The 171,267-nt window shown below is 60.5% G+C and carries 178 protein-coding genes, 1 tRNA gene and 1 pseudogene; 104 read left to right on the plus strand and 76 right to left on the minus strand.

Annotated features, from left to right (window positions below):
- Positions 1-74: 74 nt before the first annotated feature.
- From DBR46_RS21735 to DBR46_RS21750, 4 genes are read right to left on the minus strand one after another with little or no spacing between them, the layout of a single operon-like run.
- Positions 75-1,310, minus strand: coding sequence for an efflux RND transporter periplasmic adaptor subunit (locus DBR46_RS21735; RefSeq protein WP_124527852.1), 1,236 nt, complete (start codon positions 1,308-1,310; stop codon positions 75-77).
- Positions 1,300-2,763, minus strand: a complete 1,464-nt coding sequence (locus DBR46_RS21740; RefSeq protein ID WP_124527853.1) for a TolC family protein — start codon at positions 2,761-2,763, stop codon at positions 1,300-1,302. The genes DBR46_RS21735 and DBR46_RS21740 overlap by 11 nt, the downstream gene beginning before the upstream one ends.
- Positions 2,756-3,955, minus strand: a complete 1,200-nt coding sequence (locus DBR46_RS21745) for an ABC transporter permease (protein WP_124527854.1) — start codon at positions 3,953-3,955, stop codon at positions 2,756-2,758. Before DBR46_RS21745 ends, DBR46_RS21740 begins: the two co-directional genes overlap by 8 nt.
- Positions 3,952-4,659 carry an ABC transporter ATP-binding protein gene (locus DBR46_RS21750; protein WP_124527855.1) on the minus strand — a complete coding sequence of 236 codons (708 nt, stop codon included), beginning with the start codon at positions 4,657-4,659 and terminating at the stop codon, positions 3,952-3,954. The genes DBR46_RS21745 and DBR46_RS21750 overlap by 4 nt, the downstream gene beginning before the upstream one ends.
- A 357-nt stretch (positions 4,660-5,016) precedes the next feature.
- Between DBR46_RS21750 and DBR46_RS21755 the strand changes: the two genes are divergently transcribed.
- On the plus strand, positions 5,017-5,775 hold the full coding sequence (locus DBR46_RS21755) for a TetR/AcrR family transcriptional regulator (protein WP_124527856.1): 759 nt from the start codon (positions 5,017-5,019) through the stop codon (positions 5,773-5,775).
- 288 nt (positions 5,776-6,063) lie between these two features.
- Entirely contained in the window at positions 6,064-9,771 is a 3,708-nt protein-coding gene (locus tag DBR46_RS21760) for a hypothetical protein (RefSeq protein ID WP_124527857.1), read from the plus strand.
- A 185-nt stretch (positions 9,772-9,956) separates the two neighbouring features.
- Here DBR46_RS21760 and DBR46_RS21765 read toward each other — a convergent pair whose 3' ends face one another.
- From DBR46_RS21765 to DBR46_RS21775, 3 genes are all read right to left on the minus strand, one after another.
- The gene (locus DBR46_RS21765; RefSeq protein ID WP_124527858.1) at positions 9,957-10,238 is read right to left on the minus strand and encodes a chitin-binding domain-containing protein; all 282 of its coding nucleotides are present in this window, start codon (positions 10,236-10,238) and stop codon (positions 9,957-9,959) included.
- 134 nt (positions 10,239-10,372) lie between these two features.
- The gene (locus tag DBR46_RS21770) at positions 10,373-11,434 is read right to left on the minus strand and encodes an FUSC family protein (protein WP_124527859.1); all 1,062 of its coding nucleotides are present in this window, start codon (positions 11,432-11,434) and stop codon (positions 10,373-10,375) included.
- A 166-nt stretch (positions 11,435-11,600) separates the two neighbouring features.
- A complete protein-coding gene (locus tag DBR46_RS21775) occupies positions 11,601-13,217 on the minus strand; it encodes an NADP-dependent glyceraldehyde-3-phosphate dehydrogenase (protein ID WP_124527860.1) in 1,617 nt (538 codons plus the stop codon).
- A 127-nt stretch (positions 13,218-13,344) separates the two neighbouring features.
- Between DBR46_RS21775 and DBR46_RS21780 the strand changes: the two genes are divergently transcribed.
- A complete protein-coding gene (locus DBR46_RS21780) occupies positions 13,345-14,208 on the plus strand; it encodes a Dyp-type peroxidase (protein ID WP_124527861.1) in 864 nt (287 codons plus the stop codon).
- A gap of 1 nt (position 14,209) precedes the next feature.
- Here the strand turns inward: DBR46_RS21780 and DBR46_RS21785 are convergent, their stop codons facing one another.
- Positions 14,210-14,944, minus strand: a complete 735-nt coding sequence (locus DBR46_RS21785) for a carbonic anhydrase (RefSeq protein ID WP_124527862.1) — start codon at positions 14,942-14,944, stop codon at positions 14,210-14,212.
- Positions 14,945-15,141: 197 nt separating this feature from the next.
- Between DBR46_RS21785 and DBR46_RS21790 the strand changes: the two genes are divergently transcribed.
- The gene (locus DBR46_RS21790; protein ID WP_124527863.1) at positions 15,142-16,518 is read left to right on the plus strand and encodes an MFS transporter; all 1,377 of its coding nucleotides are present in this window, start codon (positions 15,142-15,144) and stop codon (positions 16,516-16,518) included.
- 57 nt (positions 16,519-16,575) lie between these two features.
- The gene (locus tag DBR46_RS21795; protein ID WP_124527864.1) at positions 16,576-17,703 is read left to right on the plus strand and encodes an MFS transporter; all 1,128 of its coding nucleotides are present in this window, start codon (positions 16,576-16,578) and stop codon (positions 17,701-17,703) included.
- On the opposite strand, the gene DBR46_RS21800 is transcribed toward DBR46_RS21795, so the two are convergent.
- Entirely contained in the window at positions 17,700-18,218 is a 519-nt protein-coding gene (locus DBR46_RS21800; protein WP_124527865.1) for a DUF3087 domain-containing protein, read from the minus strand. The genes DBR46_RS21795 and DBR46_RS21800 overlap by 4 nt on opposite strands.
- A 78-nt stretch (positions 18,219-18,296) precedes the next feature.
- Positions 18,297-18,533: a DUF6555 family protein gene (locus tag DBR46_RS21805; RefSeq protein ID WP_017737140.1), complete on the minus strand. Its 237-nt coding sequence runs from the start codon at positions 18,531-18,533 to the stop codon at positions 18,297-18,299.
- 133 nt (positions 18,534-18,666) lie between these two features.
- Here DBR46_RS21805 and DBR46_RS21810 point away from each other — a divergent pair, with 133 nt between their 5' ends.
- Positions 18,667-19,494, plus strand: coding sequence for an arylamine N-acetyltransferase (locus DBR46_RS21810; protein ID WP_124527866.1), 828 nt, complete (start codon positions 18,667-18,669; stop codon positions 19,492-19,494).
- A gap of 133 nt (positions 19,495-19,627) precedes the next feature.
- Positions 19,628-20,380: an outer membrane beta-barrel protein gene (locus DBR46_RS21815; RefSeq protein WP_124527867.1), complete on the plus strand. Its 753-nt coding sequence runs from the start codon at positions 19,628-19,630 to the stop codon at positions 20,378-20,380.
- A gap of 412 nt (positions 20,381-20,792) precedes the next feature.
- On the opposite strand, the gene nuoN is transcribed toward DBR46_RS21815, so the two are convergent.
- The 23 genes from nuoN to DBR46_RS21930 all read right to left on the minus strand — a co-directional run bounded on the left by nuoN (position 20,793) and on the right by DBR46_RS21930 (position 47,484).
- The gene (gene nuoN / locus DBR46_RS21820; RefSeq protein ID WP_017737144.1) at positions 20,793-22,256 is read right to left on the minus strand and encodes an NADH-quinone oxidoreductase subunit NuoN; all 1,464 of its coding nucleotides are present in this window, start codon (positions 22,254-22,256) and stop codon (positions 20,793-20,795) included.
- Positions 22,257-22,263: 7 nt separating this feature from the next.
- The gene (gene nuoM / locus DBR46_RS21825; RefSeq protein ID WP_017737145.1) at positions 22,264-23,796 is read right to left on the minus strand and encodes an NADH-quinone oxidoreductase subunit M; all 1,533 of its coding nucleotides are present in this window, start codon (positions 23,794-23,796) and stop codon (positions 22,264-22,266) included.
- A gap of 49 nt (positions 23,797-23,845) precedes the next feature.
- Positions 23,846-25,699, minus strand: coding sequence for an NADH-quinone oxidoreductase subunit L (gene nuoL, locus DBR46_RS21830; protein WP_124527868.1), 1,854 nt, complete (start codon positions 25,697-25,699; stop codon positions 23,846-23,848).
- The gene (gene nuoK / locus DBR46_RS21835) at positions 25,696-26,004 is read right to left on the minus strand and encodes an NADH-quinone oxidoreductase subunit NuoK (RefSeq protein WP_003174727.1); all 309 of its coding nucleotides are present in this window, start codon (positions 26,002-26,004) and stop codon (positions 25,696-25,698) included. Before nuoK ends, nuoL begins: the two co-directional genes overlap by 4 nt.
- A gap of 2 nt (positions 26,005-26,006) precedes the next feature.
- Positions 26,007-26,510 (minus strand): NADH-quinone oxidoreductase subunit J, encoded by a 504-nt coding sequence (gene nuoJ / locus DBR46_RS21840; RefSeq protein ID WP_003219561.1) that lies wholly within the window; start codon positions 26,508-26,510, stop codon positions 26,007-26,009.
- Positions 26,511-26,519: 9 nt separating this feature from the next.
- A complete protein-coding gene (gene nuoI, locus DBR46_RS21845; protein WP_003174725.1) occupies positions 26,520-27,068 on the minus strand; it encodes an NADH-quinone oxidoreductase subunit NuoI in 549 nt (182 codons plus the stop codon).
- Positions 27,069-27,079: 11 nt separating this feature from the next.
- Positions 27,080-28,087: an NADH-quinone oxidoreductase subunit NuoH gene (gene nuoH, locus DBR46_RS21850; protein ID WP_017737147.1), complete on the minus strand. Its 1,008-nt coding sequence runs from the start codon at positions 28,085-28,087 to the stop codon at positions 27,080-27,082.
- The gene (nuoG, locus tag DBR46_RS21855) at positions 28,084-30,798 is read right to left on the minus strand and encodes an NADH-quinone oxidoreductase subunit NuoG (protein ID WP_124527869.1); all 2,715 of its coding nucleotides are present in this window, start codon (positions 30,796-30,798) and stop codon (positions 28,084-28,086) included. Before nuoG ends, nuoH begins: the two co-directional genes overlap by 4 nt.
- 135 nt (positions 30,799-30,933) lie before the next feature.
- Positions 30,934-32,289: an NADH-quinone oxidoreductase subunit NuoF gene (gene nuoF / locus DBR46_RS21860; RefSeq protein ID WP_105698604.1), complete on the minus strand. Its 1,356-nt coding sequence runs from the start codon at positions 32,287-32,289 to the stop codon at positions 30,934-30,936.
- The gene (gene nuoE / locus DBR46_RS21865; RefSeq protein ID WP_017737149.1) at positions 32,286-32,783 is read right to left on the minus strand and encodes an NADH-quinone oxidoreductase subunit NuoE; all 498 of its coding nucleotides are present in this window, start codon (positions 32,781-32,783) and stop codon (positions 32,286-32,288) included. The genes nuoF and nuoE overlap by 4 nt, the downstream gene beginning before the upstream one ends.
- Positions 32,784-32,785: 2 nt before the next feature.
- The gene (gene nuoC, locus DBR46_RS21870) at positions 32,786-34,570 is read right to left on the minus strand and encodes an NADH-quinone oxidoreductase subunit C/D (RefSeq protein ID WP_124527870.1); all 1,785 of its coding nucleotides are present in this window, start codon (positions 34,568-34,570) and stop codon (positions 32,786-32,788) included.
- Between the two features lie 73 nt (positions 34,571-34,643).
- On the minus strand, positions 34,644-35,318 hold the full coding sequence (locus tag DBR46_RS21875) for an NADH-quinone oxidoreductase subunit B family protein (protein WP_016975544.1): 675 nt from the start codon (positions 35,316-35,318) through the stop codon (positions 34,644-34,646).
- 10 nt (positions 35,319-35,328) lie between these two features.
- On the minus strand, positions 35,329-35,742 hold the full coding sequence (locus DBR46_RS21880) for an NADH-quinone oxidoreductase subunit A (protein ID WP_003219575.1): 414 nt from the start codon (positions 35,740-35,742) through the stop codon (positions 35,329-35,331).
- Between the two features lie 658 nt (positions 35,743-36,400).
- Positions 36,401-37,726 (minus strand): isocitrate lyase, encoded by a 1,326-nt coding sequence (gene aceA / locus DBR46_RS21885; protein WP_017737152.1) that lies wholly within the window; start codon positions 37,724-37,726, stop codon positions 36,401-36,403.
- Between the two features lie 504 nt (positions 37,727-38,230).
- Positions 38,231-38,968: a secretin N-terminal domain-containing protein gene (locus DBR46_RS21890; RefSeq protein WP_124527871.1), complete on the minus strand. Its 738-nt coding sequence runs from the start codon at positions 38,966-38,968 to the stop codon at positions 38,231-38,233.
- 230 nt (positions 38,969-39,198) lie between these two features.
- The gene (locus tag DBR46_RS21895) at positions 39,199-39,621 is read right to left on the minus strand and encodes a GNAT family N-acetyltransferase (protein WP_124527872.1); all 423 of its coding nucleotides are present in this window, start codon (positions 39,619-39,621) and stop codon (positions 39,199-39,201) included.
- Positions 39,614-40,780, minus strand: coding sequence for a cupin domain-containing protein (locus DBR46_RS21900; RefSeq protein ID WP_017737155.1), 1,167 nt, complete (start codon positions 40,778-40,780; stop codon positions 39,614-39,616). Before DBR46_RS21900 ends, DBR46_RS21895 begins: the two co-directional genes overlap by 8 nt.
- 84 nt (positions 40,781-40,864) lie before the next feature.
- Positions 40,865-42,235 carry an adenylosuccinate lyase gene (gene purB, locus DBR46_RS21905; RefSeq protein WP_017737156.1) on the minus strand — a complete coding sequence of 457 codons (1,371 nt, stop codon included), beginning with the start codon at positions 42,233-42,235 and terminating at the stop codon, positions 40,865-40,867.
- Between the two features lie 124 nt (positions 42,236-42,359).
- On the minus strand, positions 42,360-42,983 hold the full coding sequence (gene hflD, locus DBR46_RS21910) for a high frequency lysogenization protein HflD (protein ID WP_017737157.1): 624 nt from the start codon (positions 42,981-42,983) through the stop codon (positions 42,360-42,362).
- Entirely contained in the window at positions 42,980-44,104 is a 1,125-nt protein-coding gene (gene mnmA, locus DBR46_RS21915) for a tRNA 2-thiouridine(34) synthase MnmA (RefSeq protein WP_124527873.1), read from the minus strand. Before mnmA ends, hflD begins: the two co-directional genes overlap by 4 nt.
- 59 nt (positions 44,105-44,163) lie before the next feature.
- The gene (locus DBR46_RS21920) at positions 44,164-44,610 is read right to left on the minus strand and encodes an NUDIX hydrolase (RefSeq protein WP_124527874.1); all 447 of its coding nucleotides are present in this window, start codon (positions 44,608-44,610) and stop codon (positions 44,164-44,166) included.
- Between the two features lie 67 nt (positions 44,611-44,677).
- On the minus strand, positions 44,678-45,079 hold the full coding sequence (locus DBR46_RS21925; RefSeq protein WP_124527875.1) for a carbohydrate-binding module family 20 domain-containing protein: 402 nt from the start codon (positions 45,077-45,079) through the stop codon (positions 44,678-44,680).
- A gap of 179 nt (positions 45,080-45,258) precedes the next feature.
- Positions 45,259-47,484, minus strand: coding sequence for an NADP-dependent isocitrate dehydrogenase (locus tag DBR46_RS21930; RefSeq protein WP_124527876.1), 2,226 nt, complete (start codon positions 47,482-47,484; stop codon positions 45,259-45,261).
- Positions 47,485-47,978: 494 nt separating this feature from the next.
- Here DBR46_RS21930 and icd point away from each other — a divergent pair, with 494 nt between their 5' ends.
- Positions 47,979-49,235 carry an NADP-dependent isocitrate dehydrogenase gene (gene icd / locus DBR46_RS21935; protein ID WP_122729012.1) on the plus strand — a complete coding sequence of 419 codons (1,257 nt, stop codon included), beginning with the start codon at positions 47,979-47,981 and terminating at the stop codon, positions 49,233-49,235.
- A 76-nt stretch (positions 49,236-49,311) separates the two neighbouring features.
- On the opposite strand, the gene cspD is transcribed toward icd, so the two are convergent.
- The gene (gene cspD / locus DBR46_RS21940; protein ID WP_124527877.1) at positions 49,312-49,584 is read right to left on the minus strand and encodes a cold shock domain-containing protein CspD; all 273 of its coding nucleotides are present in this window, start codon (positions 49,582-49,584) and stop codon (positions 49,312-49,314) included.
- A gap of 218 nt (positions 49,585-49,802) precedes the next feature.
- On the opposite strand from cspD, the gene clpS reads away from it, so the two are divergent.
- Together clpS and clpA are read left to right on the plus strand one after the other, a co-directional pair.
- The gene (clpS, locus tag DBR46_RS21945; protein ID WP_005789091.1) at positions 49,803-50,171 is read left to right on the plus strand and encodes an ATP-dependent Clp protease adapter ClpS; all 369 of its coding nucleotides are present in this window, start codon (positions 49,803-49,805) and stop codon (positions 50,169-50,171) included.
- Positions 50,172-50,200: 29 nt separating this feature from the next.
- Positions 50,201-52,471, plus strand: coding sequence for an ATP-dependent Clp protease ATP-binding subunit ClpA (gene clpA, locus DBR46_RS21950; protein WP_124527878.1), 2,271 nt, complete (start codon positions 50,201-50,203; stop codon positions 52,469-52,471).
- Positions 52,472-52,747: 276 nt separating this feature from the next.
- Here the strand turns inward: clpA and infA are convergent, their stop codons facing one another.
- The 3 genes from infA to aat all read right to left on the minus strand — a co-directional run bounded on the left by infA (position 52,748) and on the right by aat (position 54,511).
- Positions 52,748-52,966, minus strand: a complete 219-nt coding sequence (infA, locus tag DBR46_RS21955) for a translation initiation factor IF-1 (RefSeq protein WP_002553999.1) — start codon at positions 52,964-52,966, stop codon at positions 52,748-52,750.
- Between the two features lie 100 nt (positions 52,967-53,066).
- The gene (locus DBR46_RS21960; RefSeq protein WP_124527879.1) at positions 53,067-53,774 is read right to left on the minus strand and encodes an arginyltransferase; all 708 of its coding nucleotides are present in this window, start codon (positions 53,772-53,774) and stop codon (positions 53,067-53,069) included.
- Between the two features lie 56 nt (positions 53,775-53,830).
- Complete coding sequence (aat, locus tag DBR46_RS21965) at positions 53,831-54,511, minus strand: leucyl/phenylalanyl-tRNA--protein transferase (protein WP_124527880.1); 681 nt, start codon at positions 54,509-54,511, stop codon at positions 53,831-53,833.
- Between the two features lie 489 nt (positions 54,512-55,000).
- On the opposite strand from aat, the gene DBR46_RS21970 reads away from it, so the two are divergent.
- Genes DBR46_RS21970 through cysG form a run of 6 tightly spaced genes read left to right on the plus strand, consistent with a single transcriptional unit; the run spans position 55,001 to position 62,486 of the window.
- Positions 55,001-57,409 carry a DNA translocase FtsK gene (locus DBR46_RS21970; protein WP_026136830.1) on the plus strand — a complete coding sequence of 803 codons (2,409 nt, stop codon included), beginning with the start codon at positions 55,001-55,003 and terminating at the stop codon, positions 57,407-57,409.
- Between the two features lie 54 nt (positions 57,410-57,463).
- A complete protein-coding gene (gene lolA, locus DBR46_RS21975) occupies positions 57,464-58,087 on the plus strand; it encodes an outer membrane lipoprotein chaperone LolA (protein ID WP_124527881.1) in 624 nt (207 codons plus the stop codon).
- Positions 58,088-58,097: 10 nt separating this feature from the next.
- Positions 58,098-59,420 carry a replication-associated recombination protein A gene (locus tag DBR46_RS21980; RefSeq protein WP_124527882.1) on the plus strand — a complete coding sequence of 441 codons (1,323 nt, stop codon included), beginning with the start codon at positions 58,098-58,100 and terminating at the stop codon, positions 59,418-59,420.
- The gene (crcB, locus tag DBR46_RS21985; protein WP_003232122.1) at positions 59,420-59,794 is read left to right on the plus strand and encodes a fluoride efflux transporter CrcB; all 375 of its coding nucleotides are present in this window, start codon (positions 59,420-59,422) and stop codon (positions 59,792-59,794) included. The genes DBR46_RS21980 and crcB overlap by 1 nt, the downstream gene beginning before the upstream one ends.
- Before the next feature lie 16 nt (positions 59,795-59,810).
- On the plus strand, positions 59,811-61,091 hold the full coding sequence (gene serS, locus DBR46_RS21990; protein ID WP_124527883.1) for a serine--tRNA ligase: 1,281 nt from the start codon (positions 59,811-59,813) through the stop codon (positions 61,089-61,091).
- The gene (gene cysG, locus DBR46_RS21995) at positions 61,092-62,486 is read left to right on the plus strand and encodes a siroheme synthase CysG (protein WP_124527884.1); all 1,395 of its coding nucleotides are present in this window, start codon (positions 61,092-61,094) and stop codon (positions 62,484-62,486) included.
- A 48-nt stretch (positions 62,487-62,534) separates the two neighbouring features.
- Here the strand turns inward: cysG and DBR46_RS22000 are convergent, their stop codons facing one another.
- From DBR46_RS22000 to tusD, 6 genes are all read right to left on the minus strand, one after another.
- Entirely contained in the window at positions 62,535-63,530 is a 996-nt protein-coding gene (locus tag DBR46_RS22000; RefSeq protein WP_124527885.1) for a glutathione S-transferase family protein, read from the minus strand.
- Between the two features lie 88 nt (positions 63,531-63,618).
- Positions 63,619-64,620, minus strand: a complete 1,002-nt coding sequence (locus tag DBR46_RS22005; RefSeq protein ID WP_124527886.1) for a glycosyl transferase family protein — start codon at positions 64,618-64,620, stop codon at positions 63,619-63,621.
- A complete protein-coding gene (locus DBR46_RS22010) occupies positions 64,617-64,952 on the minus strand; it encodes a TusE/DsrC/DsvC family sulfur relay protein (RefSeq protein ID WP_124527887.1) in 336 nt (111 codons plus the stop codon). Before DBR46_RS22010 ends, DBR46_RS22005 begins: the two co-directional genes overlap by 4 nt.
- Positions 64,949-65,227 carry a sulfurtransferase complex subunit TusB gene (gene tusB, locus DBR46_RS22015; RefSeq protein WP_017737176.1) on the minus strand — a complete coding sequence of 93 codons (279 nt, stop codon included), beginning with the start codon at positions 65,225-65,227 and terminating at the stop codon, positions 64,949-64,951. The genes DBR46_RS22010 and tusB overlap by 4 nt, the downstream gene beginning before the upstream one ends.
- Complete coding sequence (gene tusC, locus DBR46_RS22020; RefSeq protein WP_124527888.1) at positions 65,227-65,577, minus strand: sulfurtransferase complex subunit TusC; 351 nt, start codon at positions 65,575-65,577, stop codon at positions 65,227-65,229. The genes tusB and tusC overlap by 1 nt, the downstream gene beginning before the upstream one ends.
- A gap of 1 nt (position 65,578) precedes the next feature.
- Positions 65,579-65,971, minus strand: a complete 393-nt coding sequence (gene tusD, locus DBR46_RS22025; RefSeq protein WP_124527889.1) for a sulfurtransferase complex subunit TusD — start codon at positions 65,969-65,971, stop codon at positions 65,579-65,581.
- Positions 65,972-66,128: 157 nt separating this feature from the next.
- Between tusD and DBR46_RS22030 the strand changes: the two genes are divergently transcribed.
- Complete coding sequence (locus tag DBR46_RS22030) at positions 66,129-67,292, plus strand: CaiB/BaiF CoA-transferase family protein (protein ID WP_124527890.1); 1,164 nt, start codon at positions 66,129-66,131, stop codon at positions 67,290-67,292.
- A gap of 102 nt (positions 67,293-67,394) precedes the next feature.
- Here DBR46_RS22030 and DBR46_RS22035 read toward each other — a convergent pair whose 3' ends face one another.
- The gene (locus DBR46_RS22035) at positions 67,395-67,889 is read right to left on the minus strand and encodes a SprT family zinc-dependent metalloprotease (protein WP_017737180.1); all 495 of its coding nucleotides are present in this window, start codon (positions 67,887-67,889) and stop codon (positions 67,395-67,397) included.
- Positions 67,890-68,018: 129 nt separating this feature from the next.
- Positions 68,019-68,621 (minus strand): Yip1 family protein, encoded by a 603-nt coding sequence (locus tag DBR46_RS22040; RefSeq protein WP_124527891.1) that lies wholly within the window; start codon positions 68,619-68,621, stop codon positions 68,019-68,021.
- A 392-nt stretch (positions 68,622-69,013) separates the two neighbouring features.
- Between DBR46_RS22040 and ttcA the strand changes: the two genes are divergently transcribed.
- Together ttcA and DBR46_RS22050 are read left to right on the plus strand one after the other, a co-directional pair.
- Positions 69,014-69,838 carry a tRNA 2-thiocytidine(32) synthetase TtcA gene (ttcA, locus tag DBR46_RS22045; RefSeq protein WP_124527892.1) on the plus strand — a complete coding sequence of 275 codons (825 nt, stop codon included), beginning with the start codon at positions 69,014-69,016 and terminating at the stop codon, positions 69,836-69,838.
- Between the two features lie 67 nt (positions 69,839-69,905).
- The gene (locus tag DBR46_RS22050) at positions 69,906-70,577 is read left to right on the plus strand and encodes a DNA-3-methyladenine glycosylase I (RefSeq protein WP_124527893.1); all 672 of its coding nucleotides are present in this window, start codon (positions 69,906-69,908) and stop codon (positions 70,575-70,577) included.
- Between the two features lie 124 nt (positions 70,578-70,701).
- On the opposite strand, the gene DBR46_RS22055 is transcribed toward DBR46_RS22050, so the two are convergent.
- The 3 genes from DBR46_RS22055 to arsC are packed head-to-tail and all read right to left on the minus strand — an operon-like array spanning position 70,702 to position 72,057.
- Positions 70,702-71,109: a DUF2069 domain-containing protein gene (locus DBR46_RS22055; RefSeq protein ID WP_124527894.1), complete on the minus strand. Its 408-nt coding sequence runs from the start codon at positions 71,107-71,109 to the stop codon at positions 70,702-70,704.
- Positions 71,093-71,707: an NAD(P)H:quinone oxidoreductase gene (wrbA, locus tag DBR46_RS22060; protein WP_017736043.1), complete on the minus strand. Its 615-nt coding sequence runs from the start codon at positions 71,705-71,707 to the stop codon at positions 71,093-71,095. Before wrbA ends, DBR46_RS22055 begins: the two co-directional genes overlap by 17 nt.
- Positions 71,704-72,057 (minus strand): arsenate reductase (glutaredoxin), encoded by a 354-nt coding sequence (gene arsC / locus DBR46_RS22065; RefSeq protein ID WP_124527895.1) that lies wholly within the window; start codon positions 72,055-72,057, stop codon positions 71,704-71,706. Before arsC ends, wrbA begins: the two co-directional genes overlap by 4 nt.
- Positions 72,058-72,172: 115 nt before the next feature.
- Between arsC and DBR46_RS22070 the strand changes: the two genes are divergently transcribed.
- The gene (locus DBR46_RS22070) at positions 72,173-72,634 is read left to right on the plus strand and encodes a TlpA disulfide reductase family protein (protein WP_124527896.1); all 462 of its coding nucleotides are present in this window, start codon (positions 72,173-72,175) and stop codon (positions 72,632-72,634) included.
- 157 nt (positions 72,635-72,791) lie between these two features.
- Here DBR46_RS22070 and DBR46_RS22075 read toward each other — a convergent pair whose 3' ends face one another.
- From DBR46_RS22075 to DBR46_RS22090, 4 genes are all read right to left on the minus strand, one after another.
- The gene (locus tag DBR46_RS22075) at positions 72,792-73,196 is read right to left on the minus strand and encodes an META domain-containing protein (protein ID WP_124527897.1); all 405 of its coding nucleotides are present in this window, start codon (positions 73,194-73,196) and stop codon (positions 72,792-72,794) included.
- Positions 73,193-73,633, minus strand: a complete 441-nt coding sequence (locus DBR46_RS22080) for a hypothetical protein (RefSeq protein WP_124527898.1) — start codon at positions 73,631-73,633, stop codon at positions 73,193-73,195. Before DBR46_RS22080 ends, DBR46_RS22075 begins: the two co-directional genes overlap by 4 nt.
- Positions 73,634-73,704: 71 nt before the next feature.
- Positions 73,705-74,694, minus strand: a complete 990-nt coding sequence (locus DBR46_RS22085; protein WP_124527899.1) for a 2-hydroxyacid dehydrogenase — start codon at positions 74,692-74,694, stop codon at positions 73,705-73,707.
- A gap of 190 nt (positions 74,695-74,884) precedes the next feature.
- Positions 74,885-77,638, minus strand: coding sequence for a response regulator (locus tag DBR46_RS22090; protein ID WP_124527900.1), 2,754 nt, complete (start codon positions 77,636-77,638; stop codon positions 74,885-74,887).
- A gap of 205 nt (positions 77,639-77,843) precedes the next feature.
- On the opposite strand from DBR46_RS22090, the gene DBR46_RS22095 reads away from it, so the two are divergent.
- Both DBR46_RS22095 and DBR46_RS22100 read left to right on the plus strand, forming a co-directional pair.
- Positions 77,844-78,572 (plus strand): response regulator transcription factor, encoded by a 729-nt coding sequence (locus DBR46_RS22095; RefSeq protein ID WP_124527901.1) that lies wholly within the window; start codon positions 77,844-77,846, stop codon positions 78,570-78,572.
- Positions 78,559-79,929, plus strand: coding sequence for a sensor histidine kinase (locus tag DBR46_RS22100; RefSeq protein ID WP_124527902.1), 1,371 nt, complete (start codon positions 78,559-78,561; stop codon positions 79,927-79,929). The genes DBR46_RS22095 and DBR46_RS22100 overlap by 14 nt, the downstream gene beginning before the upstream one ends.
- A gap of 3 nt (positions 79,930-79,932) precedes the next feature.
- Here the strand turns inward: DBR46_RS22100 and DBR46_RS22105 are convergent, their stop codons facing one another.
- Positions 79,933-80,448, minus strand: coding sequence for a DUF2062 domain-containing protein (locus DBR46_RS22105; protein WP_124527903.1), 516 nt, complete (start codon positions 80,446-80,448; stop codon positions 79,933-79,935).
- Between the two features lie 147 nt (positions 80,449-80,595).
- Here DBR46_RS22105 and DBR46_RS22110 point away from each other — a divergent pair, with 147 nt between their 5' ends.
- The 8 genes from DBR46_RS22110 to murB are packed head-to-tail and all read left to right on the plus strand — an operon-like array spanning position 80,596 to position 87,404.
- Positions 80,596-82,836 carry a ComEC/Rec2 family competence protein gene (locus DBR46_RS22110; RefSeq protein ID WP_124527904.1) on the plus strand — a complete coding sequence of 747 codons (2,241 nt, stop codon included), beginning with the start codon at positions 80,596-80,598 and terminating at the stop codon, positions 82,834-82,836.
- Positions 82,837-82,883: 47 nt separating this feature from the next.
- Positions 82,884-83,519, plus strand: coding sequence for a MotA/TolQ/ExbB proton channel family protein (locus DBR46_RS22115; protein WP_017736032.1), 636 nt, complete (start codon positions 82,884-82,886; stop codon positions 83,517-83,519).
- Positions 83,516-83,944 (plus strand): biopolymer transporter ExbD, encoded by a 429-nt coding sequence (locus DBR46_RS22120; protein ID WP_017736031.1) that lies wholly within the window; start codon positions 83,516-83,518, stop codon positions 83,942-83,944. The genes DBR46_RS22115 and DBR46_RS22120 overlap by 4 nt, the downstream gene beginning before the upstream one ends.
- Entirely contained in the window at positions 83,944-84,954 is a 1,011-nt protein-coding gene (gene lpxK, locus DBR46_RS22125; protein ID WP_124527905.1) for a tetraacyldisaccharide 4'-kinase, read from the plus strand. The genes DBR46_RS22120 and lpxK overlap by 1 nt, the downstream gene beginning before the upstream one ends.
- Before the next feature lie 23 nt (positions 84,955-84,977).
- Complete coding sequence (locus DBR46_RS22130) at positions 84,978-85,163, plus strand: Trm112 family protein (protein WP_017736029.1); 186 nt, start codon at positions 84,978-84,980, stop codon at positions 85,161-85,163.
- The gene (gene kdsB / locus DBR46_RS22135; protein WP_124527906.1) at positions 85,160-85,924 is read left to right on the plus strand and encodes a 3-deoxy-manno-octulosonate cytidylyltransferase; all 765 of its coding nucleotides are present in this window, start codon (positions 85,160-85,162) and stop codon (positions 85,922-85,924) included. Before DBR46_RS22130 ends, kdsB begins: the two co-directional genes overlap by 4 nt.
- Positions 85,924-86,388: a low molecular weight protein-tyrosine-phosphatase gene (locus DBR46_RS22140; protein ID WP_124527907.1), complete on the plus strand. Its 465-nt coding sequence runs from the start codon at positions 85,924-85,926 to the stop codon at positions 86,386-86,388. The genes kdsB and DBR46_RS22140 overlap by 1 nt, the downstream gene beginning before the upstream one ends.
- Positions 86,385-87,404 carry a UDP-N-acetylmuramate dehydrogenase gene (gene murB, locus DBR46_RS22145; protein ID WP_124527908.1) on the plus strand — a complete coding sequence of 340 codons (1,020 nt, stop codon included), beginning with the start codon at positions 86,385-86,387 and terminating at the stop codon, positions 87,402-87,404. The genes DBR46_RS22140 and murB overlap by 4 nt, the downstream gene beginning before the upstream one ends.
- 62 nt (positions 87,405-87,466) lie before the next feature.
- Here the strand turns inward: murB and DBR46_RS22150 are convergent, their stop codons facing one another.
- A complete protein-coding gene (locus DBR46_RS22150; protein WP_003174664.1) occupies positions 87,467-88,138 on the minus strand; it encodes a Bax inhibitor-1/YccA family protein in 672 nt (223 codons plus the stop codon).
- Positions 88,139-88,290: 152 nt separating this feature from the next.
- Here DBR46_RS22150 and DBR46_RS22155 point away from each other — a divergent pair.
- Positions 88,291-88,381, plus strand: a tRNA-Ser gene (locus DBR46_RS22155).
- Between the two features lie 115 nt (positions 88,382-88,496).
- Here the strand turns inward: DBR46_RS22155 and DBR46_RS22160 are convergent.
- The 9 genes from DBR46_RS22160 to DBR46_RS30335 all read right to left on the minus strand — a co-directional run bounded on the left by DBR46_RS22160 (position 88,497) and on the right by DBR46_RS30335 (position 92,764).
- Positions 88,497-89,546, minus strand: coding sequence for a tyrosine-type recombinase/integrase (locus tag DBR46_RS22160; RefSeq protein ID WP_124527909.1), 1,050 nt, complete (start codon positions 89,544-89,546; stop codon positions 88,497-88,499).
- 1 nt (position 89,547) lies between these two features.
- Positions 89,548-89,823, minus strand: a complete 276-nt coding sequence (locus tag DBR46_RS22165) for a DUF4224 domain-containing protein (RefSeq protein ID WP_124527992.1) — start codon at positions 89,821-89,823, stop codon at positions 89,548-89,550.
- A 218-nt stretch (positions 89,824-90,041) separates the two neighbouring features.
- The gene (locus DBR46_RS22170; protein WP_124527910.1) at positions 90,042-90,584 is read right to left on the minus strand and encodes a phosphohydrolase; all 543 of its coding nucleotides are present in this window, start codon (positions 90,582-90,584) and stop codon (positions 90,042-90,044) included.
- Positions 90,581-90,802 carry a hypothetical protein gene (locus DBR46_RS22175; protein ID WP_124527911.1) on the minus strand — a complete coding sequence of 74 codons (222 nt, stop codon included), beginning with the start codon at positions 90,800-90,802 and terminating at the stop codon, positions 90,581-90,583. Before DBR46_RS22175 ends, DBR46_RS22170 begins: the two co-directional genes overlap by 4 nt.
- On the minus strand, positions 90,799-91,197 hold the full coding sequence (locus tag DBR46_RS22180) for a hypothetical protein (protein ID WP_124527912.1): 399 nt from the start codon (positions 91,195-91,197) through the stop codon (positions 90,799-90,801). The genes DBR46_RS22175 and DBR46_RS22180 overlap by 4 nt, the downstream gene beginning before the upstream one ends.
- Before the next feature lie 48 nt (positions 91,198-91,245).
- Entirely contained in the window at positions 91,246-91,572 is a 327-nt protein-coding gene (locus DBR46_RS22185) for a pyocin activator PrtN family protein (RefSeq protein ID WP_124527913.1), read from the minus strand.
- 155 nt (positions 91,573-91,727) lie between these two features.
- A complete protein-coding gene (locus tag DBR46_RS22195; RefSeq protein ID WP_124527915.1) occupies positions 91,728-92,012 on the minus strand; it encodes a phage antirepressor KilAC domain-containing protein in 285 nt (94 codons plus the stop codon).
- 9 nt (positions 92,013-92,021) lie between these two features.
- The gene (locus DBR46_RS22200; protein WP_124527916.1) at positions 92,022-92,591 is read right to left on the minus strand and encodes a hypothetical protein; all 570 of its coding nucleotides are present in this window, start codon (positions 92,589-92,591) and stop codon (positions 92,022-92,024) included.
- On the minus strand, positions 92,588-92,764 hold the full coding sequence (locus DBR46_RS30335; protein ID WP_177414109.1) for a hypothetical protein: 177 nt from the start codon (positions 92,762-92,764) through the stop codon (positions 92,588-92,590). The genes DBR46_RS22200 and DBR46_RS30335 overlap by 4 nt, the downstream gene beginning before the upstream one ends.
- A gap of 146 nt (positions 92,765-92,910) precedes the next feature.
- Here DBR46_RS30335 and DBR46_RS22205 point away from each other — a divergent pair, with 146 nt between their 5' ends.
- Both DBR46_RS22205 and DBR46_RS22210 read left to right on the plus strand, forming a co-directional pair.
- Positions 92,911-94,281, plus strand: coding sequence for an AAA family ATPase (locus DBR46_RS22205; protein ID WP_124527917.1), 1,371 nt, complete (start codon positions 92,911-92,913; stop codon positions 94,279-94,281).
- Positions 94,274-94,984: an HNH endonuclease gene (locus DBR46_RS22210; RefSeq protein ID WP_124527918.1), complete on the plus strand. Its 711-nt coding sequence runs from the start codon at positions 94,274-94,276 to the stop codon at positions 94,982-94,984. The genes DBR46_RS22205 and DBR46_RS22210 overlap by 8 nt, the downstream gene beginning before the upstream one ends.
- 8 nt (positions 94,985-94,992) lie before the next feature.
- Here the strand turns inward: DBR46_RS22210 and DBR46_RS22215 are convergent, their stop codons facing one another.
- Positions 94,993-95,724, minus strand: a complete 732-nt coding sequence (locus tag DBR46_RS22215; RefSeq protein WP_124527919.1) for a LexA family transcriptional regulator — start codon at positions 95,722-95,724, stop codon at positions 94,993-94,995.
- Between the two features lie 79 nt (positions 95,725-95,803).
- Here DBR46_RS22215 and DBR46_RS22220 point away from each other — a divergent pair, with 79 nt between their 5' ends.
- From DBR46_RS22220 to DBR46_RS22390, 36 genes and pseudogenes are all read left to right on the plus strand, one after another.
- The gene (locus DBR46_RS22220) at positions 95,804-96,064 is read left to right on the plus strand and encodes a hypothetical protein (protein ID WP_124527920.1); all 261 of its coding nucleotides are present in this window, start codon (positions 95,804-95,806) and stop codon (positions 96,062-96,064) included.
- A gap of 329 nt (positions 96,065-96,393) precedes the next feature.
- Positions 96,394-96,912, plus strand: a complete 519-nt coding sequence (locus DBR46_RS22225) for a phage regulatory CII family protein (protein ID WP_177414110.1) — start codon at positions 96,394-96,396, stop codon at positions 96,910-96,912.
- Positions 96,905-97,132 (plus strand): TraR/DksA C4-type zinc finger protein, encoded by a 228-nt coding sequence (locus DBR46_RS22230; RefSeq protein WP_124527922.1) that lies wholly within the window; start codon positions 96,905-96,907, stop codon positions 97,130-97,132. Before DBR46_RS22225 ends, DBR46_RS22230 begins: the two co-directional genes overlap by 8 nt.
- Positions 97,122-99,338 (plus strand): VapE domain-containing protein, encoded by a 2,217-nt coding sequence (locus DBR46_RS22235; protein WP_124527923.1) that lies wholly within the window; start codon positions 97,122-97,124, stop codon positions 99,336-99,338. The genes DBR46_RS22230 and DBR46_RS22235 overlap by 11 nt, the downstream gene beginning before the upstream one ends.
- Positions 99,331-99,696, plus strand: coding sequence for a hypothetical protein (locus DBR46_RS22240; protein WP_124527924.1), 366 nt, complete (start codon positions 99,331-99,333; stop codon positions 99,694-99,696). The genes DBR46_RS22235 and DBR46_RS22240 overlap by 8 nt, the downstream gene beginning before the upstream one ends.
- Positions 99,697-100,223: 527 nt before the next feature.
- Positions 100,224-100,568 carry a phage holin family protein gene (locus DBR46_RS22245; protein ID WP_122426255.1) on the plus strand — a complete coding sequence of 115 codons (345 nt, stop codon included), beginning with the start codon at positions 100,224-100,226 and terminating at the stop codon, positions 100,566-100,568.
- A 206-nt stretch (positions 100,569-100,774) separates the two neighbouring features.
- Positions 100,775-101,380: a terminase small subunit gene (locus tag DBR46_RS22250; protein WP_124527925.1), complete on the plus strand. Its 606-nt coding sequence runs from the start codon at positions 100,775-100,777 to the stop codon at positions 101,378-101,380.
- Between the two features lie 3 nt (positions 101,381-101,383).
- Positions 101,384-103,369, plus strand: coding sequence for a phage terminase large subunit family protein (locus DBR46_RS22255; protein WP_124527926.1), 1,986 nt, complete (start codon positions 101,384-101,386; stop codon positions 103,367-103,369).
- 1 nt (position 103,370) lies between these two features.
- Positions 103,371-103,577 carry a phage head-tail joining protein gene (locus DBR46_RS22260; protein ID WP_124527927.1) on the plus strand — a complete coding sequence of 69 codons (207 nt, stop codon included), beginning with the start codon at positions 103,371-103,373 and terminating at the stop codon, positions 103,575-103,577.
- Entirely contained in the window at positions 103,577-105,058 is a 1,482-nt protein-coding gene (locus DBR46_RS22265; RefSeq protein ID WP_124527928.1) for a phage portal protein, read from the plus strand. Before DBR46_RS22260 ends, DBR46_RS22265 begins: the two co-directional genes overlap by 1 nt.
- Positions 105,055-106,185, plus strand: coding sequence for a head maturation protease, ClpP-related (locus DBR46_RS22270; protein WP_124527929.1), 1,131 nt, complete (start codon positions 105,055-105,057; stop codon positions 106,183-106,185). Before DBR46_RS22265 ends, DBR46_RS22270 begins: the two co-directional genes overlap by 4 nt.
- On the plus strand, positions 106,182-106,520 hold the full coding sequence (locus tag DBR46_RS22275) for a head decoration protein (protein ID WP_124527930.1): 339 nt from the start codon (positions 106,182-106,184) through the stop codon (positions 106,518-106,520). The genes DBR46_RS22270 and DBR46_RS22275 overlap by 4 nt, the downstream gene beginning before the upstream one ends.
- A gap of 64 nt (positions 106,521-106,584) precedes the next feature.
- Positions 106,585-107,580: a major capsid protein gene (locus DBR46_RS22280; RefSeq protein WP_124527931.1), complete on the plus strand. Its 996-nt coding sequence runs from the start codon at positions 106,585-106,587 to the stop codon at positions 107,578-107,580.
- 2 nt (positions 107,581-107,582) lie between these two features.
- A complete protein-coding gene (locus DBR46_RS22285) occupies positions 107,583-107,903 on the plus strand; it encodes a hypothetical protein (protein WP_124527932.1) in 321 nt (106 codons plus the stop codon).
- Positions 107,900-108,556, plus strand: coding sequence for a phage tail protein (locus DBR46_RS22290; protein WP_124527933.1), 657 nt, complete (start codon positions 107,900-107,902; stop codon positions 108,554-108,556). Before DBR46_RS22285 ends, DBR46_RS22290 begins: the two co-directional genes overlap by 4 nt.
- Positions 108,549-109,067, plus strand: coding sequence for a hypothetical protein (locus DBR46_RS22295; protein WP_124527934.1), 519 nt, complete (start codon positions 108,549-108,551; stop codon positions 109,065-109,067). The genes DBR46_RS22290 and DBR46_RS22295 overlap by 8 nt, the downstream gene beginning before the upstream one ends.
- A complete protein-coding gene (locus DBR46_RS22300) occupies positions 109,064-109,639 on the plus strand; it encodes a phage baseplate assembly protein V (RefSeq protein WP_124527935.1) in 576 nt (191 codons plus the stop codon). The genes DBR46_RS22295 and DBR46_RS22300 overlap by 4 nt, the downstream gene beginning before the upstream one ends.
- 46 nt (positions 109,640-109,685) lie before the next feature.
- The gene (locus DBR46_RS22305) at positions 109,686-109,883 is read left to right on the plus strand and encodes a hypothetical protein (RefSeq protein WP_124527936.1); all 198 of its coding nucleotides are present in this window, start codon (positions 109,686-109,688) and stop codon (positions 109,881-109,883) included.
- A gap of 5 nt (positions 109,884-109,888) precedes the next feature.
- On the plus strand, positions 109,889-110,215 hold the full coding sequence (locus DBR46_RS22310; protein ID WP_124527937.1) for a GPW/gp25 family protein: 327 nt from the start codon (positions 109,889-109,891) through the stop codon (positions 110,213-110,215).
- On the plus strand, positions 110,212-111,093 hold the full coding sequence (locus tag DBR46_RS22315; protein WP_124527938.1) for a baseplate J/gp47 family protein: 882 nt from the start codon (positions 110,212-110,214) through the stop codon (positions 111,091-111,093). The genes DBR46_RS22310 and DBR46_RS22315 overlap by 4 nt, the downstream gene beginning before the upstream one ends.
- Position 111,094: 1 nt before the next feature.
- Positions 111,095-111,700: a phage tail protein I gene (locus DBR46_RS22320; protein ID WP_124527939.1), complete on the plus strand. Its 606-nt coding sequence runs from the start codon at positions 111,095-111,097 to the stop codon at positions 111,698-111,700.
- A complete protein-coding gene (locus tag DBR46_RS30340; protein ID WP_177414111.1) occupies positions 111,697-113,526 on the plus strand; it encodes a phage tail protein in 1,830 nt (609 codons plus the stop codon). Before DBR46_RS22320 ends, DBR46_RS30340 begins: the two co-directional genes overlap by 4 nt.
- The gene (locus DBR46_RS22330) at positions 113,526-113,945 is read left to right on the plus strand and encodes a tail fiber assembly protein (protein ID WP_124527940.1); all 420 of its coding nucleotides are present in this window, start codon (positions 113,526-113,528) and stop codon (positions 113,943-113,945) included. Before DBR46_RS30340 ends, DBR46_RS22330 begins: the two co-directional genes overlap by 1 nt.
- 60 nt (positions 113,946-114,005) lie before the next feature.
- Entirely contained in the window at positions 114,006-115,178 is a 1,173-nt protein-coding gene (locus DBR46_RS22335; protein WP_124527941.1) for a phage tail sheath family protein, read from the plus strand.
- Between the two features lie 13 nt (positions 115,179-115,191).
- Entirely contained in the window at positions 115,192-115,695 is a 504-nt protein-coding gene (locus tag DBR46_RS22340) for a phage major tail tube protein (protein ID WP_124527942.1), read from the plus strand.
- A 14-nt stretch (positions 115,696-115,709) separates the two neighbouring features.
- Positions 115,710-116,000 (plus strand): annotated as a pseudogene (locus DBR46_RS30585) (phage tail assembly protein); the annotation flags it as partial.
- Between the two features lie 6 nt (positions 116,001-116,006).
- Positions 116,007-116,312: a phage tail assembly protein gene (locus DBR46_RS30590; RefSeq protein WP_256659369.1), complete on the plus strand. Its 306-nt coding sequence runs from the start codon at positions 116,007-116,009 to the stop codon at positions 116,310-116,312.
- 140 nt (positions 116,313-116,452) lie between these two features.
- Positions 116,453-118,978 carry a phage tail tape measure protein gene (locus DBR46_RS22350; protein WP_124527944.1) on the plus strand — a complete coding sequence of 842 codons (2,526 nt, stop codon included), beginning with the start codon at positions 116,453-116,455 and terminating at the stop codon, positions 118,976-118,978.
- Positions 118,979-118,987: 9 nt separating this feature from the next.
- A complete protein-coding gene (locus DBR46_RS22355; RefSeq protein WP_124527945.1) occupies positions 118,988-119,833 on the plus strand; it encodes a phage tail protein in 846 nt (281 codons plus the stop codon).
- Entirely contained in the window at positions 119,808-120,014 is a 207-nt protein-coding gene (locus tag DBR46_RS22360) for a tail protein X (protein ID WP_124527946.1), read from the plus strand. The genes DBR46_RS22355 and DBR46_RS22360 overlap by 26 nt, the downstream gene beginning before the upstream one ends.
- 68 nt (positions 120,015-120,082) lie before the next feature.
- Positions 120,083-120,400, plus strand: coding sequence for a hypothetical protein (locus DBR46_RS22365; RefSeq protein WP_124527947.1), 318 nt, complete (start codon positions 120,083-120,085; stop codon positions 120,398-120,400).
- 70 nt (positions 120,401-120,470) lie between these two features.
- Entirely contained in the window at positions 120,471-121,514 is a 1,044-nt protein-coding gene (locus tag DBR46_RS22370; RefSeq protein ID WP_124527948.1) for a phage late control D family protein, read from the plus strand.
- Positions 121,515-121,577: 63 nt separating this feature from the next.
- Complete coding sequence (locus DBR46_RS22375; protein WP_124527949.1) at positions 121,578-122,141, plus strand: glycoside hydrolase family 19 protein; 564 nt, start codon at positions 121,578-121,580, stop codon at positions 122,139-122,141.
- Positions 122,123-122,665 (plus strand): lysis system i-spanin subunit Rz, encoded by a 543-nt coding sequence (locus DBR46_RS22380; protein WP_124527950.1) that lies wholly within the window; start codon positions 122,123-122,125, stop codon positions 122,663-122,665. The genes DBR46_RS22375 and DBR46_RS22380 overlap by 19 nt, the downstream gene beginning before the upstream one ends.
- A 149-nt stretch (positions 122,666-122,814) precedes the next feature.
- A complete protein-coding gene (locus DBR46_RS22385; RefSeq protein ID WP_124527951.1) occupies positions 122,815-123,609 on the plus strand; it encodes a DNA adenine methylase in 795 nt (264 codons plus the stop codon).
- 83 nt (positions 123,610-123,692) lie between these two features.
- Complete coding sequence (locus DBR46_RS22390) at positions 123,693-123,878, plus strand: hypothetical protein (protein WP_124527952.1); 186 nt, start codon at positions 123,693-123,695, stop codon at positions 123,876-123,878.
- Here the strand turns inward: DBR46_RS22390 and DBR46_RS22395 are convergent.
- Positions 123,875-124,576, minus strand: coding sequence for an SOS response-associated peptidase family protein (locus DBR46_RS22395; protein ID WP_124527953.1), 702 nt, complete (start codon positions 124,574-124,576; stop codon positions 123,875-123,877). The two genes, DBR46_RS22390 and DBR46_RS22395, sit on opposite strands and share 4 nt — an antisense overlap.
- Before the next feature lie 101 nt (positions 124,577-124,677).
- Between DBR46_RS22395 and DBR46_RS22400 the strand changes: the two genes are divergently transcribed.
- From DBR46_RS22400 to DBR46_RS22410, 3 genes are all read left to right on the plus strand, one after another.
- On the plus strand, positions 124,678-125,103 hold the full coding sequence (locus DBR46_RS22400) for a LexA family transcriptional regulator (protein WP_124527954.1): 426 nt from the start codon (positions 124,678-124,680) through the stop codon (positions 125,101-125,103).
- The gene (umuC, locus tag DBR46_RS22405; protein ID WP_124527955.1) at positions 125,096-126,373 is read left to right on the plus strand and encodes a translesion error-prone DNA polymerase V subunit UmuC; all 1,278 of its coding nucleotides are present in this window, start codon (positions 125,096-125,098) and stop codon (positions 126,371-126,373) included. Before DBR46_RS22400 ends, umuC begins: the two co-directional genes overlap by 8 nt.
- 279 nt (positions 126,374-126,652) lie before the next feature.
- Positions 126,653-127,624, plus strand: coding sequence for a hypothetical protein (locus tag DBR46_RS22410; protein ID WP_256659357.1), 972 nt, complete (start codon positions 126,653-126,655; stop codon positions 127,622-127,624).
- Between the two features lie 180 nt (positions 127,625-127,804).
- On the opposite strand, the gene DBR46_RS22415 is transcribed toward DBR46_RS22410, so the two are convergent.
- From DBR46_RS22415 to DBR46_RS22425, 3 genes are all read right to left on the minus strand, one after another.
- Positions 127,805-128,410 (minus strand): RNA polymerase sigma factor, encoded by a 606-nt coding sequence (locus DBR46_RS22415; RefSeq protein WP_065881608.1) that lies wholly within the window; start codon positions 128,408-128,410, stop codon positions 127,805-127,807.
- 589 nt (positions 128,411-128,999) lie between these two features.
- The gene (locus tag DBR46_RS22420; protein WP_124527957.1) at positions 129,000-130,115 is read right to left on the minus strand and encodes an HD-GYP domain-containing protein; all 1,116 of its coding nucleotides are present in this window, start codon (positions 130,113-130,115) and stop codon (positions 129,000-129,002) included.
- Positions 130,108-133,953, minus strand: coding sequence for a response regulator (locus tag DBR46_RS22425; RefSeq protein ID WP_256659371.1), 3,846 nt, complete (start codon positions 133,951-133,953; stop codon positions 130,108-130,110). Before DBR46_RS22425 ends, DBR46_RS22420 begins: the two co-directional genes overlap by 8 nt.
- 895 nt (positions 133,954-134,848) lie before the next feature.
- On the opposite strand from DBR46_RS22425, the gene DBR46_RS30595 reads away from it, so the two are divergent.
- The 10 genes from DBR46_RS30595 (at position 134,849) to DBR46_RS30600 (ending at position 142,088) form a co-directional block, all read left to right on the plus strand.
- Positions 134,849-135,412, plus strand: coding sequence for a hypothetical protein (locus DBR46_RS30595; protein ID WP_242551629.1), 564 nt, complete (start codon positions 134,849-134,851; stop codon positions 135,410-135,412).
- Positions 135,413-135,618: 206 nt separating this feature from the next.
- Complete coding sequence (locus DBR46_RS22435; protein WP_124527959.1) at positions 135,619-135,798, plus strand: hypothetical protein; 180 nt, start codon at positions 135,619-135,621, stop codon at positions 135,796-135,798.
- Between the two features lie 175 nt (positions 135,799-135,973).
- Positions 135,974-136,504 (plus strand): adenylate kinase, encoded by a 531-nt coding sequence (locus DBR46_RS22440; protein ID WP_124527960.1) that lies wholly within the window; start codon positions 135,974-135,976, stop codon positions 136,502-136,504.
- A gap of 146 nt (positions 136,505-136,650) precedes the next feature.
- On the plus strand, positions 136,651-137,055 hold the full coding sequence (locus DBR46_RS22445; RefSeq protein WP_124527961.1) for a hypothetical protein: 405 nt from the start codon (positions 136,651-136,653) through the stop codon (positions 137,053-137,055).
- A 99-nt stretch (positions 137,056-137,154) separates the two neighbouring features.
- Entirely contained in the window at positions 137,155-138,339 is a 1,185-nt protein-coding gene (locus DBR46_RS22450; RefSeq protein ID WP_124527962.1) for a GGDEF domain-containing protein, read from the plus strand.
- Between the two features lie 468 nt (positions 138,340-138,807).
- Positions 138,808-139,104 (plus strand): putative quinol monooxygenase, encoded by a 297-nt coding sequence (locus DBR46_RS22455; protein WP_124527963.1) that lies wholly within the window; start codon positions 138,808-138,810, stop codon positions 139,102-139,104.
- A gap of 142 nt (positions 139,105-139,246) precedes the next feature.
- A complete protein-coding gene (locus tag DBR46_RS22460; RefSeq protein WP_177414114.1) occupies positions 139,247-139,948 on the plus strand; it encodes a hypothetical protein in 702 nt (233 codons plus the stop codon).
- A 109-nt stretch (positions 139,949-140,057) separates the two neighbouring features.
- Entirely contained in the window at positions 140,058-140,957 is a 900-nt protein-coding gene (gene yddG, locus DBR46_RS22465) for an aromatic amino acid DMT transporter YddG (protein WP_124527964.1), read from the plus strand.
- Between the two features lie 113 nt (positions 140,958-141,070).
- A complete protein-coding gene (locus DBR46_RS22470; protein WP_124527965.1) occupies positions 141,071-141,340 on the plus strand; it encodes a hypothetical protein in 270 nt (89 codons plus the stop codon).
- Between the two features lie 256 nt (positions 141,341-141,596).
- Positions 141,597-142,088, plus strand: coding sequence for a hypothetical protein (locus tag DBR46_RS30600; RefSeq protein ID WP_256659363.1), 492 nt, complete (start codon positions 141,597-141,599; stop codon positions 142,086-142,088).
- Positions 142,089-142,226: 138 nt separating this feature from the next.
- Here DBR46_RS30600 and DBR46_RS22480 read toward each other — a convergent pair whose 3' ends face one another.
- Both DBR46_RS22480 and DBR46_RS30355 read right to left on the minus strand, forming a co-directional pair.
- Entirely contained in the window at positions 142,227-142,853 is a 627-nt protein-coding gene (locus DBR46_RS22480; protein ID WP_124527966.1) for a helix-turn-helix domain-containing protein, read from the minus strand.
- 5 nt (positions 142,854-142,858) lie between these two features.
- Positions 142,859-143,017: a hypothetical protein gene (locus tag DBR46_RS30355; protein ID WP_177414112.1), complete on the minus strand. Its 159-nt coding sequence runs from the start codon at positions 143,015-143,017 to the stop codon at positions 142,859-142,861.
- A gap of 222 nt (positions 143,018-143,239) precedes the next feature.
- Between DBR46_RS30355 and DBR46_RS22485 the strand changes: the two genes are divergently transcribed.
- From DBR46_RS22485 to DBR46_RS22495, 3 genes are all read left to right on the plus strand, one after another.
- Positions 143,240-145,351 carry a TonB-dependent receptor gene (locus tag DBR46_RS22485; protein WP_124527967.1) on the plus strand — a complete coding sequence of 704 codons (2,112 nt, stop codon included), beginning with the start codon at positions 143,240-143,242 and terminating at the stop codon, positions 145,349-145,351.
- A gap of 229 nt (positions 145,352-145,580) precedes the next feature.
- Entirely contained in the window at positions 145,581-146,123 is a 543-nt protein-coding gene (locus DBR46_RS22490) for a sigma-70 family RNA polymerase sigma factor (RefSeq protein WP_124527968.1), read from the plus strand.
- Positions 146,120-147,052, plus strand: a complete 933-nt coding sequence (locus DBR46_RS22495; protein WP_124527969.1) for a FecR family protein — start codon at positions 146,120-146,122, stop codon at positions 147,050-147,052. Before DBR46_RS22490 ends, DBR46_RS22495 begins: the two co-directional genes overlap by 4 nt.
- Here DBR46_RS22495 and DBR46_RS22500 read toward each other — a convergent pair.
- Positions 147,049-148,866 (minus strand): sigma-54-dependent Fis family transcriptional regulator, encoded by a 1,818-nt coding sequence (locus DBR46_RS22500; protein WP_124527970.1) that lies wholly within the window; start codon positions 148,864-148,866, stop codon positions 147,049-147,051. The two genes, DBR46_RS22495 and DBR46_RS22500, sit on opposite strands and share 4 nt — an antisense overlap.
- A gap of 305 nt (positions 148,867-149,171) precedes the next feature.
- On the opposite strand from DBR46_RS22500, the gene DBR46_RS22505 reads away from it, so the two are divergent.
- Genes DBR46_RS22505 through DBR46_RS22530 form a run of 6 tightly spaced genes read left to right on the plus strand, consistent with a single transcriptional unit; the run spans position 149,172 to position 155,110 of the window.
- Entirely contained in the window at positions 149,172-150,266 is a 1,095-nt protein-coding gene (locus DBR46_RS22505) for an ABC transporter ATP-binding protein (RefSeq protein WP_124527971.1), read from the plus strand.
- A complete protein-coding gene (locus DBR46_RS22510; RefSeq protein WP_124527972.1) occupies positions 150,266-151,363 on the plus strand; it encodes an ABC transporter ATP-binding protein in 1,098 nt (365 codons plus the stop codon). Before DBR46_RS22505 ends, DBR46_RS22510 begins: the two co-directional genes overlap by 1 nt.
- Positions 151,360-152,226, plus strand: coding sequence for a carbohydrate ABC transporter permease (locus DBR46_RS22515; RefSeq protein WP_122511609.1), 867 nt, complete (start codon positions 151,360-151,362; stop codon positions 152,224-152,226). Before DBR46_RS22510 ends, DBR46_RS22515 begins: the two co-directional genes overlap by 4 nt.
- Before the next feature lie 10 nt (positions 152,227-152,236).
- Entirely contained in the window at positions 152,237-153,052 is an 816-nt protein-coding gene (locus DBR46_RS22520) for a carbohydrate ABC transporter permease (protein ID WP_124527973.1), read from the plus strand.
- Between the two features lie 10 nt (positions 153,053-153,062).
- Positions 153,063-153,335: a DUF2160 domain-containing protein gene (locus DBR46_RS22525; RefSeq protein WP_017735080.1), complete on the plus strand. Its 273-nt coding sequence runs from the start codon at positions 153,063-153,065 to the stop codon at positions 153,333-153,335.
- 32 nt (positions 153,336-153,367) lie between these two features.
- Positions 153,368-155,110, plus strand: coding sequence for an ABC transporter substrate-binding protein (locus tag DBR46_RS22530; RefSeq protein WP_124527974.1), 1,743 nt, complete (start codon positions 153,368-153,370; stop codon positions 155,108-155,110).
- A gap of 120 nt (positions 155,111-155,230) precedes the next feature.
- Here the strand turns inward: DBR46_RS22530 and DBR46_RS22535 are convergent, their stop codons facing one another.
- Positions 155,231-156,121 (minus strand): AraC family transcriptional regulator, encoded by an 891-nt coding sequence (locus DBR46_RS22535; RefSeq protein ID WP_177414115.1) that lies wholly within the window; start codon positions 156,119-156,121, stop codon positions 155,231-155,233.
- 138 nt (positions 156,122-156,259) lie between these two features.
- Between DBR46_RS22535 and DBR46_RS22540 the strand changes: the two genes are divergently transcribed.
- The 4 genes from DBR46_RS22540 to DBR46_RS22555 are packed head-to-tail and all read left to right on the plus strand — an operon-like array spanning position 156,260 to position 158,854.
- On the plus strand, positions 156,260-157,003 hold the full coding sequence (locus DBR46_RS22540) for an SDR family NAD(P)-dependent oxidoreductase (protein WP_124527975.1): 744 nt from the start codon (positions 156,260-156,262) through the stop codon (positions 157,001-157,003).
- Between the two features lie 16 nt (positions 157,004-157,019).
- Positions 157,020-157,421: a VOC family protein gene (locus DBR46_RS22545; protein WP_124527976.1), complete on the plus strand. Its 402-nt coding sequence runs from the start codon at positions 157,020-157,022 to the stop codon at positions 157,419-157,421.
- The gene (locus DBR46_RS22550; protein WP_124527977.1) at positions 157,418-158,377 is read left to right on the plus strand and encodes a trans-acting enoyl reductase family protein; all 960 of its coding nucleotides are present in this window, start codon (positions 157,418-157,420) and stop codon (positions 158,375-158,377) included. The genes DBR46_RS22545 and DBR46_RS22550 overlap by 4 nt, the downstream gene beginning before the upstream one ends.
- Before the next feature lie 18 nt (positions 158,378-158,395).
- Positions 158,396-158,854 carry a nuclear transport factor 2 family protein gene (locus DBR46_RS22555; protein ID WP_124527978.1) on the plus strand — a complete coding sequence of 153 codons (459 nt, stop codon included), beginning with the start codon at positions 158,396-158,398 and terminating at the stop codon, positions 158,852-158,854.
- Between the two features lie 115 nt (positions 158,855-158,969).
- Here the strand turns inward: DBR46_RS22555 and DBR46_RS22560 are convergent, their stop codons facing one another.
- Positions 158,970-159,836, minus strand: a complete 867-nt coding sequence (locus DBR46_RS22560) for an AraC family transcriptional regulator (protein WP_124527979.1) — start codon at positions 159,834-159,836, stop codon at positions 158,970-158,972.
- Between the two features lie 147 nt (positions 159,837-159,983).
- Here DBR46_RS22560 and DBR46_RS22565 point away from each other — a divergent pair, with 147 nt between their 5' ends.
- On the plus strand, positions 159,984-160,733 hold the full coding sequence (locus DBR46_RS22565; protein WP_124527980.1) for a glucose 1-dehydrogenase: 750 nt from the start codon (positions 159,984-159,986) through the stop codon (positions 160,731-160,733).
- Positions 160,734-160,741: 8 nt separating this feature from the next.
- Here DBR46_RS22565 and DBR46_RS22570 read toward each other — a convergent pair whose 3' ends face one another.
- The gene (locus DBR46_RS22570; protein WP_124527981.1) at positions 160,742-161,653 is read right to left on the minus strand and encodes a LysR family transcriptional regulator; all 912 of its coding nucleotides are present in this window, start codon (positions 161,651-161,653) and stop codon (positions 160,742-160,744) included.
- Between the two features lie 130 nt (positions 161,654-161,783).
- Between DBR46_RS22570 and DBR46_RS22575 the strand changes: the two genes are divergently transcribed.
- Complete coding sequence (locus DBR46_RS22575; RefSeq protein WP_124527982.1) at positions 161,784-162,533, plus strand: SDR family oxidoreductase; 750 nt, start codon at positions 161,784-161,786, stop codon at positions 162,531-162,533.
- A gap of 266 nt (positions 162,534-162,799) precedes the next feature.
- Here the strand turns inward: DBR46_RS22575 and DBR46_RS22580 are convergent, their stop codons facing one another.
- A complete protein-coding gene (locus DBR46_RS22580) occupies positions 162,800-163,228 on the minus strand; it encodes a hypothetical protein (protein WP_124527983.1) in 429 nt (142 codons plus the stop codon).
- Between the two features lie 86 nt (positions 163,229-163,314).
- The gene (locus DBR46_RS22585) at positions 163,315-164,211 is read right to left on the minus strand and encodes a LysR substrate-binding domain-containing protein (RefSeq protein WP_124527984.1); all 897 of its coding nucleotides are present in this window, start codon (positions 164,209-164,211) and stop codon (positions 163,315-163,317) included.
- 172 nt (positions 164,212-164,383) lie between these two features.
- Between DBR46_RS22585 and DBR46_RS22590 the strand changes: the two genes are divergently transcribed.
- From DBR46_RS22590 to DBR46_RS22620, 7 genes are all read left to right on the plus strand, one after another.
- Positions 164,384-165,331, plus strand: coding sequence for a branched-chain amino acid ABC transporter permease (locus tag DBR46_RS22590; RefSeq protein ID WP_124527985.1), 948 nt, complete (start codon positions 164,384-164,386; stop codon positions 165,329-165,331).
- Positions 165,328-166,413 (plus strand): ABC transporter ATP-binding protein, encoded by a 1,086-nt coding sequence (locus DBR46_RS22595; RefSeq protein ID WP_124527986.1) that lies wholly within the window; start codon positions 165,328-165,330, stop codon positions 166,411-166,413. The genes DBR46_RS22590 and DBR46_RS22595 overlap by 4 nt, the downstream gene beginning before the upstream one ends.
- Positions 166,410-167,183, plus strand: a complete 774-nt coding sequence (locus DBR46_RS22600; RefSeq protein ID WP_124527987.1) for an ABC transporter ATP-binding protein — start codon at positions 166,410-166,412, stop codon at positions 167,181-167,183. Before DBR46_RS22595 ends, DBR46_RS22600 begins: the two co-directional genes overlap by 4 nt.
- Positions 167,176-167,892: an ABC transporter ATP-binding protein gene (locus DBR46_RS22605; protein WP_124527988.1), complete on the plus strand. Its 717-nt coding sequence runs from the start codon at positions 167,176-167,178 to the stop codon at positions 167,890-167,892. The genes DBR46_RS22600 and DBR46_RS22605 overlap by 8 nt, the downstream gene beginning before the upstream one ends.
- A 66-nt stretch (positions 167,893-167,958) precedes the next feature.
- Positions 167,959-169,098, plus strand: a complete 1,140-nt coding sequence (locus tag DBR46_RS22610; protein WP_124527989.1) for a branched-chain amino acid ABC transporter substrate-binding protein — start codon at positions 167,959-167,961, stop codon at positions 169,096-169,098.
- A 57-nt stretch (positions 169,099-169,155) separates the two neighbouring features.
- A complete protein-coding gene (locus tag DBR46_RS22615; protein ID WP_124527990.1) occupies positions 169,156-169,635 on the plus strand; it encodes an L-2-amino-thiazoline-4-carboxylic acid hydrolase in 480 nt (159 codons plus the stop codon).
- A complete protein-coding gene (locus tag DBR46_RS22620) occupies positions 169,628-170,863 on the plus strand; it encodes a Zn-dependent hydrolase (RefSeq protein WP_124527991.1) in 1,236 nt (411 codons plus the stop codon). The genes DBR46_RS22615 and DBR46_RS22620 overlap by 8 nt, the downstream gene beginning before the upstream one ends.
- The last annotated feature ends 404 nt before the right edge of the window (positions 170,864-171,267 follow it).

The following is a 171,267-nucleotide window of genomic DNA, read 5'->3' on the forward strand; positions in this document are numbered from 1 at the left end:
ATCTTTGACTGACACACCGCATTCGCGAGCAAGCCCGCTCCCACACAAGCCCGCTCCCACAGTTGGATTTGCATTTAATTTGAGATCTTCACGAAGCCAGGCTTCAGGCCAAACACCTCAACCCCCTGCGGTGTTGCTTGCCCGGTCGTGACCTTGACCCGCTCCACCGGTTTGTCCATCGTCTCCCGATACTCCACCTCGCCAGCGCTGATCGCTTGCGCCGGCACCACCATCGCCTGCGCATTGTTGTAGGTCACAATGGTCAACCGCGCACTCATCCCCAGCCGCACCCGCTGCAACTGCTGCGGCGTGAGTTGGGGAATCGACAGCGTCACCGGAAACTGTGCACTGCCCTGGCCGTCGCTGGTCATCGCCAAGCCGCTGACCACACTCACCGAACCGCTGAGCCGCTCGCCATCAAAGCCGTCCCCCAGCACTTCCACCGCCTGGCCCTGATGCAGTTGGTTGATGTCCAGCTCCGAGACCTTGGTGACGATTTTCAGCCGCTCGATATTCGCCAGGCCAAACAGCACCTGGCCCTGGCTCACCTTGCTGCCCGCCTGCACCGGGGCGTTGCTGGCGCCTGCTTGCGGGGTGTTGGCGCCGGGGGGCGGTACGACGATGCCGGAGAACGGCGCCTTGACCTCGCGGCCTTCCAGCAGTTGGCGCAGGGCGTCGTACTTGACCGTGGCGTTGGTCAGTTCCATCTCGGCGATCTGCCGGTATTCGCCCTGGCCTTGGGCGATGGCCTGTTGCAGTTCGCTGCGCGCCGAAGCGAGGTCCAGTTGCTGCTGTTGGGTCTGTTGCTTGAGGTCGTCCAATTCGTTGCGAGGGATGATGCCGCGCTGAAACAGGGTTTCGCTTTCGGTGAGCTTGCGCTGGGTGTTGCCAGCGCTCATCTCGGCGGTGCGCAGGCTGCGGCGGGCGCGGCTGACGGCGGGGCCGTTGGCCCAATCCTGCATCTCTTGCACGGTGCGCCGTGCCTTGAGCTGGGCGGAAAGGGCGTCGCGCAGTTGCACTTCAAGGGTGGCCGGGTCCATGCGCAACAGCACCTGGCCGGCCTCGACCCGCTGGCCTTGCTCCACCAGGTTGGCCTGCACATTGCCGTCGAACGGCGCGGTTAGGGTGATGGTGGTGTCGGGCTCGATCTTGCCCACCAGACCGATCTGGTGCACCAGCGCGTCGGGTTGCACCGCCAGCCACTGTTCGCTGGAAGCTGGGCTTTGCGCCGGGCTGCGCAAGGCGAACCCGGCGACGGCCACCAGCAGGATCAACAGCGCGCCAATCAGGCGTTTGCGATTAGTAGTCATTGAGGGCGATTTCCCAGCTTTCCAGCGTCATGCCCAGGGTCAAGTCGAGTTGGGTCTGGGCGTTCAGATAAGCGATCAGCGCGTTGAGCTGGGCGTTTTCGGCGTTGCGCAAATCGCTCTCGAAACTCAGCACCTGGAAGTTGGTGGAGCGCCCGGCGCTGAGTTTTTCCCGTTCGATGTCGATCTTGCGCCGCGACAGCTCCACCGCGCGCTGGGAGATTTCATATTGGCGCCAGCGCGTGCCGAGGTCGCGCACCACATCGTTGACGTTGCGTTCCAGTTCCTGGCGCGCGTCGGTGATGCGGATCTCCTGGTCCTGCACATTCACCCGCGCGCGCACTTCGGCCTGGCGCGTGCTGATGTCGCCGATGGGGATCTGCACCTGCACGCCGGCGTAGCTGTTCCAGGTGCGGTTGTTGCCGCTGTCGTTGTCATTGTTGTAGGTGTCGCGCAGTTGGTTCGCGCCGGCCACCAGGTCCACTTGCCAGCGCCCGGAGTCCTTGGCGATCACCAGGTTGAGGTCGGCCTGCTGGCTGCCGAGCAGGGCGGCGAGGTATTCCGGTTGCTGGTTCTGCGCCAGGTTGAAGGCTTGGCGTTTATCGATCTGCATGGGCTTGGCCTCCAGGGCTTCGGTGGCGCGAATCGGCGTAGCCAGGTCCAGGGCGAGCAGGCGGAGCAGGGCCAGGCGGCTGCTGTCGAGCTGGTTCTGGGCTTCTTCGACGCCCAGTTGTTGGGTGGCGATATCGGCCTCGGTCTGCACGATTTCAAACTCGGCCATGCGCCCGGCGGCGATCAGCGCCTTGTTCACCTCCAGCAAGGTGCCTGAGCGTTTCAGCGCGTCCTGCACGATGCTCAGTTGTTCCTGGGCGCGCAGCAGTTCGCGGTAGGTGGCGATGATCTGGCTGATGGTTTGCGCCACGGTGGCCTTGAGGTTGAGGCGGTTGGCCTGCTCCGCCAGGCGCGACAGGCGCAGCGGCGCGGTGGTGGCGTCCCAGCCGGCGCCGCGCATCAGCGGCTGGATGATTGCCAGGTCGAGGCCGTCGCTGCGGTAGCGACCGGCACGGTCGGCGGTGTTCAGTTGTTGCGTCCAGCCCATGCTCAGGCGCGTGCCGTATTCGCCGAGCAGGCTGGTGGTCGGCGCGAGGTTGGCGTTGCGCGCGTTGTCGGCGCTGCCACGGGTGCCGCGGTAGTAGCTGTTGAGGGTGAGCTTGGGGTTGAAGGTGTCTTCGGCAACGCGCAGGTCGAACTTTTGCGCCACCCGTTGCAGGTACGCGCTGCGAATCGCCGGGTTATTGCGCAGGCCCAGGTACACCGCGTCGCCCAAGGTCACGCTGGTGACCTGGGCATTCAGCGAGACGCTGCGGCTGCTGCTAGGGGCCGAAGGGTTGATCACGATGTCGGCGGCCGCGCACGGCAGGCTCAGCAGCGCCAGGAACAGCAGGCCTTTATTCATCGCGCAAGGCCTCCACCGGCTGCAACCGGGACGCCGAGACCGCTGGGTAGATGCCGAAGAACAGCCCCACCAGCAGCGTGCTGCCGACCCCGAGGGGCAGGGCGGCGGCTGCGAGGGTGAACGCCCAGCCCGACAGCCAGGCATAGAGCCAGGCGGCGGTCATGCCGAGTACCGCGCCGCAGGCGGCACCGACGGCGGTGAGGGTCACGGCTTCGAGCAGGAACAGGTTGCGGATATCCCGCTGACGCGCGCCGAGGGCCATGCGGATACCGATCTCGCGGCGCCGTTCCGAGACGTTCATCAGCATCACGTTCATCACGCCGACGCCGCCGCCCACCAGGGAAATCGCGCCGAGGGCCAGCAGCAGGTAGGCGAAGGTGCGGCTTTGCCGGGTCATGCCGTCGATCATTTGCTGGGGCACCTGGATGTCCACGCTGTGGTCGGTGAGTTGGCGTTGCAGGACGGCGCTGGCGGCGTTGGCCATGGCCTCCATGTCCTGGCCGGGGGCGGCGCGGATCACCACGTTGCCGATCTGCGGGTTGGCGTAGATGCGTTGCATGCCCTCGGCGGGGATAAACAACGATTCATCGCCCTGCACCGGCATCAACAGCGCGCGAGGCTGGCTGTGCAGGATGCCGACGATGAGGAACAGGTAGTCGTTGATGCGCAGCCGTTCCCCCAGTTTCAGCGGGTCGCCGGGTGTACTCAGGGCTTGGGCGAGTTGGCCGCCGATCACGGCGAAGGTTTCGTTGGCGTCGAAGTCCGACAGGAAGCGCCCTTCGCGCAGGCTCAGGCGCATGGCGTCCTGGATGTCCGGCGTGCTGCCGACGATGTTGGCGTTGGCGGTGCGGCCATGGAACACCACCGGCCCGCTGAACAGGCTGAGCGCGCCGATATGGGCGATGCCCGGCACAGCCTGGCGCACGGAGTCGAGGTCCAGGTGCTTGCGCATGGGGCTGCTGCTGCCGACCTTGGCCGGAAATTGCGCGACCAGGGTGTCGGTGCCCATGTCCTTGAAGATCAACGCCGCGTCCACCGCCGCGTTGTGACCGATATTGATGAGCGCCACCACCGAGGAGCTGCCGATGACGATGCCCAGCAGCGCCAGCAGCGAGCGTTTGCCCAGGGTGCGCAGGCTGACGAACGCTTCATGCAGCAGTTGGCTCAGGCTCTGCTCGACCCGCAGGCTCATGGGCACGGGGCCTCTTGCACCGCGCCGTTGCGCACGAGGATCTGGCGGTCCAGGCGCGCAGCGATTTGCGCGTCGTGGGTGACGATAATCAAGGTCACGTGCTGCTCGCGGTTGAGGGCCAGGAGCAGGTCCATGATGTCCTGGGCGGTGCGGCTGTCGAGGTTGCCGGTGGGTTCGTCGGCGAGGATCACCGAGGGGTTGCCCACCAGCGCACGGGCGATGGCCACGCGTTGGCGCTGGCCGCCGGAGAGGTCGGCGGGGCGGTGGTGGGCGCGTTCGGCCAGGCCGACTTGTTCGAGCATGCGCAGGGCTTGCTCCACCGATTCGTGGCGCGAGATGCCGCGATAACTCAGGGGCAGGGCCACATTGTCCAGCGCACTGAGGCGCGGCAGCAGGTTGAAGCTCTGGAACACAAAACCGATCTGCTGGTTGCGGATCGCCGCCAGCTCATCGGGGCTGGCGCTGAAGATATCGTGCCCGGCGAAGCGGTACTGGCCGCAGTTGGGCAAGTCCAGCAGGCCGAGGATATTGAGCAGGGTGCTTTTGCCGGAACCGGAGGCGCCGAGGATGCCGCAGCTGTCACCCCGGGCGATGGTCAGGCTGACGTCATTGAGAATGGACAGCTGTTGCCCGGCCAGCTGATAGCGCTTGCCGATGCCGTGCAGGGAGATCAAGCCTGGGTGCGCGGGGGTATCTGTCATCATGACTACGCCTTCAGTCTCGCCGCTGCCGCCATGCCCCCGGTAAAGCCTTGTAACAAGTTCGGGAGCTGCCTGGTGCGCGTCACGGACTGGTTTTAGTTCTTGTTTTTAAAATATTGTTTGAATAGTAACTGCGTTCAACCTGCTTCGCCAGCCATCGATGTAGAGCGTTTTTACCCTTTGAAACGATTCATCTGAAGGGCATTCCGGGCCTGAAAAACCCCTCTGAGTAGCCGTCACAAGCCTATCCACAAGGGCTTTGGATAATATGGCGGTGTGTCACTACTTGCTTTCGGCCAGCCGCCCCGGTATAAAAAATCAAATTATTTTTTAAAACAATATTTCCGCCGTGGAACTCTTATGGTCGCGAAGAAACTCAGCGCTCCAAACGTTACCAAAACTCGATTGCTGGATGCGACTGAGGCCCTCTTCATCAAGTACGGATACGACGCGGTTTTGTTGCGGCAGATTACCGAGCGCGCCCAGGTCAACCTGGCGGCGGTGAACTACCACTTCGGGGACAAGGATTCCCTGATGAAAACCCTGCTGATGCAGCGCCTGGAACCGCTCAACGAGCAGCGCCTGGAATTGCTGGCACGCTGTGAAGCCGAAGCCGACGGCCCCCTCGACTGCGACACCCTGCTCGGCGTGCTGTTTGCCCCGGCCATGGGCCTGGAGCGCAGCGACCCGGCCAGTGCCAATGGGGAAGGGCGCTCCTTCATCCGTTTCCTCGGCCGCGTCTACAGCGACACCTCACCGTTTATCCAGGAATACCTGAAGGTGCATTACCAGCCGGTATTCCAGCGTTTCTTCGAAGCCTTCGCCCTGGCCCTGCCGGACTTGCCGCGCAACGAGCTGGGCGTGCGCCTGCAATTTGCCCTCAAGGCGATTTCCGGGGTGATGGCCGGTACCGAACTGCGCCTGCTGATGAATTCCATGAGCCTGGGCCGCCCGGCGACGGATGCCGAGGTGATGGCCAAGTTGATCACCCTGGTGTCGGCGGCGATTCGCGTGCCGCAGCAGAGTCCGGAGGCGGAAACTGCGTTGGCGCGGGTGCTGGATACCCAGCGTGCGATTCGTGAACACGCCGCGGCGCCTGCCGCCAAGGCTTCGCGTTAAGGCAAATCCGAGGCAAAAAAAAGCCCGCTGGGGCGGCGGGCTTGATATGCAACATTTGTAACGGATGAGGCTTCACACTACGACTGTGGATGTGAATAAAACGTGAAAAATATGTAGGGAAAGATGTGAGCCCACACGGAAAACACCGATACCGCTTTCTCAAAGTGACCACGCAATGCAGTACCACTCGTCGTGACTGTCAGTTCTGACAGGTAGACGCTAAGGCTCTCCAGGAGTCTGATTTCCTTGTCCCGTGGCCGTGAAGGCACCCGTTCAAGGAGTTCAATCATGTCTAAAAGACCAGTGGTGCATTCGCATCTGCCTGTTTGCTGTCAGCCTTCCACGCGCGTCAATGATCTGGATCTGCCGATTTTTTCCAACCCGGTGTTAGGTGTCGTTGGGGCCGATAGAGGCCTTGGCGCACGTCATATTCAGCCCTATTTGCTCGTCACGCTCTCCCGGTGGACCGATTTAGGCATCGGCGATACTTTTGAGTTTTATGCGGGGAATAGCGTCATCCCACTGGCGTCGGACTTTGTCAGGCCTGGCGAGGAAACCAATAGCTCCTTCCGGCTTGTCATTGAAGAAGAACGGTTTCCGCTAGGCTTTACATTTCCAGTGTTTTCACGTGTTGTGCGAAATGGCCCCGGCACCCCTAGCACTTCGGACAATCTGACTGTTTTCGCCAAGGTGGCAAGGCCAGGTCTCGACGAGCAGCCTGGGCTGGGCTACCACGATAAACTGCAGCTGAGTTTGCCTGCTGACCTAGCAGGCCCTGATGCAGTCTTGACGCCAGAGCGTGCGGCGCTGGGCGTGAAGCTAACCATCGATTACCCCGGCAAACGTGTGCGCGATAAGGTGTATCTGTACTGGGACACAATCTTGCAACTGGTGATATTTGAGCTCGACGACGATCACGCTTCAGGCGTGAAACCGATTGAGGTGGAAGTCGGCCCTGCGATCATTGGTACCGGCAGCGGGCTGATATCTATCCGCTATCAGGTTTTTGATGAGGTTGATAATCGCTCGGGGCATGTTGAACACTTTTCTCAAGCTGTGAACCTGCTAGCCGAGCTAGATCCGAGCCTGCTCGAACGCGCGTACTTCCAAGTCAACTTTATGGACACGACAACAGTCAACTATGACCAAGAGGCGGGAAGCAATTTCCGGGTTGAGGTTGTTGCTCCTCGTCGGCTGCCAGATGGAAGCTTGACGCCTGCGGGCGCTCGTATCGTAGTGACGTTGAGCTGTACCCGCGCCGATAGTTCCACCTTTACAGTGGAATTGCCCGATGCCTTGGTTAATCCGGGCCGGTCCAGTTTTTTCAATGTAGAGGAGGACATTATCAAACAGTTGGTCCGGGGCTCGATGAAGATTACCTGGCGGCTGGATTTCCCATTGGGTACATCATTAGCCACCTCCCAGTCGTTGACGGTCCTGATCTCCGGCACGATTGCGAATATGCCGGCCGTCAATGTGGTGGAGGCTTTGGGGGGAGTGGTAGACCCCAGCGAGCCTTACATCACCATTGAGTATCCCAACCCGGCCTACAGCCCCTACGACCCCAGCAATCTTGTTACCCTATGTATGGAGGCTTTCTTGCCGGGCGGGGGGATTGTCTCCTACGAAGTCTCTCACATCGCTGGCGCTCCACCGCCGCCAACGCGTTTCCGCACGGTCGCTAACGCCTTCTTTTCGCGGTTCATTGGATTGGGCCCTGTGAGGATTTTCTATAAGGTCGACGATGGTGTAATCCGGCTGTTGGGGGCGGGCACACAGACCGTTCGCGAGTCCGAATCGACGTTTGTGGAGTTCGGCCCTCGTATACCTGAAATGCCACGGCCGGAAATCGATAGGGTCGATGAAAACGACAACCTGGACCCGCGCGATCTGTTTGGTCAGCTCGATATCACACTGCCCTACCTCAGGACCTTCCCAGGCGACCGCTTTCAATGGCGCCTGATAGGAACTGCCCCGACCGGCAGTACTAACGGTGAAATCCCTCTCAGCGGAGCGACAGCGGGTCGACCGGTTGTATTTTCACTGGACCGGCGCTACGCCGATGTGAACGTTGATGGCCTCATTCGTCTGAGCTATTCGCTTATACCCGCAAATGGTAGCCGTACGCTGCACTCTTACACACTCGAAGTGACTGTCGGCGAAGCCTTTAATTTGTTGATGCCGGACGTCGTTGAAGCCTCGAAAAATCCTGCCCACTTGACACCGGAAGCGGTCACGGCGGGTGCAACCATTCGTGTCACTTTCCCACAGATGCGTCTGTCCGATCGTATCAGAGCTTGCTGGAAAGGCATTCCCGATATCGGCAGTTACTGTGAAACCAAGGACGGTAACGCCGCGCAAGTGGTGGACTACACCGTCCCTCCGCAAGTGGTGGGTGCCAATATTGCGCCATTTGGCCAACAGATCAGCGTGCAGTACTTCTTGTTGCGAAGCGGGCGGGAAACGCCATCGCCTATTCTGGACCTGTTGTTGCTCAATCTAACAACGCTGCCTATCCCGACTATCGAGGGCATTGGAGATGTGCCGCTGCTGGAAATTGCAAAGTTGAACGGCACCGAACGCACGATTATCAATGTCTGGCCGTTCATCAATCGCTACCAGCGCATTTGGCTGGAATACACCGGCACATATGCCAGTCCAGAAGCGCCCTACTTTGAGGCCACTTACACCAACAATCTGGTGACTGAGAATGGTGAGAGAGAAGGCATTTCTCCGCCAACCCCCGTGGACGAGTTGCGTAAACTCAAAGAGGGCTCAATATTGAGAATCAAGTCCTGGGTCAGTTTTGATCGGGGGAGTAGCAAAGCCAACGCGGTGCTGCTTCGCGAGCGGGATTACACTGTGAAGGCGCTGCCAAGTATCCTGCCGCATCCATTTATTGGCGGCACGATGGATGTCGATAACGATGTAACTATTGCGCCTCTGCCCATTGAGCACAACACGACGGTGACCGTCGAGTACGTCGGAATGAGTGACAAGGACCGCATCACGCTGACGTGGGTGTATGCCGATGGCACGCACTATGAGATACCCCTCGATGGCGTTTCGGGCGGACAGCTGGTGTTTAACTTGACCGCTGCCAAAGTGCTGCACCGCAGTGTGAACAGCACAGTGCAGTTGCAATACTCGGTAAAACGAGAGGGTGTAACGGACCCGATTCCATCGAAAGTTCAGACCGTCAGGGTAAGCGCCATTCCGGCCGCCAGCCTGGCAGGGCCACGGATCAACGGGCTGGCCGATGGCTCGACGCTGGACCTTAGCGCCTTTACCGGAAACGCATTGGCCTCGCTGGCTAAGTGGGCACTGAGTAACACGGGCCAGCGTGCCTGGATTACTTGCAGCAGTGCGGGCGTGGCGCCGTTGGAAGTACTGGGTGCCAGTGGTGCGGTGATTACTTCAACCGAAGCGGCGAATGGTTTGGTGAACAAGCCTGCTTTACGTTCCTGGTTTGAAGCGCTGGCCGACAATGCGCAAATCACTGTGAGGGCTGCAGTAACCTTTGATGGCAGTGCCAACAGAGCGAATGCCGTCGAATTTACCCCGACCAGTTACAGCCTTAAATCGCGAAGACTCATTGAAGGTGTCGACTTTCAAAATGGCCAAAGAGGAGGTTGGGTGAATAGAAGCAGCTCGGGCGACCTTGTGAGCAGTGGTCCGAATTTATATTGGTATGGAATCGGCAGCGGCGAATTTCAATGCGGTTTAAAAAAGACATTTCCTTACGGCGTACTGCCCTGGGGAGCGACGTACGAGCTGACGTTTGACTTCATGAGCTCAACCAATAACGGATGTTTTGTGCTTTTTTCGAATAGCTCTGGCGCGGCAGCTGGCGGAGGCGGATGGACGCCAGTGACCTTGAGGTTTTCTCCTCCTTATAGTTCCGTGGGGGCGGCGTTTGTCATTGACATTCTCAATTCTCCATCTGGAGGTAACGTCGGGTTTTCCTTGGATAATATTAAGATATGGAGGCTGTAAGTTTTTAGGGGGAGGGCGGTGGCTAGGTGGCTATGTGAATAGGCGTCGCCCTTCCGATTGATAACTCGGGGCTTGGTTGTTTAGAGTGATAGTTTTGGTTAGTTGGGGTTGTATCGATGTTGCGAAAGAAATCACCTAACGCCACAAAGTTGGCGTTAGGTGATTGGCATGCAATGTTATTGTGATTACTCACATTTTTGTTTGGCCTGATTGTAGTTTTGTCCTGTTGGGCAAGAGAAGACGTATTTTAACCATCTGTTATTATTGAAAACACATCTGTAATATTTGCCGGGGGTGTTGCTCGTGAAGTAACCTGCTGCAGTGCAGGGGGGATCAGGGTTGATGACAGGAAGTGGGCCGTTGTACTCTGGAAACGTCCACTGTTCTTTTTGGGTAGTGCATGCGCCTAATGCAAGTGCAATGCCGATAAATAATGTTAATCCTGCGAGTTTATTGGGCAGCTTCATCGCGGTATCCTCAAGTTGAAGTGGCTTATCAATAAAATCACTTATTTTGTCTTTGGGGTACTGTCAATATTGACAGCTTGTGCCCGGGTTTGCGCAGTGCTAGGTGAATGTTGATTGTTGAGTTGTGGCGTTACTTAAATTCGCCATTGTTTGGATTTCTTTGCCAGTTGCTCGCGCATGGCCTTGATATTGTCTAGCAACTCAAAGGTCAATAACCGATACCCGTCCGGCGCACTGCACAGCGGTCCTTTCAATGCTGACTCAACTCCCTCGGCATTGCCTGACCGCTCCAACCGCTCCGTCACCCCCGACTTCAACGCCCGCGCCATCCCCACCAACTGCACCCGAATCTGCCGGTGCTCGGCTTTCAACATCAGCTGCATCCGCGCCATCGCCTGTTCATCCCGGGGATCTGGCCGGGTATTGCCAAGAATCTCCAGGGTGCTGATGCACAGGCGCAGATGGCGCTGGATCGCGTCCAACTCGGTCATGGAGATCCGTACTTCCTTGGACACCGACGGCATCAGCGAGCGCAATTGCAGCATCGCCGCGTTCAGGCGATTCAGCAGCTTGAAGTGCTCATCATCGGTGACCGACCGCCCGCTGATAATCCGGCTATAAATCTCGGCACAATCACGCAACGCACTGGCCAGGTTGTAGCGCCACGAATACACCGCATACAGCGGCAAGGCGAACGAAAACGCCAGCGCCAGCACGATCCCAATCAGGATATCCACCGTGCGCCACAAGCCGTCCGACACCGGATTGTCACCGTGGCCTGCAACGATAAACACGGTGATTGCAGACAGCAGCGCGATGTACCCACCCTTGCCAATGGCGTGATAGGAAAAGAACCCGCACACCACCGACATCAGCAAGTAGGTCAGCAGCGGCTGGCCGAGCCAGGCTTGTTGCAATACCAGCAGCAAGCCCACGCTGGCGCCGATCAAGGTGCCGTAGGCGCGCTCCACGGCCTTTTTGCCGATATTGCCGTGGTGTTGCAAGCCGCCGATCACGATGAGCATGGTCACCGACGCCCACTCGCCGTGGGGCAGGTTGATGCCGGTAGTCAGCAGGATCGTCGCCAGCAAGCCGATGGATACGCGCACGGCGTGGATCAGTTTGGCGTGGCGATAGCGGCGGTATGGGTCGAGCAGCGGGCGCAGTAGGCGCCGGGCGAAGAGGGGCAGGTTCATCGGTACTAAAATGGCCTCAATAGTCAGGACGCGTACAGTCAACTGTGGGAGCTGGCTTGCCTGCGATTGCATCACCCTGGTCTGACTGAAAGACCGAGGTGCCTGCATCGCAGGCAAGCCAGCTCCCACAAAAGCCAGCCCCACACAAGACTGGCCAGCGGTGTGTTTAGAAGATGTAGTCGGTCGTCAGGAAGCTTGAGTCACGGTTTTTCAGGATGTCGCTGACCAACGCCTTGTTGCTCTCCTGGAACTTGGTCGCCACCAACGTGCGGATCGAGAACACGCGCAACGCGTCATGCACCGACAGTGTGCCCTCGGCCGAGTTTTTGCGCCCGTTGAAGGGGAACGTGTCCGGCCCGCGCTGGCACTGGGCGTTGATATTGATGCGGCCGACCTGGTTGGCGAAGGTGTCCACCAGCTTGCCGACAGCTTCGGGATTGGTGCCGAAGATGCTCAGTTGCTGGCCGAAATCCGAATCCAGCACGTAGTCGATCACGGTCTCCAGGTCGCGGTAAGGCACGATCGGCACCACCGGGCCGAACTGTTCTTCGTGGTACACGCGCATCTGCGGGTTCACCGGGTACAGCACCGCGGGGTAGAAAAACGAGCCGCGACTTTCGCCGCCATGGGCGTTCACCACCCGGGCGCCATATTGCGCCGCATCTGCCACCAGGCCGTTGAGGTAATCCACCTTGCCGGCTTCCGGCAGCGGCGTCAGCGACACGCCGTCTTCCCACGGCATGCCGGGTTTGAGGGTGGTCAGTTTCTGGTTGAATTTCTCGATAAAGCTGGCGACTACGTCCTCGTGCACAAAGAGGATTTTCAACGCGGTGCAGCGTTGGCCGTTGAACGACAACGAGCCGGTGACGGCTTCGCTCACGGCGTTGTCCAGGTCCACCTCGGGCAACACGATGCCCGGGTTTTTTGCATCCAGGCCCAGGGCGGCGCGCAAACGGTGTGGTTTTGGGTGCAGCTTCTTCAAGTCGCTGGCGGCCTTGTTGGTGCCGATAAACGCAAAGATGTCGATCTTGCCGCTGGCCATCAGCGCGCTGACTGTCTCGCGGCCGCTGCCGTAGATCACGTTGATCACCCCGGCCGGGAAGCTGTCACGGAATGCTTCCAGCAAGGGACGGATCAACAGCACGCCGAGCTTGGCGGGTTTGAACACCACCGTGTTGCCCATGATCAGCGCCGGGATAAGCGTGGTGAAGGTTTCGTTGAGCGGATAGTTGTAGGGGCCCATGCACAGCGCGACGCCCAGGGGGACGCGGCGGATCTGGCCGAGGGTGTCTTGCTCCAGCTCGAAGCGGCTGGAGCGGCGGTCGAGTTCCTTGAGGGCGTTGATGGTGTCGGTGATGTAGTCGCAGGTGCGGTCGAACTCTTTCTGCGAGTCCTTGAGGTTCTTGCCGATTTCCCACATCAGCAGCTTGACCACGGCGTCGCGCTGTTCACGCATGCGGCGCAAAAAGGCTTCGATGTGCTGGATACGCTCTGCCACGCGCATCGTTGGCCACTCGCCTTGCCCGCGGTTGTAGGCGCGCACGGCGGCGTCGAGGGCGGTGAGGGCGGTGTCGGCGTCCAGTAGCGGCGTGCTGCCGATATGCACGCGCTTTTCACCGAGCTGCACCGGGCTTTGCACTTGGGCCAATGGGCCGTTCCAGACCTGCAACTGGCCATCGACCAGGTAATCACGCTGTTCAATGGGCGCCGCCAGGCGGTATTGCTCGGGAATATCGTTGGCGGTGGCGGGAAACAGCTCGTCGAGCAGGTTGCTGGTGGTCATGTCGCTACCCCTGGAATAGTTGCAAAACATGACTAGAGAGTCACCCAACACAGGGCTCTATGGCAAGGCTTGCGCGCTTTCTTGTACGCCTGCGGGTAAACTGCGCGGCTTTCTTGAAGGAGTTCACATGAGTCAGTACCAGCCGGGCATTCTTGCCGCACCGGTGCCGTTGCAGGCACGCCATCTGTTTTTTGCCGTGGATTCCCTGGCCGCCGTGCCCGCTGCGCTTGATGCGCTGGTGCAGTTGGCGGATGCGCAGGTGGTGGTCGGTGTTGGTGAGCCGCTGGTCAACGCGCTGGATGCACAGATCGACGGCTTGCGCAGTTTTCCCACTGTCAGCGGCCCGGGCGCGCACAACCCGTCCACTCAACAGGCGCTGTGGGTGTGGTTGCACGGCGTCGACCGTGGCGAACTGCTGTTGCGCAGTCGCGCCTTTGAAAAAGCCCTGGCCCCGGCGTTCAGCCTGGTGCAGATGACCGAAGGCTTCCGCTACAAGACCGGCTTCGACCTCACCGACTACGAAGACGGCACCGAAAACCCCCACGACGACGCAGCCGTCGAAGCCGCCCTGACCGACAGCGGCGCCAGCTTCGCCGCGATCCAGCAATGGCAGCACGACCTCGACGGCTTTGCCGCCTTACCGGCGCAGGAGCGCGACCACATCATCGGCCGTCGCCATGGCGACAACGAAGAACTCGACGACGCCCCGGAATCCGCCCACGTCAAACGCACCGCCCAGGAAAGCTTCACCCCGGAAGCCTTTGTGGTACGCCGCTCTATGCCATGGGCCGAGAACGGCCAGGCGGGTCTGATGTTCCTCGCGTTTGGCCATTCCTTTGATGCGTTTGAAGCGCAACTGCGAAGGATGAGTGGGCTGGAGGATGGGATTGTTGATGGTTTGTATCGCATCAGCACGCCGTTGACGGGGGGCTACTACTGGTGCCCACCGGTCAAGGACTGGCGCCTGGAGCTGAGTGTGCTGACGCGCTGATCTAAGCGAGCCATTCAACCTCTCCACTGTGTAGGCGGTAAATGCCGCCGACGATGTTCAATTGGCCTTTGGCCAGTGCCTCGGTCAGCAGGCTGGACTCGCGCTTGAGCCGCGCCACAGTGTCCCGGACATTTTGCGCAATCGCGTTGTCGAGGAGATTGCCGGGTGCTTTCAACACCTTGTTCACCGAGGGTTTGAACGCATTCGCCAGGCCCTGGATCTTGCCGGGGAACGTGGCGTTGTCTGTGACCGCCTTGACGCCGGCCGCGACGGCGCCACAGCTGTCATGCCCCAGTACCAGGATCAGCGGGGTGTTCAGCACCGCGGCGGCGTATTCGAGGCTGGCGAGCCCGTCGTTGGTGACGAAGTTGCCCGCGACGCGGACTGAAAAAAGTTCGCCCAGGCCCGTGTCAAACATGTACTCAGGGGCAATCCTTGAATCGGCGCAGGCCAGCACCGCTGCGAACGGACGCTGGCCGTTGACCAGCGCCGCGCGTTCATCCATCAGGCCGCGGCGCTTTGTGACATCCGCGGCGTATCGACGGTTGCCTTCCTGCAGCCGCGCCAGGGCTTGTTGTGGGTTTGTAACAGCCGGTGGAGCAACCACTTCATGTGCCAGCGCAGGCGGCAATGCACCCGCCAAGAGCAGTGCCCCGGCGCCGGCGGTGGCCAGTCGTAGAAAGTTGCGGCGGTCATTCATCAAGGTGGGTGGGACGGGTTGGTGGGCGTTGTCCATCGATTGGCTTCTCGGAGTGGTTGGAACAGAGAAGTGCCAAGGTTGCAAACAATGCTACGCAAGACTGTAGGAGCCCTCTGATTGAGGCGTAAACGTCGGCATTGGACATGAAGATATTGACAGCTGGCCAATCAGCCGCTGAAAAAAATTGCCGCTGCCCGTACTCTAGACGCCTTTGTCACCCGTGCGGATTGTTCATGTCTTCAGTTGCCGATGGGCTGCCCCTCAATAAACGCCTGCCTGCCGTGATCGCGCTCTCCCTGGGGATCGGCATGGCGACCCTGGACACGGCAATCGTCAACACGGCGTTGCCGACCCTGGCCGAGGGCATTGGCACGGACTCGGCCTCGGTGATCTGGGTGGTCAACGCCTATCAACTGGCGATCATTGCCACGGTGCTGCCCTTTGCGTCGCTGAGCGAGGTGTTGGGGCATCGCCGCGTGTACCTCGGCGGGTTGCTGCTGTTTATCGTCTCGTCGCTGTTCTGCGGGCTGGCGGGTTCACTGGAAACCCTCACCGCCGCGCGGGTAGTGCAGGGGCTCGGGGCGGCGGCGATCATGAGCGTGAACGCTGCGTTGCTGCGGCATATCTATCCGTCCCGCATGCTGGGGCGTGGCCTGGGCTATAACTCGCTGGTGGTGGGGTTGGCGTTTACCCTTGGGCCGACGGCGGCGTCGGCGATCCTGGCGGTCACCACTTGGCACTGGCTGTACCTGATCAATGTGCCACTGGGGTTGTTGGCCCTGGCGTTGGGCTTGCGCTCGTTGCCGACCCTGCCAATGACCGGGCACGCGTTTGACCGGCTGGCGGCCTTGCTGTGTGCCGGGTTGTTCGCCCTGCTGGTGTTGGGCCTGGGCACGGCGGTGCAGGGTGCCCAGGGCGCGCTGACCTTGGGGTTGATCGCGGTGGCGTTGGTGTGCGGCGTCTTGCTGCTGCGCCGGCAGGAGGGTCACCCGGCGCCGATGCTGGCGGTGGACCTGTTCAAGCGGCCGGTGTTTGCCTTGTCGTCCCTTACGGCAATTTGCGCATTCAGTGCCCAGGGCCTGGCGTTTGTGTCGTTGCCGTTCCTGTTGCAGGCGGTGCTGGGTCATAGCCAGGTGGAAACCGGTTTTCTGATGACACCGTGGCCGGCCGTCGTGGCGGTGATGGCGCTGGTGGCGGGGCGCCTGGCTGACCGCGTGTCGCTGGGGGCGCTGTGCGGCATCGGCCTGTTGATGCTCAGCCTGGGCATGGCGGCGCTGGCCAGCCTGGGCAACGAGGCGTCGGCCTGGGACATTGGCTGGCGCATGGCCTTGTGTGGCGCCGGTTTTGGTTTCTTCCAGTCACCCAACCTCAAGGCGATCATGACCAGCGCGCCGCTCGCCCGTAGCGGTGGGGCCAGTGGCATCGTGGCAATTTCACGGTTGCTGGGGCAGACGCTAGGGGCGTCATTGGTGGCGCTGTGTTTCCACCTGTTTGTCGACAGCGGCCCGCAAACGGCGTTGTGGCTGGGCTGCGTGTTTGCGTTGGTGGGCGCCGTGGCCAGCGTGTTGCGTTTGCTGCCCTATGGAAAAAAGCCCGCTAGGCCGTTGTAAAACACGCGGGGGGAAGGCTACCGTGGCGACCTGAATATTTCGGGATGTTTCAGATTTATGACCGCCCTGGCCCAACGCACTGCTGACACCCAATCCCGCCGCGCTGCGCTGACCCTGGCTTTATGCCTGCCCAGCGATGTGTTGCTGTACCTGCTGCTGCCGATGGAGTCCCAGGCCTTCGGCATCACGCTGGCCCAGGCCGGGGTATTGCTGGCGGCCAACCGCCTGGTGCGGATTTTCGGCTACCGGCATGTGCTGAATTTCTACGCGCGCAACGGCGACCGCCTGACCTGCATGATCGCCGCCGGCGCCGCGATGCTGTGTGCCTTGGGCAACTCGATGTTGTCGGGCTTTGCCGCGTTGCTGGGGTTGCGGTTGGTCTGGGGCCTGTGTTTTGCCGCGTTGAATCTGTCAACCCAAGTGCTGGCGACGTCGGAACCTGCCGGTGCGGCACGCCGGGCCGGACGCTCACGGGCAGTGATCGCCCTCGGGCCGATGCTCGCGCTGCCGCTGGGCGGTTGGCTGACGTTATGGGCCGGGCCGCGGCCGATCTTCCTGATCCTCGCCGGATGCTGCCTGGTGGGCCTGTGGGTGGCGCGCGGCTTGCCCGTCGCGGGGCATGATCTGCACAGCAGCGGGCGCCGCTTCAAGTGGCCCGACAGTGTGGCGATGTGGTCGTTTATCGAAGGCGTGGCGTTGGATGGGCTGTTTATCTTTGGCCTGTCGATCCAGGCGCAGAAGATCCTGGGCGGCGACGCGGTGCTGATTGCCGGTGGGTTGATGGCGCTGCGCTATGTCTCGGAAATGCTCCTGAGCCCTTTGGGTGGGCGCGCGGCCCAGCGTTTTGGCGCGACCTCGATGTTGCTGCTGTTCTCGTTCATGAGTGCGCTGGCCCTGACGGCGTTTGCCAGCTACTGGGTGATCGTCGGCGCGGCGGCGGTGCTGGTGTTGCGCGCGCTGCAACTGCCGCTGGTGACTACCCTGGTGGCTGAACGCAACCCCGGTGCGATGCGGGTGTCGGCGCTGGCCTCGAATGCGGTGTGGCGTGATATCGGCGCGGGCCTTGGCCCGTTGTTGGCGGGGTTGTTGCTGCCGGTGGCGTCGGCGCCGCTGGTGTTTGGTTTGGCCGGCGCGGCGATTGCTGTGAGTGCGCTGTTCTGCTGGCGCGCCGGTCGGGTCGCCTAACCGCGCAGTTGTTCCAGCCACGCTGGATCAAGGCGTGTTTGTTCGGTCTCGAGGCCCAGCGCCTGCATTTTCGCCTTGTGCGCCTCGACCTCGCTCAGTAGCTGCGCCTGGGCGCTGGAATTGGCGTCCAGCGCATGCATCTGCGTCAGCCCCAGGTGGTAAAAACGCAGCAGCTTGATTGCCGTCGGGTCGTTGGCCTGCACGCCCTCGGTGACCTTGTGCATCACATTGGTCACGCTCATCAGGCTGCGCTTGAGCTGCCAGCCATACACCGCTGGCGCCAGCCACGGTTGGGTCCAGAACGGCCCGCGCACCAGGGCCAGGGTGATCAGCACGCCGGCAAATACGCCGCCGACGTTGAAGCGAAAGTTGTCACCGCCCGGCTCGCCGAACAGCATCACCGCCAGGCTCGACAGCGACATCGCCAGTGCCAGGAACAGCGCCGCCACGATCAACGTGCTGCGGCGGGTTTGGCGGCGGTAAGTGACAGGGTCGCAGGGTTTGAGCTCGAACATCCGGGGCGGTCTCCAGTGGCGTAGGCGCGCATCTTCGCACATCGCACAAAAAGAGCCCCGCTTCGGCGGGGCTTTTAGTTACTTGGGCGCGGTCCACGTCACTTCGGTAACACCGAATTTCTCGGCCCAGGGCCGGGTGGTCTTTTTCACTTGCTCGTGACCGACGCGGCCGATGCGGCTCACGTGGGCAATGTCGGCGTCCACTGCCGCCCAGTGCCAGGCCTCGGCGTTGTTCATCACATCGGCGCGTACCACAAAGGACTTGGGTTGACCGTGTAGTTGGTAATTGATGGTGTAGATTTTTGCGCTACTCATGTTGCCTCCCTGTGTTGTTATAAATGGATAGGGCAGGGTTCAAAAAGGTTCATTCAAAATGACAATCTGCATGTCGGCGCGGCATAGTGTCGCCTCTGCACTGTGCTCAACGATTGCGCCCAAGGATTGCGCCATGCCCGACCTGACCCATCGCCAGCTTTACTTGCAACGTCTGGGCTACGACACGCCGCCTGCACCCACCCTGCAAACCCTGCGCGACCTGCAACTGCGCCATGTGTGCACCTTTGCCTTTGAAAGCCTGTCCACCTTGCTGCGCCTGCCGGTGCCCATCGACCTGGCCAACGTCGAGCGCAAAGTGTTGCTCGATGGGCGAGGGGGGTATTGCTATGAGCTGAACCAGATGTTCCTGGCCCTGTTGCAGGAGCTCGGTTTTGACGCGCGCGGTATTACTGGCCGTGTGGTCATGGGCGGGCCGGCGGATGCACGCACGGCACGTACCCATCGCTTGAGCCTGGTGACCCTGGACGGAGTGCGCTACATCACTGACGTCGGCTTTGGCGGCATGGTGCCCAGCAGCCCGTTGCAGTTGGACAGCGAAGCGGTACAGGCTACGTCTCACGAGCCCTATCGCCTGACGCACAATGCGGACGACAGCTACACGTTATGGGCTGAAGTCGCCGGGGAATGGCGCGGGCTGTATGTGTTTGACCTGCAGGAGCAGGCGGACATCGATTACGAAATCGGCAACTGGTACGTGTCCACGCATCCGGGTTCGCCGTTTCTGGGCCAATTGAAAGTGGCGCGGTTGGCACCGGGCAAACGCTACACGTTGAACAACGCCCACTATGCGGTCCACTACCTGGATCGGCCCAGTGAGAAACACACGATTAAACAGGCCGATGAACTCTTGGCGCTGCTCAGGGAAACCTTTGGGATTCGCTTGCCGGTAGAGGGGGCGTTGGTTGAAAAAATCAATGGCTTAATAATGGCATCTAGCTAGAAATATCGAGATAGAGCCATCGCTGAACCGTTTTATCTCCTTGTCTGCGCAAATGAATGCGAACCTTTTTCCTACATTTAGGCTCGAAGCGGTTCCGGAGTAATTTGCTCACCAGACAAGGAGCTGTAAAACGATGTCCAAGCTATTCGGAAAATTCCTCAAGAACACCTCGGTATTTGCGCTAGTCGCAGCGCCTGCCATGGTGTTCGCCGCACCGCCGACAGGGCCGATTTCCACCTTCGGTATCCTGGGTGCCTACAACGACTTCAAGCTCGAAGGCGGTAGCCAAAGTGACAAGGACAACATGCCCGAAGCGGGCCTGTTCTATAACTTCGGCAACAAACTCACCGCTGAGTCTGGCTTTATCTACCAGGCGGGCGTTACCGCCAAGTACGGCAAAAAGAGCGACAATAAACTCAAGGACGGCCAGGCCGACCTGGACCTCGGCTGGCGTGCCGCGCTGGATGCGCGCAACTCGGTCGATGTGATCGCCGGCGGCGGCTATAGCTGGACCCGCTACGAGCTGGACTCCAACAACGAAGACCTGGAGCTCACCAGCAAATCGCCATTTGCCAAGGCGGCCCTGGGCTACAACCACCAGTTCGATGACATGACCCTGCGTGTCGAAGCCGGCGCCCGCCGCACCCTGGACGGCCGCGCCAAGATCAAGGTGGACGGCCTGGGCAGCGACACCGTGGATCTCAAGGACCGCACCAACCCCTACGCCGAAGTCAGCCTGCTGATGAACCAGAAGGGCGACCTGCCGGTGGTCGCGGGCCTGTACTACACCCGCACCGAGTACAAGCTGGATGAAGACTCGGAGGTGGCGGATAACACCAGGCTCAAGCGGGATGAGTATGGGGTGAAGGTCGGAATCGCGTTCTGACGACAGCACCGCATCACTCATGTGGGAGCGGCGGTGCGACGATTCGACTTGCTCGCGAAAGCGCTGGGTCAGTCGAGGCATCTGTGACTGACACTGCGCATTCGCGGGCAAGCCCGCTCCCACATTTTTGACCGCGTTCGTCAGAAGAATCCGGTCACATGTCAGGGCGCGGTGTGACGATTCGAGCACGTCGTTGTGGCGAGGGAGCTTGCTCCCGTTGGGCTGCGTAGCGGCCCCGAATCCGGATACTGAGATTTATCAGGGATAACGCGGTGACCTTTTTGGGGCCGCTTCGCGCCCCAGCGGGAGCAAGCTCCCTCGCCACAGGAATTCCTTGTGGAATTTACTCATCGCAACAAACGCAAAACGGCGCCCGAAGGCGCCGTTTTGTTTACCGCATTGACTTAAGCGATCAAACGCCCAACACCGCGTGCTGCACCAAAGTGAGCAACGGTTGTGGGTAAACGCCCAGGAAGAACGCGAGCAGGGCGATGGCCAGCAGCATCACGCCGCCTGCCTTCTGTTCCCAATGCAGCTCGGCATCCACACGGCGCAGGTTTGGCTCGATCAGGTACAGGGTCACCATCACGCGCAGGTAGTAGAACACGCCGATGGCGCTGCCCAGTACGAGGGAAGCAACCAACCACCATTCGTGGGCTTCAACACCGGTAGCCACGATGTAGAACTTGCCGATAAAGCCCGCAGTCAGCGGAATGCCGGCCAGGGACAGCATCATCACGGTGAGCACAGCGGTCAGGTACGGACGGCGCCAGAACAGGCCACGGTATTCGTACAGGGCGTCGGCATCACGGCCTTTGAACGGCGAGGACATCAGCGTGATCACGCCGAATGCACCGAGGCTTGTGATCACGTAGGTGACCAGGTACACGCCCATGGCTTCCACGGCCAGGCCTTTGCTCGCCACCAGGGCGATCAGCAGGTAGCCGAAGTGCGCGATGGAGGAGTAACCCAGCAGACGCTTGAGGTTGTTCTGGGTCAGGGCCAGCAGGTTACCGAACAGGATCGACGCAATGGCGATCACGGTCAGCACGTCGCTGAGCACGCCAGTGTTGGCAGCAGGGGAGATCTGGAACAGACGCACCATCACCGCAAACACAGCCACTTTCGACGCGGTTGCCAGGAACGCGGCCACCGGCGCCGGGGCGCCTTCGTACACGTCCGGGGTCCACAAGTGGAACGGCACCAGCGACAGCTTGAACGCCAGGCCGATCAGCATCATCGCCAGACCCAGTTGGGCAATCGGTGCAGGCATGCCGGTGGCGGCCAGGGCGTGGCCGATACCGGTGAAGCTCAGGCTGCCGGCTTCGGCGTAGAGGAGGGCCATACCGAACAACAGGAACGCAGAACCGGCAGCCGACAGCACCATGTACTTGATGCCGGCTTCCAGCGAGCGCTTGTTGAAGAACGCGTAGGCCACCAGGCCGTAGGTCGGGATCGACAGCAGTTCCAGGCCGATGAACAGGCCCGCCAGGTGCTGTGCGCTGACCAGCACGATGCCACCGGCCGCAGCCAGCAGGATCAGCAGGTACAGCTCTTCGCGGTTGCCTGGGTAGCCGGTGCCGCCTTCGCCGAGATAGGCGTGGGCGAGGGTGACGCAAGCCAGTGTGGCCACCAGGATCAGCGCGATGTACAGCAGGGCAAAGTCATCGACCATCATCAAAGGCGTGACCGCCAGTGGCGCGACCTTGAGGGCCGGAATGATCGACAGCAGGGCCAGGTTCAACCCGGCGCAGGACAGCAGGAACGTTTGCGAGTGATTGCGGCGCCAGGCGATGGCCAGCATCACCGCGACAACGGTGAGGCTGGTAATCAGCAGCGGCGCAAGCGCGATAAAGTGTTGGATCGTGAATTCCATAGCGCTCTTACCGGGCCGAAGCGAGTTGAGAGAAGGCGGTGCCGAACCACTGCTGCACGCCATGCATCGTCGCGGCAGAAGTGTCCAGGAACGGTTGCGGGTACACGCCGATGTAGATCAGCAATACCGCAAGGCCGAGCACCATGATCAGTTCGCGAGCATCCATCCCTTGCAGGACGGTGTCGGACTTGGCCGGGCCGAAGTAGGCGCGGTGGATCATGATCAGCGAGTAGACCGAACCGAACACCAGGCCGGACGTCGCAATGGCACTGATCCATGGCGTCTGCACGAAGGCACCCATCAGGATCAGGAACTCGCCGATGAAGTTGCCGGTACCCGGCAAGCCCAGGGACGCGGCGGCGAAGAACAGGCTGATCGCCGGCAGGTACGCGATGCGCGACCACACGCCACCCATTTCACGCATGTCACGGGTGTGCAGGCGCTCGTACAGCTGGCCACTCAGGATAAACAGGGCAGCGGCGGAAACACCGTGGGCCAACATCTGGATCACTGCGCCTTGCAGCGCCAGTTGGCTGCCGGAGTAGATGCCGATCAGTACGAAGCCCATGTGGGAAACGGACGAGAAGGCAATCAGACGCTTGATGTCGGTTTGGGCGAAGGCCAGGAACGCACCGTAGAAGATCCCGATCAGACCCAGGGTCATGGCGATCGGCGCGAACTCGGCCGAGGCATTCGGGAACAGCGGCAGGGCGAAACGCAGCAGGCCGTAGGCGGCGGTTTTCAGCAAGATACCGGCGAGGTCCACGGAACCCGCGGTCGGCGCCTGGGCGTGCGCATCAGGCAACCAGGAGTGGAACGGCACCACCGGCAGCTTCACCGCGAACGCGATGAAGAAGCCCAGCATCAGGATGTACTCGGTGGTCAGGGACATCTTGGTTTTCAACAGGTCGGCGTAGTTGAACGTAATCACGCCGGTGGTGTTGAAGTTGACCAGTACCAGACCCAGGATCGCCACCAACATGATCAGGCCGGAAGCCTGGGTGAAGATGAAGAACTTGGTCGCGGCGTAGATCCGGGTTTTCTTGCCGTCCGAAGAACTGTGACCCCAGAGCGCGATGAGGAAGTACATCGGCACCAGCATCATTTCCCAGAAGAAGAAGAACATGAACAGGTCGAGGGCGAGGAACACGCCGACGACACCGCCCAGGATCCACATCAGGTTCAGGTGGAAGAAGCCCACGTGACGCTGGATCTCTTTCCACGAGCAGAGTACCGAGAGGATACCCAGCAGGCCGGTCAGCAGGATCATCAACAGCGACAGGCCGTCGAGGGCCAGGTGCACGTTGATGCCGAAGCGCTGGATCCAGACGTGCTTGAATTCAAGCGCGAACGTGGGATCGACACCCGGTGCCGGAGCAAATGAATAGTCGCCATGGGCCCACAGCCAGAGGCCGAGTGCGAGTTCCAGGGACATGGTCAGCAACGCAATCCAGCGGGGGAGGGTGGCGCCGAAGCGTTCACCCATCCAGCAGAGCAGGCCGCCGATAAAGGGGATCAGGATTAGCCAGGGCAGAATCATGACAGGCTCGTTTCCTTTCGCAAGTTCGCAAAGTTGGCAAAGTTCATAGTCAGACCGCTACCACGACGATGGCGCCGATCACCAGTACGGCACCGGCAGCCATGGACGCTGCATACCAGCGCAGTTGGCCAGTCTCGCTGCGGCTCAGGGCGGTGTGACCGGCCTTGGCGGCGCGCGGGATCAAACCGATGGTCTGGTCGAGCGGGTCTTTGCGCAGTACATGGCTGATGGCCAGGTATGGCTTGACGAACAGTTTGTCGTAGATCCAGTCGAAGCCCCAGGCAGCGAACCACCAGGCCGACAGGAAGCGGCCAATGCCACTGTTGGCCACGGCGGTCACGAAGCGACGCTTGCCGAGGAACAGCAGGGCGGCCAGCAGGATACCGGCGATGGCGATGGCGCCCGAGGCGATTTCCAGGCTGTGCTTGGCAGCGCCACCGGCATGGCCAGCACTTTCTGGCAATACACCGGCCAGTGGTGGGGTGATCAGTGCGCCGACGAAGGTCGACAGGATGATCAGCACCGACAAGGGCAGCCAGTGGGAAATGCCATGGCCAGCGTGCGCTTCGGTCTTGGCTTCACCGTGGAAGGTGATGAAGATCAGGCGGAAGGTGTACAGCGAGGTCATGAACGCACCCACCAGGCCTGCGTACAGCAGGTTCTGGTTACCGCTGGCAAAGGCTTCCCAGAGGATTTCATCTTTGGAGTAGAAACCGGCGGTCACCAACGGCAGGGCGGCCAGGGCGGCACCACCGACGATGAAGCTGGCGTAGGCCAGTGGCAGTTTCTTCCACAGGCCGCCCATCTTGAAGATGTTCTGCTCGTGGTGGCAGGCAACGATCACCGCACCGGACGCGAGGAACAGCAGGGCCTTGAAGAAGGCGTGGGTCATCAGGTGGAAGATTGCCGCGTCCCAGGCGCCAACGCCCAGGGCCAGGAACATGTAGCCGATCTGGCTCATGGTCGAGTAGGCGAGGATACGCTTGATGTCGGTCTGTACCAGCGCGGCGAAGCCGGCCAGGACCAGGGTCACGCCGCCAACGATGCCGACCAGGTGCAGGATGTCCGGCGCCAGGGTGAACAGGCCGTGGGTACGGGCGATCAGGTAGACACCGGCGGTTACCATGGTTGCGGCGTGGATCAGTGCCGAAACAGGAGTAGGACCGGCCATCGCATCTGCCAGCCAGGTTTGCAGCGGCAGTTGCGCGGATTTACCCACGGCGCCGCCCAGCAGCATCAGGGTCGCCAGGGTGATCCAGAAGTCGCCGACCTGGAATTTCTGCGGTGCCAGCACCAGCAGTTCCTGGATGTTCAGCGTGCCCACCTGTTGGAACAGGATGAACAGGCCGATGGCCATGAACACGTCGCCGATACGGGTGACGATAAAGGCCTTGAGTGCCGCGTTACCGTTGTTGCGGTTGCTGTAGTAGAAACCGATCAACAGGTACGAGCACAGGCCCACGCCTTCCCAGCCGAAGTACAGGAACAACAGGTTATCGCCCAGTACCAGGAACAGCATGCTGGCGATAAACAGGTTGGTGTACGAGAAGAAGCGCGAGTAACCGGCTTCACCGCGCATGTACCAGGACGCGAACAGGTGGATCAGGAAGCCCACACCCACCACCACGCCGAGCATGGTGATCGACAGGCCGTCGACATAGAGGGCGAAGTTGGGCTTGAAGCCCTCCACCGACATCCACTGCCACAGCACCAGGGTGTAGTGGCCGCCTTCCGGCGGCGCCACGTTGAATTGCCAGATGACGTAGGCGGTCACGATGGCCGACAGGCCAATGGAACCCACGCCCACCAGGGCAGACAGGTTTTCCGACCAGCGCCCGCGAGAGAACGACAGCAGCAGGAAACCGATCAGGGGGAATACGAAAGTCAGAAAGATCATGTTCATCCGCGCATCTCACTGGCAGCGTCGATATCAAGCGTGTGGAAGCGACGATACAGTTGCAGCAGGATCGCCAGGCCAATACTGGCCTCGGCGGCTGCCAGGCTGATCACCAGGATGAACATGACTTGTCCATCCGGCTGGCCCCAACGTGCGCCGGCAACGATGAACGCGAGTGCCGCAGCGTTCATCATGATTTCCAGGCTCATCAACACGAACAGAATGTTACGGCGAACCATCAGGCCGACCAGGCCAAGGCAGAACAGGATGCCGGCAACCGCCAGACCATGCTCCAAAGGAATAGCAGGCATCGTCATTGCTCCTTGGCTTCGTTGCGGCCCAAGTGGAAGGCGGTGATGGCTGCAGCGAGCAGCAGCATCGAAGCCAGTTCGACCACCAGCAGGTACGGGCCGAACAGGCTGATGCCCACGGCCTTGGCGTCTACGGTGGTGTGGCCGATAGCCTGGCCGCTCTGGTGAGCGAACAGCACATACAGCAGCTCACCCAGCAGCAGGGCTGCCAGGATCACCGGGCCGAGCCAGATGCCGGGCTTGAGCCAGACGCGCTCCTGGGCGACCGAAGCCGGCCCCAGGTTGAGCATCATCACCACAAACACGAACAGCACCATGATGGCGCCAGCGTAGGCGATCACTTCCAGGACACCGGCGAACGGTGCGCCGAGGCTGAAAAAGGTCATGGCCACGGCGATCAACGAAATGATCAGGTAGAGCAGGGCGTGCACAGGATTGGTGTTGGTGATCACGCGAAGCGTGGACACCACTGCAATACCGGACGCGAAATAGAAAGCGAATTCCATCTTTCTTCCTTAAGGCAGCAAGCTCTTCACGTTGATCGGCTCGGCTTCGTTTTGTGCGGCGCCTTTCGGCTTACCGGCAACGGCCATACCTGCAACACGATAGAAGTTGTAATCAGGGTTTTTACCGGGACCAGAGATCAGCAGATCTTCTTTCTCGTACACCAGGTCCTGACGTTTGAACTCGGCCATCTCGAAATCCGGCGTGAGCTGGATCGCGGTGGTCGGGCAAGCTTCCTCGCAGAGGCCGCAGAAAATGCAGCGCGAGAAGTTGATGCGGAAGAAGTCCGGGTACCAGCGACCGTCTTCGGTTTCAGCTTTCTGCAGGGAGATGCAACCCACCGGGCACGCCACGGCGCACAGGTTGCAGGCTACGCAACGCTCTTCGCCATCGGGGTCGCGGGTGAGCACGATACGGCCGCGATAGCGCGGCGGCAGGTACACCGCTTCTTCCGGGTATTGCAGGGTGTCGCGTTTGCGGAAGCCATGGCCGAAAACCATCACCAGGCTTCGCAACTGGGTACCAGTACCCTTAACGATGTCGCCAATATATTTGAACATGGGTCAAATCCTCACTGAACCGCGCCGGCGGGCGTGTTCAACAACACAACGGCAGCCGTCACCAGCAAATTGATCAGGGTCAGCGGCAGGCAGAAGCGCCAGCTGAAATCCATCACCTGGTCGTATCGTGGACGCGGAATGGAAGCGCGCAGCAGGATGAACAACATGATGAAGAACGCGGTCTTGAGGAAGAACCAGAAGAACGCCAACTGCGGCAGGATGCCGAACGGACCGTGCCAGCCGCCGAAGAACAGCGTGACCAGCAGGGCCGAGATCAAGATGATGCCGATGTATTCACCAACGAAGAACATGCCCCATTTCATGCCGGCGTATTCGATGTGGTAACCGTCGGCCAGTTCCTGTTCCGCTTCCGGTTGGTCGAACGGGTGACGGTGAGTCACGGCGACGCCAGCGATGAAGAAGGTACAGAAGCCGAAGAACTGCGGAATGATGAACCACAGGTTCTGCGCCTGGTACTCGACGATGTCGCGCATGTTGAACGAGCCAACCTGCACCACGATGCCCATCAGCGCCAGGCCCATGAACACTTCGTAGGACACGGTCTGGGCCGAAGCCCGCAAGCTGCCCAGCAGGGCGAACTTGTTGTTACTGGCCCAACCGGCGAACAGCACCGCGTAGACCGACAAACCGGCCATGGCGAAGAAGAACAGCAAGCCGATGTTCAGGTCCGCCACGCCCCAGGTCGGGGTGATCGGGATGATCGCGAAGGCGATCAGCAAGGCGCTCATGGCCACGACCGGTGCCAGGGTGAAGATCACCTTGTCGGCAAACGGCGGGGTCCAGTCTTCCTTGAAGAACATTTTCAGCATGTCGGCGGCGATCTGGAACATGCCGAACGGGCCAACGCGGTTCGGACCGTAACGGTCCTGCCACCAGCCCAGCAGGCGACGTTCGACGAAGCTGAGCAGGGCGCCCGCGACGACCACGGCCAACAGGATCACGATGGCCTTGACCACCGAGATGATCACGTCGATCACTTCAGGAGTGAACCAAGTCATTGCGCTGCCTCCTGCAGACCGTCAACGGTTTTGCCGAAGATCGCCGCGGGGATGCCGGCGATGCCTTTAGGCAGTGCAACCAGGCCGGCGCCCAGCTCTTCATTGATGCGCAGCGGCAGACGCAGGGTCTGGCCGGCCACGTTCAGGCTGAGCAGCGCACCGTCGTTGACACCGAGGCGGTCGGCTTCGGATTTGGCCACGGACACGTAGGCCTCCGGGATGCGCCCTTGTACCGGTGCGGCTTTGGAAGAGTTCTCTTCGCTGCCGAACAGGTGGAAGAACGGCACAACCTGCCAGGTACCCTGGGCCGGGTTGAACGGACGCGGTACGGCAGCGAACCAGTTCAGGGAGTCACCGGTGCTTTCGATCAGGCGCGTGCCTGGGTCGCCAGCGCGGATATGACCACCGACTTCGTCCTGGAACTTGTTCCAGGCCTGCGGCGAGTTCCAGCCCGGCGACCAGGCGAACGGCACCTGCTGACGGGGCTCGGCGGAACCCGAGTAACCTTCCATGGAGAAGGCGAACGCGGTGTCCGGGTCTTGTGGGGTACGCGGTTCGTGCACGCTGATATTGGCGCGCATGGCGGTACGACCGGAGTAACGCAGCGGTTCACGGGCCAGTTTCATGCCCTTGATGCGGAACGCGGCGGATGGCGCGGCATCGATGATGCGGGCCAGTTGCGGCGTGCTGGCAGCGGTGGCAGCGGTCACGTGGTCGAGCTGGGTCCAGTCGATCGGCTGGTTCAGCAGGGTGGCGCGCAGGGCGTGCAGCCAGCGCCAGCCTTCGTGAACCAGGATGCTGGCGTCCATGTACTTCGGATCGAACACCTGGAAGAAGCGCTGGGCGCGGCCTTCCTGGCTGACCAGGGTACCGTCGCCTTCGGCGAAGGTGGCGGCTGGCAGCACCAGGTCGGCACGTTCGCTGGTGGCGGTCTTCTGGTGGTCGGCGACGATCAGGACCTTGGCAGCGTCCAGTGCAGCGTCAACCTTGGCGGCATCGGTGCGGGTGTACAGGTCGTTTTCCAGCACCACGATGGCGTCGGCACGGCCTTCGGTCACCGCTTGCAGGGCCGCGTCCAGGGACTCGCCACCGAGCATGGCCAGGCCAAGGCTGTTGGCTTCCGGTACGACCAGGCTGATGGAGCCGTTCTTGTCGCGCAGCTTCAAGGCTTTGGCGATGTTGGCAGCGGCTTCGATCAGCGCCTTGGAACCCAACGAGGTACCGGCAATGATCAATGGGCGCTTGGCGGCCAGCAGGGCGTCGGCGATGCGTTGGGCCAGGGCCACGGCTTCGCTGTCCAGGCCTTCGACGGCAGGGGCGCTGGCGTCGAGGGCGTGGGCAACGGCGAAACCGATGCGGGCCAGGTCGTCCGGTGCTGCGTGTACGCATTCTTCGGCGATGTCGTCGAGCTTGGTCTCAGCCAGGCTGGCGATAAACAGCGGGTTCAGCGCGTGCTGGCCGATGTTTTTCACCGCGGCGTCGAGCCATGGCTGTACGCGCATGGCGTCGGCCATTTCTTCGGCCTTGCCTTTCACCGATTGGCGCAGGGACAGGGCGACGCGGGCAGCGGTCTGGGTCAGGTCTTCACCGAGGACGAAAATGGCGTCGTGGTCTTCGATGTCGCGCATGTTCGGCACGGGCAGCGGGCTGTCGTTCAGCACTTGCAGGACCAGGCGGATGCGCTCCAGCTCAGCGGCTTCGATACCGCTGTAGAAGTGCTCGGCACCAACCAGTTCACGCAAGGCGAAGTTGCTTTCGAGGCTGGCGCGCGGCGAACCGATACCGACGATGTTGCGGCCGCGCAGCAGGTCGGCGGCTTTATCCAGCGCGTCGTCCAGGCTCAGCTTGGCGCCGCCGGCCAGCAGGGGTTGGCGCGGGCGGTCTTCGCGGTTGACGTAGCCATAACCGAAACGGCCACGGTCGCACAGGAAGTACTGGTTGACCGAACCGTTGAAGCGGTTTTCGATGCGACGCAGTTCGCCGTAGCGCTCGCCCGGGGAGATGTTGCAACCGCTGGAGCAGCCATGGCAGATGCTCGGGGCGAACTGCATGTCCCACTTGCGGTTATAGCGCTCGGAGTGGGTCTTGTCGGTGAACACACCGGTCGGGCAGACCTCGGTGAGGTTGCCGGAGAACTCGCTTTCGAGCACGCCGTCTTCAACGCGACCGAAGTACACGTTGTCGTGGGCGCCGAACACACCGAGGTCAGTGCCGCCGGCGTAGTCTTTATAGAAGCGCACGCAGCGATAGCAGGCGATGCAGCGGTTCATCTCGTGGGAAATGAACGGGCCGAGGTCCTGGTTCTGGTGGGTACGCTTGGTGAAGCGATAACGGCGCTCGTTGTGGCCGGTCATCACCGTCATGTCTTGCAGGTGGCAGTGACCGCCTTCCTCACAGACCGGGCAGTCGTGGGGGTGGTTGGTCATCAGCCACTCAACGACACTGGCGCGGAACGCCTTGGATTCTTCATCTTCGATGGAGATCCAGGTGTTGTCGGTGGCTGGGGTCATGCAGGACATGACGATACGACCGCGGGTGTCGTTCTCGTCGGTGTATTGCTTGACCGCACACTGGCGACAGGCACCGACGCTACCAAGTGCGGGGTGCCAGCAGAAATACGGGATGTCGAGGCCGAGTGACAGACATGCCTGTAACAGGTTGTCCGCCCCATCGACTTCGAGCGCTTTGCCGTCTACGTGGATAGTGGCCATGGTTCAAAGTTCTTCGTTGGCCCGTTGTCAGCGGGCGTGGCTAATGGAATCTTGTTATTCATGTGCATCTACACAGCCGTCAAGGCGTCAGCACATGAGAAAGCGAAGGGCACGGACCCTTCGCTTCTTTAAGCGTTACGCGCCGACTACGATCGGCCTCGCCAGAGGCGGGACGGCGGCGCTGGTAGGCGCGATGCCGGCTTCGAACTCCGAGCGGAAGTATTTGATGGCACTGCCCAATGGCTCCACGGCGCCCGGTGCGTGAGCACAGAACGTCTTGCCTGGGCCGAGGAAACCGACCAGACCCAGCAGGGTCTCGATGTCACCCTCGCGGCCTTCGCCTTTTTCCAGGGCCATCAGCAGCTTCACGCTCCACGGCAAGCCGTCGCGGCATGGGGTGCAGAAGCCGCAGGATTCGCGGGCAAAGAACTGTTCCATGTTGCGCAGCAGCGAGACCATGTTCACGGTGTTGTCCACCGCCATCGCCAGGCCAGTACCCATCCGGGTGCCCACCTTGCCGATGCCGCCGGCATACATTTGTGCGTCGAGGTGCTCAGGGAGCAGGAAACCGGTACCGGCGCCGCCTGGCTGCCAGGCTTTCAAGGTGTAGCCGTCGCGCATGCCGCCGGCGTAGTCCTCGAACAGCTCGCGTGCGGTCACGCCGAACGGCAGTTCCCACAGGCCAGGGTTCTTGACCTTGCCGGAGAAGCCCATGAGCTTGGTGCCCATGTCTTCGCTGCCTTCACGGGCCAACGATTTGTACCAGTCCACGCCGTCGGCGATGATCGCTGGCACGTTGCACAGGGTTTCGACGTTGTTCACGCACGTCGGCTTGCCCCACACGCCCACGGCGGCAGGGAAGGGCGGCTTGGAGCGCGGGTTGGCGCGGCGGCCTTCGAGGGAGTTGATCAGTGCGGTTTCTTCACCGCAGATGTAACGCCCGGCGCCGGTGTGCACGAACAGTTCGAAGTCGAAACCCGAACCGAGGATGTTCTTGCCCAGCAGGCCCGCTGCCTTGGCTTCTTCCACCGCACGGTTGAGGTGCTTGGCGGCGGTGGTGTACTCGCCACGCAGGAAGATATAGCCACGGTAGGTTTTCAGCGCGCGTGCGCTGATCAGCATGCCTTCGATCAGCAGATGGGGCAGTTGCTCCATCAGCATGCGGTCTTTCCAGGTGTTTGGCTCCATTTCATCCGCGTTGCACAGCAGGTAGCGGATGTTGATGGATTCGTCTTTTGGCATCAGGCCCCACTTAACGCCAGTGGGGAAGCCTGCACCGCCGCGACCTTTCAAGCCTGCGTCTTTCACGGTCTGGACGATATCGTCCTGGGCCATGTCGGCAAAGGCTTTGCGCGCCGCCGCGTAACCGTTCTTGGCCTGGTACTCGTCGAGCCATACCGGCTCGGCATCGTCACGCAGGCGCCAGGTCAGTGGGTGGGTTTCAGGCGAACGCTTGATCAGGTTGGCCGGGCCGAAAGATGTAAGGGTCATGGGTAGCCCTCGAGCAATTGGGTCACGCCAGCTGCCTGCACGTCACCGAATGTGTCGTCGTCGATCATCAACGCCGGCGCCTTGTCGCAGTTGCCCAGGCAGCACACTGGCAGCAGGGTGAAACGCCCGTCTGCAGTGGTCTGGCCGAGGCCGATGCCCAGTTTGGTCTGGATCGCGTCGACCACTTTCTCGTGGCCACCGATGTAGCAGACCATGCTGTCGCACACGCGAATGATGTGGCGGCCTACAGGCTGACGGAAGATCTGGCTGTAGAACGTGGCCACGCCTTCAACGTCGCTGGCAGGGATGCCGAGGATCTCGCCGATGGCGTAGAGGGCGCCATCCGGCACCCAGCCACGTTCCTTCTGGACGATCTTCAAGGCTTCGATCGACGCCGCGCGCGGGTCTTCGTAGTGATGCAGCTCGTGCTCGATGGCCGAGCGCTCGGTTTCACTGAGGGTGAAACGGTCTGTCTGGATAAGCGTGCTGTTCATGCTTAGCGGTCCACGTCGGCCATAACGAAATCGATACTACCCAGGTACGCAATCAAGTCCGCGACCATCTCGCCTTTGATCACCGAAGGGATCTGCTGCAAGTGCGGGAAGCTTGGAGTACGAATCCGGGTGCGGTAGCTCATGGTGCCGCCATCGCTCGTCAGGTAATAACTGTTGATACCCTTGGTCGCTTCAATCATCTGGAAGGATTCGTTGGCCGGCATGACCGGGCCCCACGAAACCTGCAGGAAGTGCGTGATCAGGGTTTCGATGTGCTGCAGGGTGCGCTCTTTCGGCGGCGGCGTGGTCAGCGGGTGATCCGCCTTGTACGGGCCGGCCGGCATGTTGCGCATGCACTGCTCGATGATCTTCAGGCTCTGGCGCATTTCTTCGACGCGCACGATGCAACGGTCGTAGGCATCGCCGTTGGCCGCCAGCGGTACTTCGAACTCGAAGTTCTCGTAGCCGGAGTACGGGCGCGCCTTACGCAGGTCGAAATCGCAGCCGGTGGAACGCAGGCCGGCACCGGTGATGCCCCATTCCAGGGCCTCTTTGGTGTTGTAGGCGGCGACGCCGATGGTACGACCCTTGAGGATGCTGTTGTCCAGCGCGGCCTTTTGGTACTCGTCCAGGCGCTTGGGCATCCAGTCGATGAATTCCTTGACCAGGCGCTCCCAGCCATTCGGCAGGTCGTGGGCCACGCCGCCGATGCGATACCAGGCCGGGTGCAGGCGGAAACCGGTGATGGCTTCGATGACCTTGTAGGCGCGCTGACGGTCGGTGAAGGTGAAGAACACCGGGGTCATGGCGCCGACGTCCTGGATATAGGTGCCCAGGAACAGCAGGTGGCTGGTGATGCGGAAGAATTCGGCCATCATGATGCGGATGGTGTCGACGCGGTCCGGCACCTTGATGCCGGCCAGCTTCTCGACCGAGAGCACGTACGGCAGGTTGTTCATCACGCCGCCGAGGTAGTCGATACGGTCGGTGTACGGGATGAAGCTGTGCCACGACTGGCGCTCGGCCATCTTCTCGGCACCACGGTGGTGGTAGCCGATGTCCGGCACGCAGTCGACGATTTCTTCGCCGTCCAGTTGCAGGATGATACGGAAGGCACCGTGAGCCGAAGGGTGGTTCGGGCCCAGGTTGAGGAACATGTAGTCCTCGTTGGTACCGGAGCGTTTCATGCCCCAGTCTTCCGGACGGAAGCGTGCGGCCTCTTCTTCAAGCTGTTGCTTGGCGAGGTTGAGGCTGAACGGGTCGAATTCGGTGGCGCGGGCAGGGAAGTCCTTGCGCAGCGGGTGACCTTCCCAGGTTGGCGGCATCATGATGCGCGTCAGGTGCGGGTGGCCCGGGAAGTCGATACCGAACATGTCCCAGACTTCACGCTCGTACCAGCTGGCGTTCGGCCAGATACCGGTGACGGTCGGGACGCTCAGGTCGCCTTCGGACAACGCGACCTTGATCATCACGTCGCTGTTACGTTCGATCGACATCAGGTGGTAGAACACGGTGAAGTCGGCGCCGCTCGGCAGCCCTTGACGCTTGGTGCGCAGACGCTCGTCCACGCCATGCAGGTCATAGAGCATGACGTACGGCTTGGGCAGGTTACGCAGGAAGGTCAGGACTTCGACGAGCTTGGCGCGCGCCACCCACAGCACCGGCATACCGGTGCGCGTGGCCTGGGCGGTGAAGGCGTCAGGGCCAAAACGGTTATTGAGTTCGACGACCACATCCTGGTCGTCTGCCTTATAAGGCGGGATGTACAGAGCGCTGCCTGTAGTCATGGTTTTTTTATCGCTTTCGGTCAACGTAAAGAATGAAGCCAGGTTTTCGTTCTATAAAAGAAGCGGGGCTGGATCAGACTTCGTCGGGGCTGCGCAGGTTGGTCACTGCGATTCGCTGTTCGCGGCGCTCTTCCTTTTGCGAAGGCATCTCGGCGCGGTAAACGCCTTGATCGCCGACGACCCAGGAAAGCGGGCGACGCTCCTTGCCAATCGATTCCTGCAACAGCATCAAGCCTTGCAAGAACGCTTCAGGGCGGGGCGGGCAGCCAGGCACGTAGACGTCCACGGGCAGGAACTTGTCCACCCCTTGGACAACGGAGTAGATGTCGTACATGCCACCGGAGTTGGCGCACGAACCCATGGAGATAACCCACTTCGGCTCGAGCATTTGCTCGTAGAGACGCTGGATGATCGGTGCCATCTTGATGAAGCAGGTGCCGGCGATAACCATGAAATCCGCCTGGCGCGGTGATGCCCGGATAACTTCGGCGCCGAAGCGTGCGATGTCGTGGGGCGCCGTGAAGGCAGTGGTCATTTCCACGTAGCAGCAGGACAGGCCGAAGTTGTACGGCCACAGGGAGTTTTTACGCCCCCAGTTGACCGCGCCACTCAGCACGTCTTCCAGCTTGCCCATGTAGATGTTTTTGTGGACTTGATCTTCTAACGGATCGGAGACGGTTTCCCGTTCGCCGATAGGGTACTGATCGTTAGGAGCATCCGGGTCGATCCTGGTGAGATTGTATTGCATCGCCAAAGCCTCATTGTTTCAGCTTCGCTTGCCGCTTACGACGAGCTTCCGGTGCCCAGTCAAGGGCGCCCACTCGGAATAGGTAGACAAGGCCTGCCAACAGAATTGCTATGAAAACGAGAGCTTCGACGAATCCGGTCCAGCCGCTTTCGCGGACGGACACAGACCAGGCAAAGAGAAAGAGGGCTTCGATATCGAAGATCACGAACAGCATCGCGACCAGATAGAATTTGGCTGAGAGCCGCAAGCGGGCGCCACCTGTAGGTAGCATGCCGGACTCGAACGGTTCGTTTTTGCTGCGGCCCCAGGCTTTTGACCCGAGGAGGCTGGAGACGCCAAGCATGAAGGCGCAAAGGCCGACAACACCGAGAAGGAAAATGGCAAAGCCCCAGTTGTGGGCCATGAGTCCTGTCGCTTCGGTCATGCTGGAAGTCCTTAACAGAGAGCAAGGGTCTCTGAGCTTAAAAAAGTAACGATGCAGTGACGATATGTCGCACTGCAATCAATCGCGGTGATTTTATGGCTAAACACCGGGCAAGTAAAATTCCTATAGCGAAATTATTCGATGGAATAAGGACATAGTGCACCTCGATGGGGCTGCAACCCTTGTGTGGTGGGCATTAGCGGGCATTTAATCAAATGTGTTTTGTTTAAGCTGTAACGAAGTTTTCATGCGCCAAATGATAATGAATATTGTTTGCGTGGGGTTTAAGCGAATGTTTCGCGTGTGGCGGGGGAAGTTGTCGTTACTTGCTTGATTGCGGCTTAGTTGTTGACGGGGATCTTTTAACCGATCTGCTCGGAGGGAATACCGCTCTGGATCAATGTTTTGCGCAAAATCTTTCATGCTGAACGCATTTCCCCTGTGGGAGCGGGCTTGCTCGCGAATGCGGTGTGTCAGTCACCGATGTGCTGATTGGCCCTCCGCATTCGCGAGCAAGCCCGCTCCCACAGTTTTGATCTTCATTGTGTCTGGGGGCTTTCCAGCGCCCAAAAAAACGCCCCGAACAGGTCGGGGCGTGATTTTTTGCGGCACTGCGGTTAGGTCTTCCTTGGGGCCGCAGTGGCCGTGTACGCGGTGCTTAGTGGAACTGCTCTTCTTCGGTCGAACCGGTCAGCGCGGTCACGGACGAGGAGCCGCCCTGGATCACGGTGGTCATGTCGTCGAAGTAGCCGGTGCCCACTTCCTGCTGGTGCGCCACGAAGGTGTAGCCTTTGGCGGCGTCAGCGAATTCCTGCTCTTGCAGCTTCACGTAGGCGGTCATGTCGTTGCGGGCGTAGTCGTGCGCCAGGTTGAACATGCTGTGCCACATGTTGTGAATGCCGGCCAGGGTGATGAACTGATGCTTGTAGCCCATGGCGGACAGTTCGCGCTGGAACTTGGCGATGGTCGCGTCGTCCAGGTTCTTCTTCCAGTTGAAAGAAGGCGAGCAGTTGTAGGACAGCAGTTGGTCCGGGTATTCCTTCTTGATCGCCTCGGCGAAGCGACGGGCTTCGTCAAGGTCTGGCTTGGCGGTTTCGCACCAGATCAGGTCAGCGTACGGCGCGTAGGCCAGGCCGCGGGCGATGGCCTGGTCGAGACCAGCGCGCACCTTGTAGAAGCCTTCCTGGGTACGTTCGCCAGTGACGAACGGCTGGTCGTACGGATCGCAATCCGATGTCAGCAGGTCAGCTGCGTTGGCATCGGTACGGGCCAGGATGATTGTCGGTGTACCGGCAACGTCAGCCGCCAAGCGTGCAGCGGTGAGCTTCTGTACGGCTTCCTGGGTTGGCACCAGTACTTTGCCGCCCATGTGGCCGCATTTCTTCACCGAAGCCAGTTGGTCTTCGAAGTGCACGCCGGCAGCGCCTGCCTCGATCATGCTCTTCATCAGCTCGTAGGCGTTGAGTACGCCGCCGAAACCAGCCTCGGCGTCAGCCACGATTGGCGCGAAGTAGTCGATGTAACCAGCGTCGCCTGGGTTTTTGCCGGCTTTCCACTGGATCTGGTCGGCACGACGGAACGAGTTGTTGATGCGCTTGACCACGGTTGGAACCGAATCCACCGGGTACAGCGATTGGTCGGGGTACATGGATTCAGCGGAGTTGTTGTCCGCTGCCACTTGCCAGCCGGACAGGTAGATCGCCTGGATACCGGCTTTTACCTGTTGCACTGCCTGGCCGCCAGTGAGGGCGCCCATGCAGTTGACGAAATCTTTGTCGGGACGGAAGGACGGCTTGGCACCTTGGGTCACCAGGTTCCACAGCTTCTCGGCGCCGAGTTTTGCAAAGGTGTGCTCCGGTTGAACCGAGCCACGCAGGCGGACGACGTCAGCAGCGGAATAAGCGCGGGTCACGCCTTTCCAGCGTGGGTTTTCAGCCCAGTCTTTCTCGAGGGCTGCAATTTGCTGTTCGCGTGTCAGTGCCATGGGAGTAAACCTCGTCGCGTCTTCTTGTGAAAAAACAGTTTGGGAAGATCCGTTTTCCAGCCGTGCATTCAATGCATAGGCAGGGCTGCTCGCTGACCAGAAGCTTAGGCGGTCATGTCGGGTTTGGCGGGGAATGCGACGGGATGAACGAATGGCGAGAGGAGGAGTTGAGCAGGTAGGGGCAAACTGCGGGCAGTCTTCGGGCGTCGTGGGCCTTTGTACGATCCATCAGTGTGTAGCCGGGTTACCTGGTTAGCTTCCGTCCCTCGGGACAACTTCGTTCCAGTCGCAACCTCGTCAAACACACCTTGTGGGCGGTACAGACACGAATCGGCTCGGTTGGGTAGCTTGGAGCGCGATCCGAAGGCCCTTGCCAGGGCCCCTGATTAGCGGGAGCGAGGCCATCATGCCCATGCTTTTTTGGCTCGTCAAATGTTTTGTAGTGCTTATTTTCATGCACTACATCTTTAGTCTAAGACGACTCATCAGTCAGTTTTTGGTGCTTCAGTTCAGGGTGTCGACCTTGACCCGCAAAGTCAGGTCATCACGGCCCTGAGTAGAGTAGGTGCGGGTTCCAGAGGATTTATCGGCCTGGGTCTCGCGGTTGATGCCGGCCAAGGGGATCCATTCGCCCAGGCGGCCGCTGACGGTTGTGTCGGTGCTTTGCACGTTCACTACATCGGGACGTTCCTGGCTCATGCGGTCACGGTTGGTACTGATGGCCAGGTGAACGGTCTCGCCGGTGACGCTGGCGGTCACGTAAAAGCCCTGGGTCACGTTGCGGTATTGGGTCTGGTTCTGCGGGCGGCCGTAGGCGTCCGGTTGGGTGGTGGTCAGCGGTACGCTCTGGCCGACCTGGATCAGCGCAGGCACGCCTTCGCTGGCCTGGATCTGCTGCACGCCGCCGTCGCGGCTGGCGGTGCCGTAGCTGATGATGCGGGTCTGGTTGTCGCCGCTGTTCTGCTGGTTGTTCTCGTTGGTGTCGACGGTGATCAGCAGGCGCTTGGCCGGGGTGTCGAGTTGCGCGAGCAGGGCGCGCAGGTCCTGGATCTTGCCGGGGTCAGCGTTGACAATAAGCTGGTTACCGTAGGCGCTGACGGTACCGTCCTTGCCGATGAAATTCTGCGCGACGGGCAGCAGGTCGGCGCTGGTGCGGTTGCTCAGGTTGACCACTTCGGTGTCGGCCATGGCCGTGACGCTGGTGGCCAGCAGGAGGGCGGTGAGCAGGGTGCGTAGGGACATGTCCGTTATCTCTGCGAGTCATTTAGGCTTGATAGTGCCAGTTTGTCGGCCTGGCGGGGTGCAAGTTGAATCGTAGACGGCAAAATGCCCTGGCAGGGCAGGGCATTTGTGGTGCTGCTGAAATAGCCTTCGCGAGCAAGCCCGCTCCCACATTTGACCGAGTGCACTCTTTGGATTGCGGTCGAATGTGGGAGCGGGCTTGCTCGCGAAAGGTGCGACTCGGTCTTGGATCAGCCCCCGCGCACCATATCGACATGGGGGATCCCGACTTCCAGGAATTCCTCACTGACGATCTTGAACCCCAGTCGCTCATAAAACGGCGCTGCATACACCTGCGCACTCAGGAACTGCTTGGCCTGGCCACGCTGCTCGGCCACGCCAATCACCGCTTCCATCAGCTTGTCGCCGACTTTAAGCCCGCGCCAATCCTTGAGCACCGACACGCGCCCGATCTCGCCGCTAGGCAACAAGCGAGCGGTGCCAATCGGAAAGTCGCCTTCGAACGCGAGGAAATGCACTGCGTCAGCGTCGTCTGCATCCCATTCCAGCTCTGGGGGTACCGATTGCTCAGCGATAAACACCGCTTCACGAATGCGCCGTATCTCGGCGATATCCTTTTGCCAGTCCGCGACACTTACGTGAATCTTATTCATCAGCAAACCCCAGGCTTCCTTGCTTGACCAGTTCGCACAGCAGGTCGCGGCCGTCTTCGTCCGCCAGCCACGGGCCGAGGTTTTCGGCGTGCAGGGCGTCGGCGGCGCAGATCAGCTTCAACAGTTCGCGCAGCTTGCCCGGCAGGTAACGGCTCTGGCCGCTGGCGAACAGCAGGACGTCGTCGTCCACTTCCGACCAGGCCATGCGCGCGCTTGGGTTGCGCACCAGGATCGCGCCGTCTTGCAGGGCGCCGAGGAAGTCGTCCTCGCCCAGTTCTTCGCCCGCCACCAGTTCAGGGTAGCGCGGTTCGGTCATGAACTGGCCGAACCAGGTCAGCAGCATGCGCTCGTCGCTCATGTGCTCGGCCAGCAGGCTCTTCAGGCGGTCGAGGGCGTCGCTCTGGATCTGGTGCGGGTCGCTGACCGGCTGGGCGTCGGCGTCGGTGTAGCGCTCTTCGTCGGTCAGGTACTGGGCGAGGAAGTCGGTGAAGTGGGTCAGCACCTCGGCCGCGCTCGGTGCGCGGAAGCCCACGGAGTAGGTCATGCAGTCGTCTTCGGCGATACCGAAGTGGGCCAGGCGCGGCGGCAGGTAGAGCATGTCGCCCGGCTCCAGCACCCATTCGGCGCTTTCTTCGAATTCGGCGAGGATGCGCAGGTCCGCGTGTTGCAGCAGCGGGCTTTCGGAGTTGCACATCTGGCCGATTTTCCAGTTGCGCTTGCCCTGGGCTTGCAGCAGGAACACATCGTAGTTGTCGAAGTGCGGGCCAACGCTGCCGCCCGGTGCGGCAAAGCTGATCATCACGTCGTCGATACGCCAGCTTGGCAGGAAGCGGAACTGTTCCAGCAGCTCGGCGACTTCCGGCACGAATTGGTCGACGGCTTGTACCAGCAGGGTCCACTCACGCTCAGGCAGGGCGCCGAACGCATCTTCGGCGAACGGGCCGCGACGCAGCTCCCACGGACGTTCGCCGTGTTCGATCACCAGGCGCGACTCGACTTCTTCTTCCAGGGCCAGGCCGGCCAGTTCGTCGGCGTCGATCGGGCTTTCGAAATCGGGGATGGCCTGGCGGATCAGCAGCGGTTTTTTCTGCCAGTAGTCGCGCAGGAATTCCCGTGCCGTGATGCCGCCCAGAAGTTGAAGAGGGATGTCAGGATTCATGTGTAACCTATTGAAAGAAAGCACTTTTCAGACTGGAATAAAAACGCCCGGCGCGGCCGGGCGTCTCAAAGGGTCTTGCGATGATCAGATGCGCTTGGCTTGCTCTACAGCGTTGCCGATGTAGTTGGCCGGGGTGAGCAGTTTCAGCTCGGCCTTGGCCGCGGCTGGCATGTCCAGGCCGTCGATGAAAGTTTGCAGCGCCTCAGGGCTGATGCCCTTGCCGCGCGTCAATTCTTTCAGCTTCTCGTACGGGTTTTCGATGTTGTAGCGGCGCATCACGGTCTGGATCGGCTCGGCCAAGACTTCCCAGCATGCGTCGAGGTCAGCGGCGATCTTCTGCGCGTTGAGCTCCAGCTTGCTGATGCCTTTGAGGCTGGCTTCGTACGCGATCACGCTGTGAGCAAAGCCCACGCCGAGGTTGCGCAGTACGGTGGAGTCGGTCAGGTCGCGCTGCCAGCGGGAGATCGGCAACTTGCTGGCCAGGTGCTGGAACAGGGCGTTGGCGATGCCGAGGTTGCCTTCGGAGTTTTCGAAGTCGATCGGGTTGACCTTGTGCGGCATGGTCGACGAACCGATTTCACCGGCAATGGTGCGCTGCTTGAAGTAGCCCAGGGAGATGTAGCCCCAGATATCGCGATCGAAGTCGATCAGGATGGTGTTGAAACGCGCAATGGCGTCGAACAGCTCGGCGATGTAGTCGTGGGGCTCGATCTGCGTGGTGTACGGGTTGAAACCCAGGCCCAGCTCGTCTTCGATGAAGGCGCGGGCGTTTTCTTCCCAGTCGATCTCAGGGTAGGCCGAGAGGTGGGCGTTGTAGTTGCCCACGGCGCCGTTGATCTTGCCCAGCAGTGGAACGGCGGCGACCTGAGCGATCTGGCGCTCCAGGCGGTACACCACGTTGGCCAGTTCTTTACCCAGGGTAGTCGGCGAGGCCGGCTGACCGTGGGTGCGCGACAGCATCGGCACGTCGGCGAAGCGGATCGCCAGTTCGCGGATGGCGTTGGCGGTCTGGCGCATCAGCGGCAGCATCACGTCATCACGGCCTTCGCGCAGCATCAGGGCGTGGGACAGGTTGTTGATGTCCTCGCTGGTGCAGGCAAAGTGGATGAACTCGCTGACCTGGGCCAGTTCCGGCAGCTTGGCTGCTTGCTCTTTGAGCAGGTACTCGATGGCTTTTACGTCGTGGTTGGTGGTGCGCTCGATCTCTTTCACACGCTCGGCGTGCTCCAGGGAGAAGTTTTCCGCCAGGGTGTTGAGCACAGCGTTGGCTTCGGCGGAAAACGCCGGCACTTCGCTGATGGCGGGGTGAGCGGCCAGGCGCTGGAGCCAGCGCACTTCAACCAGAACACGAGCACGGATCAAGCCGTATTCGCTGAAAATAGGGCGCAGGGCCTGGGTTTTGCCGGCGTAGCGGCCGTCAACAGGGGAAACCGCAGTGAGCGAAGAGAGCTGCATGGGGTGTTCTCGGACAGTCGGGCAACGAAATGGGGCGCGTATCATACATGAAAAAATCCGCCGGTCCGTCGCCAACTGACCGGCGTATTACGCGTACTGCTTGAAAAAAAGCGGTTGCTGCGACTTATTCGTTGCGCATCAACGGGTAAAGCTCTTTGAGCAATTTGCGTCGGCTGATGACCAACTGCCAACGATGACCGCCCAACTGCCGCCACAACCGCGCCGAACGAATACCGGCCAGGAGCAGGGCGCGGATTTTCGAGGCGTTGTTTGGTTGTTGCAGGTTGCGCATGTCGCCGTGGACCTGGATCCGCTGGCGCAAGGTGCTCAAGGTGTCTTGGTAAAGTGCACCGCAGGCGGCGATCACATTTTCGTGGGCCGGGCCGAAGTGTTCCACCTGGGATTGAATCTGTGGCAAGCGCTTGCCGATGACTTCCAGCATGTCCTCGCGCTTGGCCAGTTGTCGTTCCAGGCCAAGCATCGACAGGGCGTAGCGCAATGGCTCGCGCTGCAAGGTGCTGGGGTCGCGCTCCAGGGCGCCGATCAGCGCGCGGTAGCCTTCACGCAGGGCGATGTCGTCGCCGCCGTAGACTTCCAGGGTGTCCTTGGGGTCGCGGATCAACAGGCTGCCGAGCATGCAGGTCAGGCCCGCCTCGGTGACCTGCCCGGTCTTGGCGATCTTGTCCACCAGGACGGCGGCGAGGAAAACCCCACCCAGCGCCGTCAATTGCTCCTGGGTCGGGCTCATGCCGTCTGGCTCCAGGCTTCGGCGATTTCAATCACGCCGCCGCCCAGGCAGATTTCGCCGTCGTAAAACACCACGGACTGGCCAGGGGTGACCGCGCGCTGCGGGTCATCAAAGGTGGCGCGATAGCCGGTAGCGGTCTTTTCCAGCGTGCAGGGCTGGTCGCTCTGGCGGTAGCGCACCTTGGCCGTCAGGCGGCGTGGGGTGCTCAGGTCGATCGGGTTGACCCAATAGATTTCCGAAGCCAGCAGGGCGCCGGAGAACAACAGCGGATGCTCGTTGCCCTGGCCGACGATCAGCTCGTTGTTCTCAAGGTCTTTGACCAGCACGTACCACGGCTCTTCACCGGCGTCTTTCAAACCGCCGATGCCCAGGCCCTGGCGCTGGCCGATGGTGTGGTACATCAGGCCGTGGTGGCGGCCGATCACTTCACCGTCGGTGGTTTTGATTTCACCCGGTTGTGCCGGCAGGTATTGCTTGAGGAAGTCGCTGAAGCGGCGCTCGCCGATAAAGCAGATCCCGGTGGAGTCTTTCTTCTTGGCCGTGGCCAGGCCGTGCTTTTCGGCGATCTTGCGCACTTCGGGCTTTTCCAGTTCGCCCACCGGGAACAGGGTCTTGGCGATCTGTTCGCCGCCGACGGCGTGCAGGAAGTAGCTCTGGTCCTTGTTCGGGTCCAGGCCTTTAAGCAGTTCGGTGCGGCCATCGATGTCGCGGCGGCGCACGTAGTGGCCGGTGGCGATCAGGTCGGCGCCTAGCATCATGGCGTAGTCAAGGAACGCCTTGAACTTGATCTCACGGTTGCACAGGATGTCCGGGTTCGGCGTGCGGCCAGCCTTGTACTCGGCCAGGAAGTGCTCGAACACGTTGTCCCAGTACTCGGCGGCGAAGTTGGCGGTGTGCAGCTTGATGCCGATCTTGTCGCACACGGCCTGGGCGTCCGCCAGGTCGTCCATGGCGGTGCAATATTCCGTTCCATCGTCTTCTTCCCAGTTCTTCATGAACAGGCCTTCCACCTCATAACCCTGCTCCATGAGCAGAACGGCGGAAACGGAAGAATCCACGCCGCCGGACATGCCGACGATGACGCGCTTCTTTTGTGTGTCAGAAGGGGCTGGATCACGCATAGGGTTTCAACGGGTGTCTTGAAAAAGGACGCGATTCTATCAGGCTCGGGCCTTCAAGGCTAAAGAGAAGGGCGGATCAATTCGAGGCTGTGGTGCTGGCCGGCCAAATAATCATCGATACAGCGGATGATCAGCTCGCTGCGCCAGTCTTCGCGCACGGCCAGCAGTTCGTCGCGGGTCAGCCAGCGGGCGCGGAGGATGCCTTCGTCGAGTTGATAGTCCGGGTGGTGTTTCAGCGCCTTGGCGATGAAGCAGACTCTTTGATAAGTCACGCCGTTGCTGGGGGCGGTGTAGAGGTAAATGCCGACGATGCCGGTGGCTTCGACGTCCCAGCCGGTTTCTTCGAGGGTTTCGCGCACGGCGGCTTCGGTGAGGGTTTCATGCGGGTCAAGGTGCCCGGCGGGCTGGTTGAGCACGGCGCGGCCGTTTTTCAGTTCTTCGACCATAAGGAAGCGGCCGTTGTCTTCGACGATGGTGGCGACGGTGATGTGGGGTAGCCAGGTCATAAGCGAGTCTCAGGTGCGGATGGGTGTGCAGCGTGTCCGCATGATACGCCTGACAATATCTAACGGCTTAGAATGTGCCAGTGGTTTGCACTGTTGGGGAGAATATCAATATTGCCTCGTTGTTCGGGTCGGGTTGCCACTTTTGAACATCTGAGGCGTTCTTCTCATTGCGGATAATGCACTTCCATTCCACTTTTTCATTGAGCTTAACATTTGCAAATCCCGCCGAGCCGGTCCAGGTCGGGTAATTCGAAGGGGAGAGTAAGACGGCTTTAGCGGGGTCCCATTTTCCGATCTCGGGGAGCGATCCAACCACATAGACGCTGTACCCGGGTGTTGTGATGCCATTTTTGCAGGTGAAATCTGCGTGGAGGTAATAGGTCATCTGGATATTTTGACCGGCATTCGCCAGTGGCAGCGCTGCAAACAAGAAAACATATGAGAGTGCTGAGATATAGGTGCGCAACATTTGAGAGTCTCCTGTTCTGCGGGCATTAGCCGCATTAGCAGAATGGTCTCTGGGGGATGTCGGGTAACCTGTTAAAGCTAACAGTTCATTAGAGTCTTTCGAGATAACGCTGCCCTTGTGGTGGTCTGAAAACACAAACCCCGGCACCAGGCCGGGGTTTGTGATGTCACCTTACAACCTTACTTCAACTTGGCAATCGCCGCATTGAGGGTGTTGCTTGGGCGCATGGCCTTGCTGGTCAGCTCTGGGCTCGGCGCGTAGTAGCCGCCGATGTCCACTGGCTTGCCCTGTACGGCGTTGAGCTCGGCAACGATGGTCGCTTCGTTCGCGGTCAGGGTTTCGGCCAGTTCGCCGAACTGCGCTTGCAGTGCAGTGTCTTCAGTCTGGGCAGCCAGGGCTTGTGCCCAGTACAGCGCCAGGTAGAAGTGGCTGCCGCGGTTGTCGATGTTGCCGACTTTGCGCGATGGCGACTTGTTGTTGTCGAGGAACTGGCCAGTGGCCTGGTCCAGGGTCTTGGACAGGACCAGGGCTTTCGGGTTGTTGTATGTCACACCCAAATGCTCGAGGGAGGCCGCCAGGGCCAGGAACTCGCCCAGGGAATCCCAGCGCAGGAAGTTTTCTTCCACCAGCTGCTGCACGTGTTTCGGCGCCGAACCGCCGGCGCCGGTTTCGAACAGGCCACCGCCGTTCATCAGCGGCACGATGGACAGCATCTTGGCGCTGGTGCCCAGTTCCATGATCGGGAACAGGTCGGTCAGGTAATCGCGCAGTACGTTGCCGGTCACCGAGATGGTGTCCAGGCCCTTGCGGGTGCGCTCCAGGGTGAACTTCATGGCATCGACCGGGGCCATGATGCGGATGTCCAGGCCTTCGGTGTTGTGGTCTTTCAGGTAGGCCTGAACTTTCTCGACCACGACGCCGTCGTGCGCACGCTTAGGGTCCAGCCAGAAGATGGCTGGGGTGTTGCTGGCGCGGGCGCGGTTGACGGCCAGTTTGACCCAGTCCTGGATCGGCGCGTCTTTGGTCTGGCACATGCGGAAGATGTCGCCGGCTTCGACTGCTTGTTCCATCAGCAGGTTGCCCTGGCTGTCGGTGACGCGGACTACGCCGTCAGCCTTGATCTGGAAGGTCTTGTCGTGGGAACCGTACTCTTCGGCTTTCTTCGCCATCAAGCCAACGTTTGGCACGCTGCCCATGGTGGTTGGGTCGAACGCCCCATTGGCCTTGCAGTCTTCGATGACGGCTTGGTAGATGGTGGCGTAGCAGCGATCCGGGATCACGGCCTTGGTGTCGTGCAGCTGGCCGTCGGTGCCCCACATCTTGCCGGAGTCACGGATCATGGCTGGCATCGAGGCGTCGACGATGACGTCGCTCGGCACGTGCAGGTTGGTGATGCCTTTGTCGGAGTTGACCATCGCCAGGGAAGGGCGAGCGGCGTAGACCGCCTGGATGTCAGCTTCGATCTGCGCTTGCTGGTCGGCCGGCAGGGCCTTGATGCGAGCGTACAGGTCGCCGATGCCGTTGTTCAGGTTGAAGCCGATCTGCTCCAGCACGACAGCGTGCTTGGCCAGGGCGTCTTTATAGAACTCGGCAACGATCTGGCCGAACATGATCGGGTCGGAGACCTTCATCATGGTGGCTTTCAGGTGGACCGACAGCAGCACGCCTTGTTTCTTGGCGTCTTCGATTTCGGCGGCGATGAAGCTGCGCAGGGCTTTCTTGCTCAGTACGGCGCTGTCGATGATCTCGCCGGCCTGTACCGAAGTCTTTTCCTTCAGGACAGTGGCGGTGCCGTCCTGGGCGATCAGTTCGATCTTCACGGCGTCAGCGGCTTCGATCTGTACGGCTTTTTCGCTGCCGTAGAAGTCGCCGTTGTTCATGTGTGCGATGTGCGACTTGGAGTCGGTAGCCCAGGCGCCCATCTTGTGCGGGTGCTTGCGTGCGTAGTTCTTGACCGACAGCGGTGCGCGGCGGTCGGAGTTGCCTTCGCGCAGTACCGGGTTCACGGCGCTGCCCTTGACCTTGTCGTAACGTGCACGGGTTTCTTTTTCCGCGTCGGTGGTTACGGTTTCCGGGTAGTCCGGCAGGGCGTAGCCCTGGGCCTGCAGTTCCTTGATCGCGGCTTGCAGCTGCGGCGTCGAGGCGCTGATGTTAGGCAGCTTGATGATGTTGGCTTCAGGCGTAACGGCCAGGTCGCCCAGTTCGGCGAGGTGGTCCGGGATGGCCTTGGCGCCCAGTTGCTCGGGGAAGCTTGCGAGGATGCGCGCGGCGAGGGAGATGTCGCGGGTTTCCACGGCAATATCAGCGGAAGCGGTGAAGGCCTCTACGATAGGCAGCAGTGAATAGGTGGCGAGGGCCGGGGCTTCGTCGGTGAAGGTGTAGATGATCTTCGAGCGGGTGGGCATATTCGGATTAACTCTCTTCTTTGCTGAAAGCGTGCGCAGAAACTCGAGATGCGCCGGGTGGAGCGCGTTCGTTCAAAGTCATCCATGAGCGAAATGTCGAGGTTTCTTCGCGGTGATGTTGGGTTGCATCAGTCGAGCGTCAAGCGGGTGGACTATTGTAATAGTCCGGCTTTGTAGCTGAAGGCACCTGTTCCAGAGCGGTCAGCTGTCGTGACTCTTGGGTCAGCGGCGGCATTATACATAGGTCGCTATGCTTACGCCGAGCCTTCATACAAAAGGTGTGTCGTCCATTGGTCTAAAGGTCGCAGGTACCGGGTTACGCCCAAAGTCGCACGATGTGCTCAGGATTGGCGATTTTGCCTTTGATTTCAGGCTTGTAGGCGACTAAATATGCTGTTTTCGATGCAAATGAGCATGGCGCGAGGTTTCAGTCGTCATTTATCTGGAGTAGGCTCGAACGCAGCCAGATGTTCAATCCATAGATGGAGTTCAGCATGGGATACAAGAAGATTCAGGTTCCAGCCGTCGGCGACAAAATCACCGTCAATGCAGACCATTCTCTCAATGTTCCTGACCAACCGATCATCCCTTACATTGAAGGTGACGGTATCGGCGTCGACATCAGCCCGGTGATGATCAAGGTGGTCGACGCTGCTGTTGAAAAGGCCTACGGCGGCAAGCGCAAGATCTCGTGGATGGAGGTGTATGCCGGCGAAAAGGCCACTCAAGTCTACGACCAGGACACCTGGCTGCCCCAGGAGACCCTGGATGCGGTCAAGGACTACGTGGTTTCCATCAAGGGTCCGCTGACCACGCCGGTGGGTGGCGGCATCCGTTCGCTGAACGTGGCCCTGCGCCAACAGCTCGACCTGTATGTCTGCCTGCGCCCGGTGCGCTGGTTCGAAGGTGTGCCGAGCCCGGTGAAAAAACCGGGGGATGTGGACATGACCATCTTCCGCGAGAACTCCGAAGATATTTACGCCGGCATCGAATGGAAGGCTGGTTCGCCGGAAGCCATCAAGGTGATCAAGTTCCTCAAGGAGGAAATGGGCGTTACCAAAATTCGGTTTGACCAGGATTGCGGGATTGGCGTGAAGCCGGTTTCTAAAGAAGGGACCAAGCGTCTCGCGCGTAAAGCCCTGCAATATGTAGTGGATAACGACCGCGATTCGCTGACCATCGTGCACAAAGGCAACATCATGAAGTTCACCGAGGGTGCCTTCAAGGAGTGGGCCTACGAAGTGGCGGCTGAAGAGTTCGGCGCGACCCTGCTCGATGGCGGCCCGTGGATGCAATTCAAGAACCCGAAGACTGGCAAGAATGTCGTGGTCAAAGATGCTATCGCTGACGCCATGCTCCAGCAGATCCTGCTGCGCCCGGCTGAGTACGATGTGATCGCCACCCTCAACCTCAACGGTGACTACCTGTCCGACGCCTTGGCGGCAGAGGTGGGCGGTATTGGTATTGCGCCGGGGGCCAACCTGTCGGATACCGTGGCAATGTTCGAGGCAACCCACGGGACTGCGCCGAAATATGCAGGCAAGGACCAGGTCAACCCTGGCTCGCTGATTTTGTCGGCGGAGATGATGCTGCGCCACATGGGTTGGACCGAAGCTGCCGACCTGATCATCAAAGGCACCAATGGTGCCATCTCGGCCAAAACCGTGACCTATGACTTCGAGCGCTTGATGGATGGCGCGAAATTGGTGTCATCGTCCGGCTTTGGTGACGCGCTGATCTCGCATATGTAAAGGCAGTACAAAAAAAGGCCACCCCTGGTTAGTTGGAGTGGCCTTTTTTATCGCAACGTTCTCGCTTATCGGCGGATCAAGCCGTTTGTTTCTTTTCTTTGTGAGCGTGCGAAGGTGCGTGATCGTCAGGTTGCAGTTGTGTGGCGTTCGTGATTGCCACCGCGTGCAGCCCTTTGGGTCCTTGAATAATATCGAAATTCACGGGTTGCCCCGCTTTCAGCGTCTTGTATCCTTCCATTTGGATCGCTGAGTAATGCGCAAACAAGTCTTCGGTTTTACCATCTTCATTGATGAAGCCGTAGCCTTTGGCATTGTTGAACCACTTGACCTTACCACTAGCCATCTCCATATCCCTCTGCACCAGACTCCATCACTGGAGTATCATCCAGTTTATCCGTCCTAACCCGAATAAATAAGGTTGACTGCGCGGACCTTTTTTCCCCAATGTGGGTTCTATTGGTTGTAACACTGATTTGCCGATAGTCAAGGCGACCAGTCAGTCAGAGTTGAAATTCTGACAGGTCGCCCCCACCACTGTATTTGAACCACTGACGAACCTTTCTTTCCATGCATGCAAACAGCCAGATTCGACTAACATTCAATCAGGATCGCCCGGATCAGGAACACGATGACGACGGTTCTGCAGGCATTGCTGTTCAAGAGGCCAAACCTGCTCTACAGGCGCCGCCGATGTACAAGGTGGTTTTGTTCAATGATGACTACACACCGATGGATTTCGTCGTCGAAGTGCTCGAGGTGTTTTTTAACCTGAACCGCGAGTTGGCGACCAAGGTAATGCTGGCCGTTCATACAGAAGGACGGGCAGTATGTGGAGTGTTTACCCGCGACATCGCCGAGACAAAGGCCATGCAGGTCAACCAGTACGCCAGGGAAAGCCAGCATCCGCTACTCTGTGAAATCGAGAAGGACGGTTAACGCCGACCACTTGGGTATGAGGTGAAGCTATGTTAAACCGCGAGCTCGAAGTCACCCTCAATCTTGCCTTCAAGGAGGCCCGTTCGAAGCGTCATGAATTCATGACCGTCGAACACCTGCTGCTGGCACTTTTGGATAACGAAGCTGCCGCCACCGTCTTGCGTGCGTGCGGCGCCAACCTCGACAAACTCAAGCATGACCTGCAGGAGTTTATCGACTCCACAACGCCACTTATTCCAGTCCACGATGAAGACCGTGAAACCCAGCCAACCCTGGGCTTCCAGCGGGTGCTTCAGCGTGCCGTGTTCCATGTGCAGAGCTCCGGCAAGCGTGAAGTCACAGGCGCCAATGTGCTTGTGGCGATCTTCAGCGAACAGGAAAGCCAGGCAGTGTTCCTGCTCAAGCAGCAGAGCGTTGCCCGTATAGATGTCGTCAACTACATCGCCCACGGTATCTCCAAGGTGCCTGGGCACGGCGATCATTCCGAGGGTGAGCAGGATATGCAGGACGACGAGGGCGGTGAGTCTTCTTCTTCGGGCAATCCATTGGATGCCTATGCCAGCAACCTCAATGAACTGGCGCGCCAGGGGCGGATCGATCCGCTGGTGGGGCGCGAGCTTGAAGTTGAGCGCGTAGCGCAGATCCTTGCACGTCGTCGCAAGAACAACCCGTTGCTGGTGGGTGAGGCGGGCGTGGGCAAAACCGCAATTGCCGAAGGCCTGGCCAAGCGCATCGTGGATAACCAGGTGCCGGATCTGCTGGCCAACAGTGTCGTCTACTCCCTGGACCTGGGCGCGTTGCTCGCCGGGACCAAGTACCGTGGCGATTTCGAGAAGCGCTTCAAGGCGTTGCTCGGCGAGCTGAAAAAACGCCCGCAGGCGATCCTGTTCATCGACGAAATCCACACCATCATTGGTGCCGGTGCGGCGTCTGGTGGGGTGATGGATGCCTCCAACCTGCTCAAGCCGTTGCTGTCATCGGGTGATATCCGTTGCATCGGCTCGACCACGTTCCAGGAATTTCGCGGCATCTTCGAAAAAGACCGCGCCCTGGCGCGTCGCTTCCAGAAAGTCGACGTGTCCGAGCCTTCGGTTGAAGACACCATCGGCATCCTGCGCGGGCTCAAGGGGCGTTTCGAAGCGCACCATGGCATCGAGTACACCGATGAGGCCCTGCGTGCGGCGGCCGAGCTGGCGTCACGCTACATCAATGATCGGCACATGCCGGACAAGGCCATCGACGTGATCGACGAGGCCGGCGCCTATCAGCGCCTGCAGCCGGTCGAGAAACGTGTGAAGCGCATCGATGTGCCTCAGGTCGAGGACATCGTCGCGAAGATCGCGCGGATTCCGCCTAAACACGTCAACAGTTCCGATAAGGAGCTGCTGCGTAACCTGGAGCGCGACCTCAAGCTCACCGTGTTTGGCCAGGATGCGGCCATCGACGCGCTGTCCACGGCGATCAAGCTGTCCCGTGCGGGCCTCAAGTCGCCGGACAAGCCAGTCGGTTCGTTCCTGTTCGCCGGCCCGACCGGCGTCGGCAAGACCGAAGCGGCGCGGCAGTTGGCCAAGGCCATGGGGATCGAGCTGGTGCGTTTCGACATGTCCGAATACATGGAGCGTCACACCGTGTCGCGCCTGATCGGCGCGCCTCCGGGCTATGTCGGGTTCGACCAGGGCGGTCTGCTGACCGAAGCGATCACCAAGCAACCGCATTGCGTATTGCTGCTCGATGAAATCGAGAAGGCTCACCCGGAAGTCTTCAACCTGCTGTTGCAGGTGATGGATCACGGGACCCTGACCGACAACAACGGGCGCAAGGCGGATTTCCGCAACGTGATCGTGATCATGACCACCAACGCCGGTGCCGAAACCGCCGCGCGGGCCTCGATCGGCTTCAGCCATCAGGATCACTCTTCCGATGCGATGGAAGTGATCAAGAAGAGCTTTACGCCGGAGTTCCGCAACCGCCTGGACACCATTATCCAGTTTGGTCGCCTCAGCCATGAGGTCATCAAAAGCGTGGTGGACAAGTTCCTTACCGAGCTTCAAGCGCAGTTGGAAGACAAGCGCGTGCAGCTGGATGTCACGGAAGCGGCGCGCAGTTGGATCGCCGAAGGCGGCTACGACGCGGCAATGGGCGCACGCCCGATGGCGCGTCTGATCCAGGACAAGATCAAACGGCCATTGGCCGAAGAGATCCTGTTCGGCGAGCTTTCCGACCATGGTGGCGTGGTGCATATCGATCTGAAGGATGGCGAGCTGACCTTCGAGTTCGAGACCACGGCTGAAATGGCCTGATCGCTGATCGCAACACAGCAAAAGGCGCCGAAAGGCGCCTTTTTGCTGCGTGCCATACCAGGCTGGACACTAACGTTCATGTGTAGAGGATCAAATGTGGGAGCGGGCTTGCTCGCGAATGCGGAGTGTCAGCCAGCAAATTTATCGGCTGATCCGCCGCCTTCGCGAGCAAGCCCGCTCCCACAAAAGCCAGCTCCCACAGGAAATCTGTGGTGTTCGGTAAATAACGCACACACAAAAACGCCCGGCATAACCGGGCGTTTTGTATTGACTTGCTTAGCGAGCGCGGTAAGTGATGCGCCCTTTGCTCAAGTCATAGGGCGTCAGCTCGACGCGCACTTTGTCACCGGTAAGAATACGAATGTAGTTCTTGCGCATCTTGCCGGAGATATGCGCGGTTACGACGTGCCCATTTTCCAACTCCACACGAAACATGGTGTTGGGCAGGGTGTCGACGACAGTGCCTTCCATTTCGAAGCTGTCTTCTTTCGACATGCAGTAAAGCCCTCGGTATCCAGTGAATGGCCCGGTGCAACTGCGCCAGGCAAAAGCGGCGTGCATTGTGCCCGAAAAAGGGTGTTTAAGCCAAGGGGTTCTAGTTAAGCGTGACCCATCTTTGATTAATCAGCAGTTCTATGGGGCGATATTGGGTCTTGTAGTTCATCTTTTTGCAGTTTTTGATCCAGTAACCCAGGTACACCGCCTCCAGCTCCAGGCGCAGGGCTTCACCGATTTGCCACAGGATCGCAAAGCGCCCCAGGCTGCGGCGTTCTTCGGCGGGCTCGTAGAAGGTGTACACCGCCGACAGCCCGTTGGGCAGCAAATCGGTCACGGCGACGGCCACCAGCCGTCCGTCGAGGCGGAACTCGTAGAAGCGCGAGAAGGGCAGGTCGCGCACCAGGAAGGTCGAAAACTGGTCGCGGCTGGGCGGAAACATATCGCCGTCAGCATGGCGCTGTTCGATGTAGCGTTGGTAAAGGTCGAAATACTCTTCACTGTAGTGTGGCTTGGTGGCGGTCACCGTCAGGTCGGCATTGCGCTTGAGAATGCGCTTCTGGTTACGGTCCGGCAGAAATTGCGCGACAGGAATGCGCGCCGGTACGCAGGCATTGCAGTTCTGGCAATGGGGGCGGTACAGATGGTCGCCGCTGCGCCGAAAGCCCATTTCCGACAGGTCGGCGTACACGTGCACGTCCATCGGCTGGCTGGGGTCGAGGAACAGCGTGGTGGCCTGCTCGTCGGGCAGGTAGCTGCAAGAGTGGGCTTGAGTGGCATAAAACTTCAAGCGTGCCAGCTCGGTCATGATCAACCCTCGGGATAAGCTTTGAAACAAGTGTAAGCCACGTGCGCGAAAGTCGCCTAGGAAACCCAGGGCCCGCCATTGGGTTGGTCCAAGTGGTCGTGCAGGTACTGAGCAAAGTCGCTGCGCGGGATGGCGCGGGCGCCCAGGCTGTGCAGGTGGTCGTTGGGCATCTGGCAGTCGATCAGCACAAAGCCCCAGGCCTGCAACTGCCGGGTCAGGGTAGCGAAGCCGAATTTCGAGGCGTTGTCGGCACGGCTGAACATGGATTCGCCAAAGAACAATTGGCCCATTGCCAGGCCGTATAGCCCGCCCACCAGTCTGCCCTCGTCCCACACTTCGACGGAATGCGCGTAACCGCGCTGATGCAGCGCCAGGTACGCGTCCTGGATGCCTTCAGTGATCCAGGTGCTATCGGCATAGGCGCGGGGCGCGGCGCAGGCCTGGATGACGGCGGCGAAGTCCTGGTCAAAGGTCACGGTATAGCGTTGTTGACGCAACAGTTTGCCGAGGCTGCGGGAGACATGCAGTTCTTCGGGGAAGATCACCGTACGAGGATCTGGCGACCACCAGAGGATCGGCTGGCCGTCCGAGAACCACGGGAAGCAGCCGTGACGGTACGCCTGCACCAGGCGTTCGGCTGACAGGTCGCCACCGGCAGCCAGCAGGCCATTGGGTTCGCGCATGGCCTTGGCCAGCGGCGGGAAGGTCAGGGAGTCACGTTGCAACCAGGTCAGCATGGCATCCAGGCTTACGGAAGGGGAGGGGAGCGGCACCTGCCGCGAGAGAGGGTGATTATTGTCGACAGAGCGCCTCAGGGCCAGCCCGAATCGGGCGCAAGTCAGGATTAGCGTGAGCGGGTGTTTCTGCAACTCTCTGCCGGGGATGTGGTCGTAACCGGGGTTACACCATGAAGGCCATTTGCCAAGCTTGCCTTGTTTGGTAAAAACAGCCCATAAGCCTTTGTCAGCAAAGACAATGCATGCTCAAATTGAACATGTTGCAACACTTGAATTGTCTATGCTGCCGAGGGAAGGGCAAGGGCGTGGCAACGGAGGCACAAACCCGTACAATGCGGGCACTGTGGCGTTATCGCCGTTTCACCGCTTCATCTCCCAGTGTTAAACGTAGAATCAACGACGTTCGTTTATTTTTCAGCTGCTCGGATTGGGCAGTGGTTGCAGTCATTCAATAGATGGACGCGCTAAAAGCGCAGGAAAAGACCCGTTTTGAAGAAATCCGCCGCAACACCTAAAGCAGCAGTCGTGCCGGCCTGGCGCCAGCACCTGCACTACCGCCTCAAGGAAGGTGCGCTGATCGCGATCGGCGCCCTGTGCCTGTTCCTGATGATGGCCTTGCTCACCTATGGCAAGGACGATCCGGGCTGGAGCCACAACAGCAAGATCGACGACGTACAGAACTTTGGCGGCCCCGCCGGTTCCTACAGCGCCGACATCCTGTTCATGGTGTTGGGTTACTTCGCGTACATCTTCCCCTTGCTGCTGGCGATCAAGACCTGGCAGATCTTCCGCCAGCGCCACGAGCCGTGGCAGTGGAGCGGCTGGCTGTTTTCCTGGCGGCTGATCGGCCTGGTGTTCCTGGTGCTGTCTGGCGCGGCCCTGGCCCATATCCATTTCCATGCACCCACCGGCCTGCCGGCGGGCGCCGGTGGTGCGCTGGGCGAAAGCCTGGGCGACCTGGCGCGCAAGACCCTGAACATCCAGGGCAGCACGTTGATGTTTATCGCCCTGTTCCTCTTTGGCCTGACCGTGTTCACCGACCTGTCGTGGTTCAAGGTGATGGACGTGACCGGCAAGATCACCCTCGACCTGCTGGAGCTGTTCCAGGGCGCTGCCAACCGCTGGTGGGCGGCGCGGGTCGACCGCAAGCGCATGGTCGCGCAACTGCGTGAAGTGGACACCCGCGTCAACGAAGTGGTGGCCCCGAGCACGCCGGACCGCCGTGAGCAGGCCAAGGTCAAGGAGCGCCTGATCGAACGCGAGCAGGCCCTGAGCAAGCACATGTCGGACCGCGAGAAGCAGGTGCCGCCAGTGATCGCGCCCGCACCGCCCAAGGCCCCCGAGCCAAGTGCCCGTGTGCAGAAAGAGAAACAGGCGCCGCTGTTTGTCGACAGCGCCGTCGAAGGCACCTTGCCGCCGATCTCGATTCTCGACCCGGCCGAAAAGAAACAACTCAACTATTCCCCAGAGTCGCTGGCTGCCGTTGGCCACCTGCTGGAAATCAAACTGAAGGAATTCGGCGTCGAAGTGACCGTGGACTCGATCCACCCCGGCCCCGTCATCACCCGTTACGAAATCCAGCCGGCCGCGGGCGTCAAGGTCAGCCGCATCTCCAATCTGGCAAAAGACCTGGCCCGCTCCCTGGCCGTGACCAGTGTGCGCGTGGTGGAAGTGATCCCCGGCAAGACCACTGTGGGCATCGAGATTCCCAACGAAGACCGCCAGATCGTGCGTTTCTCCGAAGTGCTGTCGACGCCCGAGTACGACAACTTCAAGTCGCCGGTCACCCTGGCCCTGGGCCACGACATCGGCGGCAAGCCGGTGATCACCGATCTGGCGAAAATGCCGCACTTGCTGGTGGCCGGTACCACCGGTTCCGGTAAGTCGGTGGGCGTGAACGCGATGATCCTGTCGATCCTGTTCAAGTCCGGCCCGGACGACGCCAAACTGATCATGATCGACCCGAAAATGTTGGAACTGTCGATCTACGAAGGCATCCCGCACCTGTTGTGCCCGGTCGTCACCGACATGAAGGACGCCGCCAACGCCCTGCGCTGGAGCGTGGCCGAGATGGAGCGCCGCTACAAATTGATGGCGAAGATGGGCGTGCGCAACCTGGCGGGCTTCAACGCCAAGATCAAGGAAGCCCACGATCGTGGCGAGACCATTGATGACCCGTTGTACAAGCGCGAAAGCATTCACGACGAAGCACCGAAGCTGACCAAGCTGCCGACCATCGTGGTGGTGGTGGACGAATTCGCCGACATGATGATGATCGTCGGCAAGAAAGTTGAAGAACTCATCGCCCGTATCGCCCAGAAGGCCCGTGCGGCCGGTATCCACTTGATCCTCGCCACCCAGCGGCCGTCGGTGGATGTGATCACCGGTCTGATCAAGGCCAACATTCCGACGCGCATGGCGTTCCAGGTGTCGAGCAAGATCGACTCGCGGACCATCATCGACCAGGGCGGCGCCGAGCAGCTGCTGGGCCACGGTGACATGCTCTACATGCCACCAGGTACCAGCCTGCCGATCCGTGTACATGGCGCCTTTGTCTCCGATGATGAAGTACACCGTGTGGTGGAAGCCTGGAAACTGCGCGGTGCCCCCGAGTACAACGACGACATCCTCAACGGCGTCGAAGAAGCCGGCAGCGGCTTCGAAAATGGCGGCGGTGGCGGTGACGACGATGCGGAAACCGATGCCCTGTACGACGAAGCCGTGGCCTTTGTGCTCGAAAGCCGCCGTGCGTCGATTTCTGCGGTGCAGCGTAAGCTGAAAATCGGCTACAACCGCGCCGCCCGCATGATCGAAGCCATGGAAATGGCCGGCGTCGTGACGGCCATGAACACCAACGGCTCGCGTGAAGTCATCGCCCCCGGGCAGATGCGCGACTGACCCCGTGCCGCGTGGCAGCACGCGGCACGCCCTTACGACTCAATGAGGACTCCCATGCGCCTTATCCGCATGCTGTTGTTGCCGGCACTGGCCCTGACTGCTGTTTCGGCTCACGCTGACCCGGCCTCCGTCGCCAGCCTGACCAACCTGTTGGACAAATCCAAGACCCTGACCGCGCGCTTCTCCCAGCTGACCCTGGACGGCGGCGGCACCCAGTTGCAGGAAACCGCCGGTGAAATGGCCGTGCAGCGCCCTGGCCTGTTCTTCTGGAAGACCGACGCGCCGAACGAGCAGACCATCGTCTCCGACGGCCAGAAGGTCACTCTGTGGGACCCGGACCTGGAGCAGGTGACCATCAAGAAGCTCGACCCGCGCCTGAACCAGACCCCGGCGCTGTTGCTGTCGGGCGATGTGTCGAAGATCAGCGACAGCTTCGAGATCACCTCCAAGCAAACCAGCAACGTGATCGAGTTCACCCTCAAGCCGAAATCCAAGGACACGCTGTTTGACACCCTGTCCCTGTCGTTCGGCAATGGCGTGATCAACAACATGCGCCTGATCGACAGCGTCGGCCAGCGCACCGATATCCTGTTCTCCGGGGTCAAGGCCAACCAGCCGGTGGCCGCCTCCACGTTCAAGTTCGACATCCCCAAGGGTGCCGACGTGATCCAGGAGTAAAACGCTGCCCATGGACCTGTTTCGCAGTGACCCGATTGCCCAGCCCCTGGCTGCGCGCTTGCGCTCGACCAACCTGGATGAGTACGTCGGCCAGGAGCACCTGCTCGCTCGCGGCAAGCCTTTGCGCGAAGCCCTGGAGCAAGGTGCGCTGCACTCGATGATTTTCTGGGGCCCGCCCGGGGTGGGTAAAACCACCCTGGCGCGCCTGTTGGCGAAAGTCTCGGATGCACACTTCGAAACGGTCTCGGCGGTACTTGCCGGGGTCAAGGAGATCCGCCAGGCGGTCGAGGTGGCCAAGCAGCAGGCCGGGCAATACGGCAAGCGCACCATCTTGTTCGTCGATGAAGTGCATCGCTTCAACAAGTCGCAGCAGGATGCGTTCCTGCCCTATGTGGAAGACGGCACGCTGATCTTTATCGGCGCCACCACCGAAAACCCTTCGTTCGAATTGAACAACGCCTTGCTCTCGCGGGCGCGGGTCTATGTGCTCAAGAGCCTGGACGAAGCGGCGATGCAAAAGCTGTTGCACCGCGCCTTGAGCGAAGACAAGGGCTTGGGCAAGCGCCAGCTGAGCGTCAGCGACGAAGGCTTCAAGATTCTGCTGACCGCCGCCGATGGCGATGGGCGGCGCTTCCTCAACCTGCTGGAAAACGCCTCCGACCTGGCGGAAGACGGCAGCGAGATCGGTGTCGACCTGCTGCAAAGCCTGCTGGGCGACACCCGCCGCCGTTTCGACAAGGGCGGCGAAGCCTTCTATGACCAGATCTCGGCGCTGCACAAATCCGTGCGTGGTTCCAACCCCGACGGCGCGCTGTACTGGTTTGCGCGCATGATCGACGGCGGTTGCGACCCGCTGTACCTGGCCCGTCGCGTGGTGCGCATGGCCAGCGAAGACATCGGCAACGCCGACCCGCGTGCACTGAGCCTGTGCCTGGCGGCGTGGGACGTGCAGGAGCGCCTCGGCAGCCCGGAAGGCGAGTTGGCGGTGGCCCAGGCCATCACCTACCTGGCCTGTGCACCCAAAAGTAACGCGGTGTACATGGGCTTCAAATCGGCGCTGCGTGCGGCCGCCGAATACGGCTCCCTTGAGGTGCCGATGCACCTGCGCAATGCGCCGACCAAGCTGATGAAGCAACTGGGTTATGGCGATGAATACCGCTACGCCCATGACGAGCCGGACGCTTATGCCGCCGGCGAAGACTACTTCCCCGATGAGCTTGAACCGCTGCCGCTGTATCAGCCAGTGCCCCGTGGCCTGGAGCTGAAAATCGGCGAAAAGCTCAATCACCTCGCACAACTCGATCGACTCAGCCCAAAACAGCGGAGAAAGTAGTGCTCAAGACGATTCTTGCCGTGTCCGCAGCCGGCATCGCTGGTACATTATTGCGTTTCGCCACCGGTACGTGGGTCAGCGCCAATTGGCCAAAGCATTTTTATGCGGCGACCCTGGCGGTCAACCTGGTGGGCTGCTTGATTATCGGGCTGTTGTACGGCTGGTTCCTGTTGCGCCCGGAAGTGCCGATTGAGATTCGCGCCGGCTTGATTGTCGGCTTTGTAGGCGGTCTGACGACCTTTTCATCCTTTTCACTGGATACGCTGCGCCTGCTGGAAAGCGGGCAAGCCCTGGTTGCCTTCGGGTACCTGGGCATCAGCGTGTTCGGCGGGCTGCTCGCCACCTGGGCTGGCCTGTCCCTGACCAAACTTTGATAAACGAGAGACCGACATGCTCGATTCCAAACTGTTACGTAGCAACCTTCAGGACGTAGCGGACCGCCTGGCATCCCGTGGCTTTGCCCTGGATGTTGCGCGCATCGAAGCGCTGGAAGAACAGCGCAAGACCGTCCAGACCCGCACCGAAGCACTGCAGGCTGAGCGTAATGCACGTTCCAAATCCATCGGTCAGGCCAAGCAGCGCGGCGAAGACATCGCGCCGTTGATGGCCGACGTCGAGCGCATGGGCACCGAGCTGTCCGACGGCAAGGTCGAGCTGGAAGGCATCCAGTCCGAACTGGATTCGATCCTGTTGGGCATCCCCAACATTCCGCACGAATCCGTGCCGGTCGGTGCCGACGAAGACGGCAACGTCGAAGTGCGCCGCTGGGGCACGCCAAAAGCCTTTGATTTCGCGGTCAAGGACCACGTTGCCCTGGGCGAATTGACCGGTGGCCTGGATTTTGAGACCGCCGCCAAAATGTCCGGCGCACGTTTCTCCCTGCTGCGTGGTCCGGTGGCCCGCCTGCATCGCGCCCTGGCGCAGTTCATGATCAACCTGCACACCGCCGAGCACGGCTACGAAGAAGCCTACACGCCGTACCTGGTGCAGGCGCCGGCGCTGATGGGCACCAGCCAGCTGCCGAAATTCGAAGAAGACCTGTTCAAGATCAGCCGTGAAGGCGAAGCCGATCTGTACCTGATCCCGACGGCCGAAGTGTCGCTGACCAACATTGTCTCCGGCGAGATCCTCGACGCCAAAGAGCTGCCGTTGAAGTTCGTCGCCCACAGCCCGTGCTTCCGCAGCGAAGCCGGCGCCTCGGGCCGCGACACGCGCGGCATGATTCGCCAGCACCAGTTCGACAAGGTCGAGATGGTGCAGATCGTCGAGCCGTCGACCTCCATGGACGCCCTGGAAGGCCTGACCGCCAACGCCGAGCGCGTCCTGCAACTGCTGGAGCTGCCGTACCGCGTCCTCGCGCTGTGCACTGGCGACATGGGTTTCAGCGCCGTGAAGACCTACGACCTCGAAGTGTGGGTGCCGAGCCAGGACAAGTACCGCGAGATCTCGTCGTGCTCCAACTGCGGTGATTTCCAGGCCCGTCGCATGCAGGCGCGTTTCCGCAACCCGGAAACCGGCAAGCCGGAACTGGTGCACACCCTCAACGGTTCGGGCCTGGCCGTAGGCCGTACCCTGGTGGCCGTGCTGGAAAACTACCAGCAGGCTGACGGTTCCATCCGCGTACCGGACGTGCTCAAGCCGTACATGGCGGGCGTTGAGGTCATCGGCTAAATGGAATTTCTGCCGCTGTTTCATAACCTGCGCGGCAGTCGTGTGTTGGTCGTCGGTGGCGGGGAGATTGCCTTGCGCAAATCCCGGCTGCTGGCCGACGCCGGTGCGTTGCTGCGGGTGGTTGCTCCCCAGATCGAAGACCAGCTCAATGAGTTGGTGCTGGGCAGTGGCGGGGAACTGATTTTGCGCGGTTATCAGGAGGCCGACCTCGACGGCTGCACCCTGATCATCGCCGCCACCGACGATGAAACGCTGAACGCGCAGGTGTCCAGCGATGCCAAGCGTCGGTGCGTGCCGGTCAATGTGGTCGACGCGCCCGCCTTGTGCAGCGTGATCTTCCCGGCGATTGTCGACCGTTCACCGTTGGTGATTGCGGTGTCCAGCGGCGGCGATGCACCGGTGCTGGCGCGGCTGATCCGCGCCAAGCTGGAAACCTGGATTCCGTCCACCTATGGCCAGTTGGCCGGGTTGGCGGCGCGCTTTCGCGCCCAGGTCAAAGGCTTGTATCCGGATGTGCAGCAACGTCGCGCGTTCTGGGAAGAGGTGTTCCAGGGCCCGATTGCCGATCGGCAACTGGCCGGGCAGGGCGCCGAAGCCGAGCGTTTGCTGGTGGAAAAAGTCAACGGCAAGGCGCCCCATGCGCCGGGTGAGGTTTACCTGGTGGGCGCCGGCCCCGGCGATCCGGACCTGCTGACCTTCCGCGCACTGCGCCTGATGCAGCAAGCCGACGTAGTGCTCTACGACCGCCTCGTTGCGCCAGCGATTCTGGAGTTGTGCCGCCGCGATGCCGAGCGTGTGTACGTCGGCAAGCGTCGCGCCGACCATGCCGTGCCGCAAGATCAGATCAACCAGCAACTGGTGGACCTGGCCAAGCAAGGCAAGCGCGTGCTGCGCCTCAAGGGTGGCGATCCGTTCATCTTTGGTCGCGGTGGCGAGGAGATCGAAGAACTGGCGGCCCATGGCATCCCGTTCCAGGTCGTGCCGGGTATCACGGCGGCCAGTGGTTGTGCGGCGTACGCCGGGATCCCGCTGACCCACCGCGACTATGCGCAATCGGTGCGTTTCATCACAGGGCATTTGAAGGACGGGACTTCGGACCTGCCCTGGCATGACCTGGTGGGGCCGTCGCAGACCCTGGTGTTCTACATGGGCTTGATTGGCTTGCCGATCATCTGCGAACAGCTGATCCAGCATGGACGCGCAGCCGATACCCCGGCGGCGTTGATCCAGCAAGGCACCACCTCCAACCAGCGTGTGTTCACCGGCACCCTGGCCGACTTGCCGCGTATGGTGGCGGAGCATGAAGTGCATGCGCCGACACTGGTGATCGTGGGTGAGGTGGTGGTGTTGCGTGAAAAGCTAAAGTGGTTCGAAGGCGCGCAGTCACAGATCTGAACCTTACTCTTGTGGCGAGGGAGCAAGCTCCCTCGCCACAAGGTGTTTTCAGCTCAAGACGCCGTTGCCTGTCAGGCGCTCACGATCATGCTTGCCATCAAAGTCCTGCAACGGGCCTTTAGGCACAATCCCCGTCGGATTGATCGTGCGGTGACTGGCATAGTAATGCCCCTTGATATGCGCAAAATCCACCGTCTCGGCCACCCCCGGCCACTGGTATATCTCCCTTAGCCAATTCGACAAATTCGGATAATCCGCAATCCGCCGCAAATTGCATTTGAAGTGCCCGTAATACACCGCATCAAAGCGAATCAGCGTGGTGAACAGGCGCACATCCGCCTCGGTCAGGTATTCACCCGCCAGGTAGCGATGGTCGCTAAGGTGCTGTTCCAGGTAATCCAATTCGGCAAACACATCATCAAACGCGCCTTCGTACGCCTGCTGCGAAGTGGCGAAGCCTGCGCGGTACACGCCGTTGTTCACGGCCGGGTAAATACGCTCATTCAGTGTGTCGATGGTCGGGCGCAGCGCTTTGGGGTAGAAGTCCAGGGTGTTGCCGGTCAGCCCGTTAAACGCGCTGTTGAACATACGGATGATCTCCGCCGACTCATTGCTGACGATGCGCTTGAGCTTCTTGTCCCACAGCACGGGCACTGTCACGCGGCCGGTGTAGTCGGCGGTGTCAGCGGTATAACGCTGGTGCATGAAGGCAAAGTCGTCGAGGGCGTCGCCGCTGGAGCCGTAGGCCTTGTCGAAGGTCCAGCCGTTTTCCAGCATCAGCCAACTGACCACGGACACATCGATCAGGCTTTCCAGTCCCTTGAGCTTGCGCAGGATCAAGGTGCGGTGAGCCCAAGGGCAGGCGAGGGACACATACAGATGGTAGCGGCCGGCTTCGGCCTGGAAGCCACCTTCGCCGCTCGGGCCAGACGCGCCGTCGGCGGTGACCCAGTGGCGGCGTTGCGCTTGTTCGCGCTGGAATGCGCCGTCCGCGCTACTTTCGTACCACTGGTCTTTCCAGTGTCCTTCGATCAGCAAACCCATGACTGGCTCCTTGGCTAATAAGCGTTGGAGCCCAGTCTAAAGGGATGGGTTCGATTTAAAAGCGCAAAGACTGCGGGTGAATGATCGATTAAATCGATTTATCCCGCGCGTCCCAGTATTGCTGGGCCAGGGCAAACGCCTGTTCCCGTGGGTGGCCGAGGCCGCGCAAGGCCAGGGCCATGGTGGCAATCAGCGCCAGTTGCGGGTAGCTGTCCTCGACATCACCGCGCCACAACGCCTTCAAGTGCTCGGGCTCAAGGCTGGCCGGCTTGACGTGGCGCTGGGCGGAGAGGGCAGGCCACTCTTCGTCCCAGCTTTCGCCGCCGGTGGTGCCATAGAGGTGGCTGGCGGAGTCGGGGTTGATCTCGATCTCGCCGCCGTCACCCTTGACCACAATCACGTTGTCGCCGAGAAGGCCGCTGGCATCGCGGTGCACGCCCTGGTAACCGGGATGGAAAATGCTTTGCAGGCCCAGGCGTGCATGCAGCGGGTTGAGCAGGCGTGCCAGGGAGTGGATCGGCGAACGCAGGCCCAGGGTGTTGCGCAGGTCGATCATGCGTTGCAACTGCGGTGCCCAATCGCCCAGCGGAATAAACGCCAGGTTGCCTTGCCCATAGGCGGCTTCGACCTGCTGCCAGTTGCGGCACAGCGGGATCTGCAAGGTTTCCAGCAGTTGCTCGGTGTACAACCGGCCCGCCGTGTGCGCGCCGCCGCCGTGCATCAGGATGCGCACACCGTTTTGCGCCAGGCACTTGGCCGCCAACAGGTACCACGGCAGGTGGCGTTTCTTGCCCGCGTAGGTCGGCCAGTCCACGTCCACGTTCAACGCTGGAGCATTGAGGCGGTCGCGCACGGCTTCGGTGAAGCCGGCGAGTTCTTCCGGGCTTTCTTCCTTGTGGCGCAGCAGCATCAGGAAAGCGCCGAGCTGGGTGTCTTCGACCTTTTCGTCGAGCAGCATGCCCATGGCTTCACGGGCTTCCTCGCGGGTGAGGTTGCGCGCGCCGCGCTTGCCTTTGCCGAGGATGCGCACGAATTGCGCAAACGGGTGTTCGGCGGGGGTTTCCAGGATCAGGGGAGCAAAGTCGGTCATAAGCAATTCGTCGGCCTGGGCAGGCCCGCCAGCTTGGCGGCGAGTTTGGCGGGAGTGCCGTTGAACAGTTTGTTGAGGTGCAGGCTGTTGCCCTTTTCCGGGCCGAGCTTCAACGCGGTGTACTTGATCAGCGGACGCGTGGCCGGGGACAGCTGGAATTCGGCGTAGAAGCCGCGCAGCAGGTCGAGGATCTGCCAGTGGTCCGGCGTCAGTTTCAGGTCTTCGGCGGCGGCCAGGGCGCTGGCAACCTCGGCGGACCAGTCATTCAAGTCGACGAGGTAGCCGTCCTTGTCCAGCTCCAGGGTGCGCGCGCCTACGGTCAGGGTATTCATAACCAGCTGTTGACCTTGTCGTAATCGAGCGACAGTTGCACGAAGCCGGGATAGTCCACGCTGTCGGCCCAGTCCGGTAAGGGCAGGTTGCGTGCCTGCATGTCTTCGGCCAGCACAAACACCTTTACGCCCTTGGTGTGCAGGGCCGGGGCGTGCAGCCCGTAGGCGCCGTCGCCGCACAGCAGGATAGCGTCATCGGCGCCGCAGATGCGCAGGCAACTGTCGAGGCGGCTGTCGGAAAACGGCGAGTGAGACACCACATGTAAAGTCGACATCAGAGGGTAATCACCTGGTCGTAACGGTCAATCAATTGGGAAATCGCGTCGTTGCTCAACGGTTGCGCCTCGGTGGGCGGCGTCAAGCCACGCACGGCCATGCTGTGGCGGCAGACAAAGACATCGTCGATGCCGAACAGCCCCAATGCCTGCAGGTTGGCACTCAAGTCCTTTTGTTGCACGGTCTTGGCGTTCTGGTGCGGTGCGAGCTGAAACACGCCGTCATCCATGAACAACAAGCCAATCGGCAAATCAAAGGCACCACCGGCCAGCACGATATCCAGGGCTTCCCGCGCGCTGGGGCCGGACCACGGCGCCTGGCGGCTAATGACCAATAGGGATTTGGACATGTCACGGCCCTCCAAAACAGATCAGGCGGTCGGCGGCCTGGACGGCATCGTGCAACTGCCCCAGCCCCGACAACGCCCAAGGGGCTTCAATATTCACGGCGCTGCGCTGATAACGCGTGGCTTCTTCCTGGTTGAGCACGCCACGACGCAAGGCGGCGGCGATGCACACCACGCCGTCGAGCTGGTGCAGGCTGACGAACTCACGCCATTGGCGCGCGATGTCTTGCTCATCCTGGGGCGCGACGATGTTGTTGGACGCGCTGTACACGCCATCCTGATAGAAAAACAGCCGCACAATCTCGTGCCCGCCGGCCAGCGCCGCCTGGGCGAACAGCAGGGCGCGGCGCGAGGAGGGCGCGTGGGCGGCGGAAAACACTGCAATCGCAAACTTCATGGAACACTCTGCAAGCAAACGTCGGCCAATGATAAAGCCGCCGCCAGGAAAAAGCCCGCCGTGATCAAAACGGTCACTGTCGCTGATCGTTCTGACGATTGCCCGTAGGACCAAGGCTGCCTAGTCTGTGGGCAATCGAAACGGAATTGGAGTGCCCATGTCAGGTCCCTTGGCGTCCCTCAAAGTGCTGGATTTCTCCACCTTGTTGCCTGGCCCGTTTGCGTCCTTGATGCTCGCGGACATGGGCGCCGAGGTCTTGCGCATCGAATCGCCCACACGCATGGACCTGTTGCGGGTGCTGCCGCCCCATGACCGGGGCACGTCGGCGAGCCATGCCTACCTCAATCGCAACAAGCGCAGCCTGGCCCTGGACCTCAAGCAGGCCGAAGCGTTGGAGATCGTGCGCGCGTTGGTCAAGGGGTACGACATTGTGCTTGAGCAGTTTCGCCCTGGGGTGATGGAGCGGCTGGGTTTGGGCTATGAGGCGTTGAAGGCGATCAACCCGCGGCTGATTTATGTGTCGATCACCGGCTACGGACAGACCGGCCCTTACAAGGACCGTGCCGGGCACGATATCAACTACCTGGCGCTGGCCGGTGTGGCCAGCCACACCGGGCGCCAGGACAGCGGGCCGTTGCCCCTGGGCGTGCAATTGGCGGATGTGGGCGGTGGCTCGTTGCACGCCGTCGTCGGGTTGCTGGCGGCGGTGATTGCCCGGCAGCACAGTGGTGTTGGCCAATACCTCGACGTGAGCATGACTGACTGCTCGTTCAGCCTGAACGCCATGGCCGCTGCGGGTTATCTGGCGTGCGGGGTGGAGCCTGGGTGGGAAAACCATGTACTGAACGGCGGCAGTTTTTATGACTATTACCGCACCCGGGATGGGCGGTGGATGTCGGTGGGCAGTCTTGAACCCGCGTTTATGCAACAGCTCTGCGCGGCATTGGGGCGTCCGGAGTTGGCGGCGCTGGGGCTGTCGCCCCAGCTCAAGCCTGCGCTGCAAGTCGAGTTTGAGAAGCGTAGTTTCGATGAGTTGTGTGCATTGTTTGCCGAGGTGGATGCCTGCGTCGAACCGGTGCTGAGTTTCAGTGAGGCGGTTGAGCATCCCCAGTTGAAGGCGCGGGCATTGGTCAGCCAAGTGCCTAGGGGTGATGGTTCGAGCCAGGCGCAACTGGCGTGTCCGTTGAAGTTCTCGCAGGGTTTGCCGGCGCCTCGGCATATTGGGGTGGCGGTGGGGGCGCACAGTGATGAGGTGTTGGCGGAGTTGGGGTTCAGTGCTCAGCGGATCGAGGATTTGCGGCAGGCCAAGGTTATTGGTTGACTGGTCCGGCGCCTTCGCGAGCAAGCCCGCTCCCACATTGGATCGGTGATCGACATGACAACGCGGTCAAATGTGGGAGCTGGCTTGCCTGCGATGAGGCCCTCACTCCACCCGCGTCTCCCCGGTAAATACCAGGGTCTGCCGGCACCGCCGACACAAATACCGCCGCCCCTGGGCCACCAACCCATGGCGCTGCGCTGAAAACGGAAAGTCACTGTCCGCACACGGGCAGCGGTAGATGTACCGCATCACCTGGCGCCGTTTCACCGCATAGGTATGGCAACGGTCCGGCGGCAGTTCGTACACCCCGCGCATGATCAACTGCCATTCCTCGCCATGGGGCTGGATGCGCTCGCCAAACAGTTGGTGGGCAATCAAATGCGCCACTTCATGGGCCACGGTCTGTTTCAGGAAGTGCTGGCTGTTTTCGCGGTACAACTGGGGGTTGAAGCGCAGCAGGTTCTCGTGCAAATGCGCGACACCGGCCTTCTGGCCCCGCAGCTTGAGGCTGACCTGAGGGCGTTTGAAGCTTCGTTTGAAAAAGGATTCGGCTTGTTGGAAACAATCTTCGACGCGGGTGTTGAGCTGCTCGGGCATGCTGTACCTATCTCCAGAGACGCCCAGTATGCCGCAAAGGCGGGTGTTTCCGAATCTGTCAGGCGCCGAATGGTCGCACATAACGCACAAAGCCACCTTGCGGTGGCTTTGCCCAAGGTTTGAACGCGCTCAACTGGTGTAGATCGGCCCTACACCCAGGCCCCAGACAATCACGGTAAACGCCATGATTGCCACCAGCACGACCAGCCCTACGGCCAGCACCGAACTGGAAAACAGGAAACCCTCGTCGGGGTCGATGTTCATGAAGGTCGGCAGCCCCACATACAGTAGGTACACCGTGTAGCAAATCGCCGCCGTGCCCACGACCATGCCCAGCCACATATGTGGATACAGCGCGGCCAACCCGCCGATAAACAACGGTGTCGCCGTATAGGTCGCGAACGCCACGCACCGCGGCATGCTGGGGTTGGCATCGTAGGTACGGGCCATCCAATGAATGAACGCGCCCATCACCGCCACGCCGCCGAGCATGGCGGCGTAAGACATCAGGGTCATCCACAAGGCGCTTTCCTGGGTCAGCATGACCGGAGCGCGGTTGCCGATGACCCAGCCGACCTGGGTGGTGCCGATAAAGGCTGATACGGCGGGGATCGCCGCAAGAATCAGCGTATGGGTGAGGTACATGTGGCCGATGCTTTCTTCTTTATCGCCACGGATTTCCCGCCATTCCCGGTCGGGATGGGTAAATAGCCCCACGACGTGATGGATCATGCCAGTCACTCCTGTCGTTATTACCATCGCCCCCCAGCGGAGCGCCCACGGGCCAATTGGCCTGAAAGGTCCTGGATATGTGTGCGACCTCAAGTCGCAGTATAGGAAGGGATGACCGGAATAACTGTAGGGCCTTTAGAGCAAATTGCGCTGTAAACATTGGCTCTAATCGCGCTGAGGTCTGTCAGGAGTGCCGTAATTACAATGTGGGAGCGGGCTTGCTCGCGAAAGCGGTGTGTCAGTCACTGAATGTATTTCTGATCCACCGCTTTCGCGAGCAAGCCCGCTCCCACATTAAGCCAGCTCTCACATTGGATCGGCGTCGCCCATTGAAGTATTTTTGCGTAAAATACTGCGCTTTTCGTCACACACCTTTTGCGGATCCAAGCGCCATGGGCACTCTTACGGTCAACCAGAACAAACTGCAAAAACGCCTGCGTCGCCTGGCCGGTGAAGCGGTCGCCGATTTCAACATGATCGAGGACGGCGACAAGGTCATGGTCTGCCTCTCCGGCGGCAAAGACAGCTACACCCTGCTCGACGTGCTGCTGCACCTGCAGAAGGTCGCGCCGATCACGTTCCAGATCGTCGCCGTCAACATGGACCAGAAACAACCGGGCTTCCCCGAGCACGTGCTGCCGGCCTACCTCAAGGAGCTGGGCGTCGAGTACCACATCGTCGAGAAAGACACCTATTCGGTGGTCAAGGAACTGATCCCGGAAGGCAAGACCACCTGCTCGCTGTGCTCGCGCCTGCGCCGTGGCACGCTCTACACCTTTGCCGATGAAATCGGCGCAACCAAGATGGCCCTGGGTCATCACCGCGACGACATCGTCGAGACCTTCTTCCTCAATATGTTCTTCAACGGCTCGCTCAAGGCCATGCCGCCCAAGCTGCGCGCCGATGACGGACGCAACGTGGTGATCCGCCCGCTGGCGTATTGCAACGAGAAGGACATCCAGGCCTACTCCGACTTCAAGCAATTCCCGATCATCCCGTGCAACCTGTGTGGCTCCCAGGAAAACCTGCAGCGCCAGGTGGTCAAGGAGATGCTGCTGGACTGGGAGCGCAAGACCCCAGGCCGCACCGAGAGTATCTTCCGCAGCCTGCAGAACGTGCAGCCGTCGCAGTTGGCCGACCGCAATCTGTTTGACTTCACCAGCCTCAAGATCGATGAGAGCGCCGCGTCGCGCTTCGTCAATGTAGTGAACCTCTAAGGTTCTTCAACGCTCTGAAAGACGGCGCTCATGGGCGCCGTTTTCATTTGAATCCCCAGGAGAGGGCATGCGCGATTACAAGTGGCTGCACGAATACTGTCTGAACCGTTTCGGTTCGGTCGCCGAGTTGGAAGCCCATCTGCCGGTGCCAAACACCCCGGCGCAATTGCGCAAGATCAGCGATGACCGTTACCTGTCGACCCTGGCCCTGCGGGTGTTTCGTGCAGGGCTCAAGCACAGTGTGGTGGACGCCAAGTGGCCGGCGTTCGAGAAAGTCTTCTTCGGCTTCGACCCGGAAAAAGTCGTGTTGATGGGTGCCGAGCACCTGGAGCGGCTGATGCAGGACACCAGCATCATCCGCCACCTGGGCAAGCTCAAGAGCGTGCCGCGCAATGCGCAGATGATCCTGGATATCGCCCAGGAACACGGCAGCTTTGGCGCGTTTATCGCCGACTGGCCGGTGACCGACATCGTCGGCCTGTGGAAATACCTGAGCAAGCACGGCCACCAGCTGGGCGGTTTGTCGGCGCCGCGCTTCTTGCGCATGGTCGGCAAGGATACGTTTGTACCCAGTTATGACGTGGTGGCGGCGTTGAATGCGCAGAAGATCGTCGACAAGGCGCCGACCAGCCTGCGGGACCTAGCGACGGTGCAAGGGGCGTTCAACCAGTGGCATGCCGAGAGTGGGCGGCCGATGTGCCAGTTGTCGATGATGCTGGCCTATACGGTGAATCATTGAGACCGAGGTGATGCTTTCGCGAGCAAGCCCGCTCCCACATTTGACCGAGTTCCAGCTTTGGAATGCAGTCAAATGTGGGAGCGGGCTTGCTCGCGAAGGCGGCCGGTCAGGCACTACAGCGCTATCAGGCCTCAGCGAGTCGCCGATTCAACTGATGCCGCCACCGCACATACAACAACGCCGTACAAAACACCGCTAGGCTCGCCACCATCTCCAACACCCCGAACCACTGCCGGTTCGGGTCATACGCCGCCAGCGCGCCCTTGATGAAATACAGGTTCACCGCAAAGCACATCCACGAATGCCCGCGCGCGCTGCCCAGCAGCATCCCCGGTGCGAGCAACAGCAGCGGCACCAGTTCGATCAGCAGGATCACCCACGGCCGTGCGCCGTGCAGGTCGGCGACGAACAGGTAATACCCGCACAGCAAACCCACCAGGCCAAAGAACGCCAGCAGGCTCAATGCCCGTGCGACCTTGACCCGTGGCTCCAGCCACGCCTGGGGCGGCAGGACTTTAGGCTTTTTGGCCACGACCGGCCTCCAGCAGCGTCGCGGTGTTCGCCAGGCGCAGGCCGAGGGCGCGGCACAGGGCGATTTCATGTTGATCGAGCAGGCGCTTGCCGTCCGGGCCGGCGTGGTGGCTGGCGCCGTAGGGTGTGCCGCCACCTTGGGTGTCGAGCAGCGCCTGTTCGCTGTAGGGCAAACCGGTGATCAGCATGCCGTGGTGCAGCAACGGCAGCAACATCGACATCAGCGTGGTTTCCTGACCGCCGTGCAGGCTGGCGGTGGAGGTGAAGACCCCGGCCGGCTTGCCGACAAGGGCGCCGGTCAGCCACAGGTTGCTGGTGCCGTCGATAAAGTACTTGAGCGGCGCGGCCATGTTGCCGAAGCGCGTCGGGCTGCCCAAGGCCAGGCCCGAGCAGTGCTTCAGATCATCGAGGCTGGCATACAGCGCGCCTTCGTCGGGGATGCTCGGCGCCACGGCCTCACACTCGGTGGAGATCGCCGGCACGGTGCGCAGGCGCGCTTCCATGCCGCCTTGCTCGATGCCCCGGGCAATCTGCCGGGCCATTTCGCTGACCGAGCCATGGCGGCTGTAATACAACACCAGCACATACGGCGTAGTCACGGCAGGATCTCCAGCACGTTCTCTGGCGGACGGCCAATGATGGCCTTGTCGGCGGTTTCGAGGATCGGGCGTTCCATCAACTTGGGGTGCTCGGCGATCGCGGCGATCAGTTGCGCTTCGCTGAGGCTGGCGTCGGCGAGGTTGAGGGCCTTGTATTCCTCTTCACCGGTGCGCAGCAGTTGGCGCGCGGTGAGGCCCAGCTTGGCGAGCAAGGCCTTTAACTGTGTGGCGTCCAGCGGCGTTTCCAGGTAGCGCACCACGGTTGGGGTGAGGCCGCGGGCTTCGAGCAGTTCCAGCGCACCGCGGGATTTCGAGCAGCGCGGGTTGTGATAAAGCGTCAGATCGGTCATGTGCGGGTCGCATCTTGCGTAAGGTGGCGGGTATTCTACCCGCGCTGCGTCCCGTCCTTAAACCGTAAGAGGCGATAGGTCGCAGCCAACGTTCATTTTTGCGAAGGATTACCCCATGACAAATCGACTGATCGGTGCATTGGCGATCATCACAACCCTGCTGCTCAGTGGCTGCGGCAACGATTACGGCGTTGACCAATACGGCCAGAAAGTCGCGGCCGAGCGCTTGGACAAACAATGGGTGGTGGTCAATTACTGGGCCGAATGGTGTGGCCCGTGCCGCACGGAAATCCCCGAGCTGAACGCTTTGGCGGACCAGTTGAAAGGGCAGAACGTCGGGGTGTTCGGGGTTAACTTCGACAATGTGCAGGGCGAAGAATTGAAGACCGCCAGCGAGAAGCTGGGGATCAAGTTCACCGTACTGGCGCAGAACCCGGAGGGGATTTTTGATATTCCGCGCAGTGAAGCGTTGCCGGTGACCTACATCATTGATGACAAGGGCAAGGTGCGTGAGCAGTTGATGGGGGAGCAGACGGCGGAGGGTGTGATTGCCAAGCTCAAGGCGTTGCGCGGCTGAAGCTACAACACAAATCCCATGTGGGAGCGGGCTTGTGTGGGAGCGGGCTTGCTCGCGAATGCGGTGCATCAGTCACAGTTGTGGTGTCTGCCCCGGCGCTTTCGCGAGCAAGCCCGCTCCCACATTTTGACCTCGCTCAATCCTGAGATTGGTGCTGTCAGCCCTCTTCAAGCCACAAGCGAATCGGCTTGCCTTCGGCCGGCCAGAAACGTGTCTGCTCGATCGGCGAAATATCCCAGCGCTGCACGCCTTGCAGGGCCTGGAAGAAGCGGTGTTCCTGCTCCATCAAGGCCTCGGCGCAGAGTTTGCGGGTGCTGCCGATCTGGCCGAAGCTGAGTTTTTCGCCGTCGACGGTGTACGGCGCAAACCAGTGGTTGCAGCCGCCGTTGCCGTAGGCGCGACCGTCCGCACCCAAGGTGACGGTCAGGTGCGCGTAATCCATCAGCGGCCGTTCACCGATCCATTCCACCACGTAGCTGTGATCCTGCTTGAGCTTGACCGCATCCCCGGCACAACCCGTCAGGGCCGCACCAGCGGCGGCGAGCAGAAGCAGGCCTTTCATTGCGCGGCCTGCTGGCATTTCGGGCAGCGGTGCTTGGCGCCTTCGCTGGCCCAGCCCAACTCCTTGATGCGCGCGTTGGCGGCCGGTTGCAGCGGCTCTTTGCTCAGCTTGGTTTCGACGGCGAATTCAAACTCCAGCACGCTGTCGCAGCTGTCGCAGTTGACCTTCCAGGTGTGAATCTCCAACTCGCCGAATTTCGGCCCTTGGGCCATGGCGACCCATTGGCCCGCCGGGCGGATGGAATAGCGCGCGTCGCCTTCGACGGTGAGGCGCATCGACAGGGTTTTGCTGCCGCGCAGGGTGACGATCAACACGTCGCCGTGCTTGATCGCGCCACCGTTGCCGGTGACCTGGTAACGGCCCGGCACCAGGGCGCGGCATTCGATCAGGGTGTGTTGCGGGCTCAGCAAGCTGAAGCGGAAATCGTGTTCGGCCATGGATCCTCCAAATAGGCGCGGCATCCTATCACGGGTGCCGGCCCATCATGGGCCTGGTATGTGACCGCTGATCATCCCTCGACCAGGTTTTGTGTGCGGCCTTCGGCCCAGGCGGCAATGTTGGCCAGGGTGGTGCCGGCGATGGCGCCCAGGGCTTCGCGGGTCAAAAACGCCTGGTGCGCGGTGATGATCACGTTGGGGAAGGTCAACAGGCGCGCCAGCACGTCGTCTTGCAGGGGCAGGTCGGAGCGGTCTTCGAAGAACAATTGGGCTTCTTCTTCGTACACATCCAGCCCCAGGTAGCCGAGCTGGCCGTCCTTGAGCGCTTCGATCAACGCCGGCGTATCCACCAGGCCGCCACGCCCGGTATTGATCAGCATTGCGCCGGGTTGCATATGGGCCAGGGAGCCGGCGTTGATCAGGTGTTTGCTGTCGGCGGTGAGCGGGCAGTGCAGGCTGATGATCTGTGCCTGCGCCAGCAGCTCGGGCAGGCTCACGTAGCGCGCGCCGAGGGCCAGCACCTGAGGGTTGGGGAATGGGTCGTAGGCGAGCAACTGGCAGCCGAAACCGGCCATGATCTTGGCGAACGTGGCGCCGATCTGCCCGGTGCCGACCACGCCGACGGTCTTGCCCACCAGGTCGAAGCCGGTGAGGCCGTGCAGGCTGAAATCGCCATCGCGGGTGCGGTTGTAGGCGCGGTGCAGGCGGCGGTTGAGTGCGAGAATCAGCGCCACCGCATGCTCGGCCACGGCGTGCGGCGAGTAAGCGGGGACGCGCACGATGGTCAGGCCCAAGCGTTTGGCGGCGGCCAGGTCCACGTGGTTGTAGCCGGCCGAGCGCAGGGCGATCAGGCGCGTGCCGCCTTTGGCCAGGTGTTCCAGCACCGGGGCGCTGAGGTCGTCGTTGATAAACGGGCAGACCACTTCGTGGTGTTCGGCCAGGGCCACGGTGTCGAGGTTGAGGCGCGCGGGTTGGAATTGCAGCTCCACGCCGGGCGGTAGAGGCTCGCCGAGGAAGCTGTCGCGGTCGTAGGTTTGGCTGCTGAAAAGTATGACGCGCATTAAGAATGCTCCCTGCAATTTACGATCTGAAAATACATAACCCCTGTGGGAGCGGGTTTGTGTGGGAGCGGGCTTGCTCGCGAAAGCGGTGGATCAGTCGAAACATAGGTGACTGACACTCCGCATTCGCGAGCAAGCCCGCTCCCACACAAAGCCATTCCCACATATGGCTGTTTCCTGCGGCTTTGCATCAGGCGCTAACCCGCGCCTCACTGGCCAACCGAGCAATGGCCATGTCCAGTTCGTCCAGCGCACTCATGGCTTTGGCATCGTCCTGCTTGAGCAGGGTTTCCGCGCGCTGGCAGGCGGCGCGCAGTTGCGGCACACCACAATAGCGGGTGGCACCGTGCAGGCGGTGGACGCGTTCGATCAGGGCGTGGTGGTCATTGGCTTCGCGGGCCAGGGTAATGGCCAGGCGGTCGGCTTCCAGCGAGGCCAGCAGCATGGCCAGCATGTCGGCGGCCAGGTCGGTCTTGCCGGCGGCCAGGCGCAGGCCTTCTTCGTGGTCCAGCACCTGCAGGCGCACGGCCGGGGCCAGGCCGTCGGTGGCGCGCTCCGGCGCCTGGTTGCGCAGGGCCAGGCCGGTCCATTTGAGTACCACCTGGGCCAGTTGCCGTTCGCTGATGGGCTTGGTCAGGTAGTCATCCATGCCGCTTTGCAACAGCGCGCGTTTTTCGTTGGCCATGGCGTGGGCGGTGAGGGCGACCACCGGCAGAGGTGTGCCGTGGCGTTCGCTTTCCCACTGGCGGATCGCTTCTGTGCTCTGACGACCGTCCATACCGGGCATTTGCACGTCCATCAACACCAGGTCGAAGGTTTCCTGCTTGACCGCATCAATGGCGGCAAAACCACTTTCGACCGCCTGCACCTTGGCCCCCATGTCTTCCAGCAGGGTTTGCACCAGCAGCAGGTTGGCCGGGTTGTCGTCCACGCACAGCACCCGCGGCGCACGGCTGGACAACGGCTCGCCGGGCTCGCTGCGCGAGGGGCGCGGGCTGATCAGGTCGGCCAGGGCGCGGCGCAGCTTGCGCGTGCAGGCCGGCTTGGCCTGCAACTGGCTGTTGGGGTTGGGCACCGATTGGGTGAACAGCATCTGTTCGGTGGTCGGGCACAGCACCATCACTTTGCAGCCCAGGTGTTCGAGGTCCCACAGGTGCTGGTTGAGGCGTTCCGGCGGTATGTCGTTGGCGGTGATGCCGAGCACCGCAAGGTCGATGGCCTGTTCGGTCTGGTGCGCGCTGGTAATGCCATTGGTCAGGCTTTCCAGGCTGTTGAACGGGGTGACTTCCAGACCGCAGTCTTCCAACTGATGTTGCAGGGCCTGGCGCGCCAGCTCGTGGTTCTCCAGCACCGCAACGCGCCGCCCCAGCAGCGGCGCAGAGGGCAGGTCGTCCAGGTCGTCGCGGGTCTTGGGCAGGTTCAGGCTGATCCAGAACTCCGAGCCTTCGCCCGGCGTGCTGTCGACGCCGATCTCACCGCCCATCTGTTCGATCAAGCGCTTGGAAATCACCAGGCCCAGGCCGGTGCCGCCGGGCTGGCGCGACAGCGAGTTGTCGGCTTGGCTGAACGCCTGGAACAGCGCGCGCACATCCTGGCTGGACAGGCCGATGCCCGTGTCCTGCACGCTGATGCGCAACTGCACGCTGTCTTCCTGCTCGTCCTCGATCATCGCGCGGGCGACGATGGTGCCTTCCCGGGTGAACTTGATGGCGTTGCTGATCAGGTTGGTCAGGATCTGCTTGAGGCGCAGCGGGTCACCCACCAGTGCCAGCGGCGTGTCGCGGTAGACCAGGCTGACCAGTTCCAACTGCTTGGCGTGGGCGGCCGGGGCGAGGATGGTCAGGGTGTCTTGCAGCAGGTCGCGCAGGTTGAAGGGCACGCTGTCGAGGACCAGCTTGCCGGCCTCGATCTTCGAGAAGTCGAGGATTTCGTTGATGATGCCCAGCAGGTTGTCGGCGGACTTTTCGATGGTGCTCAGGTAATCCAGCTGGCGCGGCGACAGCTCGCTTTTTTGCAGCAGGTGGGTGAAACCGAGGATGCCGTTGAGCGGGGTGCGGATTTCATGGCTCATATTGGCCAGGAACTCCGACTTGATGCGGCTGGCCTCCAGGGCTTCCTTGCGTGCCAGGTCCAGCTCGATGTTCTGGATCTCGATGGTTTCGAGGTTCTGGCGCACGTCTTCGGTGGCCTGGTCGATGCTGTGTTGCAACTCTTCCTGGGCGTTTTGCAGGGTTTCGGCCATGCGGTTGATGCCCGAGGCGAGTTGGTCCAATTCCTGGCTGCCCAGCGGCGGCAGGCGGGTTTCCAGGTTGCCGTCCTTGAGCTGGGCCACGGCTTGCTTGATCAGGCCAATCGGCGAATTGATCGTGCGGCTGATACGCAGTGCCAGGGTGGCCGTGCCGATCAGGCCGATGGCGATCAGCAGCAGGCTGGCAAACAGGCTGCGATAGCCGCGCAGCAACATGCCGTTGTGGGACAGTTCGACTTCGACCCAACCCAGCAGGCGGTCGGCTTCGTCGGGGATCAAGTCGCCCGCGAGGTTGCGATGGCGGCCAAACACCGGCAGCAGGTAACGAGTGGCATCGTTGCCGGTGCGTTGCAGCAGATGGGAGCTGTTGCCGGCGGGAGGCTGGTTGAGCATGGTCGGGCCGGCGTGGGCCAGGGGCGTGCGGTCGGGGCCGAGGAACGACACGGCGCGCACGTCCGGCTGCTCCAGAGACTGGGTGGCGATGCGCTCCAGCAGGTCGACGTTCTTCGCGCTCAGGGCCGGTGCCACCAGCGGTGCCAGTTGTTCGGCGATCATTTCGCCGCGTTGCAGCAATTGGCTCTGTAATTCCGACAGTTGCATCCAGGTGAAGTAGCCCCCCAACACCAGGGCCATCAGGCTGGTCGGCAATAAGGTCAGCAACAGTACGCGGCCTTTTATCCCCATTCTTCTAAGCACGCCACTCTCCTGCTACCACACTGATATCAATGAACCACGCAAGCATCCGGGCCGCGCCACCTGCGCAGTGTAGCCATTTGCGCGCGGTGGAATCTTGCAAATTAATGACATGTGGCAATCTTCGAGCCATTGGCGGCCGGATGGCGATTGCCTGTGGCGGGTTAATCTTGAATAATCAGTCATTGAGAATGACTTGCAGACGCTAATGAATCCCGCAGTAGTTGGCCTACCCAGTATCCTGACCATCGAAGATGACCCTGTGCTCGGCGCCTATGTCCACGAGCATCTTGGGCGTTGCGGCTTCCAGGTGACCTGGTGCCAGAACGGCCAGCAAGGCCTGCAGATGGCGCGCGACCAGGCATTTGATGTGGTGTTGATGGATATCTTGCTGCCGGGGATGGATGGCTTGTCGATCCTTACGCATTTGCGTCAGAGCCATTCGATCCCGGTCATCCTGATGTCGGCCCTGGGGGCCGAAGCCGACCGTATCAGCGGTTTTCGCCTGGGGGCCGACGACTACCTGCCCAAGCCGTTCAGCATGATCGAACTGCGCGTGCGCATTGAAGCTATCCTGCGCCGCGTCGCCCTCGACCGGCGGCCGTTGCCGAGCCTTGCACCGTTGCGCGACGACCTGCGCCCCCTGCGTTTTGACGATGAACTGTGTGATGTGTTCTACCAGGAACAATGGGCCGGGCTGACCCGCAGCGAATACCGCTTGCTGGAAACCCTGCATCGCAACGGTGAAGAAGTCCTCAGCAAAGCCTTCCTTTATCAGCATGTGTTGCAGCGCGGTTATGCGCCCCACGACCGCAGCCTGGACATGCATATCAGCCAGATCCGCCGCAAGCTCAAGGCCGTCGGCTACAACGAACGTGAAGTGCGCACGGTGTGGGGCAAGGGCTACGTGTTGAGCGGTGCTGATGAGGTTCTTTGAACGCCCGTTGACGCGGCTGCCGGGCAAGCACTCGTTATTCTGGAAGCTGGCGTGCCTGTTGATTGCCTTCTGCCTGCTGATGATCTGGCTCAGTTGGTCCTGGGGCCGCTACATGGAGCAGAAGAACCGGTACCTGTCCGACGAGGCGCGGATCACCTTGAGTGGTTACGCCGTGAGTGCCGAACAGGCCTGGAATCGCGGCGGTCACGCCGGCGTCGACGCCTGGCTGCAAGCGATGGGCAAGCTCGAACGCACCTGGATCGGCGTGATTGGCAATGACCTGCAATCGTTGAGCAGCTACCCACTGACCGACAAGGAAAGCCAGCGCCTCACCTCCCTGCGCGGGCTCGACTGGCCCGTCAGTCGCCACGTGCAGGGTTTGCCGTGGTTGAAAATCCCCTTTCCGGTGGACCCGTCGGTAGGCTCCCTGGTGATCGAGTTGCCACAACGCTTCGTGCCGGGGCGCTATCAGTTGTTCTGGCGGATAGTGACCAATGGCGTGATTCCGGGCCTGTTTACCTTGTTGCTGTGCATTGGCCTGTATCGTTTGTTGATCATGCCCCTCAATCAACTGCGCGAGCAGGCCAACGCCTGGCGCGCCGATCAATTGAATACGCGGCTGTCCCACGCGGCGATCAGCCGCCAGGATGAGTTGGGTGAGCTGGGGCGGGCTTTTGACCACATGTCCGAGCGCCTGCAAGGCACGGTGGTGTTGCAGCAGCAGTTGCTGCGGGACATGTCCCACGAGTTGCGCACGCCGTTAAGCCGCTTGCGGGTGGCCTGTGACAGTGAGCAGGATCTGACGCAACTGCGTGAACGCCTGGGCCGGGAGATCGACGCCATGCAACGCCTGGTGGAGGACAGCCTGCAGCTCGCCTGGCTGGATACCGAACGCGCGCCGCTGCCCCAGGAAGACATCCAGTTGCAGGCGTTGTGGGACATGTTGCGGGAGAACGCGTGCTTCGAAAGCGATTGGCCGGCTTCGCGCCTGCCGTGCTTGTTGGAGGCTGATTGCTGGGTGCGCGGCAACCTGAACGCGTTGGCCCAGGCCCTGGAAAACATCGTGCGCAACGCTATCCGCCATTCTCCCGCCGAAGGGGTGGTCAGCCTGGACGGGCGGCGTGAGGGCGATTACTGGCACCTGTGGCTGGAGGATCAGGGCGGCGGCATCGCCGAGCAGGACCTGGAACGGATCTTCGCGCCGTTCACCCGCCTGGACGGCTCGCGCCCCGGCGACGGCGGCTTTGGCCTCGGCTTGAGCATCGCGCGCAATGCCGTGCAACGCCAGGATGGCAGCCTGTGGGCGCAAAACACCGGGCTTGGCCTGCGGGTGCACCTGCGTTTGCGGGCGCGCTAGGCCTCAAGCGCGCCGTTGTTTGCGCTTCTTCCATTGATGAGCGACCCACCAGCGCCAATACAGCATGGTCAGGCAATAGGCCAGGGCGCCCAACACCAGGCCCAGCACCACTGAACCCAGCAGGAACGGCTGCCACAAGGTACTCAGCTGGCCGCTGATCCATTCCCAGGTGAGGTCATCCGGCAGGCTGCGCGGCGGTACATTCATCAGCCAGGCGCCGGTCAGGTACGTGCAGAAAAACACCACCGGCATGGTGATCGGGTTGGTCAGCCACACCAGGCTGACGGCAATGGGCATATTGCCGCGCACCACGATGGCCAGCACGGCCGCCAACAGCATCTGCAAGGGGATCGGGATAAACGCCGCGAACAAACCCACGGCCATGGCCCGCGCCACCGAGTGTCGGTTCAGGTGCCAGAGGTTGGGATCATGCAGCAGGGTGCCGAGGAATCGTAAGGACTTGTGTTCCCTGATACTGGTCGGGTCGGGCATGTAGCGTTTGAATAAGCGCCGGGGCATAAGGGGTCCAGGTCAGTTCGAGGGGCAAGTATGCCCGCATTCTATAAACAGAAAATTCAGACTTTGTGACAAAACATCATAGGCCGTGCTCGGCGTCCGGCTAAGACTGAGTGGATCACTTGAAAGGGATGATCCATGAGAGCAGGGATGTTCGCGTTTGCATTGGGGTTGCTGGCGTTGCGCTATTTGCCGGCATTGCCATCTGTCGGCTGGCTGTTCGCCATGTTGGTGGTGGCATTGATGTTGTTGCCGTTTCGTACGTATTGGCTGGCGTTCTTCCTACTGGGCTTGAGTTGGGCCTGCCTGAGTGCGCAGTGGGCGCTGGATGATCGGCTGCGGCCGACACTGGACGGGCAGACGCGCTGGCTGGAGGGGCGTGTTGTCGGGTTGCCGCAGCAGACGGGCAGCGGTGTGCGTTTCGAACTGGCTGACAGTCGGTCGCGCCATGCCCGCTTGCCCAAGCGTATCCAGGTGTCCTGGCACGGCGGGCCGCCCGTGCGCAGCGGTGAGCGCTGGCGCCTGGCGGTCACGCTCAAGCGGCCCTCCGGGTTACTCAATTTTCATGGCTTTGACCGCGAAGCCTGGCTGCTGGCCCAGCGCATTGGCGCCACGGGCTCGGTAAAGGATGGCGTGCGCCTGACGCCGGCGCGCAATGCCTGGCGCGACAACGTGCGCCAGCGCCTGCTGGCCGTGGATGCCCAGGGCCGTGAAGCGGCGGTGGCGGCCCTGGTGCTGGGCGACGGCTCCGGGCTGGCGCCCCAGGATTGGCGGGTGCTGCAGGCCACCGGCACGGTGCATCTGCTGGTGATTTCCGGCCAGCACATTGGCTTGCTCTCGGGCCTGATCTACGGGCTGATCGCCGGGATGGCGCGTTACGGTTGCTGGCCGCGAACATTGCCTTGGCTGCCGTGGGCCTGTGGCCTGGCCTTTGCCGCAGCGTTGGGTTACGGCTTGCTGGCGGGGTTCGGTGTGCCGGTGCAGCGCGCTTGCGTGATGGTCGGGCTGGTATTGTTGTGGCGTTTGCGGTTTCGGCACTTGGGGGTGTGGTGGCCGTTGTTGCTCGCGCTCAATGGGGTGTTGGTGCTTGAGCCGTTGGCCAGTCTGCAAGCGGGGTTCTGGTTGTCGTTTGCGGCGGTTGCGGTACTGGTGCTGGCATTTAGCGGGCGTTTGGGGGCGTGGAGTTTCTGGCACGTGTGGACCCGTCCGCAGTGGCTGATTGCTATCGGTTTGTTGCCGATCTTGCTGGTGCTGGGCTTGCCCATCAGCCTCAGCGCGCCGTTGGCCAATCTGTTCGCGGTGCCGTGGATCAGCCTGGTGGTGTTGCCATTGGCATTGCTGGGGACTGCGCTGTTGCCGGTGCCATGGCTGGGCGAGGGGCTGTTGTGGTTGGCGGGCGGTGCACTTGATGGGCTGTTCAAGGGCCTTGAACTGTTGGCCGGGCAAGTGCCGGCGTGGGTCCCCGGCGAGGTCCCCTTGGGGTACTGGCTGATCAGCCTGTTGGGCGCGGTGTTGCTGCTGCTGCCCAAAGGCGTACCGTTTCGACTGCTGGGCTGGCCGATGCTGCTGTTGGCGGTGTTCCCACCCAGGGAGCCGGTGCCCCATGGCCAGGTGGACGTGGTGCAACTGGATGTGGGGCAGGGCCAGGCGTTGATCCTGCGTACCCGCAACCATACCTTGCTGTACGACGCAGGCCCGCGCTTGGGGATGGCCGACATGGGTGCGCAGGTGGTGCTGCCCGCCTTGAAAAAACTCGGGGTAGGGCAGTTGGACCTGATGCTGCTCAGCCATGCGGATGCCGATCACGCGGGTGGCGCGGCGGCTGTGGCTCGTGGGCTGGCCATCCGTCGCGTGGTAGGTGGCGAGACCGAAGGCTTGCCGGCGTTTCTCGGCACCCAGCCGTGTGTGAGCGGGGAACGTTGGGAATGGGATGGCGTGGTGTTTGAACTATGGCAATGGCCTGATGCTATTGAAGGCAATGCGAAGTCCTGCGTGTTGCAGGTCCAGGCCAGTGGCGAGCGGCTGTTGCTGACCGGCGATATCGACCGCGCCGCCGAGCGGGCCTTGCTCGCATCGCCCCTGGCGGTACCGACTGATTGGCTGCAAGCGCCCCATCATGGCAGCCGCAGCTCCTCGTCCTGGCCCTTTGTACAGCGGCTCTCGCCCACGTCAGTGCTGATTTCCCGAGGTAGAGGCAATGGGTTCGGTCATCCTCACCGGCAAGTGATAGAGCGGTATCAGGCGCTCGGCAGCCGGATCTACGACAGCGCCGAACAGGGTGCCGTGCGCTTGCGGTTGGGGGCCTTCGCACCACCGGTTGTTGCGCGCAGTCAACGTCGCTTCTGGCGCGAAGCGTTACCCTCAGGGCCTGTGGTCGGCGAACCCCGCTGACGAACCGATATGGTAAAGTGGCGCACTTTTTCAAGGGGACATTCACTGTGTGGGAATTGGTCAAATCCGGCGGCTGGATGATGTTGCCGATCATCATGAGTTCTATCGCCGCACTCGGCATCGTTGCCGAACGCCTGTGGACCCTGCGCGCCAGTCGCGTCACCCCCGAACACCTGCTGGGGCAGGTCTGGGGCTGGATCAAAAGCAAACAGCTCGACAAGGAAAAACTCAAGGAACTGCGGGCCAATTCGCCCTTGGGTGAGATCCTCGCCGCTGGCCTGGCCAACTCCAAGCATGGTCGCGAGATCATGAAAGAGTGCATCGAAGAGGCCGCCGCCCGGGTTATTCATGAACTGGAGCGCTATATCAATGCCCTCGGCACCATCGCCGCCATGGCGCCATTGCTCGGTTTGCTGGGCACTGTACTGGGCATGATCGACATCTTCAGTTCGTTCATGGGCTCGGGCATGACCACCAACGCCGCGGTGCTGGCCGGTGGTATTTCCAAGGCGTTGATCACCACCGCTGCCGGCCTGATGGTCGGTATTCCTTCAGTGTTCTTCCACCGTTTCCTGCAACGGCGCATCGATGAGTTGGTGGTGGGCATGGAGCAGGAAGCCATCAAGTTGGTGGAAGTGGTGCAGGGCGACCGTGATGTGGACCTGGTCGAGGGCAGAGCGTGAAATTTCGCCGCAAGCAACGGGAAAACGTTGATATCAACCTTGCGTCGCTGATCGACGTGGTGTTTATCCTGCTGCTGTTTTTTGTCGTCACCACCACCTTCACCCGCCAAACCGAGTTGCGCGTCGATTTGCCGGAAGCGGTCAGCGGCTCGCCGGCAGAAGACCAGCAGGTCAAGCAACTGGACATCGCCATCAGCGCCGACGGCGTGTTTTCGGTGAATAACCAGTTGCTGGCGAAGAACGACCTTGCCAGCCTGATGGACGCCTTGCAGAAGGAGTCCGGCGGCGACACCAAGATGCCGCTGTCGATCAGTGCCGATGGCAAGACCCAGCATCAGGCGGTGATCACGGCGATGGATGCGGCCGGCAAGCTCGGTTTCAGCCATCTGCGCATGACCACTGTCGAGGCGGCGAGCCAACCCTGATGGCCATGTCTGATCGTTTACTCAAGGCCTGGTATGAAGGGCATCCGGCTCTCGCGTTGCTGCGCCCGCTGGAGGCGCTGTATCGCCGGGTAGTGCAGGGCAAGCGCGCGCGCTTCCTGGCGGGTGAAGGCCAGATCTACCAATCGCCCGTGCCGGTGGTGGTGGTCGGTAATATCACGGTGGGTGGCACCGGCAAGACGCCGTTGATCCTGTGGCTGATCGAGCACTGTCGCCGCAGCGGGTTGCGGGTGGGCGTGGTCAGTCGTGGCTATGGCGCCAAACCGCCGCAGTTGCCGTGGCGGGTCGAAGCCAGCCACAGCGCCGAAGTCGCCGGCGATGAGCCGTTGCTGATCGTGCAGCGGTGCGGTGTACCGCTGATGATCGACCCGGACCGTAGCCGTGCCGTCCAGGCCTTGCTGGCCAGTGAAACCCTGGACCTGATCCTGTCCGATGACGGCCTGCAACACTATCGCCTGGCCCGCGACCTTGAGCTGGTGCTGATCGACGCTGCCCGCGGTCTCGGCAACCGCCGTTGCCTGCCGGCCGGGCCGTTGCGCGAGCCGGTGGAGCGCCTGCAGAGCGTCGATGCGCTGCTCTATAACGGCGCGGCAGCCGATCGCGAAGATGGCTTTGCCTTTCGCCTGCAACCCACGGCGTTGGTCAACCTGCAAACCGGTGAGCGCCAAGCGGTCGAGCATTTTCCAGCGGGGCAGCGGATACACGCGGTCGCCGGTATCGGCAACCCGCAACGTTTCTTCAACACCCTTGAAACGCTACACTGGCAGGCGATACCCCATGCGTTTGCCGACCATGCGCCCTACAGCGCAGAGGTCTTGAATTTTATGCCGTCATTGCCGCTGGTCATGACCGAGAAGGACGCGGTGAAGTGCCGCGCCTTTGCCCAGCCCGACTGGTGGTACCTTGCGGTGGATGCGGTGCCGTCGCCGGCGTTCGTCGCCTGGTTCGACACGCAGCTGATGCGTCTGTTGCCCGCCCGTCTCTTGCCTTAACTGCTTCTTTCCAGGAAACACTCATGGACACCAAATTGCTCGACATCCTCGCTTGCCCGATCTGCAAAGGCCCGCTCAAGCTCAGCGCCGACAAAACCGAGCTGATCAGCAAAGGCGCCGGCCTGGCCTATCCGATCCGTGATGGCATCCCGGTTATGCTGGAAAGCGAAGCCCGCACTCTGACTTCCGATGAGCGCCTGGATAAATGACCACCGCCTTTACCGTTGTCATTCCTTCGCGCTTTGCCTCGACGCGCCTGCCGGGCAAGCCGCTGCAATTGATCGGCAAAAAGCCGATGATCCAGCTGGTGTGGGAACAGGCCTGCAAAAGCAGCGCTGAACGGGTTGTAGTCGCCACTGATGACCCACGCATCATCGCCGCCTGCCAGGGCTTTGGCGCCGAAGCGGTGCTGACCCGCGAAGACCACAACTCCGGTACCGATCGCCTGGCCGAAGTGGCCACGCAACTGGGCCTGGCTGACGACGCCATTGTGGTGAACGTGCAAGGCGATGAGCCGCTGATCCCGCCAAGCGTCATCGACCAAGTGGCCGCCAACCTCGCGGCCCACGGCGAAGCGCGCATGGCGACGCTGGCCGAGCCGATCGAAGACATCGACACCCTGTTCAACCCGAACGTGGTGAAAGTGGTCAGCGACATCAATGGCCTGGCGCTGACGTTCAGCCGCTCGACCCTGCCTTGGGCGCGCGACGCCTTCGCCAAGCACCCTGACGTATTGCCAGAGGGCGTGCCGTACCGTCGTCACATCGGCATCTATGCCTACCGTGCCGGCTTCCTGCATGACTTCGTCAGCTGGGGCCCGTGCTGGCTGGAAAACACCGAATCCCTGGAACAACTGCGTGCCTTGTGGCATGGCGTACGTATCCACGTGGGTGACGCCCTGGAAGCGCCGCCTGCGGGTGTGGACACGCCGGAAGACCTTGAGCGCGTCCGTCGCCTGCTGGGGGCGTGATGGAAGTCCTGTTTGTCTGCCTGGGCAACATCTGCCGCTCGCCAACGGCCGAAGGTGTGTTGCGCCACAAATTGCGCGACGCGGGGCTGGCTGGGCAGGTCGAGGTCGCGTCCGCCGGTACGGGTGACTGGCATGTCGGCAACCCACCGGACCAGCGCAGCCAGCGCGCGGCGTTGGCGCGCGGTTACGACTTGTCGGCGCAGCGTGCGCAACAGGTCAGCCGTGCCGACTTCGCGCGCTACGACCTGATCCTGGCCATGGACCACAGCAACCTGCGCAACCTGAAGGCGCTGCAGCCGGGGCAGGGCAAGGCACAGTTGGACTTGTTCCTGCGCCGCTATGACGCTGAGGTTGACGAGGTGCCAGACCCTTACTACGAAGGCGAACAGGGCTTCGAACGGGTCCTGGACCTGATCGAACACGCCTGTGATTTATTGGTGATCGAAATCAAGGGGCGGCTATGACCTTGCAAGTGCTCTCGCAGGTATCCCTCAAGCCCTTCAACAGCTTTGGCATCGACGTGCGTGCCCAACTGTTTGCCGAAGCCCACAGCGACGCGGACGTCCGTGAGGCCTTGGCCTACGCGGTTACGCAAGCGCTGCCGCTGCTGGTGATCGGTGGTGGCAGCAATTTGTTGCTGACTCAGGATGTTCCGGCGCTGGTGCTGCGTATGGCCACCCAGGGTATCCGGGTGCTGCACGATGACGGCAAGTCTGTGGTGGTCGAAGCGGAAGCAGGCGAAGCCTGGCACCCGTTTGTGCTGTGGACCCTGGAGCAAGGTTTTTGTGGGTTGGAAAACCTCAGCCTCATCCCAGGTACCGTTGGCGCGGCACCGATGCAAAACATCGGCGCCTATGGCGTCGAGATCAAGGACGTATTCGCCGGCCTGACCGCCCTGGATCGCCATACCGGCGAACTGCGGGATTTCAGCCTGGAAGAATGCAACTTCGCCTATCGCGACAGCCTGTTCAAGCACGAAACCGGGCGCTGGTTGATCCTGCGTGTGCGTTTTGCCTTGAGCCGCACCAGCCATCTCAAGCTTGATTACGGCCCGGTGCAGCAGCGTCTGGCCGGGCAGGGCATCTCTGAGGCGACGCCGAGCGATGTGAGCCGCGCCATTTGCAGCATCCGCCGCGAAAAACTGCCAGATCCGGCAGAGCTGGGGAATGCTGGCAGCTTCTTCAAGAACCCGTTGGTCTCCCAGGTGCTCGCGACCGAATTGCAGGCGCGATACCCCGACCTGGTGGCTTACCCGCAGGCCGATGGCCAGATGAAACTCGCTGCCGGTTGGCTGATCGACAAGGCCGGCTGGAAGGGCTTCAGGGACGGTGATGCCGGCGTACACGCGCTGCAAGCGCTGGTACTGGTCAACTACGGTGCTGCCACGGGGCACGATATTGCGAACCTGGCGCTGCGTATCCAGCGAGACATTGCTGAGCGTTTCAAGGTCGAACTGGAAATGGAACCCAACCAGTACTGACCCCTTGAAAACAAAAAAGCCCCGTATCTTTCGATACGGGGCTTTTTTTTGCGTTACTTGGATCAGTCGTCGCGGCTCATGATGCCGAAGATCTGCAACAGGCTGATAAACAGGTTGTAGATCGACACATACAGGCTGACGGTCGCCATGATGTAGTTACGCTCACCGCCGTGGATGATGGCGCTGGTCTGGAACAGGATGCACACCGAGGAGAACAGCACAAAACCCGCGCTGATCGCCAGTTGCAGGCCGCTGATCTGGAAGAACATGCCTGCAACCACGGCCGCCAGCAACACGAAGAAACCCGCGGTGATGAAGCCGCCGAGGAAGCTCATGTCCTTACGGGTAATCAGCACGTAGGCCGACAGGCCGCCAAACACCAGCGCCGTCATGGCAAATGCCGAGCTGACCACTTCCGCGCCGCCGGCCATGCCGAGGTAACGGTTAAGGATCGGGCCGAGGATAAAGCCCATGAAACCGGTCAAGGCAAACGCCGACACCAGGCCCCAGGCCGAGTCACGCAGCTTGTTGGTCAGGAAGAACAGACCGTAGAAGCCGATCAACACGACAAAGATATTCGGATAGCCAACGCGCATCTGCTGCGCCACGAACGCCATCACGCCGCTGAATGCGAGGGTAAGGGCGAGCAAGCCGTATGTGTTGCGCAACACGCGGCTGACTTCAAGCTGCTCAGCCTGCGCGTTGCCATTCACTGCGTAATTCTGTTCGCGCATGGCGACACTCCTTCAGTTTTGAAACGTTCAGTCGCAAAGATCATAACAGACGCTCTGTAACAAGCGATGCCGAGAGTTTGACAGTGTGTTTCATTCGGGTATTATGGCGCCCGCTGAGACAGGATGGTCTACTCTAATCCTGTGATGCAAAAGGGAAATTGGCAGAGTGGTTGAATGCACCGGTCTTGAAAACCGGCGAACGTTAATAGCGTTCCCAGGGTTCGAATCCCTGGTTTCCCGCCAAGATTCAAACAAAAGCCCCGCAATGTGGGGCTTTTGTGTTTTTGGGGTTTGGGTGGAACGCGGCGGTTTTTCAGAGGCGTTCCGAAACTTTCGGGTAGGCGTTCCGAAACTTTGCCTATTTTGATGGTTTAGCAGTGGCGCCGATCCTCCTGTAAACCCGCTTCGTGATCTCCTGCTTGCTGTGTCCAAGTAGCAGGCTTGCGTCGCCAATATCGATGATTTCCGATGCTGCTTTAGGTCGGATGTCGCGAAACTGAAAACCGCCAATCTTCGCGGCGAGGAGGGGATCGCCCTCTTCGACTGCTTTGGCGCAAGCTTTTTCCCGCGCCTTGTCCCAGCGCAAGCGCAGCATTCCCTTCGTCATCCGCTTTCCGTGCCTGTTTATCAGCAAGTACTTCGAGAGGTGACCGGCATTCCTCTCCGTAATTTCCCGAATCAGCCTACCCAAGCTGTTTTCTCCCTCCTCTGTGCACATCAGGATCCTTAGCTTCAGCCCCGTTTTGCCTTGCGTGACCAAGAAGTAGTCGCCCTCAACGTCGTCCCTGCGCATGGCGATCACGTCTGCTGGCCGCTGGCCTGTCAGGTAGCCCAGGTCCATGGCTTCCTTGAGTTCCGGCTCAGCCATCCCGTAGACCGCATCCCAAACCGCGGCGTTGGCGTAGTAATCACGTGGTGTTTCCTTGTTCTTGCGGATGCCCTGGCACGGATTCTCCCGCTCGGTCAGGCCCCATTCCCGCGCCATGTTGAACACGTGGGAGAGTAGGGCGATCTCCCGATTCGCCCGTACTTTGGCGGTACGGGCGTCGCGGTATCCGGCGATACTGGCTGGTGTGATTGAGTCGATGGGCGCCCCGTCGAACATGGGCCGCAATTGTTTGAGCTCGGCTAGGTTGTCCTTCTGGGTACGCTCGCCTTTTTTCGGAATGACGTCGCGGGCGTATCGATCAAAGATCCCCTTCATCATCGTCAGATCGGCTGGCTTTTCTTTGGACTCAAGCTCTGCCCACTTCAATCGGGCTTTGCTCAAATCTCCCCCAAGCGGGATCTCCTTTCCCGTTGAGTCTCTGTAGTAATAACCCACCCAAACTTTACCGTTCTTACGAGGGCGTTTTCTCCGCACCATTCCCGGCGGTAAGTCCCTGTTCTCAGTGTTTCGAGGTCGCATCTCAGTTCACCCTGGAGAAGTCAGGTGTCCAAGCTGGTCTCGCCGGCGGTGTGCTCTGTTCTGCGAACGTTGGACTGGTCATGCCAAGCTTCATACGAGCGTACATTCGCCCGACCAATGGGCGGCCACCACGGCTCTCAACGAATACCCAATTGCGGTCGTTGAGCCATCTCCGTTGATGGGCACGCTGCTTGTATCCAGTCAGGTCGGCCAGTTCTTCGTCCGAGAAAATTTCAGTTTCTAAAGTTCTGGTGAGTGAATGGTGCGTATACCCCAAGGCAGGCTGCGCGAGCGGGCGTTCCTGAGCGTTTAGCGTTGCATCAGCGAGCGCTGCCCCGCGCAGCTTTTCGTGGGGTACACGTGCCTCGGCAGTGGCGCTGGAAGGAGCAGTAATGCCTGCTGCTGCGCAGCAGAGACTGTTTGTTTCTAGCGTGTCGCCACCATTGGCTATGCGGAGCAAAGCGGGCAGGGCGTTGGTGTTGTCCTGGTGGTTCTTCATGCCGCTTTCCTCCGGTGTTCGATAGCGAGCTGGTCCATCAGGCGCTGGTGGTAGGTGAGTCGGGCTTCTGCGGCAGGCCATGAACGGATGGTTTCGGCCATGGGTTCGATGCCGACCAAGCAATCCCAGATAGCCGGATCTGTTGGCATGAGGTCGCGGCGTTCGGTCGCCAGTGCAATCAGGTCGGCCTTGTAGATGCAGGCGGGGAGTTCTGGAGCGATGTCGAAACGCTCGCAAATACGCCACCAGATGCAGTCCTCGAAGTGCTGGTAGGCGCTAAGCCACTGCTTGAGTGGCCGTGTCATGTCGCCCACGTACGCCTCGGCGGCATCGTGGAGCAAGGCCGCGAGCTTGTACTCTTCCGGCACCAGCTCGGCGACGATGCAGCTGTGCTGGGCCACGCTGTAGAACTCGCGGGTGTGGCCGTTGAAGCGGCACAGGTGGGCCAGCGAGTGCGAGATGTCCCGTGGGTCGATCATGTCGGCGTCGGGCTCGAACAGGTCGAAGCGCTTGCCGGTGGAGGTGAGGATCCAGTTCATGCGGCTTCCCTCACCAGATCGGCCAGTAGCAGGGCGTTGGCGGTGGCCTTGTAGAGCTGACGCAGGGCGTCGTGGCCGATCAGCGCTTTCAACTGGTGGTCGAGTTCCTTGTTGTAGCGGGTCAGTTCGCGCAGCTCCTGGGTTGCCTTGGTGTGCTGCTGTTGCAGTGTGCCGGCGGCCTGAGGTGTCAGGCGAAGCATTTGGATGGCCTGGCTCATGCAGCGTCCTCCTGAAAGAAGGAGTCCAGCCCTGTTGCCATGTTCAAGGCTTTGTCACGCAAGGCAAGGGCCTGTGATGCCTGGCTTTCTGCTTTAACCGCTCGGAAGGTATCAGCGGCTAGCTTGAGCTTTTCTGCTATGGCGAGAAGGTCGAGGCGGTCTTGTGGTTCTCGGTGCAATATTTGTTCAAGACGCTGGCAACGCGTCGACACCTTTTCGATAGAGCGTGCGTACGCGGCTGAGGCATCGTCCTGCCCCATGGTGAAACCATCAGAATGGCCGTCTTCGTAACCGTCATTTTTACCGTCAGTGAGGCCGCCTCGGTAGCCGGTCCAATAGAGGATTGCGGCGGCGGTAATGAGGCTAATTAGTGCGCAAATTTGAATTGCAGTCATGTGGTGTGCTCCTAGTAGTTTCGTGGCTGGTGGTGGCAGCCGTTGGGGTTACTGGTCCTGCTCGGTTGAATCGTTTTGTGGCCGCGGCATGTCTTCGTCTGCTCGGTAAGCGCGGATGTCGATCAGTGCTGCGACGTGTTTGATGTGGGCATACCGGATCGCCTTGACGCTGTGGTCCAAGGTGGTCACCGGCAGTTGAATACGGCCGCTGTTGATCGCCTCGGTGAAGGTCTTTTCGTTGAGGTTCTTGAAGTAATGCACGCGCAGCTTTTCCAGGGGGATAAGCACGTCGCCGAAAAGTTGATGCAGCATCTCGACGGTGGCGCTATCCGGCGCGGGTTGCAGTCGTAGCGGTGTCTGGCTGGTGTTGCTCATGGGCTGCGGCCTCCCTGCGTTTGAGTCTTGAGGGGTGGTTCCAGGCGTTCAGGCAATGGCGTTTGGTCAGCTCCCGCAGATGTTCCGGCACTTCGAGGAGCGCAGCGTTGCGCTCCTCGCGTGTGCTCATGGCGACGATCTGGCGGGCGTATTCCCTAGGCCACGTCACGGTTGTCTGCCGGGATGGCTGGAAGTTCGAGTCCCAGTTGGTCGGCGAGCCAGCGGATGCCGGCTTGTCGGACCTTGGTCGACTGGCTGTACTGCATGCCGGCGGTCTCGTGGAACCAGTTGCTGTCCTTAACGCGCAGGTACTCGCGATCCCGCACAGGGAAGGTCGGTAGGTTGCGGTCGTTCAGCAGACCTTTTTCGCGCATTAGTGCAATCAGCTTTGGGCGTGTCAGGCCGAAGTACTTGGCGGCTTTTTCAAGGCTGCGTTCCATCGCGATCTCCTAGGCTGCATGCGCGGCAGGAGTCGCCACGGCAGCCAGGTGGGTGATGGATTCGGCGACCATGGAGTAGATCTCCACGTCGCTGCCGTACACCGTGAAGCACTTGGAGCGCGGCTTTCTGACGCCGATGCTCATGATGGTGGTGATGCCGGTGCGGGATTTGTTGCGGTGGATCGCCAGGTTGATTGGTTGCTCAAAACCCATGTCGAGGCTGAGCGCGCCGCCGGTTCGCACCAGGTCGAACACCTGTTGCCTGTGCTCCGTTTCAAACACACCGTAACGGCGATCAGCGTGCGGCGTGGCAGGGTTGGAAGGCCCGTTGACGATCTCTTCAATGAAGTCCGCAAGCTTGAGGTGCATCTTCTTGCTGTTGGTCAGGGTCAGCGTGTGGCGTTCGCTGCCTAGTTCAACGGTGAAGTGCGTGTCGGCAATGCGGCGTTCGACTTTCAGGCGAAAGGACAGGGCTTGGCGCTGTGTTTCGGTGCGGAGGAGGTGGTTAAAGGTTTCGGTCAGGCTGACCTGGGCCTTGAGCAAGGCCAGGGTGCGGTTGTCGAGTTTGTACTTGCTCATGCCGCTTGCCCTCCGCCGTTCGGATCGAACGGAGCAGGTGCGGAGCGCTGTTTCAGCTTGGGTTTGGACGCGATGAAGGCGCAGCCGCAGTCTTGTGCCAGGCGGCGGATTTCGAAGATGCGGGAGGGGTTAGCAGCGGCCGGGTGGACGTGCAGGGTGGCTGTGGTGTGCATGGTGTTGCCTCGCTCTGTGGTGGAAGAGTGAGGCGAATATCAACTGATAGTTGATTTTTGTCAATGATGTCCATCGTTTGATGGCAAATTGCTTCCTCCGTCTGTACGCTTTAATCAACCTCAATGGAATGTAAAGGGTGTAAAAATTGATCCATTCATGTGAGTTTCAAGGGAAAACGATAAAGTTTTATAATGATAATGTGGTAGACGGTAGAAATATTTTTACTACGATTGTCGGGAAAAATGGTTCTGGTAAAAGTCGTCTTTTAAGGCATTTGATTACAACTTGTATTAATCTTTATAAGCAAGCTGGAGTGCCTGTAACTTTGTTGGAGAGTATTAATGCATCTCAAGAAATCCCTAGTAATATAATTGCTCTTTCGACAAGTCCGTTCGATAGGTTTCCTATTGGAAATATGATTGGAGGTGCGCGAGAGGATGCGAGCCTATTAAATGATGTTCAAGGCTATTATTACTATCATGGGCTCAGAGGGCTTTATAGTTCTAATTTAAGCATATCTTTTATGACGCGAATCATCGGTGGAGTGATCAAGGCGCTAACATCAGATAATGGCAGACTTGGTACGGTTCTCGATGTTCTGGATTATTTAGGATACCACAAAAACATTAGGGCTCGTTTTATATGTGGTATTACAAGTTCTATGTTGACGCAACTTGCTTTTTCAGAAGATTTTATGGGGGATCGTGAGAAGCTATATAATCGAGGGGGCGCAGATTTAAAGCGGGTCATCGGTCGATTAGAGGAAATGCCCAATAGCTATAGAGTTGCTGTATTCGATGCGATTAAAAATTATGTTGGAGATCTGCATAAAGGAGGTATAGAAGTCTCTATCTCGGTGGATGGAACTTTAAATGCAATGACTAATTGCCCGATTGAGGGCAATTTTGCGTTGCTCATGGAGTCTGGAGTATTAAGGCTTCGAGATCTAGTGTTGCACAAAAAAAATCTTGAAAAAGGTTTTAGGATTAGCGATGCCAGCTCTGGTGAACAGTGTGTTTTGCTTGCTATGTTGGGTATAGCTTCCAGGATTACAGATGGATCTTTGATTTGCATTGATGAGCCAGAGATCTGTCTGCACCCTGAGTGGCAAGAAAGATACATTAAGCTTTTGATTTCGACTTTTAGAGAGTTTAAGTCTTGTCACTTTATTATTGCGACTCACTCTCCGCAAATCATATCGCGATTAGAGGATGTTAACTGTTTTATACTGGACTTACAGCATAATTTAGTAATGAATGCTGGTGATTATAGTCGGCGCTCGGCCGATTTTCAGTTGGCTCATGTTTTCGGCGCTCCCGGCTACAAAAATGAATATTTGATGCGGGAGCTATTGGCTGTTATTGGCAAGCTCTCTGCAGGCTTGGAGATGGCGGAAGATAAGAAAGAAATGTTCAGGCGGCTCGTAGCACTTAAGCCTGTTTTAGAACCATCGGATCCAGTTTATCAGCTGACGCAGCTTCTTGAGGAAGCACTCGGAGATACTGGTGATGAGTAATAGTACGCCTTATTTGAGTCCGATTGTTTTTGTTGGAAATGAAAAGGCGTATGTAGATGCGTATAATAAAAAGCCGAAGTCGGAAAAAAATGGCGCGACATGGGATGGTGATGATGCTGGTCTGGTAAAAGTTAAAAAAGTAATTAAAGATTATTACCTAAAAATTCAGGATTATACTTGTGCCTATTGCAGACAGAGGATTGAAGTCGGGCATAATGGCGCTTGGGATACTGAACATATAATTCCTAAGGATAGCTATCCTCAGTTTCTATTCGAGCCAGAGAACTTGTGCGTGAGTTGTAAAGATTGCAATGGAGCTAAAACTAATAAGGAAGTATTGAGGCGTAAGGGGCGGGTGAAATTTCCACGAGAAGCTAAAGACTATCTGTTTTGTCATCCTTATTTTCATGTCTACACAGATCACGTCAGAGTAGTAAGGAAGGCTGCTCTTTACCTACCCAAGACTGAAGAGGGTAAGCGGCTAATTGAAATTTGTGGCTTGCTTAGGTTTGTACTGAAGTTTGCTGATTACGACTGTGTAGATGAAGAAATTAGTATGAAATTGATTATGCTTGCTACAGAATTGCAGAATACATCCAGTCCTATGGAGCAGATGGCAATAATGATGCTTGCCAATAAAATGCTTGAAGAGAAAATGCAAGGCATGACCGTGGCTGCGATGAAGAGATATGCCCAAGATTAGAAGCTTAATTATTCGGGTATGAATGAGCCGACTACCTTGCCGCAGATATGCGTCTCCTCCGTAATGTCAATGATTGGATATTGCGGATTGATCGGTCTAAGAAACTGTCGGCCAGCGTCTTCTACCAGTATTTTAAAAGTTGCTTCATTCGTCCGCGGTACTCTCGCAATAACGCGATCTCCTGTTTTTGTCTCAGCTTCAGGATCAACGAAAATTATACAGCCTGTTGGATAGCTTCGGCCTGGTCCTGGATTGGTCATTGAGTCGCCTAAGACTTTTAATGCATAACCGTGAATACTGATGGGGACTGGGCATGACAACCAAGATTCACTATCATAATTCTCAAAGTTTGAAATCGCTTCGCACCAGGCACCAGCTTGAACCCACGAAATCAATGGAACCTTGCCAAAGCGTTGATTGATTTCACTGACGTTGCTTCCGTCACCGTCGTCGAAATTGCGAACGTTGCTTTCGCCTGTCTGCTTTTTCGGTAGCACTCCATACTCTAGCCACTCCCGCCTAACCTTGAGCCAACAGCACAGCGCAGACATGCTGTCTGCCTCGGCCATCGCTTCCCCATTCAGCCACTTGCTGATGGCCTGGGTAGTCTTGTCCACGCCTACGCTTTTCAGCTGACGATGAATATCCACGCCCCGACCCCGACTACGTACGCCGGCATCGTCGAGGGCTTCGTGTAGGCGCTCGCTAAAAGCTGCGCGAAGAGAGTTTTTATCAACCATTGGTTGAGCGTCTCACAAACGTTGCACAATAGTCAGTTGATCTATAACATCAACCGTAAGTTGATAAGTGGAGTTCGTCATGCTTGACCCCGAAGATTTTCCGAGCGCTATTGCGTTCGCGTTTGAGGCCGTAGGCGGCATTGGAGCCGCTGCGAAGGTATGTAATAGAAGCTATCAAGCGCTGAATAAATGGCGTCAGTCTACATGCCTGCCGCGCACGGATTACACAGGTGAAACCCAATATGCTGAGCTGTTGGCCACTGCGGCGAAGCAGAGAGGCAATAAATTCCAAGCTGCTTGGCTGTTGAACGCTTCGGCTCCACAAAAAGCTGCTGCGTAGTAAGAAAAAAGGCGACCCAAAGGCCGCCCAGTTCCTCCCGGCACACACCACCACAGTGCTGTCGGGTCGCGACGGAGGTAGGAGGGCACACCACATGCAAACCACCTCCCTTTATCGCGCTACCAAGACACGGATGTCTTGGGTTGCTGCCTTTTCCACCACAGATTAGGCAGCTGTTGCGCCAGAGGTGAGCAACGGATTGCTCGCCTCGGCACGGTGCCGGTTTCGATCCCTAAGATCTGGCCGGCGTTTGGGCCCTTTCAAGCCACGCGGCAAATGTAACACCACTGCATGTCGCGGGGCACTGGCAACTTAGTAGGATTAATGCCATGAGCCGAGTAGCTTTAAGCTGTGTTGATAGAGCGCAAAGGGAAGTCCTGACGCTCGAATTAGCCCTGTACCACGCCGCACGAGACTATCCCGGCGGTGCCGCTGCAATCGCCGCCACCACCGGCCGCAATGCCACCACCTTGCAGCACAAGTTGTCTCCCACCCATCCCTCCCACACGGTCAACATTCAAGAGTTCGGCGAGATCCTCGAACTGACCAAGGACCGGCGCATCCTCGATGCGGTGCATGCCTTGGTCGGCGATACGACCTGGCAGGAGCTGGCTGAAACCTATACCAGCGACATGCCCGAGACGTTGACCACTGGTATTGCAGGGTACTTCCGGCAGGTGGCCGATCTGGCCGACACCTGGGCCAAGAGCATCGGCGACGGTGTTGTGAGTGATCAGGAACTGGCCGAGATTCGCCTGCAGGTGTTTCGTGGCATTCAGGGGTTGTTGGGGATGTTGAATCGCGCCACCTACGTCAACCAGACAACTCGGGGGACGGACCGTGGCTGATGACATCGACTTTGCAAATGACCTGGTACAGAAGCAGATTGATCAGGCCGTCGAGGCGCGTCTCGCGCTGCTGTCCGACATTGTTCTGCCTTCCTTGATGTTCTGTGATGAATGTGAAGAGCCGATTCCCGAGGGGCGTCGCTTGGCACAGCCCGGTTGCACGCTCTGCATTGAGTGCCAGTCCACTGATGATCTGAGGGCATCCCGTTATGCTCGATGAAGTGCTCAATCAATTCGCCGACTATGGCCTCGAACCCGCCCAGCCCCTGATCTTCGGCAAACTCACCCGCTGCAAAACCACCCAAGACAAGGGCAAGGAAAAAAACGGCTGGTACGTCATCCACGAACACCGCACCGAAAAAAACGAGATTCTGATCTTCGGCAGCTTCGGTGACTGGCGCTCCGGCGACACCCAAAAGATCAAGGTCAAGGCCGGGCGCATGAGCCCCGAAGAGCGCGAAGTCATGCGCGCTCGCCAGGAAGACGCCAAGCGCAAGGCCGCCGAGATCGCTGCCAACGCATCACGCCGAGCGGCCAACCGCGCTGCCGGCCTGTTCAAGCGCATGCCGGAAAAGGGCAAGAGCGCCTATCTGGATCGAAAGCAGATCGTCGGCTTCAAAGTCCGCTATGCGCCACGTACCGGCGCATTTTTGGTGCCCATGTGCAACGTACGCGACCAGATCGTCGGCCTGCAGGTGATCTTCCCCGCGAAGCAAGAGGACACCGGGCGCGACAAAGCGTATTGGCCCTACGGCATGTCGAAAGAGGGCGCCTTTCACCTGATCGGCCCGCACCCTGAACCCGGTGAGCCGGTGCTGGTGTGTGAGGGCTACGCCACCGGCGCCAGCCTGCACATGGCGACCTCGCTCACCGTCGCCATCGCCTTCGATGCGGGCAACCTGCTGCCGGTCTCCAAGGCCATGCGCGAGCGTTTCCCCGGTTGCCCCCTGATCATCTGCCGGGACGACGACTGGAAGACCAAACGCCCCAACGGTGACGCCTGGAACCCAGGCGAAGAGAAGGCCGCCAACGCCGCGCTGGTCGTCGGCGGTCAAGTGGTCGCCCCGGTGTTCTCCGGCGAGCGCGAGGTCAAGTGGACCGACTTCAACGACCTGCACGTTGCCGAAGGTTTGGAGGCCGTCCGCCGCCAGGTGCTGGCGGTGGTCAAGCCTCCCGCAGCGGGCGGTTGGAAAGATCAACTAGCCCGCACCGAAAACGGCTCCCTGATCGCGCACATGCAAAACGTCGAGCTGATCCTGGGCAACGACGAGCGCTGGGCCGGTGTCATCGGTTACAGCGTGTTTAGCTCCAAGATCGTCAAGCTGCGGTCTGCGCCCTTCGGTGGCGGTGCTGGCGATTGGGCCGACATCGACGACATGCGCGTGATGAAGTGGCTCGCGCAGCAGTACAACCTGCGAGTCAAAGCCTCCCACGTGATCGAGGCGGTCAGCGTCGTCGCCCACGACCACGCCTTCCACCCCGTGCGCGAGTACCTGGAGAAGCTGGAATGGGACCGCGTGCCCCGTATCGAAACCTGGCTGACTGACGTGCTGGGCGTGAATGCCAGCGAGTACTCGGCCAAGGTCGGCAAGCGCTGGCTGATCTCCGCAGTCGCACGGGTGATGCGCCCAGGCTGCAAGGCCGACTCGGTGATGATCCTCGAAGGCGGGCAGGGCGCCGGTAAGTCCACGGCCATGGGCGTCCTCGGCGGCGAGTGGTTCATGGACACGCCGTTTGCCCTCGGTGACAAGGACAGCTTCCAGGCGATTCGCGGCAAGTGGATTGTCGAGCTGGGCGAGCTGGACAGCTTTAACAAGGCTGAAAGCACCAAGGCCAAGCAGTTCTTCTCCGCGTCAACCGACACTTACCGCGAGAGCTACGGCCGCAGAACGAATGACGTGCCACGCCAGTGTGTTTTCGTGGGCACCACCAACCAAGAGGAATACCTCAAGGACGCCACGGGCAACCGTCGCTACTGGCCGGTGTTCTGCAACAAGGTCGACCTGGAGCAACTGCGCGAGATACGCGACCAGCTGTGGGCCGAGGCGTTGTTCTGCTTCGAGGCGGGCGACATCTGGTGGGTGAACAAGGACGAATCCAAGATGTTCGCCGAGGCCCAGGACGAGCGCTTCGTCGTCGATGAATGGGAAGGGCCGATCCTGGCCTGGATGGAAGAGTCGCAGATCGGCGAGACGGCCACCGGCAACGAGATCCTGACCCAGGCGCTGAAGCTGGACTTCGGGCACTGGGGTAAGCCCGAGCAGATGCGTGTCGGCGCGATCATGCACCGGTTGGGTTGGCGCAAACGGCGTATGCCGGCGTTGCCGAAAAGCGGGGTGCGGCCGTGGGCCTATGAAAAGCCAGCGGGCTGGGGGCGAGCGCCTGCGTTGCAGCAGTCGGTGATTGAGGAGCCTTGCTTTGATTAAGCGAATCGACGAGATGCTCAAACTATGGGCGCAGGATCTGCATTCGCCCGTACCGGAAAACGTGGGCGGGCCGAGTGGCGGCAACATGATCGCCATGCTGATGGATTGCAAAGGGGAGTTGATACGTCGCACGCGGGGTAGTCGGGTGCTGCTGGATGAATCGGCGGACATCGAGCTGATCGTCAAAAAGCACCTTCCGCCCCGGCTCGCCCTGGTCGTGTGGGAGCACTACTGCAACCACGAAAGCTTCCTTTCGCAGAAGCTTCTGCACTGCGCATGCAGCTCGCGGACGTACTACATGCGGCTGCATGACGCCCATGTATTCATCCAGGGGATGCTGATGGGGAAAGCTGCATGACCCTCGGCATCACTCTGCGTGCCTCTGTCCTACTGTCTCGCCTTGTCCGACTCGCCTTTTGCGCAGTTGGACAGGTGCAGGCCGCGCCGTTGTTGACCTGTCCTACTGTCCAACCTTCACCCGCCCCACGCACACATGAGCATAGCGGGCACGTATTCGCGCCCGTAGCGCGCACGCGTGCTTTTAGCTTTCTCTCTATACACAAGAAAAAGGAATAAAAGGTAGGACAGTAGGGCAGAGCCCCGTATTCAGGCGCCTGTAGCTGTCCCACTTCGATCCAGAATAGTGGGACAGGTCAGACAGGGCACCAGAAGCGATAACCGATTGAATGCGTTGTCCCTCCGTTGTACCTGCGTCATACCCCTGTCGCACCCATATTGCGCCATGGCATTAAAACTCCCTTGCTGCCAGTAAAATCCACCTGTAAAAAGTACCCATCTTCGATAGGTGCGACCGCAAGCAGCGGGACACACCACCACACTGAACCCGGCCATTGCGCCGGGTTTTTGCGTTTATGGGGTAGGGCGATGACGAACGAGCAGCAAGCGCTTATTGAGATGCCGATCTGGATGGTGATCGTACTGTCCCTGGTCGGCGGGATTTCAGGCGAGGCATGGCGGGCCGACAAGGCGGGGGTGAGCGGTTGGTCTTTGGTTCGACGCTTGCTGCTGCGGTCCGGGGCCTGCGTGGTCTGCGGGGTTTCCACCGTGATGTTGTTGCATGCCTCGGGCATGTCGGTCCTGGCGGCGGGGAGCATCGGCTGCCTCACCGCGATGGCCGGCGCCGATGTCGCCATCGGCCTGTACGAACGCTGGGCCGCCAAGCGGTTGGGCGTGTGCGATGTGCCGCCCTCGGGGGGCGGTCAAGGGTGATGTGCTGGAGGCCACGTAATACGTGGTCTACATGCCGTTGCACCAAAATGTGGCACCGAAAAGTCGCCGGGGACCCTGGCGATATTCGAGGGACACGGGGCATGAAACCCGCGGGAAAGCGTTAGCGGGTGGGCTGCCAGCTTACTGAAATTCAATCCATTGAAATTGAAAGGTTTCCATTGAAAAGCCGTTGAAAAGGAGGGCTTATGACGGATCCACTGTTCCTGTCTAAAAGCGCTTTCGCGGTTCGCATCGGCAGGACGCCGAGTTACATCACCTGGCTCAAAGGCAACAATCGCCTGGTGCTGTCGCCGGACGGCAAGAAGGTGGACGTGCTGGCAACCGAAGCACTGATCCTCGAAACTGCCGACCCCAGCAAGGCCGCCGTCGCGGCTCGCCACCAGCAAGACCGGCTCCAGCGTGACGTTTACAGCCAGCTGTCCCCCCTGGTCGAGCCGACTAACACGGCTGCGCCGCCGCAGCCTGCTGGCGCGAAGAGCGGGCAACCGGACTTCCAGAAGGCCCGCGCACACCGCGAGTACTACTTAGCCCAGTTGGCCGAGGCCGAGTTCCACAAGGTGCAGGGCTCGCTGGTGGACATGAAGGCAGTCACCACCGGGGCCTACAACGCGGGGCGCATGCTGCGCGATCAACTGCTCAGCATGCCCCCGCAACTTGCCCCCGAACTGGCGGCGATGACCGACCCTTGGGAGATCGAACAGCACCTGACGAAGGCGTTGCGGTTGTCCCTGGAAGAGGCCGAGCGCATGTCCTCGGCCGACCTTGAACGCGATCTGACCCCGACGAGTTAACCCATGCAGACGGAAAAACCTGACGGCGCCGAGGTGTACCGTGAGGCGTATTTCCGTGGGCTGCGTCCAGATCCCAGCCTGTGGGTGGACGAGTGGGCCGACGAGTACATGCGTATCCCGCGTGATACCGGTGCCGCCGAGCCAGGGAAATATCGCACCGTGCGAACGCCGTACGCCCGCGAGCCGATGCGGTGCCTGTCGCCGGCGCACCCGTGCAAGCGTGTGGTCACCATGGTCGCCTCGCAGCTGATGAAAACCCAGATCGCCTTGAACTGGATCGGCGCGCTGATCCACATGGTGCCGTCGAACATCCTCACGCTGCTGCCAAGCCTGGGCCTGGCAAAGCGGGTGTCGTCGCGGATCGGCAAGACCATCAAGGCCACCCCGGTGCTGCGTGAACGTGTGGCGGCCAGCCGCTCGCGGGACTCGCGCAACACCATGGACACGAAGGAGTTCGAGGGCGGCTCGCTGTACGTCACCACCGCCGGCTCTGCGGCCAACCTGGCCGAGCTGTCGGCGCGCTATGTGTACGGCGATGAGATCGACCGCTGGGAGGTAGACGTCGGCGAGGAGGGCGACCCCATCGAGCTGGCGGAAACGCGGGGCAGTACCTTCGGCCGCAACGCCAAGTTCTACTTCTCCAGCTCGCCGACGATCAAGGGCGCCTCGCGCATCGACGATCTATTCGAGGGCAGCGACCAGCGTTACTACTACGTGCCGTGTCCGACCTGCGGGCACATGCAGACCCTGGAGTGGGAACGGCTGCATTACTCCCAGGACTTCAATGTGGTGCACTACGAGTGCGCCGGGCCTGACTGCGATGTGCTGATCGAGGAACACCACAAGGGCGACATGCTCGCCCGTGGTGAGTGGCGCGCCCATGCCAAGGGCGACGGCGAGACGGTCGGCTTCCACCTCAACGCGCTGTATTCACCGTTGGGGTGGACGGGCTGGAAGTCGCTGGCGAAGCAATTCGAGAAGGCGAAAAAGGCCCAGGCCAAGGGCGATCTTGAGCCCATGCAGGTGTTCTACAACACCCGCCTGGCGAAGGTCTGGGACAGTGCGCAAGAGCAGACCAAGGCCACGGTGCTGATCGAGCGGGCACGCCGGGAAGGCTTCTCCCTCGGCGCGATGCCTGCCGCCGTGATGATGATCACCGGCTCCGTGGACGTACAGGCCGACCGCCTGGAGTTCATGGCAATGGGTTGGGGCGTCGGCATGGAACGCTGGGTCATCGATCACCGGGTGATCGCGGGCGACCCTTCGGACGAACGCACCTGGGCGGTTCTGGATGAGTTGCTCAAGGAACGCTACCGGCACCCGTGTGGCGTTGGCCTGGGCATTCTCGCGGTTGCTGTTGACTCCGGCGGTCACCACACGGACGAGGTCTACCAGTTCTGCCGCGTGCGTCGCTGGCGCAACATCTTCGCCATCAAGGGTGCGAGCAAGCCGGGTAAGCCGGTGATTGCTCAGCGGCCGTCCATGGTCGACGTGACCTGGAAGGGCCAGACCGAACGCGGCGGCGCCGAGCTGTGGTTTGTCGGCACCGACACGGCAAAGGACTGGATCTACAACCGCTACCCGTTCGAATCCGGCCCAGGCGCGCTGCACTTTGCCAACGACCTGCCGGACGAGTTCTTCGCCCAGTGCGTGGCCGAGCGCAAGGTCGCCAAGTACGTGCGGGGCCACAAGCGGATCGAGTGGATCAAGGGCAAGGCCGAGCGCAACGAAGCGCTCGACCTGATGGTTTACAACCTGGCGATGGCGCATTACCTCGGTATCAACCGCTACCAGGAACACGATTGGGAGCGGGTGCGACAGTCGCTGGCGCAGTCGGGTTTGTTCGATGAAAAGGTGGTCGCCGCCGAACGTGTCACGGTTGCTGAACAGGCTCCCGCAACACCTCCGCCGCAACCTGTCGCCCAACCGCGACCCGCCGTACCCCCACAACGCCGCAGCTCCACCAGCGGTTACCTGAAGAGACGCTGATATGTCGTTTACCCCAAAGCACCTCGACGCCATCGAGCGCGCCATCGCACGCGGTGAAAAGACCGTGCGCTACAGCGACCGCACGGTGGAGTACCGCTCCATCGACGAACTGCTCAAGGCTCGCGACGAGATCCGCACGTCGCTGAGCCAAGCTGCCGGGCCGCGCTCTCGCGTGGTTCGGCTTACCCACGGAGGCAAGGGACTCTAATGGCCCGACATTATCCGACGCTGACCCGTAATGGATTCTTGCTGCCGTCGAACATCAAGGCCAGTTACGAAGGCGCCGGGGAGGGCCGGCGTTCGGCCAGTTGGGAAGCCACCGACAACGGCATCAACAGCATCAACACCCCGGCCCTACGTAACCTGCGGGCACGTTCGCGGGCGGCGGTGCGCAACGACCCGTATGCGTTCAACGTCATCGACAAGCGCGTCAGCAACCTGATCGGCACCGGCATCACGCCCAGGCCGACCACGGACGACGCGGCGCTGCGCAAGCTCAAGCAGCAGCTGTGGGATGACTGGGTGGACGAAGCAGACGCAGACGAGCTGACCGACTTCTACGGCATGCAGGCCCTGGTGGCGCGCACTGTTGAAACGGCCGGTGAGTGCTTCGTGCGGTTGCGGCCGCGCAGCCCGAGCGAAGGTTTGGCGGTGCCGCTGCAACTGCAGGCGCTGGCCCCTGAGTTTGTCCCGCACGACAAGTTCGAGGCGGCCAAAAACGGCAACGTGATCCGCGCCGGGATTGAGTTCAACCCGGCCGGCAAGCGTGTGGCGTACTGGATGTACCTCTCGCATCCCCGCGACTCGTCGTCGTCGAACGCCGGTTACAACCAGTTGGTACGCGTACCGGCCGCACAGGTGCTGCATATCTTCGAACCGATGGAGCCGGGGCAGTTGCGCGGTGTGCCGCGTCTGGCCCCGGTGTTGAAGCGCTTGCGCAGCCTGGACAACTACGACGACGCGGTGCTGTTCCGCCAGGAAGTGGCGAACTTGTTCGCGGGCTTCATCAAGCGCCCGGCGCCGGACAGCGGGCAAACGCCACGCGATCCTGTCACCGGGCAGCTACTGACCACTGACCGCGACGGCTTCACGCCGATGGTCGCCCTGGAACCCGGCACCATGCAGGAGCTGGGGCCAGGTGAAGAGGTGGAGTTCTCCAAGCCACCGGACGCCGGCAACAACTACCCGGACTTCATGCGTCAGCAACTGATGGCTGCGGCGGCGGGATCGGGCACGCCTTACGAGATCCTCACCGGCGACATGCGGGAGGTCAACGACCGGGCGCTGCGCGTGGTGCTCAACGAGTTCCGGCGCCGTCTGGAGCAACTGCAATTCGGCGTGTACGTGCATCAGCTGTGTCGCCCGGTGCGGGCTGCATGGATGGACATGGCGGTGCTCTCCGGCGCCCTGGTGCTGCCGGACTACGCACAACGTCGGCGCGAATACCTGCGCACGCGGTGGGTGCCGCAAGGCTGGGCCTACATCCAGCCAGTGCAGGACGTACAGGCGCGGCGGATGGAAGTGCAGGCGGGCTTTGCCTCGCGCAGCGAGATGGTGTTGCGCACAGGCTACGACGCAGAAACGGTCGACACGGAAAACGCCGCCGATCTCGTCAGGGCGACTGGCCTCGGCCTCAACTACACGACTCTTGATGCCATCGAGACGATTGATGAAAAGGAACAACCATGAGCAAAAAGACGAAGCCCCGCGTTTATGACAAGGCGGGCAAGCAGGTCAAGGTGGCCGACAAGAGCTGGTACACCTTCCAGGCCAGCGGGGAAGCCGAGCAGCGCAACATCGAGATCTTCGTGTATGGCGAGATCGGCACCTGGGGCATCACCGCCAATCAGTTTGTGCAGGATCTGCGGGCCATGGATGACGGTGTGTCGCCGGTGATTGTTGCGTTCAACAGCATCGGCGGTGATCTGTTCGATGGTCTGGCAATCCACAACGCGCTGTCGCGTTTGGGTGAGCGCTGCACCGGCCGCATTGATGCCCTAGCAGCCAGTGCGGCCAGTGTTGCGGTCTGCGGCGCTCACCGAGTGGTCATCGCGGCCAACGCCATGCTGATGATTCATAACCCCTACACCTTCACCAGTGGCGATGCCGACGACTTTCGCCGTGTCGCGGATGTGCTTGACCAGACCCTGGAAGCGATTATCGCGGCCTACAAAGCCAAGGCCCCGGACATTGACGAAGCCGAGCTTCGACGCTTGGTCAACGCGGAAACCTGGCTCACGGCCAGCGAAGCGGTGGCGCTGGGCCTGGCCGACGAGGTGGGCGATGGTCTCAAGGTCAAAGCGTGCTTGGGGCAGGGCAGCGTGTTGCAACGTTTCCAGCATGCCCCGCCTGAGTTACTCGCCCAGTTGGATGAAGAGCCTGAAGTCGAGCCGCCGGAGCTCGATCCGGCGCCGGTGCTGGACGCGGCAAGACTGGCGCTGATGGTCACGCAAGGTTGTGCGGCGGGGGGCATCAGCAATCTGGTGGAGCCGCTGCTGGCCGCGACCAGGCTCGAAAGCGAAGCGGTGATCCAGGCCGCACTGACCAATGCCAAAGCGCTGCACGGTCTCTGTGTCGCGGCCCGACTGCCAGAGCTGACCGGTGAATTCATTACGGCCGGCCTCGACGAAGCCGCCGTCCGCGCTCGTCTCTTCGACAAGCTGGTCGGCAGCGGCGGCGGCTTTGAAATCAACAACAGCCTGCCGCTGGACGATGACCCTGTACCCAAGGTCAATGCCAAGCAGGTTGATACCCACTCGATCTGGGCTACCCGTCAGGCGGCGCAGAACGGAACCTCGAAAGGAGCAAGAGCATGAAAACCGAATCGATGCACGCAGGTGAGTTCCTGCTGTCTGAGGGCGCCGGCAATATTTCCCGCGAGGCGATCAACGTCGCAGCGGGTGCGGCCCTTGAACCGGGCCAGATCCTCGGCCTGATCACCGCCACCAGCGAGTTTGCCCCGTACCAGCCGACCGCCGAGGACGGCACCGAAAACGCCGTCGCGATCCTGTACGGGCCGCTTGGCGAGTCGGATGTTGTCCGTCGCGGTCGCGCTGTGGTGCGCTTGGCGGAGGTCAGCGAAGCACACCTTACCGGCCTCGACCTCGCTGCCGAAAAAGCCCTGGCCGCGCATTTCCTGATCGTCCGCTAAGACGCTCATCCCCGTTTATCCATCCCGCCGAGTGCGGGATTTTTCGTTTCTGGAGAGTACCCCCATGGCCGAGATCGCCATTTTTGAAGACGATGCGTTCAGCGTCTCCTCGTTGACCGCTGCAATCAATGACCAGGAATACCTGCCGGGCCGCATTAGCAGCCTGGGCCTGTTCCGCGAAGAGGGCATCAGCACCCTGACTGTGCAGATCGAGAAGGACGGCGACACCCTGGCCCTCGTGCCGGCGGGTGAGCGTGGTACGTCGGGCCTGGTGGTCGGCGCGACCAAGCGGACGCTGATCCCTTTCAACACCGTGCACCTGCCGGAACGCTTCACCATCAAGGCCGATGAGATCCAGGGCATCCGCGCCTTCGGCACGCGCACCGAGTTGCAGGCGGTGCAGGATGTGGTCAACAAGCGTCTGGCGAAAGCTCGCCGTCAGTTGGATGCGACCCACGAGTTCCAGCGCATGGGCGCCCTGAACGGGCAAGTTCTGGACGCCGATGGCAAGACAGTCCTGTTGGATATTTATAAATCCTTCGGCGTGAATCGCCAGAAACTGCAGATGGGCTTGAACAGTCCAGACACCGAACTGCGGGTCAAATGTGGCGAAGCGCTGGATATGCAAGAGGAGGCACTCGGTAGCGTCACCAGCAGCGGCTCCCGTGGTCTGTGCGGCAAAAACTTCTGGAACAAGCTGATCGTCCACAAATCGGTCAAAGACACCTACCTCAACACCATGCAGGCCGCAGCGCTCCGTGGCGATGCGCGTGAAATCTTCGAGTTCGGCGGGATCGTCTGGGAGCGCTATCGCGGCAAGGTGGCGGGTGTTTCGTTCGTCCATGACGACAAGGCGCTGCTGGTTCCCGAGGGCGTGCCGGATCTGTATATCTCGTGCTTCGCACCGGCTGACTACATGGAAACGGTCAATACCCAGGGCATTCCGTACTACAGCAAGATCGAGCCAATGCAGTTCGGCAAGGGTGTGGCCGGTGAGGCGCAGTCCAACCCGCTGCACCTGTGCACGCGGCCTCGGGCGCAGATCCTGCTGGAGATGTGACCGTGGCCTTCCGCGACCTGATCGACGACATCGACGACGTGGTGTTTGAAACCCTCGGCGACAGCGCCTTGATCGAAGGCCGCGCCGAGCCGGTGCTGGGCATGTTCTCGGCACCGTGGAAGCAACCGGCGTTCGGCAAGGTCCAGACCGCCATCCGCGAGCCACGCTTCGAGATTCGCGTGAAGGATTCGGAAGGTCTGAGCAGAGGTCTGCGGGTCACGGTCGATGTGCCAGCCCTGGATGGCGGCGGTGACTACGACCTGCTGCAACTGGAACCCAACGGCAACGGCCTAGTGGCCCTGATCCTGAGGAAGCGCCCATGAGCGTCGGCAGCTACGTCCATCAGACGCGTGACAGCGGGATGCTCAACATCCAGCCGTCAGCCGTGCATTCCCAGGCGCTGCGCGAGTTCGGGCAGTTGGTGCCCAAGGCAGCGGCAGCGGCGCAACGGCGTGCGATCAACAAGACGTTGGGTTGGCTGCGCACCCACATCGCCCGCGCCGTGGGCAAGCAGGAGCGCATTGCCATCGGCGCCGTCCGGCAACGCCTGCGGGCTTACCCGGTCAGCGGCGGGGCGATGCGCGGCAAGTTGTGGTTCGGGGTCAACGCCATCGAAGCCAGCCGGATCGGCAAGGCTCGGCAAACCCGCGCCGGGGTTTCGGTAGCGGGGCGGCGTTACCAGGGTGCGTTCTTCAAGCAGGTGTATGGCGGCAGTCCGGACATCTGGATCCGCACGTCGAGCAAGCACTTCGACGCCGCCGACTATCCCGGCAGCACGCAGGGCCGACGCAGCTCAGGCTTCATCGCGGAAAGCGACAACCGCTTCCCGCTGGCGAAGGCCAAGGTCTCGCTGGACCAGGTGCGGCCGCACTTCGACAACTGGGTGAAACAGGCCGATGAGCGCTTGCTGGAGATCCTCAAGCAAGAACTCAACTTTGAACTGCAGAAGTACCTCAAGGGGACTGCCCGTGTCTGATCAGCCTTTTACTCTCGACGTCTTGTACGAGGCCATTGAGCGGCGGTTGCAGCAGCAGTTGCCGGGTATTCAGGGCGTGTCGTTTTGGCCTGATTTGTCGGCAGACACCACCATCCCCACGCCTGTGGTGTTGCTGGAAATGGCCGAGATGGAGCCGGCGCAGGATCTCGGCACGGGTGAAACCGCGCTGACCTGCAAGATCGAGGCGCGGATCATCGTCGATTCCATCAGCACGGATCCACAGCGTCAGGCGGTGCAGTTGGCCTCCCAACTGGCCGTGCTTTTACGCGGACAGAGCTGGGGCCTTGAGGTGGATTGTGCGCAGTTCATGCGCTCCACCCAGGACTGGACCAAGCCCGAGCTGGATGGCTATTTCGTTTGGCTGGTGGAGTGGGACCAGACGGTCTACCTGGGCGTTGAAGAATGGCCGTGGCCGGATGAACCGCCGGGCACCTTGGTCATCGACCTCGGGCCGGGCGTTGGGCAGATCAAGCCGGAGGATCTGGAATGAGCTACGCCACGGCGCAACATGATCGGATGATCGCTTCCACGGTGATGCCTTGCGTTGTCGTCGCGGTGGACTTGCCGGCCGCCATGGTGCGTGTGCAGTCGGGCGATTGGACCAGCGCCTGGGTGCGCTGGCACAGCCAGGCTGCCGGCAAGGCGCGCCACTGGCGGGCGCCGAGCCTGGGCGAGCAGGGCGCACTGATCAGCCCCAGCGGGGAGCCGGCGATAGGCACATTCATCGCCGGTCTGTACGGCAATGCCGGCGCGCAACCCGACAACCGCGACCATGTGGAAGTCTGGCGTTTCGATGACGGTGGTTCGCTGGTTTACGACTGGGCGGCACACAGCTACACCATCGATCTGCCGGCGGGCAACGTCACGGTCAAGGTCGGCGGCTCGGTTATGGAGATAACGCCGGACAGCATGCGGCTGGCGTCGGGCCAGATCCACTTGGTCGGTGTAGTCACCATCGACGGTGCGACCCAGATCAACAGCACGTTGAACACGACCGGCGACATCAACAGTGCCGGTAAGGTCATCGATGTCGGTGGCAATACGCCGAACCACAAACACTGACCCATACCCGCCTTGTGCGGGTTTTTCGTTTTAGGAGCCTCCGTTGATGAGCAAGACCAAACCCGAAAGCCTGGAGCCCATCGGGCCTGCTCGCGTGTTCCGCGACAAGCTCTACACCTCGCGCACTCTAGTCTTCCCCGATGGCAGCACGGCGCCGGTGATCAAGGGGCGTGTCACGGCCTGTGGCGATGAGCAGTTCGCACTCCTCAAGGCCCACCCGGATCTGGAACAGGTGCAGGAGTAACCCCGATGATCGGAATGGATCGCCGCACCGGCAAACCGCTGTCCGGGCTCGACCATCTCCGGCAGTCCATCGAGGACATTCTCGCCACGCCCGTGGGCAGTCGGCGGATGCGACCCGAGTACGGCAGCCAGATCCGACGCTTCGTTGACCTGCCGGTTAACGGCGGCTGGAAAAGCGCTGTCCAGGCCGAGGTGGCTCGCTCTTTGGGTCGCTGGGAGCCGCGGCTAAAGCTGGAACAGGTGCAGGTCGTCGCCATCGTCGGTGGCCGCATCGACTTCAAGCTGACCGGCGAATATAAAGGCGAAAGCCTGTTGTTGGAGGTGTCGGCATGAGCACGGTGGATTTATCGGCGTTGCCGGCGCCGCAGGTGCTGGAGACGCTGGACTACGAAGCCCTGTACGACGAAGGGCTCGCGGCGTTTCGCGGGTTCATGGGAGACAACTGGTCGGCGGCGCTGGAGAGCGATCCGGTGGTCAAGCTGGTGGAACTGGGCGCCTACGGCAAGATGCAGAACCGGGCACGGGTCAACGATGCGGCCAAGGCCTTGCTGCTGGCCTACGCGGAAAAGGAAGACCTCGATCAGCTCGCGGGCAACGTCAAGCTGCAGCGATTGGTCATTCAGCCGGCCAACCTGCTGGCGGTGCCGCCGGTCGAAGAGGTCCGGGAATCGGACGACGCGCTGCGCGAGCGGATCCAGCTGGTGTACGAAGGGTTGACCACAGCCGGCCCGCGTAACAGCTACATCTTCCACGCACGCAACGCGTCGGCGCTGGTGGCCGATGCCACGGCGGAAAGCCCATCGCCGGCCGTGGTGATGGTCACCGTTCTCAGCCTGATCGGCAGCGGTCAGGCTGATCAGGCCTTGCTTGACCAGGTGTACTCCACGCTTAGCGACGACGACATCCGCCCAGTTGGCGACCGTCTCACCGTGCAGAGCGCGCAGATCCTGGAGTACCGGATCGACGCCGTGCTGCACATGATCGGCGCCGGCCCGGAAAACGACGCGATTTTATCCGAAGCCATCAAACGCCTTGCTGCCTGGATCAACCCGCGCAAACGCCTGGCACTGGAAGTCGCTCGCTCCGGCATCGACGCTCAACTGCACATCAGCGGTGTGGGACGGGTCGAGTTGAAAAACTGGGTCGACCTGAAACCGACCAAATACCAGGCGGCGTACTGCACAGGCTTCAGTGTGGTGCTCGGAGGATGACATGAACAGTTTGTTGCCCCTCCACAGCACGCAACTGGAGCGCGCCGTTGAAGTCGCGTTCGCCGAAAAGACCGAGATCCCGTTGCGCTCGCTGTACAACCCGGACACCTGCCCGGTGCAGTTGTTGCCGTGGTTGGCCTGGACCTGGTCGGTCGACCGCTGGGACAACAAGTGGTCGGAGGCCGTCAAGCGCTCGGCCATCCGCTCCGCGTTCTACGTGCATGCGCACAAGGGCACCATCGGCGCCCTGCGGCGGGTAGTCGAGCCGCTGGGCTACCTGATCGACGTCATCGAGTGGTGGCAGACCACACCGAAAGGCGTGCCCGGCACCTTTGCCCTGAAGGTTGGCGTGCTGGACACCGGCATTACCGAAGAGATGTACCTGGAGCTGGAGCGCCTGATCGACGACGCCAAGCCCGTCAGTCGGCCCATGACCGGGCTGGCGATCAGCCTGGAAAGCACCGGCACCGTGTTTATCGGGGCCTGCGTGTACGAAGGCGACGAACTCAGCGTTTACCCACCGATACAGCGCGATATCGACGTCAGCGGCGTGTACCGCGTCGGTGGTCGCGAACACCACATCGACACGATGGACATCTATTCATGACCGACCAAGACAGCCAGTACTTCGCGATCCTTACCGCCATCGGTGAGGCCAAACTAGCCAACGCCATCGCCCTCGGTACGACCTTGACCTTCGCGCAAATGGCCGTGGGCGATGCCAATGAAACCAAGCCCATCCCCAACCGCCTGCAAACCAAGCTGATCAACGAGTGTCGACGTGCGCCACTGAATCAGGTGAAGCCCGACCCGAAAAACCCCGGAGTGATCATCGCCGAGCAGGTCATCCCGGAAAGCGTCGGTGGCTGGTGGGTGCGTGAACTAGCTTTATACGATGCAGCCGGCGACATGGTCGCCATTGCCAACTGCGCGCCGACTTACAAGCCGTTGCTCTCGCAGGGTTCCGGCCGGACGCAGGTGATTCGAATCAACCTGGTGGTCAGCAGCACGGCCAACATTGAACTGAAGATTGATCCGTCCGTAGTGCTCGCCACCCGTGAATTCGTTATCGAGGGATTCGCGCGGATCGATTCACAGGTGTTTACCGGCACGCCCAAGGCACCGACACCCGATCAATTCGATAGCAGCTCCAGGCTGGCGACGACAGAAGCGCTCTGGCGCGCTGCTGGCAGCTATCGGGGCCAATACGCTGTGGACCGTTCGTTTACGCTGTCTGTCCTGCACCTTGGACAGATTGGGCGTGTGACCGGCGCCGGCGGCTACAGCGTGACCCTGCCGCCAATGGCGGGTATTCCGCCGGGTCCGGTTATTCGAATTCTCAACGCTTCCCTGGCTGCGATCACCATCATATCGTCCGGGCCGCCCATCAGCGGCGCGGCGCTGACGCCTGAAGGCGCGGTGATTCTGCCGAGAACCGGCAGTATTGAGTTTTATTGGAACGGCGCGGCTTTGGTCGTCTGGGGCGGCACGGAAGCAATGCGTTTCGCCGGTTTTGCCGCGCTGGCCTCGCCAGACTTTACCGGTATTCCAACTGGGCCTACCGCATTGGCTGGCAGCAACAGCTATCAGTTGGCGAACGCCGCATTTGTCTGGGCAGCTGTGAACGCCTATGCCACGACGGTGACTGCCGCACTTGCGTTGAAAGCACCTCTCGCAAGCCCTGCCTTTAGCGGGGTGCCCACGGCCCCCACAGCGGCGGCAGGTACCAACACGCTGCAACTGGCAAACACGGCGTTTGTTTGGTTGGCAATCAACACCTATGCCACCACGGTCAGTGCCTCGCTGAATTTGAAAGCGAACGTGGACAGCCCTGGTTTTACCGGAGTGCCTACAGCACCAACACCAGCCGCCGGGGCCAGTACCAAGCAGATCGCTACGGCCGAGTTCGTGCAAGCGGCGTTAGCGGCGATTGACCCATGGGCAATGGTGCCGGTTGGTTCGTATGTCCCCCTGCATGATGTCGGGTCCGTACCCGCGCCATCAAGAACCAGCCCCTTTTACAAGTACATCAGGTTGACGGCGAGCGATGGTTACAACAACCCCATCCTTGTATCGGAATCAGTCTCCGGCACAGCGCCCGAGCTTATCGCTACAGGTGTGGTCAGCTTGGCCGGTAGTCCTTTGAATGGGGTGAGGATCAGCCTGATCAACACCGAACGCCGAACGCTGAAAGCGGGCCTACCGGGAGTTGTAGAGCAGGATGCCTTGCAAAACATTACGGGTACGTTTGGTGGCGCTGAGGCGAGTCCGTCAACTACCGGCGCGTTCTCTAACGGCGGATGGTTTGGCAGCGTTGCAGCAGGTGGAAACACCCGAAACGTTTTAAATTTTGATGCCTCGTTGGTTGTCAGGACGGCCGCAGAAACCCGAGTTAAGTCTCTTGGTGTTACCTATTACTTGAGGGTCAAATAATGCCTTATGCCGCAAACAATCAAATCGCCTTCGACCAATTCCACGGTTCGATCAAGATTACGAAAGAGCAGTACTCGCAGGCGCTGGAGGGTATGCAGAACGGTCTGGTGGTTAACATTGACGACGGCTTTAAGGTGATCCCGCCGCCGCTGACGTTGCCGCCGGAAACGCCCGTTCCTACACCGGAGCAGCTCACGCAACTGGCGTTGGCCGAACGAGATCGGCTGCTGGCATACGCGACGATTCGGATTGCTCCACTTCAGTACGCGGTGGATCTGGAGGACGCCTCACACGAAGACAAGGAGAAGCTCGACGCCTGGAAGCAATACTGCGTGGCGTTGAACAGGATCGAAGTGCAGGCAGGTTTTCCGCAATCCATCAATTGGCCGGTACTGCCTGATAAACCCGTCGCCCCTTAAGCCTTTTAACCCCTACAAGCCCCGCCCGTGCGGGGCTTTGTCGTATCTGGAGAGCGCACAATGAGTGCAAGTGGATTCTTTCACGGTGTCACCGTCACCAACGTCGACACCGGCTCGCGGCCTATCGCCGTGCCGTCGTCCTCGATCATCGGCCTTTGCGACACCTTCATCCCTGGCCCCGCTGCCAGTGCCTTGCCCAACCAACTGGTGCTGATCACCCGCGAGAGCGAAGCCGTCGCTGCCTGGGGTGCAGACGCGGCCATCACCCAGGCGATCAAGGCCATCTACGTTCGCGCCAAAGCGGTGATCGTTGCCTGCGGCGTGGTGAAGGTGGAGGACGCCGCCGCGCAGACCTCGGCCATCATCGGCGGCGTGCTGGCGAACGGCACCCGTACCGGCATGCAGGCGTTGCTCGACGGGAAGAGCCGCTTCAACGCGCAGCCGCGTTTGCTGGCTGCGCCCAAACACACGGCGACCTTGCCCGTCGCCACGGCCTTGGTGGCGTTGAGCGACAAGCTACGGGCCATGGCGATTATCGACGGCCCCAACACCACCGACGAAGCCGCGATGGAATACCGCGAAAACTTCGGCAGCAAGCGTGTATTCCTCGTCGATCCGGGCGTGCAGTACTGGGACACAGCGGCAAGTGCGACCGTCAATGCACCGAGTTCCGCGTGGGTCGCCGGGCTTTTCGCCTGGACTGACTCGGAGTACGGCTTCTGGGCCTCGCCGTCGAACAAAGAGTTCGTCGGCCTCACCGGCACCGGTCGCCCCATTGAGTTCCTGGACGGCGACGAAACCTGCCGGGCCAACCTGCTCAACAACGCGCAGATCACCACGATCATCCGCGATGACGGCTACCGCCTGTGGGGCAACCGCACCTGTTCCAGCGATCCAAAGTGGGCGTTTGTCACCCGCGTGCGGACCATGGACATCGTCATGGACGCGATCCTTTACGGCCACAAATGGGCGGTCGACCGCTCGATCACCAAGACCTATGTCAGCGACGTGACCGAAGGCCTCGCAGCGTTCATGCGTGACCTGAAAAACCAGGGCGCGGTGATCAACTTCGAGGTGTTCGCCGACCCCACGCTGAACACGGCCAGCCAACTGGCGCAGGGCAAGGTGTACTGGAACATCCGCTTTACCGACGTACCGCCGGCAGAAAACCCCAACTTCCGGGTCGAGGTCACCGACCAGTGGCTGACAGAAGTCCTCGACACCAACGCATAAAGGAGAACCGCCGATGGTTCCGCAAACGCTCTACAACATGAACGCCCATATCGACGGCGTTGCCTTTAACGGGGAGATGACCAGTGTGACGCTCCCCAAGCTCACCTTGAAAACCGAGGAGCATCGCGCCGGTGGCATGGATGCCCCGGTGGAGATGGACCAGGGCATGGAGAAACTGGAAGCCGGTTTCGCCGGCAAAGGTGCGCGCCCTGAAGCCATGAAGTTTTTTGGGCTGGCCGATCAGACGGCGTTCAACGGCGTGTTCCGAGGTTCCTTCAAAGGTCAGAAAGGCGCGACGACGGCAGTGGTCGCCACCCTGCGCGGCATGCTCAAAGAGATCGATCCGGGCGACTGGAAAGCCGGCGAGGCGGGGGAGTTCAAGTACTCCGTTGCAGTCAGCTATTACAAGCTCGAAGTAGGCGGCCGCCTGATGTACGAGATTGATCCAATCAACTGCGTCCGGGTTATCAACGGCGTTGATCAACTTGCCAGCGTCCGTCGCGACCTGGGCATGTAAGGGAAATAGCTTTCATGAAGACACTGAAAAAGCTGCCGTCCTGGCTCACCGTCGAGGCGGATAGCGCGACGATCACGTTGACGCGTCCCAGCGATGTTAACGGCGTAAAGGTCGACCAACTGACCCTGCGCGCTCCGACCTTGCGCGAGGTCCGTGCCTCCGACGCAATCGGTGGCGACGACGAGGTAATGCGCGAAGTGACGTTGTTCGCATCCCTGGCGGATGCCGGCATTGTTGACCTCGACGGACTCAAGCTGACGGACTATTCACGCTTGCAGTCCGCCTACTCGCGGTTGTTGCAAGACGCCGGCATGCCCGAAAACAAGGGCGACACGCCGACCTGGTTGGTCGTTGGCTCCGATGGCGCAGTGGTCACGCTGTCCAAGGCGTATGACATCAACGACATCAAACTCGACCGCCTGACATTCCGGGCGCCCACGGTACGCGACGTGCGCACCGCAACTTCAGCCTCCAATGGCGACGACGAACAGCGCGAAACCATCCTGCTTGCCAGCCTCTCTGAATCCAACACCAAGGATCTGGAGGGGCTCAAGCTGACGGACTACCAGCGGCTGCAAGCCGCCTACTTTCGCCTGGTGCAGGATGACGGGGTTTAGCGCCTCCCTGCAGCGACAGGTCGCGAAGCGTTTGGCGACGCAGTATTCCTTCGCCGCCAACGAAATCGAGACCATGCCCTTTTCCACGATGATCTGGTGGCTCACGGACTGAGCCCCACATCCCTGCCTGGAGTGTTCTCATGGCAAACAACCTGGCGCTCGGCCTGGTCATCGGCGGCGTCGTCAGCTCCACGGTCGGCGCCGCCTTCAAGGACGTTGAAGGCCGCATCAAGAAACTCGGCGAAACCGGCACCAAGGCCCGCGTGCTGCAAAGCACCATCGGCGACACCATCCGCCTGCGTGATGAATGGAAAAAAGCCCACGACACCGGTTCAGCCTCGGCCGGTGACCTGCTGCGAAAGCTGGAGGGCAACCTCAAAACCCTGAAAGAGCAGGGCATTGAAGTCGGCAAACTGCGCAAGGAATACCTGGCCCTCGGCCAGGTAGCGCGGGGCGCCGAACTCAAGGCGCTGGGCCACACGCAGATCCAGCAGGGCAAGGAGGGGATGAAGAATTCCCTCGGCAAAGCGGCGGCGCTCACGGCGTCGTTGGCGATCCCGACCAAGGTCTCCGGCGATTACCAGGCGCAGATCCGCCAGATGTCGTTGTGGGCACACACCGCCGGCACAGGCGATGAAGCCGAGCTGGCAGCAAGCATCAGCAAGGTCGCGGCGGAAAAGGGCATCAGCCAGCAACTGTTGGCGAAGTCGGTCGGCGCCTTGATCGAAAAGGGCGTTGAGTGGGACGTGGCCGCCGGTTACGCCGGGCAGATCGCCGACTTGATCGACGGCCAGGGCATGGAGCCCGAAACCATCGCCACGCTGATCAACGCCTTCAAGGAGGCCGGCGTAAAGCAGGCTGACATGGCTGCATCGCTGGGGCAGGTGGCCGCCGCTGGTGACATCGGCGCGTTCGGCCCCAAGGAGATGGCCAAGTACTTGCCGGCCATGCTCGGCAATATCAAACGCCTGGGCATGGAAGGCCCAGAGGCGGTGCGCTTCCTCGGTGCAAGTTTGCAATCGCAGTTCTCGCAAACCCAGGACGCGGCGGCTGCGGCCACCAACATGAACAACCTGCTCAACGCGGTGATCAGCAGCACCAGCCAGGAGCGCTTCGCCAAGGAAGGTTATGACCTGGCCGGCTCGATCCTCGCCGCGACCAAAAGCGGCAAGGCGGCGAACCCGGTCGATGCGTTCATCATGCTCAGCGAGCAGTTGATCAAGAAACAGGACCCGGCCAAGGCCAAGAAGATCGAGGCGCTGAAGGCCAAGATCAAAGGCTCGGTGGATGGCAGTGCGGAGGAAGCGCAGGCCATGGTCGCGCTGACCGAGGCGGCGGGGTTGGCGACGATTGTCAGCGATCAGAGTGCCAGTGCGGGTTTGCTCGCGCAGATCAAATATGGCGACAAGATCAAGGCTGATATGTCGGTGATCAAGGGCACGGATGGCAAGGCCAAGATCGAGGCGGATGCGGCGAAGGCGCGGGAGACGTCCAACAGGAAGTGGGCGACGGCGACTGCCGGCATTGAATCGTCGATGACGCGCATTGGTGATGCGGTGAGGCCTTTGACTGACCTGGCTGCGGATGGGTTGGCGAAGGTTGCGTATGGGCTTGGGGAGTTGGCCGGCAAGTTTCCAACGGTAATCAGCGGGGCGACGGTGCTGGCTGCTGGTGTGATCGGCCTGGGTGCGGCGATCAACGCGATCAAGATCGGCAAGGGCTTGGTGAATGTGGCCCGCGGTTCGCTGATGGGCAACCCGAATGTGATCCAGCGGGTGTTCGTCACCAACCCTTCCGGCGGTGCTGGTGGGGTCGATGTCGGGGACGGTAAGCGGCGGCGGGGCAAGGGCAAGCGTGGTCGCGGTGGCCGTGGGGCTGTTGGTAGCGCTGCTGCGGCGGCTGCGCCGATTGGTGCGACGGCCAGCCGATTTGCACCCAAGGCGATGATGGGCAAGGGGCTTGGGTTCGCCAAGGTCGGTGCGCCCATGGCGCTGATCGAGGCCGGGTTGATTGCCGCTGACACTTATCAGAACGCCGAGACCCGCGACGAAAAGGCCGAGGGTTATGGCAATGCCGCTGGCACGCTGGCCGGGACATTGGCCGGTGCAGCAGCTGGGGCAGCGATTGGTTCTGTTGTCCCGGTGATCGGCACCGTGGTCGGTGGATTGATCGGCGGCTTCCTTGGCAGCTGGGGCGGCGGTGAGCTGGGCGGTGCAGTCGGCAAGGCTGCATTCGGCGGGCCAGACGCACCTGCCGAGCGATTGGTGCTGCCGGTTCAGCCTTCGCCGTTGCTGCTGCCACCACCTGGTGCATTGCCCATGCCGCGCTTGGCGCAGATGGCGCCGCCGTTAGCGGCAGGTCCACTGATGCTCAGGGCTCCCGCAGCACCTGGGCCAGCTTTGGGCGACGTGTCGCGTTCGTTGGGTGTTGCCCCGGCAGCGGCGGTTGCTCCTGCCTTGCTCAGTGCCGGGGTTACCGCGAAGTCGGAACCCCCTCGGATTGATCAGCAGTGGCAATTCTCCCCGACCGTGGGTGTCACGGTGCAGGGAGACGTCAAGGATCCACGGCAACTGGCGCAGGAGATGATGCCGCACATGCGTCAGCTGTTTGAGGAATTCAGCCGGGAGCAGGCGCGACGCAGCCTGTTCGACGCGCCACATGTTTAAGGGGGAGCGATGACTTATATGGAGCAGTTGCAGGCCGGCTTTAAATCCCTGGTCAAGGCCGGGGAGGCTGGCCGGCACAGCATTGACGACATGATCGGCCCGGTGAACGGCGCGATCAGCGAGATCACCGGGGCGGCTGAGGAGATCGCCAGTCTTCCCGGTGTACCGCCCGAGGTTGGTGCAAAGCTGCAGCGCGTCATGCGCGGGATCGGCGCGGCTCAATCAAAAGTCGGGACGGTGCTGGCAACCTACAACAAAGCCACCCGAACGATGACGGGCATTGATGAGCGTATGGGAACGCTCAAGGAGCAAGCCTACCGGGCCGGAACGGCAATCAACCAGGTTGCCGGGAAGGTCGATCCCCGGTTGGCGAATATCCTGCCCACCAGCGCTCTGGCGCCCAATGCCACACCGATGGCGGAAGCGGTCAAACCGTTCCCGCATCTGCTGATTTTGCAGCCGCTGAAAACCAACGCGCAGCCGTTCTACTTCAACCTGGACACGGCAGCGTTCGACGAACTTCGCCGGCAAACAGAATTCCGCTGGGCCTCGCAAGAGCGACTCAGTCGGCGGCCGGCGCAGCAGGCTGTGGGGATGGGCGAAGAAAAGCTCAGCCTCAAGGGCGCGATCTTTCCTGCGTTCAAGGGTGGGCTCAAACAGTTGGATACCTTGCGTTCCATTGGCGCTCAGTTGCTGCCGCTGAACTTGACCACTGGCTACGGCTTTGTCCTGGGCACCTGGTGCTTGCGCAGCCTGGAGGAAGAGCAGGGCGCGTTGCTGGCAGGCGGGATACCGCGCAAGCAAACCTTTAGTTTGGAGTTCACGCGCTATGGCGATGATATGCAGAACGTCTGACGGCGACCTGCTCGACACGCTGTGTTACCAGCATTACGGGCACCTCAATGGCACGGTTGAAGCGGTGCTTTCGGCCAACCGACTGTTGGCGGATGAGCCGCAGCCTATGCGAACTGGGTTGCTGATCACCTTTCCGGATATTGAGCAGTCGACGGTTGAGCAGGTGCAGTTGTGGGATTGATGGTTCTTTGCCCATGAAAGTTTCGCGCTGATAGACTCCTTCGCTTATTTGCATACATGGAGTCCTCTATGGAAAGAGTCAGCGAAATTCGGCTGGTCAAACGGAGTTTTTGGGGCGAGCTTAGCTATCGGTCAAACTGGTTTATCTTCGGTCTGATCGCTTGCATTCTTTTGGCACTCATTCCAATTGTCGGTTGGTTCATGGCTGCCGGCGTATTCGTGGCGATGGTGTGGAAAACCTTTGGCCTCAGGGAAAAGCAAAAGGTCGGGGATTGTCCTGTGTGTACCCAGACGCTGTTGATTGAGCCCAAGGTTGAAGGGATCGATTGCCCTGTGTGCCAAAGCTACGTCGAGATTAGTGACGACAAGCTGATCGTCGAGAGCTGACATCGCGTTTCGCTATACCAAGTTAAGCCCTGCCATCGTGCGGGGCTTTGTTATTTTTGGAGGTTTACTTTTGAAGCCAATCTTTCGGATCGTCGCTGACGGCACTGACATAACAGCGCTGATCAACGACCGCCTGCTGTTGCTGCGCACCCTCGACAAGCCCGGCATGGAGTCGGACGAATTCGAGCTGCGTATCGATGATCGTGACGGCGCCGTCTTGCTTCCCAGAAAGGGCGCCGGGATCGAGGTCTACCTCGGCTACGACAGCAAGGTACTGGCACGCGTCGGCCGTTACACCGTCGACGACATCGAGGTCTCCGGCCCGCCCGACACCCTGGTCATTCGCGGCAAGGCCAGCGACATGCGCGGCAGCGGCAAGACCACCCGCAGCGGCAGCTGGGAAAACGTACCGCTGTCCAAGATCGTCAGCGACATCGCTGCACGCAACGGTTGGAAGCCTGAATGCTCGGTCGGCACAGTCGTGCCTCGGGCTGACCAGTTGAACGAGTCGGACTACAACTTCATCACCCGGCTCGCCAAAGGCTACGACTGCACAGCCAAAGTCGCCGACGGTAAGCTGCTGGTGCTGCCTCGCCAAAGCGGCCAGACCGCCAGCGGCAAGAGTCTGCCGGCGATCACCCTCCGGCGCAGTGACGTCAGTCGCTGGCAATTCCGCTTCCCCGACCGTACCACCCAAAAGGCCGTCAAGGCCAAGTACCAGGACAAGAAAACCGGCGATCTGGTCAACCTGACCCTGGACAACGACGACGCGCCTGCCGGTTTGCCGCCGGTTCACACCGACCGCCACATCCACCCGAACAAATCTGCCGCTGAGCAAGCCGTGAAAGCCCGGCTCGCCGCGTTCAACCGCTCGACCTCTGAGGTGCGGCTGGAGATGGTGGGGCGCACGGATTTGTTTGCTGAACGCCAGATCAATACTCAGGGCTTCAAGGAGGGAGTGGATGGGGAGTTTCTGGTTGACTCCGTGGAGCAAGTTTTTACCCGGTCCGGCTGGAGTACCACGGTTGAGTGCAACGCAGGGAAGAAGGGCAAGGCCAAGGCGGCCGGCAAGAAAAAGAAGAAGTCCAAGGAGGTCAAAGTCCTGGAGCTGTAGCTCTCCGTACCTGCTTCACCACCCGCCGCCATCGAGCGGTATTTTTTTGTCTGGGAAAAAGCGATGTCCATTACCGAGCAACAACTCCAACGCATCATGCCCAACGCCCGCCGCCAAGCGGGCGTTTTTGTATCCGCGCTCAACGCGGCCATGACCAACCGCAAGATCGATTCGCCAAAGCGGCAGGCCGCGTTCCTCGCCCAGATCGGCCACGAGTCAGGCCAGCTGCAATACGTGCGTGAGCTGGGCAGCGATCAGTACCTCAGCAAGTACGACACCGGCCCGCTGGCCGCCAAGCTGGGGAACACGCCGGCAGCCGACGGTGACGGCCAACGCTATCGCGGTCGCGGGCTGATCCAGATCACCGGCCACGATAACTACCTGCGCTGCAGTCTGGCGCTGTTCGGCGATGAGCGATTACTGCGCACTCCGGAACTGCTCGAACTGCCGCAATGGGCTGCTGAGTCGGCCGCGTGGTTCTGGTCGATAAACGGATTGAACGCGCTGGCAGATCAAGAGCAATTCAACACCATCACCCGGCGAATCAACGGCGGCCTCAACGGCCTGGAGGATCGACTGCAACTGTGGGCCAGGGCGAGGGCGGTGTTATGCGTCTCTTCGACCTGATCCCCACGCAATACCGGATTGCGGCGGTCGGTCTGCTGCTGGTGATGTTGGCCGCCGGATCTGGAGCCCTGGCCTGGACCGCTCAAGACTGGCGCTACGGCAAGCAGCTGGAGCACCAGGCCCGGCTCCATGCCGACACCCTCGGCGAGTTATCCCAGGCCGCTGCGGCCCTGCAGCGCAAAGAGCAGGACAAGCGCTTCGCCCTGGAGCAGCGCCTGCACAACAACGATGAAACCCACCACAAGGAATTGACCGATGAGCAAACGAAGCAGGCTCGTCTGCGTGATCGCTTGGCTACTGCTGATCTGCGGCTGTCAGTCGTTCTCTCCGCCACCGAAGCCACCAGCAGCTGTGCAGTGCCAACCACCACCGCCACCGGCCGCGTGGTTCATGGCCCCACGAGAGCCCAACTTGACCCAGCGCATGCTCAACGAATTATCGGCATCACCGATGTCGGCGACCAAGGATTGATCGCCCTGCGGGCCTGTCAGGCCTACGCAATAGAAGTCTCTACACCGAAGTAAAAGGAGCGGCCGGGCCGGATGCGTCAACATCCAGCCCGGCCACCTTCCCCGCAGAATGCCCCTGCAAGTCCAGCCAAGGCTCCTGCTTCGTGCACAAAGCGGAGCGAGCCTAGCACTGTTTATCCATACAGCAAAGGTCTTGCTTTTATATGTCCACACCCATCATCCCTTGGATGGGCGGCAAACGCCGCCTGGCCGACCGCCTTATCCCACTTTTCCCACCCCACGAATGCTACGTCGAAGTGTTTGCCGGCGGAGCTGCGCTGTACTTCATGCGTCCCCAGGCCGCGCCGGTTGAAGTCCTCAACGACATCAACGGCGACCTGGTGACGCTGTACCGCGTCGTGCAGAACCACCTGGAAGAATTCGTGCGCCAGTTCAAATGGGCGCTCAGTTCTCGGCAGGTGTTCGAGTGGCAGAAGATGACACGTCCTGAAACCCTGACCGACATCCAGCGCGCCGCCCGGTTCTTTTATCTGCAGCACCATGCCTTTGCTGGCAAGGTTACAGGGCAGACTTTCGGCACCGCAACAACTGGACCGGCAATCAATCTGCTGCGGATCGAGGAAAACCTGTCTGCAGCGTGGCAGCGGTTGTCCGGCACCTACGTTGAAAACCTACCCTGGCTTGCTTGTGCTGAGCGCTACGACCGTGCCCACACCTTCCACTACATGGATCCACCTTACTGGCAGACCGCCGGGTATGGCGTGGATTTTCACTTTGAGAATTACGAGCGCATGGCGGACTTTATGCGTCGCTGCAAAGGCAAGGTCATGGTCAGCATCAATGATCACCCGGACATTCGGCAGGTCTTTGACGGCTTCCATTTTGAAACCGTCGATATTCGCTACAGCACTACAAACCAGCGCCAGGGAAGGGCCGATGTCAGTGGAGAGTTGGTAATCATGAACTGGGAGCCAGCCGCATTAGGGGGGCTGTTTTGATGGTCGCCATGTTCGATCTGATTGGCTTGCTATGTGTTTATGGTAGAGCGTTACTGTGGTCACGCAAACGAAGGATGAACCCCATGGAAACTGCCTCCCACCACTTGAATGTCCTGCCCTCTCAGCTTCTTGCGGCGGCCTCGCGAGGAGAGATTGACCTTAACGAATTGGCTGCTGTTGTGTTGGCTGGCCGTGGGCTTGATCACAACGCAGCCTGGGTAGGCTTCCCGGCGGCCGCTCAATGGCTCGAGCAGCACTTACAGGGCTAATCATCCGCTGATGACAACGGGAGCAGTAGCTCGGCTCCCTGATGTTTCACGTTCCCTACCTCTTTGCCAACGGCATACCACTCAAAATCCTCGGTTGGTTGACAGCACTCAGTGGCTATTTCTTGAGCGCGCTCTGGCGCAAGGCCTGGATCCAGCCACTCCCTAGCATGCTCAGGCGTCAGCACCAAAGGCTTGCGATCATGGATGTCCACCATGCCTTGGTCGCTGGCGGCGGTGATGATCACGAAACCGTCTCCTTCGTTGGGCTCCAGGCCAAGGCTCACTTGGGCGAGAGCCCCGAAAAACATGGGTTTCTGACTTTTCAGGCGAATGAAGTAAGGCTGTTTCTTCTTCGGGTCGTCGGGGTCTTTGACCCACTCATACCAACCTTCACTCGGCACCACGGCTCGGCCATTCGGCCACAGTTGCTTGAAAAACTTGCCCGTAGTGACCGTCTCCACGCGGGCGTTGATTGGGTCGGGGCGTTTGCCCTTGGCCCAGAACGGCGCCCATCCCCATTTGACTGCATCGATATGCAGGCCATTCTCTGCGGTGTGCAGCACTTGCACCCGTGTCGTTGGAGCGACGTTGTAGCGATTGATCGGCACGGCGTCGTACCCACTGAACAGCTCCATCTGTGGGTTTAACTCTTCGATAAAAATCGCCATCCCTTCGTGCTGCACGAATCGCCCACACATACGCACCTCTCCGCTTGTCGAAATCCCCTACAGAAAAATTGACCGCAAGCGTCCTACAAAGTTAACTGTACATTCGTACAGTATATGTAAAAGGTCGCGCCATGAGCTTTACCATTTTAGGTCCCATCGCTGAAGTCGGCGCGAAGCTGCCTTTGTGCTCGTTCCAGGTTCCGGCCGGCTTCCCGTCGCCGGCAGCGGACCACATTGAGCAGCACATCTCACTGGATGAGGTTTTGAACATCCGTGCGCCTCATGTGTACCTGGTAGCGATCACCGGTGAAAGCATGCAAGGCGTCGGGATTTTCGATGGTGACCTCGCCGTGGTGGATCGTGCCATTGAGCCTGTCCACGGGCATGTGGTGGTGGCGCTGCTGAATAATGAGCCCGTGTGCAAGCGTCTATGTAAGCGCGGCCAGGAAGTGGTACTGCTTTCCGAGAACCCCAAATTCCCAGCGCGCTACGTTCTCGAAGGCGACGAGCTGTCGATCTGGGGCGTGATCACCAGCACAGTGCGCAGCCATGTCTAAGCCAGAGCCGACCTTTGCGCTGATCGACTGCAACAGTTTCTACGCCAGTTGCGAGCGCGTATTTCGGCCCGACCTGGCGAAGGTGCCCATCGTGGTGCTGAGCAACAACGATGGCTGTGTCATCGCCCGTAGCTACGATGCCAAGCCGTTCATCAAGATGGGCGAGCCGTATTTCCAGATCAAGCACAAGCTCAAGCAGCACGGCATTGTCCCGTTCTCCTCCAACTATGCGCTGTACGGCGACATGAGCGAGCGCGTGATGAGCCTGATTGAGGCGATGGTGCCGGCAGTTGAGGTGTACAGCATCGACGAGGCGTTTGCCGACTTGACGGGTATCGGTGGATTGGATGCATTGGGTCGACAGATTCGTGCCCAGGTGCTTCGCTGCACAGGCATCCCGGTCGGTGTTGGTATCGCTCACACAAAGACCTTGGCGAAGCTGGCAAACCACACCGCGAAGCGCCTGCAGTCTCAAACCGGCGGGGTGGTCAACATCACCGATCCGGTTAAGCGTGACTGGGTGCTACGCAATACGGACGTGGCGGAAGTTTGGGGCGTTGGCCGCAAGATGAAACTCCATCTTGATGCCATGGGTATCAAGTCGGCTATGGACCTGGCTAAGGCCGATCCGTGGACGCTCCGTAAGAAGTTCAGCGTTGTGATCGAGAAGACAGCTAGAGAGTTGGGCGGCACGCCTTGCTTGAAGCTGGATGAGCCGGATCCGCCAAAGCAGGAGATCTGCTGCAGCCGCATGTTCGGTATGAGGCTGACAGAGCTGCGGCCCATCAAGGAGGCGGTGGCCACCTACATGATGCGTGCCTCTGAGAAGCTCCGCGCCCAGGGCTCGCTGTGCAAGAAGGTGAGGGTGTGCATCCGCACTGGCATGTTCAACCCAGAGGAGGCGAAGTATGCCAATGGGGTGGTGGTGGATATGCCGTATTCCACTGATGACGTGCGGCTGCTTACTCAAGCTGCGCTGGGTGCGCTTGATTTGATATTTCGACCAGGGTTTAAGTACAGCAAGGCTGAGGTGATGTTGCTGAATCTCTGCCAGCCAGGTGAGTACACCGATGATTTGTTTGCTACGTCACAGCCCGCAGAGGCGACTAGGGTGATGACGGTTCTGGACCAGATCAATGAGCGTTGGGGTAGAGGGACGCTTCGCTTGGCCGGTGTGCCCGCACATCCTGATTGGGGCATGCGCCGCGATATGATGAGCCAGAGTTATACGACGAAGCTGAATCAGCTCTGGTCTGTAGCCTGTAAGTAGCGGCATCTTTCGGCCAAAAACTGCCTGTCATGAGCAGCTTTAATCGGCCGGGGTACAAAAACTATCCGGACTAAGACAACAAGACGAAGGCAGCTTATAAACATGGCTAAAAGTAAGAGCAAGTACAACTTATGGCTTTTTAGGAACGCTTCTGCCTAAGATCAAGTATCCACCTAAACGGAGGTACCTGTCATGAAATCACTGAGGCGACACCGTGACCGCCTACCCGTATTGGGTTGCTGGCCACAGCGATGGGTCAGAGATGACGCCGTCTGGCATATGTTTGAGTTACAACTGAAGCCGGACGGGAACGTCGATTGGTATCTTCGTCGCGACGAGGTTGCTCATGGCGGCTATGGTTCGATTACCTATCATGATTACGACACCGCTGTCACTGAGGCCAGATCCACAAATCTCCTGCTTAAAGATGCTGTAAACAATCTTGCCTTACCGCTTCAACAGGCCGAGTCGATACGTTTGAAAGTGCGGAAAGCACTGACAGCGGAAGAACGTCTGATGGACGAGGAAAGGGTCATGCTGATGGAAGCTATCAAGCGTCATAGAGCGGAGCCTCGACCCCGACTGGAGGATCTGACTGTCTTGAATGGTAATGACGCCCTAAGAGCAGAGCTTCATAGATGCCTACTGCAATACCCCTATGTTCAGCTGGTTTTTTCGGCGCGATACGGCATGCTTCTTGAGTACAAAGGAAATTTCACTTGGAGAGGCATTGGAGCTAATAGTCAGAAGGCTGCCCTATACGCTTACCGCGAGAAAATCGCGCGAGGGTTTGGGATGAGTGGTACCGAACACTGGGGCAGAACTAAAGCAGCAATTCGGGATGCGATTCTTCCTCGCGCAAATAAGCTACTACATCTTGCAAGCATGAAACTACTGCTCGCAGATGCGTTGCATCGAGGGCAGCGGGTTTTGATCGCAGGGAGCTTTGTGTTTTGGTACGAGAATGGCAATGTCCCTCGGTGGGTAGTGAAGCAAACGGGTGCTTCAGGTAAGTCGGAGACTGGGGACGCGATGTGGCTCGAAGGTACGATTCTATCCAAGAACCATGGCCGAATCGTTGTACTGCCCTACATCAAAGAGAACGGTGAGCGAGTGCAGGGATATACCAAAAATGCACCTCACGATGGTAAAGCTCTGCTGCGTCACCGGAATGACTACGTCGAACTTCCATTTGAGGTTCTGAAAGGAGACCTAATGTACAGTCTATTCGGTGAATTGCATTACGAATAACAAACCTGCAGAGACGATGATGTGACTAAAGTGTCCATCAATAAATTACGAATAGATCTCTATTGGCCGAAGCGGTCTGCATGGTACGGCAGATTTCGGCCAAAAGCGGTCATCAGGTGTCTACAGAAACAGGGGCTATTCAATCAGCCATCCAGACCGTTGGAAAAATCCTCCTAATGCTCACATATCAAGAGCGGACTGGTACTTCGCTATTGCAGAAAAAACCTTTAAACGAGCTCGGTGCAATAGCACTCTTACGTTAGTCAGCGATATCCCAAGAAGCGTAGAAATTTCGTTTAGATCCAACCCAGAGCGCTCCCTCAATATCAATACGCTTCTCTGCAATTCCGGTAGAGTCTCGAGAGCAATGTTGATGCGAGCATATAGCTCGGATTCGCTCAGAAGTGCTTCAGGGCTATCTTCATGCGATATCACGGAAGGAGTGTAGGAATAATCACCTACGACTAAAACGCCTCCTCCCTCAATCCACGAGGTACATGGAATACAATTCGACTCACTTCGCCGAGCTTTATATCGGCACTTCGCCGTATTGGACGTGACGGCCATCATCCAGGTTCTTAAGCTAGATCGTCTCTGAAATTTGCCTATGCCTTTCACAATCGCAAGCCATGCCTCTTGCACTACGTCATCTGCATGGTGCCGCCCCACGATTCCATAAGCTATGGCCTTCATGGCTCCCTGATGCGTGCACACCAAATCACGATATGCGTCTTGTTCTCCGCGCAATAGGCGGTCCAAAAAATGAGCGTCATCCTTGGCGTTCATGGCAGTACCTAACTGTGGTCGTATCATGATCGTAGCTGTCCTTGGCAGAGATGACGGTTCGGATCATGAAATGCCTAACCACTCATCGCACTGCATCGCTTGATAATCTCGGATACTCATCGCACTCGAGCCCTCAAGAGCACATACGGATCAACCCATTCACTAGATGCACAGCGAAGATAATTAAATGTGGAAGGAGTGAAGCGCCGCTACTTTTCAAGACGCATGCGGCTGGCCGATCTCTGCCTAAGTCCACCGTCAGCTTTGGGTCGATTGCTGCCGGTCAAGCGCAAGGTCAACGGCTTTATCGGTGATGGATTGGAACTACTAAACCAAAGAGCCTTTAAAACAAAGGCCTACAGCTAACCCAGCTTTAGCTCGTACCACTTATGTACCATCGGACTCCTTTCGATCCATACCTCCGCCCTGACTAGCCGCCTTAGGCATCAGGCAGATAACGACCCATAACGGACGTTCAAGCAGATGATGCCAAATAATCGATGGAGTTCGCATTGCCTCTAAGGGGCATTTCAAAACCTCAAAAAAATGACCAAAAGCCCTTGGCATTGATTTCACGGCGACGCGTTGATTAGCCATCCTGACCGCGATCAGCAAAACGCACCGCGATAGCCCGGAATTGCTCATGGTTGGCCAGGAAAACCTCGCAGATATCTGGATCGAAATGCGTAGCACATCCCTCTCGGATTATATCCAGCGCCTGATCGTGTGACATGCCTTTCTTGTATACGCGTCGGCTAATCAGCGCGTCATAAACATCCGCCACCGCCATGAGCCTAGCGCTGATGGGGATGTCATCGGCACTCAGCCCGTCTGGATAACCGGTACCATCCCACTTCTCGTGGTGGCTGTAGGCGATCTCCTTGGCAAGGCGCAAAAATCCCACCGAGATGCCCAACTGCTCTTCGGCATGCCGGATGGCATCGCGTCCCAGTATCGTATGGGTCTTCATCGTCTCGAACTCTTCCGGCGTGAGGCGCCCCGGCTTGAGCAGTATGTCATCGGGTATGCCGATCTTGCCGATGTCATGCAACGGAGCTGACTTAAACAGCAGGCGGATACTTTCGTCATTGAGAAACTGCTGGAACCTCGGATGTTCGCGAAGCATCTCGGCCAGTAGTCTGACGTAGTGCTGAGTTCGTCGAATGTGGTTACCCGTCTCATTGTCGCGGGTTTCGGCCAGCGAGGTCATGGCCTGAATGGTCACATCCTGGATGGCGATGACCTCGGCGGTGCGGCGCTGGACTTCCTGCTCAAGGTAAGCCTTCTGATCACGCAAAAAGTCGGCGGCCGCCTTGATCTTCAATTGGGTTTCCACCCGTGCCAGCACGATGGGTGGGTTGATCGGCTTGGTGATGTAATCCACGGCGCCCATCTGCAAACCCAGGATCTCGTCTTCCATTGTCGCCATGGCGGTGATGAAGATGATCGGGATATGAGCGGTGCGCGGATCGCGCTTGAGCCGCTCTGCTACCTCATACCCCGACAGATCAGGCATCATGATGTCGAGCAGAATCAGATCCGGGCGAGGCTCTTGCACCGCTGCCTTCAGCGCGCGCTCACCGCTGATGGCCACCCGCATGCGGTAGATGTCCTTCAGCAGGCCATTGATCAGCGTAATATTCTCCGGCGTATCATCGACAATGAGGATGATCGGGCGAAGTGAGTAGTTTAGCGTTTCACTCATGATGCTCCCTCCAGCACGTGGTATCGCGGGTCGTCGATGCACGTTTGAGTGTTAGCCGTGCGGCCTCGAAGTCAAAGTTGTTCACCTCATTCATCAACTGCTCGAAACTGTCCTGGCCGAGTGCTCCGCGCAACGAATCCGCATACTGTTCCATATAATCCGGCGCTGCTCCGTCATTGGCCTCCAGCAGGTGGATGAGCGCTATGGCATGCTGTGTCCAGTCGACGCTCGATACCACCGCCGGTGCTGCCTGGCCGCTACCCAGCGCTTGGCGGATTGCATGCACGGCCAGCGAGAGCGCCTCGATCAATTCATTCACCAATGCGTCCGACTCAGCGTGCGCCCTGATCGCGGTTTCCAACTTACCGGCCATGGCTTGCAGGCCGCTGAAGCCGAGGTTGCCTGCAACGCCTTTCACGGTGTGGGCCATTCGCTCGGCCGTCGCCCGGTCACCCGCGCGTAGCGCGTTCCCCAGCGCTTGCCCTTCCAAAGCCCTGCGGTCGGCAAATTGACCTAGCAGCTTGATGTATAGCTGGCGATTGCCCGCCACTCGCCTCAGTCCGTCGGCGCTATCTAGCCCTGGAATGTCCGGTAGGCGCTCCTCGCCCGATGCGGCGCTGGACGGCTCCACTGCCGCCGACCGAGGTACGACCCAGCGCAGAACCGTGGCGATGAGTGCTTGCGGATCCACGGGCTTGGTCACATGGTCGACCATGCCCGCCTCGATGCAGCGCTCCCGGTCCTCGACCCTGGCATGTGCGGTCATAGCAATCACCGGGATCTGTGCGCAGTGAGGCCCGACGCGAATACGCCGGGTCGTCTCGAGACCATCCATCTGCGGCATCTGTACGTCCATCAGCACCGCGTCGTATTGCGCTGCAGCCAACATCGACAGCACCTCGCAGCCGTTGCAGGCAACTTCCACCAGGGCACCGGCAGCCTCGAGAAGCTCCCTGGCAATCTGTTGGTTGATTTCGTTGTCCTCCGCGACGAGCAGGCGCACTCCGGCGAGCACCTTCGCCTGCGCAATGGGTACGGTTAGCGCCACCACGCCCGTTTGCGGCGCGAATAAGTTGACCAGTACCTCTACCAGCGAGGACTGGTTGACCGGCTTGACCAGGAACGCGCGAATGCCGGCCGCTTGCGCAGCGGCGTGCATTTCGTCGTGCCCAAATGCACTGACCATGACGGCGTACAGTGCAGGCTGCAGGCCAAGCGCCCGGCGCGTCGTCTCGATGCCATCCATCTCTGGCATTTGCCAATCCACCAATAGCGCCAGGAACGGGTCGTCGGCCGAAGCACCGCGAAGGCTCTCCAGAGCAGCCTCGCCTGACGCCACCGCGACCGGCGAAAGCCCCGCTACGCGAAGCATGTCGGAAAGGATCTGGCGCGCGTCGGCATTGTCATCGACGACCAGGACGCGCCCTCCGGCGAGCTCCGCAGGGACAATCTGGCGCTGCGTACGCATGTGCTGGTCAAGACCAAGCCAGACGCTGAAAGAGAACGTGCTGCCGTTGCCCGGTTCTGAGTCAACCGCGATCGTTCCGCCCATCAGCTCGACGATGCGCTTCGAGATGGCAAGGCCCAGGCCGGTACCGCCGAATTGTCGCGTTGTGGAGCTATCAGCTTGGGCAAAGGCCTCAAAGAGTCGCCCGATTTGCTCGGGAGTCATGCCGATACCGGTATCGCGGACACGAACCTGCAGTTGAACTTTGTCGCCGGTGCGGCCCAGGTTGCGAACCACGACCGTCACCTGCCCCTGTTCGGTGAATTTCACTGCGTTGCCTACCAGGTTCAGGATGACCTGGCCCAGACGCAGCGGATCTCCAAGCAGCGTCTCGGGAACGTCCGACGCCCGGTCGAACAGCAGCTCAATGCCCCTGTCGTAGGCCTTTTGCGCAATCAGCGAGGACACGTTGTCGAGCACTGCGTCTATCTCAAATGGCACTGCCTCGACGCTAAGCTTGCCGGCCTCGATCTTGGAGAAGTCGAGGATGTCGTTGATGATGCCAAGCAGCGAAGTGCCCGCGTTGTGGATCTTCGAGACATAATCGCGCTGCCGCTGGTCCAGAGAAGTCTTCAGCGCAAGGTAAGACATGCCGATGATCGCATTCATGGGCGTGCGGATTTCGTGACTCATGTTTGCAAGGAAGTCGCTTTTTGCCCGCGTCGCCTCTTCAGCAATCTCCTTCGCCCGCTGCTGCGCGTGCTCTGCTGCCTTGCGCTCGGTGATGTCCTGCAGCCAGCCGAGCAGCCCTTGCTCCCCCTGGATCTGGATTGGCAGGTAGGTGACAAGCATGGTGCGTTCGCGCCCCTGCCGGTCACGCATCGGTACTTCCTGGTCCTTTGCGATGCCGTCGTCCGTGAGGCGTTCGACGATGGCTTCGCGATCATGCCCATTCGCGTAAATCTGCGAAGCAGCGTCACCGACGCCTACGCCGAACGTTTCACAGAAGCGGGGGTTGGCGAAGCGGATCACGCCCTGGGTAGAAAAGGCTATGTTGATTGGACTCGTATCGAGGATTGCCTGCAGCCGCGCGCGTTCTTCGCTAAGCGCCACTGCTGCCGCATGATGATCCGTGACATCGCGCACCCAACTGGCGACCAGGGTCTCACCGTGGATTGTCACGAATGATGCACCGACCAGAACCCAGAGAATTGATCCATTTTTGTGCAGCAGGCGGGTCTCGAAGTTTTCGACCTTGCCGTTTCGTGTCAGCAGTTCGAGGAAGCGTTCGCGCTCCTCAGGGTCGACATACAGGCTCGTGGCGTTGCGCCCGAGCAGGTCCTCGCTGACATAACCGGTCGCCTGTGAAAAGCGTTGGCTTACTTCCCTGACAGCTCCGTTCCGATCTGCCAGCACCAGGCTGGCGGGGCTGGTATCCATGAGCGCGCGGGTGAAAGCCTCGCGCTCGGCTAGCTCTGCGGCAACGCGCTTGCGCTCGTCTACTTCCCGGTTGAGGCGTCGGTTCCAGGCCAGCATGGCGCCGAGCAACAGCAGGACCGCGACCAAGCTCGGTATCGCCCAGCTCATTACGGTTTTAATATCGAGGCCGTCCTCGTTGAGGGACTCCTCGAACAGCCGGTACTCCATGAGCGATACGCGATAGTACCGCCGCCAGCTCGCATCGAGCGGCGAATCAATGCGATTGCTGGACTGGAAGAACTGCTCCAGCGCTCGTGCGAGATCCGGCGCGTTGCGCGCAACACCCCACCCAACGCTGGTCGCTTCGCTGACCGGAAACGCAATGGAGAGACGTTCGGGATCTTCACGAGCCCAGCGCAGCGCGCTTTCACTACCCAACACCGTGAAGTCCACCTTCGCATCGGCTACCAGTTTCACCGCCTGTTCGGTTGTCGCATAGACCATTCTGACCGGCTTACTGGAGAGAGGACCGCGGTTGGCTTCATCGATCCACTGCTCGTAGCCCGTGCCCTTCTGCACTGCCGCCGTCAGACCGAGCAGATCAGACACCTCATTGCCTAGGGACTGGTTGGAGCGATGGGCGATGACCAGGTTGCGTACCCGGTAATAGGGCACGAGCAGCATCTTCGTTTCGCGCCAAGGGACGATCTGCAAGTCATTTGGATAAAGATCGCAGTGGCCGTCAGCGAGTAGCTTTGGGTCGTAGCTTGCCTCGCGCACGGTCTCGCCCCGATCGTCGTGAAACTGCGCATCGAAGCTCGGCAGTTCCGTTACCTGTGGGCGTAAACTGAGTGATCGCGCGAACGCCTCCGCATTGGTCCGGTAGAAGGAAGCGCTTGAGCCAGCCACGCATATGCGCAGGACGCCGCTTTCCCGAATCTGGGACAGCGTACGTGCTTCCACGCATGGCATGCCCAACACCAACAAGCCTCCCAGTGCAAGTAACGCTCGCAAGCGCGGCTCTGTTTTCAAAATCCACCTGCTGGTAGGTAATTGCTCACGATCCAACTCGACGTATCCTTGTGAAAGCCCTTGCACGAGCTTGTCCGCCGTTCTGCACTGGGATGATAGGCTTTTGGAGTGTAGGCATACGCTGCAGCAAGCGCCAGGAACAAAAACTGGGCGAGCTAGCGACTTCCCACTGCTACTCACCGCTCGGAAAATGAGTTTCCGGACGCTTACTTAGCACTCGTACACCTAAGTTTCTCCACTATCCGCTATGAGTCGAAAGCAGCCTTTAGCGACCGGCTGCTATTGGCCGAAAGCAGCCATGACCCATTTCGTAAAAGCTTTGGCAGTTTTGTGGTTTGTGTTCGGTCGGCAGGATACCGGCTGAGGGCAAAAAAAGTTCCCAAACTAAAGACGCACCCCTTGTAGAATGCGGTCTGTAGCTCGTACACTTTCCTTGAGTAATGGAACTCCGCAGGCTTTCAAAGCTCCGGCCCGCGTGAATTTGCATAGCGGTCTTGAAAACCGGCGAACGTTAATAGCGTTCCCAGGGTTCGAATCCCTGGTTTCCCGCCAAGATTCAAACAAAAGCCTCGCGGAAGCGGGGCTTTTGTGTTTCTGGGGTTTGGGCAACATGCGACAGTTTTCCATAGGCACTCCGAAACCTCGCCTATTTGAAGGGCTTGGCGCGATGCCTGCGCAGCTTGCCCCACAGTAAATATCCCCTCAAATTTGTCGCTTTTCTGACGAGCTTTTACTCGTCATCTCCTTGTTTTTTTACTACTATCCTTCGTCTGTGTACTCAAGGAAGAGAGGCTGAGCGCCTTGAGTCTGGTAGAAAATTACACTCGATCATTCAATGAGTTATTGCTTTTACCCAGAACCTAACGACTCAGCCAGCCGTAATTACTTTTTGGTGAAACCGATGGATAAAATGTGTGGCATCGTTGTAGTGGTCGGACTTGCCCTCGCGGGATGCGCTACGAAAACTCCAGAAAAGCCTGAAGTTGCTCCAGCTCCTGCCGTCGTCCAGCCAGCACCACCTGAAGTCGCACCTTCGACACCACCAAATTACACCGTGCGGTACGAGGCAGCTCCTGCGGCCGCCACTTATGACTCCCGGACCGCTGCCTCAGCGGACGCGGATCAGTCAGAAGCAGACACAAACCTGAACCAGAATCGCGCTGAGCAGTGCCGTAAAGAGCTGGATGTTTTGAAGCTCTACAACAAAGCGTCTTACGTGAAATACGAGGCGGAATACCAAGCCATTGCTGCCAAGACTGCCAAGTACATGGAAATCAAGGACTCGCTAGGTTCTGATTTGAACTACATGGTCATGCCTGCTTATCAATTCCAAATTCGTGAATTCTGCTTCCGAGTCAAGACTCGTCTGTCGCAGCTTGTGCTTCGCCAGGCCAAGTAAGGAAGCGCTGAAAAAGGCTTCGCACGGCCAGGGTTCGAATCCCTGGTTTTGCGCCAAGATTCAGACGAAAGCCCCGCGAAAGCGGGGCTTTTGTGTTTCTGGCCTCCATCCCCCAGATCAAGCATTTCATTGGCCGCTGTTGCACGGATGTGAACCAGATGCACTGAGGTAGACTCAGCCAATTATTTAAAGGGAGCGTTAACGCAATGGAATTGAAGTCGCCGAGTAAAAATATCCGAATCGTAGGCATTGCCGGGGTGGTTGCGGGCGTAGCTACCCTCGCGATGAACGCTGAAGGTTTCATGCACACGTTTGGGGTAGGTATTCTGGCGGGAGGTCTGGTGCTGTTTGTACTTCCTTCGTTCGTGGCGCGGTGCCAAAAGTGAGCGCGGGCATGTAGCTTTTTGGAGGGGATGCTCCAACACCGGGCGATATCTGGCAGCTCTAAAGCCAGATCATCCAGGCGCCAGAGCTCTGGCTGGTTGGGGGGGGTAAGAATGAGGCTGCCAAGTGCGGTCTTCGTAAAGACCTTAAGCTCCACTGATGTTCACGGAGGAATAAATGCGGATCTACATCACCGGAGCCTCATGCGCAGGCGTGACTACCCTGGGCCAAAACCTCGCCAACCAGCTCGCCATGCCCCACGTCGATGTCGATGATTTTTACTGGATGCCTACCAACCCGCCGTTCACAACCAAGCGACCTGTCAGTGAGCGCGTGCCATTGATCCAGCAAGCATTCGGTGGCGATGAGTGGGTGCTGACCGGCTCCTGCATGGGGTGGGGCGATGCGCTGATTGCCGCTGTCGATCTGATTGTATTCGTTGTGACACCCACACCCGTTCGCCTGGAGCGGCTGGCTGCCCGCGAGAAGCAGCGGTTTGGCGAACGGATCGCACCGGGTGGCGATATGCATGAGATACACATCGCCTTTCGCGAATGGGCCTCGCAGTATGACGACCCGAGCTTTTCAGGACGCAACCGCGCGTGGCATGAGACGTGGCTGTCAGGGCAAACGGCTCCGGTCTTACGGGTTGACGGGATGAATCGTGCTGAAAAGATGGTTGCGGATGTCATTCACAGGGTGTCGTAGTTATTGCTCACAGCTCCACCTTCCGTACTAATCCCACCCACCCAAGCCCCTTCTCTTTGGTCCTGCAAGCCCCGTTTCCATTGGACTTGAGCATTTTCGGCTGCAATCCTGCCGGCCAATACCGCCGAAGAACAAGGACGCTGCCAATGCTCGGTTATTACGCCCAATACAGCCACCTCTACCTCACCACCCTGATGGTGGTCACCACACTGTTTTTCGCCCTGCCGATTTTTATCGCGCCGATCGCCTGGGCGCGCGCCATGCGCTGGACGATTCCCGAGCACCAGCATTTGGCGATCTATTTTGGCCGCTGCCTGGGGGCGTTCATCCTGGTGGTGGAAGCCACCATGTTGCGCTCGGTCACCACCGGCACCAGTTTCAGCTACGCCTTCGATGTGCTGTTTGTGGTGTTTGCGTTGATGTTTGTCGTGCATGTCTATGGCGCGCTGAAGCGCATTCAGCCCATTACCGAAACCCTGGAAATTGGCTTCTGGATGATTCTGTTCGTGCTCAACACGCTGTTCTACCCCGCGACGTCCATCACGCTGTAGCACCACGAAACACAGTGCCGACAAACCCATATCGACACCGGGCCTGCTCAACTAGACTAGCCAGCACAACAGCTGCTGACAGCGCCCGGTGAGCCCTCCATGATTGCCCATACCCCCACGCTTTTTGCCTGTGTTGCCCTGGTGGCGACGATCATGGCGTTTTGTCTGATCCTGGTCGGCCAGTTCAATCGGGGTGACAGCCTGCTCACCATTGGCTTCGGTTTGCTCGCCCACGCGTTGGCCTACGTTGGCTACACCTTCTACGGGCATGCGCCGCTGTGGTTTACCTACGGCGTGGCCAATACGCTGCTGGCCGTGGCGCTGGCTTTTTATGGGGCCAGCGTGTTTCGCATCGTTGAGCTGCCTGTCGCCTGGTGGCGGGCGTTTGCGCCTGCGGTGCTGATGGCGGTGTTGATGGCCAGCCTGATCGACACCCTGGAACCGCGCATGCTCGCCGCCACCTTTGTGTTGATGTTGCAGTGCGCGCTTATCATCTATTGGACATTGCGCTACATCCCGGCCCAGGGGCGCGCGCGCCTGCTGCTAATCATTGGCTCGAGCATCAGCCTGATTGGCCTGGGCATGCGTGTGGTGGCGGTGTTCGGCGGCGGTGCGGCAGAGATGCGCTATGACGTCAGCAACCTCAAGCAAACCATCTCGGTGAGTATCGGCACGTTCACGGCGATGATGATTTCGCTGGGCCTAGTGTTGCTGTCCAAGGAGCGCAGTGAATCGCGGTTTCAGTACCTGGCGTTGCGCGATGTGTTGACTGGCATTCTCAACCGTCGGGCGATCCTCGAGCAGTTCGCCACGGAGCTGGAGCGCGCCCGCCGCGACGGCTCCAGCCTGGCGGTGGCGATGGTCGTTATCGACCACTTCAAGCAGATCAATGATGTGCATGGCCATCTGGCGGGGGATGAAGTGATTGTTCACTGTGCAGCGCACCTGTCCCAGCGCCTGCGCCAATCCGACAGCATCGGCCGTTATGGCGGCGAGGAGTTTCTGTTGCTGCTGCCGGGCACCAGCCCTGAAGGTGCGGTGGCGGTACTCGATGAGCTGCGCGCTTCGCTGGCCGACACGCCGGCGGGGTATGGGGCGTCAAGCATTGCGGCGCGGATCAGTATCGGTGTGTGTTGCGGGGTGCCAGGGGCGTGCGACACCACCGCCAGCCTGCTGGCCCGGGCGGATGCGGCGTTGTATGAGGCCAAGGGCATGGGGCGCAATACCTTGCGGTTGGCGCCGCCACTGTCGGGTGAGGGCGACGCTTCGTTCAGTCCGGTCTGATCGGTTACCCACTAACGGCCAGGAACCGCTGCCTGCGTCTAGCACGTGCGTGTTCGGGGTATCCTAGCGGCCTAACTCAAGGAGGCGTGACGTGAAGGGAATCAAAACCGAAACACTGCGACAGCTTGTATGCGTTGTTGTTATCGGAATCGGAAGCGGCTTGTATGGCGCAAGGCTCGTCGAATTCTGGGGAATGTTCGCGGTGATGCTGGCGCCGCACGCGGTGTTTTACGCGTGGGATAACCGGGGCTGTTTTCGGACCTCCACTAAATCCCAGACAAAGAAAAGCCCGTGATGGGGAGCACGGGCTAAAAGGGATGTTCATTAGGAGCTGGTTTGACCATAAGCGCTTGACTGTGAAAACGGTGTGAAAGGACAGCACCTGATGCAACCTTTTTGTAGGGCTGTGCGACACCTACCGTCTGGCGTAGTGTGTGGGTTCTTTTCCCACAGTGCAGGGTGTAATCCATGTCAGATGAAGTACGGCTTGTCGTCATTATCACTACTCAGCCGGGTCGAGGTTCCGACCAGTTGGCGGCGTTTGAAAAGCTGGCGCCGCTGGTCAGGGCCGAGGAGGGGTGCATTCAATATGATCTGCATCCCGTGGCCGGCAACCCCGACAGCTTCGTGCTGATCGAGAAGTGGGCGTCAAAAGCCACGTTGGAAGCCCACCACCGCACGGCACATATGCAAGAAGCCAGTCGACACAATCCTACGTTCCGCGCCGGGCCTTCCACGGTTTTGCTGCTTGAGGCGGCGGTTTAAGCCATCGCCTATCGCACTTTTTTGCATTTCCTCGCTCTATCTGTGACCCCACCACATTCATTCCCCGTGGACACAAGAGCGAGACCTGGTGCCGATAGATCGCCTGAAAGCCAGATGTAAGCGTCGCCGGACGCGGCAACCACTGCTACTGGTTGCCGCGTTCCTGCTGTGTGTCGCCGGTTGCAGCCAGCAACAGGCGCGGGACGTGGCCAAGCAGTTCAGCAATGGCAAGCCCGATGAGTTCTTCCAGACCAGCGTCGATCGCATGGCCACCCTGGGCATGCGCGACAACCTGCAAAGCCTGTATCTGCTGATGAACAAGCTCTACCTGCGCAACCCCAGCCAATGGCGGCAATCGGGTTACCCGGACGCGGTGAGCGCGGCCCGGGAAATCCGCCTGGCGATCGAAAACCGCCGAGCACTGCCAGCCCTTGGCGAGCGTCGCGACCTGGCCGCATTGAGTTACTCCCTGAGCCCGGAGTTTCGCGGCGACCGGGTCGGCGCCTTCATCTATGCGATCGGCAGCATGATCGTCACCGCCCATGGCGGGCGCACCGAGTTCTACATCACTGACGCGATCAACCCGCAATTCGTCAGCAACGCCGCGCGCAACATCGAAAAAGCCACCTGGCTGCTCAGCCAGCGCCAGGATGCCAATGGTGTGTTGCTGCTGTTCTCCAACGAAATCTCGGAGGAGGGCAGCAACCTCAGCTTTGCCGTGGAATTCGGCAAGATTGTTGCGCGGCTCGACCTGTTGACCCAGCTGCTGGATGAGCGCTACCGGCGTATCGGCGTCAACTATGCGCAGAGCTTGTTGCTGATGAATTTCCTGCCGGTGCAGTAAGCACCCCAAATAAGTGGCTTTACATTAGTGTGGCTAAAAATGTCCAATTGCAGCGTGATAGACGGTTTGCGCCGTCTTTCATCCCTCCCGCTTTGCCCACGAGGTCACCATGCAGATCAACAGCGAGCGTGCAGCCACTGCATGCGGTTTGGTAGCGATTCTCCTGTGGAGTACCGCCGCCGGGCTTATCCGCAGCGTCAGTGAACTGTTTGGCCCGTTGGGCGGCGCGGCGTTGATCTACACCTTGGGGGCGGTGCTGTTGGTGCTGTTCCTAGGACGGCCGCGGGTGCGTGCGACGTCCTGGTTCTACCTGATTGTGGGCAGTGCCCTGTTTGTGGCGTACGAATTGTGCCTGTCGCTGGCATTGGGTTACGCCAGCACTCGCAACCAGGCGATTGAGCTTGGGGTGGTGAACTACTTGTGGCCCTGCCTGACCGTGTTGCTCGCCATTGTCATGAATGGGCAGAAGGCCCGCTGGCTGATCCTGCCTGGTACCGCGCTGGCGTTGTTTGGCATCGTGTGGGTGGTGAGCGGTGAGGGCCTGGCATTGGCCACCCTCGTCGCCAACGTGAGCAGCAACCCCCTGAGCTACAGCCTCGCCCTGGGCTGCGCGGTGACGTTTGCTTTGTACTGCAACGTCACTCGGCGCTATGCCGGTGGGCAAAACCTGGTGATGCTGTTTTTTACCCTGGCCGCCGCTGTGCTGTGGTTGAAATACGCGCTGAGCACTGAAGTGCTGCCCGCGTTCACCCTCAACAGCAGCCTGCAACTGGGCGCGGCCGGCATTGCCATGGCCGGCGGTTACGCGCTGTGGAACCTGGGCATCCTGCGTGGCAACCTGACGCTACTGGCCACAGCCTCGTATTCTGCGCCGGTGTTGTCGTCGGCATTTGCCGCGGTGTGGTTGGGTGCCCACCTGACCGCACAGTTCTGGCAGGGCGCCGTGTTGGTGACCGTGGGCTCGCTGATGTGCTGGCAAGCGACGCGCACGCGACTGCGCGATGTTTAGGAGTGCGCTGTTTCTTCTTCCGATGTAGGAATGGGCCTAACTTCACGGGCGCTGCTTGAAACGCCTACCACTCGGCAATAGCCTCGGACTTTTCTTGGAAATGAGTGCCTGCCTTGGGTAAGTCAAAAACGCGTTGGCCGACGGATCGCGAAATCCGCCTGCGATTTATCCTGTTTGCCGTGATTGACGTCGCGAGTGTTCAAGGCGTTTGCGCTGAGTTGTTGTTGCCAGCGCATAAACTGCTGCGCGATTCGCCCACGGAAATGCAGTTGTGCGAAACCCTTGCTGAGATTCTGGCCACCGAAGAAATGGTTGGCTTTCGGTTTACCCAGGGTTCAGAGGCGGATGAGTTGATGCAGACGCTGAATTTTCAGCGTGGTTAGATCGATTATTTCCTTATGGTTGGTCGCAATTCCTACAACGAATATCCATAACGCTACTTTAAACGCGCCCATGGATGGAATGGGCGTAGTAACAACAAATCCAACGTCATCACATCCATATCAGCTGTTTTCATCGACCAAGCCCGCCACCGAACATCCATTCCTGCTGCTCTGCCGACGTCTTGCGCGGTGGCCTGGCGTCTCTAGAATCGGCGCCAGAACTTAGCCATTTCCTGTCGATTACGGAGTTTCGAACATGATGAATGCAATGCAGATGCCGATGAACAACGCCATGCCAATGATGCCGATGATGGGCATGCCGATGATGATGGCCACGATGAAGTGCGAAATGGCCGCTGACGCCATGATGTGCACCATGAAACCTGCCGCTGGCATGGACATGGCTCAGTTCAAGAACAACGCCGAGATGATGGCGATGATGATGAACTGCGGCATGCCGATGATGATGCAGTGCGCCAATATGTCGATGATGTGCCTGTCGGCCGACGCCATGGCCATGATGAACAACATGAACATGATGCCGATGATGGGCATGCCGATGATGAAGTGCGTGATGGAATGCACCCTGATGGCCGACAGCATGATGTGCAAAATGATGCCAATGCCCGGCATGAGCATGGCCATGATGGAAAACTGCTGCATGCTCATGAACAAGATGATGAACGACTGCGCCATGCCGATGATGATGAGCTGCAATGGCATGCCGATGATGTGCTGCACCTGCTGATAGGTCTAGCTCAAAGCAACCCTGTGGCGAGGGAGCTTGCTCCCGCTGGGGCGCGAAGCGGCCCCGCTCTTTGTCAAAACAGACGGGGACTGCTACGCAGTCCAGCGGGAGCAAGCTCCCTCGCCACAGGTCATCGCATTAATCGAGTCTCTCGGGATACGTGATCACCAAAAACGCCACCGCCTCACTGTCCGCCGGGTTTCGGTAGCGGTGGGGCTGGTCGGCGTAGAACAGGATCGAATCACCGGTAGACAGCAGGTAGCGCTCGTCATTGACGCTCACCTCCAGCACACCTTGGGCCACTACCAGATTTTCCTGGATACCGGGACCATGGCCTTCGGAAACTTCCTCGCCCAGTGCGCGAAGGCGGATCTCGTAGAACTCGGATTGGCGCGCCGTATCGTAGGGAAACAACGCACGGCTAATAAACGCGCCATCGGCACTCACCAGGCGCTTGCTTTGTTGCGCCGGCAACACCTCGACCCCTTCAAATGCGCGATCTTCCAGAAACGCCGCGACCGACACCTTCAAGCCCTTGGCAATCTTGCACAGCACCTTGATCGACGGCACGCTGCGCCCGGACTCGATCTGCGCCAGCATCGCGCGGCTCACACCACAGGCGCGCGCCAGGCCGTCCAGGGACAAATGCCGCTTGCCGCGCAGGCGTTGCAGATTGTGCGCGACGCACAGGCTGATGACGTCGTCATCGGAATTCGGTTTGGGCGGGGGCGCGGGAGGATCGGGCAACACATGCAGGAAATTCATCGGCATTACGCCCGGCGAGTATCGCTGGACGACGTCGCCTGTGCAGTAAACACCGCCAGCCCTGCGCGCGCCGCATACATCGCCCACATCAGCTCGGCCGCTGCGCGCGCCTGGCGGCGTTTACGGTGGAGTGTGAAGTCGATGACAGTGGCGGATGTTTGCATGGGGGCGGTCTCGTGGGGCGTGGGTGACTCAGTGGCTCCACAGTAATCTGCGCCGGTTATTTCTTTAAATACTGAGTTTGCATGTGTTAATTCGATTTTGGACTTAAGAAACGCTGTTGCACTTCGGCGCTGGTTCGTTAATCAGGAGTGACTTGCCGGGCGTCCCTGTCTTCCCATCTGGGCCCCGCCTTTTACGTCCCCCGAATTCCAAGGACCCACCCCATGTTGTTGCGCCAGCCTCCGCTCCTGTTTGCCGCCCTGACCTTAAGCTCACTGGTGCACGCCGAAGACCTGCAACTGGCCCCGGTCGAAGTCACCAGCAGCGAAGCCAGCGCCGGCGAAATCGCCGAGGCCCAGCTCAAGAGTGTGCCCGGTGGCACCAACTACATCGACATGAACAGCGTGCAGCAGGGGCGGGTCAGCACCAACGAAGACGTGTTCAAGTACCAGGCCGGTGTGTACGCCAAGGCGGCGAACAACGAAGGGGTGAAACTGTCGATCCGGGGTTCGGGCCTGAACCGCAGCCCCGGTTCCCATGGCTCGGGCTTGTATGAAATGTTCGACGGCCTGCCGCTGACCGGCCCAGGCGGCACGCCCTATGAGTTGAAAGACCCGCTGTGGCAAAGCCGTGTCGAAGTGCTGCGCGGCGCCAACGGTTTTGATCAGGGCGCGTTGGCGTTGGGTGGCGCGGTCAACTACGTGACCCGTACCGGCTATGACGCGCCCAAGCTGCAACTGCGTTATGAGGCGGGCAGCAAAGGTTACGCCCAGCGCGAGATCAGCTCCGGCCAGGTGCTGGGAGATGCCGATTACTACATCAGCCTCACCGACTCCGAAGCCGACGGCTACCAGCGCCAGAGCGCCGCCACGGGCAAGGGCATGGCGGCCAACTTCGGCTACCGCTTCAGCCCGGAACTGGAAACCCGTTTCTATTTGCGCTACCGCGAAACCACCAACGACACCCCGGGCAAACTCACCCGCGCGCAGATCAGCCACGACCCCCGGGCCGCCAACAGCCTCAACGCCGCCCGCGACTCCAAGCGCCTGCAACCGGGTTCGACCTGGATCGCCAACAAGACCACCTTGCAACTGGACGACAATTCCCGCGTCGAGTTCGGTCTGGCCTACCACGACTATCCGATGGACCTGCGCGAAGGCACGATTCGCCTGAAAGTCGCCTACACCGACATCAGCAGCACCCTCAATTACATCCGCCAGGACACGTTGTTCGGCCACGACAGCAAAACCACGATCGGCCTGCGCACCACTCAGGCGATGCCCAACAACGGTGGCGCGGAATACGTGCGCATACCGGCCGGCAACACCGCGACCTATGCCCCCGGTACCAAGACCCGCGACTACAGCTACCTGGGCTCCGACACCGTGCTGCATATCGGTAACGACCTGGAACTGGTGCCAGACCTGTGGCTGACCACCGGCCTCGCGGCAATCTACACTCGCCGTGAAACCGAAGTGACCTACCCGGACGCCCACGCGCCGCTAAGCCAGCACGATTGGGACTACGCGCCGCGCATCGGCCTGCGTTACGACTTCAACCCGCAATTGCAGGTGTACGGCAACCTGAGCCGCTCGGTCGAGCCGCCGCATGCGTGGTCGATGATCTGGGGTTCCAACAAGTACTTCACCAGCGGCCCGGCCAAGGGCATGGCGCGCGAAGGCGTGAGCCTGAAAAACCAGACCGCTACCACCCTGGAAATCGGTGGGCGCGGCGAACACTGGTTCGGCCAATGGGACCTGGCGCTGTACCGCTCCGAAGTGCGCCACGAATTGCTCACCGTGGAAACCCAGGCCCAGACAGGCACGACAAACGCCATCGTTGCCGAAAACAACGCCAGCCCCACCGTCCACCAAGGTCTCGAATTGAGCCTGCTCAGCCTACTGTGGGACGGCGGCCGCAACGGCAAGCTCGCCCTGCGCCAGGCCTACACCTTCAGCGACTTCCACTACCGTGACGACGACCGCTTCGGCGGCAACACCTTGCCGGGCATCCCCAAGCACTACTACCAGGGGCAACTGCGTTATAGCCATCCGACGGGGTTCTACAGCAGTTTCAACACCGAGCATTCGTCAAAGGTGGCAGTGGATTACGCCAATTCCTACAACGCCGCGTCTTACACGATTATTGGCGCGACCTTCGGCTACGACGCGCCGAAACAGGACTGGCAAGCCTGGATCGACCTGCGCAACCTCACCAACCGGCGTTACGCCAACACCATCACGCCTGGGTATGACGACAAAGGCGTGGACATGGCGCGTTCCACGCCAGCGGATGGTCGCGGTATTTACACCGGTGTGTCCTGGAGCTGGCGCTGAGCCTGATCCTGCGAGCCATCCCCAATCCCCTGTGGGAGCGGGCTTGTCGGGCCGCCGCATCGCCGCGAAGGCGGCCTGTCAGCCAACACAGATGCAACTGACCCACCGCCATCGCAGGCAAGCCAACTCCCTCCGTGATGTGTGTTGCCCAGCGGTTCTTGCTCCTACTCCGTTTTACTGGCATTCTTCGCGCAATTGGTAATATTTCCCATTTGAGAAATTTTTGCGCATGCATGACATTCCTGCCGTGCTGAACGATTCAACCCGTCAGCAGACCCTTGCGGCAATGTACAGCGAGCACCACGGCTGGCTGCACAGCTGGCTGCGCAAAAAACTGGGCTGTTCGCAAAACGCCGCCGACCTGGCCCACGACGCGTTCATCCGCGTGCTGATGCTCGCCGAGCCGCACAACATCAAGGAGCCCCGTGCCTTTCTCGCCACCACCGCCGGGCGCCTGCTGATCGATGGCGCGCGCCGCCGGCGTATCGAAAAAGCCTATATGGAAGCCCTGGTGATCCAGTGCGAAGACGCCGGCATGCCCGACCCGGCCGCGATCCATGTGGCGCTGCAAGCCCTGGAGCGTATTGCCGAGATGCTCGCCGGCTTGCCCGCCAAGGTCCGCGAGGCGTTCCTGTTGAGCCGTCTCGACGGGCTGACCTACAGTGAGATCGCCACGCGCCTGGAGGTGTCCTCCAGCACGGTCAAAAACTACATTTCCAGTGCCCTGGTGCACTGCTACCACAGCCTGCACGCAGCCGATCCGCTGTCATGAGTTCCGAACAAATCATTCAGCAGGCAGCGAATTGGCTGACACGCCTGCACGACGAAGACGTCACCGATGCGGACCGCCAAGCCTTCCTCCTATGGTGCGACGCCGACCCACGGCATGCCGTCGCCATTGAGCGGATGCGCGGCCTGTGGGGCAGCCTGGATACGTTGCCCGCCCAGCCTGCGCGCCGAGCCCTCAACCGCGCGTTCGCGCCGCAACGCGCGCGTGCCGCCCAGGCGGTCGGTGTGCTCGGCCTGGTGCTCTGCGGTTGGATCGGCCTGCAACACCTGCCGTTGTGGATGGCCGACCAACGCACTGGCGTCGGCGAACGCCGCCAGATCGCCCTCGAAGACGGCAGCCAGCTACAGCTCAACAGCAACTCGGCGGTAGACGTGAAGTTCGACGGCCATCAGCGGGTGATCGAACTGCTGCAAGGCGAGTTGTGGGTGGAGGTGGCCAAGGATGCGCAGCGGCCGTTTGTGGTGCGCACCGACCAAGGCACGGCGACCGCGCTGGGCACCCGCTATCTGGTCAAGCGCGCGGCAGACGGTACGACCGTGGTGACGGTGATCGAATCCACCGTGGCCGTCAAAGGTGATACCCGCGATGAGGTCAAGGTCACGGCCGGCCAGCGTGCGATCCTCGATCACGGCCGCGCCCAACCCGCGCAAGCCACCGGCAGCGCCGACCCGGACGCCTGGACCCGTGGCCTGCTCAAGGTCAACGACCAGCCCCTCAGCGACGTCCTGCAAACCCTGGCCAGCTACCGCCACGGCATGGTGCGCTTTGATCCCCAGGCGTTGCGCAACCTGCGGGTGTCTGGGGTGTTCAAGCTCGATGACACGGCGGCGGCACTCGCGGCACTGGCGGACAATCTGCCGATCCAGGTGGAGTACTTCACCGACCTGCTGGTGGTGGTCAAGCCGCGCTAGGGTTCGTTCTGGCGCAGGCGCTTGTACAGGGTGTTGCGGCTGACGCCCAGTTCCCGCGCCAGGTGGGAAATATTCCCGCCGAGTGCCTTCAAGCGTTGGTTCAAGTCGATGCTCTCATCCAGAGACTCATCGGCTGGCCGTGGCGCGGGTACGTGCAGATCTACAAAAAAATCATCCGGCAAGTGCTCCGCACGGATCGGCTGCTCCTCGGCCATCGCCAGCGCCACCTGCAATACGCTGCTCACCTGGCGCAAATTCCCCGGCCACGGGTGCTGCTCAAACAACGCCAGCACCTCAGCGCTCAGCCCGGCCCATTGGGTCGGTTCGCGGTGCTGCTGCCACAGTTGCTGGAACAACGCCTGCTTGTCGGTGCGTTCGCGCAAGGGCGGCAGCTCCAGGGTCAGGCCGCCGATGCGGTAGTACAAATCCTCACGAAACCGCCCGGCCTGCACCCACTCCCGCAGGGCGCGGTTGGTGGCAGAGATGATGCGCAAATCTACCGGGAACAACTCACTGCTGCCGACAGGCTGCACGCACCGTTCCTGCAAGACCCGCAGTAACCGTGCCTGGGTGGGCAGCGGCATGTCGCCGATTTCATCGAGGAACAGCGTGCCCTTGTCGGCCTTGCGGATCAGGCCAATGCTGCCTTTCTGATTGGCGCCGGTGAATGCGCCTTTTTCGTAGCCGAACAGTTCCGATTCCACCAGCTCCGCAGGAATCGCCGCACAGTTCACCGCGATAAATGCCTGCTGGCTGCGGGAACTCACCTGGTGCAGGGCTTTGACGAACACCTCTTTGCCCACCCCGGTCTCGCCGTGGATCAGCAGCGGGATGTCCTTCTCCAACAGGCGCTCGGCCTGGCGTACGGCTTTTTCCACGCGGGCGTCGCCGAAGTGCAAGGTCTTCAGCCCAATCGACGTCGGCTTTGGCGGCGTAGGTTGTGTGAATATTCGCGCCTGCACCGGTATTTGTTTGGGCCGTTTCAACAGGCACTGGAACCGATTGCGTCCCTCCGCCTGCAAGGAGAACGGCAGTCCTTCCGGCTGGTTCAGTAACTCCAGCAGCGACACCTTGAACAAACTGTCGATCATCACCCGCGACAAACTGATACCCAGCAGGTTGTCCGCGCGGCGGTTGGCCGACAGCACCTGGCCGCTGTCGTCGAAGATCAGCAGGCCGGCCCATTGACTGTCCAGGTTGTTCAGGCCGGTGTTGAAGGTCAGTTGGAAATGCTCGCCGCGAAACAGGTTGAGGATCAGCCGGTTTTCCACGGTCTGGCTCATCATCTTGACCATGCCCAGGGTGTGGGAGGGCGGCAGGTAGCTGTCGCTGGACACGTCTAGCACGGCAATGATCTCGCGCTGCGCATCGAAAATCGGCGCCGCCGAACCGGTCATGAAGCGGTTGGCCTTGAGGAAGTGTTCGTCATGCTCGATATGCACGGCCTGGGCGCAAGCCAGCGCGGTGCCGATGGCATTGGTGCCGCTGGAGCGCTCGCGCCAACTGGCGCCGGGGTTGAAACCGCGGGCCAGCTTCGGCTCGATGAAACGCTGGGTGCCCCACGACGTCAGCACCTGGCCCTGGTTGTCGGCCAGCATGATCAGGCAGTTGGAATTGCTCAGGATGTTTTCGTAGTAGGGCAGTACTTCCTGGTGGGTGGTCTGCACCAGGGAGTGCTGGCTTTCCAGCAGTTGGCTGATGCCTTCGGCGGGCAGTTGGTCGAAGCTGGGGGCGCTTTGATGGTCCAGGCCAAACGCGCGGCAACGGCGCCAGGATTCCTGGATAAGGGTGTCGTGAGCCAAGGGTTCGGCCATGGGGTGACCTTCATTTTTATTGTTATGGGGTCTTGCACAAACCAACGGTTGAAACCAGATCAACCTGTGGCAGCAGGCAAGCCAGCTCCCACATTTAATCGGCTGTGTTGGTTAAATCGAGTTCGAAGAGTGTTGTTCAGAACTGTTCATTGTCAACCCCCGGACTGTTCAGTTGTTCACCCGGATTGTTCACTCCTGAACATGCCGTTCAAGCCAATTCCTCACACATCAAGCACTTGCAGTTTTGGCACGAAACTCGCTCTGACGAATGGCCAGATTCATTCCAATAATAAAAAGGTCGTGTCATGTCATTGACCCTGGAACACGTCTCCCGCGTCGTTGAAGGCCAAACCTGGATCGACGACGCCACCCTGCGTTTCGAACCCGGCTCCTTTAACGTCCTACTCGGCCGCACCCTGTCCGGCAAGACCAGCCTGATGCGCCTGATGGCCGGCCTGGACAAGCCCGACAGCGGTCGCATCCTGATGAATGGTGTGGATGTCACCCACAAACCGGTGCGCTTGCGCAACGTGTCGATGGTGTACCAGCAGTTCATCAACTACCCGACCATGACTGTCTTCGAAAACATCGCGTCGCCCTTGCGCCAGGCCGGTGTGGCCAACGAGTTGATCCAGAGCAAAGTGTTCGAGACTGCGAAAATGTTGCGCATCGAGAAGTTCCTACAGCGTCATCCGCTGGAGTTGTCCGGCGGCCAGCAACAACGCACGGCCATGGCCCGTGCGCTGGTCAAGGATGCCGAGCTGATCCTGTTCGATGAGCCGCTGGTGAACCTGGACTACAAACTGCGTGAAGAACTGCGTCAGGAAATGCGCGAACTGTTCAAGGCGCGCCATACCATCGCCATCTACGCCACCACCGAACCCAACGAAGCCCTGGCACTGGGGGGTACCACCACCATCCTTCATGAAGGCCGGGTGATCCAGAGCGGCAAGGCGGCTGAGGTCTATCACCAGCCGCAGAGTGTGCTCGCTGCCGAGTTGTTTTCCGAGCCACCGATCAACCTGATGCCGGGGCGCATCAGCGGCAATGAAGTGAGTTTCGCCAATTTCGTGCACTTTCCGCTCAACGTCGATTTGCGCCCCATCGGCGAAGGTGAATTCCGCTTCGGTGTGCGCCCCAGTCATATCAGCCTGGTGCCGAGCAACGATGACGACCTGGAGCTGGCGGTGACCGTGGAAGTCGCCGAGATCAGCGGTTCGGAAACCTTCCTGCATGTGCGCAGCGAACATTTCCTGTTGGTGCTGCACCTGCCGGGGGTACACGAGTACGACGTCGACGCGCCGATCCGCGTGTATATCCCTACCCATAAACTGTTTGTGTTCGATAGCCAGGGCCGTCTGGTCCAGGCCCCCGGGCGCCGTGTTGCGAGGGTTGCCTGATGGCCGAGATCCATTTGCAGAACCTGGCGCACAGCTACAGCCCTACGCCGAGTGGCCCTGAGGACTACGCGATTCGGGAAATGAACCACGTGTGGGAGCAGGGCGGCGCCTACGCTTTGCTCGGGCCCTCCGGCTGTGGCAAATCGACCCTGCTCAACATCATCTCCGGGCTGCTCAGCCCGTCCGAAGGCCAGGTGCTGTTCGACAGCAAAGTGGTCAACGACCTCACCCCGGAAAAACGCAACATCGCCCAGGTGTTCCAGTTCCCGGTGGTGTACGACACCATGACGGTGTTCGACAACCTGGCTTTCCCGCTGCGCAACCAAGGCATGGCGGAGGCGAACATTCACAGCAAGGTGCAGGAAATCGCCGAAGTCCTCGACCTGCAAAACCTGCTGTCCAAGAAAGCCCGCAACCTCACCGCCGACGAAAAACAGAAGGTCTCCATGGGCCGTGGCCTGGTGCGTGACGATGTGTCGGCGATCCTGTTCGATGAACCGCTGACGGTGATCGACCCACACCTCAAGTGGAAGCTGCGGCGCAAGCTCAAGCAGATCCATGAGCAGTTCAACATCACCATGGTCTACGTCACCCATGATCAGTTGGAGGCCTCCACCTTCGCCGACAAGATCGCGGTGATGTACGGCGGGCAGATCGTGCAGTTCGGTACGCCCCGCGAGTTGTTCGAGCGGCCCAGCCATACGTTTGTCGGCTATTTCATCGGCAGCCCTGGGATGAATCTGATCGAGGTGCAGGCCGAGGCGGGCGGGGTGCGGTTTGCCGGTACTCATCTGCCGTTGTCCGAGGCGATTGCGCAACGCATCAGCGATACGTCCTACAAGAAATTGCAGGTCGGCATCCGCCCGGAATTTATCCATGTGTGGGACGAGTACAACCCTGACGCCCTGCAAGCCGATATCACTCATCTGGAGGACCTCGGCACCTACAAGATCATGACCCTCAACCTTGACGGCACGCTGTTGAAAGTGCGCCTGGCCGAAGACAAACCGGTGCCAGAGGGCAAGGCTTCCATCAGCTTTCCCGCGCAGTGGCTGATGGTCTACGCCGACGACTACCTGCTGGAGGTGCAGCCATGAACAAGGTGCAGAACAACAAGGCGTGGTGGCTGGTGCTGCCGGTATTTCTGCTGGTGGCATTCAGCGCCGTGATCCCGATGATGACGGTGGTCAACTACTCGGTGCAGGACATTTTCGACCAGTCCAGCCGCTACTTCGTCGGTGCCGACTGGTACAAGCAGGTCCTGCTTGACCCGCGCCTGCATGACTCTTTGCTGCGCCAGTTCATTTACTCGGCCTGTGTACTGCTGATTGAAATCCCCCTGGGCATCGCCATCGCCCTGACCATGCCGACCAAGGGGCGCTGGTCGTCGCTGGTGCTGATCATCCTGGCCATTCCGTTGCTGATCCCTTGGAACGTGGTGGGCACGATCTGGCAGATCTTCGGCCGTGCGGATATCGGTTTGTTGGGTTACAGCCTCAACGCCATGGGCATCAGCTACAACTATGCGGCCAACACGGCGGATGCCTGGGTCACCGTGCTGGTCATGGACGTGTGGCATTGGACATCCCTGGTTGCGCTGCTGTGTTACTCGGGACTACGGGCCATCCCGGATGTGTACTACCAGGCAGCTCGGATCGATCGTGCATCGGCCTGGGCGGTGTTCCGACATATCCAGCTGCCGAAGATGAAAAGCGTGCTGTTGATCGCGGTGATGCTGCGCTTTATGGACAGCTTCATGATCTACACCGAGCCCTTCGTACTGACTGGCGGCGGGCCGGGTAACGCCACCACCTTTCTCAGTCAGACGCTCACTCAAATGGCTGTAGGTCAATTCGACCTGGGCCCGGCCGCCGCGTTTTCCCTGGTGTACTTCCTGATCATCCTGTTGGTGTCCTGGCTGTTCTACACCGCCATGACCCATTCCGACGCCAACCGCTGAGGCCGCCAACATGAGCAAGCGTCTTACGTTTATGAAGAAAGTTATCCCGCTGCTGATCTACATCCTGTTCCTGCTGGTGCCGATCTACTGGCTACTGAACATGTCCTTCAAGAGCAACACCGAAATCCTCGGCGGGCTGACGCTGTTTCCGCAGGACTTCACCCTGGCGAACTACAAGGTGATCTTCACCGACCCGAGCTGGTACACCGGTTACCTCAACTCGCTGTACTACGTGAGCCTGAACACGGTGATCTCCCTGAGCGTGGCGTTGCCGGCGGCCTATGCGTTTTCGCGCTATCGTTTCCTCGGCGACAAGCACTTGTTCTTCTGGCTGCTGACCAACCGCATGGCGCCGCCGGCGGTGTTTTTGCTGCCGTTTTTCCAGCTGTATTCGTCCATCGGGTTGTTCGATACCCACATCGCCGTGGCCCTGGCCCATTGCCTGTTCAACGTGCCGTTGGCGGTGTGGATCCTGGAAGGCTTCATGTCCGGCGTGCCCAAGGAAATTGACGAAACCGCCTACATTGACGGCTACTCGTTTCCAAAGTTTTTCGTGAAGATTTTTATCCCGCTGATCGGCTCCGGCATCGGTGTCACCGCGTTTTTCTGCTTTATGTTTTCCTGGGTCGAGTTGCTGCTGGCGCGCACCCTGACCTCGGTCAACGCCAAGCCCATCGCGGCGGTGATGACCCGCACCGTCTCGGCGTCGGGGATCGATTGGGGCGTGCTGGCAGCGGCGGGGGTGTTGACCATCCTGCCCGGCATGCTGGTGATCTGGTTTGTTCGCAACCACGTGGCCAAGGGCTTTGCCCTCGGCCGGGTCTGAGGAGTCGATGATGGAATGGATGGCCTGGACCACCCCAACCGCACTGTTCTTCGGTGGCATCGCGCTGATTCTGGCGGGCATGACCACCTGGGAACTGCGTTCGCCGAGTATTCCCCGGCGCGGTTTTTTGCCGATCAGCACCACCCGTGGTGATCGTTTGTTTATTGGTCTTCTCGGCAGCGCCTACCTGCATTTGCTGGTAATCGGCGTCACCGGCTGGAGCATCTGGGCGGCGACTGCGCTGTCCCTGGTGTGGCTGTTGAGCGTGATGCGTTGGGGCTAGTGCCCTTATGAATAAACAACCAGGAGGTCTCTATGTTCGATAAAAACAATAAGCTGCGACATAGCATTTCATTGGCCGCCGTTCTGGCCCTCAGCGGTTTGAGTGCCTCGGCCTGGGCCGATGCGTACGAAGATGCCGCGAAAAAATGGATCGGCAGCGAGTTCAAGCCATCAACGCTCACGGCCGAGCAGCAGCTCGAAGAGTTGAAATGGTTTATCAAGGCGTCAGAACCGTTCCGTGGGATGAAGATCAACGTGGTGTCGGAAACCCTCACCACCCACGAGTACGAATCCAAGGTGCTGGCAAAGGCCTTCAGCGAAATCACCGGGATCAAGCTGACCCACGACCTGCTGCAGGAAGGCGACGTGGTGGAAAAACTGCAAACCCAGATGCAGTCCGACAAAAACATCTATGACGGCTGGGTCAACGATTCCGACTTGATCGGTACGCACTTTCGCTACGGCAAGACCGAATCCATTACCGACTTGATGGCCAATGAGGGCAAGGACTTCACCTCACCAACCCTGGACCTGAAGGACTTTATCGGCCTGTCCTTCACCACCGCACCGGACGGCAAGATCTACCAGCTGCCCGACCAGCAATTCGCCAACCTCTACTGGTTCCGCGCCGATTGGTTCGAACGCGCGGACCTGAAAGCCAAGTTCAAGGAAAAGTACGGCTATGACCTCGGCGTGCCAGTGAACTGGTCGGCCTACGAAGACATTGCCAAATTCTTCAGCGAAGACGTCAAGGAAATCGACGGCAAGCGCGTGTATGGGCACATGGACTACGGCAAGAAAGACCCGTCCCTCGGCTGGCGCTTCACCGATGCCTGGTTCTCCATGGCCGGTGGCGGCGACAAAGGCCTGCCCAACGGCCTACCCGTGGACGAGTGGGGCATTCGCGTCGAGGACTGCCACCCGGTGGGTTCCAGCGTCACCCGTGGCGGCGACACCAACGGCCCGGCGGCGGTGTTCGCCACGCAAAAATACGTGGATTGGATGAAGGCTTACGCGCCACCGGAAGCCGCGGGCATGACCTTCTCCGAATCTGGCCCGGTGCCGTCCCAGGGCAATATCGCCCAGCAGATCTTCTGGTACACCGCGTTTACCGCTGACATGGTCAAGCCAGGCCTGCCGGTAGTGAATGCCGACGGCACCCCGAAATGGCGCATGGCGCCGTCGCCTGTCGGCCCTTACTGGGAAGAGGGCATGAAGAAGGGTTATCAGGACGTAGGCTCCTGGACCTTCATGAAATCCACTCCAGAGAAGCAAAAGCTTGCGGCCTGGCTCTATGCACAGTTCGTGACCTCGAAAACCGTCTCGCTGAAGAAAACCATCGTTGGCCTGACGCCGATTCGTGAGTCCGACATCAACTCCCAGGCCATGACCGACATGGCGCCGAAACTGGGCGGTTTGGTAGAGTTCTACCGCAGTCCGGCTCGACTACAGTGGTCGCCGACCGGCACCAACGTGCCGGACTACCCGCGCCTGGCGCAGCTGTGGTGGAGCAACATCGCCGCCGCCGCCAGCGGCGAGAAAACCCCGCAGCAAGCGCTGGACAACCTGGCCAAGGAGCAAGACGCGATCATGACGCGCCTGGAACGCTCCAAGGTGCAACCGGTGTGCGGCCCGAAAATGAACCCCGAGCGTGACGCGCAATACTGGTTCGACCAGCCGGGTGCGCCGAAGCCGAAACTGGCGAACGAAAAACCGAAAGGCGAGACCGTGGCTTACGGTGACCTGCTCAAGCAGTGGGAGGCGGCGCGCAAGTAAACGAGTTGGATAAAACAAAACGGCACTCAGGTGCCGTTTTGTTTGGATTGAAATACATACCTCAGTACAAAGCGATCAAATGTGGGAACTGGCAAGCCAGCTCCCACAATAGTCCTGCGCTTACTGACGACCTTTGTTCGCCGCCAAAATCCGCGCCGTATCCCGCGCCGGCGGCAGGCCAAACACCCGCGCATAGTCCCGGCTGAACTGGGTCGCGCTTTCATACCCCACCTCAAACGCTGCGCTGGTCACGCTGCTCGCACTGGCCACCATCAAGGTGCGCGCCTGTAACAAGCGCACGCGCTTCTGATACTGCAACGGGCTCAGGTTGGTCACCGCCTTGAAGTGGCGGTGAAACGCCGAAACGCTCATGGTTGCCATTGATGCCAGCGCGTCAACGCGAATTGGTTCGGCAAAGTCACGGCGAATCCACTGGATGGCTCGGCTGACCCGCGCCATGGCCGTATCCGGCGCGGCAATCTCGCGCAACATCCAGCCGTGGGGGCCTTGCAGCACGTGGTAGAGGATTTCCCGTTCGTACGCAGGCGCCAAGGCGGCAATCGCGACGGGATCGCCCATCAGGCGCAGCATGCGTACCCACGCATCCATCAGCGCAGGCGTGACGGCCGCCACCGAAAACCCCGCTTCCTGCTCGCAGCGCCCGCTGGGCGATGGCAGGTCGTTGAGTAGGGTGGTCAGCACGGTCGGGTCCAGGGTCAAGCTCACCGCCAAGTAAGGCTCGCCGGTACTCGCCGGGTTCACCACCCCCACGGCGGGCAACTCGATAGACATCACAAAATACGTCGCTGGGTCGTAATGCAAGGTGCGGTCGCCGACGGTCATGCACTTACTGCCCTGTAGGATCAGGTTGATCATCGGGTCATACACGGCCGCGAGCATATGCTCGGGAATCGCCCCCTGGACCATCGCCACGCGCGGGATGCCGGTCTCGGTGCGGCGGTTTTCGGCGTTTGCGGCCAAGGCGCGCAGTTCGATCAATTGAGTATTCATGATGGCCATGCTGTTCCTCCCTTCGGACCCTACGCAAGCAAAAAGCAGAAACAGGCAGGATTGAAGTAGGAACGGCTGAGTTGCCGGGTAGGGCGAGGGCTACTGTGCTCACTCAACTTTTCAGCAGTGGAGCAGGCCATGAGCGTCATCGTGATTACCGGAGGCAGCCGCGGGATCGGTGCCAGTACCGCCGAGTTGTGTGCTCGCCAAGGCCATGGCGTGATTCTCACCTATAACCGCAACCCGGCTGCGGCGCAGGCGGTGGTGCAGCGGATCGAAGCCGCCGGTGGCAAGGCCGTAGCGCTGGCATTGGATGTTTCCGCTGTCAGTACATTCGCCACTTTCCGCGAAACGCTGGTGCAAGCCTTGGACACCACCTGGGGCGTCAGCACCTTGAGCGGCCTGGTGAACAACGCCGGCTATGGCCTGTTCAACCCCCTGGAGTCGGTGACCGAGGCGCAGTTCGACGGCCTGTTCAGCGTGCACCTGAAAGGGCCGTTTTTCCTGACCCAGGCTTTACTGCCGTTGCTGGAAGAGCACGCCAGCATCGTCAACCTCACCAGTGCCACCACCCGTGTTGCGACCGCAGGCGTGGCGCCTTACGCCGCATTCAAAGGTGGCCTGGATGTACTCACCCGCTACATGGCCAAGGAATTCGGCGAGCGGCGGATTCGCGCCAATGCTGTTTCGCCCGGCGCCATCCGCACCGAACTGGGCGGTGGCTTGAACGATGAGTTCGAGGCCCTGTTGGCCGGGCAAACCGCACTCGGTCGTGTCGGAGAGCCTGAAGACGTGGCGCGGGTAATCGCGCTGTTGTTGTCGGAAGAAACCCGTTGGATCAATGCCCAGACGATTGAAGTCGCGGGCGGCTACATCATCTGAATCGCGAGGCCACATCATGCTGGATCATCTGTTTATCTCGGTCAGCGACATCGAGCGCTCTGTACGCTTTTACGAAGCCACCCTCAAACCCTTGGGCATCACTGCGCGGCTTGACTACGACGGCAAGGACGGGCCACCCGGCCACCCGGACCTGAAGGGCTTTGGCGCCCATGGGCGGATGTTCTTCTGGCTGCGTGAAGGCGTGGTCGAAGGGCGAGCAGTGCATGTGGGCTTTGTCGCCAACAACCGAGCCGAGGTGGAAAAGGCCTACGCTGCGGCCCTGGACAACGGCGCCATCGATAACGGTGCACCGGGTGCGCGCTTGCATTACGACCCCAACTACTACGCGGCCAACGTCCTCGATCCGGACGGCTACAGCCTTGAATTCGTCTACAAAAACTGGCAGCACACCCTATGAAAACCCTGATGATCTACGGCGCCACCGGCTATACCGGGCGCATGGCGGCCGAGCATGCCAAGCAGCTCGGCCTGAACCTGGTGATCGCTGGCCGCAACGTCGAGCGCCTGGCATCCCTGGCCGCAGAGCTGGACGTGCCGTATCGCGTGTTTGCGGCAGATGCCAGCCAGTTACAGGGCATCGACGTGCTGCTCAACTTCGCCGGCCCGTTCGCCCACACCGCCGAACCCTTGATGCGCGCCTGCATGGCCAGCGGCACCGACTACCTGGACATCACCGCCGAAATCAATGTGTACCGCCTGGCCGAACAGCTCGGCGCCGGGGCGGATGTGATGCTGCTGCCCGGCGTGGGCTGGGACGTGGTGCCCACCGACTGCCTGGCGATGCACGTCGCTAGCCGCGTGCCGCAGCCGCAGTCGCTGAAAATTGCCTTGCAGGTGCCGGGCGCGATGTCCCGGGGCTCGGCGCTGAGTGTCGGCGAGATCATCGGCGCTGGGGTGATGGCGCGCATTGACGGGGAGTTGCTTGCCACTCCGGACGCGCAATCGCAGCTCCTGGACTTTGGCGACGGCCCTGCGTTGTGCGCACCGTTGTCGTTTGGCGACCTGATTACGGCCTGGCATTCCAGCGCCATCCCGAACATCGCGATGTTCGTGCATATCACCGGGGAAGCCTTCCCCGAAGGCGACCTGTCGCTACTGCCCGACGGCCCCACCCAGGCCCAGCGCGACGCCCATCATGCCCGTGCCGTGGCCGAAGTCACGGGCATCGATGGCATGGTTGCTCGGTCGGTGATCGAAACCGTCAACGGCTACAGCTACACCCCATTGGCTGCCGTGGAAGCGGCGCGTCGAGTACTTGGCGGCGAACGCCGATCCGGCTTTGAAACCCCGGCAAAGCTATTTGGCGTGGGCTTTGCCAAGACCATCGACGGCACTCAAATCACTGATTATTGAACTCACAGGAATTGCGCCATGACTGATCTGCAAACAGCCGCTGAAAACAGTGCGGTGATCGACACCCTGCATCGCTTTGCGGCAGGTATTGACCTGAAGGACTCGGCCCTGCTTGCCTCGGCATTCACCGCCGCTGCCGTCTCGGACTTCCGCCCGGCCGCCGCCAAGGCCGGCTTTGAATACCCGGTGCTGGAAGGGCGCGACAGCATCGTCGGCGCGCTGTACGCCGCGCTCGGCCAGCTCGATACCACGCACTCGGTGAGCAACGCACGGGTCACCCTCGACGGTGATAACGCGCGGCTGGATGCGTTGGTGGAAGCGCAGCACGTGCCGCAAAGCGATCCTTCGCGGCATTACTTGATGAAGAATCGCTATGACGTTGAGTTGGTGCGGGAGGAGGGCGTATGGCTGATCCAGCGCGTGACCGTGGATAACGTCTGGCGCTCGGGCGATCCGGCAGTCCTGGCCGGAACCTGATGACCTTGTGGCGAGGGAGCTTGCTCCCGCTGGGTCGCGAAGCGGCCCCAAAAAGCGGGAGCGCTACGCACTCCAGCGGGAGCAAGCTCCCTCGCCACAGCGGTTCGCAGGCGGTTCAAGGGTGGCTTTTGAAACGTGCTGCATCCTTCACCGGCGGCAAGCCGAACAGCCGCGCATATTCGCGGCTGAACTGCGAAGCGCTTTCATAACCCACGGTGAAGGCGATGGACGCCGCATCCAGGGTATCGAACAGCAGCAACCAACGCGCCCTCAATAGGCGCAGGCGTTTTTGATACTGAATGGGCGTCATCGCGGTGATGGCTTTGAAATGCCGGTAGAAGGCCGCCACGCTCATGCCAGTCATGGCCGCCAGCGGTTCCACGCGAAAAGGTTCGGTGTAGTGCTGGCGAATCCACTCGGTGGCTCGGCGGATCTGGGCTAGACGTCCATCGGGGCGCGCCATGGCCACCAGGGTTTCACGCAGGGGGCCTTGCAGCGCCCGAAACACAATCTCCCGCTCAATCATCGGTGCCAGCACGGCCGCTTCGTTGGGGCGATCCATCAGCCGCAGCATGCGCAGCCATGCATCGATCATTTCTGCTGGCGCCTGCACCGCTGCGAACCGTTGCGCGCGCGGCCGTTCAGCCGGCGCGATGTCATCTGCCAATACGCTGGCGATTACAGTCGGGTCAAGGGTCAGGCGGAGTGCCAGGTAGGGCGACTCGGGAGCATAAGGGTGAACCTGCCCGGTCGCGGGCACCTCCACCGGCACCACGAAATAGCTGGACGGCCCGTAGGTGGACACCTGATCGCCGATAGACAGCGTTTTCACGCCTTGCAGCACCAGATGCAGCATCGGCTGATACACCTGATCGGCGCAGGCTTCGGCACACACCATCGCCACACGGGGCAGGCCGGTGTCGGTCCACTTGTTTTCTGCGCGCAGCACGCGGCGGCGCAGTTCATCGAGGTCGTTGTTCATGGGCTCGACCATGAGCTACGCCGAGCGGTAGCGCAAGGCAACTGAGAAGAATAGGCAAGCATGGGCGAGGAACCGGCAACCGTCATGCGGGCGGCGGGCCGAATACTGGCGGCACGCAGTATCACTCAACCGCAGGAAATCAAACGTATGAAGCTCGACGGAAAAATTGCAGTCGTCACTGGCGCATCAAAAGGTATCGGCGCAGGCATTGCAAAAGGCTTGGCGGCGGCAGGCGCGACGGTGGTGGTCAACTACGCCTCCAGCAAAGCCGATGCTGATGCAGTCGTCGCCCATATCCAGGCGCAGGGCGGCAACGCCATCAGCGTGCAGGCAGACATGAGTGCGGGTGCCGATGTGACGCGCTTGTTCGACACGGTTCGGCAGACCTTCGGCACGCTGGATATCCTGGTCAACAACGCCGGTGTCGCGGTGTTCCAGATGATCGAGGACCTGACCGAAGAGGCCTTTCATAAGCAGTTCAACCTTAACGTGTTGGGCTATTTGCTGGCGGCGCGGGAGGCGGTGAAGTTGTTGGGGCAGGGCGGCAGTATTATCAATATCAGCTCGATCCTCAGCACCGACCCCTACCTGGCCTCCAGCGTGTACTCGGCCACCAAGGGGGCGGTGGACACGCTGACGTTCGCCCTGGCGCGTGAACTGGGGTCAAAGGGCATCCGTGTCAATTCAATCTTGCCGGGCCATACCAATACCCCGGCCACCGATGGCAACTTTGCCGGTGAATTTGGCCAGTCACTGATTGCCGGGACGCCGTTGGGGCGTTTGGGTGAGCCTGAAGATATTGCACCGCTGGCGGTGTTCCTCGCGTCCGAAGATGCCCATTGGGTCACTGGGGAATCCATCCGCGCATCTGGTGGCGTGCGCGGTGTCGGCTACTGACGGTTTGATCACTGCCGAACATGGGGATGTGCGGCAAACACCTCCACCAACCATTCGACAAACACCCGCACCCGCGCGCTCAGGTGGCGATTGGGCATGTACACCACCGACAGCGGGTTGGGCGCCGCCGACCATTGCGTGAGCACCGGCACCAAGGTGCCTATGTCGATATGCGGCTGCACCATGAAGCGCAAGGTGTGGATTACCCCCAGCCCAGCAAGGCCTGCCGCCAGGTAGGCGTTGCTGTCATTCACGGCCACAAAATGGCGGCCCTCAACGGCGACCTGTTCGTCAGCGCGTATCAGCGCCAGACGGTTTTGTTTGCCGGTGCCGGGAAAAAAGTAGCGCACCAGCGTATGGCCTTCTTCCAGTTCAACGGGGTGGTTGGGGGTGCCGTGGGCTGCCAGATAGGCGGGTGTTGCACAGGTGACAAACTCCAGGCTGCCCAGGCCTCGCGCAATCATTGCCGAATCCGGCAGGTGCCCGCCACGGATCACACAGTCGATGCTTTCACTGGCCAGGTCGGCGGTGCGGTCGCTGGCACCGATATCGATCTGGATATCCGGGTAGCGCTCATGAAAATCGCGCAGCGCCGGGATCACCAGCAATGTGGCGATGGTGGTGCCCATGTCAACCCGCACTCGGCCGCTGGGGCGGCTGCGGGACACCGCCATGTCCGATTCTGCTTCCAGCCACTGGTCCAGCACCCGGCTCATGCGCGTGTGGTAGGCGCTGCCTTCCGGGGTCAGCGTCACCGTGCGTGTGGTGCGGTTCAGCAGCTTTACGCGCAGGTGGGACTCAAGCGCCTGAATCAGCTTGGTCACGGCGTTGGGGTGCACGTCCAATTGCGCGGCAGCTTTTACAAAACTGCCGGTTTCGACGATGCGTAAAAACGCCTGTACAGCCTGGAAGTAGTCCATGGTCTCTCGCCAATTGTCACGAATTGGATGATGCGGCATACAGATATAGGCCGTTTATCACAAAAGTCGAAGAGATTACCTTGGTTTACGCCTCGCAACCCGCGAATCGACAGCCTTTCAAGGAATTATCATGACTCACTCTCTCAAAGGTAAAGTTGCACTGGTCACCGGCGCTTCACGCGGTATTGGCGCCGCCATTGCCAAGCGCCTGGCGGCCGAAGGTGCCGCTGTTGCGTTCAGCTATTCCCAATCCACCGAGCATGCGCAGTCAGTGTTGCGCAGCATCAAGGCGCATGGGGTCAGCGGCCTGGCCGTGGCGGCGGATCAAGCCGATAGCGCGGCCGTGGCGGCGCTGGTCAGGCGCGTGCATGAACACTTCGGGCGCCTGGATATCCTGGTCAACAGCGCCGGCGTCTTTACGATGGGCATGGTGGGTGACCCCGACGCCGATATAGCCGCACTGGACCGCCAGCAAGCGATTAACCTCAATGGCGTGGTGGCGGCGGTGCGGGCTGCCGTACCGCTGATGGCCGATGGTGGGCGCATCGTTTCGATCGGCACCATGTTCGCCAGCCGCGCACCGTTCCCCGGGATTGGTGACTATGCGGCGAGCAAGGCGGCCGTGGCGGCTTACGGCCGCGCCTGGGCACGGGACCTGGGGCCACGGGGAATCACGGTAAACACTGTACAGCCGGGGCCGATCAACACCGACATGAACCCGGACACCAGCGACATGGCGCCGCTGGTCAAACAGATGACTGCGCTGGGGCGTTATGGGCAGCCGGAAGAAATCGCCGGGGTGGTGGCGTTTCTCGTCGGAGCGGATGCGGCTTTTATCACCGGTGCCACGTTGAACGTGGATGGTGGGCAGAACAGCTGAGGTCCAGCCATATTCACCCAGCCTGAAAAACATCTGACTATGAGAGCGGGCTTGTCAGTCAACACAGATGCAGCTGGCCCACCGCCATCGCAGGCAAGCCAGCTCCCACATTTTTGACCAGTGCAAACCTGATCTGGCCTGCAAACCCAACCCCCTGTGGGAGCTGGCTTACCCGCGAAGGCGGCTTGTCAGCCAGCACAGATGCAGCTGGCCCAGCGCCATCGCAGGCAAACCCGCGCAGATTTGGTTTGGCGGTGTGCTCTGGATTACGCCGCTTGAGGCTGGACCTGTAACTCGCCTTCCACTTCCTTGACCAACCCACTGGCCAAAAACAACGGCAGCACTCGTTTGTGCAATTGCGGCTCGACAAATTCCTTCACCGTATCCAACCCCAGCACACCACTCAACGCCAGCTCGGCCTTGGTGTACGACAACCACGCCTTCTTCAACACCTGCAACACATCACTGCCCGCCGTGGTGGCGAAGCGGCGGTGGGTGGGTTTGCCGTCGAAGGTGAAGGTGTGCTGGAACGCGTAGCCTGTTTCATCGCCGCCGCTGGCGGTGCAGCGGATGCAAGTGCATGGGCCGTCGCCGAAGGCCGTGCGCAGGTAGCTGTTGAAGTCCACCACGGGTTTGAGTGACAGGCGCTTATCCACCTCGAACAGGTCCCCGGTCATTTTTTCGTCAGTGTTCAACGTGCATTTCCTCGCAGGTTCGGCGGTTTTTCAAAGCGCGGCACAATAGCAGCCGGGCGCCGGTTTGTGGGGGATTAATCAACGGTTCAGGCTGCAATCAAGCTGCGCTTGATCCAGTCATACAAATCATTGCCCTCGCTGGACAACTCACTGTTGGCCCGTCGGCACAGGTAATACTGGCGGCCATCATTCACCTCCAGCTCAAACAACTTCACCAACTCGCCACTGGCTACCAGCGGTGCCACCAAGGGTTCGCGTAGCAATGCGCAGCCGAGGCCGGTGAGGGTTGCCGTGAGTGCAAGCTGGCCATCTTCCAGCAACAACCCATTCAACGCGGTGGCATCCACTTCGGCGGCTTCGAACCATTGGCCCCAGGTGCCGCGTTCTTCATCGTGCAGCAGTGGCAACTGGCTCAAGGCCTCGGGCGTGTCGATGGGGCCGTGCTGTGCCAGGAAGGCGCGGCTGCAATAGGGCGTCACCGCGCCGGAGATCAGCGGTTCGCTGTGGTAGCCCGGCCAATGCCCGGTGCCGAAGCGAATCGACAGGTCGGCCGCATCGCTGGGGTAGCTGCGGTGGTTGGCGTAGGTCACGTTGATGTCCAGCGCCGGGTGATCCTTCAGGAAATTCGCCAGGCGTGGAATAAACAGATTGATGCCAAACAGTGGGATCAGGCTGATGGTCACCTGGCGCGTGGCGCTCTTTTCGCGCACGTGTTCGGTGGCGCTGCGCAGCACCGCAAACGCCGAGCGAATCGCGCGGTAGTACTCGCGACCTTCATCGGTGAGCACCAGGTTGCGGCCCTGGCGCAAGGTCAGCGGTTGCTGCAGGAAGTCTTCCAGCAAATGCAGTTGATGGCTGATGGCTGACGCGGAAACCTCCAGCTCACGCGCGGCGGCATTCACCCCGCCATGGCGCGCAAAGGCTTCGAAGGTGCGCACGGCACGCAGGGGAGGGTCATTGGCTAACTGTTCTGATTTATTCATGTGTTGAATTAAATACTAACTCTTGCGCCGAATAAAGAGCCATAAGTGCCGTATTTACGGCATAAACAGCCTGTTTCAGGGTTGATATAACCATATGACTTTCTGTTATTTGATAAAAATAGAATAGATGCTTAGTGTGCCGCCCTTGTACGCACTGAGGTCGATGGTTTTCATGGATGGGTTTATCCAACAACTGCTCAACGGTTTGATGACGGGCAGTCTCTACGCGCTGGTGGCCCTGGGTTACACCATGGTCTACGGCATCTTGCGCATCATCAACTTTGCCCATGGCGATGTGTTGATGATCGGCGCGCTGGTGGGCTTGTCGGTGATCCGTCTGTTGCAGGCCACCTTTCCAGCCCTTGCGCCGATGCTGGTGTTGCTCTGTGCGACCCTCGTCGCTATGGCCTTTTGTGCGGTGCTGGCGGTGGTGATCGAGCGCGTGGCCTATCGCCGCCTGCGCCACGCCCCGCGCCTGGCGCCGTTGATCAGCGGTATCGGCGTGTCGCTGCTGCTGCAAACCATTGCCATGCTGGTGTGGACGCGCAACCCGCAGATGTTCCCGCAGTTGCTGCCGCTGGAGCCGATCGAAGTGCTGGCCGGCGCCTCCGCACACCCGGCCATCACCAACGCCACCGCGTTGACGACGATTGCCATCGCCTTGTCGGTGATGCTCGCGTTGCTGGTGCTGGTGGAGCGCACGCGTTTCGGCCGGGCCATGCGTGCCGTGGCGGAGAACCCGCAAGTCGCCAGCCTGATGGGCATCAGCCCGAACCGCATCATCGTCATCACCTTCGCCATCGGCGGCGCCCTGGCGGCACTCGCCGGGATCATGATGGCCAGCAACTACGGCAGCGCGCATTTCTACATGGGTTTCTTGCCCGGCATCAAAGCCTTCACCGCGGCGGTGCTGGGCGGCATCGGCAACCTCAAGGGCGCCATGCTCGGCGGCCTGCTGCTGGGGCTGATCGAAGCCCTTGGCACCGGTTACCTCGGTGCGGCTACCAACGGCGTATTCGGCAGCAATTACCAGGATGTGTTCGCCTTTATCGTGTTGATCGCGGTGCTGGTGTTCCGGCCTTCCGGGTTGTTGGGCGAACGTTTGGCGAGCCGCGCATGATCAAGTCCCTGCCCCCCAACAAACGCGCAAGCCTGGGCCTGTTGCTGCTCGCCGTGGCCCTGGTGCTGGCGCCGTGGATCGTCGGCCACGCCGGCGGCAACACCTGGGTGCGCACCCTCGACTTTGCCTTGCTGTACATCATGCTCGCCCTCGGGCTGAACATCGTGGTCGGCTACGCCGGGTTGCTGGACATGGGCTTTATCGCGTTCTACGCGGTGGGTGCCTATCTCGCCGCGTTGCTCTCATCACCCCATCTGCTGCAACAGTTCCCTGCGCTGGCGGCGTTGTTGCCAGCGGGCATGCACACTTCGATCTGGCTGATCCTGCCGCTGGGCGCGCTGCTTGCGGCGGGTTTTGGCGTGGTGCTGGGCGCGCCGACCCTGCGCCTGCGCGGCGACTACCTGGCCATCGTCACCCTGGGCTTTGGCGAAATTATCCGCATCCTGCTGCGCAACCTCGACCGTCCGGTGAATATCACCAACGGCCCCAAAGGCATCTCCCAGGTCGATCCGGTCAGCCTGCTCGGCGTCAACCTGGGGCGCACCCAAGAGCTGTTCGGCCTGCGCCTGCCGTCGGTGTACCTCTATTACTACCTGTTTGCCGCGCTGGTGGTGTTGATCCTGTTTGCCTGCATCCGCCTGGAGCGTTCGCGCATCGGCCGTGCCTGGGTGGCGATCCGCGAGGACGAAGACGCGGCCCAGGCCATGGGCATCAATACCGTGCGCCTCAAGCTGCTGGCGTTTGCCATTGGCGCGGCGTTCGGCGGCGTGAGCGGCGCGTTGTTCGCCTCGTTCCAGGGCTTTGTCTCGCCGGAATCCTTCACCTTGAACGAGTCCATCGCCGTACTGGCGATGGTGGTGCTGGGCGGCATGGGCCATATCCCCGGGGTCATCCTCGGTTGCGTATTGCTGGCAGCCCTGCCCGAAGCCTTGCGCGCCAGCATGGGCCCGTTGCAGCAGGCGCTGTTCGGCCAGGTGCTGGTGGACCCGGAGATCATCCGCCAGCTGTTTTACGGCCTGGCGTTGATCCTGGCGATGCTCTACCGACCCGCCGGATTGTGGCCCAAAGGAGTGGCACGATGAACGCACCGCTGTTGCAGATCGACAAGGTCAATAAATACTTCGGCGGCGTCGCGGCGCTGACCGACGTGAGCCTGAGCATTCAGCCCGGCGAGATCTACGGCTTGATCGGCCCGAATGGCGCGGGCAAGACCACCTTCTTTAACGTGATGACCGGCTTGTACACGCCGGACTCCGGGCGCTTCCAACTGGATGGCCGCGACTACCAACCCACCAGCGTGCACCAGGTCGCAGAGGCGGGGATCGCGCGCACCTTCCAGAACATCCGCCTGTTCAACGCGATGAGCGCCCTGGAAAACGTCATGGTCGGGCGCCATGTGCGCACCCGCAACGGCCTGTGGGCAGCCTTGAGCCAGCATCGCCGCGCCCGCGATGAAGAAGCGCAAACCCGCGCTCACGCCCATCGTTTGCTGGTCTACGTGGGCCTTGCCGGTTTCGCCAATTACCGCGCCGACAGCCTGAGCTACGGCCACCAACGCCGCCTGGAAATCGCCCGTGCCCTGGCCACCGAACCGCGCCTGCTGGCCCTGGATGAACCGGCGGCGGGCATGAACGCCAGCGAGAAAGTGCAACTGCGCGGCCTGCTGGAAAAGATCCGCGACGACGGCCACACCCTGTTGTTGATCGAACACGACGTCAAGCTGGTGATGGGCGTGTGCGACCGCATCAGCGTATTGGATTACGGCCAGGTCATCGCCGTCGGCCCGCCCGCCGACGTGCGCCAGCATCCGGCGGTGATCCAGGCCTATCTGGGAGCCAGCGCGCATGTCTGAAGCACTGTTGAAAGTCGAAGGTTTGCAGGTGCGCTACGGCGCCATCGAAGCCGTCAAAGCCCTCGACCTGCATATCGATGAAGGCGAGCGCGTGACCCTGATTGGCGCCAATGGCGCGGGCAAGACCTCCAGCCTCAAGGCGCTCACCGGTTTGCTGCCGGCAGCCGGGGGCGAGATCCGTTTTGCCGGGCACTCCATCCTCGGCCAGGCGCCGGACACACTGCTGCGCCAAGGCATCGCCATGGTCCCCGAAGGCCGTGGGATTTTCGCGCGTATGAGCGTGCTGGAAAACTTGCAGGCCGGCGCATTTTTGCGCCGCGACAACGCGCAGGTGCAGCGCGAAATGAGCCAACTGTTCGAGCACTTCCCGCGACTGGAAGAACGCCTGCAGCAATCTGCCGGCCTGCTGTCGGGTGGCGAGCAACAGATGCTCGCCCTGGCGCGTGCGCTGTTATCGCGCCCACGTCTGCTGATCCTCGATGAGCCGTCCATGGGCCTGGCGCCGATCATGGTGGAGAAGATTTTCCGGGTGATCGACGACGTCTGCCGCCAGGGCATGACCCTGTTGCTGGTGGAGCAGAATGCGCGGCTGGCGCTGCAAGTCACCGACCGCGCCTATGTGATGGACACCGGGCGCATCAGCCTCAGCGGCCGATCCGAAGATTTGCTTGAACACCCCGAGGTGCGCAGCGCGTATCTCGGCGAATAACCCAACCATGACGCTACCGGACGCCCGGCGTGTTCCGACCCGCCCGAAAAGAAGCAGGAACCACTGATGAGTATTTTGAAGAACACCGCATTGATCGGCCTGGCCCTGAGCAGTCTCGCCAGCGCCATGGCCCAAGCCGACCAGACCGTACTGATCGGCCTGGCTGGCCCGCTGACTGGCCCGTCCGCGCGCATCGGCAAGGACCTGGAAAACGGCGCCAAACTGGCCATCGACCAAGCCAACGCCAAGCACCCGAAGATCAACGGCGAGGCCGTGACCTTCAAGCTGGTCTCCGAAGACGACCAGTCCGACCCGCGCACCGCCGTCACCGTGGCCCAGCGCCTGGTGGATGAAGGAGTGGTCGGCGTGGTCGGCCACTGGAACACCGGCACCAGCATTCCGGCCGCGCGGGTCTACCACGACGCCGGGATTGCGCAGGTGGCACCGGTTGCCACCGGTCATGCGTACACCCAGCAGGGTTTCGACACCAGTTTCCGCATCATGGGCCATGACGACGACGGCGGTCAGGTCGCCGGCGATTACGCGTTGAACACGCTGAAAGCCAAGCGCATCGCCGTGATCGACGACCGCACTGCATTCGGCCAGGGCCTGGCGGATCAGTTTGTCAAAGCCATCGAAGCCGGTGGCGCGAAAGTCGTCGGTCGTGAATACGTGGACGACAAGACCATCGACTTCAGCGCCGTGCTCACCAATATCCGCAGCCAGAACCCGGACCTGATCTTCTTTGGCGGCGTCGACTCCCAGGCCGCACCGCTGGCGCGGCGCCTCAAGCAACTGGGGATCAAGGCGCCGCTGATGGGCGCCGGTGGTTTTGTCAGCCAGACCTTCCTGGAGTTGGCGCAGAACGAAGGCGAGGGCGTGATCGCCCTGGAACCGGGCCTGGCGATTGCGCAGATGCCGGGTGGCAAGGCCTTCGAGCAGGCTTACAAAGAACGCTACAAGGCCAATATCGAACTGCACGCGCCGTTCGCCTATGACGGTGTTGGCGTGCTGGTGGCGGCGATTGAACAGGCCGACTCGGTTGATCCGCAGAAGTACCTGCCGGTGCTGCGTGCCATCAGCTACGCGGGTGTGACCGGGACCATCGCGTTCGATGCGCAAGGCAACTTGAAGAAGCCGTCGTTCACCGTGTACCAGGTCAAGGCCAACCAATGGCAGCCGGTCAGCGTCGCAGGCGGCAAGTAATGATCTTTTGGGTGCCCTTTGGGGCACCCGATTCTGTGGAGCTGATGGAGGCACACAATGAGCAAACTGGAAGGTGAACTGGGCATTCTTGCCCGGCGGCGGATCGAGGCCGAAATCATCAAGCCGATCTACGAGATTCTCAAGCGCGAGCAGGGCAAGGACTTTGCCGCTGCCGTGATCGGCGAAGCGGTGGGCAACGCGGCGATCCAGGCGGGCAAGCATTTTGCTTCGCTGGAAGAGCAGGCCGACCTCAAGAGCTTTGTCGAGCTGCAAGTGCTTTGGGAAAAAGACGACGCGCTGAAGGTCGAGATCATCGCCAGCGACGCCGAGCACTACGACTACGACGTCAAGCGCTGCCGCTACGCCGAGATGTACACCGAGATGGGCCTGGGCGAGATCGGCCACTTGTTGTCGTGCAACCGTGACGAGCTGTTTATCGTCGGCTACAACCCCGATATCGAGCTGACCCGCACCCAGACCATCATGGGCGGCGACCATCGCTGTGATTTTCGCTACCGGGCCAAACCCCATGAATAATCTGGCACGGGTCAACGGCGCGCGTTTGTGGGATTCGCTGATGGACATGGCGCAGATTGGCGCCACCGAAAAGGGCGGCGTTTCGCGCCTGGCGCTGACCGACGAAGACCGTCGCGGGCGCGACTTGTTCGTGCAGTGGTGCACGGCGGCCGGGTGCAGCATTCGCGTGGACGCCATGGGCAATATCTTCGCCCGTCGCGCCGGGCGTTGTGATGACCTGGCGCCGGTGCTGACCGGTTCCCATGCCGACTCCCAGCCCTTCGGCGGCAAGTACGACGGCATCTACGGCGTGCTCGCCGGGCTGGAAGTACTGCGCACCTTGAACGACCTCGGCATCGAGACCGACCGGCCGATCGAGGTGGTCAACTGGACCAACGAAGAAGGCTCGCGCTTTGCCCCGGCGATGATTTCGTCGGGGGTCTACGCCGGGGTGTTTGACCTGGCATACGGCCTGTCCCGCGAAGATAAAAACGGCGTGAGCATTGGCCAGGCGTTGCAGCAGATCGGCTATGCCGGCCCGCACCCGGTGGGTGGCCAGGCGGTGCATGCGGCGTTTGAACTGCATATCGAGCAGGGCCCGATCCTTGAAGCGCAAGGCATCACCATCGGCGTGGTCACCGGTGCACAGGGCCAGCGCTGGTATGAAGTCGAATTGAAGGGGCGCAGCGCCCACGCCGGCACCACGCCGATGGACCATCGCCTCGACGCCTTGCTCGGCTTCGCCCGCGTGGTCGAAGCGGTGAACGGCCTGGGCCTGGAACAAGGCGCCGAGGGGCGTGCCACGGTGGGCATGGCGAATATCTTCCCCAACTCGCGCAACGTCGTGCCGGGGCGGGTGTTTTTCAGCGTGGAGTTCCGTCACCCGGACGAAACCGTGCTGGCGCGCCAGGACCAGCAACTGCGCGAAGCGGTGGCGCAGATCGCCGACGGGATTGGTTTGCAGCACAGCGTGACGCAGATCTTCCAGTACGCGCCGATTGCGTTTGATGCGGATTGCGTGGAGGTGGTGCGGGCATCTGCCGAGGCGTTGGGTTACAGCCATCGGCCAATGATTTCCGGCGCGGGGCATGATGCCTGCTACCTGAACCAAGTGGCGCCGACGGCGATGATCTTTGTGCCGTGTGTGGATGGGTTGAGCCATAACGAGGCGGAGGAGATTTCGCCTGAATGGTCGACGGCGGGCGCGGATGTATTGCTCCAGGCGATCCTGGCCAAGTCCTGCATCTAGCGAATGTACACAAATCAAACTGTGGGAGCTGGCTTGGGTGGTGTGAACCTGCTCCAAAGTGGCAACCCAATCCCCTGTGGGAGCGGGCTTGCCCGCGATGGCGGCCTGTCAGCCAACACAGATGCAGCTGATCCACCGCCATCGCAGGCAAGCCAGCTCCCACAGTTTGGCTGGTGTGCACCTGATCCAGAGTGGTATCCCAATCCCCTGTGGGAGCGGGCTTGCCCGCGATGGCGGCCTGTCAGCCAACACCGATGCAGCTGACCCACCGCCATCGCAGGCAAGCCAGCTCCCACAGTTTGGCTGGTGTGCACCTGATCCAGAGTGGTAACCCAATCCCCTGTGGGAGCGGGCTTGCTCGCGAAGGCGGCCTGTCAGACAACATAGATGCAGCTGCCCCACCG

It is taken from the genome of Pseudomonas sp. KBW05 (genome assembly GCF_003852405.1).
In the GTDB taxonomy this organism is placed as follows: Bacteria; Pseudomonadota; Gammaproteobacteria; order Pseudomonadales; family Pseudomonadaceae; genus Aquipseudomonas.

Bases quoted from the DNA above. Each gene is read 5' to 3' on its own strand.
- DBR46_RS21735 (WP_124527852.1), bottom strand. From the start codon at position 1,310: ATGACTACTAATCGCAAACGCCTGATTGGCGCGCTGTTGATCCTGCTG.
- DBR46_RS21740 (WP_124527853.1), bottom strand. From the start codon at position 2,763: ATGAATAAAGGCCTGCTGTTCCTGGCGCTGCTGAGCCTGCCGTGCGCG.
- DBR46_RS21745 (WP_124527854.1), bottom strand. From the start codon at position 3,955: ATGAGCCTGCGGGTCGAGCAGAGCCTGAGCCAACTGCTGCATGAAGCG.
- DBR46_RS21750 (WP_124527855.1), bottom strand. From the start codon at position 4,659: ATGATGACAGATACCCCCGCGCACCCAGGCTTGATCTCCCTGCACGGC.
- DBR46_RS21755 (WP_124527856.1), top strand. From the start codon at position 5,017: ATGGTCGCGAAGAAACTCAGCGCTCCAAACGTTACCAAAACTCGATTG.
- DBR46_RS21760 (WP_124527857.1), top strand. From the start codon at position 6,064: ATGTCTAAAAGACCAGTGGTGCATTCGCATCTGCCTGTTTGCTGTCAG.
- DBR46_RS21765 (WP_124527858.1), bottom strand. From the start codon at position 10,238: ATGAAGCTGCCCAATAAACTCGCAGGATTAACATTATTTATCGGCATT.
- DBR46_RS21770 (WP_124527859.1), bottom strand. From the start codon at position 11,434: ATGAACCTGCCCCTCTTCGCCCGGCGCCTACTGCGCCCGCTGCTCGAC.
- DBR46_RS21775 (WP_124527860.1), bottom strand. From the start codon at position 13,217: ATGACCACCAGCAACCTGCTCGACGAGCTGTTTCCCGCCACCGCCAAC.
- DBR46_RS21780 (WP_124527861.1), top strand. From the start codon at position 13,345: ATGAGTCAGTACCAGCCGGGCATTCTTGCCGCACCGGTGCCGTTGCAG.
- DBR46_RS21785 (WP_124527862.1), bottom strand. From the start codon at position 14,944: ATGGACAACGCCCACCAACCCGTCCCACCCACCTTGATGAATGACCGC.
- DBR46_RS21790 (WP_124527863.1), top strand. From the start codon at position 15,142: ATGTCTTCAGTTGCCGATGGGCTGCCCCTCAATAAACGCCTGCCTGCC.
- DBR46_RS21795 (WP_124527864.1), top strand. From the start codon at position 16,576: ATGACCGCCCTGGCCCAACGCACTGCTGACACCCAATCCCGCCGCGCT.
- DBR46_RS21800 (WP_124527865.1), bottom strand. From the start codon at position 18,218: ATGTTCGAGCTCAAACCCTGCGACCCTGTCACTTACCGCCGCCAAACC.
- DBR46_RS21805 (WP_017737140.1), bottom strand. From the start codon at position 18,533: ATGAGTAGCGCAAAAATCTACACCATCAATTACCAACTACACGGTCAA.
- DBR46_RS21810 (WP_124527866.1), top strand. From the start codon at position 18,667: ATGCCCGACCTGACCCATCGCCAGCTTTACTTGCAACGTCTGGGCTAC.
- DBR46_RS21815 (WP_124527867.1), top strand. From the start codon at position 19,628: ATGTCCAAGCTATTCGGAAAATTCCTCAAGAACACCTCGGTATTTGCG.
- nuoN (WP_017737144.1), bottom strand. From the start codon at position 22,256: ATGGAATTCACGATCCAACACTTTATCGCGCTTGCGCCGCTGCTGATT.
- nuoM (WP_017737145.1), bottom strand. From the start codon at position 23,796: ATGATTCTGCCCTGGCTAATCCTGATCCCCTTTATCGGCGGCCTGCTC.
- nuoL (WP_124527868.1), bottom strand. From the start codon at position 25,699: ATGAACATGATCTTTCTGACTTTCGTATTCCCCCTGATCGGTTTCCTG.
- nuoK (WP_003174727.1), bottom strand. From the start codon at position 26,004: ATGCCTGCTATTCCTTTGGAGCATGGTCTGGCGGTTGCCGGCATCCTG.
- nuoJ (WP_003219561.1), bottom strand. From the start codon at position 26,510: ATGGAATTCGCTTTCTATTTCGCGTCCGGTATTGCAGTGGTGTCCACG.
- nuoI (WP_003174725.1), bottom strand. From the start codon at position 27,068: ATGTTCAAATATATTGGCGACATCGTTAAGGGTACTGGTACCCAGTTG.
- nuoH (WP_017737147.1), bottom strand. From the start codon at position 28,087: ATGACTTGGTTCACTCCTGAAGTGATCGACGTGATCATCTCGGTGGTC.
- nuoG (WP_124527869.1), bottom strand. From the start codon at position 30,798: ATGGCCACTATCCACGTAGACGGCAAAGCGCTCGAAGTCGATGGGGCG.
- nuoF (WP_105698604.1), bottom strand. From the start codon at position 32,289: ATGACCCTTACATCTTTCGGCCCGGCCAACCTGATCAAGCGTTCGCCT.
- nuoE (WP_017737149.1), bottom strand. From the start codon at position 32,783: ATGAACAGCACGCTTATCCAGACAGACCGTTTCACCCTCAGTGAAACC.
- nuoC (WP_124527870.1), bottom strand. From the start codon at position 34,570: ATGACTACAGGCAGCGCTCTGTACATCCCGCCTTATAAGGCAGACGAC.
- DBR46_RS21875 (WP_016975544.1), bottom strand. From the start codon at position 35,318: ATGCAATACAATCTCACCAGGATCGACCCGGATGCTCCTAACGATCAG.
- DBR46_RS21880 (WP_003219575.1), bottom strand. From the start codon at position 35,742: ATGACCGAAGCGACAGGACTCATGGCCCACAACTGGGGCTTTGCCATT.
- aceA (WP_017737152.1), bottom strand. From the start codon at position 37,726: ATGGCACTGACACGCGAACAGCAAATTGCAGCCCTCGAGAAAGACTGG.
- DBR46_RS21890 (WP_124527871.1), bottom strand. From the start codon at position 38,968: ATGTCCCTACGCACCCTGCTCACCGCCCTCCTGCTGGCCACCAGCGTC.
- DBR46_RS21895 (WP_124527872.1), bottom strand. From the start codon at position 39,621: ATGAATAAGATTCACGTAAGTGTCGCGGACTGGCAAAAGGATATCGCC.
- DBR46_RS21900 (WP_017737155.1), bottom strand. From the start codon at position 40,780: ATGAATCCTGACATCCCTCTTCAACTTCTGGGCGGCATCACGGCACGG.
- purB (WP_017737156.1), bottom strand. From the start codon at position 42,235: ATGCAGCTCTCTTCGCTCACTGCGGTTTCCCCTGTTGACGGCCGCTAC.
- hflD (WP_017737157.1), bottom strand. From the start codon at position 42,983: ATGAGCCCGACCCAGGAGCAATTGACGGCGCTGGGTGGGGTTTTCCTC.
- mnmA (WP_124527873.1), bottom strand. From the start codon at position 44,104: ATGCGTGATCCAGCCCCTTCTGACACACAAAAGAAGCGCGTCATCGTC.
- DBR46_RS21920 (WP_124527874.1), bottom strand. From the start codon at position 44,610: ATGACCTGGCTACCCCACATCACCGTCGCCACCATCGTCGAAGACAAC.
- DBR46_RS21925 (WP_124527875.1), bottom strand. From the start codon at position 45,079: ATGTTGCGCACCTATATCTCAGCACTCTCATATGTTTTCTTGTTTGCA.
- DBR46_RS21930 (WP_124527876.1), bottom strand. From the start codon at position 47,484: ATGCCCACCCGCTCGAAGATCATCTACACCTTCACCGACGAAGCCCCG.
- icd (WP_122729012.1), top strand. From the start codon at position 47,979: ATGGGATACAAGAAGATTCAGGTTCCAGCCGTCGGCGACAAAATCACC.
- cspD (WP_124527877.1), bottom strand. From the start codon at position 49,584: ATGGAGATGGCTAGTGGTAAGGTCAAGTGGTTCAACAATGCCAAAGGC.
- clpS (WP_005789091.1), top strand. From the start codon at position 49,803: ATGCATGCAAACAGCCAGATTCGACTAACATTCAATCAGGATCGCCCG.
- clpA (WP_124527878.1), top strand. From the start codon at position 50,201: ATGTTAAACCGCGAGCTCGAAGTCACCCTCAATCTTGCCTTCAAGGAG.
- infA (WP_002553999.1), bottom strand. From the start codon at position 52,966: ATGTCGAAAGAAGACAGCTTCGAAATGGAAGGCACTGTCGTCGACACC.
- DBR46_RS21960 (WP_124527879.1), bottom strand. From the start codon at position 53,774: ATGACCGAGCTGGCACGCTTGAAGTTTTATGCCACTCAAGCCCACTCT.
- aat (WP_124527880.1), bottom strand. From the start codon at position 54,511: ATGCTGACCTGGTTGCAACGTGACTCCCTGACCTTCCCGCCGCTGGCC.
- lolA (WP_124527881.1), top strand. From the start codon at position 57,464: ATGCGCCTTATCCGCATGCTGTTGTTGCCGGCACTGGCCCTGACTGCT.
- DBR46_RS21980 (WP_124527882.1), top strand. From the start codon at position 58,098: ATGGACCTGTTTCGCAGTGACCCGATTGCCCAGCCCCTGGCTGCGCGC.
- serS (WP_124527883.1), top strand. From the start codon at position 59,811: ATGCTCGATTCCAAACTGTTACGTAGCAACCTTCAGGACGTAGCGGAC.
- cysG (WP_124527884.1), top strand. From the start codon at position 61,092: ATGGAATTTCTGCCGCTGTTTCATAACCTGCGCGGCAGTCGTGTGTTG.
- DBR46_RS22000 (WP_124527885.1), bottom strand. From the start codon at position 63,530: ATGGGTTTGCTGATCGAAGGACACTGGAAAGACCAGTGGTACGAAAGT.
- DBR46_RS22005 (WP_124527886.1), bottom strand. From the start codon at position 64,620: ATGACCGACTTTGCTCCCCTGATCCTGGAAACCCCCGCCGAACACCCG.
- DBR46_RS22010 (WP_124527887.1), bottom strand. From the start codon at position 64,952: ATGAATACCCTGACCGTAGGCGCGCGCACCCTGGAGCTGGACAAGGAC.
- tusB (WP_017737176.1), bottom strand. From the start codon at position 65,227: ATGTCGACTTTACATGTGGTGTCTCACTCGCCGTTTTCCGACAGCCGC.
- tusC (WP_124527888.1), bottom strand. From the start codon at position 65,577: ATGTCCAAATCCCTATTGGTCATTAGCCGCCAGGCGCCGTGGTCCGGC.
- tusD (WP_124527889.1), bottom strand. From the start codon at position 65,971: ATGAAGTTTGCGATTGCAGTGTTTTCCGCCGCCCACGCGCCCTCCTCG.
- DBR46_RS22030 (WP_124527890.1), top strand. From the start codon at position 66,129: ATGTCAGGTCCCTTGGCGTCCCTCAAAGTGCTGGATTTCTCCACCTTG.
- DBR46_RS22035 (WP_017737180.1), bottom strand. From the start codon at position 67,889: ATGCCCGAGCAGCTCAACACCCGCGTCGAAGATTGTTTCCAACAAGCC.
- DBR46_RS22040 (WP_124527891.1), bottom strand. From the start codon at position 68,621: ATGATCCATCACGTCGTGGGGCTATTTACCCATCCCGACCGGGAATGG.
- ttcA (WP_124527892.1), top strand. From the start codon at position 69,014: ATGGGCACTCTTACGGTCAACCAGAACAAACTGCAAAAACGCCTGCGT.
- DBR46_RS22050 (WP_124527893.1), top strand. From the start codon at position 69,906: ATGCGCGATTACAAGTGGCTGCACGAATACTGTCTGAACCGTTTCGGT.
- arsC (WP_124527895.1), bottom strand. From the start codon at position 72,057: ATGACCGATCTGACGCTTTATCACAACCCGCGCTGCTCGAAATCCCGC.
- DBR46_RS22070 (WP_124527896.1), top strand. From the start codon at position 72,173: ATGACAAATCGACTGATCGGTGCATTGGCGATCATCACAACCCTGCTG.
- DBR46_RS22075 (WP_124527897.1), bottom strand. From the start codon at position 73,196: ATGAAAGGCCTGCTTCTGCTCGCCGCCGCTGGTGCGGCCCTGACGGGT.
- DBR46_RS22080 (WP_124527898.1), bottom strand. From the start codon at position 73,633: ATGGCCGAACACGATTTCCGCTTCAGCTTGCTGAGCCCGCAACACACC.
- DBR46_RS22085 (WP_124527899.1), bottom strand. From the start codon at position 74,694: ATGCGCGTCATACTTTTCAGCAGCCAAACCTACGACCGCGACAGCTTC.
- DBR46_RS22095 (WP_124527901.1), top strand. From the start codon at position 77,844: ATGAATCCCGCAGTAGTTGGCCTACCCAGTATCCTGACCATCGAAGAT.
- DBR46_RS22100 (WP_124527902.1), top strand. From the start codon at position 78,559: ATGAGGTTCTTTGAACGCCCGTTGACGCGGCTGCCGGGCAAGCACTCG.
- DBR46_RS22105 (WP_124527903.1), bottom strand. From the start codon at position 80,448: ATGCCCCGGCGCTTATTCAAACGCTACATGCCCGACCCGACCAGTATC.
- DBR46_RS22110 (WP_124527904.1), top strand. From the start codon at position 80,596: ATGTTCGCGTTTGCATTGGGGTTGCTGGCGTTGCGCTATTTGCCGGCA.
- lpxK (WP_124527905.1), top strand. From the start codon at position 83,944: ATGGCCATGTCTGATCGTTTACTCAAGGCCTGGTATGAAGGGCATCCG.
- DBR46_RS22130 (WP_017736029.1), top strand. From the start codon at position 84,978: ATGGACACCAAATTGCTCGACATCCTCGCTTGCCCGATCTGCAAAGGC.
- kdsB (WP_124527906.1), top strand. From the start codon at position 85,160: ATGACCACCGCCTTTACCGTTGTCATTCCTTCGCGCTTTGCCTCGACG.
- DBR46_RS22140 (WP_124527907.1), top strand. From the start codon at position 85,924: ATGGAAGTCCTGTTTGTCTGCCTGGGCAACATCTGCCGCTCGCCAACG.
- murB (WP_124527908.1), top strand. From the start codon at position 86,385: ATGACCTTGCAAGTGCTCTCGCAGGTATCCCTCAAGCCCTTCAACAGC.
- DBR46_RS22150 (WP_003174664.1), bottom strand. From the start codon at position 88,138: ATGCGCGAACAGAATTACGCAGTGAATGGCAACGCGCAGGCTGAGCAG.
- DBR46_RS22160 (WP_124527909.1), bottom strand. From the start codon at position 89,546: ATGCGACCTCGAAACACTGAGAACAGGGACTTACCGCCGGGAATGGTG.
- DBR46_RS22170 (WP_124527910.1), bottom strand. From the start codon at position 90,584: ATGAACTGGATCCTCACCTCCACCGGCAAGCGCTTCGACCTGTTCGAG.
- DBR46_RS22175 (WP_124527911.1), bottom strand. From the start codon at position 90,802: ATGAGCCAGGCCATCCAAATGCTTCGCCTGACACCTCAGGCCGCCGGC.
- DBR46_RS22180 (WP_124527912.1), bottom strand. From the start codon at position 91,197: ATGACTGCAATTCAAATTTGCGCACTAATTAGCCTCATTACCGCCGCC.
- DBR46_RS22185 (WP_124527913.1), bottom strand. From the start codon at position 91,572: ATGAGCAACACCAGCCAGACACCGCTACGACTGCAACCCGCGCCGGAT.
- DBR46_RS22195 (WP_124527915.1), bottom strand. From the start codon at position 92,012: ATGGAACGCAGCCTTGAAAAAGCCGCCAAGTACTTCGGCCTGACACGC.
- DBR46_RS22200 (WP_124527916.1), bottom strand. From the start codon at position 92,591: ATGAGCAAGTACAAACTCGACAACCGCACCCTGGCCTTGCTCAAGGCC.
- DBR46_RS30335 (WP_177414109.1), bottom strand. From the start codon at position 92,764: ATGCACACCACAGCCACCCTGCACGTCCACCCGGCCGCTGCTAACCCC.
- DBR46_RS22210 (WP_124527918.1), top strand. From the start codon at position 94,274: ATGAGTAATAGTACGCCTTATTTGAGTCCGATTGTTTTTGTTGGAAAT.
- DBR46_RS22215 (WP_124527919.1), bottom strand. From the start codon at position 95,724: ATGGTTGATAAAAACTCTCTTCGCGCAGCTTTTAGCGAGCGCCTACAC.
- DBR46_RS22220 (WP_124527920.1), top strand. From the start codon at position 95,804: ATGCTTGACCCCGAAGATTTTCCGAGCGCTATTGCGTTCGCGTTTGAG.
- DBR46_RS22225 (WP_177414110.1), top strand. From the start codon at position 96,394: ATGAGCCGAGTAGCTTTAAGCTGTGTTGATAGAGCGCAAAGGGAAGTC.
- DBR46_RS22235 (WP_124527923.1), top strand. From the start codon at position 97,122: ATGCTCGATGAAGTGCTCAATCAATTCGCCGACTATGGCCTCGAACCC.
- DBR46_RS22245 (WP_122426255.1), top strand. From the start codon at position 100,224: ATGACGAACGAGCAGCAAGCGCTTATTGAGATGCCGATCTGGATGGTG.
- DBR46_RS22250 (WP_124527925.1), top strand. From the start codon at position 100,775: ATGACGGATCCACTGTTCCTGTCTAAAAGCGCTTTCGCGGTTCGCATC.
- DBR46_RS22255 (WP_124527926.1), top strand. From the start codon at position 101,384: ATGCAGACGGAAAAACCTGACGGCGCCGAGGTGTACCGTGAGGCGTAT.
- DBR46_RS22260 (WP_124527927.1), top strand. From the start codon at position 103,371: ATGTCGTTTACCCCAAAGCACCTCGACGCCATCGAGCGCGCCATCGCA.
- DBR46_RS22265 (WP_124527928.1), top strand. From the start codon at position 103,577: ATGGCCCGACATTATCCGACGCTGACCCGTAATGGATTCTTGCTGCCG.
- DBR46_RS22270 (WP_124527929.1), top strand. From the start codon at position 105,055: ATGAGCAAAAAGACGAAGCCCCGCGTTTATGACAAGGCGGGCAAGCAG.
- DBR46_RS22275 (WP_124527930.1), top strand. From the start codon at position 106,182: ATGAAAACCGAATCGATGCACGCAGGTGAGTTCCTGCTGTCTGAGGGC.
- DBR46_RS22280 (WP_124527931.1), top strand. From the start codon at position 106,585: ATGGCCGAGATCGCCATTTTTGAAGACGATGCGTTCAGCGTCTCCTCG.
- DBR46_RS22290 (WP_124527933.1), top strand. From the start codon at position 107,900: ATGAGCGTCGGCAGCTACGTCCATCAGACGCGTGACAGCGGGATGCTC.
- DBR46_RS22300 (WP_124527935.1), top strand. From the start codon at position 109,064: ATGAGCTACGCCACGGCGCAACATGATCGGATGATCGCTTCCACGGTG.
- DBR46_RS22305 (WP_124527936.1), top strand. From the start codon at position 109,686: ATGAGCAAGACCAAACCCGAAAGCCTGGAGCCCATCGGGCCTGCTCGC.
- DBR46_RS22310 (WP_124527937.1), top strand. From the start codon at position 109,889: ATGATCGGAATGGATCGCCGCACCGGCAAACCGCTGTCCGGGCTCGAC.
- DBR46_RS22315 (WP_124527938.1), top strand. From the start codon at position 110,212: ATGAGCACGGTGGATTTATCGGCGTTGCCGGCGCCGCAGGTGCTGGAG.
- DBR46_RS22320 (WP_124527939.1), top strand. From the start codon at position 111,095: ATGAACAGTTTGTTGCCCCTCCACAGCACGCAACTGGAGCGCGCCGTT.
- DBR46_RS30340 (WP_177414111.1), top strand. From the start codon at position 111,697: ATGACCGACCAAGACAGCCAGTACTTCGCGATCCTTACCGCCATCGGT.
- DBR46_RS22330 (WP_124527940.1), top strand. From the start codon at position 113,526: ATGCCTTATGCCGCAAACAATCAAATCGCCTTCGACCAATTCCACGGT.
- DBR46_RS22335 (WP_124527941.1), top strand. From the start codon at position 114,006: ATGAGTGCAAGTGGATTCTTTCACGGTGTCACCGTCACCAACGTCGAC.
- DBR46_RS22340 (WP_124527942.1), top strand. From the start codon at position 115,192: ATGGTTCCGCAAACGCTCTACAACATGAACGCCCATATCGACGGCGTT.
- DBR46_RS30590 (WP_256659369.1), top strand. From the start codon at position 116,007: ATGCCCGAAAACAAGGGCGACACGCCGACCTGGTTGGTCGTTGGCTCC.
- DBR46_RS22350 (WP_124527944.1), top strand. From the start codon at position 116,453: ATGGCAAACAACCTGGCGCTCGGCCTGGTCATCGGCGGCGTCGTCAGC.
- DBR46_RS22355 (WP_124527945.1), top strand. From the start codon at position 118,988: ATGACTTATATGGAGCAGTTGCAGGCCGGCTTTAAATCCCTGGTCAAG.
- DBR46_RS22360 (WP_124527946.1), top strand. From the start codon at position 119,808: ATGGCGATGATATGCAGAACGTCTGACGGCGACCTGCTCGACACGCTG.
- DBR46_RS22365 (WP_124527947.1), top strand. From the start codon at position 120,083: ATGGAAAGAGTCAGCGAAATTCGGCTGGTCAAACGGAGTTTTTGGGGC.
- DBR46_RS22375 (WP_124527949.1), top strand. From the start codon at position 121,578: ATGTCCATTACCGAGCAACAACTCCAACGCATCATGCCCAACGCCCGC.
- DBR46_RS22380 (WP_124527950.1), top strand. From the start codon at position 122,123: ATGCGTCTCTTCGACCTGATCCCCACGCAATACCGGATTGCGGCGGTC.
- DBR46_RS22385 (WP_124527951.1), top strand. From the start codon at position 122,815: ATGTCCACACCCATCATCCCTTGGATGGGCGGCAAACGCCGCCTGGCC.
- DBR46_RS22390 (WP_124527952.1), top strand. From the start codon at position 123,693: ATGGAAACTGCCTCCCACCACTTGAATGTCCTGCCCTCTCAGCTTCTT.
- DBR46_RS22395 (WP_124527953.1), bottom strand. From the start codon at position 124,576: ATGTGTGGGCGATTCGTGCAGCACGAAGGGATGGCGATTTTTATCGAA.
- DBR46_RS22400 (WP_124527954.1), top strand. From the start codon at position 124,678: ATGAGCTTTACCATTTTAGGTCCCATCGCTGAAGTCGGCGCGAAGCTG.
- umuC (WP_124527955.1), top strand. From the start codon at position 125,096: ATGTCTAAGCCAGAGCCGACCTTTGCGCTGATCGACTGCAACAGTTTC.
- DBR46_RS22410 (WP_256659357.1), top strand. From the start codon at position 126,653: ATGTTTGAGTTACAACTGAAGCCGGACGGGAACGTCGATTGGTATCTT.
- DBR46_RS22415 (WP_065881608.1), bottom strand. From the start codon at position 128,410: ATGAACGCCAAGGATGACGCTCATTTTTTGGACCGCCTATTGCGCGGA.
- DBR46_RS22420 (WP_124527957.1), bottom strand. From the start codon at position 130,115: ATGAGTGAAACGCTAAACTACTCACTTCGCCCGATCATCCTCATTGTC.
- DBR46_RS22425 (WP_256659371.1), bottom strand. From the start codon at position 133,953: ATGCCATGCGTGGAAGCACGTACGCTGTCCCAGATTCGGGAAAGCGGC.
- DBR46_RS30595 (WP_242551629.1), top strand. From the start codon at position 134,849: ATGAGTTATTGCTTTTACCCAGAACCTAACGACTCAGCCAGCCGTAAT.
- DBR46_RS22435 (WP_124527959.1), top strand. From the start codon at position 135,619: ATGGAATTGAAGTCGCCGAGTAAAAATATCCGAATCGTAGGCATTGCC.
- DBR46_RS22440 (WP_124527960.1), top strand. From the start codon at position 135,974: ATGCGGATCTACATCACCGGAGCCTCATGCGCAGGCGTGACTACCCTG.
- DBR46_RS22445 (WP_124527961.1), top strand. From the start codon at position 136,651: ATGCTCGGTTATTACGCCCAATACAGCCACCTCTACCTCACCACCCTG.
- DBR46_RS22450 (WP_124527962.1), top strand. From the start codon at position 137,155: ATGATTGCCCATACCCCCACGCTTTTTGCCTGTGTTGCCCTGGTGGCG.
- DBR46_RS22455 (WP_124527963.1), top strand. From the start codon at position 138,808: ATGTCAGATGAAGTACGGCTTGTCGTCATTATCACTACTCAGCCGGGT.
- yddG (WP_124527964.1), top strand. From the start codon at position 140,058: ATGCAGATCAACAGCGAGCGTGCAGCCACTGCATGCGGTTTGGTAGCG.
- DBR46_RS30600 (WP_256659363.1), top strand. From the start codon at position 141,597: ATGATGAATGCAATGCAGATGCCGATGAACAACGCCATGCCAATGATG.
- DBR46_RS22480 (WP_124527966.1), bottom strand. From the start codon at position 142,853: ATGAATTTCCTGCATGTGTTGCCCGATCCTCCCGCGCCCCCGCCCAAA.
- DBR46_RS30355 (WP_177414112.1), bottom strand. From the start codon at position 143,017: ATGCAAACATCCGCCACTGTCATCGACTTCACACTCCACCGTAAACGC.
- DBR46_RS22485 (WP_124527967.1), top strand. From the start codon at position 143,240: ATGTTGTTGCGCCAGCCTCCGCTCCTGTTTGCCGCCCTGACCTTAAGC.
- DBR46_RS22490 (WP_124527968.1), top strand. From the start codon at position 145,581: ATGCATGACATTCCTGCCGTGCTGAACGATTCAACCCGTCAGCAGACC.
- DBR46_RS22495 (WP_124527969.1), top strand. From the start codon at position 146,120: ATGAGTTCCGAACAAATCATTCAGCAGGCAGCGAATTGGCTGACACGC.
- DBR46_RS22500 (WP_124527970.1), bottom strand. From the start codon at position 148,866: ATGGCCGAACCCTTGGCTCACGACACCCTTATCCAGGAATCCTGGCGC.
- DBR46_RS22505 (WP_124527971.1), top strand. From the start codon at position 149,172: ATGTCATTGACCCTGGAACACGTCTCCCGCGTCGTTGAAGGCCAAACC.
- DBR46_RS22510 (WP_124527972.1), top strand. From the start codon at position 150,266: ATGGCCGAGATCCATTTGCAGAACCTGGCGCACAGCTACAGCCCTACG.
- DBR46_RS22515 (WP_122511609.1), top strand. From the start codon at position 151,360: ATGAACAAGGTGCAGAACAACAAGGCGTGGTGGCTGGTGCTGCCGGTA.
- DBR46_RS22520 (WP_124527973.1), top strand. From the start codon at position 152,237: ATGAGCAAGCGTCTTACGTTTATGAAGAAAGTTATCCCGCTGCTGATC.
- DBR46_RS22525 (WP_017735080.1), top strand. From the start codon at position 153,063: ATGGAATGGATGGCCTGGACCACCCCAACCGCACTGTTCTTCGGTGGC.
- DBR46_RS22530 (WP_124527974.1), top strand. From the start codon at position 153,368: ATGTTCGATAAAAACAATAAGCTGCGACATAGCATTTCATTGGCCGCC.
- DBR46_RS22535 (WP_177414115.1), bottom strand. From the start codon at position 156,121: ATGAATACTCAATTGATCGAACTGCGCGCCTTGGCCGCAAACGCCGAA.
- DBR46_RS22540 (WP_124527975.1), top strand. From the start codon at position 156,260: ATGAGCGTCATCGTGATTACCGGAGGCAGCCGCGGGATCGGTGCCAGT.
- DBR46_RS22545 (WP_124527976.1), top strand. From the start codon at position 157,020: ATGCTGGATCATCTGTTTATCTCGGTCAGCGACATCGAGCGCTCTGTA.
- DBR46_RS22550 (WP_124527977.1), top strand. From the start codon at position 157,418: ATGAAAACCCTGATGATCTACGGCGCCACCGGCTATACCGGGCGCATG.
- DBR46_RS22555 (WP_124527978.1), top strand. From the start codon at position 158,396: ATGACTGATCTGCAAACAGCCGCTGAAAACAGTGCGGTGATCGACACC.
- DBR46_RS22560 (WP_124527979.1), bottom strand. From the start codon at position 159,836: ATGAACAACGACCTCGATGAACTGCGCCGCCGCGTGCTGCGCGCAGAA.
- DBR46_RS22565 (WP_124527980.1), top strand. From the start codon at position 159,984: ATGAAGCTCGACGGAAAAATTGCAGTCGTCACTGGCGCATCAAAAGGT.
- DBR46_RS22570 (WP_124527981.1), bottom strand. From the start codon at position 161,653: ATGGACTACTTCCAGGCTGTACAGGCGTTTTTACGCATCGTCGAAACC.
- DBR46_RS22575 (WP_124527982.1), top strand. From the start codon at position 161,784: ATGACTCACTCTCTCAAAGGTAAAGTTGCACTGGTCACCGGCGCTTCA.
- DBR46_RS22585 (WP_124527984.1), bottom strand. From the start codon at position 164,211: ATGAATAAATCAGAACAGTTAGCCAATGACCCTCCCCTGCGTGCCGTG.
- DBR46_RS22590 (WP_124527985.1), top strand. From the start codon at position 164,384: ATGGATGGGTTTATCCAACAACTGCTCAACGGTTTGATGACGGGCAGT.
- DBR46_RS22595 (WP_124527986.1), top strand. From the start codon at position 165,328: ATGATCAAGTCCCTGCCCCCCAACAAACGCGCAAGCCTGGGCCTGTTG.
- DBR46_RS22600 (WP_124527987.1), top strand. From the start codon at position 166,410: ATGAACGCACCGCTGTTGCAGATCGACAAGGTCAATAAATACTTCGGC.
- DBR46_RS22605 (WP_124527988.1), top strand. From the start codon at position 167,176: ATGTCTGAAGCACTGTTGAAAGTCGAAGGTTTGCAGGTGCGCTACGGC.
- DBR46_RS22610 (WP_124527989.1), top strand. From the start codon at position 167,959: ATGAGTATTTTGAAGAACACCGCATTGATCGGCCTGGCCCTGAGCAGT.
- DBR46_RS22615 (WP_124527990.1), top strand. From the start codon at position 169,156: ATGAGCAAACTGGAAGGTGAACTGGGCATTCTTGCCCGGCGGCGGATC.
- DBR46_RS22620 (WP_124527991.1), top strand. From the start codon at position 169,628: ATGAATAATCTGGCACGGGTCAACGGCGCGCGTTTGTGGGATTCGCTG.